Source organism: Bradyrhizobium sp. AZCC 2262 (assembly GCF_036924535.1).
Classification (GTDB): domain Bacteria; phylum Pseudomonadota; class Alphaproteobacteria; order Rhizobiales; family Xanthobacteraceae; genus Bradyrhizobium.
In genome coordinates this window covers 8736191-8963291 of sequence record NZ_JAZHRT010000001.1, presented here as the reverse complement: position 1 = coordinate 8963291, position 227101 = coordinate 8736191, and the positions used below count along the sequence as shown (strand labels likewise).

At 62.9% G+C, this 227101-nt stretch carries 218 protein-coding genes, 1 tRNA gene and 4 pseudogenes (2 of these 223 cut by a window edge); 90 read left to right on the top strand and 133 right to left on the bottom strand.

All coding sequences use genetic code 11. The features are described from left to right. A protein-coding gene (locus V1283_RS42120) for a DHA2 family efflux MFS transporter permease subunit (RefSeq protein WP_334393371.1) crosses the window boundary here: on the top strand, positions 1-24 show its final stretch. 1557 nt of this gene lie to the left of the window's left edge; the window shows 24 of its 1581 coding nt (coding positions 1558-1581); the start codon falls outside the window, past its left edge; it ends in the stop codon at positions 22-24. Positions 25-150: 126 nt separating this feature from the next. Here the strand turns inward: V1283_RS42120 and V1283_RS42115 are convergent, their stop codons facing one another. From V1283_RS42115 to argH, 4 genes are all read right to left on the bottom strand, one after another. After that, positions 151-564, bottom strand: coding sequence for a YybH family protein (locus tag V1283_RS42115; RefSeq protein ID WP_334392474.1), 414 nt, complete (start codon positions 562-564; stop codon positions 151-153). 176 nt (positions 565-740) lie between these two features. After that, entirely contained in the window at positions 741-2006 is a 1266-nt protein-coding gene (lysA, locus tag V1283_RS42110) for a diaminopimelate decarboxylase (protein ID WP_334392473.1), read from the bottom strand. A 69-nt stretch (positions 2007-2075) separates the two neighbouring features. Further along, entirely contained in the window at positions 2076-2339 is a 264-nt protein-coding gene (gene lptM / locus V1283_RS42105; protein ID WP_334392472.1) for an LPS translocon maturation chaperone LptM, read from the bottom strand. A 102-nt stretch (positions 2340-2441) separates the two neighbouring features. Beyond that, a complete protein-coding gene (gene argH, locus V1283_RS42100) occupies positions 2442-3839 on the bottom strand; it encodes an argininosuccinate lyase (protein WP_334392471.1) in 1398 nt (465 codons plus the stop codon). Positions 3840-3969: 130 nt separating this feature from the next. On the opposite strand from argH, the gene tlpA reads away from it, so the two are divergent. Next, positions 3970-4647, top strand: coding sequence for a thiol:disulfide interchange protein TlpA (gene tlpA / locus V1283_RS42095; protein ID WP_442895829.1), 678 nt, complete (start codon positions 3970-3972; stop codon positions 4645-4647). Here the strand turns inward: tlpA and V1283_RS42090 are convergent. The 6 genes from V1283_RS42090 to V1283_RS42065 form a co-directional block, all read right to left on the bottom strand. Further along, the gene (locus V1283_RS42090) at positions 4644-4823 is read right to left on the bottom strand and encodes a putative motility protein (RefSeq protein WP_334392470.1); all 180 of its coding nucleotides are present in this window, start codon (positions 4821-4823) and stop codon (positions 4644-4646) included. The two genes, tlpA and V1283_RS42090, sit on opposite strands and share 4 nt — an antisense overlap. Positions 4824-4932: 109 nt before the next feature. After that, on the bottom strand, positions 4933-5814 hold the full coding sequence (locus tag V1283_RS42085) for a 3-hydroxybutyryl-CoA dehydrogenase (protein ID WP_334393367.1): 882 nt from the start codon (positions 5812-5814) through the stop codon (positions 4933-4935). Between the two features lie 193 nt (positions 5815-6007). After that, positions 6008-6952 (bottom strand): electron transfer flavoprotein subunit alpha/FixB family protein, encoded by a 945-nt coding sequence (locus tag V1283_RS42080; RefSeq protein WP_334392469.1) that lies wholly within the window; start codon positions 6950-6952, stop codon positions 6008-6010. Next, complete coding sequence (locus V1283_RS42075; RefSeq protein ID WP_334392468.1) at positions 6952-7701, bottom strand: electron transfer flavoprotein subunit beta/FixA family protein; 750 nt, start codon at positions 7699-7701, stop codon at positions 6952-6954. The genes V1283_RS42080 and V1283_RS42075 overlap by 1 nt, the downstream gene beginning before the upstream one ends. A gap of 136 nt (positions 7702-7837) precedes the next feature. Next, positions 7838-8410 carry a cob(I)yrinic acid a,c-diamide adenosyltransferase gene (locus V1283_RS42070; protein ID WP_334392467.1) on the bottom strand — a complete coding sequence of 191 codons (573 nt, stop codon included), beginning with the start codon at positions 8408-8410 and terminating at the stop codon, positions 7838-7840. Positions 8411-8430: 20 nt separating this feature from the next. Continuing rightward, positions 8431-8625: a twin transmembrane helix small protein gene (locus tag V1283_RS42065; protein WP_334392466.1), complete on the bottom strand. Its 195-nt coding sequence runs from the start codon at positions 8623-8625 to the stop codon at positions 8431-8433. Positions 8626-8816: 191 nt separating this feature from the next. On the opposite strand from V1283_RS42065, the gene V1283_RS42060 reads away from it, so the two are divergent. Next, entirely contained in the window at positions 8817-9677 is an 861-nt protein-coding gene (locus V1283_RS42060; protein WP_442895922.1) for a YihY/virulence factor BrkB family protein, read from the top strand. On the opposite strand, the gene V1283_RS42055 is transcribed toward V1283_RS42060, so the two are convergent. Together V1283_RS42055 and gluQRS are read right to left on the bottom strand one after the other, a co-directional pair. Then, positions 9601-10857 carry an ATP-binding protein gene (locus tag V1283_RS42055; RefSeq protein WP_334392464.1) on the bottom strand — a complete coding sequence of 419 codons (1257 nt, stop codon included), beginning with the start codon at positions 10855-10857 and terminating at the stop codon, positions 9601-9603. The two genes, V1283_RS42060 and V1283_RS42055, sit on opposite strands and share 77 nt — an antisense overlap. A gap of 97 nt (positions 10858-10954) precedes the next feature. Next, positions 10955-11836, bottom strand: coding sequence for a tRNA glutamyl-Q(34) synthetase GluQRS (gluQRS, locus tag V1283_RS42050; RefSeq protein ID WP_334392463.1), 882 nt, complete (start codon positions 11834-11836; stop codon positions 10955-10957). A 195-nt stretch (positions 11837-12031) separates the two neighbouring features. Here gluQRS and V1283_RS42045 point away from each other — a divergent pair, with 195 nt between their 5' ends. Further along, positions 12032-12724, top strand: a complete 693-nt coding sequence (locus V1283_RS42045; protein WP_334392462.1) for a DNA-3-methyladenine glycosylase family protein — start codon at positions 12032-12034, stop codon at positions 12722-12724. Here V1283_RS42045 and V1283_RS42040 read toward each other — a convergent pair. Then, on the bottom strand, positions 12681-13568 hold the full coding sequence (locus tag V1283_RS42040) for a LysR family transcriptional regulator (protein WP_334392461.1): 888 nt from the start codon (positions 13566-13568) through the stop codon (positions 12681-12683). The genes V1283_RS42045 and V1283_RS42040 overlap by 44 nt on opposite strands. Positions 13569-13773: 205 nt before the next feature. Between V1283_RS42040 and V1283_RS42035 the strand changes: the two genes are divergently transcribed. From V1283_RS42035 to V1283_RS42015, 5 genes and pseudogenes are all read left to right on the top strand, one after another. Next, on the top strand, positions 13774-14748 hold the full coding sequence (locus V1283_RS42035) for an NAD(P)H-dependent flavin oxidoreductase (RefSeq protein ID WP_334392460.1): 975 nt from the start codon (positions 13774-13776) through the stop codon (positions 14746-14748). Between the two features lie 51 nt (positions 14749-14799). Further along, positions 14800-15987, top strand: coding sequence for an ABC transporter substrate-binding protein (locus V1283_RS42030; RefSeq protein ID WP_334392459.1), 1188 nt, complete (start codon positions 14800-14802; stop codon positions 15985-15987). Between the two features lie 89 nt (positions 15988-16076). Further along, entirely contained in the window at positions 16077-17609 is a 1533-nt protein-coding gene (locus V1283_RS42025) for an acyl-CoA synthetase (RefSeq protein WP_334392458.1), read from the top strand. A gap of 213 nt (positions 17610-17822) precedes the next feature. Next, positions 17823-18913, top strand: a pseudogene (locus V1283_RS42020) (DUF2855 family protein). A gap of 105 nt (positions 18914-19018) precedes the next feature. Further along, complete coding sequence (locus V1283_RS42015) at positions 19019-20779, top strand: flavin-containing monooxygenase (RefSeq protein ID WP_334392457.1); 1761 nt, start codon at positions 19019-19021, stop codon at positions 20777-20779. A 3-nt stretch (positions 20780-20782) separates the two neighbouring features. Here the strand turns inward: V1283_RS42015 and V1283_RS42010 are convergent, their stop codons facing one another. Together V1283_RS42010 and V1283_RS42005 are read right to left on the bottom strand one after the other, a co-directional pair. Continuing rightward, positions 20783-21292 (bottom strand): DUF2380 domain-containing protein, encoded by a 510-nt coding sequence (locus V1283_RS42010; protein ID WP_334392456.1) that lies wholly within the window; start codon positions 21290-21292, stop codon positions 20783-20785. A 60-nt stretch (positions 21293-21352) separates the two neighbouring features. Next, positions 21353-21877: a DUF3280 domain-containing protein gene (locus tag V1283_RS42005; RefSeq protein ID WP_334392455.1), complete on the bottom strand. Its 525-nt coding sequence runs from the start codon at positions 21875-21877 to the stop codon at positions 21353-21355. A 200-nt stretch (positions 21878-22077) separates the two neighbouring features. Here V1283_RS42005 and V1283_RS42000 point away from each other — a divergent pair, with 200 nt between their 5' ends. Further along, positions 22078-23469, top strand: coding sequence for a sensor histidine kinase (locus tag V1283_RS42000; RefSeq protein WP_334392454.1), 1392 nt, complete (start codon positions 22078-22080; stop codon positions 23467-23469). A 2-nt stretch (positions 23470-23471) separates the two neighbouring features. After that, complete coding sequence (locus V1283_RS41995) at positions 23472-24137, top strand: response regulator (protein ID WP_442895828.1); 666 nt, start codon at positions 23472-23474, stop codon at positions 24135-24137. A 157-nt stretch (positions 24138-24294) separates the two neighbouring features. Here V1283_RS41995 and V1283_RS41990 read toward each other — a convergent pair whose 3' ends face one another. The 3 genes from V1283_RS41990 to V1283_RS41980 are packed head-to-tail and all read right to left on the bottom strand — an operon-like array spanning position 24295 to position 27331. Further along, positions 24295-25659 carry an ATP-binding protein gene (locus V1283_RS41990; protein WP_334392452.1) on the bottom strand — a complete coding sequence of 455 codons (1365 nt, stop codon included), beginning with the start codon at positions 25657-25659 and terminating at the stop codon, positions 24295-24297. Continuing rightward, positions 25659-26594 (bottom strand): histidine kinase dimerization/phospho-acceptor domain-containing protein, encoded by a 936-nt coding sequence (locus tag V1283_RS41985; protein WP_334392451.1) that lies wholly within the window; start codon positions 26592-26594, stop codon positions 25659-25661. Before V1283_RS41985 ends, V1283_RS41990 begins: the two co-directional genes overlap by 1 nt. Then, positions 26591-27331 carry a response regulator gene (locus tag V1283_RS41980; protein ID WP_334393363.1) on the bottom strand — a complete coding sequence of 247 codons (741 nt, stop codon included), beginning with the start codon at positions 27329-27331 and terminating at the stop codon, positions 26591-26593. Before V1283_RS41980 ends, V1283_RS41985 begins: the two co-directional genes overlap by 4 nt. A gap of 165 nt (positions 27332-27496) precedes the next feature. Between V1283_RS41980 and V1283_RS41975 the strand changes: the two genes are divergently transcribed. Continuing rightward, positions 27497-28723: an alpha/beta hydrolase family protein gene (locus tag V1283_RS41975; RefSeq protein WP_334392449.1), complete on the top strand. Its 1227-nt coding sequence runs from the start codon at positions 27497-27499 to the stop codon at positions 28721-28723. A gap of 3092 nt (positions 28724-31815) precedes the next feature. Next, positions 31816-32784 (top strand): peptidyl-alpha-hydroxyglycine alpha-amidating lyase family protein, encoded by a 969-nt coding sequence (locus V1283_RS41970; RefSeq protein ID WP_334392448.1) that lies wholly within the window; start codon positions 31816-31818, stop codon positions 32782-32784. Here V1283_RS41970 and V1283_RS41965 read toward each other — a convergent pair. Both V1283_RS41965 and V1283_RS41960 read right to left on the bottom strand, forming a co-directional pair. Then, a complete protein-coding gene (locus V1283_RS41965; RefSeq protein WP_334392447.1) occupies positions 32781-33509 on the bottom strand; it encodes a LysR substrate-binding domain-containing protein in 729 nt (242 codons plus the stop codon). The genes V1283_RS41970 and V1283_RS41965 overlap by 4 nt on opposite strands. Then, positions 33478-33708, bottom strand: a complete 231-nt coding sequence (locus V1283_RS41960; RefSeq protein WP_334392446.1) for a helix-turn-helix domain-containing protein — start codon at positions 33706-33708, stop codon at positions 33478-33480. The genes V1283_RS41965 and V1283_RS41960 overlap by 32 nt, the downstream gene beginning before the upstream one ends. 208 nt (positions 33709-33916) lie before the next feature. Here V1283_RS41960 and V1283_RS41955 point away from each other — a divergent pair, with 208 nt between their 5' ends. Further along, the gene (locus V1283_RS41955) at positions 33917-34342 is read left to right on the top strand and encodes a YybH family protein (RefSeq protein WP_334392445.1); all 426 of its coding nucleotides are present in this window, start codon (positions 33917-33919) and stop codon (positions 34340-34342) included. Between the two features lie 49 nt (positions 34343-34391). Next, the gene (locus V1283_RS41950) at positions 34392-35024 is read left to right on the top strand and encodes a LysE family translocator (RefSeq protein ID WP_334392444.1); all 633 of its coding nucleotides are present in this window, start codon (positions 34392-34394) and stop codon (positions 35022-35024) included. 28 nt (positions 35025-35052) lie between these two features. On the opposite strand, the gene V1283_RS41945 is transcribed toward V1283_RS41950, so the two are convergent. Beyond that, positions 35053-35883, bottom strand: coding sequence for an N-acyl homoserine lactonase family protein (locus V1283_RS41945; protein ID WP_334392442.1), 831 nt, complete (start codon positions 35881-35883; stop codon positions 35053-35055). A 163-nt stretch (positions 35884-36046) separates the two neighbouring features. Next, positions 36047-37807 (bottom strand): chloride channel protein, encoded by a 1761-nt coding sequence (locus tag V1283_RS41940; RefSeq protein WP_334392441.1) that lies wholly within the window; start codon positions 37805-37807, stop codon positions 36047-36049. A gap of 193 nt (positions 37808-38000) precedes the next feature. Between V1283_RS41940 and V1283_RS41935 the strand changes: the two genes are divergently transcribed. The 5 genes from V1283_RS41935 (at position 38001) to V1283_RS41915 (ending at position 42969) form a co-directional block, all read left to right on the top strand. Next, complete coding sequence (locus tag V1283_RS41935; RefSeq protein ID WP_214493640.1) at positions 38001-38558, top strand: HNH endonuclease; 558 nt, start codon at positions 38001-38003, stop codon at positions 38556-38558. Between the two features lie 337 nt (positions 38559-38895). Beyond that, positions 38896-40413 carry an AMP-binding protein gene (locus tag V1283_RS41930; RefSeq protein WP_334392440.1) on the top strand — a complete coding sequence of 506 codons (1518 nt, stop codon included), beginning with the start codon at positions 38896-38898 and terminating at the stop codon, positions 40411-40413. A 162-nt stretch (positions 40414-40575) separates the two neighbouring features. Next, entirely contained in the window at positions 40576-41547 is a 972-nt protein-coding gene (locus tag V1283_RS41925) for a S1C family serine protease (protein ID WP_334392439.1), read from the top strand. Positions 41548-41638: 91 nt separating this feature from the next. After that, positions 41639-42709 (top strand): phospholipase, encoded by a 1071-nt coding sequence (locus tag V1283_RS41920; RefSeq protein ID WP_334392438.1) that lies wholly within the window; start codon positions 41639-41641, stop codon positions 42707-42709. Positions 42710-42762: 53 nt separating this feature from the next. After that, on the top strand, positions 42763-42969 hold the full coding sequence (locus V1283_RS41915) for a hypothetical protein (protein ID WP_334393362.1): 207 nt from the start codon (positions 42763-42765) through the stop codon (positions 42967-42969). A gap of 63 nt (positions 42970-43032) precedes the next feature. On the opposite strand, the gene V1283_RS41910 is transcribed toward V1283_RS41915, so the two are convergent. The 4 genes from V1283_RS41910 to V1283_RS41895 form a co-directional block, all read right to left on the bottom strand. Further along, entirely contained in the window at positions 43033-43710 is a 678-nt protein-coding gene (locus V1283_RS41910; RefSeq protein WP_334392437.1) for a DsbA family protein, read from the bottom strand. Positions 43711-43740: 30 nt separating this feature from the next. Further along, entirely contained in the window at positions 43741-44526 is a 786-nt protein-coding gene (locus V1283_RS41905) for a sulfite exporter TauE/SafE family protein (protein ID WP_334393361.1), read from the bottom strand. A 90-nt stretch (positions 44527-44616) separates the two neighbouring features. Continuing rightward, the gene (locus tag V1283_RS41900; protein ID WP_334392436.1) at positions 44617-45093 is read right to left on the bottom strand and encodes a PaaI family thioesterase; all 477 of its coding nucleotides are present in this window, start codon (positions 45091-45093) and stop codon (positions 44617-44619) included. Between the two features lie 5 nt (positions 45094-45098). Continuing rightward, a complete protein-coding gene (locus V1283_RS41895; RefSeq protein ID WP_334392435.1) occupies positions 45099-45524 on the bottom strand; it encodes an acyl-CoA thioesterase in 426 nt (141 codons plus the stop codon). Between the two features lie 98 nt (positions 45525-45622). On the opposite strand from V1283_RS41895, the gene V1283_RS41890 reads away from it, so the two are divergent. Next, the gene (locus tag V1283_RS41890) at positions 45623-46216 is read left to right on the top strand and encodes a TetR/AcrR family transcriptional regulator (RefSeq protein WP_334392434.1); all 594 of its coding nucleotides are present in this window, start codon (positions 45623-45625) and stop codon (positions 46214-46216) included. A gap of 36 nt (positions 46217-46252) precedes the next feature. Here V1283_RS41890 and V1283_RS41885 read toward each other — a convergent pair whose 3' ends face one another. After that, on the bottom strand, positions 46253-46741 hold the full coding sequence (locus V1283_RS41885) for a hypothetical protein (protein WP_334392433.1): 489 nt from the start codon (positions 46739-46741) through the stop codon (positions 46253-46255). Positions 46742-46918: 177 nt separating this feature from the next. Here V1283_RS41885 and V1283_RS41880 point away from each other — a divergent pair, with 177 nt between their 5' ends. Continuing rightward, positions 46919-47185, top strand: coding sequence for a PsiF family protein (locus V1283_RS41880; protein ID WP_334392432.1), 267 nt, complete (start codon positions 46919-46921; stop codon positions 47183-47185). 141 nt (positions 47186-47326) lie between these two features. Next, positions 47327-48412 (top strand): AbrB family transcriptional regulator, encoded by a 1086-nt coding sequence (locus tag V1283_RS41875; RefSeq protein WP_442895827.1) that lies wholly within the window; start codon positions 47327-47329, stop codon positions 48410-48412. An 807-nt stretch (positions 48413-49219) separates the two neighbouring features. On the opposite strand, the gene V1283_RS41870 is transcribed toward V1283_RS41875, so the two are convergent. Further along, positions 49220-49762, bottom strand: a complete 543-nt coding sequence (locus V1283_RS41870) for a disulfide bond formation protein B (RefSeq protein ID WP_334392431.1) — start codon at positions 49760-49762, stop codon at positions 49220-49222. Positions 49763-49932: 170 nt separating this feature from the next. Between V1283_RS41870 and V1283_RS41865 the strand changes: the two genes are divergently transcribed. Further along, a tRNA-Leu gene (locus V1283_RS41865) sits at positions 49933-50017 on the top strand. A gap of 80 nt (positions 50018-50097) precedes the next feature. On the opposite strand, the gene V1283_RS41860 is transcribed toward V1283_RS41865, so the two are convergent. The 4 genes from V1283_RS41860 to V1283_RS41845 all read right to left on the bottom strand — a co-directional run bounded on the left by V1283_RS41860 (position 50098) and on the right by V1283_RS41845 (position 54278). After that, positions 50098-51264 (bottom strand): DUF2336 domain-containing protein, encoded by a 1167-nt coding sequence (locus V1283_RS41860; protein WP_334392430.1) that lies wholly within the window; start codon positions 51262-51264, stop codon positions 50098-50100. A gap of 249 nt (positions 51265-51513) precedes the next feature. Continuing rightward, complete coding sequence (locus tag V1283_RS41855) at positions 51514-53304, bottom strand: peptide ABC transporter substrate-binding protein (protein ID WP_334392429.1); 1791 nt, start codon at positions 53302-53304, stop codon at positions 51514-51516. A 241-nt stretch (positions 53305-53545) separates the two neighbouring features. After that, positions 53546-53746 carry a hypothetical protein gene (locus tag V1283_RS41850; protein WP_334392428.1) on the bottom strand — a complete coding sequence of 67 codons (201 nt, stop codon included), beginning with the start codon at positions 53744-53746 and terminating at the stop codon, positions 53546-53548. 163 nt (positions 53747-53909) lie between these two features. Then, on the bottom strand, positions 53910-54278 hold the full coding sequence (locus V1283_RS41845; RefSeq protein WP_334392427.1) for a hypothetical protein: 369 nt from the start codon (positions 54276-54278) through the stop codon (positions 53910-53912). A gap of 340 nt (positions 54279-54618) precedes the next feature. Here V1283_RS41845 and V1283_RS41840 point away from each other — a divergent pair, with 340 nt between their 5' ends. Both V1283_RS41840 and V1283_RS41835 read left to right on the top strand, forming a co-directional pair. Continuing rightward, positions 54619-55653 carry a tetratricopeptide repeat-containing protein gene (locus V1283_RS41840; protein ID WP_334392426.1) on the top strand — a complete coding sequence of 345 codons (1035 nt, stop codon included), beginning with the start codon at positions 54619-54621 and terminating at the stop codon, positions 55651-55653. Continuing rightward, on the top strand, positions 55650-56828 hold the full coding sequence (locus V1283_RS41835) for a patatin-like phospholipase family protein (protein WP_334392425.1): 1179 nt from the start codon (positions 55650-55652) through the stop codon (positions 56826-56828). Before V1283_RS41840 ends, V1283_RS41835 begins: the two co-directional genes overlap by 4 nt. Before the next feature lie 18 nt (positions 56829-56846). Here V1283_RS41835 and V1283_RS41830 read toward each other — a convergent pair whose 3' ends face one another. From V1283_RS41830 to V1283_RS41805, 6 genes are all read right to left on the bottom strand, one after another. Next, positions 56847-57434, bottom strand: coding sequence for a hypothetical protein (locus V1283_RS41830; RefSeq protein ID WP_334392424.1), 588 nt, complete (start codon positions 57432-57434; stop codon positions 56847-56849). Positions 57435-57546: 112 nt separating this feature from the next. Further along, positions 57547-58053, bottom strand: a complete 507-nt coding sequence (locus V1283_RS41825) for a hypothetical protein (protein WP_334392423.1) — start codon at positions 58051-58053, stop codon at positions 57547-57549. Between the two features lie 9 nt (positions 58054-58062). Next, a complete protein-coding gene (locus V1283_RS41820; protein ID WP_334393359.1) occupies positions 58063-58869 on the bottom strand; it encodes a molybdate ABC transporter substrate-binding protein in 807 nt (268 codons plus the stop codon). After that, on the bottom strand, positions 58869-59696 hold the full coding sequence (locus V1283_RS41815) for a substrate-binding domain-containing protein (RefSeq protein ID WP_334393358.1): 828 nt from the start codon (positions 59694-59696) through the stop codon (positions 58869-58871). The genes V1283_RS41820 and V1283_RS41815 overlap by 1 nt, the downstream gene beginning before the upstream one ends. 78 nt (positions 59697-59774) lie before the next feature. Then, positions 59775-60497, bottom strand: a complete 723-nt coding sequence (locus V1283_RS41810; RefSeq protein ID WP_334392422.1) for an energy-coupling factor ABC transporter ATP-binding protein — start codon at positions 60495-60497, stop codon at positions 59775-59777. Between the two features lie 2 nt (positions 60498-60499). Beyond that, the gene (locus V1283_RS41805; RefSeq protein WP_334392421.1) at positions 60500-61192 is read right to left on the bottom strand and encodes an ABC transporter permease; all 693 of its coding nucleotides are present in this window, start codon (positions 61190-61192) and stop codon (positions 60500-60502) included. An 88-nt stretch (positions 61193-61280) separates the two neighbouring features. Here V1283_RS41805 and V1283_RS41800 point away from each other — a divergent pair, with 88 nt between their 5' ends. Beyond that, positions 61281-62168, top strand: a complete 888-nt coding sequence (locus tag V1283_RS41800; RefSeq protein WP_334392418.1) for a helix-turn-helix transcriptional regulator — start codon at positions 61281-61283, stop codon at positions 62166-62168. A gap of 156 nt (positions 62169-62324) precedes the next feature. Further along, positions 62325-62723, top strand: coding sequence for a hypothetical protein (locus V1283_RS41795; protein WP_334392417.1), 399 nt, complete (start codon positions 62325-62327; stop codon positions 62721-62723). A 230-nt stretch (positions 62724-62953) separates the two neighbouring features. Here V1283_RS41795 and V1283_RS41790 read toward each other — a convergent pair whose 3' ends face one another. Continuing rightward, a complete protein-coding gene (locus V1283_RS41790; RefSeq protein ID WP_334392416.1) occupies positions 62954-63541 on the bottom strand; it encodes a hypothetical protein in 588 nt (195 codons plus the stop codon). A gap of 506 nt (positions 63542-64047) precedes the next feature. After that, the gene (locus V1283_RS41785) at positions 64048-65310 is read right to left on the bottom strand and encodes a threonine ammonia-lyase (protein WP_334392415.1); all 1263 of its coding nucleotides are present in this window, start codon (positions 65308-65310) and stop codon (positions 64048-64050) included. 163 nt (positions 65311-65473) lie between these two features. Between V1283_RS41785 and V1283_RS41780 the strand changes: the two genes are divergently transcribed. Then, positions 65474-66151, top strand: a complete 678-nt coding sequence (locus V1283_RS41780; protein ID WP_334392413.1) for a response regulator transcription factor — start codon at positions 65474-65476, stop codon at positions 66149-66151. Between the two features lie 1123 nt (positions 66152-67274). Here V1283_RS41780 and pdxR read toward each other — a convergent pair. Further along, positions 67275-68609 (bottom strand): MocR-like pyridoxine biosynthesis transcription factor PdxR, encoded by a 1335-nt coding sequence (gene pdxR, locus V1283_RS41775; RefSeq protein ID WP_334392412.1) that lies wholly within the window; start codon positions 68607-68609, stop codon positions 67275-67277. A 96-nt stretch (positions 68610-68705) separates the two neighbouring features. Between pdxR and V1283_RS41770 the strand changes: the two genes are divergently transcribed. Genes V1283_RS41770 through V1283_RS41760 form a run of 3 tightly spaced genes read left to right on the top strand, consistent with a single transcriptional unit; the run spans position 68706 to position 70307 of the window. Continuing rightward, a complete protein-coding gene (locus V1283_RS41770) occupies positions 68706-69623 on the top strand; it encodes a DMT family transporter (RefSeq protein WP_334392411.1) in 918 nt (305 codons plus the stop codon). 55 nt (positions 69624-69678) lie between these two features. Beyond that, on the top strand, positions 69679-70014 hold the full coding sequence (locus V1283_RS41765) for a type II toxin-antitoxin system RelE/ParE family toxin (protein ID WP_334392410.1): 336 nt from the start codon (positions 69679-69681) through the stop codon (positions 70012-70014). Beyond that, a complete protein-coding gene (locus V1283_RS41760) occupies positions 70011-70307 on the top strand; it encodes a helix-turn-helix domain-containing protein (protein ID WP_334392408.1) in 297 nt (98 codons plus the stop codon). The genes V1283_RS41765 and V1283_RS41760 overlap by 4 nt, the downstream gene beginning before the upstream one ends. Positions 70308-70401: 94 nt before the next feature. Here V1283_RS41760 and V1283_RS41755 read toward each other — a convergent pair whose 3' ends face one another. Continuing rightward, positions 70402-71055 carry a hypothetical protein gene (locus V1283_RS41755; protein ID WP_334392407.1) on the bottom strand — a complete coding sequence of 218 codons (654 nt, stop codon included), beginning with the start codon at positions 71053-71055 and terminating at the stop codon, positions 70402-70404. 151 nt (positions 71056-71206) lie between these two features. On the opposite strand from V1283_RS41755, the gene V1283_RS41750 reads away from it, so the two are divergent. From V1283_RS41750 to V1283_RS41740, 3 genes are all read left to right on the top strand, one after another. Continuing rightward, positions 71207-71452, top strand: a complete 246-nt coding sequence (locus V1283_RS41750; RefSeq protein ID WP_334392406.1) for a hypothetical protein — start codon at positions 71207-71209, stop codon at positions 71450-71452. 131 nt (positions 71453-71583) lie between these two features. Beyond that, a complete protein-coding gene (locus tag V1283_RS41745; RefSeq protein ID WP_334392404.1) occupies positions 71584-72291 on the top strand; it encodes a hypothetical protein in 708 nt (235 codons plus the stop codon). Positions 72292-72399: 108 nt separating this feature from the next. Next, on the top strand, positions 72400-73077 hold the full coding sequence (locus tag V1283_RS41740) for a hypothetical protein (RefSeq protein ID WP_334392403.1): 678 nt from the start codon (positions 72400-72402) through the stop codon (positions 73075-73077). Between the two features lie 120 nt (positions 73078-73197). Here the strand turns inward: V1283_RS41740 and V1283_RS41735 are convergent, their stop codons facing one another. Beyond that, on the bottom strand, positions 73198-73443 hold the full coding sequence (locus V1283_RS41735) for a cysteine rich repeat-containing protein (protein WP_334392402.1): 246 nt from the start codon (positions 73441-73443) through the stop codon (positions 73198-73200). A 248-nt stretch (positions 73444-73691) separates the two neighbouring features. Here V1283_RS41735 and V1283_RS41730 point away from each other — a divergent pair, with 248 nt between their 5' ends. Further along, on the top strand, positions 73692-73997 hold the full coding sequence (locus V1283_RS41730) for a hypothetical protein (RefSeq protein ID WP_334392400.1): 306 nt from the start codon (positions 73692-73694) through the stop codon (positions 73995-73997). Between the two features lie 71 nt (positions 73998-74068). On the opposite strand, the pseudogene V1283_RS41725 reads toward V1283_RS41730, so the two are convergent. The 3 genes and pseudogenes from V1283_RS41725 to V1283_RS41715 all read right to left on the bottom strand — a co-directional run. After that, positions 74069-74824: pseudogene (locus V1283_RS41725) on the bottom strand (sensor histidine kinase); the annotation flags it as partial. Between the two features lie 210 nt (positions 74825-75034). Then, positions 75035-77377, bottom strand: coding sequence for a mechanosensitive ion channel domain-containing protein (locus tag V1283_RS41720; protein WP_334392399.1), 2343 nt, complete (start codon positions 77375-77377; stop codon positions 75035-75037). Positions 77378-77600: 223 nt separating this feature from the next. Continuing rightward, positions 77601-78581 carry an NAD(P)H-dependent flavin oxidoreductase gene (locus tag V1283_RS41715; protein ID WP_334392398.1) on the bottom strand — a complete coding sequence of 327 codons (981 nt, stop codon included), beginning with the start codon at positions 78579-78581 and terminating at the stop codon, positions 77601-77603. Positions 78582-78739: 158 nt separating this feature from the next. On the opposite strand from V1283_RS41715, the gene V1283_RS41710 reads away from it, so the two are divergent. Then, positions 78740-80302 carry an AMP-binding protein gene (locus V1283_RS41710; protein ID WP_334392396.1) on the top strand — a complete coding sequence of 521 codons (1563 nt, stop codon included), beginning with the start codon at positions 78740-78742 and terminating at the stop codon, positions 80300-80302. A gap of 10 nt (positions 80303-80312) precedes the next feature. On the opposite strand, the gene V1283_RS41705 is transcribed toward V1283_RS41710, so the two are convergent. The 6 genes from V1283_RS41705 to minC all read right to left on the bottom strand — a co-directional run bounded on the left by V1283_RS41705 (position 80313) and on the right by minC (position 86153). Further along, a complete protein-coding gene (locus V1283_RS41705) occupies positions 80313-82367 on the bottom strand; it encodes an ATP-binding protein (RefSeq protein WP_334392395.1) in 2055 nt (684 codons plus the stop codon). Continuing rightward, positions 82364-83857 (bottom strand): ATPase domain-containing protein, encoded by a 1494-nt coding sequence (locus tag V1283_RS41700; protein WP_334392394.1) that lies wholly within the window; start codon positions 83855-83857, stop codon positions 82364-82366. Before V1283_RS41700 ends, V1283_RS41705 begins: the two co-directional genes overlap by 4 nt. 145 nt (positions 83858-84002) lie before the next feature. Then, entirely contained in the window at positions 84003-84230 is a 228-nt protein-coding gene (locus V1283_RS44870) for a GFA family protein (RefSeq protein ID WP_442895921.1), read from the bottom strand. A gap of 96 nt (positions 84231-84326) precedes the next feature. Continuing rightward, a complete protein-coding gene (gene minE, locus V1283_RS41695) occupies positions 84327-84620 on the bottom strand; it encodes a cell division topological specificity factor MinE (RefSeq protein ID WP_334392393.1) in 294 nt (97 codons plus the stop codon). Continuing rightward, positions 84617-85432 carry a septum site-determining protein MinD gene (minD, locus tag V1283_RS41690; protein WP_334392392.1) on the bottom strand — a complete coding sequence of 272 codons (816 nt, stop codon included), beginning with the start codon at positions 85430-85432 and terminating at the stop codon, positions 84617-84619. The genes minE and minD overlap by 4 nt, the downstream gene beginning before the upstream one ends. Positions 85433-85451: 19 nt before the next feature. After that, positions 85452-86153, bottom strand: coding sequence for a septum site-determining protein MinC (gene minC / locus V1283_RS41685; RefSeq protein WP_334392390.1), 702 nt, complete (start codon positions 86151-86153; stop codon positions 85452-85454). Positions 86154-86748: 595 nt separating this feature from the next. Here minC and V1283_RS41680 point away from each other — a divergent pair. From V1283_RS41680 to V1283_RS41670, 3 genes are all read left to right on the top strand, one after another. Further along, positions 86749-87300, top strand: coding sequence for a hypothetical protein (locus V1283_RS41680; RefSeq protein WP_334392389.1), 552 nt, complete (start codon positions 86749-86751; stop codon positions 87298-87300). 72 nt (positions 87301-87372) lie between these two features. Next, on the top strand, positions 87373-88941 hold the full coding sequence (locus V1283_RS41675; RefSeq protein ID WP_334392388.1) for an ABC transporter substrate-binding protein: 1569 nt from the start codon (positions 87373-87375) through the stop codon (positions 88939-88941). A 135-nt stretch (positions 88942-89076) separates the two neighbouring features. After that, the gene (locus V1283_RS41670) at positions 89077-90639 is read left to right on the top strand and encodes an ABC transporter substrate-binding protein (protein ID WP_442895920.1); all 1563 of its coding nucleotides are present in this window, start codon (positions 89077-89079) and stop codon (positions 90637-90639) included. A 52-nt stretch (positions 90640-90691) separates the two neighbouring features. On the opposite strand, the gene V1283_RS41665 is transcribed toward V1283_RS41670, so the two are convergent. The 4 genes from V1283_RS41665 to V1283_RS41650 form a co-directional block, all read right to left on the bottom strand. Beyond that, complete coding sequence (locus tag V1283_RS41665) at positions 90692-91465, bottom strand: thioesterase family protein (protein ID WP_334392386.1); 774 nt, start codon at positions 91463-91465, stop codon at positions 90692-90694. A gap of 88 nt (positions 91466-91553) precedes the next feature. Then, entirely contained in the window at positions 91554-92021 is a 468-nt protein-coding gene (locus V1283_RS41660) for a peroxiredoxin family protein (RefSeq protein ID WP_334392385.1), read from the bottom strand. 85 nt (positions 92022-92106) lie between these two features. Beyond that, entirely contained in the window at positions 92107-92844 is a 738-nt protein-coding gene (locus V1283_RS41655) for an SDR family NAD(P)-dependent oxidoreductase (RefSeq protein WP_334392384.1), read from the bottom strand. Positions 92845-92941: 97 nt separating this feature from the next. Next, complete coding sequence (locus V1283_RS41650; RefSeq protein ID WP_334392383.1) at positions 92942-94030, bottom strand: substrate-binding domain-containing protein; 1089 nt, start codon at positions 94028-94030, stop codon at positions 92942-92944. Positions 94031-94144: 114 nt separating this feature from the next. On the opposite strand from V1283_RS41650, the gene V1283_RS41645 reads away from it, so the two are divergent. Continuing rightward, positions 94145-95632: an aldehyde dehydrogenase family protein gene (locus V1283_RS41645; protein ID WP_334392382.1), complete on the top strand. Its 1488-nt coding sequence runs from the start codon at positions 94145-94147 to the stop codon at positions 95630-95632. A gap of 103 nt (positions 95633-95735) precedes the next feature. Here V1283_RS41645 and V1283_RS41640 read toward each other — a convergent pair whose 3' ends face one another. The 5 genes from V1283_RS41640 to V1283_RS41620 all read right to left on the bottom strand — a co-directional run bounded on the left by V1283_RS41640 (position 95736) and on the right by V1283_RS41620 (position 99226). Next, the gene (locus V1283_RS41640; protein WP_334392381.1) at positions 95736-96704 is read right to left on the bottom strand and encodes an NAD(P)H-dependent flavin oxidoreductase; all 969 of its coding nucleotides are present in this window, start codon (positions 96702-96704) and stop codon (positions 95736-95738) included. A gap of 232 nt (positions 96705-96936) precedes the next feature. Further along, positions 96937-97524: a hypothetical protein gene (locus tag V1283_RS41635; protein WP_442895826.1), complete on the bottom strand. Its 588-nt coding sequence runs from the start codon at positions 97522-97524 to the stop codon at positions 96937-96939. A 61-nt stretch (positions 97525-97585) separates the two neighbouring features. Next, a complete protein-coding gene (locus V1283_RS41630) occupies positions 97586-98185 on the bottom strand; it encodes a YqaA family protein (RefSeq protein ID WP_334392380.1) in 600 nt (199 codons plus the stop codon). A gap of 45 nt (positions 98186-98230) precedes the next feature. Continuing rightward, entirely contained in the window at positions 98231-98683 is a 453-nt protein-coding gene (gene hisE, locus V1283_RS41625) for a phosphoribosyl-ATP diphosphatase (protein WP_334392379.1), read from the bottom strand. A 123-nt stretch (positions 98684-98806) separates the two neighbouring features. Continuing rightward, entirely contained in the window at positions 98807-99226 is a 420-nt protein-coding gene (locus V1283_RS41620) for a hypothetical protein (protein WP_334392378.1), read from the bottom strand. Positions 99227-99589: 363 nt separating this feature from the next. On the opposite strand from V1283_RS41620, the gene V1283_RS41615 reads away from it, so the two are divergent. The 6 genes from V1283_RS41615 (at position 99590) to V1283_RS41590 (ending at position 107395) form a co-directional block, all read left to right on the top strand. Next, the gene (locus V1283_RS41615; protein WP_334392377.1) at positions 99590-100579 is read left to right on the top strand and encodes an ABC transporter substrate-binding protein; all 990 of its coding nucleotides are present in this window, start codon (positions 99590-99592) and stop codon (positions 100577-100579) included. A 248-nt stretch (positions 100580-100827) separates the two neighbouring features. After that, on the top strand, positions 100828-102606 hold the full coding sequence (locus V1283_RS41610; protein ID WP_334392376.1) for a glucan ABC transporter ATP-binding protein/ permease: 1779 nt from the start codon (positions 100828-100830) through the stop codon (positions 102604-102606). Between the two features lie 211 nt (positions 102607-102817). Next, positions 102818-104233, top strand: coding sequence for a D-alanyl-D-alanine carboxypeptidase family protein (locus V1283_RS41605; protein ID WP_334392375.1), 1416 nt, complete (start codon positions 102818-102820; stop codon positions 104231-104233). A 313-nt stretch (positions 104234-104546) separates the two neighbouring features. After that, complete coding sequence (locus V1283_RS41600) at positions 104547-106229, top strand: long-chain fatty acid--CoA ligase (protein ID WP_334392374.1); 1683 nt, start codon at positions 104547-104549, stop codon at positions 106227-106229. 21 nt (positions 106230-106250) lie between these two features. Beyond that, positions 106251-106802, top strand: coding sequence for a DUF924 family protein (locus V1283_RS41595; protein ID WP_334392373.1), 552 nt, complete (start codon positions 106251-106253; stop codon positions 106800-106802). 107 nt (positions 106803-106909) lie between these two features. Then, a complete protein-coding gene (locus V1283_RS41590) occupies positions 106910-107395 on the top strand; it encodes a peroxiredoxin (RefSeq protein ID WP_334392372.1) in 486 nt (161 codons plus the stop codon). A 195-nt stretch (positions 107396-107590) separates the two neighbouring features. On the opposite strand, the gene rnhA is transcribed toward V1283_RS41590, so the two are convergent. The 3 genes from rnhA to ispH are packed head-to-tail and all read right to left on the bottom strand — an operon-like array spanning position 107591 to position 110006. Further along, the gene (rnhA, locus tag V1283_RS41585; RefSeq protein ID WP_334392371.1) at positions 107591-108040 is read right to left on the bottom strand and encodes a ribonuclease HI; all 450 of its coding nucleotides are present in this window, start codon (positions 108038-108040) and stop codon (positions 107591-107593) included. Next, positions 108037-109017: a homoserine kinase gene (locus V1283_RS41580; RefSeq protein WP_334392370.1), complete on the bottom strand. Its 981-nt coding sequence runs from the start codon at positions 109015-109017 to the stop codon at positions 108037-108039. Before V1283_RS41580 ends, rnhA begins: the two co-directional genes overlap by 4 nt. A gap of 5 nt (positions 109018-109022) precedes the next feature. Beyond that, positions 109023-110006, bottom strand: coding sequence for a 4-hydroxy-3-methylbut-2-enyl diphosphate reductase (gene ispH, locus V1283_RS41575; protein WP_334392369.1), 984 nt, complete (start codon positions 110004-110006; stop codon positions 109023-109025). Positions 110007-110227: 221 nt separating this feature from the next. Between ispH and V1283_RS41570 the strand changes: the two genes are divergently transcribed. Continuing rightward, positions 110228-110923 (top strand): DUF1013 domain-containing protein, encoded by a 696-nt coding sequence (locus tag V1283_RS41570; protein ID WP_334392368.1) that lies wholly within the window; start codon positions 110228-110230, stop codon positions 110921-110923. A gap of 70 nt (positions 110924-110993) precedes the next feature. Here the strand turns inward: V1283_RS41570 and V1283_RS41565 are convergent, their stop codons facing one another. The 11 genes from V1283_RS41565 to V1283_RS41515 form a co-directional block, all read right to left on the bottom strand. Beyond that, the gene (locus tag V1283_RS41565) at positions 110994-113474 is read right to left on the bottom strand and encodes an ATP-binding protein (RefSeq protein ID WP_334392367.1); all 2481 of its coding nucleotides are present in this window, start codon (positions 113472-113474) and stop codon (positions 110994-110996) included. 277 nt (positions 113475-113751) lie between these two features. Continuing rightward, entirely contained in the window at positions 113752-113958 is a 207-nt protein-coding gene (locus V1283_RS41560) for a DUF6494 family protein (RefSeq protein ID WP_334392366.1), read from the bottom strand. A gap of 13 nt (positions 113959-113971) precedes the next feature. Beyond that, complete coding sequence (locus V1283_RS41555; protein ID WP_442895825.1) at positions 113972-114241, bottom strand: hypothetical protein; 270 nt, start codon at positions 114239-114241, stop codon at positions 113972-113974. Between the two features lie 165 nt (positions 114242-114406). After that, positions 114407-115117 carry a nitroreductase gene (locus V1283_RS41550; protein WP_334392365.1) on the bottom strand — a complete coding sequence of 237 codons (711 nt, stop codon included), beginning with the start codon at positions 115115-115117 and terminating at the stop codon, positions 114407-114409. A gap of 2 nt (positions 115118-115119) precedes the next feature. Further along, positions 115120-116364: an acyl-CoA dehydrogenase gene (locus tag V1283_RS41545; RefSeq protein WP_334392364.1), complete on the bottom strand. Its 1245-nt coding sequence runs from the start codon at positions 116362-116364 to the stop codon at positions 115120-115122. Positions 116365-116484: 120 nt separating this feature from the next. Then, complete coding sequence (locus V1283_RS41540) at positions 116485-117732, bottom strand: acyl-CoA dehydrogenase (protein ID WP_334392363.1); 1248 nt, start codon at positions 117730-117732, stop codon at positions 116485-116487. Positions 117733-117854: 122 nt separating this feature from the next. Then, a complete protein-coding gene (locus V1283_RS41535) occupies positions 117855-118982 on the bottom strand; it encodes an acyl-CoA dehydrogenase family protein (RefSeq protein ID WP_334392362.1) in 1128 nt (375 codons plus the stop codon). A gap of 163 nt (positions 118983-119145) precedes the next feature. Next, a complete protein-coding gene (locus V1283_RS41530; protein ID WP_334392361.1) occupies positions 119146-121017 on the bottom strand; it encodes an AMP-binding protein in 1872 nt (623 codons plus the stop codon). A 40-nt stretch (positions 121018-121057) separates the two neighbouring features. After that, the gene (locus tag V1283_RS41525; RefSeq protein ID WP_334392360.1) at positions 121058-121864 is read right to left on the bottom strand and encodes an enoyl-CoA hydratase/isomerase family protein; all 807 of its coding nucleotides are present in this window, start codon (positions 121862-121864) and stop codon (positions 121058-121060) included. A 155-nt stretch (positions 121865-122019) separates the two neighbouring features. Continuing rightward, entirely contained in the window at positions 122020-122778 is a 759-nt protein-coding gene (locus V1283_RS41520) for an SDR family NAD(P)-dependent oxidoreductase (RefSeq protein WP_212442804.1), read from the bottom strand. Positions 122779-122868: 90 nt separating this feature from the next. After that, on the bottom strand, positions 122869-123534 hold the full coding sequence (locus tag V1283_RS41515) for a TetR family transcriptional regulator (protein ID WP_334392358.1): 666 nt from the start codon (positions 123532-123534) through the stop codon (positions 122869-122871). Between the two features lie 152 nt (positions 123535-123686). Here V1283_RS41515 and V1283_RS41510 point away from each other — a divergent pair, with 152 nt between their 5' ends. From V1283_RS41510 to mbfA, 4 genes are all read left to right on the top strand, one after another. Beyond that, a complete protein-coding gene (locus V1283_RS41510; protein ID WP_334392357.1) occupies positions 123687-124859 on the top strand; it encodes an acetyl-CoA C-acetyltransferase in 1173 nt (390 codons plus the stop codon). 107 nt (positions 124860-124966) lie between these two features. Then, positions 124967-126505, top strand: coding sequence for an acyl-CoA synthetase (locus V1283_RS41505; RefSeq protein WP_334392355.1), 1539 nt, complete (start codon positions 124967-124969; stop codon positions 126503-126505). A gap of 245 nt (positions 126506-126750) precedes the next feature. Further along, a complete protein-coding gene (locus V1283_RS41500) occupies positions 126751-127902 on the top strand; it encodes an alpha/beta fold hydrolase (protein ID WP_334392354.1) in 1152 nt (383 codons plus the stop codon). A 93-nt stretch (positions 127903-127995) separates the two neighbouring features. Continuing rightward, complete coding sequence (gene mbfA / locus V1283_RS41495) at positions 127996-128967, top strand: iron exporter MbfA (RefSeq protein WP_334392353.1); 972 nt, start codon at positions 127996-127998, stop codon at positions 128965-128967. Between the two features lie 175 nt (positions 128968-129142). Here mbfA and V1283_RS41490 read toward each other — a convergent pair whose 3' ends face one another. After that, positions 129143-130144: an ABC transporter substrate-binding protein gene (locus tag V1283_RS41490; protein WP_334392352.1), complete on the bottom strand. Its 1002-nt coding sequence runs from the start codon at positions 130142-130144 to the stop codon at positions 129143-129145. 175 nt (positions 130145-130319) lie between these two features. Here V1283_RS41490 and V1283_RS41485 point away from each other — a divergent pair, with 175 nt between their 5' ends. After that, the gene (locus tag V1283_RS41485; RefSeq protein ID WP_334392351.1) at positions 130320-131792 is read left to right on the top strand and encodes an amidase; all 1473 of its coding nucleotides are present in this window, start codon (positions 130320-130322) and stop codon (positions 131790-131792) included. Positions 131793-131920: 128 nt separating this feature from the next. Continuing rightward, the gene (locus V1283_RS41480; protein WP_334392350.1) at positions 131921-132274 is read left to right on the top strand and encodes a nuclear transport factor 2 family protein; all 354 of its coding nucleotides are present in this window, start codon (positions 131921-131923) and stop codon (positions 132272-132274) included. Positions 132275-132392: 118 nt separating this feature from the next. Here the strand turns inward: V1283_RS41480 and V1283_RS41475 are convergent, their stop codons facing one another. Next, the gene (locus V1283_RS41475) at positions 132393-133481 is read right to left on the bottom strand and encodes a Zn-dependent alcohol dehydrogenase (RefSeq protein ID WP_334392349.1); all 1089 of its coding nucleotides are present in this window, start codon (positions 133479-133481) and stop codon (positions 132393-132395) included. 52 nt (positions 133482-133533) lie between these two features. Further along, positions 133534-135303: an acyl-CoA dehydrogenase family protein gene (locus V1283_RS41470; protein WP_442895824.1), complete on the bottom strand. Its 1770-nt coding sequence runs from the start codon at positions 135301-135303 to the stop codon at positions 133534-133536. 103 nt (positions 135304-135406) lie between these two features. Here V1283_RS41470 and V1283_RS41465 point away from each other — a divergent pair, with 103 nt between their 5' ends. The 3 genes from V1283_RS41465 to V1283_RS41455 all read left to right on the top strand — a co-directional run bounded on the left by V1283_RS41465 (position 135407) and on the right by V1283_RS41455 (position 138058). Beyond that, complete coding sequence (locus V1283_RS41465) at positions 135407-136405, top strand: glutathione S-transferase family protein (RefSeq protein WP_334392347.1); 999 nt, start codon at positions 135407-135409, stop codon at positions 136403-136405. Positions 136406-136438: 33 nt separating this feature from the next. Next, a complete protein-coding gene (locus tag V1283_RS41460; protein ID WP_334392346.1) occupies positions 136439-137140 on the top strand; it encodes an SDR family NAD(P)-dependent oxidoreductase in 702 nt (233 codons plus the stop codon). Positions 137141-137227: 87 nt separating this feature from the next. Then, a complete protein-coding gene (locus tag V1283_RS41455) occupies positions 137228-138058 on the top strand; it encodes an enoyl-CoA hydratase (RefSeq protein ID WP_334392345.1) in 831 nt (276 codons plus the stop codon). 114 nt (positions 138059-138172) lie between these two features. Here V1283_RS41455 and V1283_RS41450 read toward each other — a convergent pair whose 3' ends face one another. The 3 genes from V1283_RS41450 to V1283_RS41440 all read right to left on the bottom strand — a co-directional run bounded on the left by V1283_RS41450 (position 138173) and on the right by V1283_RS41440 (position 139588). Continuing rightward, positions 138173-138574, bottom strand: coding sequence for a nuclear transport factor 2 family protein (locus V1283_RS41450; RefSeq protein ID WP_334392344.1), 402 nt, complete (start codon positions 138572-138574; stop codon positions 138173-138175). Between the two features lie 118 nt (positions 138575-138692). Then, positions 138693-139313, bottom strand: a complete 621-nt coding sequence (locus tag V1283_RS41445) for a GNAT family N-acetyltransferase (protein WP_334392343.1) — start codon at positions 139311-139313, stop codon at positions 138693-138695. 71 nt (positions 139314-139384) lie between these two features. Beyond that, the gene (locus V1283_RS41440) at positions 139385-139588 is read right to left on the bottom strand and encodes a DUF1127 domain-containing protein (RefSeq protein ID WP_334392342.1); all 204 of its coding nucleotides are present in this window, start codon (positions 139586-139588) and stop codon (positions 139385-139387) included. Positions 139589-139703: 115 nt separating this feature from the next. On the opposite strand from V1283_RS41440, the gene V1283_RS41435 reads away from it, so the two are divergent. From V1283_RS41435 to V1283_RS41415, 5 genes are all read left to right on the top strand, one after another. After that, on the top strand, positions 139704-140603 hold the full coding sequence (locus tag V1283_RS41435; protein WP_334392341.1) for a transcriptional regulator GcvA: 900 nt from the start codon (positions 139704-139706) through the stop codon (positions 140601-140603). Positions 140604-140780: 177 nt separating this feature from the next. Beyond that, positions 140781-142181: an FAD-dependent tricarballylate dehydrogenase TcuA gene (gene tcuA, locus V1283_RS41430; RefSeq protein ID WP_334392340.1), complete on the top strand. Its 1401-nt coding sequence runs from the start codon at positions 140781-140783 to the stop codon at positions 142179-142181. Positions 142182-142286: 105 nt separating this feature from the next. Further along, positions 142287-143318 carry an esterase gene (locus V1283_RS41425; RefSeq protein ID WP_334392339.1) on the top strand — a complete coding sequence of 344 codons (1032 nt, stop codon included), beginning with the start codon at positions 142287-142289 and terminating at the stop codon, positions 143316-143318. A gap of 30 nt (positions 143319-143348) precedes the next feature. Then, complete coding sequence (gene tcuB / locus V1283_RS41420; protein WP_334392338.1) at positions 143349-144455, top strand: tricarballylate utilization 4Fe-4S protein TcuB; 1107 nt, start codon at positions 143349-143351, stop codon at positions 144453-144455. Between the two features lie 903 nt (positions 144456-145358). Continuing rightward, positions 145359-145568 (top strand): hypothetical protein, encoded by a 210-nt coding sequence (locus tag V1283_RS41415; protein WP_334392337.1) that lies wholly within the window; start codon positions 145359-145361, stop codon positions 145566-145568. 198 nt (positions 145569-145766) lie between these two features. Here the strand turns inward: V1283_RS41415 and V1283_RS41410 are convergent, their stop codons facing one another. The 4 genes from V1283_RS41410 to V1283_RS41395 form a co-directional block, all read right to left on the bottom strand. Further along, positions 145767-146861, bottom strand: coding sequence for a DUF2336 domain-containing protein (locus tag V1283_RS41410; protein ID WP_334392336.1), 1095 nt, complete (start codon positions 146859-146861; stop codon positions 145767-145769). 410 nt (positions 146862-147271) lie between these two features. Further along, entirely contained in the window at positions 147272-147583 is a 312-nt protein-coding gene (locus V1283_RS41405) for a hypothetical protein (RefSeq protein ID WP_334392335.1), read from the bottom strand. An 82-nt stretch (positions 147584-147665) separates the two neighbouring features. Further along, the gene (locus V1283_RS41400) at positions 147666-148100 is read right to left on the bottom strand and encodes a hypothetical protein (protein WP_334392334.1); all 435 of its coding nucleotides are present in this window, start codon (positions 148098-148100) and stop codon (positions 147666-147668) included. 216 nt (positions 148101-148316) lie between these two features. Then, positions 148317-148907, bottom strand: coding sequence for a DedA family protein (locus tag V1283_RS41395; RefSeq protein WP_334392333.1), 591 nt, complete (start codon positions 148905-148907; stop codon positions 148317-148319). A 355-nt stretch (positions 148908-149262) separates the two neighbouring features. On the opposite strand from V1283_RS41395, the gene V1283_RS41390 reads away from it, so the two are divergent. Beyond that, the gene (locus tag V1283_RS41390; RefSeq protein WP_334392332.1) at positions 149263-149688 is read left to right on the top strand and encodes a hypothetical protein; all 426 of its coding nucleotides are present in this window, start codon (positions 149263-149265) and stop codon (positions 149686-149688) included. 3 nt (positions 149689-149691) lie between these two features. Here V1283_RS41390 and V1283_RS41385 read toward each other — a convergent pair whose 3' ends face one another. From V1283_RS41385 to V1283_RS41370, 4 genes are read right to left on the bottom strand one after another with little or no spacing between them, the layout of a single operon-like run. Beyond that, a complete protein-coding gene (locus V1283_RS41385) occupies positions 149692-149880 on the bottom strand; it encodes a hypothetical protein (protein ID WP_334392331.1) in 189 nt (62 codons plus the stop codon). A gap of 49 nt (positions 149881-149929) precedes the next feature. Then, a complete protein-coding gene (locus tag V1283_RS41380; protein WP_334392329.1) occupies positions 149930-150343 on the bottom strand; it encodes a Rieske (2Fe-2S) protein in 414 nt (137 codons plus the stop codon). After that, a complete protein-coding gene (locus V1283_RS41375) occupies positions 150344-151447 on the bottom strand; it encodes an amidohydrolase family protein (RefSeq protein ID WP_334392328.1) in 1104 nt (367 codons plus the stop codon). Beyond that, the gene (locus tag V1283_RS41370; RefSeq protein WP_334392327.1) at positions 151444-152523 is read right to left on the bottom strand and encodes an amidohydrolase family protein; all 1080 of its coding nucleotides are present in this window, start codon (positions 152521-152523) and stop codon (positions 151444-151446) included. The genes V1283_RS41375 and V1283_RS41370 overlap by 4 nt, the downstream gene beginning before the upstream one ends. A gap of 160 nt (positions 152524-152683) precedes the next feature. Here V1283_RS41370 and V1283_RS41365 point away from each other — a divergent pair, with 160 nt between their 5' ends. From V1283_RS41365 to V1283_RS41355, 3 genes are all read left to right on the top strand, one after another. Further along, entirely contained in the window at positions 152684-153664 is a 981-nt protein-coding gene (locus tag V1283_RS41365; RefSeq protein ID WP_334392326.1) for an MBL fold metallo-hydrolase, read from the top strand. Between the two features lie 6 nt (positions 153665-153670). Next, entirely contained in the window at positions 153671-154153 is a 483-nt protein-coding gene (locus tag V1283_RS41360) for a CinA family protein (protein WP_334392325.1), read from the top strand. A gap of 161 nt (positions 154154-154314) precedes the next feature. Then, on the top strand, positions 154315-155205 hold the full coding sequence (locus V1283_RS41355) for a hypothetical protein (RefSeq protein WP_334392324.1): 891 nt from the start codon (positions 154315-154317) through the stop codon (positions 155203-155205). Positions 155206-155450: 245 nt separating this feature from the next. Here the strand turns inward: V1283_RS41355 and V1283_RS41350 are convergent, their stop codons facing one another. Then, positions 155451-155576, bottom strand: a complete 126-nt coding sequence (locus V1283_RS41350) for a hypothetical protein (RefSeq protein WP_334392323.1) — start codon at positions 155574-155576, stop codon at positions 155451-155453. A 24-nt stretch (positions 155577-155600) separates the two neighbouring features. Further along, on the bottom strand, positions 155601-157397 hold the full coding sequence (locus V1283_RS41345; protein WP_334392321.1) for an NAD(P)/FAD-dependent oxidoreductase: 1797 nt from the start codon (positions 157395-157397) through the stop codon (positions 155601-155603). A gap of 390 nt (positions 157398-157787) precedes the next feature. On the opposite strand from V1283_RS41345, the gene V1283_RS41340 reads away from it, so the two are divergent. Then, entirely contained in the window at positions 157788-158156 is a 369-nt protein-coding gene (locus V1283_RS41340) for a hypothetical protein (RefSeq protein WP_334392320.1), read from the top strand. 232 nt (positions 158157-158388) lie between these two features. Here the strand turns inward: V1283_RS41340 and V1283_RS41335 are convergent, their stop codons facing one another. The 3 genes from V1283_RS41335 to V1283_RS41325 all read right to left on the bottom strand — a co-directional run bounded on the left by V1283_RS41335 (position 158389) and on the right by V1283_RS41325 (position 162397). Then, positions 158389-159699, bottom strand: coding sequence for an HlyD family type I secretion periplasmic adaptor subunit (locus V1283_RS41335; protein ID WP_334392319.1), 1311 nt, complete (start codon positions 159697-159699; stop codon positions 158389-158391). Next, complete coding sequence (locus tag V1283_RS41330) at positions 159696-161441, bottom strand: type I secretion system permease/ATPase (RefSeq protein ID WP_334392318.1); 1746 nt, start codon at positions 161439-161441, stop codon at positions 159696-159698. The genes V1283_RS41335 and V1283_RS41330 overlap by 4 nt, the downstream gene beginning before the upstream one ends. 140 nt (positions 161442-161581) lie before the next feature. Further along, complete coding sequence (locus tag V1283_RS41325; RefSeq protein WP_334392316.1) at positions 161582-162397, bottom strand: hypothetical protein; 816 nt, start codon at positions 162395-162397, stop codon at positions 161582-161584. An 89-nt stretch (positions 162398-162486) separates the two neighbouring features. Between V1283_RS41325 and V1283_RS41320 the strand changes: the two genes are divergently transcribed. Continuing rightward, positions 162487-163419: a LysR substrate-binding domain-containing protein gene (locus V1283_RS41320; protein WP_334392315.1), complete on the top strand. Its 933-nt coding sequence runs from the start codon at positions 162487-162489 to the stop codon at positions 163417-163419. Positions 163420-163425: 6 nt separating this feature from the next. On the opposite strand, the gene V1283_RS41315 is transcribed toward V1283_RS41320, so the two are convergent. After that, complete coding sequence (locus tag V1283_RS41315; protein ID WP_334392314.1) at positions 163426-163695, bottom strand: GlsB/YeaQ/YmgE family stress response membrane protein; 270 nt, start codon at positions 163693-163695, stop codon at positions 163426-163428. A 52-nt stretch (positions 163696-163747) separates the two neighbouring features. On the opposite strand from V1283_RS41315, the gene V1283_RS41310 reads away from it, so the two are divergent. Then, positions 163748-164074, top strand: a complete 327-nt coding sequence (locus V1283_RS41310) for a hypothetical protein (protein WP_334392313.1) — start codon at positions 163748-163750, stop codon at positions 164072-164074. A 192-nt stretch (positions 164075-164266) separates the two neighbouring features. Here the strand turns inward: V1283_RS41310 and V1283_RS41305 are convergent, their stop codons facing one another. From V1283_RS41305 to V1283_RS41275, 7 genes are all read right to left on the bottom strand, one after another. Continuing rightward, on the bottom strand, positions 164267-165250 hold the full coding sequence (locus V1283_RS41305) for an ABC transporter ATP-binding protein (RefSeq protein WP_334392312.1): 984 nt from the start codon (positions 165248-165250) through the stop codon (positions 164267-164269). After that, entirely contained in the window at positions 165247-166659 is a 1413-nt protein-coding gene (locus V1283_RS41300) for an amidase (protein ID WP_334392311.1), read from the bottom strand. Before V1283_RS41300 ends, V1283_RS41305 begins: the two co-directional genes overlap by 4 nt. Then, the gene (locus V1283_RS41295) at positions 166656-166853 is read right to left on the bottom strand and encodes a hypothetical protein (RefSeq protein ID WP_334392310.1); all 198 of its coding nucleotides are present in this window, start codon (positions 166851-166853) and stop codon (positions 166656-166658) included. The genes V1283_RS41300 and V1283_RS41295 overlap by 4 nt, the downstream gene beginning before the upstream one ends. Next, positions 166850-167929, bottom strand: coding sequence for an ABC transporter ATP-binding protein (locus tag V1283_RS41290; protein WP_334392309.1), 1080 nt, complete (start codon positions 167927-167929; stop codon positions 166850-166852). Before V1283_RS41290 ends, V1283_RS41295 begins: the two co-directional genes overlap by 4 nt. A 4-nt stretch (positions 167930-167933) precedes the next feature. Next, entirely contained in the window at positions 167934-168812 is an 879-nt protein-coding gene (locus V1283_RS41285; RefSeq protein ID WP_442895919.1) for an ABC transporter permease, read from the bottom strand. Between the two features lie 12 nt (positions 168813-168824). Further along, entirely contained in the window at positions 168825-169778 is a 954-nt protein-coding gene (locus V1283_RS41280) for an ABC transporter permease (RefSeq protein ID WP_334392307.1), read from the bottom strand. 212 nt (positions 169779-169990) lie between these two features. Further along, positions 169991-171649, bottom strand: a complete 1659-nt coding sequence (locus V1283_RS41275) for an ABC transporter substrate-binding protein (protein ID WP_334392306.1) — start codon at positions 171647-171649, stop codon at positions 169991-169993. A gap of 197 nt (positions 171650-171846) precedes the next feature. On the opposite strand from V1283_RS41275, the gene V1283_RS41270 reads away from it, so the two are divergent. The 3 genes from V1283_RS41270 to V1283_RS41260 all read left to right on the top strand — a co-directional run bounded on the left by V1283_RS41270 (position 171847) and on the right by V1283_RS41260 (position 174539). Next, entirely contained in the window at positions 171847-173460 is a 1614-nt protein-coding gene (locus tag V1283_RS41270) for an ABC transporter substrate-binding protein (protein WP_334392305.1), read from the top strand. 178 nt (positions 173461-173638) lie between these two features. Further along, entirely contained in the window at positions 173639-173824 is a 186-nt protein-coding gene (locus tag V1283_RS41265; protein ID WP_334392304.1) for a hypothetical protein, read from the top strand. A gap of 64 nt (positions 173825-173888) precedes the next feature. Then, positions 173889-174539: a hypothetical protein gene (locus tag V1283_RS41260; protein ID WP_334392303.1), complete on the top strand. Its 651-nt coding sequence runs from the start codon at positions 173889-173891 to the stop codon at positions 174537-174539. A 172-nt stretch (positions 174540-174711) separates the two neighbouring features. Here V1283_RS41260 and V1283_RS41255 read toward each other — a convergent pair whose 3' ends face one another. Further along, entirely contained in the window at positions 174712-176940 is a 2229-nt protein-coding gene (locus tag V1283_RS41255) for a CHASE2 domain-containing protein (protein ID WP_334392301.1), read from the bottom strand. 92 nt (positions 176941-177032) lie between these two features. Further along, positions 177033-181991, bottom strand: coding sequence for a VCBS domain-containing protein (locus tag V1283_RS41250; protein WP_334392300.1), 4959 nt, complete (start codon positions 181989-181991; stop codon positions 177033-177035). A 679-nt stretch (positions 181992-182670) separates the two neighbouring features. Here V1283_RS41250 and V1283_RS41245 point away from each other — a divergent pair. From V1283_RS41245 to V1283_RS41230, 4 genes are all read left to right on the top strand, one after another. Further along, positions 182671-183471 carry a transglutaminase-like cysteine peptidase gene (locus V1283_RS41245; protein WP_334392298.1) on the top strand — a complete coding sequence of 267 codons (801 nt, stop codon included), beginning with the start codon at positions 182671-182673 and terminating at the stop codon, positions 183469-183471. Between the two features lie 263 nt (positions 183472-183734). Further along, positions 183735-185399 (top strand): methanol/ethanol family PQQ-dependent dehydrogenase, encoded by a 1665-nt coding sequence (locus V1283_RS41240; RefSeq protein ID WP_334392297.1) that lies wholly within the window; start codon positions 183735-183737, stop codon positions 185397-185399. Positions 185400-185412: 13 nt separating this feature from the next. Beyond that, complete coding sequence (locus V1283_RS41235; protein WP_334392296.1) at positions 185413-185766, top strand: c-type cytochrome; 354 nt, start codon at positions 185413-185415, stop codon at positions 185764-185766. Then, positions 185763-186683 carry a substrate-binding periplasmic protein gene (locus V1283_RS41230; RefSeq protein ID WP_334392295.1) on the top strand — a complete coding sequence of 307 codons (921 nt, stop codon included), beginning with the start codon at positions 185763-185765 and terminating at the stop codon, positions 186681-186683. Before V1283_RS41235 ends, V1283_RS41230 begins: the two co-directional genes overlap by 4 nt. 244 nt (positions 186684-186927) lie before the next feature. Here V1283_RS41230 and V1283_RS41225 read toward each other — a convergent pair whose 3' ends face one another. The 6 genes from V1283_RS41225 to V1283_RS41200 form a co-directional block, all read right to left on the bottom strand. Beyond that, on the bottom strand, positions 186928-188127 hold the full coding sequence (locus V1283_RS41225) for an ABC transporter substrate-binding protein (protein ID WP_334392294.1): 1200 nt from the start codon (positions 188125-188127) through the stop codon (positions 186928-186930). A gap of 95 nt (positions 188128-188222) precedes the next feature. Further along, positions 188223-190061 carry an AMP-dependent synthetase/ligase gene (locus V1283_RS41220; RefSeq protein WP_334392293.1) on the bottom strand — a complete coding sequence of 613 codons (1839 nt, stop codon included), beginning with the start codon at positions 190059-190061 and terminating at the stop codon, positions 188223-188225. A gap of 121 nt (positions 190062-190182) precedes the next feature. Next, entirely contained in the window at positions 190183-190962 is a 780-nt protein-coding gene (locus V1283_RS41215; protein ID WP_334392292.1) for an ABC transporter ATP-binding protein, read from the bottom strand. Positions 190963-190972: 10 nt separating this feature from the next. Further along, positions 190973-191731: an ABC transporter ATP-binding protein gene (locus V1283_RS41210; RefSeq protein ID WP_334392291.1), complete on the bottom strand. Its 759-nt coding sequence runs from the start codon at positions 191729-191731 to the stop codon at positions 190973-190975. Next, the gene (locus tag V1283_RS41205) at positions 191728-192879 is read right to left on the bottom strand and encodes a branched-chain amino acid ABC transporter permease (protein ID WP_334392290.1); all 1152 of its coding nucleotides are present in this window, start codon (positions 192877-192879) and stop codon (positions 191728-191730) included. The genes V1283_RS41210 and V1283_RS41205 overlap by 4 nt, the downstream gene beginning before the upstream one ends. Beyond that, on the bottom strand, positions 192879-193754 hold the full coding sequence (locus V1283_RS41200; protein ID WP_334392289.1) for a branched-chain amino acid ABC transporter permease: 876 nt from the start codon (positions 193752-193754) through the stop codon (positions 192879-192881). The genes V1283_RS41205 and V1283_RS41200 overlap by 1 nt, the downstream gene beginning before the upstream one ends. Positions 193755-194047: 293 nt before the next feature. Between V1283_RS41200 and V1283_RS41195 the strand changes: the two genes are divergently transcribed. The 4 genes from V1283_RS41195 to V1283_RS41180 all read left to right on the top strand — a co-directional run bounded on the left by V1283_RS41195 (position 194048) and on the right by V1283_RS41180 (position 197054). Continuing rightward, entirely contained in the window at positions 194048-194800 is a 753-nt protein-coding gene (locus V1283_RS41195; protein WP_334392288.1) for an ABC transporter ATP-binding protein, read from the top strand. Next, positions 194797-196320, top strand: a complete 1524-nt coding sequence (locus tag V1283_RS41190; protein WP_334392287.1) for a permease — start codon at positions 194797-194799, stop codon at positions 196318-196320. Before V1283_RS41195 ends, V1283_RS41190 begins: the two co-directional genes overlap by 4 nt. Before the next feature lie 87 nt (positions 196321-196407). Further along, positions 196408-196659: an AbrB/MazE/SpoVT family DNA-binding domain-containing protein gene (locus V1283_RS41185; protein ID WP_334392286.1), complete on the top strand. Its 252-nt coding sequence runs from the start codon at positions 196408-196410 to the stop codon at positions 196657-196659. Next, positions 196656-197054 (top strand): type II toxin-antitoxin system VapC family toxin, encoded by a 399-nt coding sequence (locus V1283_RS41180; RefSeq protein ID WP_334392285.1) that lies wholly within the window; start codon positions 196656-196658, stop codon positions 197052-197054. Before V1283_RS41185 ends, V1283_RS41180 begins: the two co-directional genes overlap by 4 nt. Before the next feature lie 16 nt (positions 197055-197070). On the opposite strand, the gene V1283_RS41175 is transcribed toward V1283_RS41180, so the two are convergent. The 3 genes and pseudogenes from V1283_RS41175 to V1283_RS41165 form a co-directional block, all read right to left on the bottom strand. Then, positions 197071-198042: a Bug family tripartite tricarboxylate transporter substrate binding protein gene (locus V1283_RS41175; RefSeq protein ID WP_334392284.1), complete on the bottom strand. Its 972-nt coding sequence runs from the start codon at positions 198040-198042 to the stop codon at positions 197071-197073. Positions 198043-198135: 93 nt separating this feature from the next. Then, a complete protein-coding gene (locus tag V1283_RS41170) occupies positions 198136-199149 on the bottom strand; it encodes an alpha/beta fold hydrolase (protein WP_442895823.1) in 1014 nt (337 codons plus the stop codon). 3 nt (positions 199150-199152) lie between these two features. Then, positions 199153-200038 (bottom strand): annotated as a pseudogene (locus tag V1283_RS41165) (alpha/beta fold hydrolase). 213 nt (positions 200039-200251) lie between these two features. On the opposite strand from V1283_RS41165, the gene V1283_RS41160 reads away from it, so the two are divergent. The 3 genes from V1283_RS41160 to V1283_RS41150 all read left to right on the top strand — a co-directional run bounded on the left by V1283_RS41160 (position 200252) and on the right by V1283_RS41150 (position 203325). Continuing rightward, complete coding sequence (locus V1283_RS41160) at positions 200252-201082, top strand: MBL fold metallo-hydrolase (RefSeq protein WP_334392283.1); 831 nt, start codon at positions 200252-200254, stop codon at positions 201080-201082. A gap of 136 nt (positions 201083-201218) precedes the next feature. Continuing rightward, the gene (locus V1283_RS41155; protein WP_334392282.1) at positions 201219-202220 is read left to right on the top strand and encodes an alpha/beta fold hydrolase; all 1002 of its coding nucleotides are present in this window, start codon (positions 201219-201221) and stop codon (positions 202218-202220) included. 52 nt (positions 202221-202272) lie between these two features. Continuing rightward, entirely contained in the window at positions 202273-203325 is a 1053-nt protein-coding gene (locus V1283_RS41150; RefSeq protein WP_334392281.1) for an amidohydrolase family protein, read from the top strand. A 24-nt stretch (positions 203326-203349) separates the two neighbouring features. On the opposite strand, the gene V1283_RS41145 is transcribed toward V1283_RS41150, so the two are convergent. The 7 genes and pseudogenes from V1283_RS41145 to V1283_RS41115 form a co-directional block, all read right to left on the bottom strand. Next, on the bottom strand, positions 203350-204606 hold the full coding sequence (locus V1283_RS41145; RefSeq protein ID WP_334392280.1) for an aminopeptidase: 1257 nt from the start codon (positions 204604-204606) through the stop codon (positions 203350-203352). Positions 204607-204669: 63 nt separating this feature from the next. After that, positions 204670-205406: pseudogene (locus V1283_RS41140) on the bottom strand (sulfite exporter TauE/SafE family protein). A 23-nt stretch (positions 205407-205429) separates the two neighbouring features. Further along, entirely contained in the window at positions 205430-205624 is a 195-nt protein-coding gene (locus V1283_RS41135) for a hypothetical protein (RefSeq protein WP_334392278.1), read from the bottom strand. A gap of 548 nt (positions 205625-206172) precedes the next feature. Then, a complete protein-coding gene (locus V1283_RS41130; RefSeq protein WP_334392277.1) occupies positions 206173-206754 on the bottom strand; it encodes an SDR family NAD(P)-dependent oxidoreductase in 582 nt (193 codons plus the stop codon). A 250-nt stretch (positions 206755-207004) separates the two neighbouring features. Further along, a complete protein-coding gene (locus tag V1283_RS41125) occupies positions 207005-207295 on the bottom strand; it encodes a DUF1330 domain-containing protein (protein ID WP_334392276.1) in 291 nt (96 codons plus the stop codon). Positions 207296-207316: 21 nt separating this feature from the next. Next, positions 207317-208321 carry a Bug family tripartite tricarboxylate transporter substrate binding protein gene (locus V1283_RS41120; RefSeq protein ID WP_334392275.1) on the bottom strand — a complete coding sequence of 335 codons (1005 nt, stop codon included), beginning with the start codon at positions 208319-208321 and terminating at the stop codon, positions 207317-207319. A 52-nt stretch (positions 208322-208373) separates the two neighbouring features. Further along, positions 208374-210242: a DEAD/DEAH box helicase gene (locus V1283_RS41115; protein WP_334392274.1), complete on the bottom strand. Its 1869-nt coding sequence runs from the start codon at positions 210240-210242 to the stop codon at positions 208374-208376. A gap of 309 nt (positions 210243-210551) precedes the next feature. Between V1283_RS41115 and V1283_RS41110 the strand changes: the two genes are divergently transcribed. After that, positions 210552-211271, top strand: coding sequence for a DNA-3-methyladenine glycosylase I (locus V1283_RS41110; protein WP_334392273.1), 720 nt, complete (start codon positions 210552-210554; stop codon positions 211269-211271). Between the two features lie 68 nt (positions 211272-211339). Here the strand turns inward: V1283_RS41110 and V1283_RS41105 are convergent, their stop codons facing one another. Beyond that, positions 211340-212572, bottom strand: a complete 1233-nt coding sequence (locus V1283_RS41105) for a rhodanese-like domain-containing protein (protein WP_334392272.1) — start codon at positions 212570-212572, stop codon at positions 211340-211342. A 167-nt stretch (positions 212573-212739) separates the two neighbouring features. Here V1283_RS41105 and V1283_RS41100 point away from each other — a divergent pair, with 167 nt between their 5' ends. Next, the gene (locus V1283_RS41100) at positions 212740-213663 is read left to right on the top strand and encodes a LysR family transcriptional regulator (protein ID WP_334392271.1); all 924 of its coding nucleotides are present in this window, start codon (positions 212740-212742) and stop codon (positions 213661-213663) included. 132 nt (positions 213664-213795) lie between these two features. Here V1283_RS41100 and V1283_RS41095 read toward each other — a convergent pair whose 3' ends face one another. After that, positions 213796-214395: a thiamine pyrophosphate-dependent enzyme gene (locus tag V1283_RS41095; RefSeq protein WP_334392270.1), complete on the bottom strand. Its 600-nt coding sequence runs from the start codon at positions 214393-214395 to the stop codon at positions 213796-213798. Further along, positions 214392-214958, bottom strand: a complete 567-nt coding sequence (locus V1283_RS41090; RefSeq protein ID WP_334392269.1) for a thiamine pyrophosphate-binding protein — start codon at positions 214956-214958, stop codon at positions 214392-214394. Before V1283_RS41090 ends, V1283_RS41095 begins: the two co-directional genes overlap by 4 nt. 452 nt (positions 214959-215410) lie before the next feature. Here V1283_RS41090 and V1283_RS41085 point away from each other — a divergent pair, with 452 nt between their 5' ends. Next, positions 215411-217153: an ATP-dependent Clp protease adaptor ClpS gene (locus V1283_RS41085; protein WP_334392268.1), complete on the top strand. Its 1743-nt coding sequence runs from the start codon at positions 215411-215413 to the stop codon at positions 217151-217153. Between the two features lie 38 nt (positions 217154-217191). Here the strand turns inward: V1283_RS41085 and V1283_RS41080 are convergent, their stop codons facing one another. Then, complete coding sequence (locus V1283_RS41080) at positions 217192-217476, bottom strand: hypothetical protein (RefSeq protein ID WP_334392267.1); 285 nt, start codon at positions 217474-217476, stop codon at positions 217192-217194. A gap of 178 nt (positions 217477-217654) precedes the next feature. Here V1283_RS41080 and V1283_RS41075 point away from each other — a divergent pair, with 178 nt between their 5' ends. Continuing rightward, entirely contained in the window at positions 217655-218620 is a 966-nt protein-coding gene (locus V1283_RS41075) for a VOC family protein (protein WP_334392266.1), read from the top strand. A gap of 177 nt (positions 218621-218797) precedes the next feature. Here the strand turns inward: V1283_RS41075 and V1283_RS41070 are convergent, their stop codons facing one another. The 7 genes from V1283_RS41070 to V1283_RS41040 form a co-directional block, all read right to left on the bottom strand. Further along, on the bottom strand, positions 218798-218932 hold the full coding sequence (locus tag V1283_RS41070; RefSeq protein WP_334392265.1) for a hypothetical protein: 135 nt from the start codon (positions 218930-218932) through the stop codon (positions 218798-218800). Positions 218933-219096: 164 nt separating this feature from the next. Further along, complete coding sequence (locus V1283_RS41065) at positions 219097-219336, bottom strand: hypothetical protein (protein WP_334392264.1); 240 nt, start codon at positions 219334-219336, stop codon at positions 219097-219099. Between the two features lie 33 nt (positions 219337-219369). Further along, entirely contained in the window at positions 219370-219567 is a 198-nt protein-coding gene (locus V1283_RS41060; RefSeq protein WP_334392263.1) for a hypothetical protein, read from the bottom strand. 336 nt (positions 219568-219903) lie between these two features. Next, positions 219904-220146 (bottom strand): hypothetical protein, encoded by a 243-nt coding sequence (locus V1283_RS41055; RefSeq protein ID WP_334392262.1) that lies wholly within the window; start codon positions 220144-220146, stop codon positions 219904-219906. Positions 220147-220191: 45 nt separating this feature from the next. Continuing rightward, positions 220192-221511 (bottom strand): glycoside hydrolase family 130 protein, encoded by a 1320-nt coding sequence (locus V1283_RS41050; RefSeq protein WP_334392261.1) that lies wholly within the window; start codon positions 221509-221511, stop codon positions 220192-220194. Between the two features lie 15 nt (positions 221512-221526). Next, entirely contained in the window at positions 221527-223812 is a 2286-nt protein-coding gene (locus tag V1283_RS41045; RefSeq protein WP_334392260.1) for a glycosyltransferase family 4 protein, read from the bottom strand. After that, positions 223809-224744, bottom strand: a complete 936-nt coding sequence (locus tag V1283_RS41040; protein ID WP_334392259.1) for a class I mannose-6-phosphate isomerase — start codon at positions 224742-224744, stop codon at positions 223809-223811. The genes V1283_RS41045 and V1283_RS41040 overlap by 4 nt, the downstream gene beginning before the upstream one ends. A 468-nt stretch (positions 224745-225212) precedes the next feature. On the opposite strand from V1283_RS41040, the gene V1283_RS41035 reads away from it, so the two are divergent. Further along, positions 225213-225440, top strand: coding sequence for a hypothetical protein (locus V1283_RS41035; protein ID WP_334392257.1), 228 nt, complete (start codon positions 225213-225215; stop codon positions 225438-225440). Between the two features lie 66 nt (positions 225441-225506). Here the strand turns inward: V1283_RS41035 and V1283_RS41030 are convergent, their stop codons facing one another. After that, a complete protein-coding gene (locus tag V1283_RS41030; protein WP_334392256.1) occupies positions 225507-225755 on the bottom strand; it encodes a type VI secretion system-associated protein TagO in 249 nt (82 codons plus the stop codon). A 61-nt stretch (positions 225756-225816) separates the two neighbouring features. Beyond that, the gene (locus tag V1283_RS41025) at positions 225817-226623 is read right to left on the bottom strand and encodes a transglutaminase-like domain-containing protein (protein WP_334392255.1); all 807 of its coding nucleotides are present in this window, start codon (positions 226621-226623) and stop codon (positions 225817-225819) included. Positions 226624-226816: 193 nt separating this feature from the next. On the opposite strand from V1283_RS41025, the gene V1283_RS41020 reads away from it, so the two are divergent. Both V1283_RS41020 and V1283_RS41015 read left to right on the top strand, forming a co-directional pair. Further along, entirely contained in the window at positions 226817-227086 is a 270-nt protein-coding gene (locus V1283_RS41020; protein WP_214493159.1) for a hypothetical protein, read from the top strand. Beyond that, a protein-coding gene (locus V1283_RS41015) for a hypothetical protein (RefSeq protein ID WP_334392253.1) crosses the window boundary here: on the top strand, positions 227079-227101 show its beginning. 277 nt of this gene lie beyond the right edge of the window; the window shows 23 of its 300 coding nt (coding positions 1-23); its start codon is at positions 227079-227081; its stop codon lies beyond the right edge, outside the window. Before V1283_RS41020 ends, V1283_RS41015 begins: the two co-directional genes overlap by 8 nt.

Here is a 227101-nt window from a genome sequence, read left to right as displayed (position 1 = left end):
GGCGCGGCTGGTGGCGCGCATTGAGTTATGAAGCGGCGATCAGCCGGCCTCGCGGTTCCAGCAATTGACCACTGGCGTAGCTGGCTTCTGAGTACCCGATGAACCGACACTCGAAGAACCGACAAAGTGGACGGATTCTGACCTGCCGACTCAATCCGTAGCAGGCACGGAATGATGCTCGTGTGCGATGCGCCACTCGCCATCGACCTTGCGCAGGCCAACCGTCAGCCGGAACAAAAAGCCGTCCTTGTCTACAGGATTGCTGGACGAGTCAGGTCCGCACCACATGATGGCGACCGCGAAGGCGACGTCAGCGCCCGCGGTAACGGTGAGTTCTCGAAAATCGAAGGCCGTACCCGGCTTGTGATAACGGAAAAACAGATCCCAGGTCTGTTGGTAGGCTTCGATGCCCCTGCATTGGAGTGGCGGCGGCAAGTCGAACATCACCATGTTCCGCTCGTGGTGCGCAAGGATGGCGGGAAGATCGTGCCGGCGGACAGCGTCCGCCCAGCCCTCAAGAAGGGCTTTGATCCGGGCCTCTTCGGCCTTGGATTGTTCAGCCATGGTTTGGTCTCCCTGTTGAGACCCCAGGACGAACGAAGGCTGGCAAATCCGACAACGTCTGTGAAGTCTTCTAAGGCGCTGAGGCCCACAGCGCTTTGAGGCCGAACGATGCAAAAGCGCAGATATCAACGAACCTTCGGCGCACTGTCAGCGCAGGAAGGCAGACCGCCCGTCGATCACAGCCACGGCGCCGGCTTGTCCATCGCGATCAAATCCTCGACCTCGATGCGCGGGCGCACCACGGCGTACTGATTGTCCTTGACCAGGACTTCCGGCACCAGCGCGCGCGTGTTGTAGAAGCCGGACTGCACCGCGCCGTAGGCGCCGGCCGTCATGATCGCCAGCAGATCGCCGGCCGCAGGTTCGGGCAGGTTGCGATCGAGTGCGAGATAGTCGCCGGTCTCGCAGACCGGACCGACGACGTCGGCGGTGATGGTTCGCGCGCCCTTGGCCGCCTCGCGCACGGGGAGGATGTCATGGTGGGCTTCGTACAGCGTGGGGCGGATCAAATCGTTCATCGCGGCGTCGATGATGACGAAGTTCTTGGCCTCGCCCGGCTTCACATAGATGACGCGGGAAACCAAAATGCCGGCATTGCCGACGATCATCCGCCCGGGCTCGAACATCAGCGTGCAGCCGAGATTATGCGTCACCCGCTTGACCATCGCCGCATAGGCGGACGGCAAGGGCGGCGCTTCCTGGTCGGCGTGATAGGGAATGCCGAGCCCGCCGCCGAAATCGATATGCTCGATGCTGTGGCCGTCGGCGCGCAGCGTCTGCACGAAATCGGAAAGAATCCGGAACGCGGTTTCCATCTTGGAGAGATCGGTGATCTGGCTGCCGATATGCATGTCGGTGCCGGTCACCTCGATGCCCGGCAGCCTGGCCGCGAGGGCATAGACTTCGCGCGCCCGCAGAATCGGAATGCCGAACTTGTTTTCGGATTTTCCCGTGGCGATCTTGGCGTGGGTGCCGGCGTCGACGTCAGGATTGACGCGCAACGAAATCCGCGCGGTCTTGCCGGCCTCGACCGCGAGCTTCGACAGCAATTCCAGTTCGGGCTCGGATTCGACGTTGATGCAGAGAATGTCCGCCGCCAGCGCCGCGCGCAGTTCCATCTCGGTCTTGCCGACGCCGGAGAACAGAATCTTGTTGGGCGGAATCCCCGCGGCCAGCGCGCGCTTGAGTTCGCCGCCGGACACCACGTCGGCCCCGGCGCCAAGTTTCGCCAGCGTGCGCAGCACCGACTGGTTGGAATTGGCCTTCATGGCGTAGCAGACCAGCGTCTTCTCGCCGGAAAAGGCCTCGGTGAAGACGCGGTAGTGGCGCTCCAGCGTCGCCGTCGAATAGCAATAGAACGGCGTGCCGACGGCATCCGCGAGTTCGGACAGGTTGACGGCCTCGGCGTGCAGCACGCCGTTGCGATAGTCGAAATGATTCATGGCGCGCCTATAGCGTTTTCAAGCGAAGTGGGCACCGGTTCGCGTCAGGAAAACGCGTCAAAGCAAGCCTCAGTCCAGCAGCGGATCGAGAACGATTCTCTTCTTGCCGCCCTTGGGGGCGCTGGGGCCTGCCTCGGATCCGTAGGTCGAATTGAAGACGCCGGGCTGCGCCGCGCGCTCCGCCTCGGTATCCGACGACGTGGCCTGCGGCGCCGCCGCGGTCGGAGGCAGATCGAGCCCGGCCTTGCGTCCGCAGCCCCCGAGCGCGAGCGCGGTCACGCTCAACAGGATGATGGCCCATCCCGACGATGACGGGCGGTAGCTATTGATCACGACGAAATCCCCAATGCGCGCCGCACCATACAAAGATTGCCGTAGTCTGGCGAGTGCCGATGGGCAACGGAAACCCAAGAAATTGCAGCGAAATCTTTTCCCTCAGCCCAATTTTTGCTCTTTTTCCAACCGTTTCAGCCAGGCTTTGGCCTGCGAAACCACGTTCTTCGGCGCGGTGCCGCCATAACTGGTCCGGCTCTTGACGGAGGCTTCCACCGATAGGACGCGCAGGGCGTCGGCGGTGATCTTCGGCTCGACCTCCTGCATCGCCTTGAGCGGCAGTTCGTGCAGCGCCACGCCCTGTTTTGACGCCAAGCCGACGATTCGCCCGGTGACGTGGTGGGCATCGCGGAACGGCATTTTCAGCGTCCGCACCAGCCAGTCGGCCAGATCGGTGGCGGTGGCATAGCCCTCGCCGGCAGCGGCCTTCATCCGCGCCTCGTCGGGCACCAGATCGATCACCATGCCGGTCATGGCCCGGATCGCCAGCGACAGCGCGGCAAACGCCTCCATGGCGCCCTGTTTGTCCTCCTGCATGTCCTTTTGATAGGCGAGCGGCAGCCCCTTCATCACAATCAGGAGACCGTTGAGCGCGCCGATCACCCGGCCGGTCTTGGCGCGCACCAGTTCGGCCGCGTCCGGATTGCGCTTCTGCGGCATGATCGAGGAACCGGTGGTGAACTTGTCACTGAGTCGCACGAGGCCCACCAGCGGCGAGGTCCAGATCACGATTTCCTCGGCAAAGCGCGACATGTGCACGGCCGCGATCGACGCCGCCGACAGCGTCTCCAGCACGAAGTCGCGGTCCGAGACCGCGTCGAGCGAATTGGCCATCGGGCGGTCGAAGCCGAGCGCCTTGGCGGTCGTCGTCCGGTCGATCGGAAACGAGGTTCCGGCCAGCGCGGCGGCCCCAAGCGGCGATTCGTTCAGCCGCTTGCGCGCATCGGCGAAGCGGCCGCGGTCGCGCGCGGCCATCTCGACATAGGCGAGCAGATGGTGCCCGAACGTCACCGGCTGGGCGGTCTGCAGATGGGTAAATCCCGGCATCACGGTCGCGGCATGTTCCAGTGCGCGGCTGGCCAAGGCATGCTGGAAGGCCGCCAGCGCCGCATCCGTCTCGTCGATCGTGTCGCGGACATAGAGCCGGAAATCGGTCGCGACCTGATCGTTGCGGGAGCGTGCGGTGTGCAGCCGTCCCGCGGCCGGCCCGATCAGTTCGGAAAGCCGGCTCTCGACATTCATATGGATGTCTTCGAGCGCGCGCTTGAAGTTGAACGCGCCCTTGCCGATTTCTGACAAAATCGTGTCTAGACCCTTGCCAATATTTTTCGCATCAGTCGCGGTGATAATGCCTTGTGCGGCCAGCATCGCCGCGTGGGCCTTGGACGCGGCGATGTCCTGGGCATAGAGGTGACGGTCAACGTCGATGGAGACGTTGATTTCCTCCATGATCGCATCGGGGCGCTCGGTGAACCGGCCGCCCCACATCTTGTTGCTCATGACTTCTCTGGCCCTGCCATGTCCTGCCATTTATCGTCGAACGAGGCGAAACACCGCGCCGGTTTCGACCGTAACTCGACCATAGTCTTGAGCCCTGCATAGCCGTATCTGATACAGGATGACAAACGATATGCCCGAAATATCCCCGCCCCGCCCGGCCGCAATGCGCCGGATCCCGATCGCCATCGGTGCGGTGGTGGCCGTCGGCGTGATCGGATTGGGCGCGTTTTACGGGCTCGGCGGCTTCAAGCGCGGCACGGGCGGCGATCCCTCCTGCACGGGCGCGGTCGAACTGGCCCGCAGAATCGCGCCGCTGGCGCATGGCGAGGTGGCCGCGCTGACCATGGCGACGAGCCCACTGCGGCTCCCCGACCTCGCCTTCGAGGATGCCGGCGGCAAGCCCCGAAAGCTGTCGGAATGGCGCGGCAAGACCGTGCTGGTGAACCTGTGGGCCACCTGGTGCGTGCCTTGTCGTAAAGAGATGCCGGCGCTCGACAATTTGCAGGCTAAGCTCGGGGGCAAGGATTTCGAGGTGGTTGCCGTCAATATCGACACCCGCGATCCGGATAAGCCCCGAAACTTCCTCAAAGAGGCCAATCTGACCCAGCTCGGCTATTTCACCGACTCAAAAGCCAAGGTTTTTCAGGATCTTAAGACCATAGGCAAGGCCTTGGGCATGCCGACCTCGATACTCGTGGATGGCAAGGGCTGCGAAATCGCCAACCTTGCCGGTCCCGCCGAATGGGCCAGCGAGGATGCGATCAAGCTGATCAAGGCCGCGATGGAGCCGGTAAAGGCGGGGCTTTAGGCCGCAATATTGAGATTGCCGCCGACACCGGGGGCGAGATTGGCTGTACCCAGCAGCGTCTGGACCGCGGCTTTCTCCGCGTCCATGTTCTGCTTGATGATCGAGGTCTGGATCTGCTGCTGCGTGCCCGCCGCCTGCATCGCCAGCATGCTCGAAACTACAGCCATCATATCCATACGCAGCGCTCCTCAAACGTGAGGGCACCGTAACCAGCGAAGGTTAACAAATGCTGGAGATTGCGGCTCAGTGTTGGGGCAACCGTTCGATACCCGTGGAGGGCAACGGCTAGCGCGTCGGAACCGGCTTGTCGCCGCGATAGTCGTAGAAACCGCGCTGCGTCTTGCGGCCGAGCCATCCGGCCTCGACATATTTCACCAGCAGCGGGCACGGCCGGTATTTCGAATCCGCCAGCCCCTCATGCAGTACCTGCATGATCGACAGGCACGTGTCGAGACCGATGAAATCGGCAAGTTCCAACGGCCCCATCGGGTGATGCGCGCCGAGCTTCATGGCGGCGTCGATCGCCTCGACGTTTCCGACACCCTCATAGAGCGTGTAGATCGCCTCGTTGATCATCGGCTGCAGGATGCGGTTGACGATGAAGGCCGGAAAATCTTCCGATACCGCGATCTGCTTGTTGAGCTTGCCGACAAATTCCTTTGCCGTTTCGAAGGTGGAATCGTCGGTGGCGATGCCGCGGATCAGCTCGACCAGTTCCATGGCCGGCACCGGATTCATGAAATGAATGCCGATGAAGCGCTCGGGACGATCGGTCGAGGCGGCAAGCCGGGTGATCGAGATCGAGGAGGAGTTGGTCGCGACGATCGCTTCCGGCTTCAGCACCGCGCAGAGCTCGTGAAAGATCTTGCGCTTGACCTCCTCCTTTTCGACCGCGGTCTCGATCACGAGGTCGCAGTCCGCCAAGCCATCCAGCGTCTCGGTAGAGGTAATCCGGGTAAGCGCCTTTTTGCGCGCGTCCTCGGTGACGGTCTGCTTGGCAACCTGGCGCGACAAATGGCCGTTGATGGTCGCCATCGCCGACTTCAGCCGTTCGTCGGAGACGTCGTTGAGCACCACGTCGAAACCGGCGAGCGCCGCCACATGCGCGACGCCGCTGCCCATCTGGCCCGAGCCGATCACGCCGACCTTCTTGATTGTCACCGCCATCTTGTCATCCACCGGAACGGCGCGCACACCGCGCCTGTTCATCTTTCGAACCTCAGATACGATATAATCAGAATCGAGGTTTCAGTCCCCATCTTTGGCACGTTTTCTTCACGCGAAGCCGGAAATCCTCGCTTGAAAACGCTTTTAAAGTAAACACCGGCCGGACGTTGTGCGTCCGGCCCGCGTATAATTATTACTTTCCGAGCTTGCCGAGCGCTTCGGTCAGTTCAGGAACCGCCTGATAGAGGTCCGCCACCAGGCCATAATCGGCAACCTGGAAGATCGGCGCGTCTTCATCCTTGTTGATCGCAACGATCACCTTGGAATCCTTCATCCCGGCGAGATGCTGGATCGCGCCGGAGATACCGATGGCCACATATAGTTCCGGGGCCACCACCTTGCCGGTCTGGCCGACCTGCCAGTCGTTCGGCGCATAGCCGGCATCGACCGCGGCGCGCGAGGCGCCGACGCCGGCGCCGAGCTTGTCGGCGAGCGGCTCGATATATTTGGCAAAGTTCTCGCGGCTCTGCATGGCGCGGCCACCGGAAACGATAATCTTTGCCGACGTCAGTTCCGGACGGTCGCTCTTCGCAACCTCCTCCCCGACGAAGCTGGATAGGCCCGGATCGGCCGCAGCCGTGGCGTTCTCCACCGTCGCACTGCCGCCGTCGCCGGCCGCGGCGAAGGTCGAGGTCCGCACCGTGATGACCTTCTTGGCATCCTTCGACTTCACCGTCTGAATGGCGTTGCCGGCATAGATCGGCCGCTCGAAGGTGTCAGGGGAAACCACCTTGATGATTTCCGAAACCTGCATCACGTCGAGCAACGCTGCGACGCGCGGCATCACGTTCTTGAAGCGCGAGGTCGCAGGCGCGACGAAGGCGTCATAGGAAGGCGCCAGCGACACGATCAGCGCGGCCAGCGGCTCGGCGAGGTCGTGAGCATACGCGGCGTTATCGGCGAGCAGCACCTTCGTGACGCCGGCAAGCTTGGCTGCGGCATCGGCTGCCGCCTTGGCGTTTTCACCGGCGACCAGCACATGTACCTCGGCGCCGAGCGCGGCTGCCGCCGTCAGCGCCTTGTTGGTCGCGTCCTTGATCGACGCGTTGTCGTGCTCGGCAATCAATAGCGTCGTCATCAGAGAACCCCGGCTTCGGTCTTGAGTTTCGAAATCAGCTCGGCCACGTCCTTGACCTTGACGCCTCCCTTGCGGCCGGGCGGTTCTGACGTCTTGAGCACTTCGAGATGCGGCGTGAGATCGACGCCGTAATCGGACGCGCTCTTGTCGTCGATCGGCTTCTTCTTCGCCTTCATGATGTTGGGCAGCGACGCATAGCGCGGCTCGTTCAGACGCAAATCGGTGGTGACGATCGCCGGTCCCTTCAGCTTCACGGTCTGGAGGCCGCCGTCGACTTCGCGGGTGACCTTGAAGTCGCTTCCGTCGACTTCCAGCTTGGAGGCGAAGGTGGCCTGCGACCATCCGAGCAGGGCGGCCAGCATCTGGCCGGTCTGGTTCGAATCGTCGTCGATCGCCTGCTTGCCGAGAATGATCAGGCCGGGCTTTTCAGCGTCCGCGACAGCCTTGAGAATCTTGGCGACCGCCAAGGGCTCCACATTGCCTTCGGCCTTGACGAGGATGCCGCGGTCGGCGCCCATCGCAAGACCGGTCCGGATCGTCTCCGAGGCCTGCGCCGGGCCGATTGACACCACCACCACTTCGGTCGCCTTGCCGGCTTCCTTCAGGCGCAGTGCTTCCTCGACGGCGATTTCGTCGAACGGATTCATCGACATCTTGACGTTGGCCAGTTCGACGCCCGTTCCGTCGCTCTTGACGCGGACCTTGACGTTGTAATCGACCACCCGCTTTACCGGCACAAGAACCTTCATCGATCCTCTTTCGCTTGAATTCTGGGTTAAATTGGCTTGGTATTAGCTCGTTATGGCTTGGGCGCGGAACCTAAAGGTCCCGCTATCGGCGGTCAACGCGCGAAAGCCAAAAATCAGTCCCGGAATAGGGCCTACCTTAGCGGTTTTGACCGGGTACCCACAACACGTCTCCGGCCCCATTATCGTTCATGGCGCGGCTGGCGACGAACAGAAAATCGGACAGGCGGTTCATATACTGAATGGCCGCTCCGCTGACCGGCTCCTCAGGGTTCGCGGCGAGTTCCACCATCATCCGTTCCGCCCTGCGACATATGGTGCGGGCGAGATGCAGGTATGCGGCGGCGGGGGTGCCGCCCGGCAGCACAAACGAGGTCAGCGGCGCGAGATGCTCGTTCAGGCCGTCGATGTCGTGCTCGAGCCGTTCGACCTGGCTTGAGAGCATCCGCAACCGCTCGGCCTTGCCGTCGCGCTGGGGCACCGCGAGATCGGCCCCGAGATCGAACAGATCGTTCTGTATCCGGCCCAGCATCGCATCGAGTTCGCGCGCCTCGGCAAGGTGCAGCCGCACCAGGCCGATGGCGGCGTTGGTCTCGTCCACGGTGCCGTAGGCTGCGATGCGCAGATCGTATTTCGGGCGGCGTTCGCCGCTGCCGAGCGCCGTGGTGCCGTCATCGCCGGTCTTGGTATAGATGCGGTTGAGTACGACCATTGGCGCGCCCCTTTTCGCTCTTATTTGCCCATCGCCCAGACCACGACCATGGTGATGACGATGGCGATGAACTGCAGCAACACCCGGAGCCGCATCAGGTTCTGCGAGCGGCTCGGCGAGCCGCCCCGCATCATGTTGACGAGGCCGAGCAGTAGCACGATAGCCACGGCCGCAACCGCGACCGGGAGAACGATCGAACTCAAGAAGGATGCCATCGGCGCTACATAACACCGCGAAGCGCCGACTTCCACACGTTCACGGTCCTCGCACATCTCCTCGCGCAACCAATCGACGATCTGGCCTTTAATCCAATAATATCAGATGTTAGTCCAAGCTTTGGGACCGGATCGCTGCCCCCTGATCGAGGTGAGATGTGAGGCTCATTCGCTACGTCTACCTCGTCGTGATGGAGGCGTTCTATACGTTCCTTGCCGATGACGGCTGGGCGATCGCGAGCCATATCGCGCTGTCGACGCTGATGGCGCTGTTCCCGTTCCTGATCGTGCTGACGTCACTGGCCGGCTTTTTCGGCTCCAAGGAACTCGCCGACGGGGCCGTGGGGCTGTTGCTGCAGACCTGGCCGCAACAGGTCGCGGACGCGCTGTCAGGCGAAATCCACGATGTGCTGACCACGACGCGCGGCGACATCCTGACCGTCGGCGCGGTGCTGGCGGTCTATTTCGCCTCCAACGGCGTCGAGGCGGTGCGGGTCGCGCTGAATCGCGCCTATTCGGTGGTTGAGCCGCGGGCATGGTACTGGCTGCGGCTGGAATCGATCGGCTATACGCTGGTCGCCGCCTTCACCTCGCTCGCCATGGCGTTCCTGATCGTGCTCGGCCCCCTGATCCTGGAAACGGCACGCCGCCACATTCCGTTCTTTGTCGAGAGCAACGAAAACTTCCTGTTTTTCGCCCGCTACGGCATTACCATCACGGCGATGATTGTGGCGCTGTTCGTCCTGCATGCCTGGCTGCCCTGCGGCCGGCGAAGTTTTCTGCAGATCCTTCCGGGCATCGTCTTCACGATGGTGGCGTCCCTGATCTCGGGCATCGTTTTCGGCCAGTATCTGGCGCGCTTCGCCAGCAACTACGTGACGATGTATGCGGGGCTTGCCTCGGTCATCATCGCGCTGGTGTTTCTGTATTTCATTGCCGCGATTTTCGTCTACGGCGGCGAACTGAATGCGGCGATCATGAAGTCGCAGCTGCCGAAGGGGATGTCGCTTCATGCAGCGCAGTCGCCAGGGCGCGCGGAGACACAGGCTTGACCAGAAAGATATCGGCGCCGGCGGCGCGTGATGCCGCCTCGTCCTCGCCGCGGCCGGATATGCCGATGATCGGAATGCGCCCGAGCGGCGGCTGAAGCGCGCGAATGCGCGTGATCGCTTCGATGCCGTTGATCCCCGGCAAGACCATGTCCATCAGCACCGCATCGAATGCGCCGTGCGCAAGCCGCGCAGGCGCCGCCTCGCCCTGGCCGATGAACTCGGCCTGGTGACCGAGTTCGGTCAGGATCGCGTTGAGCACGACGCGGCCGAACGGATTGTCCTCGACGCTGAGCAGGCGCAACGGCCGCGGCGAACCGATCGATACTTCGCCAGCGGCGCCGGACGCCGCAGTCTCCACGTCCTTTGCGGCTGACATCACGACATTGAGGGTAAAGGTGGCGCCGCCGCCACGGCGTTGCGCCACGGTGATGTCGCCGCCCATGGCGCGCGCCAGTTGCTTGACCGACGACAGTCCGAGCCCGGCGCCGCCGTAGCGCGATGAAATGGAGACATTGGCCTGCGAGAACGGACGAAACAGGCGTTTGATTTCGCCGAGCGTGAGGCCGATCCCGCTGTCGGAGACCTCGAATGTGACGCCGACCTTGCCTTTCGGGCCGCGCAGCGGCGTAACCTGGAGTGCAACGCTGCCCTGGTCGGTGAATTTCACGGCATTGTCGATCAGGTTCTCCACTGCGGCGCGCAGGCGGACGGGATCGCCGATCGCAAATGCCGGAAGCTTTTCGGAAATAACGACCGACGATTGCAGACCCTTGGCCGCCGCGCGGCCGGTCAGCGAATCGCCGGCATTGCGGGCGAGCGTGCGCAGGTCGAAGAAGTCCTGCCGCACGTCGAGCCCGGGACCGCCACTGCGCGCCGCATCGACGAACAGAGTCGCCAGGCTCGCCAGATGTTCCGCGCCCGCCTTGATGGTGTCGACCCAGCGCCGTTCGCGCTCGTCGAGGTCCGACGTCGCAAGCAGATTGCTGATCGCCAGGATGCCGGTCAGCGGCGTCCGCACCTCATGCGCAAAGGCCGCCAGCGCGGTTTCCACCATGCCGGGCACGGCAATGGCGGATTTGCGCCCGCCGCGTTTTTTGGCCGCGGCGCCGGATACGCGCTTCTTCGCTCGCCGCTTTTTGACAGGCTGCGTGATACGCCGTGAACGCTGCTTCGCCGCCATGATCCCCCTTTCCCCGCGCGGCGCTAGAATGGCATGTCACGGCGGGCGGTGTCACGGAGACGTTTGCAACAACCCCCAGTAGAGCTTCCCAGTAGAATTACGGAAGCCGTTCCGGCAAATCGACGAGGCGGCGGATATCGGCCGGCGTGGCGCCTTGCCGTCGCAATTCGCGCAAGCCGGTGGCATCGGTCGATTTCGACAGCTTTTGCCCCGACGAATCGGCAACGAGCCGATGATGCCGATAGGCCGGTTGCGGAATACCGAGCAGGTGCTGCAACAAGAGATGCACACTGGTGGACCAGAACAGGTCCTGCCCGCGCACCACGTCGGTGACGCCCTGCAAGGCGTCGTCGATCACCACGGAAAGGTGATAGCTGGTCGGCGTCTCCTTGCGCGCCAGGATGACGTCGCCCCACGCCTCGGGGCGGCCAGTGACGCTGCCGGTTTCCCCGTCGGGGCCCTCGCCATGCTCCTTCCAACCCAACTCCCCCGCCCGCGCCAGCGCCGCGGCCATGTCGAGCCGCAGCGCGTAAGGCGCGCCCTGCCCGATCAATTCCTCGCGCTGATCCGGCGACAACAACTTCGCCGCGCCCGGATAGAGCGCCGCCCCGTCGGGATCGCGCGGCCACGGCGCTTCGGTTTCCCGCTGCGCGACCAGACGGGCGATTTCCGCGCGGCTCTCGAAGCTCGGATAGATCAAGCCCAAGCCTGCCAGCTTTTCGAGCGCGTCGCGATAATTTGCGAAATATTCCGATTGACGCCGCACCGGCGTTTCCCAGGATATCCCCAGCCAGGCGAGATCTTGATAGATCGCCGCCTCGAATTCCGGTCGGCATCTTGTGGCGTCGATATCCTCGATCCGCAGCAGGAATCTTCCCCCCTTGCGGCGCGCGAGGTCGAAGTTCAACAACGCCGAATAGGCGTGACCGAGATGGAGGTAGCCGTTCGGGCTTGGAGCAAATCGGAAAACAGGTGGCATGGTCCTCCAGACAACCGTCATCGCCGGGCTTGACCCGGCCATCCGTCGTACAACAACCTTTTACGATATAAGATGGATGCGCGGGTCCCGGCTACGCCAAAGGCTTCGCCGCGGCAATCCCGTGCGGCGCGCCGAAGCTTTAGCGGAGGCGGCAAGCCCGCGCATGACGATCCAGTGAGTTGATAACATTCCGTAATGACCATTCACCTCAGCAGCCAGTCAGACCTCGAAGACGCCGTCCACACGCTGGTCAAGCAGGACGTGCGGTTGAAGCCGATTTTCGAGCTGACGGGCATGCCGGCGCTGCGGCAGCGCGAGCCTGGATTCGCCGGGCTGGCGGCGATCGTCTGCGGCCAGCAGCTCTCCACCGCGAGTGCCGCGGCGATCTGGGGACGCCTCACAGCCGCGTTCGATCCGTTTGATCCCGAGCCCATCCGCAAAGTGCGCGCCGAGCGCCTCGGACGGCTCGGCCTTTCAGCCGCCAAGATCAAGACGCTGAAAAACATCGCGCGCGAACTGGCCGCTGAGCGATTGAACCTCGACGTGCTGGCGGAAGAGGATGCGGATGCCGCGCACCACACGCTGACGGCGCTGCACGGCATCGGTCCGTGGACCGCCGACGTCTATCTGCTGTTCTGTCTCGGCCATGGTGACGCCTGGCCGGCCGGCGATATCGCGATACAGGAAGCGGTCAAGATCGGCCTCGGCCTGAAGACCCGCCCGACCGCCAAGCAGATGGCGCCGCTGGCGGAGCCGTGGCGTCCGCTGCGCGGCGCGGCGGCACATCTGTGGTGGAGCTATTATCGCGTGCTGAAGAAGCGCGAGGGCGTGCTCGCCGACAAACTCACCCCCGCAGCCGCACCCGGTGCTCGCGCGCGGAAGCCGTGACGAAATCGATCACCGCGCGCACCGCGGGGAGTTCGACGAGGTCCGGGTGCGCGAGCAGCCAGAGATCGGCCACGCTGACCAGTTTCTGCGGGGCGACGCGAACGAGATCCGGATAGGCGGCCGCGACAAAACAGGACAGCGTCGAAATCCCGAGGCCCGCGCGCGCCGCGGCGAGCATGTCGCCTTGCGACGAGCATCGCATCACCATCGAGCCCTGCCGCGTGATCGCGTCGCTCCAGCGCGCCAGATGCTCGTTCGACAAACGGTCGGCAAAGCCGATAACGCTGTGCCCTTTCCATTCATCGCGCCGTTCGGGGAGCCGCCGCAGCGCGGCGTAATCCCGCGAGGCGTAGAAGCCGGTGCCGAGGCGGCCGACCTTGCGGCCGATCAGATTCTCTTCGCCGCTGTCCACCGGCCGCAACACGACATCGGCCTCGCGGCGGCGCACGCTGGCCGGATAGGGATGGGTGATGATCTCGAGCTGGATATGGTCATGCGCGCGCAGGAACGGACCGAGCTTCGGCATCAGCCAGTGCGAGGCAAGCGTCGAACCAATCGACAGCTTGACGACGCCACGCGCCTGCGCCCCCGTCGCCGACACCGCAGCTTCCGCGCGCAGCGCCGCCGCCGCCATCGCCTCGACATGCTCGCGAAACTTGCGGCCCTGTGACGTGAGCGAAAGCCCGTCGTTGGAGCGCGCGAACAGGGGAATGCCGAGCTGGCCTTCCAGTTCGGCGATCTTGCGGCCGACCGTCGGATGGCTCGAGCGCAACCGCCGCGCCGCGGCGGCGAAGCTGCGGGTCTCGGCCACCGCGACGAAGGTCTTGCACAGGTCCCAGTCCATCGGCTCCTCCGCGACGCCGTCGTCGCGCTGTTCATTTTTGATTGATCATCTGTTCAATATTGAACGGCCGGAGCGTGCCGTCCAGCCCTATAATGGACGGTAACAAGCGCAGGCCAGCGGCTCCGCCCGGCCTGACGCGCTCAAATCAACATCAATGGATGCGCTCGGGGACGTAACCGGCCTGGCGCGACAAAGGAGGAACCGAATGCCGCTACCCGCTTCGCTTGCCAATTCGCTCGAATTGCCCGTGGTCGGTTCGCCGCTGTTCATCGTATCCGGACCGGAACTCGTCATCGCCCAATGCAAGGCCGGCATCGTCGGCTCGTTCCCCGCGCTGAACGCCCGTCCCGTCGAAAAACTCGGCGAGTGGCTGAGCCGAATCGAGAACGAGCTTGGCGAGTACAAAGCACTGCATCCGGAGAAGAAGGTCGCGCCTTACGCCGTCAACCAGATCTGCCACGCTTCCAATGACCGGCTGATGAAGGACATGGAAACCTGCGTGAAGCACAAGGTGCCGATCATCATCACCTCGCTGCGGCCGCCGATCGAAATCGTCGAGGCCGCGCATTCCTATGGCGGCGTGGTTTTTCATGACGTGATCAACGTCAAGCATGCGCGCAAAGCCGCCGAACATGGCGTCGACGGTCTCATTCTGGTCTGTGCCGGCGCCGGCGGCCATGCCGGCACGCTGTCACCGTTCGCGTTGCTGCGCGAGGTCAAGCAGTGGTTCAAGGGCACGGTCCTGCTGTCGGGCGCGATCTCCGACGGCTGGGGCATCGCGTCCGCGCTCGCGCTCGGCGCCGACATGGCCTACATGGGGACCCGCTTTATCGCGACCGCGGAAGCCAACGCCGATCCGGCCTACAAGGCCGCGCTGACAAAGCATGCTGCCGAGGACATCGTCTATTCCAACCTGTTCACCGGCGTGCACGGCAATTATCTCGGCCCCTCGATCGTGGCCGCAGGCCTCGATCCGGCCAATCTGCCGCTCAGCGACAAGACGAAAATGAATTTCGGCTCCGGCGGCAACACGAAAGCCAAGGCGTGGCGCGACATTTGGGGCTCCGGCCAGGGCATCGGCCAGATCGCCGACGCACCGCCGGTCGCTGAGCTGGTGGAGCGGCTCAAGTGCGAATTCGCCGACGCCAGCAGCGATTTCCTCAACCGGGCGCGCGCCTAAGACGCGCCTTCCAACAGCCAATCAAATAAACAAAACAGAGGGACGGAAACAATGAGAGTGTTGCGACCTGTCTTGACGATCGCATTCGCATTGCTGGGAAGCGCCGCGGCTGTCGGCGACGACGCCAAGGACGAAATCCGCATCGGGCAGACCCTGCCCTATAGCGGACCGGCATCCGGCTTCGGCATCATCGGCCGGGCGCAGGAGGCTTACTTCGAGAAGATCAACGCCGAAGGCGGCATCAACGGCCGCAAGGTCAAGTTCATCAGCCTCGACGATGCCTATTCCCCGCCCAAGACGGTGGAGCAAACCCGCAAGCTGGTCGAACAGGAAGAAGTGCTGCTGATGTTCGGCTCGCTCGGGACCGCCACCAACAACGCGGTGCATCGCTACCTCAATGGCAAGAAGGTGCCGCAGCTCTTCGTGCTGAGCGGGGCGACCAAATGGGCCGACCCCAAAAATTTCCGTTGGACCATGCCGGGGATGGCGGCCTACCAGTCCGAAGGCATCGTCTATGCCAAGCATATCCTGCGGACCAAGCCTGACGCCAAAATCGCCATCCTCTCCCAGAACGACGATTTCGGCCGCGATTACGTCGCCGGCTTCAAGCGCGGTCTGGGAGACAGGGCCGCGACCATGATCGTCTCGGAAGCAACCTACGAGACCAGCGCGCCGACCATCAGTTCGCAAATTGCGACGCTGAAGGCCTCCGGCGCCAACGTGATGTTCGGCGTCGTGCTCGGCAAATTCACCTCGCAGATGATCAAGGGCGTCGCCGAGATCAACTGGAAGCCGGACCTGTTCTTCGTGCCGACCTCGGCATCATCGATTTCGTTCCTGGAACCGGCCGGCCTGGAGAACGCCGTCGGCCTGATCTCGTCCAGCAACGTGAAGGACACGATCGACCCGCAATGGGCCAATGACCCCGGCGTGAAGGAATATTTCGCCTTCATGAAGCAGTATCTGCCGAATGCGGATTTGACCAATTCGAACTACGCTGCCGGCTATCATTATGCCAACCTCATGGTGAAGGTGCTGATGGCCTGCAAGGACGATCTCAGCCGCGAGAACATCATGAAACAGGCGGCGTCGCTGCGCGAGGTGCCGTTGCCGCTGTTGTTGCCGGGCATCACGGTATCGACCGGTGCCGACGACTATCTGCCGTTCCAGCAATTGAGGCTGCGGCGCTTCGATGGCAAAAGCTGGATCGGCTTCGACGACATTCTGGATGATGGCTAGAAGCATGATCCGGAAAAGTGGGTACCGGTTTTCCGAAGAGATCATGCTCAAAATTGAGCAATGGGTTTCGGCCGGCCAAGGAGGATAATTTGACATCGATCATCAGCGGCGAACGCCAAATCAGCTATCCCGAAATCCACGCCCGCATCGTGCGGGCGGCTACGGGTTTTATGGCGCTCGGCGTCGGTGGCGGAACGCCGGTCGGCATGATGCTGCGCAACGATTTTGCGTTCTTCGAGGTCTCGGCCGCGGCGGCAGCGCTGGGTAGCCCGGTGGTGCCGATCAACTGGCATCTGAAGGCCGAGGAAGTGGCCTACATCCTGGCCGACAGCGGCGCCAAAATCCTGGTCTGCCATGCCGACCTGCTGCCGCAGATCAGGGACGGCCTGCCCGCCGAAGTGCGGCTGCTGGTGGTGACGACGCCGCCGGAAATCGCCGCGGCATTCAACGTCGCGCCTTCGCTGACGCAGGTCCCCGACGGCATGACCGACTGGGACCGCTGGCGCGACACGCATGCGCCGTTGCAGCAAGCCCCGATCGGCAGCGCGCCGATGTTCTATACGTCGGGCACCACAGGCCTGCCCAAGGGCGTGCGCCGCAAGCCGATGACGCCGGAGCAGGCCGCGGCCTCGGCGCGGGTCGGCGGCATCGCCTATGGTGTCAAGCCGAACGAGGATCAGGTCATCCTGATGAACGGGCCGATGTACCATTCGGCGCCAAACTCCTACGGCATGCTGGCCTTCCGCAGCGGCTGCCAGATCGTGCTCGAACCGCGCTTCGATCCCGAGGACATGCTGCAACTGATCGAGCGTCATCGTGTCACCCACATGCACATGGTGCCGACGATGTTCGTGCGCCTGCTGCGACTGCCGGATGAGGTCAAGCGCCGTTACGACCTGTCATCGCTTCGCTTCATCGTGCACGGGGCGGCGCCCTGCCCGCCGCAGGTCAAGCGCGCCATGATCGAGTGGTGGGGACCGGTCATCAACGAATATTTCGGCTCGACCGAAACCGGCATTCCGGTGTGGCACTCGGCCGAGGAGGCGCTGGCAAAACCCGGCACCGTCGGCCGCGCCATCGAAGGCGGTATCGTCAAGATTTTCCGCCCCAACGGCGAATTGTGTGCCGTCGACGAACCCGGCGAGATCTTCATGCGGCAGATGTCGGTGCCGGATTTCGACTACCACGGCAAGGCCGAGGCCCGGGCCGAAGCCGGCCGCGAAGGCCTCGTCAGCGTCGGCGATGTCGGCTACCTCGACGCCGACGGCTATCTCTTCCTGTGCGACCGCAAGCGCGACATGGTGATCTCGGGCGGCGTCAACATCTATCCCGCGGAGATCGAGAACGCGCTGATCGGCATGGACGGCGTGCGCGACTGCGCGGTGTTCGGCGTCCCCGACGACGAATTCGGCGAGCGGCTGTTCGCCTGCATCGAGCCGGAGGCGAATGCCGGGCTGTCACCGGCCGCGGTGCAGGAATTTTTGCGCGGACGCCTCGCCAATTTCAAGGTGCCGAAGGACATCCAGTTCATGGACGCGATGCCGCGCGAAGCCACCGGCAAGATTTTCAAGCGCAAGCTGCGCGATCTGTATACCGAGGGCAAACTGCGCGCGGTGGCGTGATGGTACGTTCTGAGTTCGTCATTCCGGGGCGCGTCGCAGACGCGAACCCGGAATCTCGAGGTTCCGGGTTCGATGCTTTGCATCGCCCCGGAACGACAGCAAGGGCCTCGCATCCCGGGCCGATCCGAACACCGTTTTAAACATCATTGCTGTTGCAAAAGGGTCATCGGACGGCCCAAGGATTGCTGCATGTGAGAAGCAGGGATCGAAACAATGCCATCCACCGATTTCGTCGTCGCCCGCAACGATCTGCAGCAATGCAAGGTGATCGAGACGCAACTACCCGACGTGGCCGCACTGCCTGACGAGGCGCTGCTGGTGAAGGTCACGCGCTTCGCCTTCACCGCCAACAACATTACTTACGCCGTGCTCGGCGATCATCTGAAGTATTGCAACTGTTTCCGGCGCCCGAAGGTTTCGGCAACGTTCCGGTATGGGGATTTGGCGAGGTGATCGCCTCGAAGCATCCTGCCATTGCCGCAGGCGAAACGCTGTTCGGCTATTTCCCGATGGCGACGCATCTCGTCATCGAAGCCGCCGACGTGAACAAACGCGCCCTGCGCGATGCCGCCGCGCATCGGCAAGGCGTGGCGCCGGTCTACAACGCCTATGCGCGCGTCGGCGGCGATCCGGCCTTCGAAGGCAAGCAGGGCAACTATCAGGCGCTGCTGCGCCCCTTGTTCATGCTGTCGTTCCTGGTCGACGACTTTTTCGCCGAGAACGAATTTTATGGCGCAAAAAGCGTGATGCTCTCCTCCGCCTCCAGCAAGACCGCTTACGGGCTCGCGCATCTGCTGCATGCGAGGGGTAACGGCATCGAGGTGGTCGGCCTGACCTCGGCCGGCAACACGTCCTTTGTCAAATCGCTCGGCTGCTACGACGAGGTCGTGACTTACGACAATGTAAGCGCGTTGCCGACGAATGCCGCGGTCGCGTATGTCGATATGGCCGGCAACAGCCCGTTACGCGCGACGCTGCACCGGCACTTCGGCGAGCAAATGAAATATAGCGGAATCATTGGGCTCACGCATCGCAAGTCATCGCCCGATGAACCAGAGCAGCTCCTGCCGGGCGCCAAGCCGAAGTTTTTCTTTGCACCGGACCAGATCCGCAAGCGCGCCAAGGAATGGGGACCCGGCGGCATCGACATGCGGTTTGGCGCGGCGTGGTCCACCTTCGTCCCGAATCTGGACCGATGGATGGACGTGCGCGAGGGCCACGGGCCTGCGGCAGTTCAGCGCGCCTATCTCGACACCCTCAACGGCCGCGTACCGCCGGATCAGGGGCTTATCCTGTCGCTCTAACGGCATGACCGATATCTCCTCACGCCCTTTCTGTGCCGTCCTGAATAGGTATAGGCTCGCGCAACAGGGAAACGCCGCGAAGACGGCAGGTGATGGGAAGGGCCCATGCTCGACAGGACGGACGACAGTTCGGTAGCCGCCGACAACTGGCTGGCGCAGTTCGAGGAAGCGCTCGGAAAACCCGATGAAGCCCTCCTGAAGACGCTGTTCCATCCCGACAGCTATTGGCGCGACGTGCTGGCGCTGAGCTGGAATATCCAGACGCTGAACGGCAGAGACGCCATCCTGAAGGCGCTGCCGCCGCTGGCCCGCAGCGCTGAGCCGAGCGGCTTCGCCATCGCCCCTGGTCGTGCCGTCCCGCGCAAGGTGATGCGCGCGGGCACGCAGGCGATTGAAGCCATCTTCAAGTTCGAAACCAAAGTCGGGCGCGGCAGCGGCATTATTCGCCTGATCCCGGATGCGGACGATGGCAACCGCCTCAAGGCCTGGACGCTGTTAACCGAGCTTGGCGAGCTGAAAGGTTTTGAGGAACAACTCGGCGTCGCGCGCCCGCGCGGCAACGCCTATTCCCGCGATTTTCGCGGGCCGAACTGGCTCGACCTGCGCAAGGCCTCTGCCGAATATGCCGACCACGATCCGACCGTCCTCGTCATCGGCGGCGGACAATCCGGGCTCTCCATCGCCGCGCGGCTGAAGCAGTTGAACGTCGACACCCTGATCGTCGATCGCGAGCAGCGTATCGGCGACAACTGGCGCAAGCGCTACCACGCGCTGACGCTGCATAATCAAGTGCAGGTCAACCACCTGCCCTATCTGCATTTCCCGCCGAACTGGCCGACCTATATTCCAAAGGACAAGCTCGCCAACTGGTTCGAGGCCTATGTCGAGGCCATGGAGCTTAATTTCTGGACCGGGACCGAATTCGAGGGCGGCAGTTACGACGAGAAGGAAGGCCGCTGGACTGTGACGCTGCGCCGTACCGACGGCGGCAAGCGCACCATGCACCCGCGCCATGTCGTGCTGGCGACCGGCGTCAGCGGCATTCCGAGCATTCCGGAGATTGCCGGCCTGAAGGATTTCGCCGGCAAGGTGATGCACTCCAGCCAGTATGACGACGGCGAAACCTGGAAGGGCAAGCGCGCCATCGTGGTCGGCACCGGCAACAGCGGCCACGACATCGCACAGGACCTGCATTCCAGCGGCGCGCACGTCACGCTGTTCCAGCGCTCGTCCACGCTGGTTGTCAGCATCGAGCCGTCGGCGCAACTGGTCTACGCGCCCTACAATGAGGGCACGCTGGAGGATAACGATTTGATCGCAACCTCGATGCCGCTGCAGCTGGCTCGCAAGAGCCACAGGCTGACCGGTGAGAAATCGAAGGCGCTGGACAAGGAACTGCTCGGCGGCCTCGAGCGTGCCGGATTCAAGCTCGACTACGGCGAAGACAATACCGGCTGGCAGTTCAAATATCTCACCCGTGGCGGCGGCTATTACTTCAACGTCGGCTGTTCCGACCTGATCGTGAAGGGCGATATTGCGCTCAAACAATTCGCCGATTTCGACACGTTCACGGCCGAGGGCGCTGACATGAAGGATGGCAAAACCGTTGCCGCCGACCTTGTCGTGCTGGCGACCGGCTACAAGCGCCAGGAAGAGCTGGTGCGAAAACTGTTCGGCGAGGCGGTGGAGAAACGCGTCGGCACGATCTGGGGTTTTGGCGAGGAACAGGAACTGCGCAACATGTACACCCGCACCGGCCAGCCGGGCCTCTGGCTGATCGCCGGCGGCCTCGCGCAATGCCGCATCGGCTCAAAACACCTCGCGCTGCAGATCAAGGCGATCGAGGAAGGGCTGCTGCCGCGCTGACGCTCACCATTCGCCGTGATCGAGGATTTGCCGGGCAAGGAAGGTTTCCGCCCGGCGCCAGGCCGCGTCGTTGTCGCCGCGGAAGCTGATATAGCGATCGAACACGACTTTCCGCGCTTTCACGTCGATGACGTCGAATTTCGCCTGCTGTATCAGCGTGCTCATCTTGTGAAAGCGGCCAATCAATAGATGGCTGGCGCCGGCCTCCTTCGCCTTGCCCAGCAGTTGACTGTCATTGATGTCGCCCACCGAGCAGGCGTTTGGCGGACATTCAAGCGCTGCATTCGCTATCTTTCCGCTCGCTGCCAGATCGCTGCGCAACGCGGCTTCGAATTCACGCAGCCGCCGGCGATGGTCGGCGCTTTGATCGATCATCTCACCGGAGGTGTCGACATAGTGGATTTCGGCGACGGCGAGCACGAGTGTCGTGGCCTGCGCCCGGCCTTGCCGGACAGAACAGGCGCACACGACAGCGGCGGCGGTCAAAGCGAGGCCCAACATCCGTAGTTTCATCCGCTTTTCCATCACAAATGGTTCCTTTGGCGTTTCGTAACGTGCGGTTCGTTCCGGCAACTATTTCGCCTGTTCCAGCAGGCGATTCTCGATCAGCCACCGCGCGCCGCGGCTCCAGGCCACATTGGCGCCCATGCGCAGGTCGGTCTGTTTGACGTCCACAAGCGCCCCGGACCGGGCGTCGCGGATCTTGTAGGTGACCGCATATTCCATTCGGGTGATGCGCGTGACAATTCCGATCATCGATTGATCTGCGTCGAGGCCGGCGGCGATCCTGGCGTCGCAGCCGTCACAATCCCGCAACTTGCCTGCTTTCGTCGCCTGGTCGTTCACGGCGCTGACGTCGACCAGTTGATAGCGCCCGGATGCCGCGATCAGCCGGCGGGCTTCCTCGGTCGAAAGCCGCAACTGCTCGCGGTCGATGTCATCGAGGGGGACATAGGCGGCCCCGGCGCTGAAATCCTCCAGTTCGAACGGAAAGACCGCAATTTTGGTCGGAGACGGCGCGGCCGTCTCGGCGGCCCCAGCCACAGCAAGCGCTGCAAGCCCAATTGCGGGGGCGAGGATAAGGGCGATGTAGCGCATGGATCACCTCGGAACTGCCAACCCGGAGCTGCCTTACTCGTCGCGAGTTCGCCCGATCTGCCGGCTTTCCGAAACGGCAGCTTTCCCTGGATCGGCCGGGTGAAATACCCGATCTGGTCTCGCTCCTCTTGTCCCGCTTTCTTCCCGGCGAAATTTGCCTCTATAGTCGAAGCCAATGGCAGGAAGCTTGGGGAGGAAGCTTGCGACAGGCGTCCAACTCCGTGGCGAGCCGCCCGCCCGCCATCGATCTGAAGCTGCGGCTGACGTTGCGCGTCGCGGCGCTCGCGGCCATTTGCTTCATCGCCGTCGCGGCCTACGCCTTGTTTGATAGCGACCGTGTCGCGAAGGCCAAAGCGAGCCGTATCGCCGAGATCGTGGCCAGGGATCTTTCGTTGCAGCAATCGCAGGCGCAATGGCTCTCCGTGTCCATCAACTCAACGCCGGATCTGCAGGGAATCGCGGCGCTGATGGAGCCGGGCCTCTGCATTGCCTACCGCGACAACGCCGGCGCGTTTCGCCAAGGCGTCTGCAGCGGGGCGCCCGCCGACGAAATGGCCGCGCCCGAAATCTACGCGTCGCTCTACCGCGCCATCTTTCGTCCGGGCGAACCGGTCTCGATGCCGGTCCTCGTGGCCGGCAGTGCCCGGGGCATGGCCGTCGCGACCTTCGACCCCGCCACGCAGATCGGCCAGAGCTGGCGCGAGGCGAGCCGGCTGCTCTCCATCATGGCTTTCGCGCTTTTAGGGCTTTGTGTTGCGGTCTATGGCGCGCTGGCGCGTGCGCTGCGACCAACGCGGACCGTTGGCGCCGGGTTGCGACAACTGGCGGCGAACGATCTTTCCGCACGCCTGCCCCGTTTCGATCTCGCGGAATTGTCTGTCATCTCCGGCGTCTTCAATACCCTTGCCGAGCGGCTGCAGACTACGCTTGCCGAACGCAACGCCTTGACGCGAAAGCTGATCGAAGTGCAGGACGAGGAACGGCGCCATCTTGCACGCGAGTTGCACGACGAATTCGGCCAGTCGCTTTCCGCCATCGCGGCGCAGGCCGCCGCCGCGGCCCACACCGCGGAGCGCGAATGCCCGCCGCTCTACGAGGAATGCCGGGGCATCTCGCGCACGACAGCGCATATGATGGAAACCCTGCGCGGCGCGCTGGTACGCCTGCGTCCGCCCGATGTCGAGGAACTCGGCCTCACCGTCAGCCTCGAGTCCCTGGTGGCGAGCTGGAACGGTTTTGAGAAGGGCCGCACCCGATTTGAGATTGCCATCATTGGCGAGGCCGACGATTTGCCGCCCGGTGTCAGCGCCAGCCTTTATCGGATCGCGCAGGAGGCGATCACCAATGCGGCAAAGCACGCACGCGCCCGGCACGTGCAATTGCGTCTCGAGGCCGGAGACGCCGACATCATCCTGAGCGTCGAGGACGACGGCGAGGCATCCGGCGCCAGCCTCACGCCGAAAGCCGGCATGGGACTGCTCGGCATGCAGGAGCGCGTGGTTTCGCTCGGAGGGACCTTGCAATTCGAGCGGCGCGAGGCGGGCGGCGCCCGCCTTGTCGCGCGCATTCCCGCCATGCGGGTGGAGCCTTAGCGATGGTGGACGCTGCAGGCCGTACGCGCGTGATGCTGGCGGACGACCATGCCATCGTGCGCGAGGGCTATCGTTCGCTGCTGCAGAAGCAGGATCGCCTTGAGGTCGTCGCCGAAGCCGACAACGGCGCTGACGCCTATCGCGTTTACAAGGAAGCCAGGCCCGACCTCGTCATCATGGACCTGTCGATGCCCGGCATTGGCGGGGTCGAGGCCATCAGGCGCATCCGGCAATGGGACAAGTCCGCGCGCATCCTCGTCTTCACGATGCACCAGAGCGCCGCCTATGCGGTCCAAGCGATCAAGGCCGGCGCACGCGGCTTCGTCACCAAAAGCAACCCGCCCGAGACGCTGCTGCGCGCGATCACCGAGGTCATGGCCGGACGCATCGCGCTCAGCCCCGACATCGACCACGAACTCGCGATCAACCGGCTCGCCGACGAGCCTTCGGCGATCGACGCACTGAGCCCACGGGAATTCGAAATCCTGCGCATGCTGCTGGCGGAAAAATCCGTGGATGAGATCGCAAACACGCTGCATATCAGCGTCAAGACCGCGGCCAACACCCGCTATCAGATCCGCGCCAAGCTCGGCGTCGCCTCCGACATCGAACTGGTGCGCCTGGCGCTTCGCCAGCGGATCATCGCGGCGGAGGATGTGGGGGGCTAAGGCATGTATCGTAAACGGCCGGACGAGACGTCCGCTTCCGGGAGCGCAGCAGACCAATTGTGCTCAAGGTGAGTTCTTCGGATTTTGACCAATTCCGGACTCATGCACATCGGAGTCAACGAATCCCGAGATCATCCGCGTCAAAGTCGTCGTGTTGTCAACTCGAAAATTCGAGGCGCGCTTCCAATCCGCCGCCGTCGCGATTGGCGAGCGTGAGCGTCCCGCGAAGCGCGCTAACGAGTTGCTGGGCGATGGCAAGGCCAAGCCCGGTGCCACCGGTTTCGCGATTGCGCGAAGCCTCGATACGGTAAAACGGCAGGAAGACCGACTTCAGATGCTCGTCGGGAATACCGGGGCCGCGGTCCGATACGGTGATCGAGACGCCGCTCGACCGTTGCGCATCGAAGGCGACTTCGACATCCTCGCCGAATTTCAGCCCGTTATCGATCAAGTTGATCATGATGCGGCGCAAGGCCTGCGGGTGCGTGAGAATCGTCACCCCGCGTTCTCCGGAAAAGCGAAGCAATTTTCCAGCGTCGGAATAGTCGCAGACGAGACTGTCGATAAGGGCATGCAGGTCGGTCTGGCACCGCTGCTTGCCGATCTCGTCGCGTCCGCGGGCCAGGGCAAGACCCTGCTTGACCAGCGTCTGCATTTCCTGCAGGTCGCCCTGCAGCTTTTCCCTGGCGTCGCTGTCACCCAGGAAATCAGCGCGCAGCCGCATGCGCGTGATCGGAGTCTGAAGACGGCGCGAGATCCCCGCCAGAATCTGGATCCGCTCCACAGCCTGCTCGGCAATGCGCCGCTGCATGGCGTTGAATGCGGTAGCGGCGCGCGCCACTTCCTTCGGACCATCCTCCGGGAGCGGCGCGGCGCGCAAATCCGAACCCAGGCTGTTGGCCGCGCGCTCGAGGCGCGCCAACGGTCGCGTCGCGAGTTTCACGGCAATCCAGGTGAAGAATGCGAGAAGACAGAGTTGAACCGCGAGCGCCGCCGGCAACCAGGGCGAAACGAGCGTCGGCAACAAGGGCGAAATGACCCTCTTCGGTGCGGCGAATTCGAGCATCAGCGGCGTGCCGTCCTTCAGGTGAAGGAACCAGCCCAGTCGCCGTCGACCCAGCGAATCGAGATAGAAGACTGATTTCGCGTCGTGTCCGTCCCCCATCATGGCGCGCAAACGCACCAGGTTCTCTTGCCGTCGTCTGGGTGGCGCCGATTCGATCTCCCCCCCGTCTCTAAGAGCATCTCTGAGAACGTATCGATAGGTAGGTCGGGCGAGGCGGTCGAGCCATGCAGGTCTTTCTTCGGGCTTGACCCGATCGAGGATGGCGACCGCCATCGCTATCCACCTCATGAAATAGTCATCCGACACCTCGTTGTTGGGGCCGAAGACATTGAGAGCGACCAGGCCAAAGGACAGCACATGTGCAGCCAGCAGACCGGCGAACAAAATGACCGCTAGTCGGCGGAACAGGGAGTCCGGCCAAAGACGCGCCGCCATCTTGCGGAAACGGGCGCTCATCACGGCTCCCGCGATGCTTCGACCGCGACATGCGCGGCGGACGGCGGAGCGATGTCGTCGTACTCCCGCGCCAGGGCAAGCCCCTGCTTGACCAGCGTCTGCATCTCCTGCAGGTCGCCCTGCAACTTCTCCTTGGCGTCGCTGTCACCCAGGAAATCAGCACGCAGCCGCATGCGCGTGATCGGAGTCTGGAGATCGTGCGAGATCGCCGCCAGAATCTGAATTCGTTCCGCGACCTGCTCGGCGATGCGTCGCTGCATGGCGTTGAACGCGGTAGCGGCGCGCGCCACTTCCTGCGGACCATCCTCCGGAAGCGGCTCACCGCGCAAATCCGAGCCCAGGCCGTTGGCCGCGCGCTCAAGGCGCGCCAACGGTTGCGTCGCTAGTCTTACGGCAACCCAGACGAAGAATGCGATAATGCAGAGTTGAACCGCGAGCGCCGCCGGCAACCAGAGCGAAACGATTTCCCGCGGCGGAAAGATCTCGAGCGTCAACGGGCTGCCGTCCTTGAGGTGAATGCGTATGCCCCGTCGCAACTGCGCCGGTGGATCGAAATAGACGAAGTTCGCATCGTGGTCGGGCCCCAGCGCTGCCCGCAAACGCGTGATGTTCCGTTGTAGCCGTCTGGATGATGGCTGCGGTTCTATCTCTCCCTCATCTCCGAGAGCGTACCGCCAATTGAGGCGAGAGATGCGGTCGAGCCACGCGGGTCTTTCTTCAGGCGCGACGTAGTCGAGGATAGCGACCGCGTCCGCGACGTCGACGGCCGCAAATTTATTGCCCAATTCGTCCTCAATGGCGAGGCGGTCGAGGGCAATCAAAACAAAGGCCAGCACATGGGCCGCCACAAGGCCGGAAAACAGGATGATCGCCAGCCGGCCGAACAGGGAGGCCGGCCAAAGACGCGCCGCCATGCGCCGAAAACGCGCGCTCATGACGGCCCCGGCAATGCCTCGACGACGGTTGCAAAGACGTAGCCTTCGCTGCGCACCGTCTTGATGTAGGAAGGCTCCCGGGCGTCTTCGCGCAATCGCTGGCGAAGGCGGCTGACAAGAAGATCTATCGACCGATCGAAGACTTCGGCCTCACGGCCTTGCGTCAGGTTGAGCAGTTGATCGCGATTGAGGACATGTTGGGGGTGATCGAGAAACACGCGCAACAGTCGATATTCGGCGCCGCTCAACGAGACCACGGTCTCGTCGGCGTCGACCAGGAAACGCCCGACCGTATCGAGTTTCCATTCGCCGAACCGAAACAGACGGGCTTTCTCCGATGCAGCAAGGTTGCGGGGCAGCATCTCGGCCCTGCGCAAGACGGAGCGGATTCGTGCAAGCAACTCGCGCGGGGCAAACGGCTTCGTGAGGTAGTCGTCTGCCCCCATCTCGAGGCCGACGATGCGGTCTGCTTCATCGCCCCGCGCCGTCAGCATCAGGATCGGAATGTCATAGGGTTGATTCGCGCGCAAGTTGCGGCAGAGCGTGAGGCCGTCGTCCCCCGGCAGCATGAGGTCGAGCACGATCAGATCGACCCGGTGGTTTGCAAGAACCTCGCGCATCTGCCGGCCGTTGGCCACCGTAGTGACCCGATAGCCGTGGCCGGCAAAGTATCGGTCCAGCAGTTCGCGCAGACCCAGGTCATCGTCGACGACGAGAATGTGGTCCGAATTTCCCATACACGCCACAGTACCCAACCGGCGAGGCAAGCGACATCCTATTTTGTAACATAATGTATCGTCCTGCCGGCCCGACATGGAAAATTTCAAAACGGTCACACGGGGAAATTCGCGAGATACATCGGACACTTCCAGTGGTGCTTCTCTTCCTTTCGGCAGAAAGCGATGTCGATGGACCCGGACAAGGACATGCTCGCCCTGCCAGCCGAGGCCGAATTGGGCGAGCCAAAAATGCCGCCCGCGCCGCCGTGCTACAGCGACGCGGGATGGCTGCAATGGCCCGACGACGTGGCCTACTCGTTTCAGTTCATGCGGATGCTCGGTGCAGCACAGGAGGGCGCCAGCACCATCTCGGAATGCTTTTTCGCCGCAAGGCTGATTACGCCCGGGGACGACGAAAGCTGGTATGAAGCCTGGAAAAGCGCAGCCGACATCAACCGTGCCCGCGGCGATGAAGCGCATGCCCGGGGCGGCTTCAATGCGGCGACCGGCAACTGGCTGCGGGCATCGAGCTATTACCGCTGTGCCGAGCTATTCATGGATGCGAAGGATCCGAGGCGCGAGTTTCTGTTGCGAAGCATGAGACGGTGCTCGCGCCTCTATCTCGAACATATCCGCCCGAGGGGCGAGGTCGTCAGAATTCCATATCAGGGCGACAGCTCCCTGGAAGGATATTTCATCAGCGCTCCGGGCGCTCGCCCGTTGATGCCGGTCGTGGTCTGTCTCGGCGGGGGCGACCTCTGCAAGGATGAACTACTTTACACGATGCGAAGGAGCGCGGCTGGAAACGGCCTGTCGCTTCTGCTGATCGATCTGCCGGGCTGCGAAGCCACGGACGAAAACAGATTCTCGTCTCGTATCGAGGCTTCGGCCGGTCGCTGGGTGGACTATCTGCTGGCGCGCGGCGACATCGATCCCTCGAGGATCGCGCTTTACGGTGACGGCTTGGGCGGCTCTCTCGCGACCAGGATCGCAAGCCGCGATCGTCGATTTGCCGCTGCGGTTTGTGACGGGGGACTTTGGGAACGCCACGAACGCATTTTTGCGATACGTCAGGTCGGTCGCGATCTAGCAGCGACCGGCGGGCGGGTCTGGATGGCGGGAGTCACGTATTCCGGGGCGATGCTAAAATGCCCTTCGCTGATGACGATCGGACAACACGATTATATCGCCGTCGAGAATGCAATCGATGTCCACGAATCCTGCAAACAGTCGGGCGCGCAGCTTGCCTTGAAGGTCTTTTCGACGGAAGAAACCGCGGCATCTCCCGGCCATATCGACAATCCGACCCTTGCAAAGGAATTCGTATTCGATTGGCTACGGCGAAAACTCGGCTCGACCGAACGCATTGCCGCGAGCTTGGAAGAAGCGTGTGACCGCGCCGGGGCATGATGCCGACCCGAACGGAACGGCTAGCTAGTTGGGTACCTGGTACGGTGTTCGCACCGGGACGGCATTTATGTCCGGATTTGGGAGAACGAGTTATGAGAATGTCATCAAGCCTTGTCGCGCCCTCAGCTGTCGCTTTCCTGTCAACTGCGTTGCTGTGTAGCCTCACCGGCGCGGCAATGTCGCAAACCACACCAAGCTCCGCGCTTCCCACCGTCACGATCGAAGCGCCGAGGCAAGTGGCAAGGCCGCAACGGGAGGAAAGGTCACAAGGGTCCGGTCGGGTGGTACACCGAGGCCGGACATCGCGATCCACTCAAACGGCGACTGGCACGCCGTCGGCTGCGCAGGGTCCTGTCATGGCGAAGCTTGCCCGGCTCGAGAGACAGGCCAGCAGTTGCAACGATGGCTGCGAATCCAGCTTCCCACGCGGCAAGGACCCCTGGGTTGGATGCAGCGAATCGGTGGGATACTATTCAGTTTTCTCGGCAACCTGCAAAGATACGCTCACTCACAGGGACTACGCGCAATGCGTGGAAACCAAAATGTTCCTGGGCTGGGACCGAAACCGATCGTGGTGGTACTGCACCGGCATGCTGAATGGGGGGAAATTTCGGGTCACCGCAGAGAATCGGAACAGGTAGCGCACGCGTATCGGGGCGCAAGAGCGGACAGCCGAACCCCCGCCTGTCATTTCTTCGGAAATGCTGGTTGGATACGTGACACGGTGCGCGCACCGGGGACGGCATTCATTTCCGGATTTGGGAGAACGAGTTATGAGAATATCATCGAGCCTCGTTGCGCCCTCGGCTCTCGCTGTCCTGTCGACCGTGTTGCTGAGCGGCACGGCAGCCTCGCAAACCGCAACAGGCTCCTCCACCAGCCAGCTTCCCGGCATCACGGTCGTGGCGCCGAAGCCGGCGGCAAGGCCGGTGGCAAGACCGCAGAGGCAGGCGCCGCCGGTGGCAAACACGGTTGCAGCCCGCCCGACATCGCCAGCCCCTCAAACGCCACCGACATCAGCTCAAAAGCCGGCGTCCGGTTCAGTGATGGCGAGGATTGCCGCGCTTGAGAAGACTTCCAGCAATTGCACCGACGGCTGCCAGACGAGCTTCAAATACGGCAATCAACCGTGGAACGGATGCTCCGTGTCGTCCGGGGATTTTACTTTATCGACAACGTGCAGAAACGTACGCAACTACAAAACCTACCAGGAGTGCAGGGAAACCGGAATGTTTTTGGCCTGGAGACAATATGAAGTCTGGTGGTATTGCAGCAGCCTGCACGCCGGAGGCAAGCTTTCCGGGGAGAAGCTTCAGGTCGCCGAACTCAAGCGATCAGGACGTCGCTAGTCCGTACCGGTGGCGATACCGAACCTCGAAAACTCACATCCGATAGCCAGCCAAGTCGATCTGGGAGAGCAGTCGTGTGGGGATGAATCGGGGGTAACGGGACTTGCGAAATGTGGTTGGCTCGTCGAGCTACGCTTGGCGGAACGGGAACATGATCCCAGATTCTTTGCGGTTGGAACGCTTGAGGTAGGTGACGCGGAAAAGGCTATCCTGCGCTATCCGGGTATCTTTCGGGAAGACAAGAGGACCGCCTTGCGCCCCCTTTCCGACAAGGAGATCGCGTGCCTCAGACTGAGAATGGATAGCGTGAGGCCGTATATTCTGCACCCTTCTCGCGTATGATGCCGCAAGCTCCTTCTCGATCGACATTGCCAGTCCGGCCGATAAATCCCAAAGCGGAAATCAGCGTCAATCTGACGGCCCCATTGACCTGATGAAACCGCGTGCGGCCGGAATTCACGGCCACGCCGCATACGACGGCCCGCTGCGCGCGTGCTCCAGCCGAACCTGCCGACGATAGTTGCCCGGCGACGCGCCGCGGTATTTTCGGAAGAAGCGGTTGAAATAGGGAAATTTCGGGTCACCGCAGAGAATCGAAACAGGTAGCGCATGCGTATCGAGGCTCGATAGCGGACAGCTGAACCGCGGCTGTCATTTGTCTTCGGAAATGCAGTCGCCGCAAAAAACAATGTCGATCAATGGCCCGACGACGATGCGACAGCTGCTTCGCTGGCATCCAAACCGGCGATAGGTTCGTATGCGACGACGTTCGACCCGGTGTTACATGACATTGATTTTGCGAGTGATGCCTACGAAGATATGCAGAGTTGGTGGCTATCCACCCTATTCGGAGGATATGGCTTTGGGGCTTTCGTCACGCTTCTTTTCGAGTCTGGCTGTCGCCATCTCATCATTTGCACTGCTGACGTTCGGCCTAAGCGGCACGGCAACGTCGCGAACCGATCCCCCCTCCGACGCCACTGTTCTTCCGAGCATCACAGTCCTGGCGCCGAAGCCAGTTGCCAGGCCACAAAGGCCGCAACAGCGCGCGGTTACTCGCAACGCCGTAACCCGCACTGTGTCCCGTGGAACATCGCGAACCGATCGACCGACAACGGCAGGGGAAGAGTCGGTATTGGAAAAGCTTCGCAGGATTGAGAGGGGTGTTAGCAGTTGCGACGGTGGTTGCGCATCAAGCCTCCCGTCAAGGGGCCGCCCCTGGGTCGGATGCTCCGCGTCTGCCTGGCCCATGGGGTCCGGAACGTGCAAAAACGGGCGCAAATACAAAACCTACGTCGAGTGTACGGAAGCCAGTTATTTTCTCGCCTGGAAACCCATGGAAATCTGGTGGTATTGCTCCAGCCTGGCCTTCAACAAGTAAACAATATCTCGTCTCCTCAATCGGCGGCCTCTTTCGTCCAGGGGTATGAGCAGTCTATTTCGCCTTTGGCACCAAACGGACCAACGAGGCGAGCCAGTTGATGTCCGTTGTTCGGGGGTAGACCGGAAGTAGCGCTTTGGAGCTGCCGGGGCAGCTTTTGGCCCTTCGCGGACGTCCCGGCTTGTCTGCATTTGCGCCGCTTCTGGGGGACAAGCGGACATCAACGGTGTTTGAGCCGACTGTCCCGATTTTATGAGTACACGCCCTGTCTGAAAGAAACGTGCCATGCGCAAATCCCCCTCGTGCTTCGGGCAGGTCTCTGCAACACTCCCGGCCAACAAATATCAGATGGGGAGAAACGCATGTCGGCCATTCTCGGCTCGGGCGAACACCGTTACCGCGTGGTTGAAAACTGGGCCAAGCTGCCGGACGGCTGGAGTCTGACTGACGCCGCTTCCGTCGCGGTCGACGGCAAGGACCGCATCTACGTCTTCAACCGTGGCGACCATCCGATGGTGGTGCTGGACCGCGAGGGGAATTTCCTCCGGAGCTGGGGCGAAGGCCTGTTCAACCGTGCCCACGGTTTGCACATCGACGCCGACGACAATCTCTATTGCACCGATGACGGCGACCATACCGTGCGCAAATGCACCACCGACGGCAAGGTGCTGCTGACCATCGGCATTCCGAACAAGCCGGCGCCATTCATGAGCGGCGAGCCGTTTCACCGCTGCACCCACACCGCGCTGTCGCCGAAGGGCGAGATTTATGTTTCCGACGGCTACGGCAATGCCTGCGTCCACAAATATTCGCCGGATGGAAAGCTGCTGAAAACCTGGGGCGAGCCCGGCACCGATCCCGGCCAGTTCAACATCGTCCACAATATCGCAACCGATTCCGACGGCTGGGTCTATGTCGCCGACCGCGAGAACCACCGCGTGCAGGTGTTCGACGGCAACGGCAAATATGAGACGCAGTGGAACAATCTGCACCGGCCCTGCGCGCTGTGCCGCTGCGGCGGCAAGCAGGCGAATTTCATTATCGGCGAGCTCGGCCCCGGCCTGGCGGTCAATCGCAAGGTGCCCAATCTCGGCCCAAGGCTCTCGATCGTCGATTCAAAAGGCAAACGGATCGCGCGGCTCGGCGGCGAGAACGGCCCGGGGCTGGAGGCCGGCAAATTCCTCGCGCCGCACGGCATCGCGATGGATTCCAGGGGCGACATCTATGTCGGCGAAGTCGGCGTCACCGACTGGAAGACCAGCTTTCCGGATACACCGATGCCGCCGGAGGTTCGGGTGAGCCGCTGCCTGCAGAAGCTGGAGAAGATCTAGGCGGCAGGACGGGGTAATCCTCGCCCGTCGAACAGATTGTGCTCACGGGCAAGGCCCTCTCCAACGATATCGAAGAAGGCGCGGACCCGCGCGGTCCTCCTCAGGTCGGCGTGGGTCACGATCCATAGTTCGCCAACCAAATCCGGCACCGGACCAGGCAGCGCGCGGACGAGATCGGCATCTTCGTCGCCGAGATAGCAGGGAAGCAGCGCGAGACCGATGCCGGCTTTCGCGGCGCTGAACTGATTGACGAGGCTGTTGGTCCGGTAGACGAAGGCGTCGCCTGGCGCCGTGCGATTGAGCCAATCGGCAGCCATGATACCAACAGCCGTTTCTTCCCATCCGATCAGGGCGTGACGGCCGAGATCTTGCGGAGATGACGCGGCTTCGCCGCTCTCTTCGAGATAGCCAACGGCGCCGTAGAAGTTCCATGCGACATCGGCGAGCTTGCGACCCCAGAGATCGCCCTCCTTCGGCCGCATCGGGCGAAGCGCGATATCGGCCTCGCGGCGCGATAGGTTGAGCACGCGGTTGTCGACCACGAGTTCGACGACGATGCCGGGATGGGTCCGCCGGAACCTGGCGAGATGGCCGGTCAGCTTTCGATAGGCCAGCGTCTCCGAGGAGGTGACGCGCAGGCGGCCGGAGAGACGGTGGTCGCGGCCGGCAATGTCGCGGTCGATGGCGAGCGCCTCATCTTCCATGCGCTCGGCCGCGGCGGCCATCCATCCGCTCGCCCGCCGGCGTCGCCTGGTATGCGCCGCCGGGAAGGCGCTCGAACAGGCGAACGCCGAGCCGCGCTTCCAGCGCATTCAGGCGGCGGAACGCGGTCGAGTGGTCGATATCTAGCGCTTTGGCGGCGCCGGTGAGGCTGCTTGCCCGATGCACCGCCAACACGAGTTGGGGCTCGTTCCAGTCCTCCATGACGCACAGCTAGAAGTCCCTTGCAGTTTCGCAAGTGACGCTGGCGCAATTCCAACGTGCTTTCCGCTCCGCCAAACGTTACCCGTTGGAGAAACACGGAAAGCGAGATGATGGAACTCAGCACAACGCCAGTGCAGGTTTGCTGCCCAAGCATGAGTCTGCTGCGTCCATCTCGATAATCGATCAACCTGAACATGGGAGTTGAGAAATGGGTGCTCCGTCCCCGGAACTTTGCAATCTCTGGCTGGCACGCGCGTTCAATGCGCAGGACGTTGACGCCGCGGCCGCGATGTACCACGCCGACGCCTCGATTGTTCAGGTCGACGAAGTCCATGGCGGCAGCAGCGTCGCGCGCGGCGCGGACGGCATTCGCAAGACGATGGCCGCCTATGTCGGATTGAAGCCGCACATGGATGTCGTGACCCATCACACGACGATCTCCGGCGACTTCGCGATGACGCGGTCGCAATGGCTCATCAAAGGCACCGGCGAAGACGGCAAGCCGACCGAGGTGCATCACCACGGCATGGAGGTTCACCGCCGGTTGCCCGACGGCAGCTGGGTGTTTTTCATGGATCATCCGTTCGGCGCCGATCCGAACTGGGCGGTTGAAGCCCCGCCACACACCGAATAGTCGTGCCGTTATACTCAAGCCCGTGCAGGCCACCCAGGAGGATTAGACCATGCAAGAACTAGCAACGCTCGCCAGCATCGTCGCCGCACTCGGCGTTGGGGTAATCAGCCCCGGGCCGAGCTTCGTGATGGTGGCCCGCGTGGCTGTCGCTTCGAGCAGGATCCGCGCGCTTGCCACCGCGCTGGGTATGGGCGCAGGAGGCGCCATCTTCGGCGCAGCGGCGCTGCTCGGGCTGCAGAGCGTTCTGCTGGCGGTGCCGGCGCTCTATGCAGCCCTCAAGGTCCTCGGCGGTCTGTACCTTTGCTACCTGAGCTTTCTCATATTCAGGTCTGCTCAACAGCCTCTCGCGCCCGTCGCCGACAGCGGCAAAGGCCGCGGCCGGCCCCTTCATGCGTTCTGGCTGGGCCTCACAACACAGTTAAGCAACCCGAAGACAGCCATCGTCTATGCAAGCGTGTTCGCGGCTTTTCTCCCCGCGTCCTTTTCGCTGGGGTTCGCTGCCGCTCTGCTTGCAGCCGTGTTTCTCGTCGAGTCGGTCTGGTATGCATTGGTCGCCGTTCTCTTCTCGTCGTCAGGCCCGCAACGGGCTTATCTGTCGTACAAATCCTGGGTTGATCGAGCGGCCGGCGCCGTCATGTTCGGTCTCGGCCTGAAGCTCGTGACGAGCGCTGCCAAATCGTAGACGGCTGCCTGCAGAAGCTGGAGAAGATCTAGGCTGCGGCGCCGGCCAATTGCCGGCTCGCCAGCCGCGCCGCCGCCTGCGGATCATGGGTTGGCAGATAGACGATCGGACGGGACTGGACGAAATTACGGATCGCGTCGAGTGTGGCGGTGGTAACCCGCTCGTCGGCGCTGACACCGTCGAGCTTGCCCGCAAGCATCAATCTCTCGTCATAGGAAGCGTCGCCAGCGAGAAAATAGGTGGTATCGCCATCGTCGGCCACGATCGAGAGATGATCGGCGGTGTGACCGGGCGTGGCGACCGCGACGACGTCTCCCGCTTCCGTCAATCGCCGGCTCTGCGCGAAGGGCCCGAACGACCTGGCTTCAAGCTGCAACGGCGCCGGATCGAACCAGGACGGCCAGCGGTGCGGAAGATAACCGCGCATCCGGCCCGCAAAGCCGCTGGCGATTTTCAATTCACCCGGCGCCACCAAAATTTCGCTGTTCGGGAAATGCACCAGCCCGCCGTCGTGATCCATGTGGAGATGGGTGAGAACGACCCGTTTGACATCGCGCGGGCCCACGCCAAGTGCACGAAGCTGCGGACCGATCTCCTGCTCCGGCTCGATCCGGAACGCCACTTCCCAACGGAGATAGGGATGTAACGACTTGCCGGATTCGAGCAGATGCGCACCCTGCCCGCTATCGACCACGATCACGCCTTCGCTGCAGTCGATGGCCCATGCATAGGTCGGGAGCCAATCGGTCCAGCTGGAGTCGGCAAAAATAGCGAGCCGCCGCGACAATCCATGTCCGCGTCCTTCGACCTGCGCGGTTTTGATCCGGACAAAGCCGGTCTGTATCGCATGAACTTTCATGGCAGCCTCTGCGGTGGTCAGAACCCGAGGTTATGCGCCCGGATGATCGGCGGCTAGCGCGCCGGGGCACGAAGAACCCGCGCGATCACGATGGATTGACCAGCGGGCGCCTCAACTTTGCCATCCAGGAACCGCGCGCTCTCGTCGTCAGGCCGGCAACGGCTCAAACCTCGCCGATCGCCTCTCGCCTGCGTTTGTCGGATTCTTCCGCGTAGCGCCGCATGGCATGGGCCTCGGTGAGAATCCCGAGCGGCCGGCGTTCGCCATCGGTTTCGACGACCGCGAGCGATTCAGCTTCGGCGGCGTCAAAGACGGCAATGGCTTCCTGAATGTTCATGACCGGATGCAGCACGACGTCCCGATGATGCAGGATGCCGATGAGGCCGCGCGCCGCATCGATATCCGGCGCATGCGCTTCGGCGACCACCGCTAGTCCGACATAGCGCCCCGTGGAATCGACCGCGACGACCTGCGTCTTCGATCCCAGCGGAAATTTCACCCGGAACTGCTCGAGCCCGATACCGGCGTCGACCGTGGCGACATCCGGCCGCATCAGGCGCTGGACGGTGAGATCCCGAATCCAGCCGACATCCGCGGCGCTGCGGATAGTCTCGCCGCGCAGGTGAAATCGCCAAGTGGCGAAGGAGTAGCCGAACAGTTCCCGGGTGATCATGGTCGAGATGATGACCGCGACCAGCACCGCCGTGGTCAGCCAGAGATTGCCGGTCGATTCCAGCGCGATGAACGACATCGTCAAGGGACCGCCGATCACGGAGGCCGACAGCGCGCTCATGCCAATCACCGCATAGACATTCGGATCGAGGCCGAGACCCGGCCAGACCAGATCGACGCCATCGGCGAACAGGCGGCCGCCAAGTGCGCCCATGAACAGCGTGGCGAAGAACAGTCCGCCGCGGAAGCCGGAGCCGAGCGAGGCAATCGAGGCCAGCGCTTTCAGGACGAAGACGCCGGCGATGATCTGCAACGGCATCGATACGAGGCCCGAAAAATGCAGCGCGCCATGACCGGAAGACATCACCTGCGGCGTCACCAGCGCAAGCAGGCCGACCGCGAGGCCGCCGAGTGCCGGGCGCAGCGGCGGCCAAAGACCGGTCATCGCAAGCCCCATCTCACACAAGGCCACGCCACGCATGATGAGGATGCCAAACAACGCTGCCAGACCGCCGAGCAGCGCGGCAAGGGCAAGATCGCGCCCGACCACGTCGCCAACCGGGCCTATGCTGATGCCGAGCGACAGCGCCTCAAATCCATGGGTGACGAAGTAACCCGCCACGGCGGCGACGCCGACCGGCGTGAGGCTCGCCGGCGTATAGCCTCCGATCACAAGTTCGAACGCATAGAAGGCACCGGCGAGCGGGGCGCCGAACGCGCCCGAGATCGCAGCGGCCGCTCCGCAGCCGACCATGATTCGCTGGTCGGCGCGGCGCAGGGCAAATCCGCGGCCGAGCGAAGCGGCAAGGCCGCTTGCAAGCTGGGTATATCCGGCTTCAAGGCCGACCGACGCGCCCACTCCGCTGGACCAGGTGGTCTGCAGCGCCACGATGACGCTGCCGCGAAACGACATCCGCCCGCCATACAGGGCATTGGCCTCGATCGGATCGATCTCGCGCGCGGGCCGCCAGCGCAGCAACAGCAGCAGCGCCACCCCGAGCAGCAAGCCGCCGATGCTTGGAACCAGCACGGCCCGCAGCGTCTCGATGCTCGGCTGGCTGGAAAGCCGCTCCGTGATGCTGATGTTGAACAGCAGCGCGTGCAGGGCCGCCACCGCCACACTCATCGCCAGCACCACCAGCCCGCCAATGGTCCCGGTCATCGCCGCCAGGACCACCAGGCTGGTTTCATGGGCGCGAACGAACGCCCGTAATCGGCGTGGAGCCTCAAGATAACGTGAAGGGGTAGCCATTTTTGAGGTCCGCCAGCGGCTGCACGACGACTGTCTGTCCGATTTAGCGGCCTTCACGGCCCTGACGCAAATCGGGGCGGAACGGTGACGGCGTCGGATAAGCCCCGGAACGCTCTTCACAATCCCGTCACGCTGCCTGTAGTATGCAGGGCGCATGCTGCTTCGCAGCTAACATGGGGGTCAGGAGCGTTACTTGAACGCACATGTCTCGCAAGGCGGTTGGCCGGTACTGGTGCTGAACGCGGATTTCCGGCCGCTGAGTTATTACCCGCTGTCTCTCTGGTCGTGGCAGGACGCGATCAAGGCGGTGTTTCTCGATCGCGTCAACATTGTCGAGCACTACGACCGCGCGGTGCACAGCCCGAGTTTCGAGATCCAGCTTCCAAGCGTGGTGTCGCTGAAGTCGTTCGTCAAGCCGACCACGCATCCCGCCTTCACCCGGTTCAACGTTTTCCTGCGCGACCGCTTCGTCTGCCAGTACTGCCACGCGCATGACGACCTCACCTTCGATCACATCATCCCGCGCAGCAAGGGCGGCCAGACCACCTGGGAAAATGTCGTCGCGGCCTGCTCGCCGTGCAATCTGCGCAAGGGCAATCTGACGCCGCAGCAGGCGCGGATGTTTCCGCGGCAACACCCGTTCGCTCCGACGGTGCATCAGCTGCATCGGAACGGGCGACTATTTCCGCCGAACTATCTGCATGATAGCTGGCTGGATTATCTTTATTGGGATACCGAACTCGATCCGTAAGGCGCGTCGAGGCCGAACCACAGTTCGGTTGCCATTCCAAGCCATTCAACCTTAAGATAATGATGTAACATGTATCGCGCATCCGGCGATCCATGTCACGCGCTTGGCTATTTTGCAGCCAAGGGCACATTTGCCATCACCAAGACGCGGCTATTGCCGCGAAGATGCAGCGCTTCATTGAATTCGTCGGCGAGCGCCTGGGCCGGCCATGACGGCCCCAATCTCGGGAGGCAAGCTGCGCCCTTCACCCGACCATCTAATTCTGTCACCATACCGCTGAGACGCCCGCCTCGTCCGAAACACAAGAGCGGCATCAACGCCCCAACGGAAACGCCCCATGCTCATTCCCATCGCCGACGTGCCGCGCTGGTATGCCGAACGGAAACCAAAGGACACGATCGCGGTCAGTCACGGCGCCGATGCCATCACCTGGGGGCAACTTGAGCGCAACGCCAACCGACGCGCGCGCGCCTTCGCCGCCAAGGGCGTGAAGCCTGGCGACTTCGTCGCCATCGGGCTACCCAACAGCAACGTGTTTTTCGAAACCACCTTTGCGGTGTGGAAATGCGGCGCGACGCCGACGTCGCTGACCTGGCGGCTGCCGCGTGGGGAAGCCGCAGCCGTACTCGACATCCTCAAGCCGTCTCTGGTGGTCGGCGGCCAGCCCGACTGGAACGCGCCCAATTCACTGCCGGCCGATTTCGTGCCGGACGGCTTTTCCGACGAACCGATCGACAATCCGGTGGCGCGCTACTGGAAGGCGATGACCAGCGGAGGATCGACCGGTCGGCCGAAAGTGATCCTCGATCACCGGCCCGCCGTGGTCGAAACGACGGCCCCATCGGGGCTCGGCATTCCGCAGAACGGCTCGCTGCTAAATCCCGGCCCGCTCTATCACAACGCACCCTTCATCGTGTCGCATAGCGCGCTGTTCAACGGCGGACGCGTCACCGGCCTCGTCAAATTCGACGCTGAGGAATGCCTGCGCCTGATCGAGGCCAGCCGGATACAGTGGGTCAATTTCGTGCCCACCATGATGCACCGGATCTGGGCGCTGCCCGACGAGGTGCGCGACCGCTACGACTTGTCGAGCCTGCAGATCGTGTTTCACATGGCCGCGCCGATGCCGCCATGGCTGAAGGAAAAATGGATCGAGTGGCTGGGGCCCGAGCGCATCTACGAACTCTATGGCGGCACCGAAGCACAGGGCGCCACGATCATATCGGGCGTTGAATGGCTCGAACACCGCGGCTCGGTCGGCAAGATCGGCGAGACCGCGCGCCTGCGCATCATCGGCGAGGACGGCAACGAGGTCGCCACCGGCGAGACCGGCGAGATCTATTTCCTGCCCAATGACGGGGCCGGCACCACCTATCACTATCTCGGCGCCGAGCCGAAGCGCCGCGCGGACGGCTGGGAATCGCTCGGCGACATCGGCCGGCTCGATGCGGACGGCTATCTCTATCTCGGCGACCGCCTCGCCGACATGATCTTGCGCGGCGGCGCCAACATCTATCCGGCGGAAGTCGAGGCCGCGGTGACGGAACATCCCGAGGTGCGCTCCTGCGTCGTCGTCGGCCTCCCCGATCCGGAATTCGGGCAGCGCGTGCACGCCATCCTCGAACTCGACCCAAGCATCGATGCGCAAGCGGTTGCCGACGGCATGGCCGCATTCCTGGCCGATCGGCTCAGCCGCTACAAGCATCCGGAAAGTTTCGAGACGGTGAGCGTCGGCCTGCGCGACGATTCCGGCAAGGTTCGCCGAACGCTGCTGCGTGACGAACGCGCCAGCTGGCTGAAGGAAAATCGCGATTTCCGGATCATGCCCTCGCGCGAACGGGCCAAGGCGGGCTAACCCTCAATGGCCGTGGAACATTCATAAATATGGCCTCTTATGAGTCGCATCGCGGCCCATTTTGGGGGACACTTTAAAGACGGCCGTTTGCGGCATAGATTGTCATGAATTCCCGGCGCTTTCGCCCTGCCGAAAGCGCGCCGGTTCGCCAGGAGACCATCCATGCCCTCTTTGACCGAGTGGAGAGTGCCGCCCGCAAACCAGCCGCGCGCGAGCGACTACGCTTTCGACCTCGACAAAGCCTTGTCGTCGGTGGTCGGGCTGCACTCGATCATTCCGCCCGATGCCCACAGCGCCGAGACGCTCGGCACCGAACGCGCCGGCAATGGTGTCGTGATCGATGACGGGCTGGTGCTGACCATCGGCTATCTCATCACCGAGGCCGAAGCGGTGTGGCTGCATCGCGGCGACGGCCGTGTGGTGGAAGGCCACGCGCTCGGCTTCGATTTCGAATCCGGCTTTGGCCTGGTGCAAGCGCTCGGCGACCTCGATCTCGATCCGCTGCAGCTCGGCTCGTCCGCCGCCACCCAAATCGGCGACCGCGTGGTGGTCGGCGGCGCCGGCGGACGCACGCGCTCGGTCGCAAGCCAGATCGCGGCCAAGCAGGAATTCGCCGGCTATTGGGAATACCTGCTGGATGAGGCGATCTTCACCCATCCCGCGCATCCCAATTGGGGCGGCACCGGATTGATCTCCAACCGCGGCGAACTGATCGGTATCGGTTCGCTGCAGCTCGAACGCGAGCGCGAGGGCAAGGCCGAGCACGTCAACATGATCGTGCCGATCGATCTGTTGAAGCCGGTGCTCGACGACATCAGGAAATTCGGCCGCGTCAACAAGCCGTCGCGGCCGTGGCTCGGCATGTACACCACCGAAATCGACAGCCGCGTCGTGGTGGTCGGCATCGCCAGCAAGGGACCGGCAGCGCGCGCCGAACTGAAGACGGGCGACGTCATCCTTGCGGTCAACGGCGACAAGGTCACCAGCCAGATCGGCTTTTACCGAAAACTCTGGTCGCTCGGCGCCGCCGGCGTCGACGTGCCGCTCACGGTCTACCATGAGGGCGTCACCTTCGACGTAGTGCTGAGCTCGACCGATCGCGCCAAGCTGTTGAAGGCGCCAAGGTTGCATTAAGCTGAGGCTGCATTAAGCCAGGGCTGAACCAAGGCTCACTGAACCAAGGCTTCACTGAACCAAGCCCTCCATTGAAAGCAGAGTACGCCCGATGAGTGAGGCTGTGGTGGATGACATCGTGGCGGTGCTGCCGCCGCTGCTGCAGTCGCTCGAAACGCTGGGCTTCGTGGCGCGCTACCTCAATCCGCCGGATTTCGACCGTGTGATGCAAGCGGCAGGCGAGCCGGACGCAGCCTTGCGCGACGTTCGGCCGCGGCTCGCGCAATGGCCTTCGGAATTTGCAGACATCAAATCCCCGCTGGAAACGGCCAGCGATGCGGCGCTGGCCGCGTTCGCGGGATTGCGCGTCGTGCAAAATGGCCAGGGCGATTTCGTCAGCCTGTTTCGTGCGCTGCGTTACGTCCCGCGCGCGCAGGAGGCGCTGTATGCGCTGTCGGCAAGATTGCCGCCGGTGAACCAGTTCTTTGTCGATCCTGCGCTGCATGGAGACGCCGATCTCGCAGCGCGGCTGGCGGTGCCGGCCAACGCCAACACCGGAATCTTCCACAATCAGAACGAGCCCGGCAGCCGCGGCGGCTTCTCGCTCTACGTGCCGGAATATTACGCGCCCGACCGCGCATGGCCGCTGGTGATGGCGCTGCATGGCGGCAGCGGCAATCGCCGCGGCTTCCTCTGGAGCTGGCTGCGTGACGCCCGCAGCCGCGGCGCGATCCTGGTTGCACCAACCGCCACCGGCAACACCTGGGCATTGATGGGCGAGGATACCGATACGCCGAACCTGATGCGCATCCTGGATTCCGTGCGGGCGCGCTGGAATGTCGATGCAGAGCGGATGCTGCTGACCGGAATGAGCGACGGCGGCACATTCTGTTACGTGACGGGTTTTGACGGCGCTTCGCCCTTCACCCACCTCGCGCCGGTGTCGGCGACGTTTCATCCGCTAATGACGGAAATGGCCGATGCCGACAGGCTGCGCGGCCTGCCCATTCACATCGTGCATGGCCGGCTCGACTGGATGTTTCCAGTGCAGGTGGCGCGGCAGACCAGCCAGGCGCTGTCGGCGGCGGGCGCCAAGGTCACCTATCGCGAGATCGACGACCTCAGCCATACCTATCCGCGCGAGATGAACGCGGAAATCCTGCAATGGCTGAACGGGCCGTAGAGGCGGAACCATCCTTCGGGCTCGGCGTTATCAGCCGCAACGGAGGGATTGCCATGCAGACGTTTGTCGGAATGATTTTGGGTGCGCTGCTGCTGGTTTGCGGCGTTTATGTCTACGATTCCATGCAGACGTCGAGCGTCGCGAACGGCCAGGTCGCCCAGGCCAACCGCACCATCGTCAACTGGGACGTGGCGGCCGCTGACTGGAATAGGCTGAAGACGCGCGCCCATGAAGACTGGGTCAGGATTTCGTCGAAGTAATTCAGGCGCCAGGAGCGACAGGATTCACGCCGTCGTGCTTCACGACGGCGTTTTTTCTGATCGCTAATTGCTCTTCTTAGCCTTGCGCGCGTCGGCGATCACCATCTCGAATTCCGCCATGGTCAGGATTCCCGGCACGCGGAACTTGCCGACGATGAAGGACGGCGTTCCCTTGAATCCGAAGGCCACCGCCTGGTCGTAGTTACGGGCGAGGATGGCGTCGATCGCCTTGGCGTTCGTCGCCGCGTCGCGATTCAGGCGATCCATGTCGATGCCGGCGCCGGCCAGCAATTCGCGGATGCGCGGTTCGGTCAATTTCGAGCTGACGCCGATCATCGCCTCATGCGCCGCCATGTACTTGCCCTGATACTTGGCTGCCAGCGCCATCCGCGCCCCGATTTTCGAGACGTCGCCGAGGATCGGCCAGTCCTTCAGCACCAGGCGGACCTTGCCGTCGTCCTGCACCACCTGCTGGATCTCGGGCGCGATCTTGCGGCAATAAGGGCAATTGTAGTCGAACCATTCGACGATGTTGATGTCGCCGTCGGGATTACCAGCCGCGGGCACATCAGGATCGCGCAGCACCAGCGCCTCGGTCAGCACGTCGTCGTCGCCTTGCGCGAACGCCGATCGCTGCGCCGCGCCGGCGCCGAGCAGCGCGGCACCGCCGCCAAGCAGGCCCAGCGCCTCGCGCCGCGTGCGTCCCGGGTTGGTCCCGGCCGGATTGTTCGATCGCTTCATGTGGGTCTCGCGAAGGGCTGCATCCCCTGTCTACGCCGGAGATAGGGATATGTTACGCGCCAGCATATAGAGCGCTACCGCAATAATGACCACGGCGAACACGATATTGAGCGCGCCGCGGCGCTCGGCGAGGTGCCGCGCCGAACGCGTGCCGGCCAGTCCGCCGGCGATGCCGCCCGCCACGAACAGTCCCGCCAACGCCCATGACACCAGCCCGGACCAGGCATAGCTGGCGGCTGTGGTCAGGCCGAACGCAGTGACTGCGACCAGCGAGGAGGAGACCGCGTTCATGATCGGCATGCCGGTCGCCAGCATCAGGGCCGGCACGATCAGGAAGCCGCCGCCGATGCCGAAGAATCCCGATACCGTCCCGGTCGCAAGGCCCAGGCCGGCGATGGCTGATATGTTCGACATCGAGACCTTGACGTCAGGCAGGCCGATGCGCGAACGCGTCTTCAGCATCAGGAGCGCGATCACGATCATCACCAGCGCAAACAGCGCCAGCAGTTTTTGGCCGTCGACCATCTTGCCGAGGATCGAGCCGCTGAAGGCGCCGGCCATGCCGGCGGCGGCGAAGATCAGCGCGCAGGACCAGATCACGGTGCCGCCGCGCGCATGGTTGGACAGGTTGATCGCTGCATTGGCGGCCACCGCGATCGCGCTGGTGCCGATCGCGACATGCGGCTCCGCCACGCCGACCACATAGACCATCAGCGGCACCGCGAGGATCGAGCCGCCGCCGCCGACCAGGCCGAGCGAGAAACCGACCAGCATCCCCGACGCCAGTCCCAGTACGCCCTGCCCGGCCGTGATGATCAAGTTGGAAGACTCAGTTGCACGGCGCGACCATAGAAGGATTTTTCACGTCCTGCTATGCAGATAGCATGAGTATGCACTGCAGCAGGGTCAGGCCGGTGCGTACGCCCTGTCCTTCGCGGCACCCTCACGGGCTGCCAACGCCATCAGCGTGCCGCTCATGGTCGCGATCAAGGTCTCGCCCCCGTCATGCGTTGCATAGGCGCGGGCCTCGCACACCGTCAACGTGCGGCCGGGTTTTACCACCGTGGCGCGGAAGGCGAATCGCTCGCCACGCGCCGGCGCCAGCAGGTTGGTCTTGAATTCCACGGTGAGAATCCCGGTTGCCGCCGGCATCAGTATGAACGCGGCGATGCCGCAGGCACTGTCGAGACCTGCGGTGATGATCCCTGCATGGATGAAGCCATGCTGCTGGGTGAGGTCGAGCGAATAGTCCATCGCGAGATCGACCTCACCCGGCTCCAGCCGCGCAATCGAAATGCCGAGCGTCTTCATCGCCCGCTGCTGCTCGAACGTGTGAATCGCGACTGCGCGATAATCCGGGTTCTTCGGCTGGAAGCGCGACATGCGGTTCACGCCATCGCGGGTTCGAGATGCTTTTCAGCCGCGTTACGGATTGCGGGCGCGAACGGCGTCGACTTCCGCGCCTGCCGGTCCATGTGGACGCCGACGAATTCGCAAGCTGCGGCGATCTCGCCGGTTTCGGCGTTGCGCATCTCGTGCAGGAAGCGGATCGACCTGTCGCGGATTTCCAGGAGCCGGCTCCTGATCTCGACGATGTCGCCGGCCAGCAGCTCGCGCTTGTAGGTGACGTTCTGCTGCACCGCGGCCATGCCGCGGCCGGATTCGCGCAAATAGGACGGTGTCAGGCCGAGCCGGGCGAACAGATTCCAGTTCGCCTCGTCGAACTTACCGACATACCACATGATGTTCATGTGCCCGACATGATCGCATTGCCAGGGATAGACCGTGCCGCGATAGGTCGCGTCCGTCTCCATCGTTCCGCTCCTGCTTTTTAATTCTTGATACGGTGGCGTATCACACCCCGACCGGGTTAGCAATACGGTACCGTATCGACATTCGGTGAGGCCGGACCATGAGCGATCCCAAGAGCGACGCCAAAGCAGACGCGCGGACCGGCGAGGTGCGCAGCGAGAGCTGGATCGAGGCCGGCCTTGAGGAAATCGCCCGCACCGGCGTCGAGGGGGTGCGGGTCGAGGTGCTGGCCAAGAGCCTCGGGGTCACCAAGGGCGGCTTCTACCGCCGCTTCCGCGACCGTGCGGCCCTGCTCGAGGCCATGCTGCAGCACTGGAGCGAGGGCCGCATCGCCGCGATCGAAAAGCATACCAGCCTCGACGGCACCACCGCGCGCGAGCGGCTGAAGGCGCTGGTTCCGCAGTATTCCGAGCGCGTGAATACCGAAGGCATGGCGGTTGAACTGGCGATCCGACAATGGGCCCGATCCGATGAGCTTGCTGCCGGCGCGGCAGCCCACGTCGATGCGGCGCGGTTGAGGAATGTCGGGAATCTCTTTCGCGCGACCGGCCTGCCGGCGGAGGAAGCCGACGCGCGGGCGTTCCTGTTCTACTGCTTCGTGTTCGGCCAGGGCCTGCTGTTTCTCGAACGGGGCCCGCGCAAGCGCGCGCAACTGGTGGCGAAATCAGCCGAGACGTTGCTCCGCGACTTGTAGGCGCGGCCGAAACATCCGGCCGCGCCCAATTCGGTGTCAGGCCGCGCCCTTCAGCTTCTTGGAGCATTCGCTGTAGTAGCCGCCGCCCTTCTGGATCCACTTCAGCCCGCCATTGGCGTTGGCGGCCTTGTTGGCGTTGTACTGATCCACGCAGGTGTGCATGCGGGCCTTGCCGGCGGTCTCCTTGGAATATTTGGGATCGACGGCGTTCGGATAGACCGCGGGGCCTGAAGGAGCAGCCGGCGCCGCAGCCTCCTTGGCTTCCTTCTTGGCGGCTTCCTTCGGGGCGGCGGCCGGAGCCGCAGCGGCGGGAGCGGCGGCCGCTGGCGCGGCCGTTGCGTCGGCGCCGCACTGGGCTTTCCGGAAGTCGTTCCACTTCTGGTCGCCGAGCGTGCCGGCGGCTTTGGCGGCCTTGTATTTGGCGCTGCATTCCTGCGCGGTGAGGGCATTCGCCTGCGATGTCATCGCAAACGCAACCAAACCTGACATCGCAATCGCGCCCAGTATTTTTGCTCGAATAGTCATCCCTGGTCTCCTTGGGGCAGTCGTCTGCACCTGCCATCCTATCGCAACTACAGCTTGCGACAACGCGCGGGGCGGTCGTCCGATCAAAATATTGTGGCGGCCCGTTCAGCTTCATTCACCTGTGGTTCAGCATCGCAGCGCAACGGTTGCACCCTTGTTTTCAATCCGAGGTGTCCCATGACCAAAATCTCCTCCCTCGCCACCGCGACCGCCGTGGCTTCCCTTCTGCTGATGGGCGCCGCGTCTGCGCAGACCACGGCCCCGGCCAAGACCGAGGCGACCAAGACCGAAACCAAGGCACCGGCGGAAAAGAAGGCCGAGAAACCGCGCACCGCCGCCTCGCTCGAATGTTCGAAGGAAGCCGATGCCAAGGGGCTTCACGGCAAGGAGCGCAAGAAATTCCGCTCCGAATGCAGGAAGGCCGCCACCGCAAAGGCGAATTAACCGCCCCGCCTCCGGCTCGAGGGCCGTGTCGGGGCCATGCGAATTTTTGATGACGCCGGCGGCCCATCGCCGGCGCCGCCGCGCAATGCTGCAATCGCGTGACGCATTTGTCTCTCGGGTGCGGATTTGCCATAAGGCGCCGTGAGCCTGATCCCCGCCTCGATGTCCTCCGCCATTGCCGACCGTGCCAAAATTCTCGGCACGATCGAGACGCTCGTCATCGGCGCCGCCGGCGGCCTGCTGTTTTTGTGGCTCAACCTGCCGGGCGGGCTGATCTCCGGCGCGATGGCCGCCGTCGGCATCGCCGCCCTGACTGGACGGCCAATGACCATGCCGCCGGTCCTGACCCAGACAGTGCTGGTGCTGCTCGGCATCACGCTGGGCTCGCTGGTGTCGCGGCAACTGATCCAGCATGTCAGCGCCTATCCATTGACCATCGGGCTGCTGGCGCTGGCGACATTCTGCTCGACCTTCGGCTCCAGCTTCTATCTGCAGCGCGCCCACGGCTGGGACCAGACATCGGCGCTGCTGGCCGGAAGCCCCGGCGCGTTGTCGCAAATCGTCATCCTTGCCGCCGAGAAGGGCGCAGACGTCGCCGGCATTGCCGTGGTGCAAACCGTCCGCGTGATCATTCTCACGGCCGCACTGCCGCTGCTGCTGGCGTTGACCGGCATAAGGCCTTCGGCGTCGCCGACCTTCACGACGGCGGTCGCCTCGCCGGCCGGACTGGCCGGGCTGGTTGCGGCGTCGGTCGCCGTCGCGCTGGCGTTGCGGCTGATGAGTTTTCCAGCGAGCTGGATGTTCGGCGCGATGATCGCTTCCAGCGTGCTGCACGGCACCGGAATGATCGAGGGTGGCCTGCCGCCGTGGATGCGCGGCGTGGCGCTGGTCGGCATCGGCGCCCTGATCGGCACGCGGTTCGCGCGGGTGAAGAAGTCGACGCTGCTCAGCCACGTCAACGCGGCGCTGGGCTCCTTTGCGGTCGCCATCGTCATTTCCGCGATCTTTGTCGCGGTGATCGTGCTGACCACCCATGTGCGCTTCGCCGACGTCGTGGTGGCGTTCGCGCCGGGCGCGATGGACGCCATGCTGGCACTGGCGCTCACGCTGCATATCGATCCGATTTTCGTCGGTGCCCATCATCTGTCGCGCTTCGTGTTCGTCTCGATCACGACGCCCGGCATCGTGCATCTGTTCGGCCGTCCGCAGGAGGATGTGGACGATTAGGGTGGGTCGGCCACGATCTCTTCATCGCATCTTGTAGCCCGGATGAGCGAAGCGATATCCGGGGCGGTGTGAGGGTGGTCCCGGATCTCGCTTCGCTCATCCGGGCTACGAACTGGATACGACTTCACGATCTCGCGGCGCATTGCGTCCGAGGTTTGCTTGTGAACTTCCCGCCCTCTGAAATCAGAGGGCGCAGGGAAGACCGGGTGCTTGCTGCACCCGCGGTCTCGCGTGCGATTTGCGCAAACAAAACTGCACACGAGCATACAGGGCAGCGGGAGCATTCCGGCCTTCCCTGCGCAATGGCTTTACGGCTTACTTCGTGCTCTCCCCGGTGAACGGCTTTCTTGCCACCGTCGCTGCACAAAAATAAATCTGCGCAACTTGGCGCCAGCACCGCGGCGTCAGGACCACACGACTTCGCCGTACGCTTCAGGCGCGTACGTCTCGCGCCCTTCACGTCCATCGCATCTCACCGCACGTTCGTGACGATCGCGAGCGTCCCTCATCTGCCGTGAGACAGGCGGAGTTATGCGGTTGATTTGGCCCTCGCGTGAAGCGGAATATTTTTGATTCCTGGACTTGACACGATTTCTGAAAATCAGAAGTGATTTGCCCGTCGTGTTGATTTGCCGCAGCGATGCACCGAGATTGCGCTTGCGCGCCAGGCAAATCAGCGCGCCGTCGGTAGGGTGGGCAAAGCCATCGGGTCGCGCGAATGCGCGCCCGATAACAGGCTCGGCCTGCCCACCATCACTTGCACCGGAAGTTGGAATGGTGGGCACGGCGCAAGCGCGCCTTTGCCCCCTACGAGACTGTCCGCTTTGCCGATACGATGCCCCACATGGCGATCAGCGCCATCAACAGCGAGATCAGTACGTTGTAGCCGGCGAGCGAGAGCCCAAGGAAACGCCACTGCACCTCGTCGCAGCGGATCACTTTGACCGTGTCGAGCCGCTGCAGCAGCGTGCCGGCGCTGCCGAGATCGGCCACGGGACCGGAGCAATCGGTCGGGCCCTGCCAGAACTGCCACTCGACGCCGGCGTGATAGCCGCCGAGCCAGGCATTGGCGAGCGCTGCGAGCAGAAGCACCGCAAACCCGGCCAGCACCACCTGCCGCGGCGCCCCGCGCGCGGCGGCAAACGCCACCACGAGGGCGAGCGGCAAGGCCAGATAATAGGCGTAGCGCTGTTCGAGGCAGAGCGGACAGGGCCGGATATCCAGCACGAGCTGGAAGAACCAGGCGCCCGCCAGCGTCGCCGCCGCCACGGCCGCAATCGCCAGCGCCGCGACGGCCGCCGGATCGGCGGCACGGCGCGCGGGCGGGGAATGGGCGGCAGCTGATGTCACGGGCATTCTCCGGAGCACAATTCATGCTCAAACAGGCACCAGCGTCCTATCCCGCCGCCGCGGAAGTGTCGAGACACGCCACAATCACATCCGCGCGGGTTGACCCGCGCAGGCCGCCCGCTATATTCCGCGCGCTTCGCCGCACCGGGCCTCTCGCCCCGCGACCGAAGGCCCCTGTGGCGGAACTGGTAGACGCGCTCGACTCAAAATCGAGTTCCGCAAGGAGTGCTGGTTCGATTCCGGCCAGGGGCACCACGGACTTTGCTCCCGGGCTATTTTTTGGAAAGTGGATTCGCGGATCGCGGCTGACTGCGGAGCCAGCTGAATGGGAGAATCTACCCCATCAGGGCTTCCAGTTCCGCAGATGCTTCCGAAGCGACCGGAGGGCTCGCGACGGTGCGCGCGTTACGGCGCGCATCGTAGAACTCAAGCACGCGTTTGGCCGTTCGGATTTCGAGCCGCTCGAAGTTTTCGTGCGCACGATCCAGATCCTTGCCGGACATTCTGCGGCCCGCGGCCTCCATCAGCAGAAGCGCCTTGACCGTTGCCCAGGAGCAGCCGGCCGCTTTTGCAAGAATTTGCACGACGCCGGGATTCTCATGGAGAACCGCCCGTTCGGCGACCTCGATGGGGCAGCCTGCGAGAACCGACAAAGCCATCACCGTGTGCTCGAAGTTTTGTACGCGAGCGAACGCATGAACATTGGCTTCCCTGAGCTCCCGCCAGTATTTGAACCGCTTGACCTTTCTCCTTGCCTTGGCGTGACCCGGCGACCGGGCGCGAACCTCCAGATTGATATCATCGACCACCTCCGTCACCGCACCCTGTACGGCTTCGGCAAATTGCGGATTTGCCGCGACAATCTTGCTGCACACCGCAACGGAGGCAGTTTCGAGCAGTTTCAGGAAGTGATGTCGAGGAATATCACGCCGCGTTCCGACACGGAGCGCAAGCTGGACGTCGGCGGCGGATCGCGCGACGAGTTCGCAAAAACCGCCATCCGAAATGCGGGCGCCGGCGTTGCCGGCAACGGCATGGACGACTCTGGGTTCACCGCGGTGGATAAGTATTTCGGTGATGGCTTCGCTAATCGTTTGACGTTGCGCGATAGCGTAAAGATGACCCTGGCTCCGGGTGCTGGCGCTGGCGGCAAGATCGGCCTCGCTAAGGGCCATCGACTGACTCAGAACCGGAGCCGCCACAGTGATCGCGTCGTCGAAGGCAAATGCCCGAAGTAGCGTCGCCGGCGCATCCGGGCTGGTTGCGAGATGGCGGGCGAGCTTGACCCGGGTTTTCAACTCAATTGCGGCAACGAGGGTTTTGAATACTTCGTCGAACAGCTCGATCTGTTGCGCCGAATAACGACTGGATCCGGCGGCGAACAAATCGGTAATGCGCGTGAGCGCCCTCACCTGCTTTTTCGTCGACCCGGATGCCGTCGTGTCCTGAATTTCATTGATCAGCGAATGGAACGTAGTCATGGCCGTCGTTTCATCAGGCATTTTTTCGTTCAGCATTGAAGGTTAAGAGAGTGATAATCGCATGCTACCAGCCACGCGTGAAAATACCGGACTGCAGTTGCATCACAGATAAATCAAACTTGCTGTATTTTCCTAAGCACTTCCCGTGCCCCAGGCGCCGCCCGCCTTATCCCGGCGCGGCCGTGATCCCTTACGAATTCGGATCACGTCGAATTAGATTCCGGTCAGCGGGGCAGCCGACGCATCGAAAATCAAATCCGGGACTGTGTCTCACTCCTCCCGGTACCAGCTCGCGAGCTGCCACAGATCGTTGTCCCAGCCCGAGATATGCGCGGTCAGCTTGCCGCCGAGCGCTGCGACGCGGGTCCGGGAGATGATGGGCTGGATGTAATTGTCTGTCACGACGAGGTCGTTGAGCTGGATGAACAGCGCGGCGCGCTTCACTGCGTCGAGCTCCTGTTCGACCTGCTTGTAGATCTCGTCATACTCCTTGCTTTGCCAGCGCGAGACGTTGCGTCCCTGCCACTTGTTGTCCTTGTTCGCCATCTGCCACGACACATACTGGTTCATGAAGAACTGCGGATCGGCCTGCGGCATGGTGGTGTTGTACATCTGCGCGTCGCAATAGAAATGCGGATAGGTGTCGGGATTGGCGGCGTCGGAGGAGAAGAACACCGATCCCACCACCGACTTCAGTTCGACGTCGATGCCCGCCTTCTGGCACGCCTGCTTGACGATGGACTGGGTCTTCTGCCGTGGCGCATTGATCGAAGTCTGGAACACGAACTTCAGCGGCTTGCCGTCCCTGGCACGAATGCCGTCGCCGCCCTTTTTCCACCCCGCAGCCTCGAGGATCTGGTTGGCCTTCTCGATGTTGAATTCGAATTTGGTGTTTTTCGACCGGAAGCGCGGCGGGTTGTTGAGGAAGTTCGCGGTGGCCAGCGCCGTGCGGCCATAGATGAATTTTTCGATCGACGCGCGATCGATCAGGAGATTGATGGCCTGGCGCACGGCCGGATCGCTGAACAGCGGATGCCTGGTCTTGATGCTGGCGCGCTCGCCGTCGACCTCGACTGAGGGATCGGTCGAGTTGAGCTGCATGAATTCGACATTGCCTGACGGCGTGATGTTCACCCTGCCCTTGCCGACGGCTTCCATCTTCAGCAGGATCTCGTCTTCGACCTGCATGTTCCAGGCATAGTCATACTCGCCGGTCTGCAGCACCGCGCGCGCCGCCGACACCGCGTCGCCGCCGCCCTTGACCTCCACCTCATCGAAATGCGGCCGGTTGGCGACGTGGTAGTTGGGATTGATTTTTGCGCGGAGCATGTCGCCGGGCTTGAAATCGACGAACATGTAGGGGCCGGTGCCGACCGGCTTCAGATTGTTCGGCGCCTCGCGCGACTTGGCGCCGACGTAATCCTTGAACAGGTGTTTTGGGATGATCATGCCGTAGGCGCTAACAAAGGCATCGGCCCAGAATGGCGTCGGCTTGGCAAAAACGAGGCGGACGGTGAAGTCGTCGATCTTCTCGACCGTGATGTCCTTGTAGCTGCCGATCGAGACCGACGCGGTCTCCGGCGTTCTGGCATATTCCCAGTTGAAGACGACATCGTCGGCCGTGAACGGCATGCCGTCATGCCATTTGACGCCGCGCTTCAGCTTCCAGATCACCGAGCGGCCGTCCTCGGCCAGCCCGTCATTTTCCTTGCTTGGAATTTCGGCCGCAAGGATCGGCACCAGATTGCCGTCGTTATCCCATCCCGCCAGCGGCTCGTAAAAGATCCGGGAGCCTTCCTGGTCCTTGGTGCCGACGGCGAAATGCGGATTGAGCAGGGTCACGGCCTGCCAATACATCAGCTTCAGCACGCCGCCGCCGCCGGCCTTGGTTGGCTTGTAGGGAAGCGCGGTCGCAGCCATCGCAACCCCGGACTGGCTCAGCATCATCCCGGCGATCGACGCCGAAAGGCCTGCGGCGATCACTCGCTGGACAAAGGCCCGCCGCGACAACCGGCCGGTCTTGACGTCTGCAATCAGGTCTCGAAGTTCCCGTTCTTTCATGGGGCTGGCTCCTTAACTGGTGCTGAATGCGTCGCCGCGCTCGATGCCGGAAATGGATCAGGTCGGCGCGAACCTGTCAAAGCAGGATACAGGCCATCCCGTCATGCCAGCTCTACCCGAGACAAGGTGACGCGGCCGCGGCCGGCAATGGGGAGCGCGCCACAAAAAAGCCCACGCAAATCGTGGGCTTTTTGTCGGTACCAGCCGCGACAACCGCCGGTGCGTCGCTTCTGCCTTGAGCTCAGCCTGCCGGCGAGCCGACGGCCTCCCCGCTTATCGCGCGGTCCAGCGAGTCGATCAGCGCCTGAATCTCGATGAATTTGTTGCGGGCCCGTTCGGCCTTGTCGCGATCAAAGGGAGCGGCCAGCACCTTCGCATGCATGTCGCGGTCCTCGATCATGCGCTCACGGGCTTTCTTCAGCGTTTCAAGTCGCTCGCTCATTTTGGTTTCTTTCAACGGGAGGGGATCGGCGCCACGATGTCGGCGCGAATCTCATGCGTACACCGATCCAGCCGCCGGCGCCATCGATCAATGACGCGTCGGCATCAACCGGTCACACGAAAAAGCCCGCATTGCTGCGGGCTTTTTGTTTCATCAGCCTGATTTACCAGCCGCGATATCCGCCGCTGCCGAAGCTGAACGTTACGCCGGGGCCGCCGCCGTGGTAGCGGGGACCGTAGTAGCCGTACGGGCGCGAGTAGCCGTACGCACGCGGGGCATAGTAGTTATAGCTCCCGTAGTACGGCCGGTAGTGACGGTGGCGCCAGTGGTGATGGCCATGCCAATGCCGATGGCGCTGTTGCGCGCTGATGTCGGTCGAGGATCGCGTGGCGATCGGGGATCGCGTGGCGATCCGGGATTGCGCAGCATCCGTCGAAAGTTTCGACTTCACCGCGTTGTCGGCGGCGTAGGCTGCGGAACCTCCCATCAGAGCGGCGGCACCAACGGCAAACGCGATAGCTAGCTTCTTCATCATCGAACTCCAGTGAAACGTGTGAAGGCTAACCGGCCGACGCGCGTGGCGTTCCGGCGTGCGACATAAAGACCGCAATCGCCGCTTGAATGTTCATGAAACTGAACGGATTCGATCCAGAACGTACCTTGTTGAATGAAAAACTATTGGACGCAGACCTTCTGAACAATTGACCGTCGCGAAGTTCGCGTTCGTTTCGGCGGCATATCGGCCCACGAAACTTCCAGCTTCCAGCTTGCAATCACACCTGTTCTGGATCAAACTTGTACACCATTTTAGAAGCAACCATTGATTGCAAGCGACTCCAGCGGTGCGGTGTACCAGCCGGCCGGAGGATATTATGGGTAACTGTTTCGTCATTATGGGCTTTGGCGAGAAGACCGACTTCCAGTCGAACCCGCAGCGTGTTTTGAACCTCAACAGAACCTACGAAGACATTATCAAACCGGTCGTGGAAGAGGCAGGCCAGACCTGCGTTCGCGCGGACGAGATCATCCATTCCACCGTCATCGACAAGCCGATGTACGACAATCTGCTGTCGGCGGATCTGGTCATTGCGGACCTGTCCACCGCCAACGTCAACGCGGTCTATGAGCTCGGCATTCGTCACGCGCTACGGCCACAACGGACAATCGTGCTGGCGGAGAACAATTTCAGCTTCCCGTTCGATCTCAATCATCTCAGCATTCTGAAGTACGAACACCTCGGTAAGGAGATCGGGTTCAAGGAGGTGATGCGCGTCAGGAGAGAACTGACAAAAAAGATCACGACGCTGATGGACAGTCCCGAGCCCGACAGCCCGGTCTTTCTGTTCATCCCCTCGCTTCAGCCTGCCAGCCTTCCCAAGGCGCAAGCGATCGTAGCCGCGGGGCCGCCCGCGCCCTCCTCTGCGCCGACCGACCAGAAAAGCTTCGCCGAACTGCTCGCAAGCTTTCGCGCCGAGAAGGACGGCGTCAAGGCGCCTGAAGACTGGGCGATCCCGTTGGCCCTTCTGAAGCGCCTGAAGACGATGCAGCCTGACGATCCCTACATCCTGCAGCAACTGGCGCTCGCAACCTACAAGTTCCAACAACCGGACAAGAAGACGTCGCTGATCAATGCAAAGAACATTCTGAACGCGCTTGCGCCACAAGCGTCGAGCGATGCCGAGACGGTGGGACTGTGGGGCGCCATCCATAAACGGCTGTGGGAAGAGATCGCAAATCCTGAGGATCTCGATGAGGCGGTGCGGGCTCATGCCCGCCTGATTGAGGTCGGCCGCGACGGCAACGCCGTGAAATGGATGGAGGATACTCAGCGACCAGTTGAAGAAGCTGGGCGCCCTGTTGACGCCCTGACGGGATCGAAACACGACAGCAAATCGAGGCGACAATGACTCATCTCGACAACTGGCAAACAAAATTTGCGACGACAAGACCGCGCAGGCTGCTGGCGCTCGATGGCGGCGGCATCCGCGGCGTGATGTCTCTCGAAATCCTGCGCAAGATTGAACGGGATCTGGCGGCGGCAACCGGCAAGGGCGCGTCGTTCCGTCTCGGAGATTTCTTCGACTATATCGGCGGCACCAGCACCGGCGCCATCATTGCGGCCGGCCTCGCGATGGGAAAGTCAGTTCAGGAACTGGTCGACTTCTACATCGAGGCGGGACCGCTGATGTTCGAAAAAACGTCCCTGATCGGCCGGTTGCGCAGCTTCTATCAGGCCGACCCGCTGCGCCAGAAACTGAACGGCGTGTTCGGAGAGCGCAAGCTTGGAGCCGAAGACCTGCGTTCGCTGCTGCTGATCGTCACGCGGAATGCAACGACGGATTCGCCGTGGCCCGTCTCCAACAATCCCTTTGCCCGGTACAACGATCGCACCCGCAAAGACTGCAATCTGCAGATTCCGCTGTGGCAGCTGGTGCGGGCGAGCACGGCTGCACCCGTCTATTTCCCGCCCGAAATACTCGCATGGGATGAAAGCGACCCGGCAAAAACCTTCTTCTTCGTCGATGGCGGTGTCACTCCCTACAATAGTCCGGCATTCCAGTTGTTCCGGATGGCGACACTTCCGCAGTACCGCCTCAACTGGCCCGTCGGAGAGACGAAGATGATGCTGATCTCGGTCGGCACGGGATCGGCGGCAGCGGTCAGCCGCGACCTCAACGTGCGCGGACAATTGGCGCCGGTGAACGCCGCGCACCTTCCCGGCGTGCTGATGGGTGGCGCCGCGATCGACCAGGATATCAATTGCCGCGCAATCGGCCGCTGCGTGTTCGGCCAGGCGATCGACCGGGAGGTCGGTGACATGATTCCGCGGCAAGGCGATCCGCTCAAGGGGGATGTCATTCCGCCCGAAGAAGATTGCGGCCGCCAATTCCTTTATGCCCGCTACAACCCCGATGTGAGTCGAGACGGCCTCGACGCCTTGGGGCTGAACGAGATCAATCCGGATCACGTCCAGGCGCTGGATCAGATCGAGTACATCGGTGAGATGCAATCCGTAGGACGTAACTATGCCGCGAAGTTCGTGGATATGACGCCATTCCGGAGATTCGTGCTGAAGGACTGAGCAAGCACAACGTCCGCCTCACGACCACAGCTGCCGCGTGTCCAGCCAATGGGTCTGGCCACCCTTTTTTTGCGCCTCCTGCATCAGGTGCTGGGTGCCGCCCGGGCCGTCGCCGCCGGCCCCGTTCCACAAGCAGATGAAATCGACCTTTTCGGCGCCGCACCCGGTGGCCACCTGCAGCATCCACATATTGTTGCGCTCGAAAGGATTTTCGTCGGCCTTGAGCGGGCCAAGCTCCTCGGTCGCGATGTGAAATGCGGCCTGTGACTTCGCTGCAAAATAGCGCGAACGCCAGTCCGCATCGGCAAAGTCGACGGACTCCGCAAGAAACTTGTCCTCCTCGAACGGAAGATAGATAGCGACGCTCAATCCTCGCGCCAGCGCGGCCTCGGCGAACAGCAAATCCCCGCCACACGCGCCGCCACAGATTGCCAGATCACCGGGCTCCACCGCGATCTGATCGAGCAGATCTCCGATCGCTTTGGCGGCGATCGGCTCCTTGTCTGCCGGGAACCGGGGCTCTTTCCGGGTCGGGCTATCGATCATGTGCCCGCTGAAAAGCAGCACGCTGCGCGGTTTCATCTCGCCCGAAGTTTGAGACGCCATCACTGAGCCTCATCTTGCGCTGATAATCTGTTTAACAGAGAAGCCGATCCTCGACAGCGCAATAAGTGCGGGCGGGATGCTAAGACCGCGCAATCTGCTGGAGTCGTGGAACCTATTCCACCACGCCGATCGCAATGGTGATCGCATCCGGCGATACGCCGCTGACCTGCAGCACGACCGGGCTGGCATCGAGATCGAGCCGCACGCTCTTGCGCACGCCCGGACAATCGCTGCGGCCGGTGCTGCCCACAGAGCGGGCATAGCGGCCGTTCTGGATGACGTCGATCCAGGCGTCGTCGGACAGCGTGATCTGATAGATGCCGGACTTTGCCAGCGCGGGCAATCGCACCATGCCGCCATGCCACTGCTCCGTTCGCGGCTTTCGCTCCGGCGGCATTTCGAAGGAAGCCTGGGCGCCCTGCTGCAGGCGAATGACCAGCGCGCCCGCCGGCAGCGCTGCCAGCGTCTCGCCGGCCGCAATCACAGTCTTGCCGGTTGCGGCGAATGCTGCGCGATCACGCGCCAGCGACCAGGCGAATTTTTCGCAGCCGTCGTCGGCGGCGCTGGCCGGTCCGAGCAAGGCGAGCAGCACGAGGGCGATGAGCGGTGAACGAAACATCGACATCTCCTATTGCGGCAGACCCGGCGCGGCAAAACCGTGCCTTGCAAGCGTGCGCTGGCCTTCCGCCGAGAGAATGAACATTGCGAATTTATACGCGGATGCCGAGGCGCCGTTGATCACGGTCAGGCCGTAATCGGCGCCGACCGCGAGCGCGTCGGGCAGTTGCACGATCTGTTGCGCGGGGTTTTCCCGCTGCGCGGCGAGCGCATTGGAGCAATAGGTCAGGAAAATATCGGCTGTGCCTTGCACGATGAGGTCGCCATAGATCGAGCGGCCCTGCGGCGCCGGCGGGCTGGAGGCCCCGCCGGTGAGCTGCAGCGCTTTCTTCCCGAGCGTCGCAGAGGCGCCCGGGCTGAGCTTCTCCGCTTTACGAAAAACCTCCCAGGCGTAATCGCCTGAAGGATCGGCCTTCGGCGTCGAGGTGCCGAGCTTCACTTGCGGGTCGAGCATACGGTCCAGCAGCGTGGCCGGCGTGACCTCGAGGCCGGGCCGCGCCAGCGCGCACAGCCGGTTGCGCGCGAACAGCGCTACAGGGCCGCTGCGCTTCTCTGCAGCCAGGGCTTGCGGGTGCTCCATGTTGGCGGAGGCGAGCACTTCTGCGTTTGCCCCAGCGGCGATCTCGTCTTTCAACAGACCGGACGCGCCGAACTTCGCCTGCACCTTGCCGAGGCCTGCGGCTTCGAAATCCTTTGCCACCTCGGTCAGCGCGGTGCGCAGGCTGCCGGCGGCGTGGAGCAATACCGTTTCTTCTGCCATCGCAGGCACCATCATGATCGCGAGAGATGCGAGCGCTACAGAAAGCCGCGCGGCCATCACGCGCCGGAATCGCTGGCGTTGGGATAGAACAGCTGCTCGCCGTTGATCTTGTAGTCGGCGATGGCCTTCTGGCCCTCCGCCGACACCAGCCAGTCGATCAACTGCTTGCCAAGATCCTTCTTGACGCTCGGATGTTTTTCCGGGTTCACCAGCATGACGCCATACTGGTTGAACAGCCGCTTGTCGCCTTCGACCGCGATGACGAGGTCGCCACGGTTCTTGAACGACAGCCAGGTGCCGCGATCGGCGAGCACATAGGCGTTGGAGGCGGATGCGGTGTTGAGCGCCGCGCCCATGCCCTGCCCGATCTCCTTGTACCAGGGGCCTTTATCCTTCGCGATGTCGATGCCGGCAACCTTCCAGAGGTTGAGCTCGGCCTGGTGGGTGCCGGACTTGTCGCCGCGCGAAATAAAGTCGGCGCCCTTGGCCTTGATCGCACCGAGCGCCGCAACGATGTCCTTCGATCCCTTGATGCCGGCCGGATCGCCCTTCGGGCCGATCAGGATGAAGTCATTGTACATCACAGGGTAGCGCTTGACGCCAAAGCCTTCAGCCAGAAATTTTTCCTCCGCAGGTTTTGCGTGGACGAACACCACGTCGGCATCACCGCGACGCGCGGTATCGAGCGCCTGCCCCGTGCCCTGCGCCACCACCTTCACGTCGATGCCGGTCTTGGCCTTGAACATCGGCAGGATGTGACCGAACAGGCCGGAATCCTGCGTCGAGGTGGTCGAGGCCACCACGATCGATTTCTCCTGTGCGACGGCGTAGCCTGCGAATACGAGGCTGGCGGTCACCGCTATCAGCAAACGGCGCGTGAGCATGTTCATTTTGTTTTCTCCCATCAATTTCTTGAGCATGATCCTTTCGGAAAACCGGTACCCACTTTTCCGGATCATGCTCTAAACCAGCAATTCGCCCGCGAGGAATGTCTTGGCCTCGGCAGTTTGCGGCCGATCGAAGAACGACGCGGCGGCGCCGGTCTCCACGATACGGCCGCGGTGAAGCATGACGATGTCGCCTCCGAGCCTGCGCGCCTCGCCGAGATCATGGGTCGCCATCACGACCTTGATGTTGCGTTCGCTCACAGTGCGGATGATGTCTTCCACCGCCTTGGTGGCGGTGGGATCGAGGCTCGCGGTCGGCTCGTCGAGAAACAGCGCGACCGGATCGCGCGCCAGCGCGCGCGCCAACGCCAGCCGCTGCTGCTCGCCGCCGGACAGCCGGCGCGCGGCACGGTCGGCGAGATGATCGAGACCGACCAGTTCGAGCAACTCGCTGGTGCGGCGTGCGTGTTCGGCGCGCGGCACGTCCGCGGCGCGCAGCGCGAAACGGATGTTGGCGGCGGCGCTGCGCCGGAGCATCGCCGGCCGCTGAAACACGATCGCGCGCCTGAGCGGCGGGACATTTTCCAGGCCGCCCCAGGTGATACGTCCGCGTGAGGGCGCGAGCAGCCCCATCGCCACGCGCAGCAGCGTGGATTTGCCCGAGCCGTTCGGGCCGATCAGCACCGTCGGTGGGCCCGGCGCCAGCGTGAGCGCGATATCGTCGAGGATTGTGACGGCGCCTGCCGTCACCGTAACGCCATCGAATACAATGGGCAGTTCGCTCGAAGGCGCGCGCATGGTCATCCCGCCAGTCGTTCGCCGGCGCGGCGGGCGGTCCAGGCCAGCGCATTGACGGCGATCACGATCGCGATCAGCACGAGGCCGAGGCCGACCGCCAGAGGCAGGTCGCCCTTGGAAGTTTCCAGCGCAATCGCCGTCGTCATCGTGCGGGTAAAGCCATCGATATTGCCACCGACGATGATGATGGCGCCGACCTCCGCCGCCGCGCGGCCGAAGCCGGCGAGCAGCGCGGTGACGAGGCTGAAGCGCGCATCCCAGATCAGCGCAGCGACGCGGCTGACAGGACCGAGATTCATCGCGGTGAGTTCGTCGCGATATTCGAGCCAGAGATCCTCGATGGTCTGTCGCGCAAGTGCTGCGATGATCGGCGCGACCAGCACGGTCTGCGCGATGATCATGGCCCGCGGCGTGAACAGCAGGCCGAACGAGCCGAGCGGCCCGGAACGCGACAGCGCCAGATAGACCGCAAGGCCAACGACCACCGGCGGCAGGCCCATCAGGGCATTCAGCAGGACGATAACGCCCTGCCGGCCGGGAAATCTTGTCAACGCGATCCAGGCCCCTAGCGGAATGCCGATCAGCGCGGCCAGCACCACCGCGGACAGGCTCACATAGAGCGACAGCCGCACGATGGCGAACAGCGTGGCATCGCCGCTGAGCACAAGTTGAAGGGCGGACACGTCGGCTGGCATGGCGATTTCCGGTTGAGCACATCTTGCGCAGACCGTACCATTATGGTCAATTTCTGTAGCATCTGCACTCCTATTCATATTGGTGCCTATGCCGGAACTCCTGACGACAGACGAAGCGGCCGAGTATCTCAGGCTCTCTGAACGCAAGCTCTACGAGCTGGTGGCGACCCGCGAAGTGCCCTGCAGCAAGGTGACCGGGCGCTGGTTGTTTCCGCGCGCCGCCCTCGACCGCTGGGTGTCCGCCGGACTGATCGCGCACGCCGCGCTGGCGCAGGTGACGGCGCCGCCGATCATGGGCGGCAGTCATGATCCGCTGCTGGAATGGGCGCTGCGCGAAAGCAATTCCGGCCTCGCCAGCCTGCCCGAAGGCAGCGAGGAGGGCGTGCGGCGGCTGACCCAAGGCGAGGTGATCGTCGCGGCCATCCATATGCACCGCCTCGATGGCGATGACGAAACGGCCAATCTCGACGTGGTTGCCGATGCAGCGGGATTGCACGATGCCGTTGTCATTGCGTTTGCGCGGCGCGAGCAGGGCATTCTGGTCGCGCCCGGCAATCCGCTGGGCTTGAGCGACATGGCCTCGATCGCGACGTCGCGCGCGCGCATCGCGCAACGTCCCGCCGGTGCCGGCGCGCAATTGCTGCTGCTCGCGCTGTTGGCGCGCGCGCGCCTCGCGCTCGACGATCTGAAACTGGCAAAACCGGCCTTTCCGACCGGCCCTGATATCGCGCAGGCCATCCGCGCAGGCCGCATCGATTGCGGCATCGCCACGCGAAGCGTGGCGAAATCGGCAGCCCTCGATTTCCTGCCGCTTACCTGGGAGCGTTTTGATCTCGTGATGCGGCGGCGCGATTATTTCATGAAGGGACCGCAGGCGCTGTTCGAGTTCATGCGCCAGGCGGGTTTTCGTGATCGCGCAAGCGAGCTTGGCGGGTATGATGTCGGCGACACCGGCGCGGTGAGGCTGGTGAATTAGGGCGCGGAGTTGTCAGCGCGCCTATGCGGCGACGGTCGGAGTTCCACGGCAGCAAATACAGAGACTGGCCCCGGATCGCCACCGCCATGCCACCAAATCGCCTAACGACTCAACGACGACTGTTGCAGCGGGCTGCGGACATCAAGGGAGGATCTGATGGATACCCCAACGTCTGCCGCATCCGACGAGAAAACACCTCCGCCGGAGGAGACGCTGGCGACACAACCCAGCAAAGAGAAATCGAATCCTGCTGGTCCGCTGGAGATCACCACCGAACGATTCAACTCTTCCGTGGCCCGGTTGACCACAAACTCGATAGACGAACTTCACAAGTTGGCTTCCGAACTGCAAAAAATGCAGGAATTCCTGAAGTCCGAGGTCGAAAGCGTGCAGCGCCAAATCGAAAGCGCGGTGGCCGGAATTAATATCATTGTCGAAACTATTGGTCCGTGGAAAAGCATGGCGGGCTCACAAACATTTCCATCAGGCACTCGCAACGTCCGCGCGGGGGGACCGGCGGCCAACATCGAGCAACGCATTCGCGTCGGGTCGTAACGGCCGACGCGCCACTCGGCGATATTTGCCGGCTGCGATGGCCTCTGGATGCATCGCGCTTTCCAACGATGCCATTCACAATGCAGGCGTTGATGGAGCCACTCGCGAAAGCATCGGCAGGTTCATCGAAACTCGTCGTTGATAGTTTGCTCAAAGTCTGCACCTGCGTCGCGGTGACGTGAAGCATCCGGAATCCGTCGTCCGCTATGGCCGCCAACCCGGTCCTTGCATCAATCGCGCAACAGCACGGCCTCCCGAAGGGTCGGGCTCGAGCCTAAGACGGAGACGAGCCCCAGCGCCATCAGCAGCATGCCAAGCAAGGTTGCCATCCAGCCCTGCCCGTCATCGGCGGCCTCGGCGACAGGAAAGGCGACCGGCGCCGGAAGCACGGAGGCGGCAACCGCGTCGCTGGGGGCCGGTGCGGCCGCCAGAAGCGTCTCCACGTCGACCTGGCTCGGCATGGGATCGTCGGGCGTAAGCTTTTCGACGACGGCCGGTGGCGCGGAGGCAGCGGTCCCCGTAGCCAGGACGGAAGCGGCATCAACCACCTTGAACTCGGGTGCGAGCGGCATCGGCTGAGACGTTTCCGCCGTTGCGGAACGCAGCAGCTCCGCACGCGCATCCACGTCCGCCTTCCGCTTGCGCGGCGCGGCCTCGTTCTCCTCAGGAACGGCGACACGAGGCTTCGCGGCGCTATGACGAACCTGCTTCTTCACGGTCGCGATCCCCTCAGCGGCCTGGAACCAGCATTTGCGGTGGCCTTCCAAACGATAGACCCAGCGCTGGCCGGCCGTCGTCGACTTGCCGGGCCGCGGCAAGCACTCCTCTTCCGCGGCAGCGGGCGCAGTGGCTTTCGGGGGAGCGGCGTTGAAGAAGTCAGCAAAAGGATTCGAAGACGCAGGCGAAGTCGGGAGAGCCGCGAGAAGGACAATAGCGCCGAAGCAAAATCGCAAATGACCGGACATGAAAACCCCGGTGTTGCGCCCCCGCCCGCACGACCTTTGGCCGCGAACTGGGTCACAATGCGGCTCAAATCCGGCAAAGCGGTGGATTCATTCTGACCCGGGAAACGAGATCGGGGCCAGCGCTGCACGACGAGGGAATCCAATACCGCGCTCCGTTCATCATCGAGTCGGTGCCGAACAAATCTCCGAACGTCGAGTAGCGAAAGGTATTCTGAGTATGCCGATCGATACCAAAGGAGCAGCTCAGCAGCAGGCGTTCACCGGTCGCCGTGATTTGCACGGGTTTGCGCCCAGCACGTCGCCTTGACGCCAAGTTTCCGTTACGCGAACCGGTATCTGCATCGCTTGAAAACGCTACGTTATCGCCGCCCCGGCAGCCACGCGACCAAGCCGGCTTCGCCGAGCCGTTTCATCACGTCCTCCAGATGCGCGCGGTCTCTCGTTTCGATGACGACTTCGAGCAAGGTGCCCTTGGCAGGCAGGTCGGAGAAGGTGCGCTGGTGCGAGACTTCGATGATGTTGGCGCCGACTTCGGCCAATAGCGCCGAGACCGCCGCCAGTTGCCCCGGCCGGTCGACGATGTCGATGGCGATCTGCGTCAGCCGCCCCTCGCGCGCGAGTTCGCGCGTCAGCACCGAGGCGATCAGCCGCGTATCGATGTTGCCGCCGGTCAGCACGAGGCCGACATTGCGCGCGGCAAAACGTTCCGGCGCTGCCAGCACCGCGGCAAGGCCCGCCGCGCCGGCGCCCTCGACCACGGTCTTTTCGATCGCGATCAGCATCGCCACCGCGCGCTCGATCTGATCCTCCGTGACGAGAACGATGTCGTCGACGAGGTGATGGATGATTTCGGTGGTGATCCGGCCCGGCGCCTTGACGGCGATGCCTTCGGCCAGCGTATCGCCGCGCATCGGCAGGTGCTCGCCCTTGATGGCGTTGTACATCGAGGGATAGAGCTGCGCCTGCACGCCGACGATCCGCAACTCCGGCTTCAGCGATTTGGCCGCGACCGCGATGCCGGAAATCAGCCCGCCGCCGCCGATCGGAACCACCAGCGTATCGAGCTGCGGCACGGAAGCGAGCATTTCGAGCGCGATGGTGCCCTGCCCTGCGATGATCAAGGGATCGTCGTAGGGGTGGATCATGGTGAGGTTCTTCACCTTCCCATGCGCGATCGCGAACTCGCCGCACTCCTCCAGCGTACCGGAAATGATGATCTCGGCGCCGTGGCGTCTGGTGTTCTCGATCTTCACCATCGGCGTGCCGACCGGCATCACGATCGTGGCGGGAATACCAAGCCGGTTGGCGTGATAGGCCACGCCCTGCGCGTGATTGCCGGCCGACATCGCGATCACGCCGCGCTGTCGTTCGTCAGGCGATAGCGCCAGCAGCCGATTGAGTGCGCCGCGCTCTTTGAAAGTCGAGGTGAATTGCAGATTCTCGAATTTGAGCCAGAGATTGCAGCCGCAGATCTCGCTCAGCGTCCGGCTCTGGCCGCATTCGGTGACGATGACGGAACCGCGGATCGCAGCCGCCGCGGCTGTGACGTCGCTGGGCGTGACGGCAAGACCAGCTTCGGAAGCGTGCGGGTTCGGCGGAGCGTTTTTGGGGGCTTTCGGCATCTGAAGGGGCCTCGTTGAGAGGCAATCGTATAAGCCCTTTTCGCCAGACGCGTCTCCTCCGAATCTCGTAAAAACCCCGCCCCATGAACATGGGTGTCGCAAAAAGCCGCCGCGGCGTTACACTTGGCCAAAGGCCGCAGGGACAGCGGCCGGAGTTTTTCAAATGAATTCATTGAACGATGAGCCGAAGGCGGAGGCCATCACGGTCGTGCTGGTCGAGGACGACGCGCCGACGCTTTGGCGGCTGCAGGACGCGCTGACCAAGGCCGGATATCAGGTCAGGGCCGCCGGCACGCTCGCTGAAGCCCGCGCCTGTCTCGCGCAGGGCGCGCCAAAAGTGCTGCTGACCGACCTTCAACTGCCCGACGGCCATGGCGTCGACCTGATCCGCGAAACACGTCGGTGCTTTCCCGACACCGAGATCATGGTGATCTCGATCCTCGGCGACGAGGAAAGCGTGATCTCGGCGATTACCGTCGGCGCCACGGGCTATCTGCTCAAGGACGCCTTCCCGATCGATATCGCCGCCACCGTGCGCGACCTCGTCGCCGGGCACTCGCCGATCTCGGCCTCGATCGCGCGCTTCATCGTGCGGCGGACCCAGAACACGCCCGAGCCGCCGCCCGGCCCTGCGCTCAACACCGCAAAACTGACGCCGCGCGAGATCGACATCCTCTGGGGCATCGCCAAGGGTTTCAGCTACGCCGAGATCGCCAGCCATCTCGGCCTGTCGCGCCAGACCGTGCCCGGGCATATCAAGAACATCTATCGCAAGCTCGAGGTTCATACCCGCGGTGAGGCGGTGTTCGAGGCGGTCCAGCAAGGCTTGATAAAGTTGTGAACGACCACGACGAGGACGCGACGGCGGAACAACTGCCTGGCCGCGAGCGCCGGCGGCTGCAGACGTCGCGCCTCTTCCAGTATCTCCTGCTGCAGGCGGTGATCGCCGGCGCCTGCGTGCTGGCGCTTTTGCAGTCGCTTCCCGGACCTCCCGCCGAATATCAGGTCACGGCGTTCAATCTCACCGAGACCGGGGTCGAGCGCGCGGTGACACTGCCGTATTTCTCGCCGTTGCGGAATGCGATGAACGATCCGCCCCGCTTCACGGGACAATTCGTTCGCCCGGCCGGCGAAGCCGTGCGGGCCTGGTCGGTGTTCCTGCCGCGCTTCACCAACGGCGTCGAGGTCACCGTCAACGATGTCGTGATCCTCGACAGCCGGCGCGATCCCGCCGCCAACCGCCCCGACCGCAACACGCCGGCGATCGCGGTGATCCCGGCGTCGGTGCTGCGCGACGGCGACAACGCGATTGCAATCCGGTTGTTCATCTGGGGCCCGATCACCGGCTTCCTCGATCGCGTCTGGGTCGGTCCGGACGAATTGCTGCGCCCAACCTATGATCTGAGAACGTTGGTCTTCGTCACCCTGCCGGTGGTGTTCTCGTCGTGGCAGGCAATCCTCGCGGTCATTCTCGGCATCATGTGGGTGATGCGCCGCCACGAGCCGGCCTACGGGGTTCTGGCGGCGGCGATGGCGGTCGGCGTCGCGCAGGCCTTTCTGCAAACGCCGATGGGCGAGACGCCGTTCTCACGGCTCAACGTGGTTCTGATTTCCTCCGCACCGCTGGAAAGCGCGCTGGTGCTGACATTCGCGCTACTGTTCTCGGGGTGGAAATGGCAGCGCTATGGCTGGATCTTTTTCATACCAGGCATCGCGCTGGCGCTCGGCGGCCTGTTCGGCAACCAGGCGCTGTCCCGCACGCTGTTCCTCGTTCTTGCGGTGCCAATGGTTGGCATCTCGCTGGTCATTATGGCCGTTGTCACCGCCCGTTCGGCGCTGAAACGGCCGAACGTTGCCAGCTTATTGCTCGGCTGCGCGGTCACGATCATGCTGACCTGCTGGATCGCCGACCTGCTTTCGGTGTTCCAGATGACGCCGAACCGCATCTTCACCGCGCGGCTGTCCTATTCGGTAATGCTGGTGGCGATCGGCGCCGGGTTGACCTGGCGATTCGCCCGCGCGCTGAACCAGGTCGACGGCTTTGCCGGCCGCAATTGCATGCCTCCGGCCGGAGTTTCGACCGCGAGTCGGTTGCCGGTCTCGGTGGCAAGGGCCTGCAGCATGCGATCACGTCGGCCCCTGTAGAGACGCGTCATCCTTCTGATGTGACCGAGATAGGCGCCCGCACCGATGAATTCGGCGAGCGCATCCTGAATCGTGATCGAGGTCAGTATTCCCATCTGCCGTTGCGCGAGTTCAAAGATGTCGATCAGAGCCTCCGGCACGACGACATAGCCAATGCGAATGTCCGCGTAGGTCGCTTTCGAGAAGGTGCCGAGATAGAATACGCGCGGTGACGGTGCGAGCCCCTGCAGCGCGGCCACCGGGCGTGCCTCATAATGGAATTCGCCGTCATAGTCGTCCTCGATGATGCAGGCGCCTGCGGTCTCGGCAAAACGAAGAAGTTCGAGACGGCGGCCGATCGGCATCAGCCGCCCGGTCGGATACTGGTGCGACGGGGTGACGAAGATCAGCCGGGGCGTTTCCTTGTGCGAAGAAATGGCCATGCCTTGCGAGTCGAGCGGGATGCCGGAGACGATGGCGCCGGCGGCCTGAAATGCGACGTTGGCGCCGCCGTAGCCCGGGCTTTCGACCCAGGCGTGATCACCCGGTTCGAGCAGCGCATTGGCGACCAAAGTCAAGCCGGCTTGCGCCGTGGGCACGAACAGGATCTGGTTGGCCACGGCCTTGATTCCGCGATGAACCACGAGATGCCTGAGCAAGGCTTCCTGCAGCGGCGGATGGTTGATGGGGCGATCGCGGCGTAGCGGAGCGTTCCGCGCGGCGCGCCGCAGGCAACGGCTCCACTCATCGTGCGGAAACTCGCGCTCATCCGCTAGCCCCGGCTGAAACGGCCGGGGCCGCTCCTTATGAATCGGCGGCCAGATCGACCGTTGAAGGCTGCTCGCCCAGGCCGACACGCGTATTTGCGCGCCTCCGCCGCGACTGCTTCGCGGTGAGCTCTTGCGGCTATCGAGCGACAGGCCTTCGGCCACGACCGGACGGCGGCCGGCGGAAAGGGTGACATAGCCTTCCGCGGCCAATTGCTCGATCGCAAACGAGGCGGTGTTCCGCGACAGGCCGAGCGATTGCGCAAGCTCACGGCTCGACGGCAGGCGTTGGCCGGGTGCGAGGCGGCCCTTGGTGATCAGGCCTCGCAACTGATCAGTGAGCTGGCGCGTCAGCGTCTCTCCGCCGTCGCGCACCAGATGCAGCATGCCGGGCAGCAGGTCATCCATAACTGGATCCAATAAATCACCGAGACTGGTCCTTTCATTAGGGCCAGTTCAGGGGCTAGGCAATGTGGAAACGCATCAGGATGGGACGCATTCGGCATGGCCAGTGGACTTTCAACCCGCAGCGCGGCGGTGCTGCTCGCCGGCGTCGTGCTCGCATGGGGGACCAACTGGCCGGTGACAAAGATGATCGTGCAGGATGTGCCGCCATTATGGGCCACGGCGCTGCGCTGCATGATCGCCGCCGCGACGCTGGCGCCGATGTTGTGGGCGCAGGGGCAATTCATCGTCCCGAAGCGCGGCGACCTGCCGGTCGTGTTCTGCACCTCGATCCTGCATCTGGTGGCGTTTTCGGCGCTGGTCGCCGCCGGCTTGCAGTTCGTGCCAGCGGGCAGGGCGATCGTGCTCGGCTATACGACGCCGCTGTGGGTCGCGATCGGCGCCGCCATGTTCCTGTCGGAGCACATCACGCGCCGGCGCGCGATCGGGATTGGCTGCGGCCTTGCGGGCCTCGCGGTCATTTTCAATCCGCAGACGCTGAACTGGGGTGACCGTGACGCGCTGTTCGGCAGCGGCCTGATTCTGCTCGCAGCATTCTGCTGGGCCGCCAACATCGTCTATGTCCGGGCGCACAAATGGATTTCGACGCCCTTCCAACTCGTATTCTGGCAGGTATTGCTAGCAGCCACGCTGCTCTCGGCCATCGCCTGGATCACGGAAGGTGCGCTGCACATCGTGTGGACCGCGCGCCTCGCCGCCCTGATGCTCTATAGCGGAATTGTCTGCACGGCGTTCGCCAACTGGGCGATGACGATGGTGAACCGGAGCCTGCCCGCCGTCACTACCTCGCTGTGCCTGCTGGCGACGCCGCTGCTCGGGATCATCAGCGCCACCGTGATGCTGAACGAACCGCTCGAACCGTCGCTGTTTCTGGCGATGACGTTGATCATCGGCGGCATCGCGCTCGGCACCGTCGCAGGTGGATGGCCGCAGCGCGTGGCCCAGGCGAAGCGATAAGTGGGGCAGATTCCTCTTGCCGAAACGTACCATAATTGGTACAAGCTTGTGGCCGATGAAACAGCTGCCCGCTTTCTTCTACGCCCTTTCCTCCGGTCGTGAGCCGGTTCGGGAATGGCTGAAGGCGTTGTCGGCCGATGATCGCAAGATCGTCGGCGAGGACATCAAGGATGTCGAGTTCGCATGGCCGATTGGTATGCCGCTCTGCCGACCCCTGGGTCGTGGCTTGTGGGAGGTTCGCAGCACATTGACGCAAGGGCGTATCGCCCGCGTGCTGTTCTGTGAACATGAAGGCAGAATGATATTGCTGCACGCCTTTATCAAGAAGACGCAGAAGACACCTGCAGGTGATCTGGAATTGGCGATCAAGCGAAAGAAGGAGATCGCATGAAAAAGGCGCATGGCAAGAAGGGCAGAATTGGATCCTCTTTCGATGATTTTCTGAAGGAGGATGGAACCTACGAGGGCGTAACTGCACGGGCGATCAAGCGTGTGCTGGTGCGGCAGCTCGACGAACTGATGCGGCGTGAGGAAATTTCCAAGACCCAGCTCGCCATCCGCATGAAGACAAGCCGCGCTCAGCTCAATCGTTTGCTCGATCCCGAAAACGAGTCGGTAACGCTTGGGACGCTGGCGCGCGCCGCGCAGGCAGTTGGGCGCCATCTGCGCATGGAGCTGGTTTGAGAGGGCCATAGCGTTTTTCGAGCGAAGCATGCTCTCGGACTTGATCCGAGGGTGGATGCCGGTTCGCGTAAAGAAAACGCGTCAAGCCATCAGCCTAATTCGCAACGAAATACCAGTCCTTGTCGTAGCGGACGAGTTGGCTCGGTGGCTTGTCCTCGAACTCGAAGAATTTTTTGGGATCGCCGCCCGGCGGCACGCGCAGGAAGCCGGTGAAATAGTGCTTCAGGCCGCGTGAGGTGAGAAACAGCACGTAGGTGCCTTCATCGGTTTCATCGACGACGATGTCGTTGCCGCCTGCGGAAACGTTGGGCTCGCGGTCGCCGAGCGCGATCAGGTTCCTGTTGTAGGACACGTTCGGCTTCAGTTCGCCGGCTTCGACCCGCGCCACGATCCGTTCGCGGTCTTCCCGGTGCCAGCGGAAATTCTGCTGGAGAGCGATCTGGTGCAGCGGTGCGTAGGCGAGAACTGCGAGCGTCAGCGCGCAGATCAGGAAAGGAAGGGCGAATTTCGCGCCGCCCGAACGGATCTTCAGGAGTAGCGTCGCCGACCAAACGATGCAGCCGAAGAACAGGAGCGCCACCAGCGGCACGACCCCGAGCAAGACGAAGCCGGACGGCCAGTCCGCCATCGACAGTTCGAATGTCGCGATCGACAGCGTGAAAGCTGAAATCGCAACGGCCGCCGCCAGCGCGGCGCGAACCGACGGCCCGGTCGCGGCCGTTTCCGACTGGGGTATCGCTTCAGCCATGCCGGGCTGTTCCGCTCCGCCGTTAGTTCAATATTCCGGCCCGTGCCATTGCGAGTCTTAACGCGCCGTTAACCATATCAGCCGCAACAATAGCCCCAGGGGAAGGTCCGCCGCCACGGCCGGACGGACGGCAAATCGAGGGGGCGCAAAAATGGATATGGACCGGTATTTTGGCAAAACCCAAGCGACCCTCGAGGAGATCAGGCGGCGGGTGATGTTTGCGCTCGACCGCCATCCGCTGTGCCGCGGCATCGAATTTGACGTCGTCAGCATGCCCCGCAACCGCAAGAACAACTGGACCGTCACGCTGCAGGCGATCGAGCCCGATGCCCTGTGGGAGGCGTCCGATATCGTTGCCGACATTCAGGAGGCCTACGAATTGGCCGCGCTGGCCTGATTCCGGGTTGTTTCGGGACGATTTCCCCAGCTTTTTGATCGCGTTACGGCTCCGATCGGGCATCGTAACGCCTCAATTGTCGTACAAGTTTTCGGCAAAAGGGCCAAACGTCGGCGGCAATGGAGACCTTTTTGACCAAAACCATGACGATCGTCGCGCTGATCTGCTTTCTCGTGGTCGGCGCCGCCGCCACCGCCATTCTCGGTCGCGACAGCATACCCGCGGCGCTGCCTCAGCTGGCCTCTGCTTCTGTTGCGTCTGTCCAGACGCCCGCTGCCGTCCAGGCGCCGGTTTCGAACAAGGCAAACAAGAAGGACCGGCTGGCCGTCGTGAGCTACGCGCTGGCCGCCTATGAGCCGCCGCAGACCACCGTGGCGCTGAGCGAGCCGTTGCGCCAGGCCTATGCCTCGACCGCCCCCGCCGACATCGGGCTGCCGAGGGAAGTTGCGCCTGATGCGTCGACTGCCCCCGCCGTATCGTCGCCCGTCGCGCCACCGAAACCCAAGGCCGCTGCCAAGCCGCAGCCGCAGAAGAACTACGCGCTCCTGAGCGACGGCCAGATCGCCGGAATCAAGGACCGCTTGAAACTGTCCGCCTCCCAAGAATCCTATTGGCCGCCGGTGGAGACCGCGCTGCGCGCCGTCGCTCGCAAGATTCATGCGGGACGGCAGGCCAACCCGAATGCTCCGGGCGTGCCGATCGATCCCGAATCCGCAGAAGTCCAGCAGTTGAAGTCGGCGGCGATGCCGCTTCTGTTCCAGCTGCGTGAAGACCAGAAGAGCGAAGTCCGCTCGCTCGCCCGCATCATCGGCCTGGAAAAAGTCGCCGCGATGATCTGAGCGGCGAGCGCTGCAATTGCAGCGCCGCCGGTTCCAATTTCCTCACAGTGTCGTGCCGGAACATCGGCCCATGCCACGCGTTGCCCGCGTGGATGATGGAGCCGAATTATGCGGATATCGACGGCTTATTTTGCAGGCGTGGGAACCGTGATCGTGGCGGTCGGCGCTGGTCTTGGCGGTGGCTATCTCGCCGCGAACGTTACCAACCCGCCTACGCAGGCGGTCTCCAAGCTGGAACGCAGGATGTCGGCGGAACCGATAACCGTCGCGACGGCACCAGCGGAGCCGGTGCCACATGTGGCTGCGACGAATCCCGCTGCGGCGCCGGCACAGGAGCAAACGCAGCCACAGCAGCAGACACCGCAGCCGCAGCAGCAAACAGAGGCGGCAGCGCCATCGGCCAATAACGCCCGCGCCGAAGAGAAGACCGCCAATAATGTAGCGGTAGCGCAGCCCATACAGCCGCTGCCGCAACCTGCAAAATTCACCGAACAGGCCGATGAAAAGACCGCCGCGCCGCGCGACGTCTTCGCCAGGGCCCGCGATGCCGACATCAAACGCGCGGACGCTGAAAAGCGGCGCGCCGAGCGACGCCAGCGTTGGGCCGACAAGCGCCGCTTCCAGCAGACGCGCGAGCAGGAGCTGGAGGCGGTTGAAGGCAGCGTGCGCGAAGTGACCGAACCGCGGCGGATCAGAATCCGGGAAGAAGCCGAGCCGAGAGACCTGTTCGCCGAGCGGGCGAGACCCGAAATGCCGCGGATCAGGCTGTTCGATCAGGATAATTGATCGACCCTTTGACGATCCGCTCCTGAAGCGTGATGACCTTCTCTGATTGGTCATCCCGCTCCAGCGTTCGTTTGAACGTGATCGCGGACAAGAAGCGGTACCCGTTGTTCCTGTCCTCAGTTACCCGCCGCGCGATTCCACCACCTTGCGGCAGCCATCCGACAGCTTCGCCTTGTTCGCGCGCAGGCAGGCATTCATCTGCGGCGGCTTGCCGACATGTTCGGCGCAGAATTTTCCGGCATCCGAACGGCAGGCCATCTGCTCCTGGGGCGTGGGGCCGGACTGCGCGTAAGCCAGCGAGCCGGCGGCGAGCGACAGCATCAGCCCAGCAGCCGCAGCGGCAGGCACGTGGATTGATTTTTTCACTGAGTTTTTCATGGATCACCTTTCGACGGGTATAGGAGGGTTGAAAGCGCGCGGAAGCTCGTCGAGGTTGCGCTTTTGGTCCATGCCATGTTCATGGCGTCGGAAAATTGCCTGCAACCGTCGCGCGGCGCCGTCACGCCATCTTCATGGGATGTTGTCGCGCGCGCCTCTGCACCATGTACGTCTCACGTCGGCTGCGGTGACCGATCGGTACATCGCAAGGCTGCACGCCAAATCGGAGAGATGACATGTTGAAGAAAACAGGATGGCTGAGCGCGGGTCTGACCTTGGCGGCGTTTTCCGCTGTGGCGGCGTTTGCGCTGGGCAGCGCGGGTTCGGCGCAGGCCGCGGTGGTTTACTGCAAGACGGCCGGCGTACCGCAGGGTTGCGTGGTGCGGCCTACGCCGGTGGCGGCAGCGGTGGTCGCTACACCGGCCGTCGGTGTTGCCCGTGTCGGCGTCGTTCGCGTCGGCGTCGGTGCCCGCGGCGTCGGTGTTCGTCCCGGCACGCCGCTGAACCGTGGTGGCCCGGTCAATCGCGTTGGCCGTCGCTGAGCCAAGGCGTTTTCGAGCGGATTCCGGTTCGCGTCAGGAAAACGCGTCAAAACGAACAGACAGGGTAAAAGCTAGCCGGCAGCGCCGTCGCTGTCGGGAAAGCGATGAGGCAATGTCAGTCTCACGCGCGTGCCTTGATGGCTCTCTTGATCAGTCCCTTGGGCGCAGGAGCTCAATTCCAGCTCCGCGCCACAACGCGCAGCGCGGCTTCGCATGTTGCGCAAGCCGCGCGCCGCTTTTATCGCGCCTGCCGCGGCGCCATCCGACGTGATCGCAAAACCCTTGCCGTCGTCCTCGACGGTGATGCAGCCGCGGTCGAGACCATCGGCGCCGGCGAGCGTCTCGATCCTCACCGTGATACGCTTCGCATTGGCATGCTTGACCGCATTGGTCACGGCCTCATCCAGCAGCCGCACGATCTGAATCACGTGCCACGGCCGCAGTTCGGGATGCACCGGCAGGCCCTGCGCCGTGACCGCGCGCCAGTCCAGCGCGATGTCATGCGGACGCAGCTGCGCCATGGCGCGTTCGCGCCATGATCCCAGCGCCAGCATCAGATCGCCGCCGATGTCGTCCATCGAATCGATGACGAGGCGCAGATCCTTCAGTGCCGCGCGCGCCGCATCGCCGATTCCCGCGCTGCCATTGCCGCGCTCGCTCAAGGCCACGATGCTGACGAGCTGGCCGCCGAGCCCGTCATGCAGGTCGCGCATCAGCCGCGTGCGCTCCCGCGCCAGCGCCGCGGCGCGGGCGCGCTCCTCCTCGCGGGCAAAACTGGCCTTCAGCTTCTCTTCGGCTTCGCGCACCTGGGTGACGAGGCAAGATGCCGTCCCCAAACCAACGACCAGCAACTATCGGCGCGGCTGCTCGAGGCGGGTGTCGTCAGCCGGGCGCTAACGAGAATGCTGTACCATAAGACCGAAGAGCGAGGCCTGTTTCTCGGCTTCGCCGCCTGGAACGACAAGGAGATCGACCAGGCGGCGCGCATCCTGGGACGGATCGTGCGCTAAGAAATACCAATGGCGTTTCGTCGCGAACTAGCCGGCCGCGCGCCTCGGCGTTGAATTCGCGGCCACCTCGGCAGGCGCGGGCGCCGGAACCTGCATGAGAATGGTTTGAGCCGTGGGCGCGATTTCGACACCGCACTCCTGGAATCGCCGCTTCATGCGGCGGTTGAATTCCCGCTGCACCGGCCAGCGGCCGGCGTCGCTGCAGCGAATCTGGCCGACGATCGAGGCCATCGAGCCGTCGACCTTGTCGACGCCCCACAATTCGAGATCGCCGCGGATCAGGTGCTGGAATTCCACCTCGCGCCGCATCTCGGCGACGATGTCCTTGAGTATCTGGCCGGCGCGGTCGGTGTCTTCCTTGTAGGACACGTTGACACTGACGGCCGCGTTGCCGGCTCCGCGGCTTGAATTGGTGATCGTCGTTACCGCGCTGAACGGCACGATGTGCACCGAGCCGTCGGCGGAGCGAAGGCGAAGGGTGCGGATCGATACGTTTTCCACCGTCCCCGACAGGCCTGACAGCGTGACGTTGTCGCCGACTTGGACGGTGTTCTCCAGCAGCAGGAACAGTCCGGTGATGAGGTCCTGCACCAGCTTCTGCGAGCCGAAGCCGATGGCGATACCGACAATGCCGGCGCCGGCAAGCAGTGGCGCGACGTTGACGCCGATCTCGCTCAGCGCGGTGAGGCCAACGACAGTGACGATCACGCCCAACAACGCCGTTCGCAGCATCGGCTGAAACGTGCGCAGCCGCGCCGCGCGCGCGTAGTGGCCCTCGCGCGACAGCGCATTGATCTTGCGATCCAGCAGCGCATTGCTGATTTCCCAGATCGCCGCCGCCGTCAGCGCGGCAATCCCGACGGTCACCACCGCCGACAGCAAACGGCTGCCGATCTGGCCGCCATAGAACCAGACGACGGCGTCGACGCCCCAGACCTCCAGCAGCGCAACAAGGCCGATGAAGGCAATCACCGTCGAGACGATGTTGCGCAACAGCGGCAGATAGCGGTTGGCGCGGGTCTCCAGCCCCGGGAAGCGGCGCAGCAGATCGGGGCTGATGCGAAAGCCGCGGTCGATCAGGCTCAACACCAGGATGGTGGCAAGACGCATGATCAGCACCACCGCGACGGTGCCGACGAAATACTGCAGCAGCAGCGAATAGCCGTTGCGGATGTTCAGCGCCCACACCGCCCACAATGCGAGGTCGAGCGCGATCGCCAGATAATGCCAGAGGCCGGCGACGCGGTTGCGTATCCTGGCCGCGGCGCCATCGCGGCCGGCCGGCGCGCGAATGGCGTCGGCGACGGGCCTGCGGCACTGCAGGATGACGACGACAACAAAGAGATGCACCACCAGCATGACCAGACGCAGCAGCGCGGCGTAGCCCGCGCGATGCAGGCCCAGCAGCAGCGCCACATTGGCGAAGGCGATCCCCGCGACGGCGACGGTGACGATGCGCCGCGCCCATATCTCGATATAGGCTGCCGTTTCGGCGCGAACGCGAAACAGCCCGAACGGCCCGGCCAGCGCCCGGACGACGCAGATCAGCGCGCGCGACAGCGCATAGGCGTTGACGACGGCGAGGATCACGAGCCGGGTGGTTGAGAGATCGCCGATCCCGGTGCCCAGCAGCATGGTGGCGATCCCGATGAAGACAAGCACCGGGAGCAATTCAAGCGCGAGACGTCCGAGCACAAAGGGCAGCCGCACCAGCGACTGCCAGGTGCGCGCCAGGCTGAGACGCCGCCGCTGCAGCGCGGGCGCGGCAGTGACCTCCGCCGCGGAGGATGGCGGGTCGGCCGTGGCCAGCGTCTGCACCGGGGCACGCGCGATTTGCGGAAGCCGCGCTTCGAGGAGCGCGACTGGTCGCTTGATCAGGCGGAAAACCAGCCACTCGGCAGCAAGCGCACAGATGAACACCAGCGCCAGCTTCCAGGCGATATCGAGCAATTGTTGATAGGCGGACGGATCATTGGCGGTCCGCAGGAACCAGTAATAGAACGCCCGGTAGTGCGTCAGCGTCCGCGCCATGTCGGCGACCTCGCGCGAAATCTCGCCGACCTGCTCGGACACCGAAAGCAGGAGCTGCGCGCCAAGACTGTCCGCCGTGAGCGGTATCGCGGATTTCGGCTCAGGCGCTACGGCTTGCGGTTGCGGCGAAGCATTGGCGATCGCGCGCAACGTCTCGATGACCTGCGCGCGCTTCTTGTCATCGGAGAGCGTCTCGAGCGCCCGCTTCGCCTGATCGGGCGAAAGGACCTCGGCGTTGCCGGCGGCAGGCGCAGGCGGCGGAGCGCCGGGCTGCGCGAAAGCCGGGAAGGCATACAGGACAAAGGCGAGCAGGATCGAGGGGAGCAACTTGAGCGACACGAAGGCCTCGCTGAATAAAATGCGCCCGACGGCGAAACCGGGAATGGTCTCGCCTTCGCGCGTGCGTCATGTCGGATTGCCCGTTTTCGCCGTCACCTTGTGTCGGAAGTTTGCCGCAGCGGCGGTTTTCTCTTGGCATTTACCGCATCGCTGCCATGCCAGAGCGCTTACTCGCGGGGAACTTCGCAAACCGCGGCAAGATGAAAGGCGCGAACGTAACGATCTAGCCGAGTCTTACACGCGCGGCGGCCGCTTGATATTCCGCGAGCGTGCGCGCGACCATCTCATCGACGGTCAACACCTCCGTCACGCCCGAGACGGAATGGCCCGCGCTCCAGACGTCCTTCCAGCGCTTTGGTCGGCTCTCGCGGGCGCCGATGTCGATATCCTTGCCGATATCGATCGCACCACGCTGCGGCAGATTATCCGGGTCAAGGCCGGCCGCCTCGATCGAGCGCCGCAGCATGTTGGTCTGCAGGCCCGTAAACGCCGTGGTCAGCAGGACATCGTCGGCCGTGCTGGCAACCAGCAACTCCTTGTATCTGACATCCGCCATGCTCTCGCGCGTGGCGATGAATTTTGTGCCCATATAGGCGAGATCGCAGCCGAGCGCCTCGGCCGCGCGAAGGGCGTGGCCGTCGGTGATGCCGCCCGCCAGCACCAGCGGCCCGTCGAAGAAGGCGCGCACCGCGCGCACGAACACGAACGGGTTGAGCCAGCCGGTCTGCCCGCCCGCGCCGGCCGTCAGCAGCACCAGCCCGTCGGCGCCCGCGGCAACCGCACGCTCGGCATGGCGGATCGAGGCGACATCGGCAAACACCAGCGCACCGGCATCATGCAGCGGCCCGATCACCGGCGCCGGCGATCCGACGGAGGTAATCACCATCTCGGGCCGGTGCCGCAGCAGCACCTGCAGATCCTCCTCCAGCCGCGCGTTGGAGCGATGCACGATCAGGTTGGCGCACACCGGCGCTGATGGTTTGCCGCTCGCATCTGCGTGCGCCTTCAACCTGACATCGATATCCGTCAGCCACTCGTCCAGTTGTTCGGGACTGCGGCAGTTCACCGTCGGGAACGAGCCGATCACGCCGTTACAGCACGCGGCTACCACCAGGTCTGTGCCGGAGACGAGAAACATCGGTGCTGCGATCAGCGGCAGGCTGAGACGGTCGCGAAAGCGCGCGAGGGGGTCGATTGTTGGCAAAGTATTTCTTCCCGGCTTGAGCGGACTTCTTGTTGTGCTAGCGACTCTGTTTGACGCGTTTTCTTCACGCGAACCGGTATCCACTCCGCTCGAAAACGCTATAGTGCAGGCAACATTGGCACGAGCGAAGGCCAATTACAAAACAACGGGAGAAAACAATGAGCAATCCGCTCTATGCGTTTCCGGCGGCATGCGAACAGACGTTGCGGGCGCTGGCGCGCTACCCCGAGCGGACGGCATTTCGTTGGCCGGGCGGATCGATCACCTATCGCGGCGCGACCGACATGATCGGGCGCATGCAAAGCGTGTTCATGCAACTGGGTTTTGCGCCCGGCACCCGCGTCGCCTTTGTCACCGCCAACCGCGCCGACACCTGGTCCGCTGGCGTCGCCGCGCAATTGGCGCAGCTGGCGATCACCTGGCTGCATCCATTGGGATCGCTGGACGATCAACTGTTCCAGTTGGAGGATTCCGAAGCGCAGATGCTGGTCGTCGACGGCGTCACATTCCGCGATCGCGGCGGCGAGCTCGCCGCCAGGGCCACGGGCCTGAAAACCGTCTTCACGCTCGGGCCGACCGATTACGGCGCTGATCTCTTGCAGGCGATCGAGGTCGCCGGCAGCGCCACGGCCCGCAATTTCGCCGGGCCAGGCGACATCGCAACGCTGAACTACACCGGTGGCACGACGGGCAAATCCAAGGGCGCGCTGCGCCATCACCGTGAGTATAGCGGCTTTGCCAATGCGATCCTGGCTGATTTCGAAATTCCGGATACCCCGCGTTATCTGACGGTCGCGCCGATCAGCCATGTCGCGGGGACGAAAGTGCTGCCGACATTGATGCGCGGCGGCACAGTGCACATGCTGAAGGGTTTCGATCCCGAGGCCGTGTTCAAGACCATCGAACGCGAGAAGATCAATTTCACGCTTTTCGTGCCAACGATGATCTACGTGATGCTCGATCATCCGTCGCTCGACAAGACCGACCTCTCCTCGCTCGAACTCCTGCTGTATGGCGCGTCCGCGATGTCGCCGAGCCGGCTGGTCGAGGGCATCGAACGGATCGGAGCGGTGTTCTCGCAACTCTACGGCCAGACCGAATGCTATCCGGTGTCGGTGCTGCGGAAGGCCGACCACGACCCCAGGACGCCGGAGCTGTTTTTGTCCTGCGGATTCCCGATCGCCGCCTGTCAGGTCAAGATTCTCGACAATGACGACCAAGAAGTCGCGACCGGCGAGGCCGGCGAGATCTGCGTTCGCGCCGGCCACGTGATGGCCGAATACTGGAAGCGGCCGGACACCACGGCGGAGACGCTCAAAAACGGCTGGCTGCATACCGGCGACATCGCGCGGGTCGACGAACGCGGCTACATGTTCATCCTCGACCGCAAGAAGGATATGATCGTCTCCGGCGGCTTCAACATTTTTCCGCGCGAGGTCGAAGATGTGTTGTCGCAGCATGCCGACGTCGCGATGGTCGCCGTGGTCGGCGTGCCCGACGACAAATGGGGCGAGGCCGTCACCGCCGTAATCGTCGCCCGCGAAGGCGCACGGCCGAATGCGGATGAACTGATCAACCTCGTCAAGACGAAGAAGGGTTCGGCGCACGCGCCCAAGCACATCAAGTTCGTCACCGAGTTGCCGATGACCGGCGTCGGCAAGGTCGACAAGAAGGTGCTCAAGGCGGGCTTCTGGACCGGCCGGGACCGGATGGTGGGATAACGCCGGCGCCTTACGACAGCAATTGATCGAGCTGGTCGCGCAACTGGTCCTGATGATAGGGCTTTGCCAGACGCGGCAGGTCGAGCTGTGTGCCCTCGGGCAATTCCGCATAGCCGGTCGCCAGCAGGACCGGCAGCGACGGGCGCACCTCGCGCGACGCCGCGGCCAGTTCCAGTCCGGTCATCCCCGGCATCATGTGATCCGTCACCATCAGGTCGATCGGCTGTTCGCTTTTGAGAATGTCGAGCGCATGCTTGCCGGAATTGGCGCCGATCACCCGGTGACCCAGATCTTCCAGCATTTCTATGGTCGACATTGCGATCAGCGGGTCGTCGTCGACGAACAGGATGACCGCCGAGCGCTTGGTCTTTTCCGCGGCAGGTGCCGGACTTTCCGTTTCCGGCGCGACGGTCGCGACCGGCAGAACCAGCGTCGCGCAGGTTCCTTTCCCGACGGTGCTCGTCAGTTGCAGTGTACCGCCAAGCTGGACCGCAAGCCCATGCACCATGGACAATCCCAGTCCGGTACCTTTCCCGACCTGCTTTGTCGAAAAGAAAGGTTCGATCGCCCGCTTCAGTATTTCCGATGACATCCCGCTGCCGGTATCCGCCGCCGACAGCCTGAGATATCGGCCCGGAGCCAACGTCGCATCGCGCTTCACCTGATATTCCGCCACCCTGATGTCGATCCTGCCACCATCAGGCATCGCATCGCGCGCGTTGATGGCGAGATTGAGGATCGCAAGCTCAAGCTGGTTGGCGTCGATCCGCGCCGGTGGCAGGCCCTGGGGAATATCGAGCCGCAGTTCCACACGAGGCCCGAGCGAGCGTTCGAGCAGATCGACCATGCCTTCCATCAGCGCGCGCAGATCGACCGATACCGCCCGCAAATCCTGCTGGCGGGCAAAGGCCAGCAAGCGCTGGGTCAGCGAGGCGCCGCGTTCGGCACCCTGAATGGCGCCTTCGACCAGCCGCTGCAGGCGGGGATCGTCCGGCAGGCGCTTGCGCAGCAGATCGAGATTGCCCATCACGGCCATCAGCAGATTGTTGAAATCGTGCGCGACACCGCCGGTAAGCTGGCCGATAATCTCCATCTTCTGGGCCTGGCGCAGTTGCTCCTGTGCCTTCTCGCGGGCGATTACCGCTTTCATCAGATCGGCCGAACGCTCCTCCACGCGCTGCTCGAGGGTTGCAGTCAACTCCGCCAGCGCCGTGCGCTCGGCCGCCAGTTGGGCAAGCAAATTTTCTCGGTCGATCTCGGCCGTCTTGCGGGCGGTGATGTCGGAGCAAACGCCGACCAGCGAGCGGATGCTGCCATCCGGCCGGCGCACCGCGCGGGCGCGCACGTCTACCCAGTGCTGCGAGCCGTCGGGCCAGACATTACGGTATTCGATGCTGTAATCCCCGCCTGTCGCAATGGCCTGATCGAGCACCTCAAAGCGTCGTGCCCTGTCGTCGGGATGAACCGCCTCCAGTAAATCCTTGTAGGTAAACGATTCGCCCGGCTTCCGTCCGAAGAAGCCGATGCAGATGTCGGAAGCTTCCAGCTCGCAGTCCGGCAGATGCAGCTCCAGCGCGCCGAGACGGCCGGCGTTGAGCGCCGTCTGCAGCAGATTTTCGCCTGCCGTCAAATCGGCCAGGATGGCCCTGGTCTCATACTGACGGCGCCTGCCGCGAATCGCGGAGCCGACGATGCTCACCAGCGTGGTCGGATGGAAGGGCCGCTCCAGGAATGTGACGTTGCCAAGCGCCTCCCCGATCCGCGCAGCATCCGGATTGCGCTCGGGACCTCCACCCTGATGTGTCAGCAGCACGATCGGAAAATCCGACCATGGCGGTTGATCGTTGAGCCAGTTCACAAGTCCACGCAGATCCGCGGTCTTGATCGCTTCGTCGGCGATCACGGCGAGACCGGCGCCGCCCTCGATTTCACTCAGCAGCGCGGCGAGATCGCCGCAGGCTTGCGCGTGGTAGCCCGCCTCGCGGATCAAGGCGGCGGCGACCGATGCGTCGCGGCCCTTCGGCGCGAGTATGATGGCCCGCTCGGATGACGGACCGGCGATCACGGCAGTTCGTCCTCCAGCAGGGGCTTACCCTCGCCGACATAGGTCGGAACGCCTCGCAGCACCCCCTGGAATCCAACGAGTGGCCCACCCACGGTAAGGCCGCGGTTGTCGATGCGATATTCGCGGATCGTTGCTTCGTGCGGGCCTGTACGTTTCTTGATGATCGACATCGCGCGGTGCACGCTACCGATCGCCTCGAAATAGCGCAGCAGGATCACGGTATCCGCAAGATACGTCACGTCGACCGGCGCCTTCATGTCGCCGATCAATCCGTGCTGCGCGACCGTCATGAAAGTCGCGGCTCCCTGACGATTGAGATACTGCAGCAATTCGTGCATGTGCAGAATCAACGAATTCTCCTCAGGCATCGCGGCCTGATAGCCATTGAGGCTGTCGATCAACACGGTCTTGACGTTGTTCTCGTCAACCCGCTTGCGGACGCGGTGGGCGAATTCGCCGGGCGACAGCTCGGCGGCATCGACCTGCTCGATAAAGAGATTGCCGCTGCGCTGCATGGCTTCGAGGTCGATGCCAAGAGCTTTCATGCGGTCATACAGGAGGCCCAATTCTTCATCGAAAACGAAGAAGGCCGCCTTCTCGCCCCGCGCGACCGCGGCAACGAGAAAAACGATGGCGAGGAGAGATTTGCCGGTACCCGCCGGCCCCAGGATCAGTGTGCTCGATCCAGTCTCGACGCCACCGCCAAGGAGCTGGTCCAGTTCGGCGATGCCGCTCGAGAGCGTGTGTCTGGCGTAACTCGTCCGGTGCTCCGAGGCCACCAGCCGCGGAAACACGTTCAGCCCGCCGGTGGCGATGGTGACGTCATGGTAACCGCCGCGAAATTTTATGCCACGATATTTGACGACACGCACACGGCGCCGCTCTGCGCCATATGCCGGCGCAAGCTCCTCCAGCTGCAGCACGCCGTGCGCCACGCTGTGGATGGTTTTGTCGGCGAGGTCAGACGACATGTCGTCGAGCAGCAGCACCGTGGCGCCGAGATTCGAGAAATAGTGCTTGATCGCCAAAATCTGCCGCCGGTACCGCAACGAGCTCTGCGCCAGCAGCCTGATCTCGGAAAGGCTGTCCAGCACTACCCGGCTCGGCTGCGCGCGATCGACGGCCGCGAAAATCTGCTTGGTGGTCTCGCCCAGTTCGAGGTCGGAGGAATAGAGCAGGCTCTGCTGTTGCTCGGTATCGAGCAGGCTCTCCGGCGGCAATAACTCAAACACTTCGATCCGCTCGTCGAGCTTCCAGCCGTGAGAAGCGGCGCCATGCCGCAATTCGCGCTCGGTTTCGGACAGCGTGATGTAGAGGCATTTTTCGCCGGCCCGCGCTCCCTCCATCAGGAACTGGAGCGCGATCGTGGTTTTCCCGGTACCCGGCGCCCCCTCGATCAGAAACATGTGCTCCCGGGTGAATCCGCCAGCCAGGATGTCGTCCAGGCCCCAAATTCCGCTCTTCGCTTTTTCCGCAATCAACTCGACCAAAACAGCCTCCCAAACCAACTGTAATTCCCCACAGCTTCAGGCGGTTCCTCCGGGCTGGAACTATTTTCTCAAAGGAAGAAACTTCAGCCGCATCGGGCGCCATCCGGCTGGAAACGGAAGGTAGGTCAAAGCGTCGCGCGGCCGTTCAATCTGGCGGATCATCCGGCGGGCACGCCATCCGGGCAGCAGGCTTCCCCAACCGTTCGGCTGAGCCTCGAAACACTGCGCACCCGTCGCCTTCTGTACCCACGGCTGCGCGCGCGAACGCGCTGCCGGTCTGGCGCTGACAATCCGTGCAATTGCAGGTGTAGAGCAACAGCGGAAACGACGTGATCTCGTGGCGGATCGCGCCGCACTGGCAGCCGCCGGTCATCGGGAGCGAAGGTCGCCGCGATTTCATGGTCGGACTCGGACGGGATTGTCGTCGCATCCGACCCGCGGCTAATCGATTGTCTATCGATGCGCCGCGTCAGCCGGCCATGCGCCTCTCGCCGAGAGCCTTGTTGTCGAAATTATTGGGTACTTCGATGTCGACCTCGAGCGTCGACACGGACTTGCCGCGCTCCAGCTTGACCATCACCTTGTCGGGATCGAGCTGTATGTGTTTCGACACCACCGCGAGGATTTCCTCCCGCAGCGTGACGAGCAGGTCGGACTGACCGAGCAGTCCGCGCTCATGCGACAGCAGAATCTGCAGCCGCTCCCGCGCAACGGGGGCGGTCGCGGTGCGGCCGCCGAACAGCCGCAGCAGCCTCATGCTCATGCAGCCCTCCGTCCCAATAGCCGGTTCATGAAGCCCTTGCGCTCGGCCGGGACGGTCATGGCGACTTCCTCGCCCATCAGGCGGCGCGAGGCATCGACATAGGCGCGGGCAGGCGCGCTCTCGGCATTGTTGAGCGTCACCGGCGTGCCGACATTGGACGCCTTCAGGACATCCTGGCTCTCGGGGATGATGCCAAGCAAGGGTGTCGCCAGGATTTCCAGGATGTCGTCGATATTGAGCATCTCGCCGCGCGCCGCGCGCCCTGGATCGTAGCGGGTGATCAGAATGTGTTTCTCGACCCGCTCGCCGCGCTCCGCCCTCACGGTCTTTGAATCGAGCATGCCGATAATGCGGTCGGAATCGCGCACCGAGGAGACCTCGGGATTGGTGACGATGATGGCTTCGTCGGCATAGCGCATGGCGAGCGTCGCGCCGCGCTCGATGCCGGCCGGGCTGTCGCACAGGATCCAGTCGAACCGGCTCCTGAGTTCGTCGATGACGCGGCCGACGCCCTCGTCGGTGAGCGCGTCCTTGTCCCTCGTTTGCGAGGCCGGTAGCAGCCAGAGACTTTCCAGCCGCTTGTCGCGGATCAAGGCCTGCGGCAGCTTGGCTACGCCCTGCACCACGTTGATGAGGTCGAACACCACGCGGCGTTCGGCACCCATCACCAGATCGAGGTTGCGCAGGCCGACGTCGAAATCCACCACCACGACGCTTTGCCCGCTTTGCGCAAGCGCCGCGCCGAGCGCAGCCGTCGTGGTGGTCTTTCCAACGCCTCCCTTGCCCGAGGTAACGACCAGCACCTTGGCCATACGTGATCTCCTTAGCCGGTTAATTCAGCGGGGTAATTTTCATTGTGTCGCCCTCCAGCCAGGCTTGTGCCGGACGGTTGCGGAGCGCGATGTCGATTTCTTCTGCCGTCTGGTAGTAGCCGTCGATGGCGAGCAGCTCCGCCTCGATCCTCTGGCAGTAGATACGCGCGTTGGAGTTGCCGTTGACGCCCGCCATCGCGCGGCCGCGCAGCGTCCCGTAGATATGGATCGATCCGCCGGCGACGATCTCCGCACCCGACCCGACAGAACCCAGCACCGTGACATCGCCCTCCATGAAGACGATCGACTGCCCCGAACGCACCGGGCATTCGAGCAACAGCGAGGTCGGCTTCGGCTTGGCTTCGGGCTCGGGCTTTTGCACCGGCTCGTTTCGCGTGATCACGCAGGCGCGGCCGCCGGTCAGCAGCGGCGGCATGTTCGCTCCAAGGCGCTCTTCGTCCACACCCTCGATGCCGAGGACGCGAATGCTGCGCTCGGTGAGGCTGCCGAGGAGATGAGCGATGGCGGAGCTCGAGAGATCGACGGATGCGAGATCGAGCACGATCGGCTTGCCGACGAAATAGCCGGGCGAGCGCGCCAGCGTGGCGTCGATCTCGGCGAGCCATTCCACGATCGGCACGACGGGGCTGAATACGAACGCGACATAGGAACGGCCGCGCAGCCGGACCAATTGACGCGTGGGATCAGCTCGGACGTCCATGATGTTTCGACTCGTCTTTCTTATTGAATGGTTAACAATCGACCAACTTGGTTAACGAGTAATTAATGCGACAACGCTGGCTGCCCGCGGAAAACGGTGTAACCTGCGGCAATTCCGGCGCTTTTGTGGCTGATTCTTGCCCTCACCGCGGCGATTGCATTAAACGCTTTTACGGACAGGGGCTCGCGAGTTGTAGTTAACAAGACCTCAACTTACTTTCGTCACGTTTCCGACCTAAATTAGTCCTCGCGCGGTTCCAACAAACTTGTGTGTGCTGGCGGGCTTCAGGGGTCTGGCAGCTCATTCCGTCGGGCAGACGGGACATTTGCCGGACAGGGGACTAGGGCAGTGGAAGCCGTGGGGATGGTGTGGTTGCGGGACATGATCCCGCAGACAGGTGGCGTCGGACGCAGGGACGGCGCCCTGCACTTTGATTCAAATCTTCCAGCCAAATTTAGCGGCGCCTGGGGAGCGGACGTGGCTTGTTCCGCGCGCCTGTTCCATCGCCTTCACCCCTTGTCCGATAGGTCCGCAGCCGTTATCGCAACCAACAAATCCGCTGGGTAATCCGCGAAGTGTCACGAGGAGTAAGCGTATGAGTAGTGTAAGTGAGCAGGATCATCTCAACCCCCGTGATCCCCTGTACTACGCGCCGCGCTCGCTACGTGAACGGTCGGCGATGCGCGGTGCGAGCTCCGAGATGACGTTTGCTCCGACGTCGTTCGACTCCCAGCTCGAAAGCGCGGTATCCGATGCGCTGCGCCATCCCCTCGACCCCGAGATCATGCACGAACCCGGCCTGGAATCGAGGAAGGCATTGTGGACCATCGCGGCGCGCTTCGCCGCCGCCGTCGGCGTCGCGGCTCTGGTGGCGCTGTTCTTCGTCGTTGCCGTGCCCGGCTCGCGGCAGAGCGACGGTGAGCCGTCGACGTCCGCGCTCTCCAACTTCGCACAGTCGATCAAGAACGCGCTGTCTCCATCCGGAGAGGCTGCGCAAAAGCCTGCGATCAACGAATTCCAGTCCCTTCTCGCCTCCACCCCGCCAAGCGCTCCGGCGTCGTCCGAGCAGTCGGGACAGTTGCTCCAGCAGTTCATGCAGTGGCAAGAGAAGCCGGATCCGGCCACGCCACAACGCACCAACCCATAGTTCAAATTCAGACGGAGGGCTGAGAATGCCCGAGAACCGACCTGCTGCGGACTTGTTCTCAAGGAGTTTGCCATGACCTCGCACCGGATCACCTTGCTGGTCGGAGCCCTGCTCCTCGGCCTCGCAGGCAGCGCGCAAGCCGCCGGCGACATTACGATCGTGCGCGACCTTGCCAGCCGTGTCGGCCCCGTGATCGGCTCGGCACAGGCTTGCCGCGACATCCCGCGTCCCCGCATCCAGTCCATTGTCGACAAATTTTCACAGGTGATCCGGGAGGCTTCGTCGAACGAGGCGGAGCGTTCCGATCTCGCCCAGACGTTCGATCGCAGCGTGACCGAAGGGCGCACCGCCGTGACCTCGGGCCGGGTCGATTGCATCCGGGCCGACCGTCAGCTTGCCGATCTCGAACGGTCGATTTCCGGACCGAGCCTGTCCAGCGTCATCGGCCCGTCGTCTGCCGCCGCGGCGACCGCCGCGAATGCCGCGACCGCGCCGACGGCCAACGTTCCGGCCGGACCGCTGCCGCGCGGCATCGGCGAAAAGGAAATCCGCTTCGGCATCGCAGCCCCCTTCTCCGGTTCGGCCCGCGAGCTGGGACGCCAGATGAAACTGGGAATCGAAACCGCCTTCAACCGGATCAACGATGCCGGCGGCGTCGACGGCCGGATGCTGAAACTGTTCGCCGCCGATGACGGTTACGAACCCTCGCGCACCGGCGAGGCGATGAAGCAGCTGTATGAAAAGGACCAGGTGTTCGGCATCGTCGGCAATGTCGGCACGCCGACCGCGGCGGTGGCGATCCCTTATGCACTCGAACGCCGGATGCTGTTCTTCGGGGCCTTCACCGGCTCCAACATCCTGCGCAACGATCCGCCGGACCGCTACGTCTTCAACTATCGCGCCAGCTATGTTCAGGAAACCGACGCGGTCGTTCGTTACCTCGTCAAGATACGCCGGCTGCAGCCCCGGCAGATCGCGGTCTTTGCGCAGCAGGACTCCTACGGCGATTCCGGATTTGCGGGCGTCGCAAAAGCGTTCCGCTCGATGGGCGTGAACGATGGCTCCATTCTTCGCCTCAACTATGCGCGAAACACCGTCGACGTGGACGATGCCATCAACCAGTTGAAGCTTGCGAAGCCGCCGGTCAAGGCCGTCGTCATGGTTGCGACCTACCGGGCCGCGGCGCGGTTCATCGAGAAGACCCGCGATCTTTATCCCGGCATGATCTATTCCAACGTCTCGTTCGTCGGCTCTACCGCGCTGGCCGAAGAACTGAAGCTGTTGGGACCGCGTTACACCAATGGCATCATCGTGACACAGGTGGTGCCGGCGGTGTCGGGCTATTCATCCGCCGTGCTCGAATACAAGAACGCGCTCGCCAAATATTTCCCGGGCGAAGCGGCCGACTACGTGTCGTTTGAGGGCTATGTCGCCGCCAACGTCCTGATCGCGGGCATCAAGCGGGCCGGACCGCAGGTCGACACCGAGCGGCTGATCGACACGCTGGAAAACTTGCGTAATCTCGACCTCGGCCTCGGGACCCAGCTGAGCTTCGGCCGCTCCGAGCACCAGGCCTCGAACAAGGTGTGGGGCACGGCGCTCGATGAGAGCGGACGCTATCAGCCGCTCGAGCTCGAATGATCAAAACGCTACCCGTGCAGCCGCGTCGTCAGGGCAATCATTGCGCCCTCGACGCGGCTTGCCGGCATTCCAGAAAGATTCGATCAAAAAAATTTCAACCCAGGAAATTTCAAGAGTTGCGTAGTGCGTATTTCGGTGGATCTGCGTTGGACTTCGTTTTTACTTAGTGCCTTTTTCATAACAGCCGCGGAGGCGGCCCCCGGCGACAGGATCGAGCTCGTACGCGACCTTGCAGGCCGCGTCGGGCCGGTGATCGGTTCGGGATTGGCTTGCCCCGATATTGCACGGCCTCGCATCCAATCGGTGATCGAGAAGTTTGCCGCGGTGATCCGGGATGCCGCGTCCAACGAAGCCCAGCGCTCCGATCTCGCGCAGCTGTTCGATCGCAGCGTTGCGGATGGCCGCGGCATGGTGATGTCGGGCAGGATGGATTGCGGGCAGGCCGATCGCCGGCTCGCCGACCTCGAACAGTCGCTCGCCCCATCCGCGCCGGGTCCGGCCGCCGCCGCAGTCCCCGCCGCACCGGCTTTTGCCGCGGCGCCGGCGCCTGCGGTCAGCTTCGGAAATCCGGTCAGTGCGGTCCGCGGCATATCCGACAACGAAATCCGGTTCGGCATCACGGCGGCCTTCACCGGCCCGGTGAGAGAGCGTGGCCGCCAGATGAAGCTCGGCATCGAAACCGCCTTCAACCAGGCCAACGACGCCGGAGGCGTCGCGGGACGGAAGCTGCGGATCATCGCCGCCGATGACGGCAACGAGCCGGCGCGCACGCTCCAGGCCGTGAGACAGCTCTACGAGAAGGACCAGATCTTCGGCCTCGTCGGCAGCATCGGCACCGCGACCGCGGCGGTCGCGGTGGCTTACGCGCTCGAGCGGCGGATGCTGTTCTTCGGGGCTTACACCGGCGGCAACGTCGTGCGCCGCGATCCTCCGGATCGCTATGTCTTCAACTACCGTCCGAGCTATGCCGAGGAAGCCGACGCCGCGGTGCGCTATCTGGTGAAGATACGCCGCATCCCGGTCCGGCAGATCGCCGTGTTCGCCCAGCAGGACGATCTCGGCGATGCAGGCTTTGCCGGCGTCGCCAAGGTGTATCGCGCGCTCGGTATCAGCGACAGCGCCCTCCTGCGGCTCAACTATCCGCGCAACACCATCGAGGTCGACGAGGCCATCAACCTGTTGCGACTGCAAAAGGTGCCGGTCAGGGCGATCATCATGTCCGCCTCCCACCGGGCCGCCGCCAAATTCATCGAGAAGACGCGCAACCTGTATCCCGAGATGATCTTCACCAGCATTTCGGGCGTCGGCGGCTCGTCGCTCGCCGAAGAGCTGAAGCTGCTGGGGCCACGCTACACGACGGGTATCCTCGTGACGCAGGTCGTGCCGGCGGTCTCCGGCCATTCGAGTGCGGTGCTCGAATACAGGAACGCGCTCGCCAGGTATTTCCCCGGCGAGGCGCCGGACTACGCGTCGCTGGAAGGTTTTGTCGCGGCGAACATCTTGATCGACGCGCTCAAGCGCACCGGGGCGCAGCTCGACACTGAAAAGCTCGTCGATGCGCTGGAGAGCACGCGCAACCTCGACCTCGGTCTCGGGGTGTCGCTGTCCTTTGCCCGCTCCGACCATCAGGCATCGCACAAGATCTGGGGCACGGCGCTCGATGAAGCCGGGCGCTTCCAGCCGGTCGATCTCGAATGACCGGGAAGCCGCGATGTCAGTGTCGCGGCCTCATCACGCCTGATGTCTGCGCTCAGCGCTTCTCGATGACGAGACTCTGGATGGCGCGGCCGAAATAGCCGCGCTCATCGCCAAGCCGCGCCATTGCGAGGCCCGCGCCATCGGGGCCGATCCAGGACTCGGCATCGAGCAATATCCAGTCGCCGACCGGCTCGCGCGAAAAATTCACGGTGAGATCAGCGTTGAGAAAGGTCCATTCGCGAAAATCCAGCACCGCCGAGGTGCCGTTGCAGAAATCCGCCGCCGCCATCGCCCGCATCGCTTGTGAAACCGGCGAGCCATCGACGATCGGCCTATCGACGCGATACCAGATCGCGCCGGGCCCGGGCGAGCCGAACCGGCCGCGGGCGGCGCGCAGCGACATGCCGGTGACGAAGGGACTTGAGGAAAAATCCGCAGGCTCGACCCGCGATTGATCGGGGCCCGGGAGTTCGACCGGCAGGATGGCGGCCTCCGGCGGCAATTCGTGGTCCTGCACCTTGATCTTCAGCACGGTCGCGCCGACCACGACAATGCCGCCGGCCAGTAGCCTGACAGCGCAAAGCTGGATCTTGCGCCCCTCGCGCAAGACTTCGCTCTCGATCGTCAGCGGCGCCACCGGCACGGGACGCATCAGATCGACCGTCACCCGCGCGACCCGCATCGCGACCGGCACAGGAATCCGCTCCGCCGCCCACACCGCCAGCGCCGCCGGCGGCGAGCCATGCTGCATGCTCGGGTCCCACGGTCCCGCGGCAAAGGGGCTGGTGACGACATGCTTGCCGTCAACACGAAAGATGGCATCCATGAATGAGAGGTCCTGTCGGATGGAGGGAACCGCTTCTTGCCCTCTCCCCGCACGGGAGTCGAGGGCACGGCAGGATTCCCCGCTGCGGTCAGCCGTTCGTAGCGGCAAGCTCCGCCGCTATGATTGCGCCAAGCGTCATGTCGCTTTGCTGCCCGAAACCATGATGCACGATGTTGCCGGCGCGTCCGATCAGAATGCTGGTCGGCGTTCCCTGCATTCCATATCGCCCCATGGTGACCGGTATCGGCGTGCCGTCCGCAGCTTCATCGACGCCAATCGGAAAGGTCAGCCGATACTCATGAATGAACGCCTGCAGCGACACCGGCGTCATGGCGGCGTGATGTTCAAACACCGTGTGCAGCCCGATGACCTCAAGGTCCGAATTTTTGAACAGGTCGAAGGCGCGCTGCGTTTGCGGCGTTCCGTGCGCGACGCATCCGGGACACAGCATTTGAAACGCATGCAGAAGTACCGGCCGGCCCCGCAGTCCGGACAAACTCAGCGGCTCGCTGGTGTTGAACCATCGCGACACCGCGATTTCGGGAGCGAGACCCACGGGCTTATCTCCTGCATTTGCCGTCGGGCACACGGCCGGCTGGCAAGATCCGGCCGGGCCTGACAATTGAGCCCGAACGCGCTTGTCAGATGAACGCCATGCCGCCGTTGAGGACGATGGTCTGTCCGGTCATGTAGCTGTTGCCGAGCACCATGGCGACGGCTTGCGCCACTTCCTCGGCCTGTCCCATGCGGCCGAGCGGGATGTTGCGCGCGAGATCGGTCCGGCCGCCCATCATGTCAGTTGCGATCAGTGACGGCGCCACCGCGTTGACGGTGATGCCTTCCTTGACCAGCCGCGCCGCATAGCCCCGCGTGAGCCCCTCCATGCCGGCCTTGGACGCATTGTAGTGCACGCCGATGGCGCCGGCGCCGCGCGCCGCGCCCGACGAGATATTGACGATCCGGCCCCATTTGCGCGCCCGCATGCCAGGCAGAACGGCCTGCGTGCACAGGAACGCCGATTTCAGGTTCACCGCGATGGTGCGGTCGAAATCATCCTCGGTGAGATCGTCGACGCCGCGCACGATCGCCATGCCGGCATTGTTGACGAGGATATCGACCGGGCCGAGCGCGGCGCTGATCTGCTCGACCATTTTGGCAACGGCCGCGGCCTGCGAGACATCCGCCGCCACCGCGATGGCGTGACCGCCGTTGGCCTTGATTTTTGCAACGACAGCCTCCGCATCCCCTGCCCGTTCGCGAAAATTGACCGCGACCGCGGCGCCGGCCTCGGCCAGCACCCATGCGATCGCAGCACCAATGCCGCGAGATGCGCCCGTCACCAGCGCGACATGCGCGCTCAGATCCTGTCCGTTTGTCATCGAAACCTCACCTGACGCCAAGAGCGGATGCAATCGTACCACCGCGGAAGCGCCGGAGTCGAAACGCTGACGATGTGAACGGCGGCCCGGCAGAACATCAGGTGGCGTTCGACCCCACACTCTCCAGAAACGCCTTTACGGTATTGACCGTTCCGGTGCTGGTTGCGACGTAACCGGGCAGGCTTGCCACCCCCTCCTGGAACTCGCGGCCCTTCATGATGTCGAGAACGCGCCGCATCGGCTCGGTCTCCAGAAACGCACGCTTGCAGACGAAGAAATAGTCTTCCGTCAGCAACCGGATGAAATCGAGCCCGAACTGCCGGGCAGCGGCCTCGACGCCGAAGCTGACATCCGCCATGCCGCTGGCGACGTAAGCGGCGACCGCAGCGTGGGTGAATTCCATCTGCTGCGCGCCGTTGATCCTGGCCTCGTCGATCCGGTGCAGCGCCAGCAGTTGGTCGAACAGCAGGCGGGTGCCGGAATCATGGTCGCGGTTGACGAAGCGCGCCTTGCGATCGACGACATCCTTGAGAGAGCTGATCTCCAGCGGGTTGCCGCGCTTGACCATCAGCCCCATCTCACGCGTCACGAAACTGATCACGCGGTCCTCGCGCGGATCGAGCCATTCCTTGCAAGCCTTGACGCCCTGCGCGCGTAATTCGCCGCGCGGCAGATGCACGCCAGAGAGATCGCAGGCACCCTGCGCCAGCGACACCAGCGAATTCTGATTGCTGACATAGCGCAGATCGACGCCGATGCCGGGCTCGCGGTCGAGCAACTCGCGCAGCTTGGAAACCGCGAAACCGTGGCTGGCGTGGACCCGGATGACCGACGGACGCTGATGCAGGAAGGGCTTGATCTCGGTGGCGAGTTCCTGCGCGAGATTTTCAAGCTGCGGACCGAGACGGGCCTGCATGCGCTCGCCGGCCCAGACCAGTTTTTCGCCGAAGGCGGTCAACACCGTGCCCTTGCCGCGATGGGTCTCGACCAGCGGCACGCCGAAGAATTCGGACCACTGCTCGACCAGATTCCAGACGTGCCGATAGGAGAGCTGGGCGTGCTTCGCCGCACTGGTGAGTTTTCCGGTCTTCCGGATCTCGTTGAGAACGCCGAGCATCACCACCGCGGTCTGCGGACTGCCTTCCTTGTGAAAGCGCCATACGGTTTCGATCTCAATGTGGTGCATTGGCGGCAACCTATGAAATTGGATGCATATCTTTGCGAGCCATAGGCAGACGATATCATATTTACCGCTGGAAATAACCTCCTAAATTTGAGGACAACAAACGGAGGAAATATGATGTCGATTGCATATGACTATGCCCGTGTACCGCTCCCCGCCGTTCCCTCGGCCAAGCCGCGCCTCCTGCTGATCGACGGCCAGCACGTCCCATCCGTCTCCGGGCGCACGTTCAAAACCCTCAATCCGGCCACCGAACAAGTCATCGCGACCGTCGCGGAGGGCAACGAGATCGACGTCGATCGCGCGGTTACCGCAGCCCGTCGTGCCTTTGAGGGGCCGTGGCGCAGTATGCGCGCCTCCGAGCGCGGCCAGATCCTGTTCCGGCTCGTCGACCTGATGAAGGAGCACGCGGACGAAATCGCAGCGCTGGAAAGTCTCGACGCCGGCAAGCCGATCGCCGGCGTGCTGCGGCAGGACCTCCCCGCCGCCATCGATACGCTGACCTATTATGCGGGTTGGGCCGACAAGATCAGCGGCGAGGTGGTCTCGACCCGGGATGACGCGCTGACCTACACCGTGCGCGAGCCGGTCGGCGTGGTCGCGGCCATCGTTCCCTGGAATTTCCCGCTGATGATCGGGATGTGGAAACTGGCGCCTGCACTGGCCTGCGGCTGCACCATCGTGATGAAGCCCGCCGAACTGACATCGCTCTCGGCGTTGCGGATCGGTGAGCTGGCGCTCGAAGCAGGCCTGCCGCCCGGCGTGCTCAACATCGTCACCGGCCCGGGCCGGGTCGTCGGCGACGCGCTGGTCAATCATCCCGATGTCGACAAGGTGACGTTCACGGGATCGCCGGGCGTCGGCCGCGGCATCCTGCGCGCCGCCGCCGGCAACTTCAAGCGCGTGTCGCTCGAGCTCGGCGGCAAGTCCGCCAACGTCATCTTCGACGACGCGGATATCGAGGCGGCCAGCAAGGCGGCGGCATCGGGAATCTTCTTCAATGCCGGACAGGTCTGCTCCGCCGGCTCGCGCGTGCTCGCCCATGAGAAGGTCTACGACGAAGTGGTCGAGCGGCTGACGCAGCGCGCCCAGTCAATCCGCATCGGCGATCCCGCCGACCGCGCCACGGCGATGGGTCCGGTCATCTCCGAGAAGCAGATGAAGAGCATTCTCGATTATGTCGATATCGGGCAGAAGGAAGGCGCCTTGCTGACGACGGGCGGCGAGCGCGTCGGCGACCGCGGCTACTTCATCAGCCCCGCCGTGTTTGCCAACGTCAAACACGAGATGCGGATCTCGCAGGAAGAAATCTTCGGCCCTGTGGTCAGCGTGATCAAGTTCAAGGATGAAGCGGACGCGCTGCGGATCGCCAACGGCACGGCCTACAGCCTTGCGGCCGGCGTCTGGAGCCGCGACATCGGACGCGTGCAGCGCTTCGCCAGGAAGGCGAACGCCGGCACGGTCTGGATCAACACCTATGGCTACACCGACGTGCGGCTGCCGTGGGGCGGCGTGCGCGATTCCGGCTTCGGCCGCGAACATGGCACGGCTGCGCTGGAGAACTTCACCGAGCCGAAAGCGGTCTGGATGAATCTGAACGTGTGAGCGCCACACGCGAGTGCCAAGGCCTGCAATTACCAAAGCCTTGCAATTACCGAGGCTCGCCTTGGCCGCCCTCTCCTCGTAAGGGAGAGGGCGCTGGCGCCCGTTAGAGTGCTGGATCGACCGCCTCGTCATATTCCTTTTTAAATCGCCCAATCAGTTCAGCGGCCGGCATGACCTTGGCGACGCTGCCGACGCCCTGGCCGGAACCCCAGATTTCCTTCCAGGCTTTTGGCTTGGCACGCTCGCCGGACGCGTCGGTACCGAAGCTCATTTTCGAGGGATCCGAGGTCGGGAGATTGTCGGGATCCATGCCGGCCGCGACGATCGACGGTTTCAGGTAATTGCCGTGCACGCCGGTGAACAGGTTGGAATAGACGATGTCTTCGGCGCTCGAGGCCGTAATCATCTGCTTGTAGCCCTCGACGGCATTGGCTTCCTGGGTGGCGATGAAGGCGGAGCCGATATAGGCAAAGTCGGCGCCCAATATGCGTGCGGCGCGGATAGCGCGGCCGTTTGCAATCGCCCCCGACAGCGCGATCGGACCGTCGAACCAGGCCCGCGTCTCCGCCACGAAAGCCAGCGGCGAAATTTCGCCGGCATGGCCGCCGGCGCCGGCCGACACCAGGATCAATCCGTCGGCGCCCTTTTCGACCGCCTTGTGCGCGAACTTCTGGTTGATCACGTCGTGGAAAACGATGCAGCCCCAGCCATGCGCGGCCTGATTGAGTTCCTCGCGCGCGCCGAGAGAGGTGATCATCATCGGCACCTTGTGCTTTTCACAAAGCGCCAGATCCTGATCGAGCCGGTTGTTCGACTTGTGCACGATCTGGTTCACCGCAAACGGCGCCGACGGCCGCTCAGGGTTGGCCTTGTCGTAAGCCGCGAGCTCTTCCTTGATCCGCGCCAGCCATTCGTCGAGCAGCGCCGGCGGGCGCGCATTCAGCGCCGGAAACGAGCCGACGACACCCGCCTTGCATTGCGCGATCACCAGATCCGGCACGGAAATGATGAAGAGCGGCGCACCGATCACGGGTAGCGACAAACGGCCCTTGAACAAGGCAGGCATGGACATTCGAGACGATCCTTCGGTTTAGTCAGGAGGGCGATGCTTGGCCTTAGAGATGCCAGACATCATACCAACAAGGCAATCTTTCCAGTGTCAAGTATTGCGTTTTGGCGCTGGCGTGGAATGACTTTTCTGCGAAACGACATTCCACGCCAGCCTTTTGTTTGCGCATGATCTCCGGGCAAACGCTTCGCGTTTGTTCCGAGGGAAAGCGGTGCCCACTTTTCCGGATCATGCGCTACTCGCACAGCGCCCTGGTCACGTAATTTTCGGTCTTGCAGTCGCCCGACTGGCGCTTGTAGCCCGGCAGGTACACTTTCGGCGAGCATTTCTCGGCCGCGTCGGTATCGAGGCTCTTGCCTTCCTTGTACCCCTTGCTCAGGCACAGCCGGTCGGCGCCGGCCTTGCAGTCCGGCGCGCCGTTGGCCGACACGAGACACGCCGCCCGCCCGCTCACCATGGTCGAGGGCTTTGCCATGTTCGACAGGCTCTGGCCGGCGTCCCTGGTGCGCGCGTTGAAATCGTCGATGGTCTCGCTCGGGCTCTTCAGCGGCGGCAGCAGCGATTTCGATTTCTCGAACAGCTTGCCGATCTCGTTGATCAGGCCAGGATTCTCGTCGCGCGCCGGCGGCTGTGGCTCAATCTGCTGCGGCTCGGGCTGAGCCGGCAGGGGTTGCTGGGCCGGCGACTGCAGGCCGAGCGTGGGCTGGGGCGCTGCCTGCGACCAGCCGGCTTCGGGAGCGGTCGCCAGCATGGATGCAACGAGGCCCGCGGTCGCAAGTTGCATTCCGAACAATGTGAAAAAGCGGCCGCTTCGATCGAACATGACACGAAACGTAGCCTGAAGCCGGGATGCCGGCAAAGCGCTAGATCAGCTTGAACGCGTCCTAGACCAGCTTGAACGCGATGACGAAACCGAGCACCAGTACAACCGCCCCGATGGCAACCCACAGGCCGAGCCGCTTTTCCAGTTCGCTCCGGATCAGGTCGCCGTAGCGGTTGAGCAGGACGGCGACCACGAAGAAGCGCCCGCCGCGCGCCACGATGGAGCACAGGATAAACAGCCAGATATTGTAGCCCGCGAAGCCCGAGGTGATGGTGACGAGCTTGTAGGGGATCGGCGTCAGCCCCTTCAGCAGGATGATCACCGCGCCCCATTCGGCATAGGAGGCGCGGAAGGTCTCGACCTTGTCACTGAGACCGTAAAGGGTGATGAGCCAGTGCCCGATCGAATCGTAGAGCAGCGCGCCGATCGCGTATCCGAGCATGCCGCCGGCGACGGAAGCGATCGTGCACACGGTCGCGAACCACCATGCCTTCTTCGGTCGCGCCAGCGACATCGGCAGCAGCATGATATCGGGGGGAATCGGGAAGAACGAGCTTTCCGCGAAGGCGACCGCCGCCAGAATCCAGAGTGCGTAGGGCTTGTCAGCGGCGTCGATGCACCAGTCGTAGGTCCGTTTCAGCATGGCCGCATGAACCATCATGCGGCGGATTTGTCCATGCCGGAATAGGGCGGAATTCGAGAGGAATCAGTGCCGTTTACGCGAGGAGCGGCCTTCCAGCGCGACAATTCGCCGCCGGACCGCGGGCGACGCCGCCGCCTTGGACAACTCCTTGGGCAAAGCCGTGCGCAGCGCCTTGGCAGGTAGCGCCTTCGCAAGGACTTTGGGCATTTTCGGCAGCTTCTCGGCGATGCCAAGCAGATCCTCGCGGCGCTCCATTTCACGCCACACGTCCTCCGGCTTCACGCCGGCCGAAGCCCACAGGACGGTCAGGTTGTAGAGCAGATCGGCGCTCTCGCGGACCACCGCATCGGTCTTGCCGTTGACGGCGTCGATGACGACTTCGATGGCTTCCTCGGCGAGTTTCTTGGCCATCTTGGAGGGGCCGCGCTGAAACAGCCGGGCCGTTCGCGACGTGGCCGGATCGAGATCCCTGGCCACGATGACAGCCTGATAAAGCCGTTCGAGCGAATCACTCATTCTTCGAACCTAATCCAAAACCATGGTCAGCGTGTTAACGACTTGCCCAGCAACCAGAAAAAATCCACCGGCCGGGACGGCCGGTGGATTCATCTTTAACGGTTGCGATTTTAACGGTCGCGTTTACCAGCCGGCGAGGGGATGCCCGCGATAGTAGGGCACGCCCGATCGGTAACCGCCGCCATAGTAACCCGGGCTGCCGTAGTAGGCCGGTCCACCGTAATAGGCCGGCCCGCCATCGTAGTAGCCATAGCCGTCATAATAGTCGCGGCGGTTCTGGGTGGCCGCGATCGCAAGCCCCGTGCCGACGATGCCGGCAAAGGCCGCCGCTGCCGCGGCACCACCGCCGCCGCGATAATACCGGCGGCGCGCGCTGATATCGGTCGCATCGCTGGTCCCGGTGGACGCCGTGACGCCCTTGCCTGAAGTCGCGGAGCCGGCGAAGACCATCGACGGCTGGACGGCCGTCAGCGCCACCGCCACGATCGTCGCCACCGCGCCGGCGCGGCCGATCGATGAGAACAAACCCTTTCGCGCAAACATCTAGACATCCTCCGTGGTAGCTGGCCCGACAGGCCTGCGATAGCTAACCACTGAACGGATACTAGGTTCCCCAATCCGAACGGCAGCTGAACGATCCCTGGCAAAATCATGGCAGTCATCAGCCGTTCAGGTTAGATGCTGCAAAATGGCCCGCCCAAGGGCGATTCATGCCGTTGGCGATGTCACGAAACAGCATCGCCGCCGCGGCAACTTGTCCCACCTCGTGCTGATGTAACCTCGATGCGTGCTGTCAGGACCAAAGCCATCCGCTCCCGCCTGAGCGCTCTCTCGAGGGTTCTCTCAACGGTTCTCTCAACGGTTCTCCTGGCCTCCCTTGCCGGGCTGTGTGCAATTGCGGGCTTCATGGCGAGCAATGTCCTGGCCGCAGACGAGCCCCGGGCCCCGCTCCAGATCCAGTTTTCGCTCGACCGTCCGATCGATGCCGCGGCTGCGCCGTTCGTGATGGCCACAGCCAGCGGCCTGTTCGGCGCGGAAGCGCTGGCGGTCACAACCAACATCGCCAGCGGATCGCAGGACGCGATTGCGCGCGTCGCGGCGGGCACCAGCGATTTTGCCCTCGTCGACATCAACGCGTTGATGCGGTTTCGCGACAAGGACAAACAGGGCGGCCCGAAGATCAAGGCGGTGTTCGTGCTGTTCAACAAGGCGCCCTATTCCATTATCGCCCGCAGGAGCCGCGGCGTCCGCGCGCTGACCGACATCGAGGGCAAGACTCTCGGCGTCGCCGAAGGTGACCTGTCGATCCGGCTGTGGCCGGCGGTGGCAAACCTGAACGGCATCAAGCTCAAGAGCGTGAAGCAGAGCAGCATCAGCGCCGCGGTGCGCGAGCCGATGCTGTCGGCAGGCCAGATCGATGCCGTGACCGGATTCTCCTATCTGTCGGCGATCAATCTCAGGGATCGCGGCGTGCCTGCCGACGATCTGGCGGTGCTGAAATTCGCCGACTATGGCTGCGAGGCCTATGGTTTCGCTGTTATCGCCAACCCGGCGCTGGCAGCCGCCAAGCCCGAGGCGGTGAAGGGATTCGTGCGGGCCGTGATCGGCGGCCTCAATCTGACAATCAAGGATCCCGCAGGCGCGGCGACTGAAGTCGCCAAGCGCATGGACGGCGGCTCAAAGGACCTCGAACTCGAACGCCTGCAAAGCATCCTGCGCGACAACATTCTGACCAGCGAAGTGAAGCGCAACGGCATCGGCACGATCGATCCGGCGCGCTTCGAACGCTCGATCGACCAGGTCGGGGAGGACTTCAAGTTTCAGAAGCGGCCGCAGGCCTCCGACATTTTCGACGACCAGTTCCTGCCCCCGCTCAACGGCCGTTTGAGCAATTGAGTAATAGCGGTTCCTCGTGACGAGGAGGCGCGAAGCGCCGTCTCCGGAATTGATTTATTTTCCGTCATGGCCGGGCATAGTAGTCTGCCCTGCGCAGACTACGTAAACTTGTCTGCGCTCCCGGCCATGACGAGCTGGACGCAAAATGCGATCGGAAGAAAATTCATCCCGCTCTGGTCCTCTACAGCGATCCCTGATTAGAATGCGTCTCTGATCGCTTCCCCATTGCTGCCGAGTCGCCAAACCTGATGTCCATGCTGCGCCTTTACACCCGCGTCCTCGAACTGCTCGGCAAGGAGGCGCGGCTGGGCTGGATTTTGGCCTTCGCCAACCTGCTGCTGGCCGGCGCGCAATTCGCCGAGCCGGTGCTGTTCGGCAAGATCGTCGACGTGCTCTCCGGCAAGCCGCAGACCGGGCCGCTAGCCTCGAACTCGGCCTGGCCGCTGCTGGGGGCCTGGGTGGCGTTCGGCCTGTTCACCATCGCCTGCAGCGCGGCGGTCGCGCTCAACGCCGACAAGCTGGCGCACCGGCAACGCCAGGCCGTGCTGACCGATTATTTCGAGCACATCATGCAGCTGCCGCTGACCTTCCACACCGGCACCCATTCCGGCCGGCTGATGAAGGTGATGCTGAACGGCACCGACTCGCTGTGGCGGCTCTGGCTCGGTTTCTTCCGCGAACATTTTGCGGCGATCCTGTCGCTGGTGGTGCTGCTGCCGCTCGCGTTCTACATCAACTGGCGGCTGGCAATCCTGCTGTTCGCGCTGTGCGTGATATTCACGGTGCTGACCACGCTGGTGGTGCGCAAGACCTACGGCATGCAGAGCGAGGTCGAGTCGCATTACAGCGACCTTTCCGCGCGCGCCTCCGACGCGCTCGGCAACGTCGCGCTGGTGCAGAGTTTTGTGCGGATTGACGCCGAAGTTCAGGGCCTGCGCTTCGTCGCCGACAAGCTGCTCGCCGTGCAGATGCCGGTATTGGGCTGGTGGGCGCTGGTCACCGTCATCACCCGCGCCTCCACCACCATCACCGTGCTCGCAATCTTCACCGTCGGCATCTACCTGCACGGCCAGGGGCAGACCACGGTCGGCGAGATCGTGATGTTCGTGAGTTTCGCGACCATGCTGATCCAGAAGCTTGAACAGGTGGTGAGCTTCATCAACAGCGTGTTCATGGAGGCGCCGCGCCTGCAGGAATTCTTCGACGTGCTGGACGCGGTGCCCGCGGTGCGCGACCGGCCCAACGCCATGGACACCGGACGGCTCTCCGGCCTCGTCGAATTCAACGACGTCTCGTTTTCCTATGACGGCAAGCGGCCGGCGGTCGAGGACGTTTCGTTTACCGCCCTGCCCGGCCAGACCATCGCCCTGGTCGGCCCGACCGGCGCCGGCAAATCGACCGCGATCGCGCTGCTGCACCGCGCCTTCGATCCGCAATCCGGCATCATCAAGATCGACGGCATGGACATCCGCGGCCTGAAGCTGACCGCGCTGCGGCGAAACATCGGCGTGGTGTTCCAGGAGGCGCTGCTGTTCAACCGCTCGCTCGCCGACAATCTGCGCGTCGGCAAGCCGGACGCCACCGACGAGGAAATGCGCATCGCCGCCAGCCGCGCGCAGGCGCTGGAATTCATCGAGCGCAGCGAAAAGAAATTCGAGACCCATGCCGGCGAGCGCGGCCGCATGCTGTCCGGCGGCGAACGGCAACGCCTGTCGATCGCACGCGCGCTGCTGAAGGACCCGCCGATCCTGATCCTCGACGAGGCGACCAGCGCGCTCGACGCCGTCACCGAGGCCAAGGTCAACGCCGCCCTCGACGAGGTGATGAAGGGCCGCACCACTTTCGTGATCGCGCATCGGCTTTCGACCATTCGCAACGCCACCCGTATCCTGGTGTTCGACAATGGGCGCGTGATCGAAAGCGGAACTTTCGATGAACTGGTGGCCAAGGGCGGACGCTTTGCGGAACTCGCGAAGGCCCAGTTCATGGTGCAGGAGAATGCGCGCGCCGGAATCGAGGCCAAATAGGCCCGCGTGAGCGCGATCACGGTTTAGACATCGCCGAATTTGCGACGATTTCGTCCACCATTTAATCGCCCGGGCTCTGTTCTGGCCCGCCAAGCCGGTATAGGTTTGCAGCTTGCCGCAAAGCGACGGCGCCGGACACGCTTGAAACCCGAACGTTAGATCTCAAGGACCTCCTTTTCGAAGGCGGGTCTCAAAGGACCGGAACGGAAAAGTGCACCTTCTTCGCCTGCTGCCTCGCCCTTCGTCGTTGAACTGGATTTTCCCCTCGGCAGTACTTGTCCTGGCGGCGCTTGCCGTCGTGACGCCGCGCGCCGTGCACGCCGAAGCGCTGCTGGTCGTCGAAGCCGATACCGGCAAGGTGCTGCAGGCCGACAACGCCACCATGCCCTGGTATCCCGCCTCGGTGACCAAGATCATGACGGCCTACGTCACGCTGAAGGCCGTAAAGGACGGCCGTTTGACGCTCGACACGCTGCTGACGGTGTCGCCGGTCGCAGCCTCGCAGTCGCCGTCCAAGATGGGTTTCCGTCCGGGCATTCAGGTCACCGTCGACAACGCGCTGAAGATGATGCTGGTGAAGTCGGCCAACGACATGGCCGTGGTGCTCGCCGAAGGCGTCGGCGGATCGGTCGACGGGTTCTCGGCGATGATGAACCAGACCGCGCAAAAGCTCGGCATGACGCAGACGAGCTACGTCAATCCCAACGGCCTGCCGGCGGAAGGACAGATCACTTCCGCGCGCGATCTCGCGATCCTGGCGCGCGCCGTCATTCGCGACCTGCCGGAATACGAATACTTCATGCACATCCCCTCGATCCGCTACGGCCGCAGGGTGACGCAGAATTTCAACAAGCTGATCGGCCGCTATCCCGGCGCCGACGGTTTCAAGACCGGTTTCATCTGCGCTTCCGGCTACAATCTGGTCGCCTCCGCAACGCGTAACGGCAAGCGGCTGATCGCCGTCGTGCTCGGCGCCTCCTCGGGGAATGCGCGCGCGGTGCGTGCGGCGCAATTGCTGGAGCGCGGCTTCGGCGGCAACGGGCTGGGCTGGCTGAAGCCCGCGCTCGGCACCGTCGACAATCTGGTTCCGATCGATGCGACGCCGCCGAACCTGCGCGACGAGATGTGCGGCGGCAAGCGCAAGCGGCCAGCCACCGACGAGGACGCCGACGTCGTCGCCGCCAACGGCAGCGCGTCGACCGGCGAGAGCGCGGTCACGTTCTTCACCGCCGGGCTGCAGCCGCCGATGGGCAAGCCCTCGGACTTGCTGGCTGCGGAGGCGGCGGCGTCAGAGCCGATCCCGGTCTATACCGGCCCGACCAAGACCGGCACTGCACTGATCGCGGCGGTTGCGGCGGAAGCCGAAAAGCAGACGCCGGCAAAGCGCGGCAAGAAATCGAAGATTGCAGCGAAGAAGCCCGACGCCGCGGCGCCAAAGGCTGCAGCCGACGCGAAGCCAGCAGCTGTCAGGCATGCGAACGCCAGACCGGAGGCTGCCGCCAAGCCCGCCGCCTCAGCCGACAGAAAGCCAGCCGCCAGGCCCGCCGCCGCAGACAAGCCCGCGCCGAAGCCGGCCAAGCCAAAGGCTGCCGCTAAACCCAAGGGCGAAAACAAGCCGGCTGGTTAACGGGCCGCCAAGCCACCTAATCAGGCAGTTTTCCTGCCATCCGGCCGAATTATTCCAGACCGCTGAAATGCGTCGATAGCACGCAGCCGCTTGCCATCGGCGGCGGCATTCACAATACTGCCCAAAACAAGGCGTGCCCGGCCAAGAAACAGGGAGCCATAGCGTTTTCGAGCGAAGTGGGTCCCGGTTCGCAAAGCAATCAAGCTTGCGCAGATTGCGTAGATTTATCTGCGGAAGAAAACGCGTCAAAATAAAAATTAGAGCACGGATCTGATGCAATCAGAGCCGGGCTCGGAACCAGAGGGGAAATATCATGGAGCGGATCTGGCTCAAGCAATATCCGGCCGGCGTGCCAGCCGATATCGACGTCACCCAGTATTCGTCGCTGGTTGAGCTGTTGGAAGAAAGCTTTGCGAAGTTCGCCGACCGCAAGGCGTTCATCTGCATGGACAAGTCGATCAGCTACCGCGACCTCGACGATATGTCGGCAGCACTTGGCGCCTATCTGCAGAGCAAGGGCCTGCAAAAGGGCGCCCGCGTCGCGCTGATGATGCCGAACGTGCTGCAATATCCGATCTCGACCGCCGCCGTGCTGCGTGCGGGCTTTTCGGTGGTGAATGTCAACCCGCTCTACACCCCGCGCGAGCTCGAGCATCAGCTCAAGGATTCCGGTGCGGAAGCGATCGTCGTTCTGGAGAATTTCGCCACCACGGTACAGCAGGTAATCGCGAGGACCGCGGTCAAGCATGTGATCGTCGGCAGCATGGGCGACCTGCTCGGCTTCAAGGGCGTGATCGTCAACCTGGTGATCCGCAAGGTGAAGAAGATGGTGCCGGCCTGGTCGATCCCGGGCGCGGTCTCGTTCAACGATGCACTCGCCGCCGGCCGCAGCCTGAAGCTCGCCAAGCCGAAGCTCACGCGCGATGACGTCGCCTTCCTGCAATATACCGGCGGCACCACCGGCGTCTCCAAGGGCGCGACGCTGCTGCACAAGAACATTCTCGCCAACGTGCTGCAGAACGACGCCTGGCTGCAGCCGGCACTGAAGAAGCCGCCGATTGTCGACAATATGATCATCGTCTGTGCGCTGCCGCTCTATCACATCTTCGCGCTGACCGCGTGTTACCTGCTGGGCGTGCGCGCCGGCGGCACCAATCTGTTGATCCCCAACCCGCGCGACATGGTCGGCTTCGTTAAGGAGCTGACGAAATACCAAGTCAGCTTTTTCCCGGCCGTCAACACGCTCTACAACGGCTTGTTGAATACGCCGGGCTTCGACAAGCTCGATTTCTCCAAGCTAAAAATCTCCAACGGCGGCGGCATGGCAACGCAAAAACCGGTTGCCGAGAAATGGCTGAAGGTGACCGGCTGCGCGTTGGCGGAAGGTTACGGGCTGTCCGAGACATCGCCGGCGCTGACCTGCAACCGGGCCGACATCGAGGAGTTCTCGGGCACGATCGGTCTCCCGGTGCCGTCGACCTACCTCTCGATTCGCGACGATGACGGCAACGAAGTGCCGCTCGGCGAAGCCGGCGAGATCTGCGCCAAGGGCCCGCAGGTGATGGCCGGCTACTGGAACCGGCCGGAAGAGACCGCGAATGTGATGACCGCGGACGGCTTCTTCCGCACCGGCGACATCGGCGTGATGGATGAGCGCGGCTACACCAAGATCGTCGACCGCAAGAAGGACATGATCCTGGTCTCGGGTTTCAACGTCTATCCGAACGAGATCGAGGAAGTGATCGCGAGCCATCCGGGCGTGCTGGAATGCGCGGTGATCGGCGTGCAGGACGCGAAATCGGGCGAGGCGGTGAAGGCGTTCGTTGTCAAGAAGGACCAAAACCTTTCGGCCGACGACGTCATCAAGTATTGCGGCACGCAACTCACCGCCTACAAGGTCCCCAAGCAGATCGAGTTCAGGACCGATTTGCCCAAGACCAATGTCGGCAAGATCCTGCGCCGCGAACTGCGCGACGAAAAGAAGGCCGCGGCGTAAAGCGCGTACGGCTTTCGGCCGATGGTTGAAGCTTCCGTCACGCCGGCCGCAATTCTGGCGTTCTGGCGTGACGCCGGCCCTGACCGCTGGTACAGCCGCGACGACGCCTTCGACGCGGAGGTGCGACGGCGCTTTTTCGGCCTGTGGCGGCGCGCGGTGGCCGGCGAACTATCGTCATGGGAAACGAGCGATGACGGCGCGCTGGCGCTCGTCATCGTGCTCGACCAGTTTCCCCGCAACCTATTCCGCGACGACGCGCGGACCTATGCCAGCGATGTGTTGGCGCGCGAGGTAGCGCACCGCGCGGTCGAAAACGGCGTGGACGCGCGGGTCGATCCGGTTTTACGTGAATTCCTCTATCTGCCGTTCATGCACTCCGAGCATCTGGCCGACCAGTTGCGCTGTATCGAGCTGTCACGGGAGGCGGGGCTTGTCGAAAGTGCGAAGTGGGCCGAGCACCACGCCGATATCATCCGCCGGTTCGGCCGCTTCCCCCATCGCAACCGCCTTTTGGGCCGTTCGAGCACGCCGGAGGAGCAGGCCTTCCTGGACGAAGGGGGCTTTTCGCCCTGATGACGCAACAGTGAATGACCGTCACGGTTGCCGTTTCCACGCCTACGAATATTGTGCCGGCGAGCCGCAGGGGCTACAAAACAGCGCTCATTGAGGGAGAATTGACGATGACGATCCAAGTTGGCGACAAGCTGCCGGAAGCCAAGTTTCGCGTGATGACGGCGGAAGGTCCGCAGGTCAAAACCACCGACGATATTTTCAAGGGCAAGAAGGTGGCGCTGTTCGCGGTGCCCGGCGCCTATACCGGCACCTGCCACAAGATGCACCTGCCCAGCATCTTCCTCAACGCCTATGCCATCAAGGACAAGGGCGTGAACACCATCGCCATCGTCTCGGTCAACGACGCCTTTGTCATGAACGCCTGGAAGCGCGACACCGACCAGCGCGACGAGGCGGTGTTCCTCGCCGACGGCAATGCCGACTTCACCAAGGCGATCGGCATGGAGCTCGACGCCTCCGGCAACGGGCTCGGCATCCGCTCCAAGCGCTACTCGATGCTGGTGGACGACGGCGTCATCAAGAAGCTCAACCTCGAGCCGGCGCCCGGCAAGGTCGAAGTCTCGGGCGGCGATACGCTGCTCGGGCAGCTATGAGCTGAGGCGCGTCGTCGCATGCGTTCTTCCTTCTCCCCTTGTGGGAGAAGGTGGCGGACGCAGTCCGCCGGATGAGGGGTTGTCTCCGCATCAACGGTCTGTGTTTGCTGAGAGAACCCCTCACCCGTCGCCTCACTTCGTGAGGCGCCACCCTCTCCCACAAGGGGAGAGGGGAAGAGGGAGCTACCGTACCAACTACTTCAACCTCGCCATCGCGACGCCTTCGCGCGCCAATTGATCGGCGCGCTCGTTTTCGGCGTGGCCGGCGTGGCCCTTGATCCAGTGCCAGCGCACCTGATGCGGTTTCAGCGCGGCATCGAGCCGCTGCCACAGTTCGACATTCTTGACCGGCTTCTTGTCGGCGGTGCGCCAGCCGTTTTTCTTCCAGCCGTGGATCCAGCCGGTGATGCCTTGGCGCACATACTGGCTGTCGGTGGTGAGGTCGACCACGCACGGCTTCTTCAGTGCCTCCAGCGCCGAGATCGCCGCCATCAGCTCCATGCGGTTGTTGGTGGTGTGTGCCTCGCCGCCCTTCAGCTCCTTCTCCTTGTCGCCGAATCTGAGGATGGCGCCCCAGCCGCCGGGGCCGGGATTGCCCGAGCAGGCGCCGTCGGTGAAGACCGTTACGTGAGGGGGCTCGCTCAAGCGACGCATCCCGGCTGGGTCAGGCCGTAATCGCGCACGCTCGCGACGTTCTGGTGGAAGCGCAGCTTGCGGACATATTCGAGCGGGTCCTTGGGCTTCACCAGTGCGCCCGGCGGCACGTTGAGGAAATCGACCAGCCGTGTCAGCAGGAAACGCAGCGCCGCGCCGCGCGCCAAAAGCGGCAGCGCCTCCTGCTCGGTATCAGACAATTGCCGCTCGCGGCCATAGGCGTTGAGCAACGCACGGGCCTTGGTGACGTTGAAGGAATGATCCGGCTCAAAACACCACGCGTTCAGGCAGATCGCGACGTCGTAGGCCAAAATGTCGTTGCAGGAAAACGGGAAGTCGATCAGCCCCGACAGCTTGTCGCCGAGGAAGAACACGTTGTCGGGAAACAGATCGGCATGGATGACACCGGGCGGCAGATCTTTCGGCCAGCACGCTTCGAGGTGATCGAGCTCGCGCGCGATGAAGTCCTGCAAGCCGGGCGCGACGCTATCGGCGCGTGGCGCGGCGAGATCGAACAACGGCCGCCAGCCCTCGACCGAAAGCGGGTTCTTGCGGACAAGCGGAAAATCCCGCCCCGCCAGATGCATCTTCGCGAGCGCCTCGCCCACGCCGGTGCAATGCGCGGCGTTGGGCCGCCGCGGCCACACGCCTTCGAGAAAGTTGATGATCGCCGCGGGACGCCCGGCCAGCTCGCTGTAGACCTCGCCCTTGCGATTCCTCGCCGGCTGCGGGCAACGCACGCCGCGCTCGGCCAGATGCGCCATCAGCGACAGAAAGTACGGCAGGTCGTCCACCGCCACGCGCTTTTCATAGAGCGTGAGGATGAACGCGCCCTTGCTGGTGTGCAGCAGGAAATTGGAATTCTCGACGCCCTCGGCGATGCCCTTGTAGGAGAGCAACTCGCCGATGTCGTAGCCTTTCAGGAACTCCGCGAGGTCTTCGGCGGCGACGTCGGTGTAAACCGCCATCGCGACTACTCGGCGGCAGCTTCGGGCCGCAGCGAACGCGGCAACGGGAAGAACTCGTTCTCCTCCGCAGCCGACACCGTCTCCACATGCAGTTCGAACCGCTCGGCGAAGGCGCCCATGATTTCCTCGACGATCACTTCCGGCGCGGACGCGCCAGCAGTGATGCCGAGGCTCTTGATGCCTTCGAAGCGCGCCCAGTCGAGGTCAGAGGCGCGCTGCGCCAGCACTGAGACCGGGCAGCCCTCGCGCTCGGCGACTTCGCGCAGGCGCTGCGAGTTCGACGAGTTCGGCGCGCCGACCACGATCAGGGCATCGACCACCGGCGCCACCTTCTTCACCGCGAGCTGGCGGTTGGTGGTGGCGTAGCAGATGTCTTCCTTGTGCGGCCCGTTGATGTTCGGGAAGCGCTCCTTGAGCAGCGCGACGATCTCGGCGGTGTCGTCGATCGACAGCGTCGTCTGGGTGACGAAGGCGAGGTTGTTGGGATCCTTCGGCGCGAACGTCTTGGCGTCCTCAGCGGTTTCGATCAGCGTCACCGCGCCGGTCGGCAACTGGCCGAGCGTGCCGACCACCTCGGGGTGATGCGAATGCCCGATCAGCAGGATTTCGCGGCCGCGCTTGAAATGGATCGCCGCCTCGCGGTGCACCTTGGTGACCAGCGGGCAGGTCGCATCCAGCGAAAAGAAATTGCGGGCGCGGGCGTCGGCCGGAACCGATTTGGGAACCCCATGGGCCGAAAATACCACCGGAGCATTGGTATTATCGGGGATTTCGGCGAGTTCCTCGACGAAGATCGCGCCTTTGGTCTTCAGGCTGTCGACCACGTAGCGGTTATGCACGATCTCGTGGCGGACATAGACCGGGGCGCCATAGATGGCGAGCGCCCGTTCGACGGTATCGATGGCCCGCACCACCCCGGCGCAGAAGCCACGGGGAGAACAAAGCACGATTCTGAGGTCTGGTTTGGCTGACGTTGACACAGAAGGCATTGGGGCTATCTCGAGGACCGAATCACCCCTAGCCGGCGGGCTGGGAACGGCCAGTTCGGATAAGGACTTGGGACTGCTTTCGGGCTCTGTCAAGGCACTTTAGCAGACCATTGCGCCAATACCCCGGGAAGGCGTATATAGCGCCCTAATTCCCGTCATCACCGATGACCATAGGCTTCGCCTCCAAAAAAGAGGTGGGCGAGGCACAAAGGAGATTTGCCATGAGCAATGCACCGCTGATGCCAAAAGCGACTGCCGTGTGGCTGGTTGACAATACCGCGCTGACCTTCGACCAGGTGGCCGATTTCACCAAAATGCACCCCCTCGAGGTCCGCGCCATCGCCGATGGCGACGCTGCCCAGGGCATCAAGGGCATGGACCCGATTTCAACGGGACAATTGAGCCGCGACGAGATCGAAAAGGGCGAAAAGGACCCGAATTACCGCCTCAAGCTTGGCGAGAGCAAGGTTGTGCTGCCGCCGGCCGCCAAGAAGAAGGGCCCACGCTACACTCCGGTGTCGCGCCGCCACGAGCGGCCGAGCGCGATCCTGTGGCTGGTTCGCAACCACCCCGAGCTGAAGGACGCGCAGATCATGCGCCTGGTCGGCACCACCAAGACGACCATTGCGAGCGTCCGCGACCGCACCCACTGGAATGCCTCGACGCTGACCCCGATGGACCCGGTGACGCTCGGCCTGTGCTCGCAGATCGAGCTCGATTTCGAGGTACAGCGCGCCGCCAAGGAAAAGCCGGTGCCCGCGGCTTACGGCGGCGCGACGCTGCTGCCGGCCTCCGAGACCACCAAGAAGGAGCCGGAATTCGAGACGAGCGAGAAGACCGAAGACGATCTCAACGTCGACGCCGTGTTCGCCAAGCTGAAGACGATCGGCGGCAAGAAGCAGGACGACGAGGAATAGGAATTCTGGCGACGGCGGGTCGACCAAACGCGGCGGGGCAACCTGCCGCGTTTTTGTTTTGCGGGCGCGATCAAGATCGGGCCGCGCCGGCTGGATTGCCGGAAATCGATCCCTGACAAAGCCATGTAACGTGCTGCAGCAACTCGTCCGCAGAGAACGGCTTGGTCAGCACAGAAATGCCCTGTCCAGCAATCGAGTCCACGATCTCCGAGCGGACGTCCCCGGTCATGACAATGGCCGGGATGTTCCGGTCAAGAGCCGCCCGCAAGTCACTGACTGTCGTAACCCCGTTTGTCGACCCGCGAAGATTGTAGTCGCATAACAGCATGTCAGGCCGGATTTCCTGCCGGCGGACGCGCGTCAGCGCGTCGTCTGCCGTTGCGACCACGATCGCCTCTATGCCTTTCGCTTTGAGCAGACGGCTGATCGACGCGCGCACGCTCGCCTCGTCCTCCACGACAAGTATGGTGCCACGGAAGTCGCCCCTCTGATATCGCGGCGTCTGCGCTCGCTCAGGCGCATCACCGTTGGCATCTCCACGAGGGACCTCAATCGAAATCACGGTGCCTTTGCCCGGAGTGGAACGCGCACCGATCGCATGGTCCAGCATCTCTCCGAAACGTCTGACGATCGCCAGGCCCAATCCCAAGCCCCCGCGCGCGGCTTCGGGCGAGCCCTGATAGTACTCCTCAAATATATGAGGAAGCTGATCTTGCGTGATGCCGATGCCGCTGTCCCAGACCTCGATCCGAACCTTGTCACCCACCCGCCGGCATCCCAGCAAAATCCTTCCCCGATCGGTGTATCGCAGCGCGTTCGAAAGCAAATTGCGTATCATCGTTTCGAGCATTCGCTTGTCGCTGCGGACCACGAGTCCGGAACGCACCGCGCGCCACCGTAGCCCCTTGTCTGTAATGGAATCGGAGAAATCGGCCGCCAGAGATTCAAATATCTCGGAGATCGCGAAGTCGCCCCTCGACGGACGCAGATTTCCCGCCTCGAGACGATTCACGTCAAGCAGGCTCGACAGAATACCGGACATGGTGTCGAGGGATCGCGCCATTCCGCCGACGAGGTCGCGCCCCTCGCCATCCGTGAGGTGCAGCCCGAGTGCCCCTTGCAGGAACCTCAGCGTTTGCAATGGCTGTCGCAAGTCATGGCTGGCGGCCGACAGGAAACTGGATTTTGCCCGATCTGCCAATGCTGCCGATTTCCAGGCGCGGGAAATCTCCTCCTCAAACCGCCTGCGCTCCGTGATGTCGGTCGTCAGGCCATTGATGCGTACCGGCTTCCCGGCAGAGTCCACATGAGTAATGGCAACCTGCTCCAGCCACACTTCGCCGCGCCCGTCCGGCCGCAAGAAGCGGAACGTCATCGAATGTGAGAGGTCATCGAAACGAGCCGTACTCAGGCGAGCTGCGACGGACGGACGATCATTGCGATGAATGCATCTCATCCATTCCGCGCTGCTGAGAGATTGCCGCGGACCAAGGCCGAGGATTTTCGCCGCATTCGGGCTCAGCTCGATCGAACCGGTCTGGAGATTCCAATCGAAGGTGATCACGCCGCCGGCGCGAAGCGCTTCTTCCAGCCGCAGCTCTTTTTCGAGGATCGCGCGTTCATGCAACCGCCGCTCGCTGAACAGAGCCGCCAGAACCAGCGCGCCGAACGACGTGGCCAGAATGGTCGCCTGAGCAGACAGGATGCGTTCTTCGAGTGGCAAGCGCGTGTCGCCGAAAAGACCAACGCCAAATATCGTCGTCCAGACAATCGTGATGGCGCACATGAACGTTGCGGCTGCCGTAAAGGCCGGGCGAACACGGGCGGCCGTCCACACGAACAGCGGACAGAGCGAGGCAATCGCAAGTTCGAGTGTCCACGACTCATTGGGCAGAAAGACCAGGAGCAAACAAACCGTGGCCACGACCGAGAGTGCGAAAGCCCCCTCTGCAATTTCGCGCCGTGGCGAAGGGTTGCGCAGGAACGAGGCGAGCCCGATCACAAGCGGCGCGACCGTAATGGTACCCAGCGTCTCGGTAGTGACCCAGTGGCGCCAAATCGTGATGGCGGATGAGGTTGAGGAATGAAAGAGCACAAATCCCAGCGTGCCCACGATGCCGCCGACCAAGGCTGCAACTATCGTGGCGCCGAACAATTCAACAACACGACGCAGCTCATTGAGCTCGAATGGCGCGCCGCTGGATCGCTGGATCAGCCCCCCGACAATAAGGGGGCCGCACGAATTGGCCACGGCAAAAAATGTCGAGCTGGCAAGATTGCGATCGCCCATCAAATTGGCTGCGAGAGTGGCGGCGACCACGCCGGTGACGACCGGCAACCGTACGGCCGGACCGAACGCCACCAGGAATCCCGTGGCGACGCCCGCAGCCGGCCAGAACAGCGCGATGCCATCCGACTTGTCGAGCAGCGCCAGGCTAAGACGCGCGGCGAAGAAGAAAACGATCGCGACGGAGACTGAAATGGCCCATGGCGGCCCTGCCAAAAGCGGCCGCTCCAGCGGTCGACTATTTGCGGCGATCTCCGAGCTCATAGCCTGCCCGCTGAGCAAGAGAAAATTCGATTATGTTCAAATTCGAATTCTTCGTCAGTCAATCCGTGGCGACCACGTCTCCTGCAGAGATATCATTCTCCCACTCAGTATTTAATCTCCAAGGTCGCGTGACAAGCGGAATCCGTGCGCTCTGGCCCCGGTCGGCGTGCGCTCCGCGCGCCCGACAAACCCACGGGCGCCATCTGATCCAGTTGTCAAGGAATGTGGTAGCCGTGTTCTCGGGCAAGCGCCGGCTATTCGGGGTTCTCCCCCGGACCTAACCCAACTCAATCTCGTCGGCGATTTCGTGCGAGAGCGTGACGCCGCCGATGGTCAGCACCATCTTCGCCGGCAGCTTTTCATTGCCCTTGAGCTTGCCAGACTCGATCGCTTCGCGCACGGCTTTCTCGATCTCGCGCTGCGAGGTGATGCCGACCTTCTTGAGGAATCTGCGCAGGCTGGCATTGAAGACGTCTTCGTTCATCAGAGCCTCCTGATCACGGCCTGACCGGATTGTTCAGCATCTGCTCGGCGAGATTGCGTTGGGCCCGGTCGGTGCGGGCGTTGGCATTGCCGCGCTGGACGTCGCGGTTCTTGCGGCAGTTGACATAATCGTTCGAACCGACGGCGACATTGTTGGCGCGGCAGAATGCGTCGTCGTCGGCGCTGGTGTCGACCATGGTCGGCTGGCCGCGTTCGAGGCAGCCGGTGAGCAACGGGGCTGCCAGCAGCAGCGCGATGAAGTGCTTTGCGGGTCCAAGTTTCATTGGCGGCCTTCCGTTTTCCATCCCGTCATTGCCGGGCGCCTGTCCCCAACCTGATCGGGATGACCCTGCAATCCATCGAAAAGATGGCAGCCTGCTTTGAAGCCGATGGATGCCCGGGTCAAGCCCGCGGCTGCCCGGTCTAATTGGGGCGTTTTTGTTCCCGGTTCAATCGATATAAGTGACGGTATCGGCCACGCTCGCCCGCGAGGTGCGGTAGCTGTTCACCTTGTGCGAATGGTCGGCATAGCCGAACGAGATACCGCAAACCACACGGCGGTCGTCGGCCAGCTTGAAGTGGCGGCGGATCAGCCCGGAATGCCGCGCCAGCGCGGCCTGCGGAATGGTGCCGAGGTCGAGCGCCTGGGCGGCCAGCATGAAGTTGGAGACATAGGCGCCGCAATCGACCGCGCCGTAGATGCCGAGCGGCTCATCGGTGTGAATGATCGCGACATGCGGCGCGCCGAAGAAATTGTAGTTCTCCAGCGCCTGTTTCGCATACGCCATCTTGTCGCCTCTGACGATGCCGAGCGTGTTGTAGAGCTGAAAACCGCTCTCGCGGCGGCGATCGAGATAGACGCCGAGATATTCGCGCGGCGGCGTGAAATCGTGATCATCCCTGGCGCCGGACGCGGCCTCGGCATAGATCGCCTTGCGGAACCCCTCCTTGGCCTCGCCGCTCGCGATCAACACCTGCCAGGGCTGGCTGTTGCACCAGGACGCCGTGCGCTGCGCCACCGTGAGGATGTGCTCGATGGTCTCGCGCGGCACCTCCTGCGGCAAGAACGCGCGCACGGAGTAGCGCTCGTTCAAGAGCTCTTCGAGCACGCCGACGCGATCATCGGTCGCATAGTGTGCCTTCGGCGCCTTTGCGTCCATGATCAGCGTCCCTTGGTCGGGATCTTGTTGAACGGCACGTCCTTGTCGACGCGGATGTCACCCGGCAAACCAAGGACACGCTCGGCGATGATGTTGCGCAGGATTTCATCCGTACCGCCGGCAATACGCATCGAGGGTGACGACAACAGCATCTGCTGGAACTGGCCGCGTGCCGCTTCCTCATCCGCGCCTGTCAGCACGCCAGCCGCTCCTTCCAGATCCATCGCGTAGGTCGCGATATCCTGCAGCATCGTGCCCGAGACCAGCTTGCCGATCGAATTCTCCGGGCCCGGACGCTCGCCCTTGGAGAGCGAGGAGATCGCGCGGTAGCTGGTGTATTTCAGCCCGCTCGCCTTCACCGCCCAGCTCGCAAGTTTTGAGCGCGTCGCGGGATCGTCGATCGCGAGCCCGTCATCGGTCATCAGGTTCGAGCAGAACTCGAACATTTCCGGAAAGCCCGTCGCGAGCCGCGAGCCGATCGACATCCGCTCGTTCATCAGCGTGGTCAGCGAGACGTTCCAGCCGTCGCCGACCGCGCCGAGACGCTGGTGATCGGGGATCACCACATCGGTGAAATAGACCTCGTTGAACTCCTGCATGCCGTTGGCTTGCTTGATCGGCCGCACCTCGACGCCCTTGCTCTTCATGTCGAGGAAGAACATCGTCAGGCCCTTGTGCTTGGGCACATTGGGATCGGTTCGCGTGATCAGAAGGCCGTAATCAGAGTAGTGCGCGCCCGAGGTCCAGATCTTCTGGCCGTTGACGATCCAGTTGTCGCCCTGCTTTTCCGCGCGCGTGCGCAAGCCCGCAACGTCGGAGCCGCCAGCCGGCTCGGAAAACAACTGGCACCAGATATGCTCGCCGGAAGCAAGCTTCGGCAGATAGTGCCGCTTGTGCTCCTCGCTGCCGAACGCCATCACGGTTGGGCCGCACATGCCCTCGCCGATCTGGAACGGCTGCGTCAGCTTGCCGTAGACGCCCTCTTCCTGCTGCCAGATCACCTTCTCGATCGGGGTCGCGCCGCGGCCACCATATTCCTTCGGCCAGTGCAGGCAGGCCCAGCCGCCTTCGGCCTTCTTCTTCTGCCAGGCCTTGCCGACATCGACGATTTCTTCCTTCTCCAGCCGGATGCGGCCGAGCGAAGACTTTGACAGCTCCGCCTCATATTGCTTCGGCGCGTTGGCCGCGACCCATTTGCGGGCGGTGGCGCGAAATTCGGCTTCCTGCGGGGTATCGTCGAAGTTCATGGCGGCTTCCTTTTTCCTTGTCATTCCGGGGCGTGCGCGGAACGCGCACGAACCCGGAATCTCGTTCCACAACTGCTGGATTCCGGGTTCGCGCTGACGCGCGCCCCGGAATGACGAAAACTACGCCCGACCCTTGGTCGGGATCTTGTTGAACGGCACGTCCTTGTCGACCCTGATGTCGCCGGGCAGGCCAAGCACGCGTTCGGCGATGATGTTGCGCATGATCTCGTCGGTGCCGCCTTCGACACGGGTGCCCGGGGCACGCAACAGCATCGCCTGGAATTTTCCGGCGACCTCGGCATCCTCAGGCCCGCTCAGCACGCCGGCGGCGCCCTGCAGGTCCAGCGCGTACATCGCGACTTCCTGGACCATCGAACCCGCGACCAGTTTGCCGATCGAATTTTCCGGACCGGGACGCTCGCCTTTCGACAGCGCCGAGATCGCACGCATGCTGGTGTATCGGAGGCCACTGGCCTTCACCGCATAGTTCGCAAGCCTTGAGCGAACGCTGCGATCCTCGATCGCAGGTCCGTCTTCCAGCATCAGGCTGTTGCAGAAGTCGAACAATTCCGGGAAGCCGGTCGAAACGCCGGCGCCGATCGACATGCGCTCGTTCATCAGCGTGGTCAGCGACACGTTCCAGCCATCGTTGACGGCGCCCAGCCGCTGCGAATCCGGAATCTTCACATCGGTAAAGTAGACCTCGTTGAAGTCGGATTGTCCGCTGGCCTGCTTGATCGGCTGCACCTCGACGCCCGGGCTCTTCATGTCCAGGAAGAACATGGTGAGACCCTTGTGCTTGGCGACGTTAGGATCAGTACGCGTGAGCAGAATGCCGTAATCCGAATAATGCGCGCCCGAGGTCCAGATCTTCTGGCCGTTGATGATCCAGTCGTCACCCTTCTTCTCGGCGCGGGTGCGCAAGCCCGCGACATCGGAGCCGCCGGCGGGTTCGGAGAACAATTGACACCAGACCTTCTCGCCCGACGCCAGCGGCGGCAGATACTTACGCTTCTGCTCCTCGCCGGCGAACGCCATCATGGTCGGCCCGCACATGCCGTGGCCGATGATGAACATGCCGGAGAGCTTGCCGAACGGGCCCTCCTCCTGCTGCCAGATCACGCGCTCGATCGGCGACGAGCCGCGGCCACCATACTCCTTGGGCCAATGCAGGCAGGCCCAGCCGGCATCGGCCTTCTTCTTCTGCCAGGCTTTTGCGACCTCGAGAATGTTGGCGCCCTTGAGCACGGTGCGGCCGAGCGAGGACTTTCGAAGTTCTTCCTCATATTGCTTCGGCGCGTTGGCGGAGATCCACGCCTTGGCCTCAGCGCGGAACGCGGCTTCCTGCGGGGTGTCGTCGAAGTTCATCGGACTTCTCTTTCTGTCATTCCGGGGCGCGCGAAGCGCGAACCCGGAATCTAGAGGTTACTGACTCATCTCGAGATTCCGGGTTCGATGCTTCGCATCGCCCCGGAATGACGTTCATAAACTTACGCCGCGTTCTTCTTGCGCATGCGGTCGATCAGCTGATCTTCCCAATACGACAGGCTGCCGAGCGTCAGCGCGGTGGTGTTGGCGCGGCGGTAGTACATGTGGCAGTCGAACTCCCACGTAAAACCCATGCCGCCGTGGACCTGGATGTTGTTCTTCGAGCAGTGCTGGAACGCCTGCGTCGCGCTGATGCGTGCGGCCGCTGCGGCTTCCGGCAGTTCCGATGCGTTGGTCGAGAGCGCCCAGGCTCCGTAATAGCAATTCGAGCGCGCCAGCGTCGCCGAGACATACATGTCGGCGAGGATGTGCTTGACCGCCTGGAACGAGCCGATCGGCCGGCCGAAGGCGATACGGTCGAGTGCATAGTCGCGGCCCATTTCGAGCGCGCGGTCGGAGCCGCCGACCTGTTCGAAAGCGAGCAAGACGGCCGCGCGGTCGAGCACTTGAGTGAGGATGCTCCAGCCGTCACCGGCGGCGCCGAGCGGCTCGGCCTTGGCGTTCTTGAAAGTGAGTTCGGCCTGGCCACGGGTCGGATCGACATTGGTCAGCGACTTGGCTTCGACGCCGCCGGCCTTCAGATCGACTAGGAACAGCGAGATGTCGGAATCGCGTCCCGTGGAACCGGTACGCGCGGCGACCACGGCGAAATCGGCAATCGCGCCATCTGGCACCGGCTTCTTCACGCCGTTAAGTGTACCGCCAGAGGCCTGCAGCTTGATCGCCCTTGGCGACGGATTGCCCTTGCCTTCGAACAGCGCCAGCGTGCCGATCGCCTCGCCGCTCGCGATCTTCGGCAGCCATTTCTGCTTCTGTGCGTCCGAGCCGGCCAGCAGCAGCGCCTCGGCGGCGAGGTAGACGGTGGAGGAGAATGGCACCGGCGCATTCGCGCGACCCATTTCCTCCGCAATCACGCAGAGTTCGAGATGGCCCGCGCCCGCGCCGCCGAACGCTTCGGGGATCGCGACGCCGAGAAAACCCATCCCGGCAAGCCCCTGCCACAACGCCTTGTCATACGGCGCCTTGCCGTCGAGCACCTCGCGCACGGCCTTCGGCGGGCATTTTTCGGCGAGAAACTTCCTCGCCTCGTCGCGCATCTGCTTTTGTTCGTCGGAGAAATCGAAATTCATGGCGGTCTACCTCAGTTGCGTTCGTCGTGTTTGTTCGCCGTCATTCCGGGGCGATGCGCAGCATCGAACCCGGAATCTCGAGATTCCCCCGGGGGTGCAATTGCACCCCTGAGGTCTGGTCCTTCGGACCATCCCGGAATGACGGGTGGAGGGAGCGTTGTTTTCATTGCAGCACAATCACGTCTTCGCCGGGCTTATCGGCGTAAAGCTTCTCCACCAGCGCGGCGCGGCGCTCGAGGCCGGCGCGCTGGTTGATGTAGCCCTTGTCGGTGAGTTCGTTGCCGTCGATCGAGGGCGGCTCGGCCATCAGCATGGCCCGCGCGATCCGCATGCTGCTGCCGGTGGTGGACGCGTTGTGCGCTTCCAGCCCGCGCTTCAGGCAGGCGATCACCTCGGGATGCTTGACCACGTCTTCAAACGTTGCATCGGGATTGCCTGTTATCTGCCGGCAGGCGTGCAGATTGGGCCAGGCGAGCAGCCCAATGAATTTCCGATCTTGCCCGGCGACCAGCGCGTCGTGCACCGCGGGCGTGGCGGCGGCGATCGCATCCGTGCGCAGCGAGCCGACCTGGACGAAAGTGCCGGTCGTGAGCTTGAAATCCTCGACCACGCGGCCGGCGAAGATGATGCCCTGCAAGGGATCCTTGTCATCGACAAACACGCCGGCATCGCCGATGCAATAAAAACCTTCCTCGTCAAACATCTTGCTGGTCAGGTCGGGCTGGCCGAAATAGCCCGGCGTGACGTTGATGCCGCGCAGCCGCAGCTCGTATTTCGATCCGCACGGCACCAGTTTCAGTTCGACGCCGGGGAACGGCAGGCCGATCAGGCCGACGCGCTCGGTGTCCCAATAGGTGCCGGTCGAGGTCGGCGCGGTCTCGGTCGAGCCCCAGCCCGTGTAGAACACGATACGCTCGCCGGTGGTCTTCACCGCCAGCGCCTGCATGCGGTCATAGAGATCGTCCGGCAGCCGCGCGCCGCCATAGGCCATGATACTCAGGTTTTTGAAGAAGCTGCGGCACAGCGCATCGTCCTTCTCCATGGCGGCGGCCAGCGCCGCATAACCGGCGGGCACGTTGGCGTAATAGGTTGGAGACACCTCACGGAGATTCTTGATGGTCTCTTCGAGCTGGCCGGGCATCGGCCTGCCGTCGTCGATATAGAGCGTGCCGCCATCGACCAGGATCGGATTGAACGCGGCGTTGCCGCCCATGGTGTGATTCCACGGCATCCAATCGAGCACGGTCGAAATCGGCCCGTTCGGTTCGCGCGGGCGCACCTGCATCATCATCGTCGCATTGGCGCACATCATCTCCTGCGTGTTGATGACGGCCTTGGGCATGCCGGTCGAGCCCGACGTGAACAGCAGCTTGCCGACGGTATCGGGCGTGATCTTCGCAATCGAGTCCTCGACCGCTTTTGTCACCGGCGTGGCCGCAAGATCGGCAAAGGACACGTTCTTGATGCCGTCGCAGGGCCGCAAAACATGGACGACGGTGACGCCGGTCAAATCAAGTGCCTTCAACGCCTTCTCGAAGGTCGGCCCGTCCTGCACCATCACGACGGCAGGCTTGATCAGGTCAAAGAGGTATTTGAGCTTGAGGTGATCCTGGCTCATCAGCGAATAGGCCGGCGACACCGGTGCGGCCGGCAAGCGCGCCTGCATCGCGGCCTGCGTCATCAGCGCATGCTCGATCGAATTGCCGGACAGGATCGCGACGGGGCGGCCTTCCGCGAGGCCGAGATTGAATAGGCCCTGTGTCAGCCCGTCGACAATGCGCTTGGCTTCGCCGTAGGAGACTTTGCGCCATTGCCGATCGGCGCCGCCGCGTTGCGCCAGCCAGATGCGCTCGGGCGCCTGCTTCGCCCATTTCGCGAGCGACGCCGGAATATGCTTCTCGTAAGGCTGCAGCGGAATGCGCGACTTCAGGATGATGACGCCATCCGGACGACGCTCGACCGCGATGTCGCGCGCCAGCCATTCGATCTTGCGAAAGGCCGGCTTGGTCAACACGGCGGCAGCACTCCCACTCATATTGCGTCTCCCGGAATACGATCCTTTGCGGATCTTGTCGTCATCGCTTGATATAGACAGGCTTTCGCTTTTCGAGAAAGGCCCTGATGCCTTCGTTGAATTCTTCCGATCGGCTGCACAGCACCTGATTGCGGTCTTCCATCGCGATCACGGCTTCGATAGACCCCGCATCGACGCTCATGTTGAGGCATTCCTTGGACAGCCTTAAGCCCACCGGCGAAGCCGTCATCATCGCATCGACGTAAGGCTCGACCGCAGCGTCCAGCCCACCTTCCTCGACCACTTCAGAAACGAGCCCGACGGCCAGCGCACGCTCGGCGCCGATGAAGCGACCAGTCAGGATCAATTCAGAGGCGACCGACACGCCGACCAGCCGCGGCAGAAAATAGGACGTGCCGATGTCGCAGCCGCCGAGGCCAAGCTTGATGAAGGCGCAGTTCATCCGCGCGGATTTTGTGGCGATGCGGATATCGGCGGCGAGTGCCAGCGCAAAGCCGCCGCCCGCCGCCGCGCCCTGAACCAGCGCGATGATCGGCTGCGGACAGCGCCGCATCAGCATCACGATGTCGGCAATGCGGCGCTGCGAGTCCAGCGACTCCGTCACGCCGGGTGGTTCCTGCTGCCCGGCCCGGCGCTTCATCGCGTGTTTGAGATCGAGGCCAGCGCAGAACGCGCTGCCGGCGCCCTTAAGCACCACGACGCGAGTCGAACGGTTGCGCTGCAGGCCCTCGAAATAGGCGTTGAGCGCATCGATCAGGCTGGGATCGAGCGCGTTGAGACTGTCCGGGCGATTGAGCGTGACCCAATCGACGCCTTCATGATGTTCGATCAGTAGCGATTGGGACATGCGGATCTCCCATCCATCGTCGTCCCGGCCTCGAGCCGGGACCCATACGCCGTGTCGTATCGATGGGGCATGATGGCAGAGACCTTCTGCAACAAGAACCGCCGCGGAGTATGGGTCCCCGCTTTCGCGGGGACGACGATGGCTATTGCTGTGCCCTACCGCGGCGCCATGCGGATGGCGCCGTCGAGACGGATGGTCTCGCCGTTGAGCATCGGGTTCTCGACGATGTGAACCGCGAGGTTGCCGTACTCGGAGGCATCGCCGAGGCGGGCCGGATGCGGTACCTGCGCACCGAGGCTCTTGCGGGCCTCTTCGTTGAGGCCCATCAGCAGCGGCGTCAGGAACAGGCCCGGCGCGATGGTGTTGACGCGGATCTTGAGGCTGGCGAGGTCGCGCGCGGCCGGCAGCGTGAGGCCGACGACGCCGCCCTTCGATGCCGAATAGGCGATCTGGCCGATCTGGCCTTCATAGGCCGCGACCGAGGCGGTGTTGATGGCAACGCCGCGCTCCTCGCCGATCGGCGGCGCGGTGGCGAGCCTTTCTGCGAACAGACGCAGCACGTTGAAAGTGCCGATCAGATTGACATTGATGATGCGGACAAACTTCGCCAGCGGATAGACACCGTCCTTGCCGACGGTGCGCTGCGAGCCGCCGATGCCGGCGCAGTTCATCAGCACGCGCGCGATGCCGTGGGCGGCTTCGGCTTTCGCAATCGCCGCCTTGATCGCTTCTTCGTCGGTCACGTCGGCGTGAAGGGCGACGCCCTTTACTTCCGCGGCGACCTTTTCGGCGTTTTCCTTGTTCTGGTCGATGACGCCGATTTTCGCGCCCTTGGCGGCCATGGCGCGGGCGGTCGCGGCGCCGAGGCCGGAGCCACCGCCGGTAATGAGAACGGCTACGTCTTGCAACTGCATGGTAACAACCTTTCCTTCCTTGTGCGTTTCTTCTCTAAGATGGCGAATGGCGAATAGGGAGTAGCGAATGGATTAGCTGCGATCCATTCGCTACTCCCTATTCGCTATTCGCCCATTCAACATTCCGCCGCAGATCAGCGCTTCCATGTGCTTGATGTACTGACGGCAGACTTCATCGGTGACGGGACCGACCCCTGTCGCGCGCGACATTGCGTGGCGGCCAAAGAACAGGTGATCGCAGGCGCCGACCAGGCTGGTGTAGAACATCACGGGATCGATGTTGCGGAACTCGCCCGCCTTGATGCCCTCCGCGAGCAACCGCCGCTGGAACTCCAAAAGCGGCGCCACGAAAAACTTCGACACCTCGTCGGCCGCTTCCGTGCTGCTTTCATGCAGCAAGTAATGGATCAGCCGGTTCATATAGGGGAACTGGTAATAGGCGCGGATGATGCCGCCGATATGCAGCTTGAGTTTCGCGGTCGGCGAGATCGGCTGGCTGATCAGATATTCTAGCTGCGACATCTCGGTCGCGGCGTCGCGCGCCAGCAACGCCAGCAACAGCCCGTCCTTGTTGCCGAAATGGTATTTCACCAGCGCAGCGTTGACGCCCGACTTTTGCGCGATGTCGGACAGCGACACTTCGATCGAGGCGCGCTCGATCATCAGTTCGCTCGCCGCGACAAGCAGCTTCTCGGCGGTGCTGTTTTTACCGCCCGGAGGCCTGGTCGGTACGCTGGTATTCAACTGCGATGCCATCACTGCCTGGTCCGGAAATCCGGGCCGCACATAAGCGCATGCCGCGCCTGCACTCAAGAGTTAATTGATTGATTGACTAAATCCTACAGCGCCCCTTAAATCCGGCCCAACTTTCCAACACCCACCAACAACAATCCTAAGGGAGAACAGACATGGCCGAGGCCTATATCGTTGCCGCCGCACGTACCGCAGGCGGCCGCAAGGGGGGACGTCTCGCAAGCTGGCATCCGGCCGATCTCGCCGCTTCCGTGCTGAATTCGCTGGTCGATCGCACCAAGGTCGATCCCGCGCAGATCGAGGACGTGATCATGGGCTGCGTGATGCAGGCCGGCGAGCAGTCCAACAACATCGCCCGCAACGCGGTGATGGCCTCCAAGCTGCCCGAGAGCGTACCCGCGACCTCGGTCGACCGGCAGTGCGGCTCGTCGCAGCAGGCGCTGCATTTCGCCGCGCAGGCCGTGATGGCCGGCTCGATGGACATCGTGATCGCCGCCGGCGTGGAATCGATGACGCGCGTGCCGATGGGCCTTGCTTCGCAGCTCCCCGCCAAGAACGGGTTCGGCCATTACAAGAGCCCGGGCCTCGAGCAGAAATATCCGAACATCGTGTTCAGCCAGTTCACCGGCGCGGAAATGATGGCGGAGAAGTACGGGCTGTCCAAGGACCAGCTCGACGAATATTCCTACAACAGCCACCAACGCGCGATCGCGGCGACCCAGGCCGGCAAGTTCAAGGACGAGATCGTTTCGCTGCAGATCACCCGCGCCGACAATTCGACCGACACCCACCATATCGACGAGGGCATCCGCTTCGACGCCAGCCTCGACGGCATCAAGGGCGTCAAGCTGATCGCGGAGAACGGCAAGCACACCGCCGCCAGCGCCAGCCAGATCTGCGACGGAGCTTCCGGCGTGATGGTGGTCAATGAACGCGGCCTCAAGTCGCTCGGCGTCAAGCCGCTGGCGCGCATCCATCACATGACCATGATGGGCGGCGATCCCGTGATCATGCTGGATGCGCCCCTCCACGCCACCAAACGGGCGCTGGAGAAGGCCGGCATGTCGATCAACGACATCGACCTCTTCGAGGTCAACGAGGCCTTCGCGGCCGTGCCTGTCGCGTGGCTGCAGACCACCGGCGCCGATCCGGCACGGCTGAACGTCAACGGCGGCGCGATTGCGCTCGGCCATCCGCTCGGCGGCTCCGGCACCAAGCTGATGACCACGCTGGTCAATGCGCTCAAGCAGAACAACAAGCGTTACGGCCTGCAGACCATGTGCGAAGGCGGCGGCATGGCGAATGTGACGATCGTCGAGCGGCTGTAGGAATAGCGAATGGCGAATAGCGAATGGTGAGTAGGTGAAGGGCGACCGCCTGCCCTTCTTCCCTATTCGCCATTCGCTACTCGCCATTCGCGTTCTGAGGAACACCCATGACCCACCCCTCCATCCACGCGCGCACCTACCCGAACAAGATCGCCTATCAGATGGCGGCGACCGGCAAGGCAATCACCTATCGCGAACTCGACGAGCTCTCGAACCAGGGCGCGCATCTGTTTCGTTCGCTCGGGCTGAAGGCCGGCGACCACATCGCGCTGTTGATGGAAAACCGCCTCGCCTTCATGGAAATCTGCTGGGCGGCGCAGCGCGCGGGCCTCTATTACACCGCGATCAGCCGCTATCTGACGCAGGACGAGATCGCCTACATCGTGAAAGACTGCGGCGCAAAAGTCTTCATCACCACGCCGAAATGCGCCGAACAGGTCAGGGGCCTTGTCGGCCAGATCGGCGGACCGCTGCTCTACATGATGGACGAGCCCGAGCCGGGCTTCCGCTCCTTCGACAAGGAGGCCGCCGAGCAGCCGGCCATGCCGATATCGGATGAAGTAGCGGGCTACGACATGCTCTATTCCTCCGGCACCACCGGGCGTCCGAAAGGCATCAAGAAGGAATTCGAGGGCAAGGCGATCGACGTGCCGAACCCGCTGCTGAAAATTCTCTGCGCCGACATGTGCGGCATGTCGTCCGACAGCATCTATCTGTCGCCGGCGCCGCTCTATCACGCGGCTCCCTTGCGCTTCAACATGATGGCGATCACGCTCGGCGGCACCTCCATCATCATGGAGCATTTCGACGCCGAGGAATTTTTAAAACTCGTCGAGAAATACAAGGCCACGCAGTCGCAACTGGTGCCGACCATGTTCGTGCGCATGCTGAAGCTGCCGGACGAGGTGCGGACGCGCTACAACGTCTCAACGCTGAAAGGCGCGATCCACGCCGCCGCGCCCTGCCCGGTCGACGTGAAGGCAAAAATGATCGATTGGTGGGGACCGATCCTGATCGAATATTACGCCGGCTCCGAAGGCAACGGCGTCACGGTTTCGACCTCGCAGCAATGGCTCACCCACCGTGGCACCGTCGGCCGCGCCGTGGTCGGCAAGGTGAAGATATTGGACGAGAACGACGAGGAGCGTCCCGTGGGCGAGATCGGCACGGTCTATTTCGCCGATGCACCTGTTTTCACCTATCACAACGATCCCGAGAAGACGAAGAAGGCCTACAATGAAAAAGGCTGGTCGACGCTCGGCGACGTCGGCTATCTCGACGCGGAAGGCTTTCTCTATCTCACCGACCGCAAGAGCTACATGATCATCTCCGGCGGCGTGAACATCTACCCGCAGGAGACCGAGGACGTCCTGATCACCCATCCTGCCGTCTCCGACGTTGCCGTGTTCGGCGTGCCGAACGAGGAGATGGGCGAGGAGGTCAAGGCCGTGGTGCAGCCGCACGACATGTCCAAGGCCGGAAAGGAGCTCGAGGCCGAACTGATCGTGTTCTGCCGCAAACATCTGTCGCCGATCAAATGCCCGAAGAGCATCGACTTCGAAGCCGAATTGCCGCGCACGCCGACCGGCAAACTGGTGAAGCGGCATCTGCGGGACAAGTACTGGCCGAAAGCGGTGAAGGCGTAGGGAATTGCAGGGTGGGCAAAGGCGCGAAGCGCCGTGCCCACCATCAGCACCCTGCTCGTGTTGGTGGGCACGCTTCCGCCTTCGCTCTTCGAGCTACGGCGGACAAGCCGCTTTGCCAACCCTACGAAATGCCGCAAATGTTTCGTCATGCCCGGGCTTGTCCCGGGCATCCACGTCTTTACAGTCTCGTTTCACAAAAAGACGTGGATGGCCGGGACAAGCCCGGCCATGACGAGGCAAATATCATGACCACCCTTCCCGACATCCCGCTCCCCTCCACCATCCGGTCCCGCTACGTGGAAGATATCAACGGCCTGCGCATGCACGTGCTCGAAGCCGGCTTCGAGACCAAAGGCCGGCCCTGCGTGCTGCTGTTGCACGGCTTTCCCGAACTCGCTTACTCTTGGCGCAAGGTGATGCCGGTTCTGGCAGCGGCCGGCTATCACGTGATCGCGCCGGACCAGCGCGGCTACGGCCGCACCACCGGATGGGATCCGAGTTACGACGGCGGTCTCGGCGCGTTCCGGCTCCCCAATCTGGTGCGCGACGCGCTCGGACTGGTGTCGGCGTTTGGCCACCGCTCTGTCGATGCCGTGATCGGGCATGATTTCGGCTCGTCCGTTGCCGCCTGGTGCGCGCTGATCCGGCCGGACGTGTTTCGATCGGTCGTATTGATGAGCGCCCCGTTCGGCGGACCGCCATCGCTGCCGTTCGACACCGTGGACGAGCCGGTCAAACCGGCTGCCAATGACCCCATCCATCGCGAGTTGGCGGCGCTGCCGCGGCCGCGCAAGCATTACCAATGGTACTATTCGACGCGCGAGGCGAATGACGACATGCACCACGCGCCGCAAGGCGTGCATGATTTCCTGCGCGCCTACTATCATCACAAGAGCGCGGACTGGAAAGACAACGACCCCTACCCGCTCAAATCATGGTCCGCGGACGAAATCGCCAAACTGCCGACCTATTACGTCATGGACCTCGCCAAGGACATGGCCACGACTGTCGCGGAGGAAATGCCATCGGCCGCCGAGATCGCCGCCAACAAATGGTTGCCCGACAGCGAGCTTGCCTTCTACAGCGCCGAATATGCCCGCACCGGCTTCCAGGGCGGCCTGCAATGGTATCGCTGCGGCACCTCGGGCGCGTTCGTGCCGGAACTGCAGACGTGGTCGGGCCGCACCATCGACGTGCCCTCCGCCTTCATCTCGGGCAAGCAGGACTGGGGCACCTATCAACGCCCCGGCGTGTACGAGGCCATGCAGAAGGCCTGCACCAACATGATCGGAAGCCATCTCGTCGATGGCGCGGGCCACTGGGTGCAGCAGGAGCAGGCTAACGAGGTGAGTTGGTCGCTGGTGCAATTCCTTCGAGGAGCAAAGGCAAGCGCGTAGACGGGGGCGAAGGCGAACCAGGCCACGCCCGGCAATTGACGGCGGCGACAGCCAATATTAGAATAATTCTAAACTACAAAAAGGCGCTGTCCCGTGAAGAATTTCGCCGATCTGACCGAGCGCGAGGTGCTGGCTGTTGCGATCTCTTCCGAGGAGGAAGACAGCCGCATCTACATGACGTTCGCGGAAGACCTCGCGGAACGCTATCCGGACTCGGCCAAGGTGTTCGAGGAGATGGCCGAGGAAGAACGCGGCCACCGCCATCGGCTGCTGGAAATGTACGAGCAGCGGTTCGGCGCACATCTGCCGCCGATCCGTCGCGAGGACGTCAAGGGATTTTTGCGAAGGCGCCCGATCTGGCTGACCAAGAACCTGTCGCTCGACACCATCCGCAAGGAGGTCGAGACGATGGAGCTCCAGGCCGAGCAATTCTACATCAAGGCCGCAGAGCAGGCCGAGGATGTCGGCGTACGCCGCTTGCTCGGCGACCTCGCCGAGGAAGAAAAGGGCCACGAAAAACTCGCGGTGAAGCTGACCGACGAAATCCTCAGCCCCGACGTGCGCGCCGAGGAAGACAAGACGCGCCGGCGCATGTTCGTGCTGCAATATGTGCAGCCGGGACTCGCCGGACTGATGGACGGCTCCGTCTCGACGCTGGCGCCATTGTTCGCCGCCGCCTTTGCCACGCATCAGAACTGGCAGACGTTTCTGGTGGGGCTTGCCGCCTCGATCGGCGCCGGCATCAGCATGGGCTTTGCCGAAGCACTGTCCGACGACGGCTCGCTGACCGGGCGCGGCTCGCCCTGGCTGCGCGGCATCACCTGCGGATTGATGACGACGCTCGGCGGCCTCGGCCACACCTTTCCCTATCTGGTGCCGGATAGCTGGCCGAACGCGTTCTGGATCGCCACCGCCATCGCCTGCGTCGTGGTGTTCTTCGAACTATGGGCGATCGCCTTCATCCGCGCGCGCTACATGGACACGCCATTCCTGCAGGCGGTGTTCCAGATCGTGCTCGGCGGCGCCATCGTGCTTGCGGTTGGGATATTGATCGGAGCCGCGTAGAAGTAAGGTGCGGCTGGATCGAAGCCGCTGGTCTAGCCCTATCCCCGTCATCCTGAGGTGCGAGCGGAGCGAGCCTCGAAGGATGGACGGCCACCAGCCGGGCCGTGCATCCTTCGAGACGCGCGAAGACGCGCTCCTCAGGATGACGGATTGAGATGATGCACCATTGCACAGCTCAGCTTCCGTTCAGGCCGCCGATCTCCGGGAAGAACATGTCCTTCCATGATGCCGGCTCGTGCTTGATGGTGCCGACTCGGCGCATGAATTTGGCGAATTTCATCGTGGCGGCGGGCGTCATGGTCCATTCGACTCCAGGGCCGGTCACAACCTTCGTCACCATCTCCAGCGGCAGCTTTGAGCCGGAATCGTTGATCCAGCTTTGCGCGGTCCCCTTCGGATCGGCGGCGATGATCGCGGTCGCCTCCTTCACCGCATCGAGGAATGCGCCGTAGAGTTCGGGATTGTCCTTGCGGAATCGCGCCGAGGTCCACGCCACCGTAAAGGTGTGCGGCCCGAGCACGTCGAATGACGACAGCACGGTGCGGATGTTGTTCTGTTCCAGTTGCTGGAACTGGAACGGCGGCACGCTGAAGGCTGAACTGACGCCACCCGCGCCGCTCAGTAAGGCAATGGTCGCATCCGGCGGCGACATCGACACCGTAAGCGGATCGAGCTTGCCGTAATTTTCCTCGCCATAGGCGGCGGCTGCCGCCATCTGCAGCAGCACCGCCTGCACCGACACCTTGATCGAGGGCACCGCGATGCGATCGCGCTCGCTGAAATCCTTGATGGACTTGATGTCGGGATTGGCAGTGTTGAGCAGGAACGGCTGCGAGCTCAACGCGCAAATGCCTTTGACCTCGAACGAGGTGCCCTGCGTCTTGTCCCACAGTGTGATCAGGCCGGGCACGCCACCGCTGACGATGTCGGTCGAATTCGACAGCAGCGCTTCGTTCATCGCCACCGGACCGTTGAAGCGTTGCCACGAAACCTTGAAGTCCTTCAGGCCGCGTTGCGTCGCAAACTTCTCGATCAGTTTGTCGCGTTTCATGACGTTGAACTGCAGGTAGCCCATCGAGAACTGCTCGGCCAACCTGATTTCTGCGGCACGGGCCGTCACCGTCGTGCCGCCCATTGTGACGGCTATTACCGCGCCTGCAATCCACGCCGATCTCATCGGAGCCTCCCACATGTTTTCATTTTTTGTTGATCGGGAGAATAGCGCGCAAACGCCGCCTTCGCCAAGGGCTGGCAACGTGGCGGGCACGCCGCTGTACAGCCATTGCTCTTGCCGCGTCCGCCCAAACTGCGCATCATCGGCGCCGCATCCAATAACAGAACGGGAGTACGCCTTGGCCAAGTCGCAATGGAGCTTCAAGACCGCCGTCGAATTGTCGGCCGCGCTGGCGGCAAAGCAGGTCTCGGCGATCGAACTGGCAGAGGACGCGATCGGCCGCATCGAACGGCACGACGCGAAGATCAATGCGATTTGCGTGCGCGATTTCGAGCGCGCCCTTTTAGCCGCCCGCGCCGCCGACGCCGAACTGGCGCGCGGGGTGAAGAAGCCGCTGCTCGGCCTGCCCGTGACGGTGAAAGAGTCCTACAACATCGCAGGCCTGCCGACGACCTGGGGCATTCCTGCGCAGAAGGATTTCACGCCGACGGAGGATGCGCTGTCGATCTCGCGCGTCAAAGACGCCGGCGGCGTCATCCTCGGCAAGACCAACGTCCCGCTCGGGCTCGGCGACTGGCAGAGTTACAACGAGATTTACGGCACCACCAACAATCCCTACGACCTCGGCCGCACGCCGGGTGGCTCGTCCGGCGGATCCTCTGCCGCGCTCGCAGCCGGTTACGGGCCGCTGTCGCTCGGCTCCGACATCGGCGGCTCGCTGCGGGTGCCGGCGTTTCATTGCGGCGTCTATGCGCACAAGCCGACCTTTGCCCTGGTGCCCGGGCGCGGCCACACGCCGCCGCCGTTCCAACCGCTGCCGCTCGACCGCGACCTTGCCGTGATCGGTCCGATGGCGCGCAGCGCCGCCGATCTCTCGCTGCTGCTCGATACCATCGCAGGCCCCGATCCGCTGGAGGCCGGCAAGGGTTACAAGCTCGCGCTGCCGCCGGCGCGCCACGGCACGCTGAAGGATTTTCGCGTGCTGGTGGTCGACACCGATCCTGTCATGCCGACCGACAAGGTGGTGCGCGGCACGATCGATCAGCTCACCTCCAGTCTCGAAAAGACCGGCGTCAAGGTCGATCGCAACAGCGCGTTGCTGCCGAACTTTGCGGAAACGTCCCGGCTCTACATGCGGATGCTGTTGTCGTTCCTCGCCGCCTCCTTCCCGCCGGAAGTCATTGCCGGCGCGCAGGCCGCCCTCGCCGCGCTGCCGGAGAGCGACGTGAGCCTCGGTACTGAGCGCCTGCGCGGCATGGTGCAAAGCCACCGCAACTGGTTGATGGATGACGGTGCGCGCGGGCGCCTGCGCGCGCAATGGCGCGAACTCTTCAAGGTCTACGACGCCGTGATCTGCCCGATCATGCCGACGCCGGCCTATCCGCACGATCATTCAGATGAGCAGGAGAAGCGCCGCATCAGGATCGACAGCAAGGACTACGTCTATCCCGATCAGCTCTCCTGGCCCGGCATCGCCACCTTGCCCGGCCTGCCCTCGACCGCGATCCCGACCGGCTTTTCGCCGGATGGCCTGCCGGTCGGCGTGCAGATCGTCGGCCCATGGCTGGAGGATCGCACGACGCTGAAACTGGCGGAGTTGATCGAGCGCGAATTCGGCGGCTTCAAGCCGCCGCCGATGTTTGATGATTGAGGCGAAAACTTACCTGCAACGTTATTGCGTACGAAGCGAAGCAATCCATAATCTCATCAGGAATAAAGCGGATTGCTTCGCCATCTCGCGCCACACAATGCGGGAAAGCGAGGACGGAAGGGAAAACCATGAGCAGGGATATCGAAGAGCTGACCGCGCTGAACCGCGATTATGTCGCCTCCGTGCAGAACTCCGATGTCAAGCGTTTTGACGAGATTCTTGCCGCCGATTTCTATTGCTCGAATCCCGACAAGTCGCTGGTTGACCGCACGGCATTTCTGAAACAGACCGCTATACCCGCAACCATCAAGAATCTAACCGCACACGATGTGAAAATCCGCGTGCTGGGCGACTTCGCCATCATCCACGCCGCCACCAGCTATACGACCGCCGACGGCCAGCAAGCGCATGGACGCTATACCGACTGCTGGGCGAAGCAGAACGGCAAGTGGTTCGCGGTGTCGGCGCACGTTTCGCGGTAGGCAACAACCCGTCATTGCCGGGCTTGACCCGGCAATCCATCCCCCTATGTGAAAAGGCTTCTTGCGAAAACCCATGGATGCCCGGGGTCAAGCCCGGGCATGACGAATAATATGCGCCTCAGCTATCAAACATGATGACGCTGCGCAGCGTCTTGCCGGCCTTCATGTTGGCAAAGCCCTCGTTGATCTCGGAGAGTTTCAGTTTGGCCGAGATCCAGTCCTCCAGATGCAGCTTGCCGCGCATGTAGAATTCGACGAGGCGGGGCATATCGACGCGGAAATGGTTGGAGCCCATTGACGAACCCTGGATCCGGCGTTCCCTGAGGAAATCGAAGCCGTGCAGCTCGATCTTCTGGCCGAACGGGATCATCCCGACGATGGTTGCGGTGCCACCCGCCGCTAGCATCGCAAAGGACTGCTCCGCGGTTTCTTTCCGTCCCAGCACTTCGAAGGAGTGTTGCACGCCCCCACCCGTGAGCTCGCGCACCTGCTGCACCACGTCGCCCCTGGAGGGATCGACAATGTCGGTGGCGCCAAGCTTGGTGGCGAGTTGCAATTTGACCGGATTGGTATCGATCGCGATGATCCGGCCGGCACCGGCGATCGCCGCGCCGTTGATCGCCGCCATGCCGACGCCGCCGCAGCCGATCACAGCGACGGTTTCGCCGGCCCGAACTTTTGCGGTGTTTACGACAGCGCCATAGCCGGTGATGACGCCGCAGCCGATCAGCGCCGCCAGCTCCAGCGGCATGTCCTTGCGAATTTTGACGATGGCGTTTTCGTGCACCAGCATCTGCTCGGCGAAGGACGAGAGGTTGAGGAACTGATTGAGCTTCTCCGAGCGCGCCCAGGACAGCCGATTGGAGGCACCCGGCAGCATCTTCACGGTGGTATCCGTGCACAGCACTGTGCGGCCGGTGGTGCAATTGTCGCAGGTACCGCAGAACACCGACAGACACGTCACGACGTGATCGCCCGGCTTCACATAGTTGACGTCGGAGCCGACCTTTTCGACCACGCCCGCAGATTCATGCCCAAGCACGGCCGGCAGCGGATGCGGATACAGTCCTTCCATGAAGTGCAGATCGGAATGACAGAGACCGGCGACGCGCGTGCGGATCAGAACTTCCCGCGGGCCGGGATTCGGCACGCTGACATCCTCGATCACCAGCGGCTGGTTGACTTCATGCAGAACGGCGGCCTTCATCGGTATTCCCCCTTTGATTTCTGTTCTTTTTTTGACTTGAACTAACGGCAGCCTACGCCGCGACGAGCAATTCGCCAACCTCGGCCATGCCAACGTTGCGCTCGCCGAGCAAATGATCGGTGATGGCGCGCCGGGTCGCATTTTCCGCGAGCCGGAACGGATCACCCGCCGCGACGCGATGATCGATCACCATGCGCGACAGCAGGAGCCGTCTGGCGTCGCCGCGCATCTCGTGGATGCGCCCGCCCTCCCAGGCCAGCGCAACGGCGCTGGCGACATGATAGAGCAGGCTGGTGGCGCGCCGCGCATCGCCCTCATTGTCGCTCCGGCTGGCCACTTCGCGGGCGAAGCCGATCGCGCGATCAGTCAGTTCGCGCAGGCGATCGCGCCAGGCCTGCGGCACATTGGCGCTGTCGCCGAGGCGAGCGTGCAGGTCCGCCGCCAACGCCGCATCGGCGCCGTGACGACCGACCGCGCGCGTCAGCGCATCGATCGCGACGATATTACCGGTGCCCTCCCAGATCGAGCCGAGATGGGCATCGCGCAGCAACCGAGCTGTGGCGAATTCCTCGATGTAGCCGATGCCGCCGCGCATCTCCAAAGCGTCGCCGCAGACCTTGCGCGCATCGCGCGTCGCGCGGAATTTCAGCGTCGGCGTCAAGATCCGCAGCAACGCCGCGGCGTCCTGGCTGCCGGCTTCCGCACGATCAAGCGCGTCCGCGGTGAGAAAACTCATCGACAGCGCCTGCTCGGTCGGCAGCATGATCTTCATCAATTGCCGCCGCGCCAGCGGCAGGTCGACGATGCGGCTGCCGAACACCACGCGGTTTCGCGCCACCGTCATCGCATCATGGTGCGCGCGCCGCATCAGCGCGGTGGATTTGACGCCGTTGGAAAGCCGCGAAGAATTGACCATCTCGGCCATCTGCACAAAACCGCGGTCGAGCTTGCCGACGGCATAGGCGATAGCGCCTTCGAACTTGATTTCGCCTGAGGCCATCGAGCGGGTGCCGAGCTTGTCCTTCAGGCGAACGATCCGGTAGTGGTTCTGCGAACCGTCCTCGAGATACCGCGGCATCAGGAACAGCCCGACGCCGCGCGTGCCGGGGCCCGCTCCCTCGGGCCGCGCCAGCAGCATCACCACTTTGGCGTCGGCATTGGAGCAGAACCATTTTTCGCCATGGAGCCGCCAGTGATCGCCTTCCTGCATGGCCGTCGTCGTCAGCGTGCCGACGTCGGAGCCGCCTTCTTTCTCGGTCATGAACTGGCCGCCCTGGGTCAGCTTGCTCATGTCGGTCTGGGTCAGCCCGTCGAGATATTTCGCCTTCAGCGCCTCGCTGCCGAAATTGTTGAGCAGTTTTGCGCAGCCGTCGGTGACGTTGATCGGGCAGCCCATGCCGAACTCGGTCTGATTGAACAGGAACGTGAAGGCATGCTTGGCGACGACGGGATATTTGTCCGGCCAGCCCATGATGCCCTTGCGGATCGACAGCGCGTGAATGCCGAATTCGCCGAACGCGGCTTTTTCCAGTTCGCGATAGGCCGGGTGATATTCGATGTACTGCGTATCGCGGCCGAACTTGTCGCGCTGGTGCAGCACCGGCGTGTGGCGGTCGGCAAGCCGCGCACATTCGTCGAGATAGCCGCCGGCCAGCTCGCCGAGGCGCTCGAGATGCGGCTCGATATGGCGGAACAGCGCGTCGGGGAGATGGAGCCGCAGCAGATCAGTCAGCGCCGGATCGGCCCGGTAGAAATTCATCCCCGTCGTATCAGGCGCGAGCAATCCCGGCTGATTGGCCGAAGCTGTCGCGCGATCATGCATGCGTGGCTGCATATTTAGCCCTTGTTCGTTCCACCTGATATTGATCATCTACCGATAACGCAGGCGGTCGCGCCGTCAACAAGCATAATTGGAGGAACACCCCATGGCGGACGGATATCGCATCATCGGCGCCGAGATGTCGCCCTACTCCGTCAAGGTCCGCTCCTATTTCCGTTACAAGGACATCCCGCACCAATGGATCTTGCGTAATGCCGCTAGCCAGGCGGAATTTGAGAAATACGCCAAAATGCCGATCATCCCGCTGGTGGTGACGCCTGACGGTACTGGCATCCAGGATTCCACCCCGATCATCGACCAAATCGAGAAGCTTTACCCTGAAACGTCGATCCATCCCGCCGAGCCCGTGACGCAATTCATCTCCGCGCTGATCGAGGAGTTCGGCGACGAGTGGGGCAACAAGTGGATGTTCCACTATCGCTGGGCCCGCGATGTCGACCAGATCTCCTCGGCCGGACGTATCGCGCGGATGCGTGCGCCGAAGGCCAGCGAGCAGGAGCATGATGCGTTCGCCCTTCAGGTGCGGGCGCGCATGGTGGACCGGGTCTGGTTTGTCGGCTCCAACGCCGTGACCGCGCCGCAGATCGAGGCAGGCTTTCAGGAGATGCTCGGCCTGCTCGACACACATCTCGCCACGCGCCCTTATCTGTTCGGCGCACGGCCGGCCTACGGCGATTTCGGTCTTTGGGGTCAGTTCTATGAAATGTGGACCGATCCGACCGTCGGCGCCCTGATCGGCGGCGGTGCGCCGCATGTGCTCGGCTGGATTCACCGCATGTTGTGGCCACGGGCCGAGGGTGAATTCGAAGCATGGACCGCGCTGGCGCCGACGCTGATGCCGATCCTGACCAAACAGGTCGGCCGGCAGTTCTGGCCGTGGACGCTCGCCAACGAGCGTGCGCTGGCCGAGGGCAAGGACGAATTCAGTGTCGCGCTCGGCGACAAGGTCTGGACCCAGAAGCCGCAGAAATATCACGCCCGGTCGCTCGGCATGCTGCGCGCGAAATATGCAGCCATCGCCGACAAGCGGGATCTCGACATGATCCTGGCCGCCGCGGGTTGCCTTGCGGGATTGCGCGCCTAGATACCAGTTCCCGGTCTTCTCTGGAGAGCGCTCATGGAAATTCCAAAATACAAGATTGCCCTCATCGTCGGTGCCGGCGAAGGATTGAGCGCCTCGCTGGCGCGGCTGTTCGCGCGCGAAGGCATCAAGGTTGCCCTCGCCGCGCGCAAGATCGAGAAGCTCGGCGCGCTCTGCACCGAGACCGGCGCCCGCGCCTTTGCCTGCAATGCGACCGAAGCCGAAGAGGTCGAGCGTCTGTTCGGCATGGTCGAGCGCGAGATCGGCACGCCCGATATCGTCGTCTACAACGCCAGCGGACGGGCGCGCGGCGCCTTTACCGATCTGGTGCCGGCGGATGTCGCGCAAGCAATTGCCGTTTCGGCGTTCGGCGGTTTTCTGGTGGCCCAACAGGCGGCAACACGCATGTTGCCCAACAAGCACGGCGCGATCCTGTTCACCGGCGCTTCCGCCAGCGTCAAGGGCTATGCCCAATCCGCGCCGTTCGCGATGGGCAAGTTCGCGCTGCGCGGGCTGGCCCAGAGCATGGCGCGCGAATTGTCACCGCAAGGCATCCATGTCGCGCATTTCGTCATCGATGGCGGAATTCGTAGCGCGGCGCGAGCCGAGCCTGCCGACCGGCCGGACTCGATGCTCGATCCCGACGCGATTGCATTGAGCTACTGGAACGTGCTGCAACAGCCGCGCAGCGCCTGGAGCTGGGAGGTCGAATTGCGGCCATGGGTGGAGAAGTTTTAGACGGAACGCCGTAGGGTGGGTAAGCTTCGCTTTGCCCACCCTACGAACTCCTCGCAACGACGGAAATAACAACAACAGGGGGACCCCATGACCACCGAAACCAAAATCGAGACCGGCACCGACGAACTGCTCTGCGTGATCCGCGACCGCGTCGCCATCATCACGCTGAACCGCCCCGAGGCCCGCAACGCGATGTCGGACAATCTGACCCCGGCCTTGCGCAACATGATCAAGGCCTGCGGCGAGAACCCCGATGTCGGTGTGCTGTTGCTGACCGGCGCGGGCACGGCGTTCTGCGCCGGCGGCAACGTCAAGGGCATGGGCGCGAATCGCGACAAGATGAAGCTCGAAATGTCCCATGACGAGCGGGTCGCCGATCTGCAGGAGCGGCAGCGTCTGCTGACCGGCGCGCTGGTCTCGGTGCGCAAGCCGACCATTGCCGCCCTGCCCGGCCCCGCGGTCGGCGCCGGCCTCGCTTTGGCATTGGCCTGCGACATGCGGATATCAGCGCAATCGGCATTCCTTTCCACCGGCTACCTTAAGGTCGGCCTGAGCGGCGATTACGGCATCGCCTGGCTCCTGACACGCTTGGTCGGCACATCGCGGGCGCGGGAATTGATGTTCACTTGCGACAGGGTCGATGCGGCGCGCTGCGAGGCGATCGGCCTGGTCAACCGCGTCGTGCCGGACGACAAACTGCAGGCCGAAGCCTTCGCGCTCGCTAAATCCATGGCCGACGGGCCGACGATCGCGATCCGCTATATGAAGGACAATCTCGACGAAGCCTTGATGTTCGATTTCGCCACGGCGCGCGATCACGAGGCCGAGCGCATGATCCGAACCCAGGTGACAGCCGATCACAAGGAGGCCGTGCAGGCCTTCATTGAGAAGCGCAAGGCGGTGTTCAGGGGCGCGTAGGAGGGGGTATCTTGTAGCCCGGATGGAGCGCAGCGAAATCCGGGGCGACTCTCTCATGCGGGTAGACCGGCCCCGGATTGCGCTTCGCTCCATCCGGGCTACGAGAACGCGAATCTAGATCGGATTCTCCTCAAACAGCTGCGCCACCATCACCGAATCCAGATAGGCGCGCACGCGCACGATGGTGTCGCTCCTGAAGTAGCAGACCCAGCAATAATGATTGTCGAAGCGAAAGCCGTTCCTGGCGGTCGCTTCGGAATGCAATTCAACAATCGCCACATCATCAGTCACGATCAAGCCGTCGACATGCAATTGAGCGCCGTTCGGCAGCACCTGACCCAGCTTTGCAAATGTGCCGGCGATGAAATCGGCCTTCGATTTGTAATGACCGGCGAGCGGATGCGTGCCCATCACGGTCCAATCGACGTTGTCGGCAACGTGGGTGAAAAAGCCCGCGCCATCGCCATGCTCGAGGCTGGCGAAAATCTGCCGCACGAAACCAGCATCGACTGTCATGACCAGCCCCTTTCGTCAGTGACGCGGAGGCTAGACCGGGACACGGGGATTATCAACGCTGTGGCGCTGTCGCGAGAAAATAGCCCGGTTCTGGATGGCCAGAACCGGGCTCAGTGTGTCAAACCGCAAGCGAGGACATTGCGCTGGGAGAGACGGCGGCAAGCCGCCAACTGGCGCATGGGATTTCCTGCGGCTCGACAGGGATCTCTTTCTGGAAGCGCGTCAGCTTCCAGTCGTTGGGCGTATTGGTGAAAGCGTAGCCGGCCTTGCGGGCGAGCGCGATCATCGCGTCGTTGGAGCGCAGCGTGTCGCCGAACAGGCGCGTCGCGCCGAATGAAGCCGCGCGGCATTCAAGATTTTTCATCAGCGCCTTGCCGATGCCGTGGCCCTGCCAGCGATCGTCGATCGACAGGCCGAATTCGATTGCAGTGGTTTCGCTGTCAAAGGCATAGCGCGCTTCGCCGACGATGGTCTCGTGGCCGTCGACCAGCATGGTCGCGACCACGCTAAATCGATCCGCCTCGCCGACATGGATGAAATCCTCAAGCAGCGACGGTGGCAATTCGCGGGTCGCGCCGAGGAAACGGTTGTAGCGGGAGCGCGTGGTCAGCGATCGGAAATAGTTCTGCAAGGCCTCCGCATCGCGCGGCTCGACGAAGCGCACCGTTACCATCTGCCCGTTCCGCGAACGCAGCACGTCTGAATATTGCCTGAGATCGTCGAGACGCATCGTGGTCATTGCTGGCTCCCGCGGAGCACGAGAAGATGGCCGGCGTCCCCCTGATGAGGCGACGCCGGCTTGGCTGCCATCTAAGCCCGCCAGAACGGTTTTTCGGCCTCGTAGGCGACATCGCTCCAGGAGATGCCGACGTCATGGAGTTCCCGGTCGGACCACTGGGCCAGTTCGCGGCGTGAGCGGTAGCGCTGCCGCCAGACATGGAGGGTTTCGGCCAGCTGGGTCAAAAAGCCCGTACCATGATGATTTATCATCGATTCATGCGTATAAGTGGACATTTTCGGCTCCTGTTACTAATCTCTTGCCGCTAATATCTGCCGTCCCGCGACCGTCCACAAACGACACTTTGTACCGCTTCGGATGATATAAACTCATGTATTTGGGAATCCCCGAATGACCGCCAGGCTGCCGTCGCTGAATGGATTGCGCGCCTTCGAGGCCGCGGCCCGGCATCTGAGCTTCACCCAGGCCGCCTCCGAGTTGAACGTCACGCAGACCGCGATCAGCCACCAGATCAAGCGGCTGGAGGAAGAGCTCGGCGTTCGCCTTTTCATCCGCCAGAACCGTTCGCTGGCGTTGACGCAGCAGGCGGAGGAATATCTCCCCGGCATCCGCGCCGCCTTCAATGACCTCAGGCTCGCGACCGACCGCCTGCTGCGCAAGGACGACGACCACGTGCTGACGGTGTCGACGCTGGCCTCGCTCGCCGCCAAATGGCTGTTGCCGCGGTTGACGGCGTTTCAGGAAGAGCATCACGGCATCGACGTCCGCATCACCACCTCGACCAATCTGGTCGATTTCCAGCGCGACAATGTCGATGCCGCAATCCGCTACGGCCGTGGCCAGTGGCCGGGCGTCCGCGCCGACTGGCTGATGGCGGACGAGTTGTTCCCGGTCTGCAGCCCGGCGCTGCTTAGGGGCAACAAGCCGCTGAAATGCCCCGAGGACCTCCGGGATCACGTGCTGCTGCACACCAGCAACGCCAACAGCGACGACTGGCGGCTGTGGCTGACGGTGGCCGGTCTGCCGGCCGATTTTTCGAAACAGCCCGGCGTCACCTTCGACATGATCTTCATGACGGTGCAGGCCGCGATCGACGGCCTCGGCGTTGCGATGGGCCGCACCGCCTATGTGCAGGAGGACATCGCCAGGGGCCGGCTGGTCGTTCCCTTCAACATCGCATTTCCGGTCGACGCCGGTTTTTATCTGGTCTCGCCCTCGGGGCGGAACGACCCGCCCAAGCTCGCGGCCTTCCGGCAATGGCTGCTCGCCTCCGTGCAGAGCGAGCCCTGACGCGACAGATATTCCGCAGTGCGAGTTGCATGCGACATCGTCGCATGAGGCACCACTTCGGAGCGCACGAGACGCGTGACGTGGCCTCTGCATCAGGCTAGAAAATCGCCGGGGCGGATGGATTTTCCTGGCCGAGCGCCGGTTTGATTTCCATGCCAACAACGATAACAAGAGCGCATGGTCGATCTCACTAAAAAATTCGATGTGCTGGTGATCGGCGGCGGTAACGCCGCGTTGTGCGCCGCGATCAGCGCACGGCGCGCCGGTGCCTCCGTACTGGTGCTGGAAGGCGCGCCAAAATTCTATCGCGGCGGCAACACCCGCCACACCCGCAACATGCGTTGCGCCCATGATGCGGCGACCGAGATTCTCACCGGCCCCTACAGCGAGGAAGAATTCTGGGACGATCTGCTGCGCCTGACCGGCGGGCAGACCGACGAGGAACTCGCAAAATTCATGATCCGGGAGTCCAAGGACATCCTGAACTGGGTCGTCGAACAGGGCGTGCGCTGGCAGCCCTCGCTCGGCGGCACGCTGAGTCTGGGCCGCACCAACTCGTTTTTCCTGGGCGGCGGACGAGCGATGCTGAACGCACTTTATCTCACTGCCGAAAAACTTGGCGTCGAGATCGTCTACGACGCCGAAGTTACCGACCTCCAGATCGAGGACGGCATGTTCCTGTTCGCCAAGCTGAAGCAGCCGATCGACGGCGCAGCCGAAATCCGCGCTTCGGCGCTGGTGGCAGCCGCCGGCGGATTTGAAGCGAACATCGAATGGCTGAAGGAGTATTGGGGCGAGGCCGCCGACAATTTCCTGATCCGCGGCACGCCTTATAACCGCGGCTCCATTCTCAAGCTCCTGCTCGACAAGGGCGTGCAGGACATCGGCGATCCCACGCAATGCCATGCGGTGGCCATCGATGCCCGCGCGCCGAAATTCGACGGCGGCATCATCACCCGCCACGACTCTGTCGTGTTCGGCATCGTCGTCAACAAGCACGCCCAGCGCTTCTATGACGAGGGCGAGGACATCTGGCCGAAGCGCTACGCGATCTGGGGCCGGCTGGTCGCGGCGCAGCCCGACCAGATCGCCTACATCATTTTTGATTCCACCGTTGTGACCAGCTTCATGCCGACGCTGTTTCCGCCGATCGCAGGCGCCACCATCGCCGAGCTCGCCGGCAAGCTCGAACTCGGTCCGGCGGCGCTGGAGAAAACCGTCACCGATTTCAACGCCGCGGTGCAGCCCGGCACCTTCGATCACACCATCCTCGACGACTGCCGCACCGAAGGCATCACGCCGCCCAAGACGCATTGGGCACGCAGGATCGAGACGCCGCCTTACCTTGCCTATCCGGTGCGGCCCGGTATCACCTTCACCTATCTTGGCACCCGCGTGAACAAGCAGTCGCGCATGGTGATGAAGGACGGCAAGCCTTCCGCCAACATGTTCGCGGCCGGCGAGATCATGGCCGGCAACGTGCTCGGCAAGGGTTACGCGGCCGGCATCGGCATGACCATCGGCAGCGTGTTCGGACGGGTGGCGGGACGGGAAGCGGCGAAGAATGCGAGGAATTAGGTTGGGGTTCGCTCTCCGCAGGCTCGGTACGTGGAGAGCGCCCCTCACCTCTACCCTCTCCCCGCGAAGGGCGGGGAGAGGGCGATAACAACGATGGGAGGAAACATGTCGCGCATTGTACTTGCTTGCACCGCAGCCATTCTGATCGGCACAACGCTGGCCAACGCCGCCGAGCCGATCGCATTGCGCGATATGGGCTCGTTCCATGTCGGCGGGCGGCTGGTGGAGATTTCCGGCAAGCCGGTGAAGGAGGTCACCTTCACGCCCGGCGGCGTGCCGGCGAAGGTTGATCCGAACGGCACCTATCAGGTCGAGCAGATGTATGTGCAGTATTTTCTGCCCGCCAACGAGAAGGGCGCCTATCCGCTCCTGATGTGGCACGGCGGCGGGTTGACCGGCGTGACGTATGAAACGACGCCGGACGGACGCGAGGGCTGGCTGAACTATTTCCTGCGCAAGGGCTGGGCCGTCTACAATTCGGATGCGGTCGAGCGCGGTCGCGCCGGCTGGGCGCAATACCCCGACATCTTCAAGGGCGAGCCGGTGTTCCTCACCACCGCCAACCCGTTCGAGCGCTTTCGCATCGGCGACGGCGCGGGCTCCTACGATCCCGATCCGGCCAAGCGGAAGCTGATGCCGGGCAGCCAGTTTCCCAACGAAGGCTATGAGAACTTCGTCAAGCAGAACGTGCCGCGCTGGACCACCACCGATGACGCGACCATCGCCGCCTACATCGCCGAGATCGATCGCGTCGGCCCCTCCATCATCCTGTTCCACAGCCAGGCCGGCAGTTTTGGTTTCAAGGTGGCGCAGGCGCGGCCCGACAAGATCAAGGCGCTGATCGCGATCGAGCCGGCCGGCCTCGGCGATCCCGCCAAGGTCGATGTCCTGAAAACCATTCCGACGCTGATCGTCTATGGCGACTACATCGAGAAGGATTCGCGCTGGCCGAAAATCCGCGCCAACGGCATTGCCTTTGCGGACGCCATCAAGGCCGCCGGCGGCAGCGTCGACGTCGTGGACCTGCCGCAAGCCGGCATCAAGGGCAATTCGCACATGGTGATGATGGACAAGAACAACGCCGAGGTCGCCGCCCTGATCCAGAAATGGCTCGAGGGCAAGGGCCTGACGAAGTAAGCGGCTTGGCGCGAGGGCAGGAAGCAACGGATGCACGGAACGCGAATCCTGGAAGAGGCCGACCGGCTGATGACGGTCTGCAATTCCTGCCGCTATTGCGAAGGCCTTTGCGCGGTATTTCCGGCGATGGAAATGCGCCGCGCGTTTTCCGACGGCGACCTCAACTACCTCGCCAATCTCTGCCATGCCTGCGGCGCGTGCTACACCGATTGCCAGTTCTCGCCGCCGCATGAATTCAACGTCAATGTGCCGAAGACGCTGGCGGTAGCGCGGGCCGAATCCTACGCGGCTTATGCGTGGCCCCGTGCATTCGCCGGCGCGTTTGCGCGCAACGGGCTCGTCATCAGCCTCGTTGCCGCGCTCAGCGTCGCTGCGTTCATCTTCGGCTTCGCGGCGTTGAATGACCGGCAGGTGCTGTTTGGCACGCACACTGGCCCGGGCGCGTTCTACAAATTGATGCCGCATAATGCGATGGCGGCGTTGTTCGGCGCGGCGTTCCTGTATGCGATCGTGGCTTTGGTGATGGGCGTGCGCGCGTTCTGGCGTGATATCGGCGAACCCGTCGGCATGAAGACCGATATCGGCGCGCTGCTGCAGGCGATCCGCGATGCCGGCGAGTTGCGCTATCTCGACGGCGGCGGGGTCGGATGCTTCAACGAGGACGACCGCCCGACCGACCGCCGCAGGCTCTATCATCATCTGACGTTCTACGGCTTTGCGCTGTGTTTCGCCTCGACCTCTGTCGCGACGCTCTATCACTATCTGCTGGCGCGCGAGGCGCCGTATGCGTGGTGGGATCTGCCTGTCGTGCTCGGCGCGCTCGGCGGCATCGGGCTGCTGATCGGGCCAGTCGGCTTGTTCGCCGAGCGGTGGAAGCGCGATCCCGTGCTGGTCGATGAAGCCCGCTACGGCATGGATGTCGCATTCATCGTTATGCTGTTCCTGACCAGTCTCACAGGCATGGCGCTGTTGATCCTGCGCGAGACCGCGGCGATGGGGCCGCTGCTGGCGCTGCATCTCGGCGTGGTGTTCTCGCTGTTCGTCACCATGCCCTATGGCAAGTTCGTGCACGGCATCTACCGTTTCGTCGCGCTGGTGCGCTATGCGATGGAGCGGAAGGCGATGGGGCATATCTGACGTCGTCATTGCGAGCGAAGCGAAGCAATCCATCTTCTCGCTTGTAGCCCGGATGAGCGAAGCGATATCCGGGGCGGTGTTAGAGTGGTCCCCGGATGTCGCTTCGCTCATCCGGGCTACGGCTCCTGACACGATTTCGCCTTCTCGCGGCGCTGATCGCCCGAGGTTTGCATCTTCATTTGCCCTCTTCGAAATCAGAGGGCGCAGGGAAGACCGGGTGCTTGCTGCACCCGCGGTCTCGCGTGCGATTTGCGCAAACAAAAGTGCACACGAGCATACAGGGCAGCGGGAGCATTCCGGCCTTCCCTGCGCAATGGCTTTACGGCTTACTTCGTACTCTTCCCGGAGAACGGCTCTTTTGCCTCCGTCGCCGGCGAGACAGATCCCGCCAACTTAACGCCAGCACCGCGGCGCCCGAACCACACGACCTCACCGTACGCTTCCGGCGCGAACGTCTCGCGCACCTTCTGCGTCCATCGCATCTCACCGCGCGTTCGTGACGATGGCCAACGCCCCTCATCTGCCGTGAGACGGGCGGAGATATGCGACTGATTTGCCCGACAAGTTAAGCGGAATATTTTTGCTTCTCGGGCTTGACACGACTTCGGAAAATCAGAAGTGATTTGCTCGGGCTATTTTGACGCAGTTCGCCGCTGTCATTCCGGGGCTCGCGAAGCGAGAGCCTACGATGTGCGATCGCTGATTTGCCCGACAAGTTTAAGCGAGTGTTTTCGACCGCTGATTTGATTCACAGGGATGTGATTGCTTCGCGCACTTACATCACCAGATACAAATTAATGCACCAATGCGCGCTATTTGATCTGGCATCGGCGCTCACCAGTACCTACCTCTGAGCGAGGTAGGAAATTCGGCCCAAGGATAACTCCATAAAGGAGCCATCTAATGGCGAATGTTCTAACCACTGGAGCCTGGCTTTCTGCTCCGACCAAAAAACCCTCATTTTTCGCACGATTATTGCGCGCTTACGCCGAGTCAAATCAGCGACGCGCTGACCGCATTGTTGCGGAGTATGTTGCCGCCCACGGACTGCAAAAACTGTCGGATGACGCAGAGCGTCAAATCGGTCGCTTGCTGGTCAAGGCGGGGCAATAGCCATGGTCACACTCATCATCATCCACATAGCAAGCAGGCTCGCTCGTTTTTGGAACGAGGTTCGTGAAACGTGGCGCGAAACGCAGCGACTTCGTCGTACCCTTGGCGGCCCAATGGACGAGTAGCCGCGCACACGGCAGGAGCGCGTTTGACCGCGCTCCTGCCGCGGCAAGCCTGGAATCGAGGCGGCCGCGCGTTTCAGAGCGCGTGGAGTTGAGGACGGAGACTAAGATTGGAGCCTGCTGCTTCCTTGCGCGAGTGATAGGCTTTCAGCACCTCTTTGGAGGTCTCGACATCCAGCCTGGTGAATTCCGCTTTCATCCCGTCCAGATCCTTCGCCGCGATCCGATGATCGGGGGCCCCGAGAAACAGCAACGCGATGGTCGTCGCCCAGGACAGATCGAGGGCTTTCGCCAAAATCAGCAACGCCTCCCTATCCTGGGCAAGCATCGCTCGTTCCACAACATCGACTGGCAGCGTGCACAACAGCGACAGCGCGACGATAGCTTCGTTGAGCTTGCGCGCCTGGGCGTACTCGAGAATCTGGACTTCTCCCAGTTCACCGAGTTGGTGTTGCAGGCCTACGGTTCTTTTGGCGGCAAAATAATCCTTTGACGCAGGGCCAAATATGGCATGCAACGATCCGGCGACGCTGGCGACCGCGTTCCGAGCCTCAGGCCGTTCGATTTCAAGTTTCTTTCGTACTTCGTCAGACGCCTTCGCGATCATCTGCTGGAACAGGTGTCTTGGAATGTCTCGACGCCGGCCAAGATGCTCGGCCAATATGGAGTCATTCTCGGAACGTTTGATCAAATGCAGAAAACCTGCATCTGAAAAACGCGCGCCGATGTTGATGGCGACGGAGCTTGCGACCTCCTGGTCGCCTCTCGTTACGAGCACGTCGGTGACCGGCTCGTCGATTGATTTTCGCCGCGAGATCGCCAAGAGATGCTGCTGGCTTTTCGAGCGGGCGTTCGCAACCAGGGCTTCGTTGCCAAGCCGCTCGGAATAGCGAAGGATGGCACCGGCAACCTCTATCGAATCGTCGAATGCCAGCTTGTTGATCATGTAGACCGGCGCCTTGTCGCTTCGCGCCAGCCGTCTTGCGAGCTGGGAGCGGGCAGCCAGTTCAATCTCCTCCGAGAGACGTCCGATTACTTCCCCAAAGATCCAGATCTCGCTTTCAGTGTAGTGGCCCATGATCAGCATGTCGGTTGCATGCCACAAAGCCTTCAAACGACTTTCGGGCGTTCCTTTGGAGATGGCGTCGTTCAACTCTTGAAGAACCGACATCGGAAATTCGAGCCGCCTTTCGCTGCTTGCCTCGCTTGGGACAATCCGCAACTACGATAGAGTGCGCGTCGATACGCGTTCGGCCAGTCCATGCGGAACTCCGAACCCGTACCTCCGGCAGGAATGCGAAATCGCAGAGTGGGAGGTTGATGCGTCCACCGTCAGCCGCAGCATTCGAGCGCCATCTTCGAGCGCTGCGATGCGTCGCATCGAGCCAAATTCGGCCGCGAGGTTGGTGGACGCGCTATCGGCCATAGCTGGCGTCTATCCCACTTTGAAACTTCCGTGTTTCCCGCAGAAATTCTGCGCTCCGATTAATTAACGGAGCCTATGCATCCGGGGGAGATCGGTGCTATCGCACCTGCGCCCGTCGGCAAAATGGCTATCAGAAATCGGCAAAAAACAGCAGGTCAGGAATTTGCGAGGCCGTCAATCCAGTCCAGGGTCCGAACAACGTCGGGATAGCTCCTGAAATCATCATCGCCCGATAGAATACCGAAAATGTGGCGGCTGCTCTCGTCTCTGATAGCGCGCTTGAGGCGTTTCGCGAAAAGAGCAAGCTGATCTTTCGAAGGCTGTTCGCTCGCCCTGCCGGTCCGCCTGTCAATTTGCGACCGGCGTTCACCACTCACCCGCTTTTCCTCTTCTGATCGCGTGTCCACTCCGGACCGTCTTTCAACTCTGATTCTTCTCTCGCTGGATTTCACTTCACTATCGCTCACGACATATCCCGCCAGCGCTTGAGTATGAATTGGATCGAACGTATTGCGCCTCGGACGCCTGGTCGGTACCGAGGCGACGAAATCAGGCTACTTCGCACAATCTGCGCGTAGTTTCCGGGCTGGCGCAAAGCAGGCGTCTGCGAATGGCGTCCTCAACCAACGCCAGCGCCTGTTTTGCCTCGCGCGCTTCTGCCTCAGCCACCTGCGCACGAACTTCCGCGGCCGTCGCCTCGTCCTGCGCCGCCGCGATGCGCAACTCAACTTCCGTCAAGGCCCTGGAGGCTTCGGAGAGCTTGCGATCTGCATCAGCGACAACTTCTCGCAACGAATGCTCTGCAGATTCGGTTCGCTGCTCAGCCAGCCTCAGACGTTCTGCCGCGCTCTTGCACATGGCTTGAGCGCGAGCTTCGATCTCTCGCGCATTATTCTCGATGCTGCTAAAAATTTCGGCGGCCTGATACACCAGGTCGAGAGCGTCAGCGCCGGCGGCCCGCATCGGGGCGCGACCAAAGCTCAATACATTTTCACTACTGCGAACGGCAGGCCTTCCTTCTCGGTAAGCCATCGAAAGGACCTTTGCTTGAATATCGCGCTATTATGAACACTTATGGTAAAAGGAAGATTAAGCCGGTGATACGCGCTCATGCAGGGCCTGCGGAGCCAGGCAGGTCTTGGCGCCGCCTTGTCCGACGGCGATCCGTAACCGCTCTCTCTTGCTCCAGTATCGCTCGCTTCAGTATCGCTCCATGATCTGATCGAGTTTCCTGCTGAGCACCCAGGACAGGCCGAGGAACGCGACCAGCATCACGATGCCGAGGCCCGAAGAGGCATTGTTGATGGACGTCTCCGAGAATTGATCAAAGGCATAGCCGGCCGAGACAATTGCGCCGGACCAAAGACCCGCCGCGGCAAAGTTGAGTGCAAGGAAGGTGGACCAGGGCAGCCGCGATATTCCGTAGGCAAATCCCGCAAGCCCGCGGATGCCATGCGGGAAACGATGAAACAGGATCATCCAGACATAGTGACGGTCCGTCAGGCGAACGACGGTCTGCCCGGGGCGCTCGAACCGCGGAAAACGAAGGAGCAGGCGGGCGCCATAGCGCCGCCCGATCCAGAAGCGAATGACGTCGCCGGCGAAACTGCCGAACCAGCAAACCGCGATGAGCATGCCGAAACTCAAGCTACCGGAATGCGCCGCATAGCCCGCGAACAGCGCAAGCAGCAGGCTATGCGAGGCCGCATAGGCAAACATGAGGCTGTAGGCCGCATCGCCGTGCTGGCGTATGAGGTCGAGGAACGAGGTCAGATCCGTCGGAAACAGCAATGCAGGCCCACCCAAACTCGCTCATGGAGTGTCCCCCAGATGAGTGGGTTCGGCCTGAACGCTAGCACTCCGCGGATGGCCACGAAAGCCAACAGGCAGGCCCACAGCCGCCAGCTTTGCAGGCCGAGCGCGTTTGAAAGTGAGGCGAACCGTACAGCGCGTCAGGACGCGTACACTCATTCGAGCTTGGGCGTGCGGCGGACGCATAAGGGCATTGCAACTACCGCCGATCACATTTGGATCGCGCGAAATCGCGGGAAGTTCATCCTAATTACCCGCGTCGATTCGACGCAGCCGGTGTTGTTTGTGTGGTCCGGCAATGACGCCGGATTGCAAAACAAAAAAGGGACGAACAATGCTCAAGAAGTTGCTAGGTGCAGCCGCAATGGCTGCAAGTGCCTATGCTTTTGCGCCCGCACAGGCCGCGCACGTCCATCACACGCGCGTCCATCACGCCGTGCATGTCGGCGTCGGATGTAGCGGCGACAACTTCGCTAAAGCTGAAGGCGGGGTCGAGACCATGGCCGACAGCCCCGCCAAGTTCACGGCGGAGAGGGAGATTGCTCAGGCGCAGGACGCAATGCTCAGCGGGAAGACGAGTGGATGCGCAATGCATCTCGGCCAGGCGTTGCGCGCTGAAAGCGTGGCCCAAACTCCTTATCCGGAGACGATGGCCCCCGCTCCGTTCGCAAGTACAACCGCACAAGCCCCGGCCGAAACCATGCAAGGAGCGCCGCCGCAGCCGCAGTTTAATTGGACCCCGATGAAAGGCGCGTATTGAGCTTCAACAGCAGGGCCTGACCGCGCGGCGATCGGCCCGGCTGAACAGAATCTCAGAGCGGCGCGCCTCGTTGCTGGCTTGCAGGCCCATCGCCCCAAGCCAAGCGTCGCGCGCCGCTCCTTCCAGGCCGTAGAGTAGGCAAAGCGGCAGCGTGCCCACCATCAGGAAGCGCGATCGGTAGATGGTGGGCACGGCGCTGACGCGCCTTTGCCCATCCTACGAATCTCGCAATGACGCCCGCCTACAGATCCACCACCACGTAGTCGCTTTCGACCGACACGGCGAGCGTCTCCGCCACGTACGGCCCCTTCACCACGCTCGATCCCGGCTCGACATTGACCGGATAGGCCCGTGCGCGAAAGCGCTTCGGGTCGCAATAGGATTGCCCGGTGCGGATGTCGAATTCCCAGCCGTGCCAGGGGCAGCGGATGATCTCGCCCAGCTTGGTGTATTCGATCTCGCCGGGATCTGTGGATTGCGCGAGCCCGATCAGCGGACCTTCGCACAAGGCCGCGCCCTGGTGCGGGCAGCGGTTCAAAAGGCCGAAGAACTCGCCCTTGATGTTGAAGATCGCGATCGGCCGCTCGTCGATGGTGAGGAATTTTCGCGTGCCCGGCGGCAACTCGTCCACCGGGGCAATGACGTGTCGGGTCATCTACGAAATACCGTACAGCTTCTTCGCGTTGCCGAGATAGAACGCTTCGCGGTTGGCGTCGCTGACGCCGGCCGGCAGCACGCGCGACGGCTCGTCGAAATCCCAGTGCGGATAGTCTGTCGCGAACAACAGCTTGTCCCAGCCGATCCATTCGATCACCTGGAACAGATGGTCGCGGCGCTCCGGGTCTTCCATCGGCTGCGTGGTCCACCAGATGTGGTCGCGGATATATTCCGACGGCTTGCGCTTGAGATATGGCACCTCGCTGTGCAGCCGCTCGAAATTCTTGTCCAGCCGCCAGCCAAGCGACGGCGCCCAGCCGAAACCGGCCTCGATCATGACCATCTTGAGTTTTGGATAACGCTCGAACACGCCTTCGAGCACCAGGCTCGCCAGCACGGTTTGCTGGCACTGCGCATGGCCGACCATTTCCTCGATGTAGAAGCTCGGCCAGCCGGACGGGGTCAGCGGATTGCCGCCGAAGCCAAAGGCATGAATGCCGACCGGCAAGCCGATCTCGGCCGCCGCCTCGTAGATCGGCCAGTAGCGGCGCTGGCCGAGCGGCTCGACATTGCGCGAGAGCAGCAGCACCTGGACAAAATTCTTGTCGCCGGCGCGCTTGCGGATTTCGGCAGCGGCGGAAACACCGTCTTCATTGGCGACGACGATCGAGCCCTTCAGACGGGAATCCTTGCTGGTCCATTTCTCGACCTGCCAGTCGTTGATCGCGGAGCAGATCGCGCCGGCCAGATCCTGGTTGCGCAGCCCCTGCCCGCTGTTCAGCGGATTAAGCACGCCGAGCGCGACATTATAGGGATCGAGCAGCTGCTTCTGCATGAAGGACAGCGACGAGCCCTGCGGTCCGCCTTCCGGCGGCCAGGCATCGCGGCGCGAGGCGTTCGGCTGCGCCTTCGGATAGGGCGGGCCTTCCATCATGCCGTGATAGGCCTGCTTGCCGTAGGCCACGAGGTGTTCGTGCCAGCGCTTGGCCATAAATGGATAAAGTTCGTCGTTGGTGGCGCGCGCCGGATGGATGTCGCAATCGGCGATCGCGGTCTTGACGCTGACAGACGCTGACGACTCGGGACGGAACTGCACATTCATGGCGTCGTCTCCTTCGCGAATTCCAACCGGCTATAGGTCGCGAGCGGATTGTCGATCATGATCTTGCGAACAAGATCGGGCGACAATCCCGGCGGCAGCACCTCGTCGCCGTCGAATTGCCAGTGCGGATAGTCGGTCGAGAATAGGAGCAATTCGTCCGACTGCATATGGTCAAACAGGCGGTTCAGGGTTGCGGGATCCGGCGGCGCATCGACCGGTTGCAGCGAGAAACGGATGTTGCTGCGCACAATCTCCAGCGGCGCGCGGTCGACCCACGGCGTTTCCATCCGTATGCCGCGCCAGAACTTGTGCAGCCGCCACAGATAGGCCGGCAGCCAGGTGAAGCCGCTTTCCAGCATCACCATCTTCAGATTCGGATGGCGGGCGAACACGCCTTCGACGATCAGGCTGGTGAGCTGGGCCTGGAACGCGGTCGCCTGGGCTACGTAGTCCTCGATGTGGTAGGAGCCCCAGCCGACCGAGGTCGGCGGGTTGTGATAGGCGCTGCCGGCATGGATTCCGATCGTCAGCCCCAGGCGTTCGGCCGCCGCATAGATCGGCCAATAGGCGCGCTTGCCCAAGGGCATGTCGCCCATGACAAGCATCAGCACCTGGACGAAGCGCTTGTCCCTGGCGCAGCGCTCGATCTCGGCGACGGATTTTTCGACGCTTTGCGCAGGAATCACGATCGAGCCGCGCAGCCGCGCGTCCTTGTCGAGCCATTCTTTGGCCAGCCAGTCGTTCAGCGCGCGGCAGAACGCGTCCTGCATGTCCTCGGAGAATACCATCTGCACGCCGTACAAGGGATTGCAGATGCCGTAACGGACGCCGAACCGGTCGAGCGCCTGCTTCTGCATGTCGGCAAGGTCCGAACCCGGCTTGCCCTGCCCCGGCCGCCAGTCCGGCCGCGACGAGATCGGCGAATTGGTCGGATAGGATTGCGAGACCAGATCGGTCATGCCGCGCGTCGTCACCTGGTCGCGCCAGTAGTCGTTCATATAGGGCAACAGGCTGGTCAGATGAGGAACGGCGGGATGCAGATCGCAATCCACGCCGCCGGGAAGCGGCGACGTCATGGTGTTTCCTCGTTCGCGAGCGCGGCCTCACGGCATCTTGTAGGCTTCGCCACTTGGTTCGCTAACCGCATTCAAGCAGGCTGGTCTGCAGCCCGCAACTCGGCAAACGCTGGTCCCCTGTGCTAGGAAAACATGGGTAAGGGCTTTGGGGAGATTTTCGATGATTGGGATCGGACGTACGGCGGTTGGCATAACCCTCCTGCTGGCCGGCAGCGCGTTCGCACAGCAACAACCCCCTGCCCCGTCCGCAGCACCCCCGCCGGTCGATTTCTCCAAGGTCGAGATCAAGACCACCGACCTCGGCGACAACGTCTACATGCTCGAGGGCCAGGGCGGGAACATCACGGTGGCGGTGGGGAAAACCGGCATTATCATGGTCGACGGCCAGTTCGCGCCGCTGCACGACAAGATCAAGGCCGCGATATCAACCATCTCCAACCTGCCGATCAAATATCTGATCAACACGCATTATCACGGCGACCACACCGGCGGGAATGAAGCCCTTGCCAAGGACGGCGCCATCATCGTTTCCGACGTCAACGTCAGGAATCGCCTGGCGGAGGGAACCACCAATGGCCTGACCGGCGTCAAGACGCCGCCGGCGACAGCGGGCGCACTGCCGACGAAGACCTATGCCGGCAAGATGATCAAGGTCAGACTTCCCGGCCGCGTCGCCGATCTCCGGCATATCGCCAACGCGCATACCGACGGCGACACTTACGTCTGGTTCAAAACCGCCAACGTGCTGGCGACCGGCGACACCTTCACCAACGGCCGCTATCCCAACATCGACTTCGCCAATGGCGGCAACATCAGGGGAATGATCGCGGCGACCGACGCCTACATCAAGCTGACCAACGCCAACAGCCGCATCGTGCCGGGCCACGGCCCGATCGCCGACAAGGCTGCGCTGACCGAATATCGCACCATGCTCGTCACCGCGCGCGACCGCATGGCGGCGCTGGTGAAGGAAGGCAAGAGCGAAGACGATGTGGTGGCGGCAAAACCCTTCGCCGATCTCGACAAGAAATGGGCGCCGACGGAGTTGGCCTCCAAGAATTTTATTCGGGTCGTCTATCATTCACTCGCGGACAAGACGGACAAGAAGGCGTTGCTGAAACGAATGCTGCGGCGGGGTTGAGAGAACATGAAAGAGCTCGTGACAATAGCCGAAAAGATTGCCGCTCAACTGATCGCGCGGAAACAGACGATTGCAGTTGCGGAATCCTCAACCGGCGGCCTGATCTCGGCGGCGCTGCTGTCGGTGCCGGGCGCATCCGCCTATTTCCTCGGCGGCGCCGTGGTCTATACCCGCGACGCGCGGCGGCTGCTGATGGATATTCCGGATGAGGCGATGAAGGGCATCCGCTCGGCGTCCGAGCCTTATGCAAAACTGCTGGCAAGCCAGGTCCGCGGGCGTTTTTCAACCGATTGGGGTCTGTCGGAAACCGGCGCGACGGGACCGACCGGCAACCGCTATGGCGACGCCGCCGGGCATAGCTGCATGGCGGTGGCGGGGCCGCAAAACGAAGTGTTCACGCTGGAGACCGGAAGCAATGATCGGCAGGCCAACATGCACGCGTTTGCGAAGACGGCGCTAACTCTGCTGCTGGAGAATTTGTCGAGGTAAGCTGTCGTCCCTGCGAACGCAGGGACCCATACGCCGTGTCGTTTGTTGTGAGAGAACGCTGTTCGACGGCTTTTATCCGACAACCAAGTACGGTGGTTATGGGTCCCTGCGTTCGCAGGGACGACGGGAAGATTTTTCAGGTATTGACCCGAGGACTAGTCATGCAACAGCCATTCGACCGCGACGCAGAGGATCTCGGCAACTCGATCCATTTCGAGCATGTCAACGTCACCATCCCCGATCAGCGGCTGGCGACGCTGTTCTATATCGCGGGCCTCGGGCTGACCCGCGATCCCTATCTGATGGTGTCGGACACCAACATGTGGGTCAATGTCGGCAGGAGCCAGTTTCATTTGCCTGATGGCAGCGCACAGGTGCTGCGCGGCCATACCGGCCTCGTCATCGCCGGCCGCGAGGCGCTGCTGGAGCGGCTGGCGTCAGTCGCCAAAAAACTGGAAGGCACGGCGTTCGCATTCAGCGAGCATAACGACCATGTCGAGGCGATCTGCCCCTGGGGCAACCGCGTGCGCTGCTACGAGCCGGACGCCGCGCGCTTCGGACGCATCACGCTCGGCATTCCCTATGTTGAGTTCGACGTGCCGGCCGGCACCGCGAAAGCGATTTGTGCGTTCTATCCCGAGATCATGGGGATGCAGGCTGAACTTTTGAATGGCGACGGCACTGTCGCGCGCGTCAAGGTTGGAAAAGACCAATTTCTACAATTCCGCGAGACCGACCGGCGCCAGCCGGAGTTCGACGGGCATCACGTGCAGATCTACATCACGGATTTTTCGGGCCCCTACCGCCGCTTGCGGGAGCGCGGCCTGATCTCGCAGGAGGATAACCAGTATCAATACCGCTTTCGCGACATCATCGACCTCGATGGCGGCAGGCATCTGTTCACCGTCGAGCACGAGGTCCGCAGCGCTACGCACCCGATGTTCATGCGGCCGCTGGTCAACCGAAACCCGGCCGAGACCAACCGCACCTACGCGCCCGGCCACGAGCAGTGGCCTTACGCGATGGGGCCGGATGAATACGACAGAAGGTAGGGGCGATTTGTTCCGGGGGTCGCGGTGAAGCGTGTTCGGCAGCGGCCCCACATCCGTCGAGACGCCGCTTTGCGGCTCCTCAGCGATGACGGAGACGGACTACCGTGCCAGCCGACATTTCCGAGATTATCCCCTAACCGGACATGCCAAAATCGACGCGAATGACCCGGAACGGACCGGCTGATCATCATCGTTTGCCTGATGAGGGGCTCAGCGGCTCTCTCGGTCCCGAAGTGCTTTTAGGCTTAGGTCCCTGCCACAAGCATCAGCCCCGCGCCGATCAGGCTGACGCCGATCCAGCCGCGCAGCGGCACCTTCAGGGGCGAAGCGGACCTCGGGCTCGTGCGGGTTGGCGTAACCGACTGCTGCACGAGCCCACCGTGGGCTACGAAACCCTAGGCTTTATGATAGACGGATTGCAGGTCATAGACCGGCGTCGGGATGCCCTCGTAGCGCGCTTTCAGCTGCAGGGACAGGAACTGCGAGTAATGGCGTGACTGGTGCAGATTGCCGCCGTGGAACCAGAGGCCTTCCTGCTGCGTCGGCTTCCACATGTTGCGCTGTTCGCCTTCCCATGGGCCGGGGTCCTTGGTCGTATTGGAGCCGAGCCCCCAGACCTTGCCGACCTTGTCGGCCATTTCCCGGCTGATGAGGTCGGCGATAAAGCCGTTCATCGAGCTATAGCCGGTGGCGTAGACGATCACATCGGCGGGCAGCTCCTTGCCGTTGTCAAGCTTGACGCCATTAGGCGTGATTTCCTCGACCTGGCCGGCCACCAGCTTGACCTTACCTTCGATGATGAGTTGCGAGGCGCCGACGTCGATGTAATAGCCGGAGCCACGACGCAGGTACTTCATGAATAGTCCGGAATCGTCGTCGCCGAAGTCGAGCCGGAAACCAGCTTTCGTTAACCCCGCATAAAAATCGGCGTCGTCCTTGCGGATCTTGTCGTAGACCGGCTTCTGCAACTGATTCAGTATTTTGTAGGGTAACGAGGCGAAGATCAAATCAGCTTTCGCCGTCGTCATGCCGCCGCGGACGGCACGCTCAGAATAGAGGTCGGCTATGGATTCCATCAGCGAATCCGAGCGAACGATATGGGTGGTCGAGCGCTGCACCATGGTCACGTCGACGCCGGCCTCATATAGCGCAGCGCAGATGTCATGCGCGGAATTGTTAGAGCCAATCACGACGACTTTTTTGCCCTTGTAGCGGTCGGGACCCGGATGGCGCGAGGAATGGTGCTGCTCACCTTTGAAGGTGTCCATGCCCTTGAATTGCGGCATGTTCGGCTTGGCGGACATGCCGGTCGCAAACACCAGCTGTTTCGCCTTGAGCGTAATCTCATTGCCGTTGCGCTCGACGACGACGCTCCATTCCTTTTTGGCATCGTCCCAGCTCGCGCGTTTGGCCGCGGTGCCGGTCCAGTAATTCAGTTCCATGACCTTGGTGTACATCTCCAGCCAGTCGCCGATCTTGTCCTTGGGCGAGAACACCGGCCAGTTTTTCGGGAAGTCGATGTAGGGCAAATGGTCGTACCAGACCGGGTCATGCAGGCAGAGCGATTTATAGCGGTTGCGCCAGGAATCGCCGGCTCGTCCGTTTTTCTCGACGATGATTGTGGGCACGCCGAGCTGGCGCAACCGCGCGCCGAGTGCGATGCCGCCCTGGCCGCCGCCGATGATGAGCGCATAGGGCTGGGTCTTAAGGCCGAGCTGCTCGGTTTCCTCGTCTCGCAATTCCTTCCAAGTTTTGGCGCCGGGATTGACGCCGTGCCGGGCTCCGAGCGGCCGGGTGTAGCCCGCCTTTTCCTCGTGATCCTTCAGTTCGACCATCGTTGTCAAAAGCGTCCAAATCTGGCCGTTCTGCAGGCGGATCAGGCCGTACCCGCGTGCGGCCCCGGTCTCGAACGAGATCCAGCATTCGGTAACGCCATTAGCTTCGGTCGCGCTTTCCCCCTCGGCGATTTTCCAGTTGCGCGGCTTTACGCGAGCAAGACAAGAGCTGAGCATCTCGCGCACCTGATCGCGGCCTTCCATGGTCTTCATGTTCCATGTGAAGGTAACGAGGTCGCGCCAGTAGGACTCCAGCGCGAACATCCCTACCGCGTCGTCGATATCTCCTGCCGCAAGCGCCGCATCAAATTTGTCAAGAAAGGCTTGAATGCGCGCATTAAGCGTGGTGTCGAGCATCATTTCCTCCCTGTGTCGTTTCTCAGTTTTTCTGCGGATACAGCAACCTTATCCCAACTATCGGATGAATCCAGACTTGCGCAGTCCGATTTTCCCGTAGGCTTTTGCGCAGCTCAGCGTTCCCCCGCCAAGATATTGATTGGCGCACCGACGAGGCGGCAGTCGGTTCCGACCTGACGGGCCGGACTGAACAGGTCAGTTGATGGGAGCAAAGCGGACCTTGCGATTGCTCATGTCCACTTCCGAAGATGGCCCAAACCGGAAATGGAACGGAGCCGGACACTGCGGCTCCTGGAGTGGGATGTCCCGGTGGCGGGCTGTTGAGCAAATTGGCGATGGCAAGACCCGTCGACCTCGCGCGGAGTTGTAACAACGTGAGGAAATGTTCCCTTGAGCGGTCTAATCGCTCCACCATTTTCATGGACGAGCCAAACGCTGTTTGGCTCCTCATATCAGGATGGAAAATTTGAAATGACGGAGCTCAAATTTCTTTCGGTTGCAGTGATCGCCGCAGCCATGCTGGCAACTCCCGCCTTGGCTCGTAAGAGCCATGTACGCTTGCAGCACCTTGCTGGAGATGCCAATGCGAGTACCAAGTCGGGCACGCGTTATGTTGGCGCAGATGATGGTTTTCGTGGCAATCACCTTGGCGGCGTCTTCGGCGGTACTCGCGGCGACAGGTACGGGGACCGCGATGTGTGGGGCCACTGGGGCGCCTACTATGGGCCCATGATTCCCTCAGGCGCCGGCGGTAGGTGAAAACGCGAATGCGGGCGAGACCGTGGCCGCCGAGCACCTACAGCACCAAGCACGGCACGACCGCGAAAGAAACGTCCCTGGCTACCGCCGACGAGGTGATCGAATCAGGTTCACTTCCGCCAGTGGCTCTTTCGGACCTCGCGCGATGTCCGACTGAGTCCAGAATGCGCGCCCGATGACAGGCTCCGCTGCGTCTCGAAGGATGTGGCCGCGGTCTCGCGTTCCCACCACCTCACCTCTCCCTGAACGAGCGCATCAGCTGGTCGCTGAATGGCTTCATCAGATAGGAAAGCATGGTGCGGTCGCCGGTCTGGACGAAGGCTTCCACCGGCATGCCCGGGATGATCTTGACGTCGTGGCCGAGGCGGGCGACTTCGGCCGGCGGCAGCGAGACGCGGATGGTGTAGTAGCTCTGGCCGGTGCGCTGGTCGGTGTTGACGTCGGCGGAGACGCGCGTCACCACGCCATTGAGTTCCGGCGTGGTGCGCTGGTTGAAGGCGGATAGTCGCAAAAGCGTCTTCTGGCCGATCTGCAGCTTGTCGATGTCCTGCGGATTGACCTTGGCCTCGACCGAGAGATCGTCCGCCCTTGGCACCACCATCATGATGGCGTCGCCCGCGGTGATCACGCCGCCCACGGTGTGCACCGTCGACTGCAGCACGACGCCGTCCTGCGGCGCGCGGATGTCGATCCGGCGCAATTGATCCTCGGCGGTGACCTTGCGCTCGACGAACTCGCCGATCTTGTCATTGGTCTCGCGCAAATCCTTGGACACCTCGCTGACCACGTCCTTGTCGACCTGGATGATCTGCAGCTCGGTCTCGGTGATCTTGCCCCTCGCCTGCGCACGCGCGGCGATGTATTGCGCACGCTCGCCCGACAGCCGGGCGAGGTCGCGCTCCAGCACCGTGAGGCGCGAGATCTGGATCAGGCGCTGCTCGTAGAGTTGACGGACGCCGACCAGTTCCTTCTCGACCAGCGCGATTTCCTTGTCCTTGGCCTGCTCCTGCGCGGTGAGGCCGGCGATCTCTTCGTTGAGCTGCGCGACGCGCTCGCGCAACTGCGATTTTTGTCCGGCGCGCCCAAACACGCGCACTTCGAACAGTTTTGTTTCGCTCGCCATGACGTCGCGGACATCGGGATCGCCGGCCTGATCGGTGAGCTGTGGGGGAAACTTGATCTGGTCGAGGCCGCGCTGCTCGGCCTCCAGCCGCGCGGCGCGCGCCCACAATCCGTTCAGCGTCTTGACGACGATGGCCAGACTCGCCTTGACCACGGTCTCGTCGAGACGCACCACGATGTCGCCGGCCTTGACGATATCGCCGTCGCGCACGCGCACCTCGCCGACCACGCCGCCGGTCGGATGCTGCACCTTCTTGACGTTGGAATCGACCACCACCGAACCCGGCGCGATCAGCGCGCCCGAAAGCTGCACGGTGGAGGCCCAGCCGCCGAACCCGCCGGCGAGCACCAGCATCAGCGCCAGCCCGACGATCAGGTGCGCTCGGATCGAGCGGCGCGCACCTTTCAGCTCGGCGGTCATGATTTCTTCGCTCCCGCTTCGGACACGATCTTGATCGGCGGCGGCGACGGGACCCGCTGCAGCACCTGGCCGAGCACGGTCTCCTTCGGACCGAACGCCTGCATGCGGCCGTCCTTCAGCACCAGCAATTGATCGACCGCCTCGATGCCGATCGGCCGGTGCGCCACCACGACCACGATGGCGCCGCGCTCGCGCGCGCCGCGCACCGCACGCGTCAGTGCCTCGTCGCCCTCGCTATCGAGATTGGAATTCGGCTCGTCGAGCACGATCAGGAACGGATTGCCGTAAAGCGCCCGCGCCAGCGCCACGCGCTGGGCCTGACCGGCCGAAAGTGCCGTGCCCTGCTCGCCGATCTGGGTATCGTAGCCCTCGCGCATCTTGATGATCATGTCATGCACGCCGGCTTCCTTGGCGGCGGCGATGATCGCGTCCGACTTCGCTTCCGCGTCGAAGCGGCTGATGTTCTGCGCCACGGTGCCGGCGAACAATTCGACGTCCTGCGGCAGATAGCCGACGTGGCGACCGAGCACGTCCGACGACCACTGGTCGAGCGCAGCACCATCGAGCCGTACCTTGCCGCGGACCGGCATCCAGACACCGACCAGCGCGCGCACCAGCGACGACTTGCCGGAACCGCTCGGACCGATCACGCCAATGCCGGTGCCGGCCTCGGCGGCGAAGTTGACATCCTGGACGATGACGCGCTGATCGCCCGGGGGTGCGATGCTGACGGCCTCGACCGACAGCCGCTTCGACGGCGCCTGCAACAGCGTCTGTTCATTCGCCGCCGGCATTTGCTGCAACAGCTTGGACAGACGATGCCAGCTCTGGCGCGCGGCGACGAAACCTTTCCAGTGGGCGATCGCGAGATCGACCGGCGCCAGCGCGCGTGCGCTCAGGATCGAGCCCGCGATGATGATGCCGGCGGTGGCTTCCTGGTGGATCACGAGATAGGCGCCGACCGCGAGCACCGCCGATTGCAGCATCATGCGCAAGACTTTTGCGACGGCACCAAGACCACCGGCGACGTCACTGGCGCGCTGATTACCCGCCAGATAGATCTCATTGGCCTCGCTCCAGCGCCTGGTCAGGCGTCCGGACATGCCCATCGCGACCAACACCTCGGCGTTGCGCCGGCTGGTGGCGGCGAGGTCATTGCGCCGCGCGGCCAGCGTCATCGCCTCCTTTGCCGGCGTGCGCGACAGGAACTCGGTGATCAAGGTCAGCGTCACCAGAACGATAGCGCCCGCCAAGGCCGTGACGCCGAGCAGCCAGTGAAACGCAAAGCAGATCGCGAGATAGAAAGGCAACCACGGCAGATCGAAGAACGCGCCCGGCCCCATGCTGCCGAGAAACGACCTGACATTGTCGAGGTCGCGCAGCGGCTGCAGGCCCTCGTTGCGGCTGCCTACCAATAGCGGCAGCCGTACCACGGTTTCGAACACGCGCGTGTTGAGGGCTTCGTCGAGCGCGGTTCCAATGCGGCCGAGAATGCGACCGCGGAGCAGATCGAGGCCGCCTTGGGCGATGTAGAGGCCGCCGGCGAGAATCACCAGGCCGACCAGGGTCGGCACGCTGCGGCTCGGCAGCACGCGGTCGTAGACCTCCAGCATGAAAATCGAGCCGGTAAGGTACAGCAGATTGATCATGCAACTCATGACGCCGACGCCGATAAAGGCGCTGCGACAGGCGCGCAACGCTTCACCGAGTTCGGAACGCCGGACGCCGGGAGCGGCTGCCATTAATGCGTATCTCTTCAAACGGATAAGGTACGTGCCGGTTTTACCGATGTTTTCGGACACCGTCCATTTTAAGTCACGTTAACCTTCATCCAGTTCACCGCCATGAAGCGGGTAGAGACGGAAGTCGCGCCTTTGGGCAGCTAATTTGACGCCGGCGCCGGCCCCGCGGCGGATTCGGGCTTCGGGCTGCCCGGAAACGGCACCAGAATCACCGACATCGAGACCCGGCCGATCTCGCCGTTGATATCGAGCAGGACGCCGCTTCCCGCACCCAGGCCGCCTGCCGGCCGCCATTTGGCTTGCGCGCGAATGCCGATCCATCGGCCTTCCGGCCGGCGAAACAATTGAACCGTCAGATTCGGGTTCGGATCCGCCACCACATCCCTAAATGGCCGGGCGATGCCATGGGTCCAGTCCGCCGGGCCGAGCACCGAGGACAGCGGCAGGCTCGACATGGGTCCGGCGCCGTCGATGATCGCCTGGTTCATGCGAAACCAGGCGACGCCGCCACCCTCGCGGGCCTCCATGGCATCCATGAACCAGGGCCGGCCATGCGCCGCCTGCCGGGTGCGCACCGGAAACCGGGTGGGATCGGCGGCATCGCTCGCGGGCTCGGCAAAGCCGGATACTTCGACCGCGCGTTCCCGCGACAACGTCACCCGCACGGTGGCGCTGGGCTGGTCCTCGCCGTCGGGCCAGAGCGTGTTGTCGACCACACTGACGCGGCCGCCCTCGGCCACGACCGACAGCCCAGTACGCAAAACTGTCATCGGGGTCGGCCGCAGGAACCAGGCCGACGAGGTGATCGCCGTGCCCCATTTCCGCTGCTCCGCCAGCGCCTCGATTTCGGCTGTCAGCAGGCTTGCGACCGCCCCGCCCTGCAGGCCCGCAAAGGGGCCGGCGGCAAGTGCGGTGGGTTGCCAGCGATGGGGGCCGACGGGCTCGAAGATGGCCACGGGTGCGATATCCAAGATGAAGAATGTTGAACGTTAGGCCAGTCTGGCGGAAGCTAATGCCCATCACAAAAGGGATTTCCTCACCTCAGATGAGTACCGCTCAACTCTCGGAAGCGCCGCTTTCGCCACTGCGCGCGATCCCGCCCCTGACCGCCTTGCTGGCGTTCGAGCGCGCCGCTTCGCAGCTGAGCTTTCGCCGCGCAGCGCGTGACCTCTCGCTCAGCCCGTCCGCGATCAGCCATCAGATCCGCGGGCTGGAAGAGCAGTTCGGCACCAAACTGTTCGTGCGCGGCGCGCGTTCGGTGCGGCTGACGGCCGATGGCGAGCGTTATTTCGCAAAAGTCTCGGCCGCGCTGGCGGCGCTGCAGGACGCAGGCCGCGACATGCTGCGACATCGCCGCGATGCGCACGCCGAACTCTGGATCAGTTCGCTGCCGTTCTTCACCTCCGCCGTGCTGATCCCGGCGCTGCCGGAATTCAAGCGGCGCAACCCGGGACTGACGCTGCGCATCGAGGCCACGCATCAATATGCCGACTTCAATGCTTCCCGCGTCGATGTTGCGATCCGCTATGGCCGAGAGCATTCGACGGGACTGAAGTTCGAACCGCTGGTCGCGGTGAAGGGTCTGCCCGTCTGCGCGCCCGCGCTGGTCAAAGGTGGACTGAAACAGCCGGAAGATTTGTCACACCAGGTTCTGATTCATCTGACGACGCAACCGCGCGCCTGGCCGGCATGGCTCAAGGAGGCCTGCCTTCAACATCTCACCCCGCGCGGCCATCTCTGGCTCGACAGCGTGCCGGCGATGCTTGAGGCTGCCGAACAGGGGCTCGGCGTCACCTTGGGAATGTCGCCGCTGATCGAGGCGCGGCCGGGCTTCGGGAAAAAACTGGTCGCGCCCTTTGCGTTCGAGGCCCGCCATAGCGAGACGATCTACCTCGTCTCCCGCACCGAGCAGGCACGCGACCGCCGGATCGCTGCCGTCCGGCGCTGGATCGTGGAGGCGGTTGGCCGCGCGAAATAGCGCTCGCTACATTCGCCCGCCAGTACGGATCAGCCGCACGATCAGCAGCAATATGACGGCGCCGATGGTAGAGTAGACGATCTCCGACACCAGTCCGCTGCCGATACGAATGCCGAGCTTGGGAAACAGCAGGCTGGCGAGCAGCGCGCCGGCGATGCCGACCAGGATGTCGCCAATAATGCCGAAGCCGGTGCCGCGGACGATCTTGCCGGCCAGCCAGCCGGCCACCAGTCCGACAAACAGAACAACGAGAATGCCTTCGTTGGAAATATACATCTGACGTCCCCCAGGGTTTGCCACGCTGGCCGGGTGACAGCCTATCGCATTATTGTCCGATGTGACGAGCCGCAATCCGCGCGCCGTCCAACTTCGCCTGCGAAGTGAAACTTTTTTACGTCACCCGCGTTATGTCACCATGAAACACGGCGACATTTGGTATGTGACTTTTGGTCCGGACAAGACGGACGATACCGCGGAGAGCATGGCCCGCTCGACCCGCACCTTCAAATCGGAAATCGACGCCAAGCTTTTTGCGATGCAGATCCTGGCCAAGGGCTGGTCCGCCAGCGCGGGCACGCTCAATCCCCATCAGCCGAAACAGATCGTGGGACCGGCGCAGATCGAGAGCTGGGCCGATCCGGGGATTGGTGGGTAGAGCGAAATCGCTTAGGTTGAGCCGACATTCAAATCCGTCATCCTGAGGCGCGAGCGTAGCGAGCCTCGAAGGATGAACGGCCCGGCTTGGGGCCGTCGTCCTTCGAGACGCCGCTTCGCGGCTCCTCAGGATGACGGGGATAGCGCGCGTGCGCGGCTCCGATCATCACAGTCAAAGTTCCTGTCTCGAAAGTCAGGTCGCCGCAGAAACTTCAGCCCGCACCGCCAGCACACATCGCGCGGTTCGATCCGGCGATACCTGCACATTGGGCGGCAATCCCTCGCTGCAGCGCGGCTCTGCCACCGCGCAGCGCGGCGCGAAGGAGCAGCTTGCAGGCGCCTTGTCGAGCGAGGGCGGCGTGCCCGGGATGGTCTCCAGCCGCTGGCCGCGTTTGGCGCCGTGGACGGTCGAGGCGAGCAAACCCTTGGCATAGGGGTGAACCGGCGTACGCACGATGTCACGCAAGCGGCCCTGCTCCACGATCTGGCCGGCATACATGACGGCGACACGGTCGCAGATTTCGATGGCGACGCCGATGTCGTGGGTCACGAAAATCACGGACATGCCGAACTCGCGCTGCAGTTCGCGCAGCAGCAACAGGATCTGGATCTGCACGGTGGCGTCCAGCGCCGTGGTGGGTTCGTCGGCCAAGAGGATCTTTGGCTTGCAGGCCAGCGCAAGCGCGATCATCGCGCGCTGCCGCATGCCGCCGCTCATTTCATGCGGATAGGCGTCCAGCCGGCGCTTGGCGGAGGGAATGCGCACCACTTCAAGCATTTCCAATGCGCGCGCGGTCGCCTCCTTCTGGCTCTTGCCTTCATGGCGCATCACGCTTTCCGCGATCTGGTGGCCGATTGTGTAGACGGGATCGAGCGCCAGCGCGGGTTCCTGAAAAATCATCGAGACGGTCTGGCCGCGGAACGCCGAAAGCTCTTCTTCGTTCATCGCCAGCACGTCGCGGCCCAATACGTTTACCGTACCCGCAATCTGCGTCCGCTTCCGGGGCAACAGCCGCATCAGCGCGCGCAGGGTCACGCTCTTGCCCGAGCCGGATTCGCCGAGCAGGCCGAGCACCTCGCCCTCGCCGAGCGAGAGCGAGATATCGTTGACGGCGTGAACCGTACGCTCGCCGGTAAAGCGGATGTTGAGGTCGCGGATTTCGACGAGGTTGCTCATGCCAACTTGGGTACTCTTTGGTGATAATCCGTGGCGCGCTGGAACGCCGCGCCGATCCGCACCAGCCCGGCCTCATCGAAGGCGCGGCCGATCAACTGCATGCCAACCGGCAGGCCACTCCTGGTGAAGCCCGTGGGAATCGAGAGCGACGGCAGGCCAAGGTAGTTGATCGGGCGCGTGAACTTCGTGATCCGCTGGATCACGGCCTCCGCATCGAGGCTGTTGCCGACATCGCTCTCGGCAATCGTCACCGCCGGCATTGGCGCCACCGGTGCGATCACGGCATCGGTGCCTTCCACCGCCGCGAGGTAGGCGGCAAGCGCCGGCCCGCGCCAGCGCATCGCTTCGAGATAGGTCACGCCTGGAATCGCTAGCCCGTTCTGTAAGCGCATCAAAACCTGCGCGCCGTAATCCTGCGGCCGCTCGATCATCCAGCGCTTGTGGAAGGCGGCGGCTTCGGTGGCGAGCACGATCTGGCAGGCGGCGGTGAGCTGGCGCTGGTCCGGCAGTTCGACCTTGACGATCTCGGCGCCCTCGCGTCTCAGCGTGGCGATGGTCTCGTCGAGCACCCGCGCCACTTCGGAATCGAGATCATCGACATAGAAGGTGGTCGGCACGCCGATCTTGAGGCCCTTGAGCGAGCCCGTGGTCGCGGCCATGTAGTTCGGCACCGGCAGTGACGACGTGGTCGGATCCTCAGGATCGGCACCCGCCATCAGGCCCACGAGCAGCGCGCAATCTTCAACCGTTTGCGCGAGCGGTCCGACCGTATCGAGCGACTGCGACAAGGGCATCGCACCGGCGCGGCTGATCAGGCCGACCGTGGTCTTGAAGCCGGTGACGCCGCAGAAATGCGCGGGCATCCGGATCGAGCCTCCGGTATCGGAGCCCAGCGCCGCAAAGGTCAGCCGGGCCGCGACCGCCGATCCCGAACCGGACGACGAACCGCCGGTGATGTGATCGACGTTCCAGGGGTTGCGCACCGCGCCGTAGTGCGGATTATGGCCGGTCGGCCCATAGGCGAATTCTACCATCTGCAGCGAGCCGAGCCTGACGGTGCCGGCGTCCTTCAGCCGCTGCAATGCCGTGGAGGTCGTCGTCGCCACGAAATCGCGGCGAATCTTGGAGCCGCAGGTCACGACCTTGCCGGCGTCGTAATACATGTCCTTGTGCGCCAGCGGCACGCCGTGCAGCGGGCCGGAAAGCTTGCCCTTGGCAAGCGCGGCGTCGGCCGCGTCCGCGGCCGCGAGCGCCTCATCCGCCTCGATCGACATAAAGGCGTTGACGCGCGGCTGCCATTGCGCGATCCGGTCGAGACAGGACTGCGTGACCTCGCGCGAAGAAAATTTCTTGCCGGCGATCGCCTTGGCGACCGCGACCAGCGACATCAAGGCCGGTTCGCCGCTCATTTCGACACCCTCGCGCGCTGCACCAGGAGAAAGCTCGCTGGCTCGAGATCCATCGGCAGCGTGCCGCTAACGGGCGCGAAGCCGTCAAAGGCCGGGCCGATGGAATTGGCGATCCGCGCGGCGACTTCAGAATCCTGCGGCACGCCGGCGACATCGGTCATTGCCTTGACCTGCTTGGGATCGGGTCTTGTCATGCGGCACTTGCTCCCTTGTCGTCTTGTTTGGCCGGCGCGCGGCTGTGCCCGGAGCCAGCAATGGCCATGTAGCACGCCGCCTGATGGCCCATTGTATCGAGATCGCTGAGCTTTGGCGTCGCATTTGCGCAGAGCGGCTCCGCAAACGGACAGCGGGTGTGAAACCGGCAACCGGACGGCGGGTCGATCGGATTCGGTGGATCGCCCGAAATCGGCGGCGTCTCGGTGCGATTGTCTGGATCGGACGACGGCATCGCCGCCAACAGCGCCCGCGTATAGGGGTGCGCCGGCGCGTCCCAGACCTGGTCCACGGGGCCGAGTTCGACGACTTCGCCGAGATACATCACCAGCACGCGGTCCGAGATGTAACGCACCACGTTGAGGTCGTGGCTGATGAACAAGTATGTAAGGCCGAATTCGCGCTTGAGATCGGCCAGCAGATTCAGCACCTGCGCTTCGACCGATTTGTCCAGCGCCGAGACGGCTTCATCGAGGATCACGAGCCGCGGCGACAGCGCCAAGGCACGCGCGATGTTGACGCGCTGACGCTGGCCACCGGAAATCTCATGCGGATAGCGGTTGGCAAACGTTTCGGGCCGCAAGCCGACCTTGCCGAGCAGTTCGCGCGCCAGCGTGCGCGCGGTACCATCAGCCATGCCGTGAACTTTTGGGCCGAACGCGATCGACTCTTCGATGGTCAGGCGCGGGTTGAGCGAGGCGTAGCTGTCCTGAAACACCATCTGCATGCCGCGGCGCAGTTCACGCAGCGAGAGCGCGCGGCCGACCTGCATACCATCATAGACGATGTCGCCGGCGTCGCGCTTCATCAGGTGCATCAACAGCCGCGCCGTGGTCGACTTGCCGCAGCCGGATTCGCCGACGATGCCCACGGTTTCGCCCTTGGCGATGGAGAAGGACACATCATCGACCGCGCGCACGGTTTTGCGGGGGCTGAACAGATCGCCCCGCACCGGGAAATGTTTGGTGAGGCCGGTGACCTGCAGCAGCGGCTGCGCGGCGCCGCCGACGTCCGCGACCGGCTCCAGTAGTTCGACTGACGGGCTTGTCTCACTCATCGCGTCAGTTCCTGATGTCCATGGCGCTGCGCATGCCGTCGCTGAGCAAATTGAAGCAGATCGATACCGCGAAGATCATGACGCCCGGCAGCGCCGCCACCCATGGATTGACATAGATCGCGGTGCGCAGCGTGTTCAGCATCAACCCCCATTCCGGCTCCGGCGGCTTCGTCCCGAGGCCGAGGAATGAAAGTCCGGCGGCGAGGATCATCGACACCGAGATCAGACCCGTGGCGTAGACGAAGATCGGCCCCAGCACGTTGCCCAGCATGTGGACGCGCATGATGGTGAACGGCCCGGCGCCGGAAGCACGCGCGGCCTCGACGAAATCCATGTTGCGCACGCCTGTGGTGACGCTTTCGGCGACGCGGGTGATCTGCGGCACGAACACGATCGTCAGCGAAACGATGGAGTTGACGATGCCCGCCCCCAGCGCGCCCGAGATCGCAATCGCCAGCAGCACCGACGGAAAGGCGTAGAACACGTCGATCGTGCGCATGATCGCGGTGTTGAGCCTGCCGCCGACATAGCCGGCGATCAGCCCGAGCGAGGTGCCGATCATGAAGGCGAGGATCACAGGCAAAATGCCGATGATCAGCGACAGCCGGCCGCCATAGATCAGCCGCGCCAGCATGTCTCGGCCGAGTTCGTCGGTACCGAGCGGATAATTCGGCGTGCCGATGTGGCGAAGCCTGCGGATCATCGAGCCCTGGTAGGGATCGGCAAGGCCGAGCCACGGCGCGAGCAGCGCGGAGAGAAAGATCAGCACCAGCACGAACGCGCAGACCATGCTGACCTTGTCGCGTGAAATGCGGCGGCCGACGGTGGCCCAATAGCCGCGCGCCTTGGTGGCGGGCGCGGCTTGCAGGGCGGTATCCGACATCACGGTCATGAATCAGCCCCGCTTGATGCGCGGATCGATCGCGGCCTGCGCGATATCGACCAGCAGATTGAGGGCCACGAAGAACAGCGCGAGCACCAAAATCGTGCCCTGCAGCAGCGGCAGGTCGCGCTGGAAGATCGCGGAATTGAGCAACAATCCCGAGCCGGGCCAGGAGAACACGGTCTCGATCAGGATCGAGCCGCCGAGCATGTAGCCCAGTTGCAGGCCCATTACGGCGAGCGCCGTCGGCGCGGCGTTCTTGATGACATGCTTGAACACGTCGAGTTCGCGCAAGCCCTTGGCACGCAGCGCTTCAACAAAGTCCTGCGAGAGGATGTCGCCGGTGAGCGCGCGCACCGTGCGGGTGACAATGCCCATCGGAATCACCGAGGTCGTGATCGCCGGCAGGATGAGATATTTCATGTGCTCCCAATCCCAGCCCCACGAGCCGGAACCGCTGGGACCGGCGCCGACCGCGGGCAGCCAGTTGAGCTGCACCGAGAAGATGATGACCATCACCATGCCGAGCCAGTAATGCGGCACCGAGACGCCGGCAATCGCGATCGAGGTCGCGACCTTGTCGATCCAGGTGTCGCGGAAATAGCCGGCGATCAGGCCGAACAGCAGCCCGAGCGTGAAGCCGATCAGCGCCGCGGCGATGGCGAGCGTGACGGTGTTGCTGACGGCACGCAGCACTTCCGACAGCACCGGGCGGCCGGTCGCGATCGAATTGCCGAGATCGCCATGGAGCGCGCGCCACAGCCAGAGCCCGAACTGGACCGGCAGCGGACGGTCAAAGCCGTAGGCGGTGCGCAGTTGCGCGGCGAGCTCCTGCGACGCATCCGCCGGCAGCACCGCGACCAGCGGATCGCCGGGCGTGATGTGCACGAGCAGGAAGCATACCAGTGCGACGCTGATCACGATCGGGATGACGTAGACGATGCGTCGGGCGATGTAAGCAAACACGGGTCACTTTTTCTTCTTCCCTTCTCCCCTTGTGGGAGAAGGTGGCGCGCATTCATGCGCGCCGGATGAGGGGTCTCTGTCCGCGGACGCAAGCATTTCGAATGAGGGGCGCGTATCCGCGGAGAGAACCCCTCACCCGTCTCGAATGAGCTTCGCTCATTCGATCCACCCTCTTCCACAAGGGGAGAGGGGAAGCGAGCGCGAAGCCGATATTACGGCGCCATCGACACCGGCGAGAAGTCGACGAACCAGCTCTTCGGCTGCACGAAGCCCTTGACCTTCGGGCTCATCGCGCGCGGCGCGACGTCGTGGGCGACGTAGAGGAACGCCGCATCGTCCACCGAGGCCGCGTGCAGTTCGGCGAGCGCGGCGTCACGCGCGGCGGGGTCGAAGGTCTGGCGCGCCTTGGTCACCAGCTCGTCGAATTTGGGGTTGTTGATGTAACCCCAATTATTCGACGTTGGCGGCGCCATCGACGATTGCAGGAAGCGCACCAGAGCAAAGAACGGATCCATCGCCGCATAGGTCACGTTGGTGGCGTTGGCGCCGTTGGCGGTGGGATCCTTAGCGCCGCGCCGCCAGTTGGTGAACAGCGTGTTCCACTCGATGACGTCGAGCTGGACGTCGAAGTAGCATTCCGCCAGCGCCTGCTGCAGATATTCGTTCATCGGCAGCGGCAGCATCTGGCCCGATCCGGAGGCCGAGGTCTGGGTCTTCACCGTCAGCTTCTTGCTCGGACCGTATCCTGCTTCCTGCATCAGCTTCTGCGCGGCCTTCAGGTCATACTTGATCTCAAACGTTGGCTTGCCGCGCCAGGGATGGCCGGGCTCGAAGGTGCCGGTCGCCGGCACCATCAGGCCGGCCAGCAAGCCGTCGCGCAGGCCCTCGCGATCGACGCAGAGATTGGCGGCCTTGCGGACGCGGATGTCGTTCCAGGGCGAGCCTTCGATCCGCGAAAACTGCCACGGCCAGACATGCGGCTCCTCATTGGACGTAATCGTGAAGCCGCGCTGCTTGATTTCCTTGACCGCATCCGGCGCCGGTGCCTCGACCCAGTCGACCTGGCCTGAGAGCAGAGCGGCGGTGCGGGCGTTGGCCTCCGGCATCGGCAGCAGCACCATCTTGTCGACCTTGGGCACGCGCGCCTTGTCCCAATAGCCCTCGTTCTTGACCAGCTCGAGCCGCTCGCGCGGCGTGAACTGCGACATTTTCCAAGGGCCGGTGCCCGAGGCGTCCTTGGCGAACGCCGCCCAGGCGGCCTGCGATTTTGCCTTGGCGTCGGCGCCTTCAGCCTTGTCGTAAAACGCCTGCCACTTCGAAGGGCTGGCGATGAACAGGTTGGTCAGGTTGATCGGCAGAAAGCTGTCCGGCTCCTTGGTGGTCAATTCCACCGTCATGTCGTCGATCTTGCGCGCCGAGGCCAATGTCGGCATGCGCGAGGCGGTGACGCCAACCTGGCTGGCGTCGAAATGCGGCGCGTCCTGCTTCAGCACTTTTTCGACATTCCAGACCACGGCGTCGGCATTGAACGGCGAACCGTCGTGGAAGGTGACGCCGGGACGCAGCTTGAACGTCCACTTCTTCTTGTCGGCCTCGTCGACCTTCCATTCGGTCGCGAGCCCGGGGATCATGATGCTCGCCTTGTCGGCCGACGTCAGGTCCCACATCGTCAGCGCGTCGTACATGGTCAGGCCGGTGAAGCGGTTGCCCTCAAAGCCCTGATCGGGCTGGCCGAGGGTGCGCGGTATATCGGCCGCGGTCATGCCGATCCGCAGCACCGTTTCGGCGCTCGCAACCTGCGGCAGTCCTACTACCAGCGCGGTCGCCAGCAGCCATGCGGTGGCCGCCTTCTTCGGTTTGTCGTTACGCATCTGCAGCAATTCCTTCTCAACTTGGGTGACTAATTCTTATGCAAAGGTATGCAACGCCTGTGCCAAGGAAGGCACTTCGCTAGGGGCCAATAGCCGCACAACTTCCGGTGATTGCGCATACAACCGCGCCTTCTATGCTACATCTGGCATCAAGCTTGCATTTTTCAGCTCCAAACCCCGCCGAAGGAGCTTAATTCATGCGCACCCGAAATTCGATGCTTCTTGCTGCCGCGGCAATGGCCCTCGGATTGTCTCTTGGCTTGCCCACGATTTCGGCGCAGGCCGAGACCGTTGTGCGCTACGGCATTTCGATGGCGGACATTCCGCTGACCACTGGCCAGCCCGACCGCGGCGCCGGCGCCTACCAGTTCTCGGCCTACACGATCTACGACCCGCTGGTCGCCTGGGAGATGGACGTGTCCGACCGGCCCGGCAAACTGGTGCCGGGGCTCGCCACCGAATGGAAAGTCGACGACACCGACAAGAAGAAATGGCGCTTTGCCTTGCGCAAGGGCGTCAAGTTTCACGACGGCAGCGAATTCAACGCCGACGCCGTGATCTGGAATCTGGACAAGGTGCTCAACGATAAGGCACCGCAGTTCGACAAGCGGCAGAGCGCGCAGGTGAAAACCCGCCTCCCCTCGGTCGCGAGCTACGCCAAGATCGACGATGACACGGTCGAGATCACCACCAAGACCGTGGATTCCTTCTTCCCGTATCAGATGCTCTGGTTTCTGGTGTCCAGCCCCGCGCAATATGAAAAGCTTGGCAAGGACTGGGACAAGTTCGCCAGCCAGCCCTCCGGCACCGGGCCGTTCAAACTCACAAAACTCGTTCCGCGCGAACTCGCCGAGTTGACCAGGAACGCCGACTATTGGGACAGCAAGCGAATTCCGAAGGCCGACAAGATCGTGCTGATCCCGATGCCGGAGGCGCTGACGCGCACCAATGCGCTGCTGGCGGGCCAGGTCGATCTGATCGAGACGCCGGCGCCGGATGCCGTGCCGCAGCTCAAATCCGCCGGCATGAAGATCGTCGACAACGTCACGCCGCATGTCTGGAATTATCATTTGAGCGTTTTGCCGGGTTCGCCCTGGACCGACATCCGCCTGCGCAAGGCGCTCAATCTCGCGATCGACCGCGACGGTGTGGTCGGGCTGATGAACGGCCTCGCAAAACCCGCCAAGGGCCAGGTCGACCCGTCGAGCCCTTGGTTCGGCAAGCCGTCCTTTGAGCTCAAATACGATGTCGCGGCGGCGAAGAAGCTGGTGCAGGAGGCCGGCTATTCGAAGGAGAAGCCGTTGAAGACGACCTTCGTCATCGCGCAAGGCGGCACCGGGCAGATGCTGTCGCTGCCGATGAACGAATTCCTGCAGCAGAGTTTCAAGGAAATCGGCATCGAGATCGACTTCAAGGTGGTCGAACTCGAGACTCTCTATACCGCGTGGCGCAAGGGCGCGGCCGACGAGATGAACGCGGGCATCACCTCCAACAACATCGCCTATGTCACGTCAGATCCGCTCTATGCCATCGTGCGATTCTTCCACTCCGGTCAGATCGCGCCGGTCGGCGTCAACTGGGGCGGCTATAAGAACCCGAAGGTCGACGCGCTGATCGACGAGGCCAAGCAGACCTTTGATACGGCGAAGCAGGATGAGCTATTGGCGCAGGCGCATGCGCTGATCGTCGACGATGCCACGCTGGTCTGGGTGGTGCACGACACCAACCCGCATGCGCTGTCGCCGAAGGTGAAGAAGTTCGTGCAGGCGCAGCACTGGTTCCAGGATCTGACGCAGATCGGGCTGGAGTGAAAGGGGCACGAATAAGGCTCGAGAATTTTGCCCGTCTCACAATTGCCGCACAGCAGTCATGTTCGCCGAACGTGTCCGCCGTACTGTCGTCGTATTCCGACGATCATGTGCACGGCATGCCTGCCGGGCAGCGCTCTGCAGGCATGCCTTGTTTCGTCCAACGTCATGGGGAACTGCCTTGATCAAGATTGCGATTGTAGTAGGTGCAACGCTTGCCGTGGTGACTGCCGCCAGCGCTGCCGACATTCCACGCCGACAGCCCGTCTATCAGCAAGCGCCCGTAGGCAAGATGCCGATCGGCAAGACCCCGATCGGGAAAAGCCCAATCGGCAAGGCGCCAGGGCCCGTCGTGTCGCGCTACTAGCGCACGGCATTGACCGAGGGGTCGTTAAACCTGCCTTTGTCGTCGACGGTTGAGGGGGCGAAGCGTGGCAAGCCGACCTAACAGACTGGGACCATGGTTGCTTGCGGGACTCACACTCGCAGCTTCGCTCCCAGGCACAATCCCATCAGCTTCTGCACACGAGGCACGCAGGCGCTTAGCTGACGCGAATGCGCTTGTGTCTGGTGACGCGCCCACCCAGCCAAGACCGACGGTACAGGCGGCTCGAAAGCTGGGTACAGCCAAGGGGCCGTACTACGTCGATTTCAGAGCCAGGACGGCGGCGAGCTGGGGACATGCTTTCGTCTGGTACGGGAAGACGAGCGAGCGAGCCGTTGAGGTCGCGGGTCTAACGCCTGCGGGAGAGACCTTTACCTACGTGCTGGGGCATTTGACGTGGGTCCCGTCCGAGACCGGAGCAAGCTATGGCGATCTTGATCCGGAGTACCTGACCGCGAGCTACCGGGTTTACCTGAGTGAGCCGGACGCAAAAAGGGTGTTCGCCTACATCAAGGAGTTGCAGGCGAGTTCACCGGTCTGGAACGCGGAAACATCCAATTGCACGGCGTTTATCGGTAGCATCGCAAGTTTTATGGGACTGAAAGTGCCTCTCCGCTGGCAGCGTCCCGAGAACTACGTCAACAGCCTCAAGGAAATGAATGGCGGACGCCAGATGGTCCGCCTGTCGTCGGAGTAGTCGGCGGTTGGTGGTCTCGCAATATCCGCTGTCGTCCCGGGCAAGCGAAGCGTGACCGGCGGCTTATAACAACGGGGAGCCGGCAGGATGGGACGAGCGGAGCGAAACCCATCGCGCTTCGGCGCAGGGATTGGATGGGTATCGCTTTCGCTCCACCCATCCTGCGTTCTTCTTACTTCGTCAGCAGCGCGAAGGCGCCGTTCCAGTCTTGCGGCGGCGGGTTTTCGAGGTAGCCGCGGATGCGGGCTTCGTAGAGATTGTAAAGCAGCTCCAGCGAATTCGCCTCGTCGGTGTTGCGGCCGCGTTCGATCGCCGCGAGTGCGCCTTCCCAGTCGCGGTTGCGATAGCAGGAGAGCATCTCGATCGTCAGGTTGCGCAGGCGCTGGAAGCGGCCGGATTGCGCGGTGTCCTCGCGGCCGGCGATGGCGTAGATCACCTCGGGCTCCTTCTTGCCCTTCACCATGATGAAGTCGAGTTCGAGGATCGCGAAGCGGTCCTTGACCGTCAGCGCGGTCTTGGAGCCGACAATGATGGGAAATCCGTATTCCTTGGACTGGCCTTCGAGGCGCGAGGCCAGATTGACGCTGTCGCCGAACACCGAATAGTCGAAGCGCTGATCGGAGCCCATGTTGCCGACCACGCAGATGCCGGTATTGAGGCCGACGCCGACATTGAGCGGAATGAACGGACGCCCTTCTTCCCTTGCCTCCTGCTCGCGCGCCTGGTTGAGCTCGTCGACGCGCTCCAGCATGTCGAGCGCCGCCTCGCAGGCATTGAGCTCATGATCCTTGTCGTCGAGCGGCGCGTTCCAGAACGCCATGATGGCGTCGCCCATATATTTGTCGATGGTGCCCTTGCGGCTGAGGATGGCGTTGGTCAGCGGGGTGAGGAAACGGTTCATCAGCGCGGTCAGGCCCTGCGGGTCGTTCTTGTAGGTTTCCGAGATCGAGGTGAAGCCGCGCATGTCGGAGAACATGATGGTCATCTCGCGCTCCTCGCCGCCGAGCACCAGCTTTTCCGGCGACTGCGCGAGCTGCTCGACCAGCGCCGGCGACAGATACTGGCCGAAGGCCGAGCGAATCTGACGGCGCTGCGCCTGCTCGCGCACGAAGCTGGAAAAGATCAGCGCAAGGTAGATCGCCGTGGTCGACATCAGGGGATAGGTGAAATCGATCAGCAAACGGTTGTGCGTGTAGAAATACACTGACATGCCAACCAGCATGCTTGCGAACGCCGCGCCAAGGGCGACCAGCGTGACCGGCCCGAACAGGGGCGCAAACGCGATCACCAGCAGCCCGAACAGCAGCGCGCTCACCAATTCGACGGCAAGGCCGTAGATCGGCTGCGAGATCACGTCGCCGGTCAATGCGCTTTCCAGAATCTGGGCGTGGATTTCCACGCCCGGCATGTTCTGCGAAACCGGCGTGGTCTTGATGTCGTTGAGACCGACGGCCGAGGTGCCGATCAGGACCAGCTTGCCCGCGATCATTTCGGGCGCAACGGTCTTTTCCAGCACGTTCATCACCGGAACGTAGAGAGAAGAGTCTTGACGGGCGTAGCGAACCCAAAGCTGGCCATTGCGGTCGGTCGGAAGCTCAAAGCCCTGGATGCGGAGGCTCTTGATGCCAGTTTTTTCGGATTTGATCAGGATCGTACCCGAACCGGTGGCGACCCGAAGCATCTCGAAACTCAGCGAGGGCATGGCCTGGCCCTGCGCCAACATGATCATCGGCACGCGCCGCACGATGCCGTCACGCTCGGGCTTGATTGTGAACAGGCCGCGCCCGGCCGCGGCATGTTCCAGCACCCTGGTGTTGCGCAGCAGGCCCGGGAATTCAAACATGAAGCGTTGCGGTTCCTCGCCCAGCATCGCCAGTCCGGTCACCGGTAGCGTCTTGTCGAGCGCGGCCAGCTCTTCCGCGGCCCCCGATTCACCAAGCACTACGCGCGACTTCCGAATGGCTTCGGCAAAAATCTCGTCGTTGCTCGGCAGCGCGCGTAATTTGGCGCGGGTGTCCTCATCGAGATTCCGGAACGTATCGGCTGCATCAGCGGGATTGAGCCGGTCCGGCTCCGAAAACACCGCGTCGAATGCAATCACGACGGCGCCCAACCTGGTCAGCTCGGTAATGAGATCGGCGATCCGCGTCCGCGGCCACGGCCACTGGCCGAACTTTTCCAGGCTCTTGTCGTCGATATCGACGATCGTCACCGGCCTTGCGGTCTTCTGGCGGGGATCGATGCGCTGGAAAAAATCGAAGGTCCTGACCCGAATTTCCTCGACGGGAGCCGGATCGGCGGCACGAAGGGCGGCGAACCCGATCAGCAGCGCAAGGCACAGCATCCGGGCATAGCCGATGCGCCGCTTGAACCACCTCGGTAAGGCCCGTAGTCGCTTCATGGCTTCCGATTGTTCGCCTAACCGGCAGCTCCAGACAAGCCAGAAGATGGTATCGATATCACGGCGCCGGTGCGAATTCGCAAGCCGCTACGCTAGGCAACGTGATGCGGCGACACGATAAAGTCGCCGGCATGCAGACTGGTGACGGTGACGTTCTTCAGCGTGAGAGTGTCGTTGCCGAGCGTGATCAGGACGTCCGCCGGGTTTGTCGAACTTTGCACCGCATGGGCGGACAGCCAACCATTGATATTGTCCGAATCCACGACTTCGGCAAACGGCCGCAGATCGATGCGGTCCTCGCCCGGCGTGAAATCCGTGATCGTGTCGGCGCTCGGGGTCTGTCCCGGCGCAAAAACGAACTGATCGGCGCTCGCACCGCCGGTCAACGTGTCGTCGGAGCCGGTCGTGAAAAAGATGTCCTTGCCGGGCGTGCCGGTCAATGTCACGGGACCCTGTCCGGCCTCGTTGAAGACGAAATGTACCGTATCGGAATGGCCGAGGCCGTCGGAGACGGTCAGCGTCACCATGTCGGTTTGCGATGGATCGTTACCCGGATCGTAGGTGATGCCCTTATCCAGCGCGGCGTTGACCGCCGCGAGCGAGCCGTCAGTCGCCGGCGGGCTCAAACTACTGCTGGCACCACTGGCTGCCGCGCTGACCGTGAACGTGTGGTTCGGCGCGGAGGCGTCGGTGTCGGAGACATACAAGCCCGTTACCGTCGTCGTGCCGTCGCCATTGTGGGTGACGCCGAACGCATCGGTGCCGATGACCGGCCCGGCGGCGAGGATGCTCGATCCGTTCGTCGAATTTTCGGCGCCGACGAGGGTGATGGTCAGCGGCTGGCTTCCGGTATGGCCATGACCGTCACTGACCTCGGCGACGAATTTGATCTTCAGTATGTCGCCCGCATTCAGGAAGTCGAAATTGGCATTGGTCGGCTGATAGGTCCAGTTCAGGACCGCCGTTCCGCCGTTACTTGGCACGCTGTTGAAGGTCACGTCCGCGGCATTCACCAAGGCCGATATGTCGATGTTGCCCGGCACGGACGCCGATCCATTGTACTCGATCGTGGCATTGCCGGTTACGAACGCCGTCAAGGTGTCGCCGACGTCGCCGTCGTGGACGCTGAGTGTGCCCTTGATCGGCCCCGAAAGCCCGGTAACGGGCGCCGGGACGTTGCCGGCGGAAATGTTGTCAATCTCGAACGCGTTTGCACTGCTGCTGAGCACGACCTTGTCGAAGGGGTGCAGGCCGGAAAATTCGACATACCCGTTCGAGGAGAATGAACCCTGGTTGCCGGTCGGAAACAGCGGGGAAATTTCGTCGCCGGTATAGGAGGCGACAAGCGTCGTTCCGTCGTAAAATTTGATGGTGTTGTAGGAATCGAGCGAACCCCAGTAAAGGCCGAACGCGTTCTTCTCCGACGCAAAGGTGATCGTCTCGGTGCCGTTTGCGCCGATGGTCAAATAGTTTGTCGTATCCTTCCCTCCAGGCAGCGGCCCGACAAACGGGGCTGCCGTGACCGAGGACGAGCCGTTGACGATTCCAGCATTGCCTGACGCCGAAAAGGTCGCTCCGAGCGTCGCGCTTTGGAAGGTGTGCGATGACGTGCCGGTCGTTACACCGTCGAACGTCTCCGTATTCAAACCGAGTGAGTTTACGTTTACGCCCGGGTCAAGCACGATCGGCGCGGTCGGAGCCGCCACAATGACGGTTTGTGCGGCGGGATCGACTTCACCCACGATCGACGGCGCGTCGTTGGTGCCGGTAACGGTGACCACGAAGGTCTTCGGCGTCACGCCGCCGTCGCCATCGTCGATCGCAACGGTGTAGGTCAGCGTTAGGACCTTGTCCTTCGGCAGATAATCGAACGCGGTCGAGGCCGCCGAGAACGACAGATCGACCGAACCGGACGACGAACCGGAATTCTTGGTCACCGCGCCGGGCGTCACGAGCGCAATCAGCGCGCCCTGGTCGAGCCCAAGGCCCGTGGTGGTGCCGGTCGCCACCGCGCCGGTGATGGTTGCGGTGTGGCCGACATCGGACAAATCGAGATCGGTGAAAGTGACAGGGATCGTCGTCGCCAGCGGCGCGGTATTGGCCTGCTCGACGAGGCCCTGCTGCGCGATGTCGGCGATCTCAGGCGCGTCGTTGCTGCCGTTGACGGTGACGACAATGTTCTGCGAGGTGACGCCACCATGATGGTCGTCGACCTCCACCGTGTAGGTCAGCTTGACCGCCTCGCCATCGGCGAGATAGTCGAAATAACTATCCGGCGCCGAGAACGACCAACTCTGCGAGCCCGGCTTGCCGTCGGTGGAATCGTTCAGCGGGCCGAGCGACAGCCACTCGGACGGGACCGCGCCGTTAACAAGGCCAGTCGTCACGCCGGTAGCGTGGACGCTGGTGATCTTGACCGCGTGCGTGTCGGTCAGATCGGCATCGGTGAACGTGATTGCACCGCTTGCGGTATCCGGCGTCGCCGAATGGTGGGTGCCGACATGTTCGGTGATGGCCGCGGTCTGCGGGTCGCTGGTAATTTTAACCGTATCGTTGCTGCCGGTGACGGTGACGGCGATCGGCTTGGTCACCACGCCGCCATGGCCGTCATCGACGGTTGCGGTGTAGGTCAGCGTCAGGGTCTCGCCGTCGGCAAGGAAATCGAAGGCACCGTCGGCGACGCTGTAGCTCCAGCTCGCCGAACCATCATTGGCATTGCCGGGAGTCTGCACCACCGTCAGCGGCTCATCCACGGCCGCGATCGCCGCGAGCTGCTTGGCCGTGAGCTGTGAGGTGATGTCGACGCTGTGGGCGTTCAGGTAGCTGAACGAGGTGAAGGCGGCGCTCGCCACCGGCCGGTCGGTCAGGTCGACGTCGGTGAAGCTGATGGTGCCGGACGCCGTATGCAGCTCGGTGGACCCGGTCGGGTTCGGCTGCTCCGCGTTCGAAAGCTCGGCAAACCCACCGCTCGTCGTGGCGATGGTCGGCACGTCGTTGGTACCGGCGACGACGACGTCGGCGCCCTGGATCGAGACCGTGATCGGCGTGGAGACGACGCCGCCGTGGCCGTCATCGACCTGGGCGACGTAGTTGAGCGTCAGCGTCTCGCCCTTGGCGATGAAGTCGAACTTGCTGTCCTCAATGCTGTAGGTCCAGCTCGCCGAGCCCTTGTGGGTGTTGCCGGCCGCCTGCACCACGCTCAGCGGCACCTCGACGGCCAGGATCGCCGCCAGTTGCGCCGGCGTCAGCGTCGCGGTGATGTCGTTGCCCTCCGCATCGTAGTAGCGGAACGGATCGGTCGTGGAGATCGCGGCGCTGACGACGGGCCGGTCGGTCAGGTCAACGTCGGCGAAGGTGACGGAGCCGGTCACGGTATCGACCGCCGTGTTGCCGGTGCCGATCCGCTCCGTGATCGTACCGCCCGTCGCGGAGAGCGTCGGCTTGTCGTTGGTGCCGGTGATGACGATCGTAAACGGCACGAACGTCGTCTCGTTGTTCGGCGCGTAGTTGTTGTCGACCCGCGCCAGATAGGTCAGCGTCAGCGTCTCGCCGGCACCGAGGAAGTCGAACGCGCCATCGGCGATGTTGTAGGTCCAGGTTGCCGTGCCGATGTTCTTGCCGTTGGGGTCCTGCACCATCGAGAGCGGCACTTGGACCGCCTTGACCGCAGCCAGTTGCTCCGCCGTCAGGGAGGCGGTGACGTTGGCGCCCTGCGCACTCTGGTAGGTGAAAGAAGAAAACTGCGCACTGACGCTCGGCCTGTCGCCGACGTTGACGTCGACATAGTTGACCGCGCCGGACACACTGTCGACGGCGGCACTGGCGGTAAGAGTGACGCGTTCAGTAAGCGCGCTGCCGAACGCCGCCGCCTGCGGCGGCCCTGGAATATGCACGAGCTGGGGTGCGGGGCCCGGCGCCGGGGCGACCGACGGCCTGTCCGGGATGTTGAGGAACTGAAGCGTAACCGGGACGAACTCATTGCCGGCCACCTTGACGAACATCGTTTCCGGAATGACCGTGTCGGTAAAGTTGGTCGTGAGCTTGGTGTTCGGGTTTTTCACGTCGGTGAACTTCAGCGAAAACACATCGCTGATGATCTTCTGCGCGTCGGGCGAGAGTTGCACGGACGACTGGAAACTGACCGCGCCCTGGCCGTTGATGATCGTCTGCGTGCCCGCCCGGTTGACGGTTGCGATCTGCGTCAGCGTGGTCTTGTCGTACAGGATGTAGGAGCCGGTGGTGCCATCGGGCTCGACCAGCACCTGGAATTTCGCCGGCGGCGCACCACCCTGCACCGGCACATCGAAATCGATCTCGACCAGCACCGCGGTGCCGCGGATGCCCATGGTCGCGACCGGCGTGTCGATCTTCATGTCGCCTTTCTTGGCGGTGGCGCCGGCGACAAAGGAGATCGTGCCCTGCACCAGGCTGAGCAGCGTTTTGTTGTCCGACCCATTGGGGTCGTAGACCATTTCGTTCAGCACCATCTTCGCGTTCGACGCGAGGCCGAACACGGTGCCGTCGATGAAGGTGATGCCAAGCGTCGAATCGGAACCGGACTGAACAACGTCGCCTTTGAGGACGTTGTCACCCTGGTTCAGGATCATCGACACGCCGTTGCGGATCGCGGTCGCGTTGCCGGCCAGCTTGGTGACATGGCCGATGAGCTGCGGCGCGACGCTGGCGCTGCCGTCGGCCTGCGCGAACTGGGTGTACCCGGCCAGCGCGTTGACGATGTCGCCGGTGAGGTGGGCGCCATCAGGCGAGGCCAGTGCGGCGCGTTTCTCGCCCTTGAAGTAATCGGGCAACACGACCTCGTGGTCGCCGCTGGTGAGGACCAGGTCGACGCCCGACCGCTTGAAGTCGCCGGTGAAGAGCAGATGAGCATCAGAAATAATTATGGCGTCGGACGGCGCATGTGTCGAAACCGTGTCGACATGGACCTTGCCGTGGGACGAAAGATGGCCGTGCTGTGACAGCGGCCCAACGTCAATATCCACGCCGGAAGCAGTGTCGAGACCGCCCGATCCGAATTTCCCGGCGTAGTTCAATGGGGCACCACACTAAATGGTTAAGAAGTATAAAATTTCCCTGCGGGGTTTTCATACCACGCAGGTAAGGAACACAACAGTACGCGGCCGCGGAACACCCTCAATATGGGTAAGTCTGCAACAGGACCGAAAAGGTCCGGAAAAACTCTCGGGCGAAAGTGTGGCGAGGAAAAGGCGGGGTTTAACCAAGGCGATTGAGAAATGGGCACGGCTCGCCCGAGACATAAAGGTAAGGAAATACAATAGCTTATATTTTCTGCAACGCAATATTTCTGCTTCCTGAGCGAAGCGACAGCCGCCTGAAGACTGATCAGTTTCCCCGGATCCCATTGATGCCGCCCTCCCTTCGAGGCATCCGGACAGGTCATAATTGCTTACCCAGCGATCTGCGGACAGGGTTAATTCGGTGACGCTGTGACCCTTTCGCAACCGTAACTTTGAGCCTTATCCCGCAGCCCTACCCGGGTAACCGGGCGGCTTTGACGAGCCCCAATCCGAGTGGATCGATAAAATTAGCTGTAGCTGGCAAGGCCACGTTCAGACTGTTTCGAAAACTCCCGGCTCGCCCCCTATCGTTTTAGACGGATCAAAAGATCCATTGCCCATCCTGCCCATTCGGAAATGATCCGGTCACGCGCAGGCAGAGCAAGCCAGCCGATGCCCGGACGAGGGGCGTCAGATGGGGTTATCAGTCTATGCGCGCGCATGGCGTGCGGGCATCATTGCGTGCGGTCTGGCCTGGTTCGGGCCGGGTGACCTGCGGGCTGAAACGCCGGAGCCGTCGGCACCGGCGGAGTTGATCCAGCGATCGGCCGAGCCGTTCGGGCTTGCCGCATCTCCCCTCCCGAGCGGCGGACTGCGCGACAAATGGCTCGGCGTGCAACGCCGGCTCGACGACGAAATGGTGCAGCTTGCGCTCTGCGAAGGCGACCGTGACGGCTGCGTGTCGCCGGCCGCGTTGAAATTCCTCGACATCGTCGACGCCGCCCGGCTGCGCGAAGGCCGCGCCCGGCTCGGCGAAATCAACCGCGCCATCAATCTCGCTATCCGGCCGATCAGCGACCTCGCCCAGCACGGCCAGATCGACGTCTGGACGTCGCCGCTCGCAACGCTCGCGCGCGGCGGCGGCGACTGCGAGGATTATGCGATTGCGAAATTCGTCGCCTTGCGCCGCGCCGGCCTCGCAGCCGACGATCTCAGGATCGTGGTGCTGCACGACACCATTCATGGCGAGGACCATGCGGTGGCCGCCGCGCGGCTGGATGGCCGCTGGCTGACGCTCGACAACCGCCGCATGGCCATGGTTTGGGATGCCGACGTCAGAAATTTCCGGCCGACATTCGTGATCGGCCAGCACGGCGTGATGCGATACGCCGATGCTCCTCTGCTCGCCGACGCCTCGGGCGATAATTCTGTGGCTTCGCTCGTCGTGAGTTCTCTGGCCGGCTCCGTGGCCCGGCCATTCGAACGTGCCTACTGACAGCACGCAAATGTTGCGCGGCGATAGCCGACAACAATCTGCTTTCCTTGCCTGATCTTCCTTGCCTCATGACCGATGGTGCGCTGCAGCCGTAATGCGCACCGCACTCCCGAAAACATGACGAGACAAGCTTCTCGCTTTTCTCTTCGCGGGATCTCACGCGTCATCTTCGACTTTCGTATTGACGCTTTTTCCCGTTTCAGGAAGATTGCTGATCCGCAGCGCCAGCAATAGGCGCGCAGGAGTTCATTGGGAGGGACGACATGAAGAGCATTGCGTTTGCTGCAGGCCTTGTCATTCTTGCGCCGCTCGGCGCAAGCGCTCAGACGACCGATCAATTGGTCAAGGGAGCGGCCGATACTACGAGCGTTCTCAATTACGGTATGGGCTATAATCTGCAGCGGTTCAGTCCGCTGACGCAGATCAACAAGGATAACGTAAAGAACCTGGTGCCGGTGTGGAACTACAGCTTCGCAGATGATCGAAGCGCGCAGTCGCAGCCACTGGTATACCAAGGTGTCATTTACGTCACCAACCACAACGCCACGATGGCGGTTGACGCAAAGACCGGCAAACAGATCTGGAAGACCAAGGTCGAGTACCCGGCCGAGACGCCGCGCATCGTTTGTTGCGGCATCATCAACCGCGGTGGGGCGATTCACAACGGGAAGCTTTTCCGCACCACGCTCGACGCCCACGTCATTGCACTCGACATGAAGACCGGCAAGGAGCTGTGGCGTCAGAAAGCGGCCGACATCAAGGAAGGCTATTCGATGACCGTGGCGCCGCTCGTCGCGGACGGCGTTGTCATCACGGGCATTTCCGGCGCGGAGTTCGGGACCCGCGGGTTCATCGATGGTTGGGATCCAGAGACGGGCAAGCGCCTGTGGCGGACCAACACGGTACCCAGCCCCGAGGAGCCCGGCGGCGACACCTGGAAAGGCGATACCTGGAAGCTCGGTGGCGGATCGACATGGATCACCGGCTCCTATGACCCGGAGCTGAACACGGTGTATTGGGGCGTCGGCAACCCGGGGCCGTTCAACGCGGCGGTGCGTCCCGGTGACAATCTGTACACCTGCGCGGTCCTGGCGCTCGAGCCGAAGACCGGCAAGATCAAGTGGCACTATCAGTTCTCGCCAAACAATCCGTTCGACTATGACGCGGTCGCCGAGATGGTGCTTGCCGATATGACCATCGAAGGCAAGCCCACCAAGGTTCTGATGGATGCCAATCGCAACGGCTTCTTCTACGTGCTTGACCGGACGAACGGGAAACTGCTCGCGGCCAATCCCTATGTGAAGGTGAACTGGGCCACCGGCATCGACATGAAGACCGGCCGTCCGATTGAGACCGACGTGTCCAAGGACGCCCGCGAAGGCAAGAAGGTTACGGTTCAGCCGTCGATCCTCGGCGGCAAGAATTGGGAACCGATGTCGTACAATCCGCAGACCGGCCTTGCCTACGCCAATACGCTCAATATCGGCGGCAACTACAAGGCCGAACCGGCCGTCTTCAAGCAAGGCGAATGGTATCTCGGCATGGACCTGACCGACATCTGGGCATGGCCTGACGGACCGCGCGGCCATCTCAAGGCCATCGATCCCATGACCGGAAAGGCAAAGTGGGAAGTGCCGAGCGATATACCGCGCTTCTCGGGCGTGCTGTCGACGGCCGGCGGCATCGTGTTCTCCGGCCAGTTGACCGGCGAGTTTGACGCCTTTGACGCCAACGACGGCAAGAAGCTGTGGAGCTTCCAGACCGGCTCCGGCATCGAAGGGCAACCAGTGACCTGGCAGCAGGACGGCGTCCAGTATATCGCCGTCACCAGCGGCTATGGCGGCGTCTACTCGATCTTCTCCGGCGATGAACGGCTTGCCAACGTGCCGACAGGCGGGTCGCTCTGGGTGTTCGCGGTAAAGAACTGATCGCGGAACGCCGATGACTGACAAGGTGTCGAAGCTGACGGCGGCGTCTCTCGCCGCCGTCGCGGTGGCGGCAATGGCGTGGATGGCGATGCCGGCTACCGCGCAGCAACAAGCCGCCGTCAGCGATCAGACGCTGATCGGCCCTGGCAAGACCACTTATGCGCAGAAATGCTCGCACTGCCATGGCCCGAACATGGTCACTGCTGGCACGGTTGCGCCCGACTTGCGTGCGTTCCCGGACGACAACACGCGATTCATCGCCACGGTGAAGCAGGGCAAGAACAACATGCCGCCGTGGAAGGACATTCTGAGCGACCAGGAGATCACCGAGATTTGGGCCTTCGTATCGAGCCGGAGGAAGCAATGAAGCGCTGGCTCGCGGTTGCGGCCGTGCTGCTTGCGACGGCGACGGCAGCGCATGCGGATGGAGATCCGCTGAAAGTCTGTCTCGATGAGAACCTGCCTCCTCTTTCACTGCATCAGCGCGGAAAGCCCGACAGCGGGTTTGACGTCGCGCTTGCGCAGGCTGTTGCCGATCGCCTCGGCCGGCCGTTCAAGATCCAGTGGTTTGAAAGCAAGCTCGACGAAAGCTCGAGCCCGGCCCTCGAAGCCAATGCCCTGCTCTCCGACGGCCGCTGCGCGCTGGTCGGCAGCTATGCCTTGACCAATGACTCGCTGAAGGTACCTGGCGTCAAGACGGCGAAGCTGCCGGATTTCGAGGGCGCCACCCGCGACGACCGCCGCCGCCGCGTGCCGGTCGGCGTGCTTGCACCGAGCCAGCCCTATGCTTACTCGCCACTGACCGTCGTGCTCGGCGAGAAGGCGCGCGACCGCAAGATCTCCGGCATCGGCGATCTCGCCGGGCTGCGCATCGCGATCGAAAGCGGCACGCTTGGCGACGCTATCCTGATGACGTTCGAAAAAGGACGCTTGATCGACGACATCACGCATCTGGTTCCAGGGCGGCAGGACTTGCTCGGCGCGCTCAACCGCGGCGAATTCGATGCGACGCTGCTCGACCTGAGCCGCTTCGATGCCTACCGCGGCGCCCATCCCGACAGTAAGCTCGCCGCATCCGGATATTATTATCCCATCGGCGTTAATCGGGGCTATGTCGGCCTCGCCAGCGATCCGGCCCTCATCGTCGCGGTCAATAAGACGCTCTCCGATTTGCAGGCAGCAGGAACCATCGCCGACCTCGCGAAGGCGGCCGGCCTCACCTATCTGCCGCCGGTAGAACCCGCGATCCTCGGCGACGAGTTGCTGAAGATACTTCAGAAATAGCGACGGGAGTGTGCGGATCGTGCTGGTTCTCCGTCATTGCGAGCGAAGCGAAGCAATCCATGGCGCCACAAGCGGAGGGATGGATTGCTTCGTCGCTTTGCTCCCTTGCGCAAACGCTTCGCGTTTGTCGCAGGCAACGACAGCGCTTGCCGTCCGAGCTAAAGGCACAGACAAAAAGGGCTGCGCGATCGTCTCGCGCAGCCCCTATGTCGTTAGCCCTTGCCGTTGGAGCGAGAATGCTCCCTCAGAACATCAGGCCTTCCTTGACCAGCACCCAGCGGCCATTCTTGACCTGCTGGACCTGGGTGATGGTGTTGGCGAGATGATCGGTCTTGGAGAACTTGGTCGGCGGCGAGTTGAAGATGTCCATGAACTTGTCGCCGGATTCCAGCGCGTCCATCATCTTCTGGCCGGTCAAATCCTTGCCCGCCTTGTTGGCGTAGAACGCAAACGTCATCGTGGCGTTGTAGCCGATGATCGCCTGCGTGTTGGCGTCGGTGCCGAACATCTTCTTGTAGTTGGCAAGCCAATCCTTGACCTTGCCCTTTGCGGTGTCTTCGTACGGGATTTCGAAACCCGAAGCCGCGTAGAGGCCTTCGACTGCGTCCTTGCCGAGCGCCGGCACCTCGAGCACGTTGGTCGGCGTGGCGCCGAGGAAGGTGACGTCCCAGCCGAGCTTCTTGGCCTCGCCCATGGCGCCGATGGTTTCGCGAATGACCGTGCCGAGCACAACCATGTCGCAGCCGTCGGCCTTCATCTTGGCGATCTGCGCGCTGAAGTCGGAAGCGCCGCGCTTGTAGCTCGTGACCGACGCGGGCGTCAGCTTCATCGCGGAAACCTGCTGCGTGAAGCCGTCAAGCACGTTCTTTCCGTACTCGTCGTCCTGGTGCATAATGCAGGGCTTCTTGAAGTTCTTCCCCTCGATCATGTATTTGACGGCCGCACGCGTGCTCTCGACGTAAGGCAGCAAATTGTTGAACTTCAGTCGCTCCTGCGGCTTGGCCGGATCGAACTTGAAGGTGAATTCGGCCGCCGTCAGCGGGAACAGCTGCAGGACGCCGGCATCGAACAGGATGTCCTGCGCGGCGAGCACGGTGGGCGAGCCCATCGGACCGACCATAGCGAACACCTTGTCGCGCTCGACCATCTTCTGCGACGCCAGCACGGCGCGCTTCGGATCGTAGCCGCTGTCCTCCAGGATCAGCTTGATCTTGCGGCCATGGATGCCGCCGGCCGCGTTGATTTCCTCCGTGGCCATCTTCATGCCGTTGGAAACCGGCACGCCCCAGACCTTGATCGGGCCAGAGAGGTCCTGGTGGGTACCGATAACGATCTCGGATGCGGAGATGCCTTCATTGGTAACCTTGGTCTGGGCGGCGGCCGGCAGTTGGGTCAGCGCAAGGGCGCTGACCGCAAGGCCGAGCGCCTTGAACGATTTCGACATTGCAGTCTCCTCTTCGATGGCCCGTGTTGAGCGAAGGGTGGGGCCTTCTCAATCCTTCGCCGTTTCCGAAAAAATTCCGCTTCAAGTTTCGTTGGCTACGCCACCGCCCGCTCGCCATACATGGCGTTGATTTCGGCGGCATAACGCTTGTTCACGAAACTGCGCTTCAGCTTCATGGTCGGCGTCAGCTCCTCGTCCTCTGGCGTGAGCTGGCGTTCGATCAGGTAGAACTTCTTGATGGTTTCGACGCGCGCAAAGTTGACGTTGACCGCCTCGATCTCGCGCTGGATCAGATCCTGGACTTCCTGCGCACGGCACAGGCTGGCGTAGTTGGTGAAGGGAATGTCCTGGTCCTGCGCGAACTTCTCGACATTCTCCTGGTCGATCATGACCAGACACGTCAGATACGGCCGCTTGTCGCCGATGACAACGGCGTCGGAGACGTAAGGCGAGAACTTGAGCTGGTTCTCGATCTCCGACGGCGTGATGTTCTTGCCGCCCGAGGTGATGATGATGTCTTTCATCCGGTCGGTGATCTTGACGAAGCCTTCGTTGTCGATCGAGCCGACGTCACCGGTATGCAGCCATCCCTTGGCGTCGATGGTCTCCGAGGTCTTTTCCGGCTGGTTCAGATAGCCCATGAACAGGAAATCGCCGCGGATCAGGATTTCACCTTGCGGAGAGATCGCAACTTCGCCCCAGGGCGCGGCCTTGCCGACCGAACCGAGCTTGATGCGCTCGGGCGGCATCACGGTGGCGACACCGCAGTTTTCGGTCTGGCCATAGACCTCCCGCATGTCGATGCCGAGCGAGAGATACCAGCGGATCAGATCGGGTGCGATTGGCGCTGCGCCGGTAAAGGCCAGCCGGCAACGGTCGAGGCCGAGCATGCGGCGGATGTTGCGGAACACCAGATAGTAGGCGGCGCTGTTGGCGAGCCGCAGCGCCAATGGCGGCGTATCGCCCTGCAGTCTGTACTCAGTCACGCGATTGCCGATCGCGAGCGCGTTGCGGTACATCCAGTTCTGGAAACCGGTTGCGTCCTTCAACGCGATCGTGATGCCGGAATAGAATTTTTCCCAGATCCTGGGCACCGCCAGAAACGCAGTCGGCTGCACCTCGCGCAGATTGTCCGGGACGGTTTCCGGGCTCTCGGCGAAATTCATCACCGATCCCAGCGCCAGCGAAACGTAATAGCCGCCGATCCGCTCGGCGACATGGCAGAGCGGCAGGAACACCAGCCGCTCCTCGGAATCGGTCGACGGAAACAGATCGTTGGCGTGGCGCATCTGATGCGTCACGCTGCGATTGGAATGCATCGCGCCCTTGGGCGGGCCGGTCGTGCCTGACGTGTAGACCAGGATGGCGAGATCGGACGCTGAGCGGCTTCCGATCATCTCGTCCCACAGCGCGTCTTTGCCCTGGGCGTGGTTGCGCCCGAGCGCCATGAACTCGGCCAGCGACAGCACCATCGGGTCGGTAAAGCCGCTCAGCCCCTCCATATCGAACACGACGATCTTCTGCAGTGTCGGGCACCGCGAACGGCACGACAGGATCTTGTCGAGCTGCTCCTCGTCCTCGGCGAAGATCACCTTGGTCGAGGAATCGTTGATCAGATATTCGACCTGCGAAGAGGAGTCGGTCGGATAGATTCCGGAAGAGACGCCGCCGGCGCACAGGATGCCCATGTCGGCATAGACCCATTCCGGTACCGCGTTGGCGATGATCGAGGCGGCGTCGCCGGGCCGGAAGCCGGAGGCATGCAGGCCGAACGCGATATCCTTGGAGATCTGCAGCCACGCGCGCCAACTGGTCGGCTGCCAGATGCCGAATTTCTTTTCGCGGATCGCCGGCCGGTCGCCGCGGGTTTCCACGGACTTCAGAAAGCTCCTCGCGATCGTGTCGGCGACCGTCAGCACTGCCGGTCTGGCCATGCGTCTTCCTCCCTCTGTGGCCTGCTTCTGGTGCCGGCCTTGGCGACCGGTCTGTTTTCTCGAAGCGTGGCCTGAATTTAGCTCCAACCAGTCCTGAACGCCATGCTCTTGGCTGCGACCTTTACCGCCAGGTTTTCTTCTTTTTCCAGCGCCGCTCGCCACGGGCGCCTTCTTCCTTGGCGCCGAGATAGAATTCCTGGATGTCCTTTGAACTCATCAGCCGTTCGCAGGTGTCGTTCATCACGACCCGGCCGATTTCCAGCACATAGCCGTAATGCGCCGTCTCCAGCGCGACCTTGGCGTTCTGCTCGACCAGCAGGATCGACATGCCCTGCTCCTCGTTGACGCGCTTGATAATGGTAAAGATCTCCTTCACCAGGATCGGCGACAGGCCGAGCGACGGCTCATCCAAAAGTAGCAGGGTCGGACGGTTCATCAGGGCCCGCCCGATCGCCAGCATCTGCTGCTCGCCGCCGGAAAGCTGTCCGGCCGGCTGGTTGATGCGCTCCTTCAGCCGCGGGAAATAGCCGTAGACGCGTTCGAGATCCTCGGCGACGCCGTCGCGATCCTTGCGCGGATAGGCGCCCATCATCAGGTTTTCGCGCACCGAGAGGAATGGAAACACCTCGCGCCCTTCCGGCACGTGGCTTAAGCCCAGCCGCACGATCTTGTCGGCTTCCATGCGCTGGATCGGCTTGCCCAGAAATTCGATCGAGCCCTTCTGGGGATCGAGAATGCCGGAGATGGTCTTCAGCACCGTGGTCTTGCCGGCGCCGTTGGCGCCGAGCAACGTGACGATCCGGCCGCGCGGCACTTCGAGGCTGATGCCTCTAATCGCCATGATCGGCCCGTAATAGCTCTCGATATTGCTGAGCTTGAGGATGATGTCGGGAGCGCTCATGGCATCATCCTCATGCGCCGAGATAGGCGGCGACGACGTCGGGATGGCGCTGTACTTCTGCCGGCGAGCCCATCGCCAGCACGCGGCCGTAATTGAGCGCGATCACGCGGTCGGAAACGCGATTGACCAGCGTCATATCGTGCTCGACCATCAGGACGGTAATGCCGAGTTCGGTCTTCATGTCGCGGATCCAGAACGACATGTCGTCGGTTTCCTCGACGTTCAGGCCGGACGACGGCTCGTCGAGCAGGATCAGCTTCGGCTCGGAGCACAGCGCCCGCGCCAGCTCGATCACCTTGCGGACGCCGTAAGGCAACCCGGAGATCAGCTTGTCGCGATAGGCTTCGAGATCGAGGAATTCGATCACCTGCTCGACGCGGCGGCGATGAACCTTTTCGCCGGCGCGCACGCTCGGCAAGAACAGCAATTCCTGCCAGAGCTGCGTGGCGGAGTGCCGGTGACGGCCGACCAGGAGGTTGCTCAGCATGGTCGCATTCTCGAACAATTCGATGTTCTGGAAGGTGCGGGCGATGCCGAGCCCGGCAATCTCGTAGGCCGGCCGCTCGGTGATATCCTGGTCTTCGAAGAAGATCCTGCCCGAGGTCGGCGGATAGATCCGCGAGATCAGGTTGAAGATCGAACTCTTGCCAGCGCCATTGGGGCCGATGATCGAGAGGATCTCGCCCTTCTCCACCGCGAAACTTACGGCATCGACCGCCTTGAGGCCGCCGAAGTGCAAGGACAGGTTTTCCGCACGGAAATAACTCATCGGTTCCGCTCCGATTTCACGTAGATCTTCTGGCGCTTGAAAGTGGCGCGCTTGTAGAGCGGGAATAGCTGGAAGAAGAGTTTTATCTTCAGCCAGCGCCCGTAGAGACCGAGCGGCTCGAACAGCACGAACAGCACGATGATCACGCCGTAGATCGCGCCCTTGAGGCCGTTAGCGGATGCTACGGCGGCGACGTTGCTATAAATCTTCCCCGCGGTCACGCTGTCCGCGCCGAACGTTGCGGCAATGCCGGCGATGATGCCAGGCATGTCGTCCTTCAGGTAGGTCAGGAACGGATCGATCATGACCAGGAAGATCGCGCCGAGCACCGCGCCGTGCAGGCTGAAGGTGCCGCCGATCAGGATCACGATGATGAACTCGATCGAGAGCTGCAGCGTGAACATTTCCGGAGAGATGAAGGAGAGCTTGTGCGCGAACAGCACACCGGCCAATCCGGTGATCGCGGCGCTGATCGCAAACGACTTCACCTTGTAGAGCGAGACGTTGACGCCCATGCTGCGCGCCGCCGTTTCGCTGTCGCGGATCGCGACGAAGGCGCGCCCGGTGGGCGAGCGCAGCAGATTGAGCGTGCCGACGATGGTGAGGATCAATACGGCAAGACAGAGGAAATAGAAGGTCGGGCCGTTTTGCGGCACCGCCTGCCCGAACAACCACAGCGTCTTGACCCGCATGCCCTCGTTGCCGTGGGTCACGCTTTCCCAGCGCGCCAGCACTTCCTCGACGATGAAGGCAAAGGAAATCGTCGCGATGACGAGGTAGATGCCCGTCAGCCTCAGCGCCGGGAATCCGACCAGCGCGCCGACCACGCCGGTCAACAGGCCGGCGGCCAGGAAGTAGACCGGAAACGGGACGTTGTACTGCTGCAGAAAGGCCGCCGTGTAGGCGCCGATCGCCAGAAACGCGGCGTGCCCGAGCGAGGCCTGCCCGGTGAAGCCGGTAAGGATCATCAGCCCGACGCCGACGGTGGCATAGATGCAGACGAACACCAGCTGGCTGACCAGATAACTGGAAAGCACGAACGGTGCGACCGCCAGAAACGCCAGCAGAATACCGTAGGAAACGATGTAGCCGCTGTGCGGAAACAGCCTGATGTCGTCTTCGTAATCGGTCTTGAAGAGGAACCGCATTAGACCTTCTTCCGCTTATGAAGTCCGAACAGGCCTTCGGGCTTGAGCAGCAGCACCACGAGAAGCACGATGTAGGGCGCGACGTCCTTCCAGCCTTGCGGCAGATAGAAGCCTGCCATGCTCTCGATCACGCCGATCAGCACGCCGCCCACCACGGCGCCGGGTATCGAGCCGAAGCCGCCGAGCACGGCGGCAGGAAACGCCTTCAGGCCCAGCACGAGACCGACATTGGAGTGAATGAAGGTGATCGGCGCCAGCAGCACGCCGGCGGCGGTCGCGACCGCCGCGCTGATCGCCCACACGATCGACACCACGCGCTTGACCGGAATGCCCATGTAGTAGGCGGCCAGCATGTTCTCGGAGCTGGCGCGCATCGCGGTGCCGAGCGTGGTGCGGTTGAAGAACAGATACAGCAGCGCGCAGAGGATGACGGTTGCGGCGATCACCGACAGCTTGTCGTAGGCCAGCACCAGCGAGCCGATCCGCAACACGCCGTCGCTGAACGGCGTCTCGATCTTGAAATCGTCGGTGCCCCAGATCATGCCAACCACGGAGCGCAGGAAATATCCGAGCCCGATCGTCGCCATGATGATGGAAAACTGCGGATAGCCGAGGATCGGACGCACCACGACGCGTTCGGCCAGCATGCCGAACGCCGCCATGGCGATGACCGCGCCGGCGAATCCAAGCCAGTAGTTGAGACCAAGCATCCCGATAAAGGTGAAGGCGAAGAACCCGCCCAGCATCATCAAATCGCCCTGGGCGAAATTGACGACCTCGGTTGCCTTGTAAACGAGCACAAAGCCGAGCGCGATCAAGCCGTAAACGCAGCCGAGCGCGATGCCACTCACCAGCTGCTGAACGAAGTCCAGCATCGTTTCCCTCCCCGATGCCAGGCGATTCTGTCGACCGCCTTTTCCGCATCTTGTGTCTACACGCTATCGACCATCCGCGATGCCTGTAGCCGCATATGTCCCGCTGCATTGAGCCCAAAGCGCCGACCGCTGTCAACAAAACGCTGGCCGCCCCGCCGTTAACAATTGCGGAGAAATGCCGCAGCCCGGGAAGTTGCGGGGTTCGGTGCGATTTGGGCCGCTCGATTCACCGTGCCGAAAGTTCTTCGGTCCATGTTCCGAACGACAAAACGAAACCGGACCGTCCCGTCATCATGCAGTCAGATCTATCGGCGCTCGAAGTGCGAGGGTTAACGAAGCGTTTTGACCGCCCGGCGGTCGACGCGCTCGACCTCACCATTCGCACCGGCGAATTTTACGCCCTGCTCGGCCCCAACGGCGCCGGCAAGACCACGACCTTGCGGATGGTCGCCGGTCTGCTCAAGCCCGACGCCGGCTCTGTCTCCATTTTGGGCATCGACGCACTCGCCGATCCCGTCGCCGCCAAGCAGATCATGGCATGGGTCTCCGACGAGCCGATGATTTACGACAAGCTGACGCCGCTGGAATATCTCGAATTCGTCGCCGGCCTCTGGGGCATCGCTTCAGCGGTTTCAGGCCCCTCCGCACAGCAGCTTCTGGTGTCGCTTGGCCTCGAGCCGCATCTGCACGAACGCTGCGAGGGATTCTCCAAGGGCATGCGCCAGAAGGTCGCCCTGGCCGGCGCGCTGGTACACGATCCCCGGCTGATCATCCTGGACGAGCCGTTGACCGGCCTCGATGCGCTGTCGGCGCGTCACGTCAAGGGATTGCTGCAGGACCGCGTCCGTGCCGGCTGCACCGTGATCATGACGACGCATATTCTTGAAGTCGCCGAACGGATGGCCGACCGCATCGGCGTCATCGCCAAAGGCCAGCTGGTGGCCGAGGGCACGCTCACCGAGCTGCGCCAGCAGAATGGCCGCAACGACACCAGCCTCGAAGACATGTTCATCGCGCTGGTCGACACCGAGGCAGCCGCCGCATGAGTTCGGCCGCGGCACTCACCTGGTTTGCCCGGCACGAGATCCGTCTGGCGTGGCGCGAATGGCTGGCGATGATCGCCGGCAGACGCGGAAAACGAAAGCGCGCGATCATCGCCCTGACCGTGTTCGTCGCCATCATTCACCTGCCGGCCTATGCCGTGATCGGCCGCTTCGCAGATCTGCAAGCCCCGCTCGGCAAGTCGGAATTGATCGTCATCACGGCGTCCATCTTCCTCGCCTGGGCCCTGATGCTGTCGCAGGCCATCGAATCGGTGACGCGGGTGTTCTACGCCCGCGCCGACCTCGATCTCATCATGTCGTCGCCGGCCAACCTCGCCAACGTATTCTCGGTGCGGATCGCGGCGATCGGGCTGTCCGTGATCGCGATGGCGCTGTTGCTGTCGACGCCCTTTGTCGACGTTCTCGTGATCGGCGGCGGCATCCGATGGCTTTCGGCATTCGGCGTCGTCATTGCCATTGGTCTTTCGGCCGCGGCCGTTGCGATCGCGATCACGGTCGCGCTGTTCAGGCTGATCGGCCCGAGCCGGACTCGCCTCGTCGCGCAGATCGTGGCCGCCATCATCGGCGCCGGCTTCGTCATTGCGCTCCAGGTCGCAGCCATCCTTTCCTACGGTACGTTATCGCGCTTTGCAGTGCTGACCTCCGACGCCGCTGCAGCCTATGCGCCCGCGCTCGACAGCCCGCTGTGGTGGCCGGCGCGCGCGGCGATCGGCGATGGCATGGTGCTGTCGTGGCTGATGGCCGGCGGGCTCTTGCTGCTCGGCGTGGTGATGGCGGTGTTCTCGCCGAGATTTGCCGATACCGTCGTCAGTGCCGCCGCAACCGCCCGGTCCGTCCGTCACGGACCGCGCACGACCGCATTTCGCGGCGGTTCGCGGCAACAGGCGCTGCGCACCAAGGAATTCCTGCTGCTGCGGCGCGACCCGTGGCTGTTGTCGCAAAGCCTGATGCAACTGCTTTATCTGGTGCCGCCGGCCCTGATGCTGTGGCGAAGTTTTTCCGAAACCTCGACCGCGATCGTCTTGATCACGCCCGTGATCGTGATGGCGGCTGGCCAGCTTGCCGGCGGCCTCGCCTGGCTGACGATCTCGGGCGAAGACGCCGCCGACCTGGTCGCGACCGCGCCGCTGCCACCGTCGCGCGTAATCCGCGCCAAGATCGAGGTGGTGCTGATCTCAATCGGGGTGATCTTCGCGCCGCTGATCACGGCACTTGCCTTTGCCTCCCTGACGCAGGCGATCATCACCGCGCTCGGCGTCATCGTCGCCACCGTCTCGGCGGGCGCGATCCAGCTCTGGTTTCGCGTACAGGCCAAACGCAGCCAGTTCCGCCGCCGCCAGACCTCTTCGCGGCTGGCGACATTCGCGGAAGCCTTCTGCTCGATCGGATGGGCCGCGACCGCGGCGCTCGCCGTCACGATCCCGATCGCCGCAATCATCAGCGGCGCAATGACCGCGGCGATCCTGGCTGCGACGTGGAAGATCAGCCCACGACAGGGGTGAGCAGTCCCAGTTCTCACAGACAGTCATACCTCTTGAATGTAAGGCGTTTTTGCCTTACATTCAAGCGGTAAGAGCTTGAGGTCTGCCATGAGCACACTCACCGTCACCGCTAAGGGTCAGGTCACACTGCGCAAGGATGTGCTTGAACATCTGGGCGTGCATCCTGGCGAGAAAATTACCGTGAACAAACTCCCCGACGGCAAGATAGAAGTGAAGGCTGCCCGGCCGACCGGCAAGATTTCCGATGTGTTCGGCCTCCTGAAGCGAAAAGGTGGGCCGTCGCTGACGATCGAGGAGATGAACAAGATCGCCGCGCGAGGGTGGGCCGGCAAGCGATGAAGATCACCGCCGACACCAACGTGTTGGTTCGGGCCATCACCGAAGACCATGAATCGCAGAGCAAAGCAGCGCAATCGACCTTGAAGCGAGCTGAACTGGTTGCGATTTCCCTCTCAGCACTTTGCGAGCTGGTTTGGGTTCTTTCACAGGGCTATAAAGTTCCATCAAAGGACATTGCGACTGCAATCCGGCAGCTGATAAATGGCGAAAATGTCGAAGTGAACCGTCCGGCAGCAGAAGCCGGGCTGACTTTTCTGGACGCCGGCGGCGATTTCGCCGATGGTGTTATCGCCTACGAAGGAAGCTGGCTCGGCGCAGACACTTTCGTTTCCTTCGATAAGCGAGCTGTCAAGTTGATGGATGCACAAGGTCTGTCTGCTCGACTGTTGCCATAGTGCAACCTGCAAGCCGCTACTGCTTCTCCAGCCCTGCCCGCTCGATCACATCGCCCCAGCGCTTGATCTCCTTCTCGATGAACGGGATCATCTCGGCCTTCTGCAGCATCATCGGGCGGGTGCCGACTTTTTCGAAATGCGTGCGCACGCGTTCCGATGACAGTGCGGCATGCGCCGCCGCCGCCAGTCGGTCGACGACCGGCGCGGGCGTGCCCGCCGGCACCATGATCGACGACCAGCTCTGGGTGGTCATGTCCTTCATGCCGAGTTCGGCCATGGTCGGCACATCAGGGAATGCGCGCAGGCGTTCCGGCGCGGTCGTGGCCAGCACCTTCAGCTTGCCGGCCTCGACATGGGGGCCGACCGAGACCGGGTAATCGAACATGACATCGACGCGGCCGGCGATCATGTCGTTCAGTGCCGGCGCGCTGCCCCGGTAGGGCACGTGCTGCATCTCGATGCCGGCAACCGTCTTGAACAGCTCGGCGACCAGATGTGTCGCGGTGCCGACTCCCGAGGAGGAGAACGTCACCTTGCCCGGATTCTGCTTGGCGTAGGCCATCAACCCGGACACCGAACTATAGGGTGCGTCGTGATAAGCGACGAACAGGTTCGGGCTTTCGCCGACCAGATGCACCGGCAGGAAACTCGTCAGCGGATCGTAGGACAGGTTTTTGCGCAGCGTGACGTTGGCCGCCATCGTGCCCTGCGTACCGTAGATCAACGTGTAGCCATCGGGTTTCGATCGCGCCACCTGTTCGGTGCCGACCGTGCCGCCCCCGCCGCCGCGATTGTCGATCAGGACCGATTGACCGAGCGTCCTCGACATTTCCTCAGCGACGATGCGTGACGTCGTGTCGGTGATACCGCCCGGCGCGAAGGGCACGACCCAGGTGATCGGACGGCTGGGGAATTCTTCGGCCGAAGCCGGTGCGACAACGGCAAGGGACGCAAGCCAGACCGCAAGCAGGACGTGACGCTTTGCCATGGAATTCCGCCCCGTAAAATTCGTCCTTCTCGGAGGACTTGCGTTGGGGACAATGATGGTTTCCGCAGCAGCTTGCCATGCGGCAAAGTCGACCTAGGTGCGAATCAACTCCATCACCGCCGCCGCAAAGGCCTCCGGCGCTTCCTGCGGCACGTTATGTCCCGCGCCCGGCACCACGCGATGAATGCGGCGGCCGGTGAATTTGGACGCGCTGGCGCTTCCGTCGCCCGCGGGCAGCACGCCATCCTTGTCGCCATCCAGCGTCACTGACGGCACGGAGATCGGCGGCAGTGACGCCAGCCGCCGCTGCAGCTCGGCATAGCGCGGATCGCCCGCCGCAAGGCCGAAGCGGTGGCGGTAGCTGTGGATCACGACGTCGACATAATCGGGATTGTCGTGCGCCGCCGCGGAGCGCTCGAAGGTGGCATCGTCAAAATCCCAGTCAGGCGACCACTGCTCCCATAATAGCCTGGCGATCTCACGCCGGTTGGCGGCCAATCCGGCGCGGCCGCGCTCGAGCTGAAAATAATATTCGTACCAGAGTGCGACTTCATACTTGGGGCTGAGCGGCACCATCGCGCGGGAAATATCCTGGATCAGGTAACTGTTCACGGTCACCATGCCGCGGCAACGTTCCGGCCACAGCGCGGCGGCGACGCAGGCCGCGCGGCCACCCCAATTGTGCCCGGCCAGCACGGCGCGCCGGATACCCAATGCATCCATCAGCGCGATGACATCGGCGCCGATCGCCGCCTGCTCGCCGGACCGAAGCGTCGCCGGAGCGCGAAAGCGTGTCGCGCCGAAACCACGCAGATAAGGGACGATGACGCGGCAGCCCTGCGCCGCCAATTGCCTGACGACATCTACATAAGAGTGAATGTCATAGGGAAAGCCGTGCAGGAGGATCGCGACCGGACCATCCGCGGAGCCTTCCTCATAATAGGCGATGTTGAGGACACCGGCATCGACACGCTTCAGGGCTTCCATCCGCCGCGACGACGGCGCCGGACGCGCGGGCGCATCAGCCTGGGCAAAGGTCCTGCCGGCTATCCCCGACAAGGCCGCGCCAAGCAGCAGACGACGCCCGCGATCGATGGAATCAGACATCGCCTATGCCTTGATCAGCTCCATCACCGCCGCGGCAAAGGCCTCCGGCGCTTCCTGCGGCAGATTGTGCCCCGCGCCTGGTACGACGCGATGAACACGGCGGCCGGTGAATTTCGTCGCGCTGGCGGTGCCATCGGTCGCCGGCGCTACGCCATCATCTGCGCCGTCCAGTGTAATCGTTGGTACGGTGATGGGAGGCAGCGTCGCCAACCTGCGCTGGATGTCAGCATAGTGCGGATCGCCGTCGGCCAGACCAAAACGGTGGCGGTAGCTGTGGATCACCACATCGACGTAATCAGGATTGTCGTGGGCCATTGCAGTTCGCTCGAAACAGGCATCGTCGAACGGCCAGTTCGGCGACCATTCCGTCCACAATATCCTGGCGATCTCGCGCCGGTTCGCGGCCAATCCTGCGCGGCCGCGCTCGAGCTGGAAGTAATACTGATACCACAGCGGCACCTCACGCTTCGGCCGCAGCGGCGCCATGGCGTTGGCGATATCCTGGATCAGATAGGAATTGACGCAGACGAGCCCGATGCAGCGCTCCGGCCATAGCGCGGCGCCGACGCAGACCGCGCGGCCACCCCAGTCGTAGCCCGCGAACACCGCGCGGCGAATGCCAAGCGCATCCATCAGCGCCATCATGTCGGCGCCGATCGCGGCCTGCTCGCCCGAGCGCGGCGTCGCGGAATCGCGAAACCGGGTCGGGCCGTAGCCGCGCAAAATAGGGAACGATGACGCGGCAGCCTTGCGCCGCCAGTTGCGGCGCGACGTCGACATAGCTGTGAATGTCGTAGGGAAAGCCGTGCATCAGCATCACGGCCGGTCCATCGGCGGGACCCGCCTCGTAATAGGCGATGCTGAGAACGCCGGCGTCGACCTGGCGCAACGGCTCCAGCCGTTTCGATGACGGGGCATGCGGGGCTGCGGCGGCGGTCTTTTCAGTCACGGCAAACTCCCTGGTTGAATTCTACAATACGGCATTTCGTCCTTCCCCGATGAAGCAATTCCGGCGCGCTGCCGTGCGCGAATGTCATCATGACGTCCACGGAATTCGGCGATACAGTGTCGGCTGCGGCCTTTGCCGCGGATGGGTTATGCCATGTTGCGATCGCTTAACGTATCCCTTGCCACAGCCCTTGCCTTCCTCGGTTCGCTGATCGAGCCTGCGGCCGCCCAGCAGCAGCCCTTGCGCAGCGAGTGCCTGGCGATGGCGAGCGCCCCGCCGTTCGTCGTGCCGGTCAGCCTTCGCCGCACCGCCGCCAAGGCCGAAGACGTCGCGATCACCTATGTCGGACATTCCACCTATTACATCGACACGCCCGGCGGCGTGCGGATCGCGACTGACTTCAACGGCGCCTACCGGACCGGGCGGCTGCCCGATGTCATCACCATGAACCGCGCGCACTCGACCCACTATACTTTATTCCCCGATCCAAAAATTCCGCACGTCCTGCATGGCTGGGGCGAGAACGGACAGGCGGCGCAGGTCTCAACGCGCGTCGGCGACGTCTACATCCGCAACGTCCCCACCGACATCCGTCGCTACTATGGCGAGGGCACCAGTGGCGAGATGATCAAGGACGGCAACTCGATCTTCATCTTCGAGGTCGCCGGCCTTTGCATCGGCCATCTCGGCCACCTGCATCACAAGCTCGACGACACGCATTTCGCGGCAATCGGCCGGCTCGACATCGTCATGGTGCCGATCGACGGCACCTATACGATGTCGCTCGACGGCGTTTCGGAGATCACCAAGCGGCTGCGCGCCTCCGTCGTGCTGCCGATGCACCGCTTCGCCACCCCGCTCGATGAATTCATGCGCCTGATCGGCCAGCAGTTCGTCATCGACCAGCGGACGGAGCGAACGTTGAAGATTTCACGGGACACGCTGCCGGGCACGCCGACGGTGATCATTCTGGATGGGGTGTGAGTGTGGGGCGCAACTGCCAACCACCGTCATTGCGAGCGCAGCGAAGCAATCCATAGTGCCACACGCTGATAGATGGATTGCTTCGCTGCGCTCGCAATGACGAAAATAAAAACTAGCAACTCAAGGGGAGGGAAACGTGAGCGGACCTGTGCAGCGAATCGTCGAGAGCAATGGTATCCGCCTCAATATCGCCGAGCAGGGCAAGGGGCCGCCGGTGATCCTGTGTCACGGATTCCCGGAGTCCTGGTATTCCTGGCGTCATCAGCTCACCGCGCTGGCCGAAGCCGGCTTCCACGCCGTCGCTCCTGATATGCGCGGTTACGGCAAGAGCGACCGGCCGGAGGCGATCGATCAATACACGATCTTCCATCTGATCGGCGATCTGCTGGGGCTGCTCGATGCCCTCGAAGCGCCAACCGCTGTGATCGTCGGCCATGACTGGGGCGCGCAGATCGCCTGGCAGGCGGCGCGCCTGCGCCCCGACCGCTTCCGCGCCGTTGCCAGCCTCAGCGTGCCGCTTCGACCGCGTGGCCCGGCGCGCCCGACCAGCGTGATGCCGCAGACTGCGGACGCGCAATTCTACCAGCTGTATTTTCAGGAGCCGGGCGTAGCGGAGGCGGAGCTGGAGCGGGATCCGCGCATCACCGTGCATCGCATGCTCTACGGCGCGTCGGGCGAAGGCGCTACTGCATTCCGCGCCGCTGCGGCACGCGGTGACATCACGCGCACCCCGGGCATGGTGCCGCGCGACGGCGGCATGTTGCAGGGAACGGGGACGCCACTACCGCTGCCCGCGTGGCTCAGCGAAGCCGATATCGAGTTCTACGCCGGCGAATTCAGGCGCAGCGGCTTCCGCGGTTCGCTCAATTATTATCGCAACATTGACCGTAATTGGGAACTGATGGCGGCGTTCGCAGACGTCAGGGTGAAGGTCCCGGCACTCTTTATCGCCGGCGACCATGACATGGTCATGGCTGCTCCCCCCGGCATGGACCAGCATCTCGCCAACCTCAGGCAGTTCGTTACGACGCTGCGTGACGTGCGAATTCTGCCCGGCTGCGGACACTGGACCCAGCAGGAGCGACCAAGCGAGGTCAGCGCCGCGATCATCGATTTCATCCGTGGCCTGCCGGACTGAAACGTTCACGGCAGCGAGCCACCAACAAACAAAAATCAAGGGAGCGAAACTCATGGCCGCCAGCACTGCACCCGCCTCGAAGAGCGGGCTCTATGCCGATCCGCGCGAGGACTGGCTCGCGCAACACACCGAGGAGATCATCGATCCCACCCGTCCGATCGTCGACCCGCATCACCATCTCTGGGACCGCGGCGGCCTGCGCTACATGATCGAGGAGATGGCGGCCGACATCGCCTCCGGCCACAGCATCATCGCCACCGTCTATGTCGATTGCCGTTCGATGTACCGCGCGCACGGCCCTGAGGCGTTCCGCCCGGTCGGCGAGGTCGAGTTCGCCAATGGCGTAGCGGCCATGGCCGCGAGCGGCGGCTATGGCAAGGCCGCGATCTGCGCCGGCATCGTCAGCCACGTCAATCTGCTGCTCGGCGACGGCGCCAAGGCCGTGCTGGAGGCGGAAATCGTTGCCGGCAACGGCCGCTTCCGCGGCATCCGGCACTCGTCGGCGTGGGATGCCGATCCCAACGTCGCCGGCATGTATGCGACACGGCCGAAGGGGCTGTTGCTCGACAGCACCTTCCGCAAGGGCTTTGCCTGCCTAGCGCCCCTGGGCTTGAGCTTCGATGCCTGGCTGTTTCACCCGCAGATCGGCGAACTCACCGACCTCGCGCACGCCTTTCCCGACACCAAGATCGTGCTCGATCATTGCGGCGGCCCGATCGGCATCGGCAGCTATGCCGGACGGCGCGAGGAAATCTTTCCGGTGTGGAAAGCCTCGATCCAGGAAATCGCCAAATGTGAAAACGTTGTCGTCAAGCTCGGCGGGCTCGCGATGTGCCTGCTCGGCTACGATTTTCATCTGCGGCCCAAACCGCCGTCTTCAGAGGAAGCCGCGGCCGCGTGGCGTCCCTACATCGAAACCTGCATCGAGGCCTTTGGGCCCAACCGATGCATGTTCGAAAGCAATTTTCCGCCGGATAAAGGCCAGTGCAGCTATCAGGTGATCTTCAACGCCTTCAAGCGGCTGGCCGCGCCATATAGCGAGGCGGAGAAGACGGCGCTGTTCTCGAAGACGGCGACCGACTTCTACAAGCTCAAGTTCGATTGACGACGGCCGGCGTGAGAGATCGTCTCACGCCCACTCGCCCTTGCGGAACACCGGCACGCGGCTTCCGTCGGCGTGCATGCCGTCGATATCGGTCTCGTTTGAACCGATCATCCAGTCGATGTGAATCAGGCTCTTGTTGCCGCCTTGCGCCGCGATCTGCTGCGGGGTCAGCTTGTCGCCCCCGACGAAGCATTTCGAGTAGCACTGGCCGAGCGCGATGTGGGAGGCGGCGTTCTCATCGAACAGCGTGTTGAAGAACAACAGTCCGCTCTTCGAGATCGGGGAGGAATGCGGCACCAGCGCCACTTCGCCGAGACGCGCTGCGCCCTCATCGGTATCGAGCACTTTCTTCAGCACCTCTTCGCCGCGCGAAGCCTTTGCCTCGACGATGCGGCCTTCCTCGAACCGCACGGCGATGTTGTCGATCAGGGAACCCTGATAGGACAGCGGTTTTGAGCTGACGACGTGGCCGCTGACGCGCCGGCAATGCGGCGTGGTGAAGACTTCCTCGGTCGGGATGTTGGCGTTGCAGGTGATGCCGTTCCTGGCGGTCGAGGCGCCGCCTGCCCATTCGTGGCCGTCGGCAAGACCGATCGTCAGATCCATGCCGGGTCCGGAATATTTCAGTGCGTGGAAGCGCTGGCCGTTCAGCCATTCGGTCCGCTCGCGCAGCACGGCGTTGTGCTTTTCCCACGCAGCGACGGCGCCGTCCTGATCGACGCGGGATGCCGCAAAGATCGCATCCGCCAGCTTCGCCACCGCTACATCCTCCGGGACGTCCGGGAAAACCTGCTTCGCCCAGGACGGGCTCGGATAGGCGATGATGTTCCAGTTGGTATCGAAATTGACGATCTTCTCCAGCGCCGGCTGATAGGCGATCGAATTGGCCTTGCTCGCGCGCGCTACCTTCGCCGGATCCTCGCCCGACAGCAGCATCGGATTGTCGCCGACGATGGCCAGCCGCGCGGTGTTGGCGCTGAACGCCTTCGCCATGCCCTCATAGAGCCAGCCGGCGGCGCGATCGAAGCTGTCATTGTGACCGTAGCGATAGCGCGACAGCGTGATCTCCTCATCCGACAGGAACGGGGTCACGATACCCGCGCCGGCCTTGTAGGCATGTTCGGCAATCCGGCGTACCAGCGGCAGCGCGACCGAGGGCGCGGTCAGCAGCAGGTCCTGTCCCGGCTGCAGCCGCAAGCCGACCTTGACCGCGACTTCGGCGAGGCGGTCGAGTTTCACGGGATCGATCGAGACGGAAACGTTACGCTGATGTGCGGTCATGATTCTTTCGGCCAGTGCTGTTGGGCTTTTAAAGCCTCGCAGCCTCCGGCCGTGATCACACCATCACGCCAAAGCGAGCGAAGCGCCTGAGACCAGCAATAGCACAAGAATAGCCCGGCGAAACCCGACCTCATTGATGTTCCGGAATGCAACAATGCCGAGCACGGAACCCGCGAACAGCGCCGGCACGCTGATGACGAAGTCGATCACGAGTTTGGAAGACAGGCTTTGGCGCCCGAGCAATAACGCCAGCGCCAGCACCTGCATGATGGCGATGAACGGCTGCACCAGCCCGCGCTGGTCGCTCTTCGGCAGTCCGCGCATGTCGCACCAGATGGTCGGAATGGCGCCGGGCATCGCGGTCAAGCCGCCGACCAGGCCGCCGCCGAATCCGATCAGCGCCGTGAGATGCCGGCTGGGCTGTTGCGCCGCCGCGCGCCAGCGTCGGCCGGAACAGTATATAGCCGGCATAGATGGCGACGATGATCCCGAAGGCTACCCGGAGAATGTGCGTGTCCGCATTCTGCAGCAGGTAGATCGCAATCGGGATGCCGAGCGCGCCACCGACGATCAAGAGCAGGCTGCCTTCCCACTGGATGTTTGCGGCGGAGCGCCCATAAATTGGCGGCCTGCACGCCGATACTGCAGGCCATCATCAGGGGCATCGCCTCCATCGGCTGGAAAATGCGCAGCAGGATCGCGCCCGCCACGGCGGAGAACGCAAAGCTGGCAAGGCTGGAGACAAAGGCGCCGGCGAACACGGCGACGCACAACAGCAGATTGGTCGCCAGATCCGGCATGCGTTTCGCCCCTCGCGAATAGGCTAGTTAAACGGCAGTGATGGCGCCGACGGCGCTGCATCCGCCGGGCACATCGCTTCATCGCCCGGCGCAGCAATCGACGCATGCGCCTGCGAATGAACGAGCAAGTCGCCGCCAGCGACATGCAGGACCAGTATGAGGATGGCGATGATGGCGAGCGCAGTGATGCTAAGTGGCGTTACGTCACGCGAATTCATTCCTGGCATTCCGGCGCGCCCGGCGGATGGCGTTGGCGAGCGTGCTATTTCCGTGGGCATTTCGGCTGCTCTTCTCGGTTTGTCGGGATCCAGGCGCATACGTCGCGGGACGAACCTGTGCCTGTCCGGCGATCAAATGACGGTAACGACGCAACACCCGTATCGCCTCGCGGCGCCGCGAGCGGTGAAGCGCTTCGAGCAGGCGTGCAAAGAAGCCCTTGCGCTTCGTACGCTGCCTGAATTCGCCTTCGGAGAAAATACGCATCGCTGATGCCCCGCGTGCTGGTGTTTCGCGCGGGCAAAATGTCAGCCCGCGCGAAGAAGGCCTGTGAGATAGTTCACAGGTTCTTCGTCGCACGGGACAAATGGACGTGAGGAAGCTTGATAAACCCTTGAGACGCCCTTGAGGCGAGAGACGCCAATCTCGTACGTACACAGGTCACGGCTTTTGCCGTGACTCCAACGCGTATCAACTTAGCGCTTGAAACGGCGAGCACGCTGGTCCGCCATCTCAGGCGCTGAACCGCTGCCGAAATATCCGCCGGGATTCACCAATTCTCGTGCGAGGTTCGCACGTCGAGTTCGAAGGACCAGGCCCGGCGCGGCTGCTTGTGAAGAAAAACGAAGCTGTCAACGATGCCGTCGATGCTGATCAGTCGATCCTCGCGGCTAGCCGCGTCAGGGAAACGCTTTCTTATCTTTTCACCGCCGATCGCACCATCGACCACCACGTGGCCGACATGGATACCGTCGCTTGCGTATTCCTTTGCCATCGCCTGCGCCAACGTGCGAAGCCCGGCCTTGGCCGAATTGAAAGCACCGAAGCCCGAACGTCCCCTGAGAGACGCGCTCGCACCCGTAAACAGCAGCGTTCCCACGCCTTTCGGAACCATGCGGCGGACGGCTTCACGCCCGAACAAGAAGCCGCCAAAGCATACGACGCGCCAGCTCTGCTCGAAATAGCCGGCCTCCATATCGATGATCTTGCCTGGCGTATTGTTGCCCGCGTTGTAGATCGCCAGCTCGAGGTCGCCGCCTGCCTGATCGAACAACGCGACAATATCGGCTTCGCTGGTCGCGTCCGCGACCACGGAAACTGCACGCCCACCCGCGGCGACGATATCGGCCACGACGGCATCGAGTGCCGACCAGAATATTGAGGCCCTCAGCCGCAAAGCGTTTGCAGAGCTGCGCGCCAAGGCCTTGATCCGGCCCAACACCGATGACGATTGCCGTTCCCATGGAAGCCGCTCCTGCAACGATTGAACACAGCGAGAGCCTTTTATATGACCCTCATCATTACTGCAATGCTCCTGGCCAAACCCGGGCAGCTTCACCCGCAGTTTCACGGGGATATGAAGTCGTGCTCGCCCGGCCCGTTCAGGACAGGCCTCTCACCGTGAGCACGATCGCGTCGACGCCCGCTTTTCGATCCACCGATATCTCCTGATATTCGGGAGAATTCTGGAATTCCTGCGCGGCAGCGTCATCCGGGAATTCCATGATCACGACCTTGTCGCGCGGCCACTCGCCTTCCAGCACCACCGGATGCGCGTCCGCCACCAGCAGCTTGCCCTTGAATTTGCTGAATACGCCCATGAAGCGCGATTGATAGCGGTCATAGAGTTCGCGACGGGTGAACTTCAGCTGCGCGATGATGTAGACGCTCATGATCGTCCTCTGTTCAATGCATCACTCGGGCTGAATACCGGCAACGCGAGTATATTCAGTCCAGCGCTCGCGCTCCGCCCGCACTTCAGCTTCACAGGCGGCAAGGTCCGTAGTATCCCAGGACAAGCCGAACTCGTCCATTCGCCTTCGTACCGCCGGCGCGGCCAAGGCCTCGTTGATCAACCCGTTCAATTGCTCGACGATATCGCGAGGCGTGGCCGACGGGACGGCCATGCCGAGGAAGCCGGTGAGTTCGAAGCCCGGAAAGGTCTCGGCGACGGCCGGCACATCCGGCGTTGTCGGCGCGCGCTTCAACCGCGTAATCGCCAGCGGACGCAGCTGACCGTTCTGCAAATATTGATTCGAGGCCGTCGTATCCATGAACAGGCAATTAATTTCACCGCCGATCAAATCCGCCACCGCATTTGCGATCGCGCGATAAGGCACACCCTGCAGCTCGACCCCGGCGAGCTTGCCGAGATACTCGGGCGGCGTGCGCGAGGAGGCATTGAAATAACCAAAGGTGAACTTGCCGGGCGCGGCCTTGGCGGCCGCGATCAAGCCGGCAAGGTCGCGCCACGGCGCCTGCGGCCGCACCATCAGGTAGCTGCCGCTGGAACGAAACACGCCGACCACGGTGAAGTCCTTGGCAGGATCGTAAGACAGATTGCGCACGAGGCTGACATTGGCGGCATGGGTGCTGGTGGTGATCAGCAGCACCGTATAGCCGTCAGGCTCCGCGATCTTCACCGCCATGGTGCCGATGATGCCGTTGGCACCGGGGCGATTGTCGATGACGACCGCCTGCCTGGTTTTCTCCTCGATCTGCTTGCCAATCAGGCGCGCCGTGATGTCGCCCGACCCTCCCGGTCCAAACGGCACGATGATCCTGATCGGCCGGGACGGATATTGGGCGGCGCTGACAAGAGAAGGCATCAGCGCCGCGCTGATAAGCGTGAGAACAGAACGGCGGTCGATCACACTGTCGCCACGTGAACCCGTGTTTCGCTTGAAGCTGGCATCCATGACGCGCCTCCGTCAGATCGGCGGCAGCGGCCTGAGATGGAGATCCCGCCGGTCAACCGCGAAACTTCTTCTTTTTCTTCTTGCCGAATGCGGGCTTTGCAGACGCTCCATGTTCATGCCGCGGCTTTCCCGCGTGCGCCGGCTCGGCTCGATCCCGCCTTTTGGTATCGTAATGCGCCTTCTTGTCAAACGCCGGCTTGTCAGGGGTCTTTGCGTTTTTGCCGTGCGACTTTGGTGTCCATTCCTTCTCGCGAACCTCCTCGCGTCGCGGCGCATCTTTCATCGCCTCGATGCGGATGCTGTCTTCCTTGTCGGGACGACGGATTCGTGCGGCGAAGCGGTCGGCGACGCGCGCGGAAATCTCGAACTCGGTGGTAGTATCGAGAATGCGGATGGCGCCGATGTCCTCCTTCTTGATACTGCCGCGGCGGCACAGCATCGGCAGCAGCCAGCGCGCTTCGGCGTTCTTCCTGCGGCCGATCGCGGCGCTGAACCAGACGCCGTCCTCCATGCGGTGACGCGGCGAGGATTTTGCAGGCTTCGATCCCTGACCGGTCTCGCGATCGGTCTTCTCCCGGGCGCGTTCCGCACGAGATTTGACACGATTCTCGCCGGGATCGACGATGTCCTCGGGCGACGGGAGCCGTGCGCGATAGAGCCGCGCCAGCGCCGCGGCAACGTCCTCCGCCGACCGTTCGGCGAGCAGGGCCTGCGCCAGCGCCAGATCCTCAGGCGTCGTCTCCTCTGAAAACAGCGCATCTTTCAGCATGCGCTCCTGATCGAGCTTGCGAATTTCATCCGGCTGGGGCGCCGTGCCCCACACCGTATCGATGCCGGCGAGATTCAGCAGCACCTCGGCGCGCCGCCTGCGTGCCGGCGGCACCAAAATGATGCTGACGCCCTTGCGGCCCGCGCGGCCGGTACGGCCGGAGCGATGCTGCATGACTTCCGGATCATTCGGAATATCGGCGTGAATGACGAGATCGAGGTTCGGCAGGTCGATGCCGCGCGCCGCCACGTCGGTCGCCACGCAGACGCGGGCGCGGCCATCCCGCAACGCCTGCAGTGCCTGGGTTCGCTCGTTCTGGGTCAGTTCGCCTGACAGCGCGACCACGGAGAAGCCGCGCTCCAGCAGTGTCGCCTGCAGATGTCGAACAGCTTCCCGCGTGTTGCAAAACACCAGTGCGCTCGGTGATTCGTAGAATCGCAGAATATTGACGACGGCGTGCTCGACATCGCCGGCGGCAATCCGGATCGCGCGGTACTCGATGTCGGCATGGCCGCCCTCGTCGCCCGCGACTTCGACGCGAAAGGCCTGTTGCTGATATTCCTTCGCCAGCGCCACGATGCCACGCGGCAACGTCGCCGAAAACAGCAGCGTGCGGCGTTCGTCCGGCGTGGCCTCAAGGATGAATTCCATGTCCTCGCGAAAACCGAGATCGAGCATCTCGTCGGCCTCGTCGAGCACGATCGCCTTCAGTTCCGAGACGTCGAGCCGGCCGCGCCGCAGATGGTCGCAGAGCCGCCCGGGCGTGCCGACCACGATGTGAGCGCCCGCGGCGAGCTCACGCTGCTCGCGGCGCGGATCCATGCCGCCGACACAGGAAACCACGCGCGCATCGGCATGCTGATAGAGCCAGGCGAGTTCGCGATGCACCTGAAGCGCCAATTCGCGCGTCGGTGCGACGATCAGCGCCAGCGGGGCGGCGGCGCGCTCGAACCGCTCGGCGCCATTAAGCAGGTTGTTTGCAAGCGCCAGGCCGTAGGCGACCGTTTTGCCCGAACCGGTTTGCGCCGAAACCAGCAGGTCGCGGCCGGCCGCGTCGTCGGCCAGCACCGCGGTCTGTACCTGCGTAAGCCGATCGAAGTTGCGTTCCGCCAAAGCTCGGGCGAGCGGCGGATGGGTGGGCAATAATGTCACGTGATGTCAGACCCTGGTTGGCTCTATCAGCCGGAAATGTTGAATACTGCCCCGAACCGAAATGGCTCGAGGCTTGCGCGTTTCACAAAGCGCAGCCGTACGGCCTGACCGATTTCATTGAGGTTGCGGGTGCTTTAGGCGAAAACCAGCCAATACGCCATCCATTCTTTGCAGGTCAGCCGATCACTTCTGCGACGGTTAACCTCTCAGGCTGCATGCAGCGACGCTAATGATCGGCTACACTGCGGTTTTGAGGCGTTTTACGCATATTTTTCACATCAGCCGTCGTTCAGGGGGGGGCCGAACACCGTGACCGCGTTCAAGACCATTCGCGCCAGGGCCGAGAAGCGCAAAGGCGGCCCCAAGGCGCTCGCCAAGCTGCTGCCGGCCAATCCCGACCCGAAGACGCTCGCCAGGCTCGGTGACGACCGGATTCTCGCCGAAATGACCAAGCGGGCATTCTCGGCGGGGTTTGCCTGGAGCGTGATCGAGAGCAAATGGCCTGGCTTCGAGAAAGCATTTCTCGGCTTCAAGCCGGGCCCGCTGTCGCTGAAGCCGGACGAGTTCTGGGACGACCTGATGAAGGACACGCGCATCGTGCGCAACGGCGCCAAGATCATGTCGGTGCGCGCCAATGCCAGCTTCGTCCGGGACATCGCCCGGGAGCACGGCAGCTTCGGCAAGTTCCTCGCGAACTGGCCCTCGTCCGACGAGGTCGGGCTGCTCGAACTCCTGTCCAAGCGCGGCAGCCGGCTCGGCGGCAATACCGGACAGATGATGCTGCGCTTCCTCGGCTGGGACGGGTTCGTCACCTCCAGGGACGTCGTGCTGTGCCTGCGCGACGCCGGGCTCGACATCGCGGAAACGGTGACTTCGAAGCGCGATCTCGCCAAGGTGCAGGCGCAGTTCAACGCATGGGCCGAGGAGACCGGGCTTTCCTACGTGCAGCTCTCGCGGATTTGTGCGTTGTCGATCGGCGAGAATTATGCGGCGGAAAAACTTGAGAGCATGATGGGCGGCGACGAATGATGGGCATCGCTTCCGCCTTCGCTCTTTGAGCTACGGCGCGACAAGTCGCTCCACCCATGCTGCGCGGCTCAGATGACGAAAAATCCGTGGCTTGCGTCGCGGCGGAGCTGTTCGACGAGGCCGTACTCCCAGTCAAGATAGGCCTGCATCGCGCTTTCCTTGATATCGGTGCCCTCATAGGGACGACGATAGCGATGTGACGGATCGGGCTTTGGAATCACAAGCGGCGGGCCGATCTCGAGCGTGCCGTCATAGCCGCCTTCGAGCACATAGGTTTCCCATCCCATCTGCGCGAGCCAGGACGCGGTCATGTCGGCGCGGACACGCAAATTGTCGGTCAGCACGATGCGCGCGCCGCGCACCGGGGCTGCCATGTCGATCTCCTGCACCAGCTGCCCGCCAGCATAATGGCGAAAGCCTGTGAGATGGCCCGCGGAGTATTCCTCTTCCGAGCGCACGTCGAAACGATACAGCGTTCGATCGGCCTGCGCCTGCAGCGCCGCCATCTCCGCAAGGCCCACGTGCCGGACGCCGGCGCGATAGGCGACATCACGCGCATTGGCGTCACCGCCCGCGATGGCGCCGATCTCGCCGCGTCTCTTCGAGCCATGTTCGAGATTCTGTTTGGCCAGCGTCCAGCCGATCGTTCCGTTGCGCAGCGCCCGCACCTTGTTGGTGACGCCGGCATTGATCAGCGATTGCGTGCCGATGATCGAGCGGGTGCGGCCGGCGCAATTGACGATAATGGTGGTTTCGGAATCCGGCGCAGCGCGGCCCGCACGCAGCACCAGCTCCGCACCGGGTACGCTGATCGAGCCCGGGATATTCATGGTCGCGTATTCGTCGAACCGGCGGACATCGAGGATTTGAATGTTGGCGCCATCAGCAATCAGGGCGCTGACTTCCTCGGCGGCCAGCGAAGGCGTGTGGCGGCGATGCTCCACCAGCTCGCCAAAGGCCTTGGCATAGGAATTGACGTCCTGGAACACTTCATAGCCCGCCGATTTCCAGCCCCGCAGCCCAACGTCAAGCTGGCGGACATTGGTGTAGTCCAAGGCGTTCAGACGATCCGCAGCCTGCGGCACGAGGCCTTCACCGTCATCGTAGAGGACGATCGGCGCGTCCTTGCGCGGCAGCCGCGCTTCGGCCTCCAACGTGATCCGGTCAGCGGCCATGTTGGCGGCAAACAGCGGATGGCCGGTGGCAAAGACGGCCTCATGCCTGACATCGAGCAGTGCGATTTCATCGCGCAACAGCAGCGCGGTGCGGATTTCGGGTGGGGTGACGGACGGCAAGGTCATGAATCGGGAATTCCAGGTGTGGATCGTACTTGCATGACTAGCAGCATCGCGCGCGGCCCGTCACGCCCGGCAGGCCATTAACTCTCATGTCATGGGAGCATTGATCTAATTGCACGGGCCTGCTCGAAACCGCATATGATGCCGCTGAATGAGCATCTAGGCATCCAATGGACCTCAAACAATTGCGCACCTTCCGCGCCGTGGCCGAGCTGGGCAGCCTCAGCAAGGCGGCGGACCGGCTGCGCGCCGCCCAGCCTGCGCTGAGCCGGCACATCAAGCTGCTCGAGCACGAGCTTCGCGTCGAGCTGTTCGTCCGCAACGGCCGCGGCATGCTGCTGACCAGCGCCGGCCGGATGCTGCTCGACCGCACCACGGGGCTCATTCGCCAGATCGAGCAGGTCAGCGACGACCTCAAATCGGCGAACGGTAATCCGTCGGGCCGCGTCATCCTCGGCCTGGTGCCGACGGTGAGCGCGGTGCTGTCCGGACGGTTCGCCCGCCGCGTCATCAACGAGTTTCCCGACGTCTCGCTGCGCATCGTGGAAAGCTATGGCGGCCATCTGGTCGAGTGGCTGCACCGCGGCGAAATGGATCTCGCGATCATCTATGGGCCGGCGGTCGATCTGCATCTTCAGGTCCAGTCGATCGGCCGCGAGGATATCGTCGCCGTCGGGCCGCCCGGCTCTGGCCTGAGCAAGCGGAAGCAGGTCGAGCTCAAATGGCTGGCGAAGCAGAAGCTGATCCTGCCGAGCATCTCGCACGGCTTGCGGGCGCTGCTGGCGAAGGCGCTGGCGCGCGAGAAATTGAAGCTCGACGCCATGATCGAGGTGGATTCCTATCGCGCCCAGATCAGCCTGATGGAGGAAGGGCTCGGCTATACGCTGTTGCCGCCGTCGGCGATCCGCACCGAGGTGGCGGCGAAACGGCTGGAGATGGCCGCCGTCAGTCCCTCGGTGTCGCGCGAACTGATCCTGGCCTCGCCGATCGCCCATCCGCCGTCGATCGCGACGACGACGATTGCGACGCTGATCGTGTCCGAGATTCAGCAGCTCTCGAAGGAAGGTCTGTGGAAGATCAACATGACGGCGTAGCGCCATCTTGCTCACTGTTCGTCATGGCCGGGCTTGACCCGGCCATCCACGTCTTTCTCGCATAATGGCGGCCAAGGACGTGGATGCCCGGGACGACCCCGGGCATGACGGCATTGGTCGCAGCGCCATCCCTCAATTAAACAGCGCCTCGTCGCCTAGCACCGATTGCCGGAAGCGCGTCGTCAGGATGACGCCGTCGGCCGGCGGCATTACGAAGACCAGCGCCTCGGGATTGATCTTGATCTGGGCGAATGCCGTTCCCCGTCCCTCGTGTGCGAGGTCGCGCAGCTCGGTGACTTCCGCCATCGTGCGGACGATGCGCGAAGTGCGGATGCCGCAGGCGGTGGCGATGGCGGCGAGATCGACGCCGGAGGCGGTCGGGGTTTTCTGCATGCCGGTCTCGCCAAAACGCTCATTGTCGAGGACGGCGATCGTCAGATTCTTCGGCGCTTCCACCGCGATTGACGCGAGCGAGCCGATATTCATCAGCATCTCGCCGTCGCCGGTGACGACGAGCACTTTTCGCTTCGGCTGCGCCAGCGCCAGTCCGAGCCCGATCATCGAGGCGCCGCCCATGGCGCCCCAGAGCGGGAAATTGTTGGGATGATCGCCGGCGGCGGAGACGTCCCAGTTCGGCGCGCCGAGGCCGGCGATGACGAGGAGGTCGGCGCGGTCACGCAGGAGCTCGTTGACGACGTCCCGGCGATGTAGAAGGGCGTTGGGATTGGTCATTTGCGGGCAAGCTCCTTGAAATTCTTGGCGCCGAGCACGCGCTGTCCGAGCAGGACCGCTACCGGCTTCCAGGTGTTGAAGGCAAGATTCGCCGCGCCCTGCACGGCGGAAGCGACCAGATCGGGCTCGTCCACCTTGTTCACGATCACGCCCATGGCCTCCAGCGAGGGCCGCGTGCCCTGCCCCATCGGGATCTGCCACGGATTGAACTCGCCCCAATCGCCGCGCATGGTGACGATCATCAACAGCGGCATGTGGCAGATGACGGGCAGCGACAACATGTTGATGCAGTTGCCGACACCGCTCGACTGCAGCAGCAGAACGCCGCGCTCGCCGCCGAGCCATGCGCCCGCCAGCATCGCCACGCCCTCTTCTTCCGTCGTCAGCGTCACGACGCGGGTTTCGGGATCGGCCTCGAAGGATCGGATCAGGCGGCTGTGGCCGGCATCCGGCACCATCGCGACCTGGCGAATGCCGGCGTCCTTGAGGACGTGGTAGATTTCGTCCGGCCACGTCGGCAACGCGGCCGGCGCCTCGCCACGTGATTTTGCTGCTTCCGCCATCGGACTCAATTTCCTCTGCCACTTCAGGGTTGATTTGTACGGAGAATAGATCGTGGCGGGGGTTCGAGGAATTTGAATGTGGACATGGCTTCTATCGCAAAATTGAAAGGCTGATGTGGGGTTGCAAGTTCTGGGCAGCATCTCAGTCGTAGGCGGGGCAAAGGCGCACTGGCGCCGTGCCCACCATCTCTCGCGTAGCGTCTTCCTGAATGGCGGGCACGGCACGAGCGGACTATTTCCGCGAGAGAAACTGACACCGCGACGCGCGAAGCGAGTGATTTGCCGACTGGCAATCACATCCGGAATCCTGCTGCATCCGTGCGGCATCAGGCTCGGTTAATCCCCACCTTACAGGATTTACTCTTGACAACCTCTGCGGGTTATTGAAGATTGTTCCCGATTTGTTCTTGTGCATCACACAAGCTGTTTCAGTTCACTTCCGGAGTTTTTCAATGGATCGCCTTCAGCCTGGTTACGTTCAGCTCGTTCTTCATAATGACGAGAACACCCCGCAGGATTTTGTGATCGGTCTGCTACGCTCGGTATTCAGCCAACCGTCCAGCGACGCCATTGAAGTGATGATCGCCATCGAAAGGAGGGGGACGGCGGTTTGCGGCACGTATCCGCGCACTGTCGCGGAGGCGCTGTTGCAGGCTGCACAGGAGCGGATCCGGGCATCGGGCCATCAACTGGCGATCACGGCCCGCGCCGGCGATGACATGGGGAGTGATCGCTGCAAGCTGTGCGGCAATTTTTCCGAAGACCCGCTCCGTTGGGTCGGCAAGGCGGCACTGGTCTGCGAGGACTGCCTTCTGGCGGCCGCAGAAAACCTCGGTGCCATCACGGAAACAAAGCGGTTCGACTTTGCCTGCACGGCCATTGGATGGCATTTCGCCGGCGTCCCTCTCGATCGACTGGTCGCGACGTCGCGGCAGTTTCCCGGGCATATGCGCGCCGACGTTCAGGTGGCGGTGGACAAGTTGTTCTCCATCCAGCGCATCAGGTTCTTCGGCATTCAGGAGCGCCACCGCTACGAGACCCTCACCTTCGCCTCGCTGACGAGTGCTGGACAGGCCGCTCATGCCATCGCGCCAGCGCAATACCATGATGTGGAGATTGGCGAAGCCGAGCCGGTCAAATGCCTCGACAATGGACTATGGCTGTGTGGCGCCGAAGACCTGCGATATGCGGTCTTGCTCTCTGCTCATCGCGAACATGGTGAAGAAACGGGTGTTCGCATTGAAATCGCGGCGTCTGCCGGAGCGGCGGGAGCGGAGTTCGTGAGGCGCTGCTTCATCGCTATCGAGGACGCGGTCAACGCCGCGAATAGCTACCGGGGTAAGATCCTGTCGTTCGACGGGGGCGCGAATTATCGCGGAAGGTCGCGAGGCCTTATGGTCCACAAGCTGCCGCCCGTTGAACGCGCCAACGTGATCTTGCCCGACGCAACACTGAAGCTGCTCGACCGCAACATCCTGAACTTTGTGCAGCATCGCACAAAACTGCGCCAGCTCGGTCAATCGACCCGCAAGGGAATCCTGCTGTACGGACCGCCCGGCACCGGGAAGACCCATACCATTCGCTACCTCGCCAGCAACCTGCCCGGCCACACGACGTTGATCATCATGGCCGCGCAGGTTGAGTTGCTCGGAGCCTACATGAACCTCGCTCGCCTGTTGCAGCCGGCCATGGTGATCATCGAGGATGTCGATCTCATCGCAACCGATCGCGAGATGATGGGGCCATGCGAAGAATCGATGCTCAACAATCTTCTCAACGAGATGGACGGTTTGAAAGAGGATGCGGACATTCTGTTTGTCCTAACTACCAACCGGCCCGAACAGCTCGAGGGCGCGCTGGCCAACCGACCTGGCCGGGTCGATCAGGCGATTGAAATTCCGCTGCCGGATGACACCGGCCGAAGGAAGCTGGTTCAGCTCTACGGCAAGGGGCTGCGGCTCGACGAAACCCTGATCGACGAAGCCGTCCGGCGGACCAGAGGCGTCAGCGCCGCCTTCATCAAGGAGTTGATGCGGCGAACCGCGCAAGCCGGCATTGGCCGGGATGGCGGTACGGCAATCAAGTCAGCCGATCTCGGCGAAGCGCTCGATGACATGCTGTTCGCGAGCGGCAAGCTCAATATCAAGCTGCTCGGAGGTGCGCGCGAAACGGCGCAGGCGACAGCCGAGGTGTGACAGTTACCACCCGCGAGATTGGCGGATCGAAGGAACATTTACTTCGGCTTGGAATCCGGCGGGCAGTTCGGGTCGACCTTCAATGGCTTGCCGCCGCTCTGCACTGTGGGCGCAGCCGAGTTGGATCCGCCGGCATCTGGCAACACGGCGCTCTTCTCAGCGGCCATTGAGTTTGCGGTCTTTTCCTCGCCGCTTCCGGTCGTTGCCGCCGGCGAGGTGGTGCAGGCCGTTTCCGGCTTCGCAGCCGATGTCCCGGTAGACTGGGCGGTAGCGGCGCTCACGCTCAATAGTCCAACGACAATCACTGCCGCGACGCGCGTCATTGTGATCTCCAATCGTTGAAATGGCTTGCCTGGAGCAAACGTCCCGTCGCAACGATGGTTCCGGGACTGATATCGCGACATTTGCGACAACCGGCGGACAGGCCGTATGTTGGGCGATGGCAGCGATCAGATCGGCGCAGGATTTGCTTCGCTCAACCGGTCGTCAAAGGGAGCCTTCATGACCATCGACCTGACGCGGCGTACGCTGCTTCACCTCGCCGGCGCCTCGTCGCTGACCGCGGCCGCCATGGCGGCAGCGCAAGCCGAGGGGACCGCGGGCGGCGGCGGGCCGACCTTCGCCAGCCGGACGCCGATGCGGATCGGCATGGTGAACTTGCGGGTGCGCGACCTCGACAAGGTCGCCGATTACTATCGCGACGCGATTGGCCTGACCGTCATGACGCGCTCGATAATGGGCGCGCTCCTCGGCACGGGTGGCGTGGCGCTGCTCCATCTGCAGCGGCGCGAGAGCGCACCGCGCGAGGCGCGGAACGCGGCGGGACTTTATCACACGGCGTTCCTGATGCCGACGCGCAAGGACCTCGCGCGCTGGCTGGTGCACGCGGCGAAAAACAGGATCCCGCTGTCCGGCTTCGCCGACCACCTCGTCAGCGAGTCCGTCTATCTCGACGACCCCGAAGGCAACGGCATCGAGGTCTATGCCGATCGCGCGCCCGAGCTCTGGAAATGGGAAGCCGGCTCGGTCGCAATGGCAACCGACCAGCTCGACATCGACGGCCTGCTGGCGCTGGCGGACACGCACACGACCAACTATGCCAAGGCCCCCGATGACCTGCGCATCGGCCACATGCACCTGCGCGTCGGCGACCTCGAACAGGCCGACCGCTTCTACAGCGGCACCATTGGTCTCGACCCGACCCGCAAGCGCAGCGGCGCCGCGTTCCTTTCCTCCGGGCGTTATCACCATCACCTCGCGATCAACGTCTGGCAGAGCGCCGGCGCCGGCCCGCGCGATGCCACAGCCACCGGGCTCGCGTGGTTTTCGCTGGAGGTCGCGGCGCAGCAAATTCTCGAGGCCCAAACGCTGCGTCTACGGCAGGCGGGCGCGCCGGCTGCGGCGATCGAGAACGGCATCGAGACTGTCGATCCCTGGGGCACGAAGCTGCGGCTGATCAAGATCTGATGCCGGCAGGCATGGTCTGGTCACCCACGCCGCTCACCACGATCCGAATCCACGCCGAGAGGATGGGTTCCATGGCCGATGCGCGGGGACGGCAGCCGGCCAACACGCCGCCATCGGCTGAGTATGCGGCCGAAGGTTCGGAAATGAGGACCCGCCCCAACCAAGGGGTATCCGTCATTACTTCTTTTTGCCGGAACTCAAGGTCGGCTGCCAGCCCGCACCCTTCTGGCTTGGTGCCGCGGCAATCACCTTGATCTTCTCTTTCTTGGGTTTCTTGGTTTCCCGATTGCCTCTTTGCTCGCCTTTGGCCATGTCGATCTCCCTGGGTTGATGGTGACGCCGGAACTTAATGCTGCTGGCTGATATCGTCGTCGACTAGGGCCTTTTCCGTTTAGATGGAATCGAAACGGGGCTCTAGATTCTTATTTGACGCGTTTTCTTGACGCGAACCGGTGTCCACTTCGCTCGAAAACGCTCTAGAAGCGAGGCGCGTCCAGATCATATCTGACCTTCAACCTCCTGATCAGATCGAGCGTCTTGGTGCGATAGAAATTTTCGGCCTCCGACATGGGCCGACTGATGCTCGCGCTCCATCCGTAAGCATCGTCGAAAACGAACATCGTCATCCCCGAAGGCCAGGGACCATGGAGGATCCTTGCCTGCTCGACAATCATATCCTGGAGCTCATCGGCGGTCTTGAAGGCCCTGACGCTCATGGCTCGCCTCCCGGACCTCTTGTGGACGCTCCGCTATCCTTCAAGCTGATCAAACTCATCAGACAAGAGGATCCGGCCCCGGGGCGTGGATATCCTCACGTCCAAATAGCCTTCCTGCAAAAGCTCCTTTGCCTTCTTGACGGCCGCTCCCGCCGCCATGCGGCTAAGGTTGACCCGGCCAAATTGATTGTTGCCGCTAATCAGGTAATGCAGTTCGATCGTCCTATCCATGTAGGAATGCCACGGCCGACACCAACAATGGATGGAACTGCAGGACGGTCCGGTCGGCAGCCAAGCAAACCTGGGACAACAAGAACTCCGTTCGTCCGGGCGTGAGCATCCTCAGCCCTCAGTCACCGATAGACGCCGTGGGAAACGCGGTGCTGATCGACCCTAGGCTCGCGTCTCGGGAATAGCGAGCGCTAAAACGCCTCGGAGACGATCGCGACGCCCTTTCCTCAATCGCGGCTGTGGAAGGATAGCTGACGCAATCGTGTCGCTTCCAGCTCGAAGCAGATCGACGTGGTCCGAAAGCAGGCCGACCCCGCGGAAGTTGCAGGGCCCGTCTCAATCGAAGGCCGATGGCAGCTCTCCCTTGCGGAAGATGACCGTTGGCTCGTCGTCATAGTCGCCCATCTCGGGATCGCCGGTGGATGAGAAGGCAACAACCCCCACCTTGCTCAAGGCCAGCCGCTCTGCCGTGCGAAGCGCGCCCGTTGCCGTTTTGCAGGCGATCGGCGCGCCCGCTTTCAGGTTTCCTCCACGGCCGGCATCGAAGGCCTGAACGAAGTAGCTTGTTTCGCGAGCCATGGAGCTCTCCTTGCGGGATGCGGGTCACACCGCGCGATTTCCAATTCAGGACATCGATCGCATCAACGCGGAAATCTGGATCGTTGCAAAGTTGGAGTAAGTATCCGATACGGCATAGGGCAAAATGAGCTGATCATTGTGCGTCATTGCCCCGCAGGTATAGACCACATTGGGAACATAGCCTTCGCGTTCGGATGGTTCGGGTCGCAATAACGGTTCGCTCGAACGCGCCAGCACCCTGGAGGGATCGCGTTTGTCGAGCAGCGCTGCGCCGATCGAATATTTTCGAACCGGGCCGACACCGTGCGTCAACATCAGCCAGCCTTCCTCCAGTTCGACCGGTGATCCGCAGTTGCCGATCTGCACGAACTCCCAGGGGAATTGCGGCTTCAGGATCGCCTGACCGCCTTCCCATCTGTAGAGATCGTCCGAATAGACCAAATAGAGATTCTCGTTGTCCTGCCGCGCAATCATGGCGTACCTGCCGTCGATTTTGCGGGGGAACAGCGCCATACCCTTGTTGCGCGCGGCTGCGCCTTGCAGCGGCGCCATCCGAAATGAGAGGAAGTCGGTGGTCTCGATCAGCTCTGATCGGATCGCAGTGCCCTTGTAGGCGGTATAGGTTGCGTAATAGGTCGTCCGGTCGCCATCGCTGAATTGGACGAAGCGCGCATCTTCGATGCCGTTCGATTGCGACTCCGTCACCGGAAAGATCACGCGTTCGCTGATGTCCGGCGCCGGCTCGAAAACGATTTCGACTTCGTCGCCGATCGGTCCGGCCCCCCGATGCGCGATCCGGGGACTCGTAGCGAGCCGGGCCGTCGGATCGACTGTAATGGTGCTATCCGCCGCGATGACGCCGGCGCGAAACGTCAGCGACGATACGTGCCCCTCACCGACGGCTCGCAGGCTCAGAATGAAGCGCAGGTTGCCATTCGGAATTCCCGACTGATCAGGGTGCGGCACGATACTTGGATTGAACAGTGCCGACGCTTCGAAGGAATATTCGTGCAGGAAGTAGGCGCCGATCAGCTGGCGCTGTATTTCGGAAAACGTGCAGTGCGCGAGCAGCGCCTCCTCCATTTCGTCGGCCCGGCGCTCAAACGTCTCCAGCAGGTTGCGGTGCCGGCCCTGGAAATTCTCCAGCACATCGGCCAGCTGGCCGGCCGCGGCCTGCGGATCGAGATTGAGCACGCGCTCGACAATATGGTTGGCACGGGTCTTGTCGGTCGGGTTGAGATCGCGCGGTTCGGTCGCCGGCTTGAACGGACGCACGATCACGCGCGCGGGATCAGGCCGCAGATGGAGCGCGCGCCGATTGACAAAAGTGGCTTGCAACGAGGTGCCCTCTGTTCGCGTTTGCATGGGTGGACGCTTAACTCAAGAAACGATGGCGCGAAGCGCCACGGGATTCGCCGGATTGATATTGGCGCGCGCAAGCTGGCGCATCTCGGCCAGCGCCAGCAGATAGGATACAACCGACTCGCCGCCGCGATTTTCATTGGCACGATCGGGATGCAGTCCATCGCGGCAACTGCCGGTCTCGGGATCGACGAGTGGAACCGACAGGTCGTTGCCGCCGAAGAACCAGAAGAAAACCCCGGCCGCGATGGTCTTCCATTCGGCATCGCCGTCCGCGCGCCACGCGGTCAGGCACGCCGCAATCGTGGCGGTGGCTTCCACCGGCTGCTGATCGAAGGTCCCGGGAGGCTTTCGAACTTCGCCGAAGCTCGTCGTACCCACCGGGCGGAAATGCCCGGTCGACGTCGTTTGCAGCGTCATCAACCAACGCAGGCTTCTCAAGCCGGCATCGACATAGGCGGACGTTTGCGTTGCGAGGCCTGCCGCAATCAGGGCCTGCGGCAGGCGCGCATTGTCATACGCCAGGCCTTCCTCGAACCACACCCAGTCCGGCGTCTCGACCAAGGCAAGCGCGGCCACCAGCGTGTCGGCAAGAGAATGCCTGATCTCACGGGCGCGCTGATCATCCGGAGCTGCGGCGCAATAGGCGTCCAGACCGAGAAGCGTGAAGGCCATTGCGCGAGGCGAGCGAAAGGCCGCGGCGGTCGACAGGGCTTCGGCAAACAAGGCCGTCGCCCATTGACGCCGTGACCGGCTGGCATCCTTCCGCGCGCATTCACCCAGGGCCCACAGGGTTCGCCCGTGACTGTCCTCGGAGCCTTCATCTTCGAGCCAGGTCCGGTTGAAACCCATGAAGTTGCGAAAGCGCCTGGTATCGGGATTCCACGCATGCTGCACAAAGGCGGCAAAGTGGCCCGTCTGGCTTTCCGAAAGCGGGTGCTCGCCCGGTTCATTGAGCGCACAAGCCAACAGCAACGCGCGGGCGTTATCGTCCACGCAGTAACCGTGCGCGCGATCCGGCACCGAATGCACGGCATGCTGGAACAGGCCGGTATCGTCGCACATCGACAGGAAATGGCCCAATTGCATGTCGGGCACCGCGGGGCCATGCGGCGCGATCGCGTCCGGCGCGGCACGCGCGATCACCTTCAGCCGGTGGCCGTGCCGTGCATTTTCGAAGGCGGTCATGTAACGCTCGGCCGTGCGCTCCCATGTCATCGACCGGCTGGCCGCGTAGGCGCGCTCGCGCATCGCCTGCCGGCGAGGACTGTCGGTAAGCAATCCTGCTATTTCGTTGCCGGTCTCCATCGCGTCGCCAAAGGAAACGAGAACGCCGCGGCCGTCGGCCAGCAGCTCGCGCGCGTGCCAGTAAGGCGTTGAGACCACCGGCTTGCCGAGGCCGAAGCTGTAGGCCAGCGTGCCCGACGTCATCTGCGCTTCGTTGAGGTAGGGCGTAACATAGACGTCGCACATTGAAATGAATTCGAGCAGCGTGGCGTGATCCACGAACTGGTCGAGGAATACGACGTGATCCTCGACGCCAAGTTTGCGCACGCGTGCCATCAGGCTGCCGCGATAGGCTTCGCCCTGGTCACGAACCAGATTGGGATGCGTCGCACCGAGCACCACATAGACCGCGTCCGGCCGCCTTTGCAGGATCGAGGGCATGGCGTCGATCATGACCTCGATGCCCTTGCTGGGGGACAGCAGGCCGAACGTCAGAATGACCGACCGGCTGCTGAATCCGAGTTTGGCCTTTGCCGCGTCCGGCGCTACAAACGGAAAGTCGGGGATGCCATGGGCTATGACCTCGATCTTGTCGTCCGGCACGCGATAGACGTTGCGCAGCAGTTCACGGCCCTTGCTGGCCATCACAACGACCTTCGAGGACATCTCGACGATGCGCTCCATCACCGCGCGCTGAGCCGCTGACGGCGCGGCCAGCACCGTGTGCAGCGTGGTGACGACCGGCATGGTCAGGCGCGACAGCAGCTCAAGGATGTGAGCTCCGGCTTCGCCGCCGAAAATTCCGAATTCATGCTGCAGACAGACGATGTCGAACCGGCCGGCGTTGAGAAACGCCGCGGCGCTGACATATTCCTCGATGCTGCCGTCCTTGATCTGCAATGCGACCGAAACGGGATAGTCATAAGTCTGATCGTGGTCGGTCATCGCCACGATGCAGCTTTGCAGGTTTGGCCGTGAATTCGAGATCGCGCGTTGCAGGTCGGTCGAAAATGTTGCGATACCGCAGCGGCGAGGCAACGAATTGCCGATCACCGCGATCTTGCGGAGCGGCGTCATGTACGCGCCTCGGCCAGGCCGGCGAGTTCCGCCAGGTCGGCAGCAACGGCCTGAACAGGTCTGGTCGATCGCCCGGAAAGCCTGTGCAACAGAGAGTCGATCGGAGCGCTTGCGGGATACGCGACCAGGGCGGTCAATCCGTTGGCACCGACTTCGATGCTGGCACGACCGCCGCTGACGAAGATCGCCTGCCCGATGGATAGCGCGGCCAATCCGACCGCCGCATGGCCGTCGAGCGCGAGAACCCAGGTTTCCGAATCGGCGAGCAGCGCCCAGCTTGAACCCTCAGGCAGTTCGAGCCGCTCGAGCACGAAATGCGGGCTCACAACCAGAACCGTCCGCTCAAGAGTGAGGCTGACGGGATTACGTGGCGGCCGAAGCGGCCAAGTGTGGGCAACTGCTACGCCATTGTCGATGTGCAGTTCACGGTCTCGGCCGTAGTCGAACAGGCGGAATGTGGTGTCGCTGCGCTGCTGAATCTCGGCGAGCACGATACCGGCGCCGAGCGCGTGGATGGTGCCGGCCGGAATGAAGACGACATCGCCTTTCGCAACCGGACGCCATTGAACCAGATCAACGATCGAGCCATTCGCGATCGCCGCGTGCAATTCCTGTGGTGTGATCCGTCGGCTCAGGCCGACGCCGATCTGCGCGCCCGGCTCCGCCGAAATGATGTACCATGCTTCGCTCTTGCCGTTCGGCATCCCCATCGCGCGCGCAAACGTATCGTCCGGATGAACCTGGATCGACAACGGCGCGCTGGTAAACAACAGCTTAAGGAGCAGCGCGGGAATCGGAGCATTCTTGTCGGCGCGCTCGAACCAGAGCTCTCCCACCGCGTCCCCGGTACCGTCGATGCAGCTCCATGGCTGGAGATCGCTGACGCCCCAGGGCTTGTGCATGGCCCGCACGGACGCGTGTTCGATGGACATAGCGTCTCCTGACCCGTAACGCGCACGCCAAAGCGACATGCCGTTGGTCGATATCGTCTGCAGGATTGTGTGGCTAAGCGTTGCGTCTGCCGGACTCGCCTTGTTGCGAGACCGGGTACGCTGATCGTCATATGGATACTGCCGTACCCAATAGCAACCATCACATCACTATCGCGATCGGGTAAGGTGCGGCACAAACGCTGACCCTTGCCTTCGCTTTTGGGGATTTCCCTCGACATCATGACGAAAAGAGCGTCTGCTGCACGGATCACCGCCCCTCAATCTGCGAGAGTGGCTGGTACCTCCAATACTGGTGCCGGGCGTTCTCGGTCTCCTGGTCGCTGTAACAGTCATTTTCCAGCGGCAACTCCGCAGTGACGGAGATGCGGATCACGACGCGCCAGCCGTGGTTTTGTACCCAGCTTCCACGCAGATCCAATAATCGCGGTGAACGCGAAAGGAATCACGATGAAAAAACCCCTGCTTTCAATCGAAGAGCCGGAGCCGAAGAAGGCGGTGCGGGCCGACAGGCCTCCCACCGAAGGGTTCGCGACGATTGTCGACGGCCATTTCAAGTCGGAGTTTGACACGGCCGAGGCTGCTGAAGTCTCCGGCCGAAAGCTGAAGACCGCTTATCCGATGCTTCAGGTCCAGATCTACGATGCCGTCTTGAAGGTGCGCACCTTGGTGAGCTAGCAAGACTGGCTGTCGCGCCGTTGCCGTACGAGCGAAGAACAGCGCTTGCCAGCCGGGTGTCCCATGTCAGCAACCGCGGCAGATATTCTTCAGCTTGGCGCTGGTCCTGGCTTCTTCCGCGCTGAACGGATCTTTGTAGGCGGCTCGCGACGGGTCTCTTTCGGAGACTGCCGACTTTTCCATTTTCGGAGGGTACACGGCGTCGTAGCACGACAGCCGCGCATTGGCGTTTTCGATCACGCGACACTCAGGCGCTGCGGCAAGAGCGCCCGTCGCAGACGCGCACAGTGCCAGCACGGCGAGAGTCGTTTTCATCCGAGTTCCTTCCCGATTGATGCAGTTCCAAGTTAAGCAGGCGGACGCGGGACGATTCCTGTCACGCGACCTCGTCGGTCCAGACCTTGAAGCTGACCAGCGTGTTCGGTCCGAACGTCTGGGTGATCGGGACATCGGAGGCATCGCGCCCCTGCGCGATCAGGATGCGGCCGATCCTCGGCACGTTGTTGCGCGGATCGAAGGTGCGCCAGTGCCCGCCGATATAGGCTTCGAACCAGCCGGCGAAATCGCCCACGGCCCAGGGTTTTGGCGTGCCGATGTCGCTGAGATAGCCCGTGCAATAGCGCGCGGGAATGTTCATGCAGCGGCAGAACGCGATGGCCAGATGGGCATAGTCGCGGCAGACGCCCTTGCCTTCTTCATAAGCCTCCCACGCCGTCTTGCTGGCGCGCGCATGCTCATATCCGAACGCGATGTGACGATGCACGAAATCGCAGATCGCCTGGACCCGCGACCAGCCCGGCGCCGTCTTCTCGAACAATTGCCAAGCGATTTCCGAAAGCCGGTCAGTCTCGCAATAGCGGCTGCCGAGCAGATAGACCAGGGTATCCGCGGGCAGATCCTCGACCGCATGCTGAACCGCCGAAGCAAACACCGGATCCGGCAGGCCGCTGTCGCGGACGACGCCATCGCCGTGCAGACGCATGCGGCCGGCGGGCGCAACCATGCGGCTGCACCAATTGCCGAACATGTCGCGATAGGGCGTGATTTCGACGACCGGGTCGGTGGTGAGGAAGTCCGGAATGATGACATCGGATGCGCGGGTGAAGTGTGTGCCCAGCACCATGATCATGGGTGTCGGCTGCGAGAAATCGTAGAGCATTTCGAATCCGACACGAAGCTTCACTCGAAATGCCTTTCAGGCTGCTGACTACTCGAAATGGCTACGAAACCACCCAATACAAGGCTGCGGCCGGGTTATTCGGTCAAATGCGGCCCGCGGCGGAGAAAACGATAGCTAATTGCCGCAAAAGCGCGCACGCTGTGACGATGTCCGAACAACTTCATGACTTCGTGCGCAGCTTCGCCGGGCTGCCGGCATGACCACGCGCACGCGACGGGAAACGGTTCACTTCAGGCATCCGTTCCGCATCAAGGGTATCGATCGGCAGCTCGCGCCGGGGGCTTACGAAATCGTCACCGACGAGGAGATGATCGAGGGCCTTTCGTTTCCCTGCTTCCGGCGGGTCGCCACCATGATCATGGTGCCCGGCGCGCCGCCGCAACGTTCCGCGATGGAAATGATCTCGATCAGTTCGATCGATCTGTCCGACGCGCAACGCATCGACGCGAGCGCGCCGCGTGACTGATACCCCGATCGATCT

What these genes read in the sequence shown, in the direction of transcription:
- V1283_RS42115 (WP_334392474.1), bottom strand. Translation starts at nt 564, where the DNA reads ATGGCTGAACAATCCAAGGCCGAAGAGGCCCGGATCAAAGCCCTTCTT.
- lysA (WP_334392473.1), bottom strand. Translation starts at nt 2,006, where the DNA reads ATGAATCATTTCGACTATCGCAACGGCGTGCTGCACGCCGAGGCCGTC.
- argH (WP_334392471.1), bottom strand. Translation starts at nt 3,839, where the DNA reads ATGAGCAACAAGATGTGGGGCGGCCGGTTCACCGAGCGCCCCGATGCG.
- tlpA (WP_442895829.1), top strand. Translation starts at nt 3,970, where the DNA reads ATGCCCGAAATATCCCCGCCCCGCCCGGCCGCAATGCGCCGGATCCCG.
- V1283_RS42090 (WP_334392470.1), bottom strand. Translation starts at nt 4,823, where the DNA reads ATGGATATGATGGCTGTAGTTTCGAGCATGCTGGCGATGCAGGCGGCG.
- V1283_RS42085 (WP_334393367.1), bottom strand. Translation starts at nt 5,814, where the DNA reads ATGGCGGTGACAATCAAGAAGGTCGGCGTGATCGGCTCGGGCCAGATG.
- V1283_RS42080 (WP_334392469.1), bottom strand. Translation starts at nt 6,952, where the DNA reads ATGACGACGCTATTGATTGCCGAGCACGACAACGCGTCGATCAAGGAC.
- V1283_RS42075 (WP_334392468.1), bottom strand. Translation starts at nt 7,701, where the DNA reads ATGAAGGTTCTTGTGCCGGTAAAGCGGGTGGTCGATTACAACGTCAAG.
- V1283_RS42070 (WP_334392467.1), bottom strand. Translation starts at nt 8,410, where the DNA reads ATGGTCGTACTCAACCGCATCTATACCAAGACCGGCGATGACGGCACC.
- V1283_RS42065 (WP_334392466.1), bottom strand. Translation starts at nt 8,625, where the DNA reads ATGGCATCCTTCTTGAGTTCGATCGTTCTCCCGGTCGCGGTTGCGGCC.
- V1283_RS42060 (WP_442895922.1), top strand. Translation starts at nt 8,817, where the DNA reads ATGGAGGCGTTCTATACGTTCCTTGCCGATGACGGCTGGGCGATCGCG.
- V1283_RS42055 (WP_334392464.1), bottom strand. Translation starts at nt 10,857, where the DNA reads ATGGCGGCGAAGCAGCGTTCACGGCGTATCACGCAGCCTGTCAAAAAG.
- gluQRS (WP_334392463.1), bottom strand. Translation starts at nt 11,836, where the DNA reads ATGCCACCTGTTTTCCGATTTGCTCCAAGCCCGAACGGCTACCTCCAT.
- V1283_RS42045 (WP_334392462.1), top strand. Translation starts at nt 12,032, where the DNA reads ATGACCATTCACCTCAGCAGCCAGTCAGACCTCGAAGACGCCGTCCAC.
- V1283_RS42040 (WP_334392461.1), bottom strand. Translation starts at nt 13,568, where the DNA reads ATGGACTGGGACCTGTGCAAGACCTTCGTCGCGGTGGCCGAGACCCGC.
- V1283_RS42035 (WP_334392460.1), top strand. Translation starts at nt 13,774, where the DNA reads ATGCCGCTACCCGCTTCGCTTGCCAATTCGCTCGAATTGCCCGTGGTC.
- V1283_RS42030 (WP_334392459.1), top strand. Translation starts at nt 14,800, where the DNA reads ATGAGAGTGTTGCGACCTGTCTTGACGATCGCATTCGCATTGCTGGGA.
- V1283_RS42015 (WP_334392457.1), top strand. Translation starts at nt 19,019, where the DNA reads ATGCTCGACAGGACGGACGACAGTTCGGTAGCCGCCGACAACTGGCTG.
- V1283_RS42010 (WP_334392456.1), bottom strand. Translation starts at nt 21,292, where the DNA reads ATGAAACTACGGATGTTGGGCCTCGCTTTGACCGCCGCCGCTGTCGTG.
- V1283_RS42005 (WP_334392455.1), bottom strand. Translation starts at nt 21,877, where the DNA reads ATGCGCTACATCGCCCTTATCCTCGCCCCCGCAATTGGGCTTGCAGCG.
- V1283_RS41995 (WP_442895828.1), top strand. Translation starts at nt 23,472, where the DNA reads ATGGTGGACGCTGCAGGCCGTACGCGCGTGATGCTGGCGGACGACCAT.
- V1283_RS41990 (WP_334392452.1), bottom strand. Translation starts at nt 25,659, where the DNA reads ATGAGCGCCCGTTTCCGCAAGATGGCGGCGCGTCTTTGGCCGGACTCC.
- V1283_RS41985 (WP_334392451.1), bottom strand. Translation starts at nt 26,594, where the DNA reads ATGAGCGCGCGTTTTCGGCGCATGGCGGCGCGTCTTTGGCCGGCCTCC.
- V1283_RS41980 (WP_334393363.1), bottom strand. Translation starts at nt 27,331, where the DNA reads ATGGGAAATTCGGACCACATTCTCGTCGTCGACGATGACCTGGGTCTG.
- V1283_RS41975 (WP_334392449.1), top strand. Translation starts at nt 27,497, where the DNA reads ATGTCGATGGACCCGGACAAGGACATGCTCGCCCTGCCAGCCGAGGCC.
- V1283_RS41970 (WP_334392448.1), top strand. Translation starts at nt 31,816, where the DNA reads ATGTCGGCCATTCTCGGCTCGGGCGAACACCGTTACCGCGTGGTTGAA.
- V1283_RS41965 (WP_334392447.1), bottom strand. Translation starts at nt 33,509, where the DNA reads ATGGCCGCCGCGGCCGAGCGCATGGAAGATGAGGCGCTCGCCATCGAC.
- V1283_RS41960 (WP_334392446.1), bottom strand. Translation starts at nt 33,708, where the DNA reads ATGGAGGACTGGAACGAGCCCCAACTCGTGTTGGCGGTGCATCGGGCA.
- V1283_RS41955 (WP_334392445.1), top strand. Translation starts at nt 33,917, where the DNA reads ATGGGTGCTCCGTCCCCGGAACTTTGCAATCTCTGGCTGGCACGCGCG.
- V1283_RS41950 (WP_334392444.1), top strand. Translation starts at nt 34,392, where the DNA reads ATGCAAGAACTAGCAACGCTCGCCAGCATCGTCGCCGCACTCGGCGTT.
- V1283_RS41945 (WP_334392442.1), bottom strand. Translation starts at nt 35,883, where the DNA reads ATGAAAGTTCATGCGATACAGACCGGCTTTGTCCGGATCAAAACCGCG.
- V1283_RS41940 (WP_334392441.1), bottom strand. Translation starts at nt 37,807, where the DNA reads ATGGCTACCCCTTCACGTTATCTTGAGGCTCCACGCCGATTACGGGCG.
- V1283_RS41930 (WP_334392440.1), top strand. Translation starts at nt 38,896, where the DNA reads ATGCTCATTCCCATCGCCGACGTGCCGCGCTGGTATGCCGAACGGAAA.
- V1283_RS41925 (WP_334392439.1), top strand. Translation starts at nt 40,576, where the DNA reads ATGCCCTCTTTGACCGAGTGGAGAGTGCCGCCCGCAAACCAGCCGCGC.
- V1283_RS41920 (WP_334392438.1), top strand. Translation starts at nt 41,639, where the DNA reads ATGAGTGAGGCTGTGGTGGATGACATCGTGGCGGTGCTGCCGCCGCTG.
- V1283_RS41915 (WP_334393362.1), top strand. Translation starts at nt 42,763, where the DNA reads ATGCAGACGTTTGTCGGAATGATTTTGGGTGCGCTGCTGCTGGTTTGC.
- V1283_RS41910 (WP_334392437.1), bottom strand. Translation starts at nt 43,710, where the DNA reads ATGAAGCGATCGAACAATCCGGCCGGGACCAACCCGGGACGCACGCGG.
- V1283_RS41900 (WP_334392436.1), bottom strand. Translation starts at nt 45,093, where the DNA reads ATGTCGCGCTTCCAGCCGAAGAACCCGGATTATCGCGCAGTCGCGATT.
- V1283_RS41895 (WP_334392435.1), bottom strand. Translation starts at nt 45,524, where the DNA reads ATGGAGACGGACGCGACCTATCGCGGCACGGTCTATCCCTGGCAATGC.
- V1283_RS41890 (WP_334392434.1), top strand. Translation starts at nt 45,623, where the DNA reads ATGAGCGATCCCAAGAGCGACGCCAAAGCAGACGCGCGGACCGGCGAG.
- V1283_RS41885 (WP_334392433.1), bottom strand. Translation starts at nt 46,741, where the DNA reads ATGACTATTCGAGCAAAAATACTGGGCGCGATTGCGATGTCAGGTTTG.
- V1283_RS41880 (WP_334392432.1), top strand. Translation starts at nt 46,919, where the DNA reads ATGACCAAAATCTCCTCCCTCGCCACCGCGACCGCCGTGGCTTCCCTT.
- V1283_RS41860 (WP_334392430.1), bottom strand. Translation starts at nt 51,264, where the DNA reads ATGCCTGATGAAACGACGGCCATGACTACGTTCCATTCGCTGATCAAT.
- V1283_RS41855 (WP_334392429.1), bottom strand. Translation starts at nt 53,304, where the DNA reads ATGAAAGAACGGGAACTTCGAGACCTGATTGCAGACGTCAAGACCGGC.
- V1283_RS41850 (WP_334392428.1), bottom strand. Translation starts at nt 53,746, where the DNA reads ATGAGCGAGCGACTTGAAACGCTGAAGAAAGCCCGTGAGCGCATGATC.
- V1283_RS41845 (WP_334392427.1), bottom strand. Translation starts at nt 54,278, where the DNA reads ATGAAGAAGCTAGCTATCGCGTTTGCCGTTGGTGCCGCCGCTCTGATG.
- V1283_RS41840 (WP_334392426.1), top strand. Translation starts at nt 54,619, where the DNA reads ATGGGTAACTGTTTCGTCATTATGGGCTTTGGCGAGAAGACCGACTTC.
- V1283_RS41835 (WP_334392425.1), top strand. Translation starts at nt 55,650, where the DNA reads ATGACTCATCTCGACAACTGGCAAACAAAATTTGCGACGACAAGACCG.
- V1283_RS41830 (WP_334392424.1), bottom strand. Translation starts at nt 57,434, where the DNA reads ATGGCGTCTCAAACTTCGGGCGAGATGAAACCGCGCAGCGTGCTGCTT.
- V1283_RS41825 (WP_334392423.1), bottom strand. Translation starts at nt 58,053, where the DNA reads ATGTTTCGTTCACCGCTCATCGCCCTCGTGCTGCTCGCCTTGCTCGGA.
- V1283_RS41820 (WP_334393359.1), bottom strand. Translation starts at nt 58,869, where the DNA reads ATGGCCGCGCGGCTTTCTGTAGCGCTCGCATCTCTCGCGATCATGATG.
- V1283_RS41815 (WP_334393358.1), bottom strand. Translation starts at nt 59,696, where the DNA reads ATGCTCACGCGCCGTTTGCTGATAGCGGTGACCGCCAGCCTCGTATTC.
- V1283_RS41810 (WP_334392422.1), bottom strand. Translation starts at nt 60,497, where the DNA reads ATGCGCGCGCCTTCGAGCGAACTGCCCATTGTATTCGATGGCGTTACG.
- V1283_RS41805 (WP_334392421.1), bottom strand. Translation starts at nt 61,192, where the DNA reads ATGCCAGCCGACGTGTCCGCCCTTCAACTTGTGCTCAGCGGCGATGCC.
- V1283_RS41800 (WP_334392418.1), top strand. Translation starts at nt 61,281, where the DNA reads ATGCCGGAACTCCTGACGACAGACGAAGCGGCCGAGTATCTCAGGCTC.
- V1283_RS41795 (WP_334392417.1), top strand. Translation starts at nt 62,325, where the DNA reads ATGGATACCCCAACGTCTGCCGCATCCGACGAGAAAACACCTCCGCCG.
- V1283_RS41785 (WP_334392415.1), bottom strand. Translation starts at nt 65,310, where the DNA reads ATGCCGAAAGCCCCCAAAAACGCTCCGCCGAACCCGCACGCTTCCGAA.
- V1283_RS41780 (WP_334392413.1), top strand. Translation starts at nt 65,474, where the DNA reads ATGAATTCATTGAACGATGAGCCGAAGGCGGAGGCCATCACGGTCGTG.
- pdxR (WP_334392412.1), bottom strand. Translation starts at nt 68,609, where the DNA reads ATGGATGACCTGCTGCCCGGCATGCTGCATCTGGTGCGCGACGGCGGA.
- V1283_RS41770 (WP_334392411.1), top strand. Translation starts at nt 68,706, where the DNA reads ATGGCCAGTGGACTTTCAACCCGCAGCGCGGCGGTGCTGCTCGCCGGC.
- V1283_RS41765 (WP_334392410.1), top strand. Translation starts at nt 69,679, where the DNA reads ATGAAACAGCTGCCCGCTTTCTTCTACGCCCTTTCCTCCGGTCGTGAG.
- V1283_RS41760 (WP_334392408.1), top strand. Translation starts at nt 70,011, where the DNA reads ATGAAAAAGGCGCATGGCAAGAAGGGCAGAATTGGATCCTCTTTCGAT.
- V1283_RS41755 (WP_334392407.1), bottom strand. Translation starts at nt 71,055, where the DNA reads ATGGCTGAAGCGATACCCCAGTCGGAAACGGCCGCGACCGGGCCGTCG.
- V1283_RS41750 (WP_334392406.1), top strand. Translation starts at nt 71,207, where the DNA reads ATGGATATGGACCGGTATTTTGGCAAAACCCAAGCGACCCTCGAGGAG.
- V1283_RS41740 (WP_334392403.1), top strand. Translation starts at nt 72,400, where the DNA reads ATGCGGATATCGACGGCTTATTTTGCAGGCGTGGGAACCGTGATCGTG.
- V1283_RS41730 (WP_334392400.1), top strand. Translation starts at nt 73,692, where the DNA reads ATGTTGAAGAAAACAGGATGGCTGAGCGCGGGTCTGACCTTGGCGGCG.
- V1283_RS41710 (WP_334392396.1), top strand. Translation starts at nt 78,740, where the DNA reads ATGAGCAATCCGCTCTATGCGTTTCCGGCGGCATGCGAACAGACGTTG.
- V1283_RS44870 (WP_442895921.1), bottom strand. Translation starts at nt 84,230, where the DNA reads ATGACCGGCGGCTGCCAGTGCGGCGCGATCCGCCACGAGATCACGTCG.
- minE (WP_334392393.1), bottom strand. Translation starts at nt 84,620, where the DNA reads ATGAGCATGAGGCTGCTGCGGCTGTTCGGCGGCCGCACCGCGACCGCC.
- minD (WP_334392392.1), bottom strand. Translation starts at nt 85,432, where the DNA reads ATGGCCAAGGTGCTGGTCGTTACCTCGGGCAAGGGAGGCGTTGGAAAG.
- minC (WP_334392390.1), bottom strand. Translation starts at nt 86,153, where the DNA reads ATGGACGTCCGAGCTGATCCCACGCGTCAATTGGTCCGGCTGCGCGGC.
- V1283_RS41680 (WP_334392389.1), top strand. Translation starts at nt 86,749, where the DNA reads ATGAGTAGTGTAAGTGAGCAGGATCATCTCAACCCCCGTGATCCCCTG.
- V1283_RS41675 (WP_334392388.1), top strand. Translation starts at nt 87,373, where the DNA reads ATGACCTCGCACCGGATCACCTTGCTGGTCGGAGCCCTGCTCCTCGGC.
- V1283_RS41665 (WP_334392386.1), bottom strand. Translation starts at nt 91,465, where the DNA reads ATGGATGCCATCTTTCGTGTTGACGGCAAGCATGTCGTCACCAGCCCC.
- V1283_RS41655 (WP_334392384.1), bottom strand. Translation starts at nt 92,844, where the DNA reads ATGACAAACGGACAGGATCTGAGCGCGCATGTCGCGCTGGTGACGGGC.
- V1283_RS41650 (WP_334392383.1), bottom strand. Translation starts at nt 94,030, where the DNA reads ATGCACCACATTGAGATCGAAACCGTATGGCGCTTTCACAAGGAAGGC.
- V1283_RS41645 (WP_334392382.1), top strand. Translation starts at nt 94,145, where the DNA reads ATGTCGATTGCATATGACTATGCCCGTGTACCGCTCCCCGCCGTTCCC.
- V1283_RS41640 (WP_334392381.1), bottom strand. Translation starts at nt 96,704, where the DNA reads ATGTCCATGCCTGCCTTGTTCAAGGGCCGTTTGTCGCTACCCGTGATC.
- V1283_RS41635 (WP_442895826.1), bottom strand. Translation starts at nt 97,524, where the DNA reads ATGTTCGATCGAAGCGGCCGCTTTTTCACATTGTTCGGAATGCAACTT.
- V1283_RS41630 (WP_334392380.1), bottom strand. Translation starts at nt 98,185, where the DNA reads ATGATGGTTCATGCGGCCATGCTGAAACGGACCTACGACTGGTGCATC.
- hisE (WP_334392379.1), bottom strand. Translation starts at nt 98,683, where the DNA reads ATGAGTGATTCGCTCGAACGGCTTTATCAGGCTGTCATCGTGGCCAGG.
- V1283_RS41620 (WP_334392378.1), bottom strand. Translation starts at nt 99,226, where the DNA reads ATGTTTGCGCGAAAGGGTTTGTTCTCATCGATCGGCCGCGCCGGCGCG.
- V1283_RS41615 (WP_334392377.1), top strand. Translation starts at nt 99,590, where the DNA reads ATGGCGAGCAATGTCCTGGCCGCAGACGAGCCCCGGGCCCCGCTCCAG.
- V1283_RS41610 (WP_334392376.1), top strand. Translation starts at nt 100,828, where the DNA reads ATGTCCATGCTGCGCCTTTACACCCGCGTCCTCGAACTGCTCGGCAAG.
- V1283_RS41600 (WP_334392374.1), top strand. Translation starts at nt 104,547, where the DNA reads ATGGAGCGGATCTGGCTCAAGCAATATCCGGCCGGCGTGCCAGCCGAT.
- V1283_RS41595 (WP_334392373.1), top strand. Translation starts at nt 106,251, where the DNA reads ATGGTTGAAGCTTCCGTCACGCCGGCCGCAATTCTGGCGTTCTGGCGT.
- V1283_RS41590 (WP_334392372.1), top strand. Translation starts at nt 106,910, where the DNA reads ATGACGATCCAAGTTGGCGACAAGCTGCCGGAAGCCAAGTTTCGCGTG.
- V1283_RS41580 (WP_334392370.1), bottom strand. Translation starts at nt 109,017, where the DNA reads ATGGCGGTTTACACCGACGTCGCCGCCGAAGACCTCGCGGAGTTCCTG.
- ispH (WP_334392369.1), bottom strand. Translation starts at nt 110,006, where the DNA reads ATGCCTTCTGTGTCAACGTCAGCCAAACCAGACCTCAGAATCGTGCTT.
- V1283_RS41570 (WP_334392368.1), top strand. Translation starts at nt 110,228, where the DNA reads ATGAGCAATGCACCGCTGATGCCAAAAGCGACTGCCGTGTGGCTGGTT.
- V1283_RS41565 (WP_334392367.1), bottom strand. Translation starts at nt 113,474, where the DNA reads ATGAGCTCGGAGATCGCCGCAAATAGTCGACCGCTGGAGCGGCCGCTT.
- V1283_RS41560 (WP_334392366.1), bottom strand. Translation starts at nt 113,958, where the DNA reads ATGAACGAAGACGTCTTCAATGCCAGCCTGCGCAGATTCCTCAAGAAG.
- V1283_RS41555 (WP_442895825.1), bottom strand. Translation starts at nt 114,241, where the DNA reads ATGAAACTTGGACCCGCAAAGCACTTCATCGCGCTGCTGCTGGCAGCC.
- V1283_RS41550 (WP_334392365.1), bottom strand. Translation starts at nt 115,117, where the DNA reads ATGGACGCAAAGGCGCCGAAGGCACACTATGCGACCGATGATCGCGTC.
- V1283_RS41545 (WP_334392364.1), bottom strand. Translation starts at nt 116,364, where the DNA reads ATGAACTTCGACGATACCCCGCAGGAAGCCGAATTTCGCGCCACCGCC.
- V1283_RS41540 (WP_334392363.1), bottom strand. Translation starts at nt 117,732, where the DNA reads ATGAACTTCGACGACACCCCGCAGGAAGCCGCGTTCCGCGCTGAGGCC.
- V1283_RS41535 (WP_334392362.1), bottom strand. Translation starts at nt 118,982, where the DNA reads ATGAATTTCGATTTCTCCGACGAACAAAAGCAGATGCGCGACGAGGCG.
- V1283_RS41530 (WP_334392361.1), bottom strand. Translation starts at nt 121,017, where the DNA reads ATGAGTGGGAGTGCTGCCGCCGTGTTGACCAAGCCGGCCTTTCGCAAG.
- V1283_RS41525 (WP_334392360.1), bottom strand. Translation starts at nt 121,864, where the DNA reads ATGTCCCAATCGCTACTGATCGAACATCATGAAGGCGTCGATTGGGTC.
- V1283_RS41520 (WP_212442804.1), bottom strand. Translation starts at nt 122,778, where the DNA reads ATGCAGTTGCAAGACGTAGCCGTTCTCATTACCGGCGGTGGCTCCGGC.
- V1283_RS41515 (WP_334392358.1), bottom strand. Translation starts at nt 123,534, where the DNA reads ATGGCATCGCAGTTGAATACCAGCGTACCGACCAGGCCTCCGGGCGGT.
- V1283_RS41510 (WP_334392357.1), top strand. Translation starts at nt 123,687, where the DNA reads ATGGCCGAGGCCTATATCGTTGCCGCCGCACGTACCGCAGGCGGCCGC.
- V1283_RS41505 (WP_334392355.1), top strand. Translation starts at nt 124,967, where the DNA reads ATGACCCACCCCTCCATCCACGCGCGCACCTACCCGAACAAGATCGCC.
- V1283_RS41500 (WP_334392354.1), top strand. Translation starts at nt 126,751, where the DNA reads ATGACCACCCTTCCCGACATCCCGCTCCCCTCCACCATCCGGTCCCGC.
- V1283_RS41490 (WP_334392352.1), bottom strand. Translation starts at nt 130,144, where the DNA reads ATGAGATCGGCGTGGATTGCAGGCGCGGTAATAGCCGTCACAATGGGC.
- V1283_RS41480 (WP_334392350.1), top strand. Translation starts at nt 131,921, where the DNA reads ATGAGCAGGGATATCGAAGAGCTGACCGCGCTGAACCGCGATTATGTC.
- V1283_RS41475 (WP_334392349.1), bottom strand. Translation starts at nt 133,481, where the DNA reads ATGAAGGCCGCCGTTCTGCATGAAGTCAACCAGCCGCTGGTGATCGAG.
- V1283_RS41470 (WP_442895824.1), bottom strand. Translation starts at nt 135,303, where the DNA reads ATGCATGATCGCGCGACAGCTTCGGCCAATCAGCCGGGATTGCTCGCG.
- V1283_RS41465 (WP_334392347.1), top strand. Translation starts at nt 135,407, where the DNA reads ATGGCGGACGGATATCGCATCATCGGCGCCGAGATGTCGCCCTACTCC.
- V1283_RS41460 (WP_334392346.1), top strand. Translation starts at nt 136,439, where the DNA reads ATGGAAATTCCAAAATACAAGATTGCCCTCATCGTCGGTGCCGGCGAA.
- V1283_RS41455 (WP_334392345.1), top strand. Translation starts at nt 137,228, where the DNA reads ATGACCACCGAAACCAAAATCGAGACCGGCACCGACGAACTGCTCTGC.
- V1283_RS41450 (WP_334392344.1), bottom strand. Translation starts at nt 138,574, where the DNA reads ATGACAGTCGATGCTGGTTTCGTGCGGCAGATTTTCGCCAGCCTCGAG.
- V1283_RS41445 (WP_334392343.1), bottom strand. Translation starts at nt 139,313, where the DNA reads ATGACCACGATGCGTCTCGACGATCTCAGGCAATATTCAGACGTGCTG.
- V1283_RS41440 (WP_334392342.1), bottom strand. Translation starts at nt 139,588, where the DNA reads ATGTCCACTTATACGCATGAATCGATGATAAATCATCATGGTACGGGC.
- V1283_RS41435 (WP_334392341.1), top strand. Translation starts at nt 139,704, where the DNA reads ATGACCGCCAGGCTGCCGTCGCTGAATGGATTGCGCGCCTTCGAGGCC.
- tcuA (WP_334392340.1), top strand. Translation starts at nt 140,781, where the DNA reads ATGGTCGATCTCACTAAAAAATTCGATGTGCTGGTGATCGGCGGCGGT.
- V1283_RS41425 (WP_334392339.1), top strand. Translation starts at nt 142,287, where the DNA reads ATGTCGCGCATTGTACTTGCTTGCACCGCAGCCATTCTGATCGGCACA.
- tcuB (WP_334392338.1), top strand. Translation starts at nt 143,349, where the DNA reads ATGCACGGAACGCGAATCCTGGAAGAGGCCGACCGGCTGATGACGGTC.
- V1283_RS41415 (WP_334392337.1), top strand. Translation starts at nt 145,359, where the DNA reads ATGGCGAATGTTCTAACCACTGGAGCCTGGCTTTCTGCTCCGACCAAA.
- V1283_RS41410 (WP_334392336.1), bottom strand. Translation starts at nt 146,861, where the DNA reads ATGTCGGTTCTTCAAGAGTTGAACGACGCCATCTCCAAAGGAACGCCC.
- V1283_RS41390 (WP_334392332.1), top strand. Translation starts at nt 149,263, where the DNA reads ATGCTCAAGAAGTTGCTAGGTGCAGCCGCAATGGCTGCAAGTGCCTAT.
- V1283_RS41380 (WP_334392329.1), bottom strand. Translation starts at nt 150,343, where the DNA reads ATGACCCGACACGTCATTGCCCCGGTGGACGAGTTGCCGCCGGGCACG.
- V1283_RS41375 (WP_334392328.1), bottom strand. Translation starts at nt 151,447, where the DNA reads ATGAATGTGCAGTTCCGTCCCGAGTCGTCAGCGTCTGTCAGCGTCAAG.
- V1283_RS41370 (WP_334392327.1), bottom strand. Translation starts at nt 152,523, where the DNA reads ATGACGTCGCCGCTTCCCGGCGGCGTGGATTGCGATCTGCATCCCGCC.
- V1283_RS41365 (WP_334392326.1), top strand. Translation starts at nt 152,684, where the DNA reads ATGATTGGGATCGGACGTACGGCGGTTGGCATAACCCTCCTGCTGGCC.
- V1283_RS41360 (WP_334392325.1), top strand. Translation starts at nt 153,671, where the DNA reads ATGAAAGAGCTCGTGACAATAGCCGAAAAGATTGCCGCTCAACTGATC.
- V1283_RS41355 (WP_334392324.1), top strand. Translation starts at nt 154,315, where the DNA reads ATGCAACAGCCATTCGACCGCGACGCAGAGGATCTCGGCAACTCGATC.
- V1283_RS41345 (WP_334392321.1), bottom strand. Translation starts at nt 157,397, where the DNA reads ATGCTCGACACCACGCTTAATGCGCGCATTCAAGCCTTTCTTGACAAA.
- V1283_RS41335 (WP_334392319.1), bottom strand. Translation starts at nt 159,699, where the DNA reads ATGACCGCCGAGCTGAAAGGTGCGCGCCGCTCGATCCGAGCGCACCTG.
- V1283_RS41330 (WP_334392318.1), bottom strand. Translation starts at nt 161,441, where the DNA reads ATGGCAGCCGCTCCCGGCGTCCGGCGTTCCGAACTCGGTGAAGCGTTG.
- V1283_RS41320 (WP_334392315.1), top strand. Translation starts at nt 162,487, where the DNA reads ATGAGTACCGCTCAACTCTCGGAAGCGCCGCTTTCGCCACTGCGCGCG.
- V1283_RS41315 (WP_334392314.1), bottom strand. Translation starts at nt 163,695, where the DNA reads ATGTATATTTCCAACGAAGGCATTCTCGTTGTTCTGTTTGTCGGACTG.
- V1283_RS41305 (WP_334392312.1), bottom strand. Translation starts at nt 165,250, where the DNA reads ATGAGCAACCTCGTCGAAATCCGCGACCTCAACATCCGCTTTACCGGC.
- V1283_RS41300 (WP_334392311.1), bottom strand. Translation starts at nt 166,659, where the DNA reads ATGAGCGGCGAACCGGCCTTGATGTCGCTGGTCGCGGTCGCCAAGGCG.
- V1283_RS41295 (WP_334392310.1), bottom strand. Translation starts at nt 166,853, where the DNA reads ATGACAAGACCCGATCCCAAGCAGGTCAAGGCAATGACCGATGTCGCC.
- V1283_RS41290 (WP_334392309.1), bottom strand. Translation starts at nt 167,929, where the DNA reads ATGAGTGAGACAAGCCCGTCAGTCGAACTACTGGAGCCGGTCGCGGAC.
- V1283_RS41285 (WP_442895919.1), bottom strand. Translation starts at nt 168,812, where the DNA reads ATGTCGGATACCGCCCTGCAAGCCGCGCCCGCCACCAAGGCGCGCGGC.
- V1283_RS41275 (WP_334392306.1), bottom strand. Translation starts at nt 171,649, where the DNA reads ATGCGTAACGACAAACCGAAGAAGGCGGCCACCGCATGGCTGCTGGCG.
- V1283_RS41270 (WP_334392305.1), top strand. Translation starts at nt 171,847, where the DNA reads ATGCGCACCCGAAATTCGATGCTTCTTGCTGCCGCGGCAATGGCCCTC.
- V1283_RS41255 (WP_334392301.1), bottom strand. Translation starts at nt 176,940, where the DNA reads ATGAAGCGACTACGGGCCTTACCGAGGTGGTTCAAGCGGCGCATCGGC.
- V1283_RS41245 (WP_334392298.1), top strand. Translation starts at nt 182,671, where the DNA reads ATGGGGTTATCAGTCTATGCGCGCGCATGGCGTGCGGGCATCATTGCG.
- V1283_RS41240 (WP_334392297.1), top strand. Translation starts at nt 183,735, where the DNA reads ATGAAGAGCATTGCGTTTGCTGCAGGCCTTGTCATTCTTGCGCCGCTC.
- V1283_RS41235 (WP_334392296.1), top strand. Translation starts at nt 185,413, where the DNA reads ATGACTGACAAGGTGTCGAAGCTGACGGCGGCGTCTCTCGCCGCCGTC.
- V1283_RS41230 (WP_334392295.1), top strand. Translation starts at nt 185,763, where the DNA reads ATGAAGCGCTGGCTCGCGGTTGCGGCCGTGCTGCTTGCGACGGCGACG.
- V1283_RS41225 (WP_334392294.1), bottom strand. Translation starts at nt 188,127, where the DNA reads ATGTCGAAATCGTTCAAGGCGCTCGGCCTTGCGGTCAGCGCCCTTGCG.
- V1283_RS41220 (WP_334392293.1), bottom strand. Translation starts at nt 190,061, where the DNA reads ATGGCCAGACCGGCAGTGCTGACGGTCGCCGACACGATCGCGAGGAGC.
- V1283_RS41215 (WP_334392292.1), bottom strand. Translation starts at nt 190,962, where the DNA reads ATGAGCGCTCCCGACATCATCCTCAAGCTCAGCAATATCGAGAGCTAT.
- V1283_RS41210 (WP_334392291.1), bottom strand. Translation starts at nt 191,731, where the DNA reads ATGAGTTATTTCCGTGCGGAAAACCTGTCCTTGCACTTCGGCGGCCTC.
- V1283_RS41205 (WP_334392290.1), bottom strand. Translation starts at nt 192,879, where the DNA reads ATGCGGTTCCTCTTCAAGACCGATTACGAAGACGACATCAGGCTGTTT.
- V1283_RS41200 (WP_334392289.1), bottom strand. Translation starts at nt 193,754, where the DNA reads ATGCTGGACTTCGTTCAGCAGCTGGTGAGTGGCATCGCGCTCGGCTGC.
- V1283_RS41195 (WP_334392288.1), top strand. Translation starts at nt 194,048, where the DNA reads ATGCAGTCAGATCTATCGGCGCTCGAAGTGCGAGGGTTAACGAAGCGT.
- V1283_RS41190 (WP_334392287.1), top strand. Translation starts at nt 194,797, where the DNA reads ATGAGTTCGGCCGCGGCACTCACCTGGTTTGCCCGGCACGAGATCCGT.
- V1283_RS41185 (WP_334392286.1), top strand. Translation starts at nt 196,408, where the DNA reads ATGAGCACACTCACCGTCACCGCTAAGGGTCAGGTCACACTGCGCAAG.
- V1283_RS41180 (WP_334392285.1), top strand. Translation starts at nt 196,656, where the DNA reads ATGAAGATCACCGCCGACACCAACGTGTTGGTTCGGGCCATCACCGAA.
- V1283_RS41175 (WP_334392284.1), bottom strand. Translation starts at nt 198,042, where the DNA reads ATGGCAAAGCGTCACGTCCTGCTTGCGGTCTGGCTTGCGTCCCTTGCC.
- V1283_RS41170 (WP_442895823.1), bottom strand. Translation starts at nt 199,149, where the DNA reads ATGTCTGATTCCATCGATCGCGGGCGTCGTCTGCTGCTTGGCGCGGCC.
- V1283_RS41160 (WP_334392283.1), top strand. Translation starts at nt 200,252, where the DNA reads ATGTTGCGATCGCTTAACGTATCCCTTGCCACAGCCCTTGCCTTCCTC.
- V1283_RS41150 (WP_334392281.1), top strand. Translation starts at nt 202,273, where the DNA reads ATGGCCGCCAGCACTGCACCCGCCTCGAAGAGCGGGCTCTATGCCGAT.
- V1283_RS41145 (WP_334392280.1), bottom strand. Translation starts at nt 204,606, where the DNA reads ATGACCGCACATCAGCGTAACGTTTCCGTCTCGATCGATCCCGTGAAA.
- V1283_RS41135 (WP_334392278.1), bottom strand. Translation starts at nt 205,624, where the DNA reads ATGAATTCGCGTGACGTAACGCCACTTAGCATCACTGCGCTCGCCATC.
- V1283_RS41125 (WP_334392276.1), bottom strand. Translation starts at nt 207,295, where the DNA reads ATGAGCGTCTACATCATCGCGCAGCTGAAGTTCACCCGTCGCGAACTC.
- V1283_RS41120 (WP_334392275.1), bottom strand. Translation starts at nt 208,321, where the DNA reads ATGGATGCCAGCTTCAAGCGAAACACGGGTTCACGTGGCGACAGTGTG.
- V1283_RS41105 (WP_334392272.1), bottom strand. Translation starts at nt 212,572, where the DNA reads ATGACCTTGCCGTCCGTCACCCCACCCGAAATCCGCACCGCGCTGCTG.
- V1283_RS41100 (WP_334392271.1), top strand. Translation starts at nt 212,740, where the DNA reads ATGGACCTCAAACAATTGCGCACCTTCCGCGCCGTGGCCGAGCTGGGC.
- V1283_RS41095 (WP_334392270.1), bottom strand. Translation starts at nt 214,395, where the DNA reads ATGACCAATCCCAACGCCCTTCTACATCGCCGGGACGTCGTCAACGAG.
- V1283_RS41090 (WP_334392269.1), bottom strand. Translation starts at nt 214,958, where the DNA reads ATGGCGGAAGCAGCAAAATCACGTGGCGAGGCGCCGGCCGCGTTGCCG.
- V1283_RS41085 (WP_334392268.1), top strand. Translation starts at nt 215,411, where the DNA reads ATGGATCGCCTTCAGCCTGGTTACGTTCAGCTCGTTCTTCATAATGAC.
- V1283_RS41080 (WP_334392267.1), bottom strand. Translation starts at nt 217,476, where the DNA reads ATGACGCGCGTCGCGGCAGTGATTGTCGTTGGACTATTGAGCGTGAGC.
- V1283_RS41075 (WP_334392266.1), top strand. Translation starts at nt 217,655, where the DNA reads ATGACCATCGACCTGACGCGGCGTACGCTGCTTCACCTCGCCGGCGCC.
- V1283_RS41070 (WP_334392265.1), bottom strand. Translation starts at nt 218,932, where the DNA reads ATGGCCAAAGGCGAGCAAAGAGGCAATCGGGAAACCAAGAAACCCAAG.
- V1283_RS41065 (WP_334392264.1), bottom strand. Translation starts at nt 219,336, where the DNA reads ATGAGCGTCAGGGCCTTCAAGACCGCCGATGAGCTCCAGGATATGATT.
- V1283_RS41060 (WP_334392263.1), bottom strand. Translation starts at nt 219,567, where the DNA reads ATGGATAGGACGATCGAACTGCATTACCTGATTAGCGGCAACAATCAA.
- V1283_RS41055 (WP_334392262.1), bottom strand. Translation starts at nt 220,146, where the DNA reads ATGGCTCGCGAAACAAGCTACTTCGTTCAGGCCTTCGATGCCGGCCGT.
- V1283_RS41050 (WP_334392261.1), bottom strand. Translation starts at nt 221,511, where the DNA reads ATGCAAACGCGAACAGAGGGCACCTCGTTGCAAGCCACTTTTGTCAAT.
- V1283_RS41045 (WP_334392260.1), bottom strand. Translation starts at nt 223,812, where the DNA reads ATGACGCCGCTCCGCAAGATCGCGGTGATCGGCAATTCGTTGCCTCGC.
- V1283_RS41040 (WP_334392259.1), bottom strand. Translation starts at nt 224,744, where the DNA reads ATGTCCATCGAACACGCGTCCGTGCGGGCCATGCACAAGCCCTGGGGC.
- V1283_RS41035 (WP_334392257.1), top strand. Translation starts at nt 225,213, where the DNA reads ATGAAAAAACCCCTGCTTTCAATCGAAGAGCCGGAGCCGAAGAAGGCG.
- V1283_RS41030 (WP_334392256.1), bottom strand. Translation starts at nt 225,755, where the DNA reads ATGAAAACGACTCTCGCCGTGCTGGCACTGTGCGCGTCTGCGACGGGC.
- V1283_RS41020 (WP_214493159.1), top strand. Translation starts at nt 226,817, where the DNA reads ATGACCACGCGCACGCGACGGGAAACGGTTCACTTCAGGCATCCGTTC.